This window comes from Taklimakanibacter albus (genome assembly GCF_016595235.1).
GTDB lineage: Bacteria > Pseudomonadota > Alphaproteobacteria > Rhizobiales > Aestuariivirgaceae > Taklimakanibacter > Taklimakanibacter albus.
The window spans coordinates 1,845,513-2,018,810 of record NZ_JAENHL010000008.1 but is presented as its reverse complement, the minus strand read 5'-3'; the positions used below and the strand labels follow the sequence as shown (position 1 = coordinate 2,018,810).

Annotated in this window: 165 protein-coding genes, 1 tRNA gene and 3 pseudogenes (1 of these 169 cut by a window edge); 90 read left to right on the top strand and 79 right to left on the bottom strand. The window is 63.3% G+C overall.

Annotation, left to right across the window (positions count from 1 at the left end; translation table 11 throughout):
- Positions 1-162: 162 nt before the first annotated feature.
- The 6 genes from JHL16_RS32585 to JHL16_RS32560 all read right to left on the bottom strand — a co-directional run bounded on the left by JHL16_RS32585 (position 163) and on the right by JHL16_RS32560 (position 7,233).
- Positions 163-1,782 carry an ABC transporter substrate-binding protein gene (locus JHL16_RS32585; protein ID WP_200189004.1) on the bottom strand — a complete coding sequence of 540 codons (1,620 nt, stop codon included), beginning with the start codon at positions 1,780-1,782 and terminating at the stop codon, positions 163-165.
- A gap of 47 nt (positions 1,783-1,829) precedes the next feature.
- Positions 1,830-2,750 (bottom strand): ABC transporter permease, encoded by a 921-nt coding sequence (locus tag JHL16_RS32580; protein WP_200189003.1) that lies wholly within the window; start codon positions 2,748-2,750, stop codon positions 1,830-1,832.
- Complete coding sequence (locus JHL16_RS32575; RefSeq protein ID WP_200189002.1) at positions 2,750-3,601, bottom strand: ABC transporter permease; 852 nt, start codon at positions 3,599-3,601, stop codon at positions 2,750-2,752. Before JHL16_RS32575 ends, JHL16_RS32580 begins: the two co-directional genes overlap by 1 nt.
- Before the next feature lie 253 nt (positions 3,602-3,854).
- Positions 3,855-5,486 carry a glucose-6-phosphate isomerase gene (gene pgi / locus JHL16_RS32570; protein WP_200189001.1) on the bottom strand — a complete coding sequence of 544 codons (1,632 nt, stop codon included), beginning with the start codon at positions 5,484-5,486 and terminating at the stop codon, positions 3,855-3,857.
- Positions 5,487-5,489: 3 nt separating this feature from the next.
- Positions 5,490-6,440: a carbohydrate kinase family protein gene (locus tag JHL16_RS32565; protein WP_200189000.1), complete on the bottom strand. Its 951-nt coding sequence runs from the start codon at positions 6,438-6,440 to the stop codon at positions 5,490-5,492.
- Positions 6,441-6,537: 97 nt separating this feature from the next.
- The gene (locus JHL16_RS32560) at positions 6,538-7,233 is read right to left on the bottom strand and encodes a winged helix-turn-helix transcriptional regulator (RefSeq protein ID WP_200188999.1); all 696 of its coding nucleotides are present in this window, start codon (positions 7,231-7,233) and stop codon (positions 6,538-6,540) included.
- 185 nt (positions 7,234-7,418) lie between these two features.
- Here JHL16_RS32560 and JHL16_RS32555 point away from each other — a divergent pair, with 185 nt between their 5' ends.
- Complete coding sequence (locus JHL16_RS32555) at positions 7,419-7,745, top strand: DUF1330 domain-containing protein (RefSeq protein WP_200188998.1); 327 nt, start codon at positions 7,419-7,421, stop codon at positions 7,743-7,745.
- Between the two features lie 11 nt (positions 7,746-7,756).
- Positions 7,757-8,728 (top strand): helix-turn-helix transcriptional regulator, encoded by a 972-nt coding sequence (locus JHL16_RS32550; RefSeq protein ID WP_200188997.1) that lies wholly within the window; start codon positions 7,757-7,759, stop codon positions 8,726-8,728.
- A gap of 13 nt (positions 8,729-8,741) precedes the next feature.
- On the opposite strand, the gene JHL16_RS32545 is transcribed toward JHL16_RS32550, so the two are convergent.
- Positions 8,742-9,215, bottom strand: coding sequence for an SRPBCC family protein (locus JHL16_RS32545; protein ID WP_200188996.1), 474 nt, complete (start codon positions 9,213-9,215; stop codon positions 8,742-8,744).
- Between the two features lie 324 nt (positions 9,216-9,539).
- Here JHL16_RS32545 and JHL16_RS32540 point away from each other — a divergent pair, with 324 nt between their 5' ends.
- A complete protein-coding gene (locus JHL16_RS32540) occupies positions 9,540-10,352 on the top strand; it encodes an aldo/keto reductase (RefSeq protein ID WP_200188995.1) in 813 nt (270 codons plus the stop codon).
- A gap of 58 nt (positions 10,353-10,410) precedes the next feature.
- On the opposite strand, the gene JHL16_RS32535 is transcribed toward JHL16_RS32540, so the two are convergent.
- From JHL16_RS32535 to JHL16_RS32525, 3 genes are all read right to left on the bottom strand, one after another.
- Complete coding sequence (locus JHL16_RS32535; RefSeq protein WP_200188994.1) at positions 10,411-12,315, bottom strand: EAL domain-containing protein; 1,905 nt, start codon at positions 12,313-12,315, stop codon at positions 10,411-10,413.
- A complete protein-coding gene (locus JHL16_RS32530) occupies positions 12,309-15,224 on the bottom strand; it encodes a PAS domain S-box protein (protein ID WP_200188993.1) in 2,916 nt (971 codons plus the stop codon). The genes JHL16_RS32535 and JHL16_RS32530 overlap by 7 nt, the downstream gene beginning before the upstream one ends.
- Before the next feature lie 120 nt (positions 15,225-15,344).
- On the bottom strand, positions 15,345-16,391 hold the full coding sequence (locus JHL16_RS32525; RefSeq protein ID WP_200188992.1) for a LacI family DNA-binding transcriptional regulator: 1,047 nt from the start codon (positions 16,389-16,391) through the stop codon (positions 15,345-15,347).
- A gap of 348 nt (positions 16,392-16,739) precedes the next feature.
- Between JHL16_RS32525 and JHL16_RS32520 the strand changes: the two genes are divergently transcribed.
- From JHL16_RS32520 to JHL16_RS32485, 8 genes and pseudogenes are all read left to right on the top strand, one after another.
- Positions 16,740-17,981, top strand: coding sequence for an ABC transporter substrate-binding protein (locus JHL16_RS32520; RefSeq protein ID WP_200188991.1), 1,242 nt, complete (start codon positions 16,740-16,742; stop codon positions 17,979-17,981).
- Between the two features lie 120 nt (positions 17,982-18,101).
- Entirely contained in the window at positions 18,102-19,004 is a 903-nt protein-coding gene (locus JHL16_RS32515; RefSeq protein ID WP_200188990.1) for a carbohydrate ABC transporter permease, read from the top strand.
- On the top strand, positions 19,001-19,882 hold the full coding sequence (locus JHL16_RS32510) for a carbohydrate ABC transporter permease (protein ID WP_200188989.1): 882 nt from the start codon (positions 19,001-19,003) through the stop codon (positions 19,880-19,882). Before JHL16_RS32515 ends, JHL16_RS32510 begins: the two co-directional genes overlap by 4 nt.
- Before the next feature lie 3 nt (positions 19,883-19,885).
- Positions 19,886-21,001 (top strand): ABC transporter ATP-binding protein, encoded by a 1,116-nt coding sequence (locus JHL16_RS32505; protein ID WP_200188988.1) that lies wholly within the window; start codon positions 19,886-19,888, stop codon positions 20,999-21,001.
- A 92-nt stretch (positions 21,002-21,093) separates the two neighbouring features.
- Positions 21,094-21,420, top strand: a pseudogene (locus JHL16_RS32500) (phosphomannose isomerase type II C-terminal cupin domain); the annotation flags it as partial.
- Positions 21,395-22,306 carry an ROK family protein gene (locus tag JHL16_RS32495; RefSeq protein WP_200188986.1) on the top strand — a complete coding sequence of 304 codons (912 nt, stop codon included), beginning with the start codon at positions 21,395-21,397 and terminating at the stop codon, positions 22,304-22,306. The pseudogene JHL16_RS32500 and the gene JHL16_RS32495, both read left to right, overlap by 26 nt.
- Before the next feature lie 33 nt (positions 22,307-22,339).
- Positions 22,340-22,735: a (R)-mandelonitrile lyase gene (locus JHL16_RS32490; RefSeq protein ID WP_200188985.1), complete on the top strand. Its 396-nt coding sequence runs from the start codon at positions 22,340-22,342 to the stop codon at positions 22,733-22,735.
- Positions 22,728-23,123: a glyoxalase superfamily protein gene (locus tag JHL16_RS32485; protein ID WP_200188984.1), complete on the top strand. Its 396-nt coding sequence runs from the start codon at positions 22,728-22,730 to the stop codon at positions 23,121-23,123. Before JHL16_RS32490 ends, JHL16_RS32485 begins: the two co-directional genes overlap by 8 nt.
- Before the next feature lie 15 nt (positions 23,124-23,138).
- Here JHL16_RS32485 and JHL16_RS32480 read toward each other — a convergent pair whose 3' ends face one another.
- The 3 genes from JHL16_RS32480 to betI all read right to left on the bottom strand — a co-directional run bounded on the left by JHL16_RS32480 (position 23,139) and on the right by betI (position 25,697).
- A complete protein-coding gene (locus JHL16_RS32480) occupies positions 23,139-23,981 on the bottom strand; it encodes an SLC5/6 family protein (protein ID WP_200188983.1) in 843 nt (280 codons plus the stop codon).
- Positions 23,982-24,103: 122 nt separating this feature from the next.
- Complete coding sequence (locus tag JHL16_RS32475; RefSeq protein WP_200188982.1) at positions 24,104-25,093, bottom strand: Gfo/Idh/MocA family protein; 990 nt, start codon at positions 25,091-25,093, stop codon at positions 24,104-24,106.
- Between the two features lie 25 nt (positions 25,094-25,118).
- Positions 25,119-25,697, bottom strand: coding sequence for a transcriptional regulator BetI (gene betI, locus JHL16_RS32470; protein WP_281436064.1), 579 nt, complete (start codon positions 25,695-25,697; stop codon positions 25,119-25,121).
- 289 nt (positions 25,698-25,986) lie between these two features.
- Here betI and JHL16_RS32465 point away from each other — a divergent pair, with 289 nt between their 5' ends.
- From JHL16_RS32465 to JHL16_RS32445, 5 genes are all read left to right on the top strand, one after another.
- On the top strand, positions 25,987-26,943 hold the full coding sequence (locus JHL16_RS32465) for a choline ABC transporter substrate-binding protein (RefSeq protein WP_200188980.1): 957 nt from the start codon (positions 25,987-25,989) through the stop codon (positions 26,941-26,943).
- A 104-nt stretch (positions 26,944-27,047) separates the two neighbouring features.
- Complete coding sequence (gene choW / locus JHL16_RS32460; RefSeq protein ID WP_137854698.1) at positions 27,048-27,905, top strand: choline ABC transporter permease subunit; 858 nt, start codon at positions 27,048-27,050, stop codon at positions 27,903-27,905.
- On the top strand, positions 27,902-29,095 hold the full coding sequence (choV, locus tag JHL16_RS32455; protein ID WP_200188979.1) for a choline ABC transporter ATP-binding protein: 1,194 nt from the start codon (positions 27,902-27,904) through the stop codon (positions 29,093-29,095). Before choW ends, choV begins: the two co-directional genes overlap by 4 nt.
- Position 29,096: 1 nt before the next feature.
- Positions 29,097-29,888: an AraC family transcriptional regulator gene (locus JHL16_RS32450; protein WP_200188978.1), complete on the top strand. Its 792-nt coding sequence runs from the start codon at positions 29,097-29,099 to the stop codon at positions 29,886-29,888.
- Positions 29,889-29,941: 53 nt separating this feature from the next.
- A complete protein-coding gene (locus JHL16_RS32445; protein ID WP_200188977.1) occupies positions 29,942-30,823 on the top strand; it encodes a DMT family transporter in 882 nt (293 codons plus the stop codon).
- Here the strand turns inward: JHL16_RS32445 and JHL16_RS32440 are convergent.
- Positions 30,789-31,373, bottom strand: coding sequence for a TetR/AcrR family transcriptional regulator (locus JHL16_RS32440; protein ID WP_348647311.1), 585 nt, complete (start codon positions 31,371-31,373; stop codon positions 30,789-30,791). The two genes, JHL16_RS32445 and JHL16_RS32440, sit on opposite strands and share 35 nt — an antisense overlap.
- A gap of 119 nt (positions 31,374-31,492) precedes the next feature.
- Here JHL16_RS32440 and JHL16_RS32435 point away from each other — a divergent pair, with 119 nt between their 5' ends.
- Positions 31,493-32,491 carry an NADP-dependent oxidoreductase gene (locus JHL16_RS32435; protein ID WP_200188975.1) on the top strand — a complete coding sequence of 333 codons (999 nt, stop codon included), beginning with the start codon at positions 31,493-31,495 and terminating at the stop codon, positions 32,489-32,491.
- Positions 32,492-32,510: 19 nt separating this feature from the next.
- On the top strand, positions 32,511-33,497 hold the full coding sequence (locus JHL16_RS32430) for a saccharopine dehydrogenase NADP-binding domain-containing protein (protein ID WP_200188974.1): 987 nt from the start codon (positions 32,511-32,513) through the stop codon (positions 33,495-33,497).
- Positions 33,498-33,506: 9 nt separating this feature from the next.
- Here the strand turns inward: JHL16_RS32430 and JHL16_RS32425 are convergent, their stop codons facing one another.
- The 4 genes from JHL16_RS32425 to lepA form a co-directional block, all read right to left on the bottom strand.
- Positions 33,507-33,950 (bottom strand): hypothetical protein, encoded by a 444-nt coding sequence (locus JHL16_RS32425; RefSeq protein WP_200188973.1) that lies wholly within the window; start codon positions 33,948-33,950, stop codon positions 33,507-33,509.
- Between the two features lie 64 nt (positions 33,951-34,014).
- Positions 34,015-34,680, bottom strand: a complete 666-nt coding sequence (locus tag JHL16_RS32420) for a lytic transglycosylase domain-containing protein (protein ID WP_200188972.1) — start codon at positions 34,678-34,680, stop codon at positions 34,015-34,017.
- 3 nt (positions 34,681-34,683) lie between these two features.
- A complete protein-coding gene (locus JHL16_RS32415) occupies positions 34,684-35,289 on the bottom strand; it encodes a hypothetical protein (RefSeq protein ID WP_200188971.1) in 606 nt (201 codons plus the stop codon).
- Positions 35,261-37,063, bottom strand: a complete 1,803-nt coding sequence (gene lepA / locus JHL16_RS32410) for a translation elongation factor 4 (RefSeq protein WP_200188970.1) — start codon at positions 37,061-37,063, stop codon at positions 35,261-35,263. The genes JHL16_RS32415 and lepA overlap by 29 nt, the downstream gene beginning before the upstream one ends.
- Before the next feature lie 184 nt (positions 37,064-37,247).
- Here lepA and mbfA point away from each other — a divergent pair, with 184 nt between their 5' ends.
- Genes mbfA through JHL16_RS32395 form a run of 3 tightly spaced genes read left to right on the top strand, consistent with a single transcriptional unit; the run spans position 37,248 to position 39,713 of the window.
- Positions 37,248-38,204 carry an iron exporter MbfA gene (gene mbfA, locus JHL16_RS32405; RefSeq protein ID WP_200188969.1) on the top strand — a complete coding sequence of 319 codons (957 nt, stop codon included), beginning with the start codon at positions 37,248-37,250 and terminating at the stop codon, positions 38,202-38,204.
- A 40-nt stretch (positions 38,205-38,244) separates the two neighbouring features.
- Positions 38,245-39,393: an AAA family ATPase gene (locus tag JHL16_RS32400; RefSeq protein ID WP_200188968.1), complete on the top strand. Its 1,149-nt coding sequence runs from the start codon at positions 38,245-38,247 to the stop codon at positions 39,391-39,393.
- Positions 39,390-39,713, top strand: a complete 324-nt coding sequence (locus tag JHL16_RS32395; protein WP_200188967.1) for a low molecular weight protein tyrosine phosphatase family protein — start codon at positions 39,390-39,392, stop codon at positions 39,711-39,713. Before JHL16_RS32400 ends, JHL16_RS32395 begins: the two co-directional genes overlap by 4 nt.
- Positions 39,714-39,900: 187 nt before the next feature.
- On the opposite strand, the gene pheT is transcribed toward JHL16_RS32395, so the two are convergent.
- The 4 genes from pheT to rpmI all read right to left on the bottom strand — a co-directional run bounded on the left by pheT (position 39,901) and on the right by rpmI (position 44,047).
- Positions 39,901-42,309: a phenylalanine--tRNA ligase subunit beta gene (gene pheT, locus JHL16_RS32390; protein ID WP_200188966.1), complete on the bottom strand. Its 2,409-nt coding sequence runs from the start codon at positions 42,307-42,309 to the stop codon at positions 39,901-39,903.
- Positions 42,309-43,379, bottom strand: a complete 1,071-nt coding sequence (gene pheS, locus JHL16_RS32385; protein ID WP_200188965.1) for a phenylalanine--tRNA ligase subunit alpha — start codon at positions 43,377-43,379, stop codon at positions 42,309-42,311. The genes pheT and pheS overlap by 1 nt, the downstream gene beginning before the upstream one ends.
- Positions 43,380-43,471: 92 nt before the next feature.
- Entirely contained in the window at positions 43,472-43,825 is a 354-nt protein-coding gene (gene rplT, locus JHL16_RS32380) for a 50S ribosomal protein L20 (protein WP_137854680.1), read from the bottom strand.
- A gap of 21 nt (positions 43,826-43,846) precedes the next feature.
- Positions 43,847-44,047, bottom strand: a complete 201-nt coding sequence (gene rpmI, locus JHL16_RS32375) for a 50S ribosomal protein L35 (RefSeq protein WP_137854679.1) — start codon at positions 44,045-44,047, stop codon at positions 43,847-43,849.
- A gap of 195 nt (positions 44,048-44,242) precedes the next feature.
- Here rpmI and JHL16_RS32370 point away from each other — a divergent pair, with 195 nt between their 5' ends.
- Positions 44,243-44,944, top strand: coding sequence for an SDR family NAD(P)-dependent oxidoreductase (locus JHL16_RS32370; RefSeq protein WP_200188964.1), 702 nt, complete (start codon positions 44,243-44,245; stop codon positions 44,942-44,944).
- A 218-nt stretch (positions 44,945-45,162) separates the two neighbouring features.
- Here JHL16_RS32370 and JHL16_RS32365 read toward each other — a convergent pair whose 3' ends face one another.
- Positions 45,163-45,855, bottom strand: coding sequence for a helix-turn-helix transcriptional regulator (locus JHL16_RS32365; protein ID WP_200188963.1), 693 nt, complete (start codon positions 45,853-45,855; stop codon positions 45,163-45,165).
- 198 nt (positions 45,856-46,053) lie between these two features.
- Here JHL16_RS32365 and JHL16_RS32360 point away from each other — a divergent pair, with 198 nt between their 5' ends.
- Entirely contained in the window at positions 46,054-46,689 is a 636-nt protein-coding gene (locus JHL16_RS32360; protein ID WP_200188962.1) for a LysE family translocator, read from the top strand.
- On the opposite strand, the gene JHL16_RS32355 is transcribed toward JHL16_RS32360, so the two are convergent.
- The 5 genes from JHL16_RS32355 to infC all read right to left on the bottom strand — a co-directional run bounded on the left by JHL16_RS32355 (position 46,604) and on the right by infC (position 51,185).
- Entirely contained in the window at positions 46,604-47,710 is a 1,107-nt protein-coding gene (locus JHL16_RS32355) for a DUF2955 domain-containing protein (protein ID WP_200188961.1), read from the bottom strand. The two genes, JHL16_RS32360 and JHL16_RS32355, sit on opposite strands and share 86 nt — an antisense overlap.
- Position 47,711: 1 nt before the next feature.
- Positions 47,712-48,839, bottom strand: a complete 1,128-nt coding sequence (locus tag JHL16_RS32350) for an HlyD family secretion protein (protein ID WP_200188960.1) — start codon at positions 48,837-48,839, stop codon at positions 47,712-47,714.
- A 10-nt stretch (positions 48,840-48,849) separates the two neighbouring features.
- Positions 48,850-49,476 carry a MarC family protein gene (locus JHL16_RS32345; RefSeq protein ID WP_200188959.1) on the bottom strand — a complete coding sequence of 209 codons (627 nt, stop codon included), beginning with the start codon at positions 49,474-49,476 and terminating at the stop codon, positions 48,850-48,852.
- 115 nt (positions 49,477-49,591) lie between these two features.
- The gene (locus tag JHL16_RS32340; protein ID WP_200188958.1) at positions 49,592-50,548 is read right to left on the bottom strand and encodes a DMT family transporter; all 957 of its coding nucleotides are present in this window, start codon (positions 50,546-50,548) and stop codon (positions 49,592-49,594) included.
- 79 nt (positions 50,549-50,627) lie between these two features.
- The gene (infC, locus tag JHL16_RS35160) at positions 50,628-51,185 is read right to left on the bottom strand and encodes a translation initiation factor IF-3 (protein WP_137854793.1); all 558 of its coding nucleotides are present in this window, start codon (positions 51,183-51,185) and stop codon (positions 50,628-50,630) included.
- Positions 51,186-51,299: 114 nt separating this feature from the next.
- On the opposite strand from infC, the gene JHL16_RS32330 reads away from it, so the two are divergent.
- Positions 51,300-52,106 carry an alpha/beta hydrolase gene (locus JHL16_RS32330; RefSeq protein ID WP_246771231.1) on the top strand — a complete coding sequence of 269 codons (807 nt, stop codon included), beginning with the start codon at positions 51,300-51,302 and terminating at the stop codon, positions 52,104-52,106.
- Here the strand turns inward: JHL16_RS32330 and JHL16_RS32325 are convergent.
- Genes JHL16_RS32325 through JHL16_RS32315 form a run of 3 tightly spaced genes read right to left on the bottom strand, consistent with a single transcriptional unit; the run spans position 52,061 to position 54,721 of the window.
- A complete protein-coding gene (locus tag JHL16_RS32325; protein WP_200188955.1) occupies positions 52,061-52,891 on the bottom strand; it encodes an SDR family oxidoreductase in 831 nt (276 codons plus the stop codon). The genes JHL16_RS32330 and JHL16_RS32325 overlap by 46 nt on opposite strands.
- A gap of 1 nt (position 52,892) precedes the next feature.
- On the bottom strand, positions 52,893-54,005 hold the full coding sequence (gene queG, locus JHL16_RS32320) for a tRNA epoxyqueuosine(34) reductase QueG (RefSeq protein WP_200188954.1): 1,113 nt from the start codon (positions 54,003-54,005) through the stop codon (positions 52,893-52,895).
- A gap of 32 nt (positions 54,006-54,037) precedes the next feature.
- On the bottom strand, positions 54,038-54,721 hold the full coding sequence (locus tag JHL16_RS32315) for a glutathione S-transferase family protein (RefSeq protein ID WP_200188953.1): 684 nt from the start codon (positions 54,719-54,721) through the stop codon (positions 54,038-54,040).
- A 241-nt stretch (positions 54,722-54,962) separates the two neighbouring features.
- Here JHL16_RS32315 and JHL16_RS32310 point away from each other — a divergent pair, with 241 nt between their 5' ends.
- Entirely contained in the window at positions 54,963-55,787 is an 825-nt protein-coding gene (locus tag JHL16_RS32310) for an undecaprenyl-diphosphate phosphatase (protein WP_200188952.1), read from the top strand.
- Positions 55,788-55,869: 82 nt separating this feature from the next.
- Here the strand turns inward: JHL16_RS32310 and JHL16_RS32305 are convergent, their stop codons facing one another.
- The gene (locus JHL16_RS32305) at positions 55,870-56,868 is read right to left on the bottom strand and encodes an NAD-dependent epimerase/dehydratase family protein (RefSeq protein ID WP_200188951.1); all 999 of its coding nucleotides are present in this window, start codon (positions 56,866-56,868) and stop codon (positions 55,870-55,872) included.
- A 132-nt stretch (positions 56,869-57,000) separates the two neighbouring features.
- Here JHL16_RS32305 and JHL16_RS32300 point away from each other — a divergent pair.
- The 8 genes and pseudogenes from JHL16_RS32300 (at position 57,001) to ptsN (ending at position 62,837) form a co-directional block, all read left to right on the top strand.
- A tRNA-Leu gene (locus tag JHL16_RS32300) sits at positions 57,001-57,085 on the top strand.
- Between the two features lie 103 nt (positions 57,086-57,188).
- Entirely contained in the window at positions 57,189-57,800 is a 612-nt protein-coding gene (locus JHL16_RS32295; RefSeq protein ID WP_200188950.1) for a ribonuclease D, read from the top strand.
- The gene (lptC, locus tag JHL16_RS32290) at positions 57,784-58,434 is read left to right on the top strand and encodes an LPS export ABC transporter periplasmic protein LptC (RefSeq protein ID WP_200188949.1); all 651 of its coding nucleotides are present in this window, start codon (positions 57,784-57,786) and stop codon (positions 58,432-58,434) included. The genes JHL16_RS32295 and lptC overlap by 17 nt, the downstream gene beginning before the upstream one ends.
- Complete coding sequence (locus tag JHL16_RS32285) at positions 58,431-58,958, top strand: LptA/OstA family protein (RefSeq protein ID WP_200188948.1); 528 nt, start codon at positions 58,431-58,433, stop codon at positions 58,956-58,958. The genes lptC and JHL16_RS32285 overlap by 4 nt, the downstream gene beginning before the upstream one ends.
- Positions 58,959-59,123: 165 nt before the next feature.
- Positions 59,124-59,840 (top strand): annotated as a pseudogene (gene lptB / locus JHL16_RS32280) (LPS export ABC transporter ATP-binding protein); the annotation flags it as partial.
- A gap of 188 nt (positions 59,841-60,028) precedes the next feature.
- Positions 60,029-61,549 carry an RNA polymerase factor sigma-54 gene (gene rpoN, locus JHL16_RS32275; RefSeq protein ID WP_200188946.1) on the top strand — a complete coding sequence of 507 codons (1,521 nt, stop codon included), beginning with the start codon at positions 60,029-60,031 and terminating at the stop codon, positions 61,547-61,549.
- 196 nt (positions 61,550-61,745) lie between these two features.
- Entirely contained in the window at positions 61,746-62,327 is a 582-nt protein-coding gene (hpf, locus tag JHL16_RS32270) for a ribosome hibernation-promoting factor, HPF/YfiA family (protein WP_200188945.1), read from the top strand.
- 42 nt (positions 62,328-62,369) lie between these two features.
- Positions 62,370-62,837, top strand: a complete 468-nt coding sequence (gene ptsN, locus JHL16_RS32265) for a PTS IIA-like nitrogen regulatory protein PtsN (protein ID WP_200188944.1) — start codon at positions 62,370-62,372, stop codon at positions 62,835-62,837.
- A 244-nt stretch (positions 62,838-63,081) separates the two neighbouring features.
- On the opposite strand, the gene JHL16_RS32260 is transcribed toward ptsN, so the two are convergent.
- Positions 63,082-63,348, bottom strand: a complete 267-nt coding sequence (locus JHL16_RS32260; protein WP_200188943.1) for a DUF1150 family protein — start codon at positions 63,346-63,348, stop codon at positions 63,082-63,084.
- 3 nt (positions 63,349-63,351) lie between these two features.
- On the bottom strand, positions 63,352-63,777 hold the full coding sequence (locus JHL16_RS32255; RefSeq protein WP_200188942.1) for an Hsp20 family protein: 426 nt from the start codon (positions 63,775-63,777) through the stop codon (positions 63,352-63,354).
- Between the two features lie 272 nt (positions 63,778-64,049).
- Between JHL16_RS32255 and JHL16_RS32250 the strand changes: the two genes are divergently transcribed.
- From JHL16_RS32250 to JHL16_RS32215, 8 genes are all read left to right on the top strand, one after another.
- Entirely contained in the window at positions 64,050-65,045 is a 996-nt protein-coding gene (locus tag JHL16_RS32250; protein ID WP_200188941.1) for a BMP family lipoprotein, read from the top strand.
- A 31-nt stretch (positions 65,046-65,076) separates the two neighbouring features.
- Complete coding sequence (locus JHL16_RS32245) at positions 65,077-66,585, top strand: ABC transporter ATP-binding protein (protein ID WP_200189674.1); 1,509 nt, start codon at positions 65,077-65,079, stop codon at positions 66,583-66,585.
- On the top strand, positions 66,582-67,694 hold the full coding sequence (locus JHL16_RS32240) for an ABC transporter permease subunit (RefSeq protein WP_200188940.1): 1,113 nt from the start codon (positions 66,582-66,584) through the stop codon (positions 67,692-67,694). Before JHL16_RS32245 ends, JHL16_RS32240 begins: the two co-directional genes overlap by 4 nt.
- A 432-nt stretch (positions 67,695-68,126) precedes the next feature.
- Entirely contained in the window at positions 68,127-69,098 is a 972-nt protein-coding gene (locus JHL16_RS32235) for an ABC transporter permease (RefSeq protein ID WP_200188939.1), read from the top strand.
- Between the two features lies 1 nt (position 69,099).
- Positions 69,100-69,501 carry a cytidine deaminase gene (locus tag JHL16_RS32230; protein WP_200188938.1) on the top strand — a complete coding sequence of 134 codons (402 nt, stop codon included), beginning with the start codon at positions 69,100-69,102 and terminating at the stop codon, positions 69,499-69,501.
- Positions 69,498-70,307: a purine-nucleoside phosphorylase gene (locus tag JHL16_RS32225; protein WP_200188937.1), complete on the top strand. Its 810-nt coding sequence runs from the start codon at positions 69,498-69,500 to the stop codon at positions 70,305-70,307. Before JHL16_RS32230 ends, JHL16_RS32225 begins: the two co-directional genes overlap by 4 nt.
- A complete protein-coding gene (deoA, locus tag JHL16_RS32220; protein WP_200188936.1) occupies positions 70,307-71,617 on the top strand; it encodes a thymidine phosphorylase in 1,311 nt (436 codons plus the stop codon). The genes JHL16_RS32225 and deoA overlap by 1 nt, the downstream gene beginning before the upstream one ends.
- A 6-nt stretch (positions 71,618-71,623) precedes the next feature.
- Positions 71,624-72,805 (top strand): phosphopentomutase, encoded by a 1,182-nt coding sequence (locus tag JHL16_RS32215; protein WP_200188935.1) that lies wholly within the window; start codon positions 71,624-71,626, stop codon positions 72,803-72,805.
- Positions 72,806-72,831: 26 nt separating this feature from the next.
- Here JHL16_RS32215 and JHL16_RS32210 read toward each other — a convergent pair whose 3' ends face one another.
- Positions 72,832-73,044 (bottom strand): hypothetical protein, encoded by a 213-nt coding sequence (locus JHL16_RS32210; protein ID WP_200188934.1) that lies wholly within the window; start codon positions 73,042-73,044, stop codon positions 72,832-72,834.
- Between the two features lie 141 nt (positions 73,045-73,185).
- Between JHL16_RS32210 and JHL16_RS32205 the strand changes: the two genes are divergently transcribed.
- Positions 73,186-74,709 carry a winged helix-turn-helix domain-containing tetratricopeptide repeat protein gene (locus tag JHL16_RS32205; protein ID WP_200188933.1) on the top strand — a complete coding sequence of 508 codons (1,524 nt, stop codon included), beginning with the start codon at positions 73,186-73,188 and terminating at the stop codon, positions 74,707-74,709.
- Here the strand turns inward: JHL16_RS32205 and JHL16_RS32200 are convergent.
- From JHL16_RS32200 to hrpB, 4 genes are all read right to left on the bottom strand, one after another.
- Entirely contained in the window at positions 74,706-75,467 is a 762-nt protein-coding gene (locus tag JHL16_RS32200) for an ABC transporter permease (RefSeq protein ID WP_200188932.1), read from the bottom strand. The genes JHL16_RS32205 and JHL16_RS32200 overlap by 4 nt on opposite strands.
- Positions 75,464-76,390 carry an ABC transporter ATP-binding protein gene (locus tag JHL16_RS32195; protein WP_200188931.1) on the bottom strand — a complete coding sequence of 309 codons (927 nt, stop codon included), beginning with the start codon at positions 76,388-76,390 and terminating at the stop codon, positions 75,464-75,466. The genes JHL16_RS32200 and JHL16_RS32195 overlap by 4 nt, the downstream gene beginning before the upstream one ends.
- 80 nt (positions 76,391-76,470) lie before the next feature.
- Positions 76,471-76,806 carry a hypothetical protein gene (locus JHL16_RS32190; protein WP_200188930.1) on the bottom strand — a complete coding sequence of 112 codons (336 nt, stop codon included), beginning with the start codon at positions 76,804-76,806 and terminating at the stop codon, positions 76,471-76,473.
- A gap of 73 nt (positions 76,807-76,879) precedes the next feature.
- The gene (gene hrpB, locus JHL16_RS32185; protein ID WP_200188929.1) at positions 76,880-79,342 is read right to left on the bottom strand and encodes an ATP-dependent helicase HrpB; all 2,463 of its coding nucleotides are present in this window, start codon (positions 79,340-79,342) and stop codon (positions 76,880-76,882) included.
- Positions 79,343-79,455: 113 nt separating this feature from the next.
- Between hrpB and zwf the strand changes: the two genes are divergently transcribed.
- The 10 genes from zwf to JHL16_RS32135 all read left to right on the top strand — a co-directional run bounded on the left by zwf (position 79,456) and on the right by JHL16_RS32135 (position 90,838).
- Positions 79,456-80,937, top strand: coding sequence for a glucose-6-phosphate dehydrogenase (zwf, locus tag JHL16_RS32180; protein WP_200188928.1), 1,482 nt, complete (start codon positions 79,456-79,458; stop codon positions 80,935-80,937).
- Complete coding sequence (gene pgl, locus JHL16_RS32175; protein ID WP_200188927.1) at positions 80,934-81,590, top strand: 6-phosphogluconolactonase; 657 nt, start codon at positions 80,934-80,936, stop codon at positions 81,588-81,590. The genes zwf and pgl overlap by 4 nt, the downstream gene beginning before the upstream one ends.
- 14 nt (positions 81,591-81,604) lie before the next feature.
- The gene (edd, locus tag JHL16_RS32170) at positions 81,605-83,425 is read left to right on the top strand and encodes a phosphogluconate dehydratase (RefSeq protein WP_200188926.1); all 1,821 of its coding nucleotides are present in this window, start codon (positions 81,605-81,607) and stop codon (positions 83,423-83,425) included.
- Positions 83,425-84,063, top strand: coding sequence for a bifunctional 4-hydroxy-2-oxoglutarate aldolase/2-dehydro-3-deoxy-phosphogluconate aldolase (gene eda / locus JHL16_RS32165; RefSeq protein WP_200188925.1), 639 nt, complete (start codon positions 83,425-83,427; stop codon positions 84,061-84,063). Before edd ends, eda begins: the two co-directional genes overlap by 1 nt.
- Positions 84,064-84,114: 51 nt before the next feature.
- Positions 84,115-85,107 carry a deoxyribose-phosphate aldolase gene (gene deoC / locus JHL16_RS32160; protein ID WP_200188924.1) on the top strand — a complete coding sequence of 331 codons (993 nt, stop codon included), beginning with the start codon at positions 84,115-84,117 and terminating at the stop codon, positions 85,105-85,107.
- A gap of 3 nt (positions 85,108-85,110) precedes the next feature.
- Positions 85,111-87,489 (top strand): aldehyde dehydrogenase family protein, encoded by a 2,379-nt coding sequence (locus JHL16_RS32155; RefSeq protein ID WP_200188923.1) that lies wholly within the window; start codon positions 85,111-85,113, stop codon positions 87,487-87,489.
- 66 nt (positions 87,490-87,555) lie between these two features.
- Positions 87,556-88,011 (top strand): RbsD/FucU family protein, encoded by a 456-nt coding sequence (locus tag JHL16_RS32150; RefSeq protein ID WP_200188922.1) that lies wholly within the window; start codon positions 87,556-87,558, stop codon positions 88,009-88,011.
- 67 nt (positions 88,012-88,078) lie between these two features.
- Positions 88,079-88,684 (top strand): SCO family protein, encoded by a 606-nt coding sequence (locus tag JHL16_RS32145; RefSeq protein WP_200188921.1) that lies wholly within the window; start codon positions 88,079-88,081, stop codon positions 88,682-88,684.
- Positions 88,685-88,859: 175 nt separating this feature from the next.
- Complete coding sequence (locus JHL16_RS32140; RefSeq protein ID WP_200188920.1) at positions 88,860-90,092, top strand: polyhydroxyalkanoate depolymerase; 1,233 nt, start codon at positions 88,860-88,862, stop codon at positions 90,090-90,092.
- Entirely contained in the window at positions 90,089-90,838 is a 750-nt protein-coding gene (locus JHL16_RS32135) for a YgjP-like metallopeptidase domain-containing protein (RefSeq protein ID WP_200188919.1), read from the top strand. The genes JHL16_RS32140 and JHL16_RS32135 overlap by 4 nt, the downstream gene beginning before the upstream one ends.
- Here the strand turns inward: JHL16_RS32135 and JHL16_RS32130 are convergent.
- From JHL16_RS32130 to JHL16_RS32110, 5 genes are all read right to left on the bottom strand, one after another.
- On the bottom strand, positions 90,820-91,953 hold the full coding sequence (locus JHL16_RS32130) for an ABC transporter ATP-binding protein (protein ID WP_200188918.1): 1,134 nt from the start codon (positions 91,951-91,953) through the stop codon (positions 90,820-90,822). The genes JHL16_RS32135 and JHL16_RS32130 overlap by 19 nt on opposite strands.
- Positions 91,954-91,962: 9 nt before the next feature.
- Positions 91,963-92,859, bottom strand: a complete 897-nt coding sequence (locus JHL16_RS32125) for an ABC transporter permease subunit (protein WP_200188917.1) — start codon at positions 92,857-92,859, stop codon at positions 91,963-91,965.
- A gap of 10 nt (positions 92,860-92,869) precedes the next feature.
- The gene (locus JHL16_RS32120; protein WP_200188916.1) at positions 92,870-93,754 is read right to left on the bottom strand and encodes an ABC transporter permease subunit; all 885 of its coding nucleotides are present in this window, start codon (positions 93,752-93,754) and stop codon (positions 92,870-92,872) included.
- 62 nt (positions 93,755-93,816) lie between these two features.
- Positions 93,817-95,154, bottom strand: coding sequence for an extracellular solute-binding protein (locus tag JHL16_RS32115; protein ID WP_200188915.1), 1,338 nt, complete (start codon positions 95,152-95,154; stop codon positions 93,817-93,819).
- Positions 95,155-95,391: 237 nt separating this feature from the next.
- Positions 95,392-95,760: a hypothetical protein gene (locus JHL16_RS32110; protein WP_200188914.1), complete on the bottom strand. Its 369-nt coding sequence runs from the start codon at positions 95,758-95,760 to the stop codon at positions 95,392-95,394.
- A gap of 162 nt (positions 95,761-95,922) precedes the next feature.
- On the opposite strand from JHL16_RS32110, the gene JHL16_RS32105 reads away from it, so the two are divergent.
- On the top strand, positions 95,923-96,840 hold the full coding sequence (locus JHL16_RS32105; protein ID WP_200188913.1) for a sugar phosphate isomerase/epimerase family protein: 918 nt from the start codon (positions 95,923-95,925) through the stop codon (positions 96,838-96,840).
- 65 nt (positions 96,841-96,905) lie between these two features.
- Positions 96,906-97,325: an META domain-containing protein gene (locus JHL16_RS32100; protein ID WP_200188912.1), complete on the top strand. Its 420-nt coding sequence runs from the start codon at positions 96,906-96,908 to the stop codon at positions 97,323-97,325.
- Positions 97,326-97,344: 19 nt separating this feature from the next.
- Here the strand turns inward: JHL16_RS32100 and JHL16_RS32095 are convergent, their stop codons facing one another.
- Genes JHL16_RS32095 through JHL16_RS32085 form a run of 3 tightly spaced genes read right to left on the bottom strand, consistent with a single transcriptional unit; the run spans position 97,345 to position 101,126 of the window.
- Positions 97,345-98,949, bottom strand: coding sequence for an ABC transporter substrate-binding protein (locus JHL16_RS32095; RefSeq protein ID WP_246771228.1), 1,605 nt, complete (start codon positions 98,947-98,949; stop codon positions 97,345-97,347).
- A 33-nt stretch (positions 98,950-98,982) separates the two neighbouring features.
- Positions 98,983-99,987, bottom strand: a complete 1,005-nt coding sequence (locus JHL16_RS32090; protein ID WP_200188911.1) for an ornithine cyclodeaminase family protein — start codon at positions 99,985-99,987, stop codon at positions 98,983-98,985.
- A complete protein-coding gene (locus tag JHL16_RS32085) occupies positions 99,987-101,126 on the bottom strand; it encodes a glycine cleavage T C-terminal barrel domain-containing protein (RefSeq protein WP_200188910.1) in 1,140 nt (379 codons plus the stop codon). The genes JHL16_RS32090 and JHL16_RS32085 overlap by 1 nt, the downstream gene beginning before the upstream one ends.
- A gap of 167 nt (positions 101,127-101,293) precedes the next feature.
- On the opposite strand from JHL16_RS32085, the gene JHL16_RS32080 reads away from it, so the two are divergent.
- Positions 101,294-102,124, top strand: coding sequence for a helix-turn-helix domain-containing protein (locus tag JHL16_RS32080; protein ID WP_200188909.1), 831 nt, complete (start codon positions 101,294-101,296; stop codon positions 102,122-102,124).
- A 183-nt stretch (positions 102,125-102,307) separates the two neighbouring features.
- On the top strand, positions 102,308-102,673 hold the full coding sequence (locus JHL16_RS32075) for a nuclear transport factor 2 family protein (RefSeq protein ID WP_200188908.1): 366 nt from the start codon (positions 102,308-102,310) through the stop codon (positions 102,671-102,673).
- Between the two features lie 31 nt (positions 102,674-102,704).
- Here the strand turns inward: JHL16_RS32075 and JHL16_RS32070 are convergent, their stop codons facing one another.
- The gene (locus JHL16_RS32070) at positions 102,705-104,855 is read right to left on the bottom strand and encodes a transglycosylase domain-containing protein (protein ID WP_200188907.1); all 2,151 of its coding nucleotides are present in this window, start codon (positions 104,853-104,855) and stop codon (positions 102,705-102,707) included.
- A gap of 195 nt (positions 104,856-105,050) precedes the next feature.
- Between JHL16_RS32070 and JHL16_RS32065 the strand changes: the two genes are divergently transcribed.
- A complete protein-coding gene (locus JHL16_RS32065; protein ID WP_200188906.1) occupies positions 105,051-105,632 on the top strand; it encodes a MarR family winged helix-turn-helix transcriptional regulator in 582 nt (193 codons plus the stop codon).
- Here the strand turns inward: JHL16_RS32065 and JHL16_RS32060 are convergent.
- Positions 105,629-107,227 carry a phosphoenolpyruvate carboxykinase gene (locus JHL16_RS32060; protein ID WP_200188905.1) on the bottom strand — a complete coding sequence of 533 codons (1,599 nt, stop codon included), beginning with the start codon at positions 107,225-107,227 and terminating at the stop codon, positions 105,629-105,631. The genes JHL16_RS32065 and JHL16_RS32060 overlap by 4 nt on opposite strands.
- A gap of 106 nt (positions 107,228-107,333) precedes the next feature.
- Positions 107,334-108,083 (bottom strand): HugZ family pyridoxamine 5'-phosphate oxidase, encoded by a 750-nt coding sequence (locus tag JHL16_RS32055; protein ID WP_200188904.1) that lies wholly within the window; start codon positions 108,081-108,083, stop codon positions 107,334-107,336.
- 114 nt (positions 108,084-108,197) lie between these two features.
- Between JHL16_RS32055 and JHL16_RS32050 the strand changes: the two genes are divergently transcribed.
- The 13 genes from JHL16_RS32050 to JHL16_RS31990 all read left to right on the top strand — a co-directional run bounded on the left by JHL16_RS32050 (position 108,198) and on the right by JHL16_RS31990 (position 126,522).
- Positions 108,198-108,896 (top strand): response regulator transcription factor, encoded by a 699-nt coding sequence (locus JHL16_RS32050; RefSeq protein WP_137854627.1) that lies wholly within the window; start codon positions 108,198-108,200, stop codon positions 108,894-108,896.
- 19 nt (positions 108,897-108,915) lie between these two features.
- Positions 108,916-110,721 carry a sensor histidine kinase gene (locus JHL16_RS32045; protein WP_137854626.1) on the top strand — a complete coding sequence of 602 codons (1,806 nt, stop codon included), beginning with the start codon at positions 108,916-108,918 and terminating at the stop codon, positions 110,719-110,721.
- Positions 110,714-111,172 carry an HPr kinase/phosphorylase gene (locus JHL16_RS32040; RefSeq protein ID WP_200188903.1) on the top strand — a complete coding sequence of 153 codons (459 nt, stop codon included), beginning with the start codon at positions 110,714-110,716 and terminating at the stop codon, positions 111,170-111,172. Before JHL16_RS32045 ends, JHL16_RS32040 begins: the two co-directional genes overlap by 8 nt.
- A gap of 111 nt (positions 111,173-111,283) precedes the next feature.
- On the top strand, positions 111,284-111,682 hold the full coding sequence (locus tag JHL16_RS32035) for a PTS sugar transporter subunit IIA (RefSeq protein ID WP_137854624.1): 399 nt from the start codon (positions 111,284-111,286) through the stop codon (positions 111,680-111,682).
- Positions 111,683-111,958, top strand: coding sequence for an HPr family phosphocarrier protein (locus JHL16_RS32030; RefSeq protein ID WP_137854623.1), 276 nt, complete (start codon positions 111,683-111,685; stop codon positions 111,956-111,958).
- Positions 111,959-112,044: 86 nt separating this feature from the next.
- Positions 112,045-113,448: an adenosylhomocysteinase gene (gene ahcY / locus JHL16_RS32025; protein WP_200188902.1), complete on the top strand. Its 1,404-nt coding sequence runs from the start codon at positions 112,045-112,047 to the stop codon at positions 113,446-113,448.
- Between the two features lie 342 nt (positions 113,449-113,790).
- On the top strand, positions 113,791-116,229 hold the full coding sequence (locus JHL16_RS32020) for an ATP-binding protein (RefSeq protein WP_200188901.1): 2,439 nt from the start codon (positions 113,791-113,793) through the stop codon (positions 116,227-116,229).
- Between the two features lie 21 nt (positions 116,230-116,250).
- Positions 116,251-117,768, top strand: coding sequence for a tRNA (adenosine(37)-N6)-threonylcarbamoyltransferase complex ATPase subunit type 1 TsaE (tsaE, locus tag JHL16_RS32015; RefSeq protein ID WP_200188900.1), 1,518 nt, complete (start codon positions 116,251-116,253; stop codon positions 117,766-117,768).
- Complete coding sequence (locus JHL16_RS32010) at positions 117,765-118,478, top strand: nucleotidyltransferase family protein (protein WP_200188899.1); 714 nt, start codon at positions 117,765-117,767, stop codon at positions 118,476-118,478. The genes tsaE and JHL16_RS32010 overlap by 4 nt, the downstream gene beginning before the upstream one ends.
- 21 nt (positions 118,479-118,499) lie before the next feature.
- A complete protein-coding gene (gene addB, locus JHL16_RS32005; RefSeq protein ID WP_200188898.1) occupies positions 118,500-121,499 on the top strand; it encodes a double-strand break repair protein AddB in 3,000 nt (999 codons plus the stop codon).
- A complete protein-coding gene (gene addA / locus JHL16_RS32000; RefSeq protein ID WP_200188897.1) occupies positions 121,496-124,831 on the top strand; it encodes a double-strand break repair helicase AddA in 3,336 nt (1,111 codons plus the stop codon). Before addB ends, addA begins: the two co-directional genes overlap by 4 nt.
- A gap of 82 nt (positions 124,832-124,913) precedes the next feature.
- Positions 124,914-125,237 (top strand): thioredoxin TrxA, encoded by a 324-nt coding sequence (gene trxA, locus JHL16_RS31995; protein ID WP_137854616.1) that lies wholly within the window; start codon positions 124,914-124,916, stop codon positions 125,235-125,237.
- Between the two features lie 418 nt (positions 125,238-125,655).
- On the top strand, positions 125,656-126,522 hold the full coding sequence (locus tag JHL16_RS31990; RefSeq protein WP_200188896.1) for an alpha/beta fold hydrolase: 867 nt from the start codon (positions 125,656-125,658) through the stop codon (positions 126,520-126,522).
- Between the two features lie 46 nt (positions 126,523-126,568).
- Here JHL16_RS31990 and JHL16_RS31985 read toward each other — a convergent pair whose 3' ends face one another.
- The 8 genes from JHL16_RS31985 to pyrF all read right to left on the bottom strand — a co-directional run bounded on the left by JHL16_RS31985 (position 126,569) and on the right by pyrF (position 133,194).
- Positions 126,569-127,099 (bottom strand): GNAT family N-acetyltransferase, encoded by a 531-nt coding sequence (locus JHL16_RS31985; RefSeq protein WP_200188895.1) that lies wholly within the window; start codon positions 127,097-127,099, stop codon positions 126,569-126,571.
- A complete protein-coding gene (locus tag JHL16_RS31980; protein ID WP_200188894.1) occupies positions 127,096-127,374 on the bottom strand; it encodes a type II toxin-antitoxin system TacA family antitoxin in 279 nt (92 codons plus the stop codon). The genes JHL16_RS31985 and JHL16_RS31980 overlap by 4 nt, the downstream gene beginning before the upstream one ends.
- 175 nt (positions 127,375-127,549) lie before the next feature.
- Positions 127,550-128,890, bottom strand: coding sequence for a bifunctional folylpolyglutamate synthase/dihydrofolate synthase (locus JHL16_RS31975; protein ID WP_200188893.1), 1,341 nt, complete (start codon positions 128,888-128,890; stop codon positions 127,550-127,552).
- 4 nt (positions 128,891-128,894) lie between these two features.
- Complete coding sequence (accD, locus tag JHL16_RS31970; protein ID WP_200188892.1) at positions 128,895-129,800, bottom strand: acetyl-CoA carboxylase, carboxyltransferase subunit beta; 906 nt, start codon at positions 129,798-129,800, stop codon at positions 128,895-128,897.
- A gap of 4 nt (positions 129,801-129,804) precedes the next feature.
- Positions 129,805-130,620 (bottom strand): tryptophan synthase subunit alpha, encoded by an 816-nt coding sequence (gene trpA / locus JHL16_RS31965; RefSeq protein WP_200188891.1) that lies wholly within the window; start codon positions 130,618-130,620, stop codon positions 129,805-129,807.
- Complete coding sequence (gene trpB, locus JHL16_RS31960) at positions 130,617-131,834, bottom strand: tryptophan synthase subunit beta (RefSeq protein ID WP_200188890.1); 1,218 nt, start codon at positions 131,832-131,834, stop codon at positions 130,617-130,619. Before trpB ends, trpA begins: the two co-directional genes overlap by 4 nt.
- A gap of 9 nt (positions 131,835-131,843) precedes the next feature.
- The gene (locus JHL16_RS31955; protein ID WP_200188889.1) at positions 131,844-132,494 is read right to left on the bottom strand and encodes a phosphoribosylanthranilate isomerase; all 651 of its coding nucleotides are present in this window, start codon (positions 132,492-132,494) and stop codon (positions 131,844-131,846) included.
- Positions 132,484-133,194 carry an orotidine-5'-phosphate decarboxylase gene (gene pyrF, locus JHL16_RS31950; protein ID WP_200188888.1) on the bottom strand — a complete coding sequence of 237 codons (711 nt, stop codon included), beginning with the start codon at positions 133,192-133,194 and terminating at the stop codon, positions 132,484-132,486. The genes JHL16_RS31955 and pyrF overlap by 11 nt, the downstream gene beginning before the upstream one ends.
- A 180-nt stretch (positions 133,195-133,374) precedes the next feature.
- Here pyrF and JHL16_RS31945 point away from each other — a divergent pair, with 180 nt between their 5' ends.
- Complete coding sequence (locus JHL16_RS31945) at positions 133,375-134,667, top strand: hypothetical protein (protein WP_200188887.1); 1,293 nt, start codon at positions 133,375-133,377, stop codon at positions 134,665-134,667.
- Between the two features lie 38 nt (positions 134,668-134,705).
- Here the strand turns inward: JHL16_RS31945 and lhpI are convergent, their stop codons facing one another.
- The 12 genes from lhpI to JHL16_RS31885 all read right to left on the bottom strand — a co-directional run bounded on the left by lhpI (position 134,706) and on the right by JHL16_RS31885 (position 148,093).
- Positions 134,706-135,626 (bottom strand): bifunctional Delta(1)-pyrroline-2-carboxylate/Delta(1)-piperideine-2-carboxylate reductase, encoded by a 921-nt coding sequence (gene lhpI / locus JHL16_RS31940; RefSeq protein WP_200188886.1) that lies wholly within the window; start codon positions 135,624-135,626, stop codon positions 134,706-134,708.
- Entirely contained in the window at positions 135,623-135,961 is a 339-nt protein-coding gene (locus JHL16_RS31935) for a lipopolysaccharide assembly protein LapA domain-containing protein (protein WP_200188885.1), read from the bottom strand. Before JHL16_RS31935 ends, lhpI begins: the two co-directional genes overlap by 4 nt.
- Entirely contained in the window at positions 135,958-136,245 is a 288-nt protein-coding gene (gene ihfB, locus JHL16_RS31930; RefSeq protein WP_137854600.1) for an integration host factor subunit beta, read from the bottom strand. The genes JHL16_RS31935 and ihfB overlap by 4 nt, the downstream gene beginning before the upstream one ends.
- Before the next feature lie 21 nt (positions 136,246-136,266).
- On the bottom strand, positions 136,267-137,217 hold the full coding sequence (sppA, locus tag JHL16_RS31925; protein ID WP_200188884.1) for a signal peptide peptidase SppA: 951 nt from the start codon (positions 137,215-137,217) through the stop codon (positions 136,267-136,269).
- Positions 137,218-137,349: 132 nt separating this feature from the next.
- Positions 137,350-139,068, bottom strand: a complete 1,719-nt coding sequence (gene rpsA, locus JHL16_RS31920) for a 30S ribosomal protein S1 (protein WP_137854598.1) — start codon at positions 139,066-139,068, stop codon at positions 137,350-137,352.
- Positions 139,069-139,512: 444 nt separating this feature from the next.
- Positions 139,513-141,939, bottom strand: coding sequence for a DNA topoisomerase (ATP-hydrolyzing) subunit B (gene gyrB / locus JHL16_RS31915; RefSeq protein WP_200188883.1), 2,427 nt, complete (start codon positions 141,937-141,939; stop codon positions 139,513-139,515).
- Positions 141,939-143,078 (bottom strand): DNA replication/repair protein RecF, encoded by a 1,140-nt coding sequence (gene recF, locus JHL16_RS31910; RefSeq protein WP_200188882.1) that lies wholly within the window; start codon positions 143,076-143,078, stop codon positions 141,939-141,941. Before recF ends, gyrB begins: the two co-directional genes overlap by 1 nt.
- Before the next feature lie 371 nt (positions 143,079-143,449).
- Positions 143,450-144,562 carry a DNA polymerase III subunit beta gene (gene dnaN / locus JHL16_RS31905; RefSeq protein WP_200188881.1) on the bottom strand — a complete coding sequence of 371 codons (1,113 nt, stop codon included), beginning with the start codon at positions 144,560-144,562 and terminating at the stop codon, positions 143,450-143,452.
- Positions 144,563-144,663: 101 nt separating this feature from the next.
- Positions 144,664-144,954: a hypothetical protein gene (locus JHL16_RS31900; protein ID WP_200188880.1), complete on the bottom strand. Its 291-nt coding sequence runs from the start codon at positions 144,952-144,954 to the stop codon at positions 144,664-144,666.
- A 14-nt stretch (positions 144,955-144,968) separates the two neighbouring features.
- Positions 144,969-146,411: a chromosomal replication initiator protein DnaA gene (gene dnaA / locus JHL16_RS31895; RefSeq protein ID WP_200188879.1), complete on the bottom strand. Its 1,443-nt coding sequence runs from the start codon at positions 146,409-146,411 to the stop codon at positions 144,969-144,971.
- Positions 146,412-147,017: 606 nt separating this feature from the next.
- Positions 147,018-147,281, bottom strand: coding sequence for a 30S ribosomal protein S20 (gene rpsT / locus JHL16_RS31890; protein WP_137854593.1), 264 nt, complete (start codon positions 147,279-147,281; stop codon positions 147,018-147,020).
- 128 nt (positions 147,282-147,409) lie between these two features.
- A complete protein-coding gene (locus JHL16_RS31885) occupies positions 147,410-148,093 on the bottom strand; it encodes a hypothetical protein (RefSeq protein WP_200188878.1) in 684 nt (227 codons plus the stop codon).
- A 114-nt stretch (positions 148,094-148,207) separates the two neighbouring features.
- Between JHL16_RS31885 and JHL16_RS31880 the strand changes: the two genes are divergently transcribed.
- Together JHL16_RS31880 and JHL16_RS31875 are read left to right on the top strand one after the other, a co-directional pair.
- On the top strand, positions 148,208-149,521 hold the full coding sequence (locus tag JHL16_RS31880) for an Hsp70 family protein (protein WP_200188877.1): 1,314 nt from the start codon (positions 148,208-148,210) through the stop codon (positions 149,519-149,521).
- A gap of 77 nt (positions 149,522-149,598) precedes the next feature.
- On the top strand, positions 149,599-150,351 hold the full coding sequence (locus JHL16_RS31875; protein WP_200188876.1) for a sulfite exporter TauE/SafE family protein: 753 nt from the start codon (positions 149,599-149,601) through the stop codon (positions 150,349-150,351).
- Here the strand turns inward: JHL16_RS31875 and JHL16_RS31870 are convergent.
- From JHL16_RS31870 to ampC, 3 genes are all read right to left on the bottom strand, one after another.
- Positions 150,338-151,111, bottom strand: a complete 774-nt coding sequence (locus JHL16_RS31870) for an enoyl-CoA hydratase (RefSeq protein ID WP_200188875.1) — start codon at positions 151,109-151,111, stop codon at positions 150,338-150,340. The two genes, JHL16_RS31875 and JHL16_RS31870, sit on opposite strands and share 14 nt — an antisense overlap.
- A gap of 45 nt (positions 151,112-151,156) precedes the next feature.
- Complete coding sequence (gene mutM, locus JHL16_RS31865) at positions 151,157-152,050, bottom strand: bifunctional DNA-formamidopyrimidine glycosylase/DNA-(apurinic or apyrimidinic site) lyase (RefSeq protein ID WP_200188874.1); 894 nt, start codon at positions 152,048-152,050, stop codon at positions 151,157-151,159.
- Positions 152,051-152,125: 75 nt separating this feature from the next.
- The gene (gene ampC, locus JHL16_RS31860) at positions 152,126-153,313 is read right to left on the bottom strand and encodes a class C beta-lactamase (RefSeq protein ID WP_348647309.1); all 1,188 of its coding nucleotides are present in this window, start codon (positions 153,311-153,313) and stop codon (positions 152,126-152,128) included.
- A gap of 189 nt (positions 153,314-153,502) precedes the next feature.
- Here ampC and JHL16_RS31855 point away from each other — a divergent pair, with 189 nt between their 5' ends.
- Genes JHL16_RS31855 through JHL16_RS31830 form a run of 6 tightly spaced genes read left to right on the top strand, consistent with a single transcriptional unit; the run spans position 153,503 to position 159,298 of the window.
- The gene (locus JHL16_RS31855) at positions 153,503-154,393 is read left to right on the top strand and encodes a LysR family transcriptional regulator (protein ID WP_200188872.1); all 891 of its coding nucleotides are present in this window, start codon (positions 153,503-153,505) and stop codon (positions 154,391-154,393) included.
- A gap of 56 nt (positions 154,394-154,449) precedes the next feature.
- Positions 154,450-155,214 (top strand): bifunctional demethylmenaquinone methyltransferase/2-methoxy-6-polyprenyl-1,4-benzoquinol methylase UbiE, encoded by a 765-nt coding sequence (gene ubiE, locus JHL16_RS31850; RefSeq protein ID WP_200188871.1) that lies wholly within the window; start codon positions 154,450-154,452, stop codon positions 155,212-155,214.
- Positions 155,214-156,776: a 2-polyprenylphenol 6-hydroxylase gene (gene ubiB / locus JHL16_RS31845; RefSeq protein ID WP_200188870.1), complete on the top strand. Its 1,563-nt coding sequence runs from the start codon at positions 155,214-155,216 to the stop codon at positions 156,774-156,776. The genes ubiE and ubiB overlap by 1 nt, the downstream gene beginning before the upstream one ends.
- Positions 156,777-156,813: 37 nt before the next feature.
- Positions 156,814-158,058: a bifunctional phosphopantothenoylcysteine decarboxylase/phosphopantothenate--cysteine ligase CoaBC gene (gene coaBC / locus JHL16_RS31840; RefSeq protein WP_420884579.1), complete on the top strand. Its 1,245-nt coding sequence runs from the start codon at positions 156,814-156,816 to the stop codon at positions 158,056-158,058.
- Positions 158,055-158,495 carry a dUTP diphosphatase gene (dut, locus tag JHL16_RS31835; protein ID WP_200188869.1) on the top strand — a complete coding sequence of 147 codons (441 nt, stop codon included), beginning with the start codon at positions 158,055-158,057 and terminating at the stop codon, positions 158,493-158,495. The genes coaBC and dut overlap by 4 nt, the downstream gene beginning before the upstream one ends.
- Positions 158,495-159,298 (top strand): HesA/MoeB/ThiF family protein, encoded by an 804-nt coding sequence (locus tag JHL16_RS31830; RefSeq protein WP_200188868.1) that lies wholly within the window; start codon positions 158,495-158,497, stop codon positions 159,296-159,298. The genes dut and JHL16_RS31830 overlap by 1 nt, the downstream gene beginning before the upstream one ends.
- Before the next feature lie 165 nt (positions 159,299-159,463).
- Here the strand turns inward: JHL16_RS31830 and JHL16_RS31825 are convergent, their stop codons facing one another.
- Positions 159,464-160,243 carry a DUF3800 domain-containing protein gene (locus tag JHL16_RS31825; RefSeq protein ID WP_200188867.1) on the bottom strand — a complete coding sequence of 260 codons (780 nt, stop codon included), beginning with the start codon at positions 160,241-160,243 and terminating at the stop codon, positions 159,464-159,466.
- An 85-nt stretch (positions 160,244-160,328) separates the two neighbouring features.
- Positions 160,329-160,880 carry a nucleotide exchange factor GrpE gene (gene grpE, locus JHL16_RS31820; protein WP_246771227.1) on the bottom strand — a complete coding sequence of 184 codons (552 nt, stop codon included), beginning with the start codon at positions 160,878-160,880 and terminating at the stop codon, positions 160,329-160,331.
- A 176-nt stretch (positions 160,881-161,056) separates the two neighbouring features.
- On the opposite strand from grpE, the gene JHL16_RS31815 reads away from it, so the two are divergent.
- A complete protein-coding gene (locus JHL16_RS31815; RefSeq protein ID WP_200188865.1) occupies positions 161,057-161,734 on the top strand; it encodes a glutathione S-transferase family protein in 678 nt (225 codons plus the stop codon).
- Here JHL16_RS31815 and JHL16_RS31810 read toward each other — a convergent pair.
- Both JHL16_RS31810 and hrcA read right to left on the bottom strand, forming a co-directional pair.
- Positions 161,731-162,138, bottom strand: a complete 408-nt coding sequence (locus JHL16_RS31810) for a GFA family protein (protein ID WP_348647308.1) — start codon at positions 162,136-162,138, stop codon at positions 161,731-161,733. The genes JHL16_RS31815 and JHL16_RS31810 overlap by 4 nt on opposite strands.
- A complete protein-coding gene (hrcA, locus tag JHL16_RS31805; protein WP_200188864.1) occupies positions 162,135-163,226 on the bottom strand; it encodes a heat-inducible transcriptional repressor HrcA in 1,092 nt (363 codons plus the stop codon). The genes JHL16_RS31810 and hrcA overlap by 4 nt, the downstream gene beginning before the upstream one ends.
- Positions 163,227-163,339: 113 nt before the next feature.
- On the opposite strand from hrcA, the gene JHL16_RS31800 reads away from it, so the two are divergent.
- The 6 genes and pseudogenes from JHL16_RS31800 to hemW all read left to right on the top strand — a co-directional run bounded on the left by JHL16_RS31800 (position 163,340) and on the right by hemW (position 168,675).
- Entirely contained in the window at positions 163,340-164,536 is a 1,197-nt protein-coding gene (locus JHL16_RS31800) for a metallochaperone AztD (RefSeq protein ID WP_246771226.1), read from the top strand.
- Positions 164,537-164,544: 8 nt separating this feature from the next.
- Positions 164,545-165,756: a GTP-binding protein gene (locus JHL16_RS31795; RefSeq protein ID WP_200188862.1), complete on the top strand. Its 1,212-nt coding sequence runs from the start codon at positions 164,545-164,547 to the stop codon at positions 165,754-165,756.
- Positions 165,757-165,822: 66 nt separating this feature from the next.
- Positions 165,823-166,536 carry a ribonuclease PH gene (gene rph / locus JHL16_RS31790; protein ID WP_200188861.1) on the top strand — a complete coding sequence of 238 codons (714 nt, stop codon included), beginning with the start codon at positions 165,823-165,825 and terminating at the stop codon, positions 166,534-166,536.
- Positions 166,533-166,898 (top strand): annotated as a pseudogene (locus tag JHL16_RS35155) (VOC family protein); the annotation flags it as partial. The gene rph and the pseudogene JHL16_RS35155, both read left to right, overlap by 4 nt.
- A gap of 33 nt (positions 166,899-166,931) precedes the next feature.
- Positions 166,932-167,543, top strand: a complete 612-nt coding sequence (gene rdgB / locus JHL16_RS35150) for an RdgB/HAM1 family non-canonical purine NTP pyrophosphatase (RefSeq protein WP_420884593.1) — start codon at positions 166,932-166,934, stop codon at positions 167,541-167,543.
- Positions 167,530-168,675 carry a radical SAM family heme chaperone HemW gene (hemW, locus tag JHL16_RS31780; RefSeq protein WP_200188859.1) on the top strand — a complete coding sequence of 382 codons (1,146 nt, stop codon included), beginning with the start codon at positions 167,530-167,532 and terminating at the stop codon, positions 168,673-168,675. Before rdgB ends, hemW begins: the two co-directional genes overlap by 14 nt.
- Before the next feature lie 178 nt (positions 168,676-168,853).
- On the opposite strand, the gene JHL16_RS31775 is transcribed toward hemW, so the two are convergent.
- A complete protein-coding gene (locus JHL16_RS31775; RefSeq protein WP_200188858.1) occupies positions 168,854-169,933 on the bottom strand; it encodes a penicillin-binding protein activator in 1,080 nt (359 codons plus the stop codon).
- Positions 169,934-170,064: 131 nt separating this feature from the next.
- Here JHL16_RS31775 and rsmI point away from each other — a divergent pair, with 131 nt between their 5' ends.
- From rsmI to JHL16_RS31755, 4 genes are read left to right on the top strand one after another with little or no spacing between them, the layout of a single operon-like run.
- Positions 170,065-170,988, top strand: coding sequence for a 16S rRNA (cytidine(1402)-2'-O)-methyltransferase (rsmI, locus tag JHL16_RS31770; RefSeq protein WP_200188857.1), 924 nt, complete (start codon positions 170,065-170,067; stop codon positions 170,986-170,988).
- Positions 170,948-171,328, top strand: coding sequence for a YraN family protein (locus JHL16_RS31765; protein ID WP_200188856.1), 381 nt, complete (start codon positions 170,948-170,950; stop codon positions 171,326-171,328). The genes rsmI and JHL16_RS31765 overlap by 41 nt, the downstream gene beginning before the upstream one ends.
- Position 171,329: 1 nt before the next feature.
- Positions 171,330-172,274, top strand: coding sequence for a glutathione synthase (gene gshB / locus JHL16_RS31760; RefSeq protein ID WP_200188855.1), 945 nt, complete (start codon positions 171,330-171,332; stop codon positions 172,272-172,274).
- 14 nt (positions 172,275-172,288) lie between these two features.
- Positions 172,289-172,771, top strand: a complete 483-nt coding sequence (locus JHL16_RS31755; RefSeq protein WP_200188854.1) for a nucleoside/nucleotide kinase family protein — start codon at positions 172,289-172,291, stop codon at positions 172,769-172,771.
- 13 nt (positions 172,772-172,784) lie between these two features.
- On the opposite strand, the gene JHL16_RS31750 is transcribed toward JHL16_RS31755, so the two are convergent.
- On the bottom strand, positions 172,785-173,298 hold the 3' portion of the coding sequence (locus JHL16_RS31750; RefSeq protein WP_200188853.1) for a hypothetical protein. Its footprint extends 197 nt past the window's final position; only the last 514 of its 711 coding nucleotides appear in the window; its start codon lies off the right edge, out of view; the stop codon is at positions 172,785-172,787.

The window sequence follows — 173,298 nt, the reverse complement described above, 5'->3', positions numbered from 1 at the left end:
GAACCGGCGGAAGAACTCCGCCGAAATGCGACAGGCTTCTCGGTCTGTTCCCCCTCACCCTCCCGATGCTGCGCATCGGGCCCCTCCCTCTCCCCCGTTGGGGGCGAGGGTAAAGATGGGATCGCGGAAGACAGATAGGCCATCGCGAGATAACTCATCCTGCTACTGGGCGTCTTTCGCGAAGATGTAATCGTAGTTGACCGGGATATGGATCGGGTCGGTGAAGAGCGAAGGGGCGCCGCCGAGCCTGGCCGAATGATAGGTGAAGCGCTTCTCGTTGAAGACCGGCGCCCAGGGTGCGTCCTTGAGCACGTCGTCGAACACGCTCTTCCATTCATTGATGCGGGTTTCGGCCTGATCGGCCTTCACCATCGCATCGGCATTCTCGGCGCGCCCGTCGAGCTCCTTGTTGCAGTATTTCGACCAGTTCCAGCCGCCTTCGACGGCGCCGGCGCAGCCGAGGATGCCGTAATAGAAATTGGCCGGATCCGGGAAGTCGGCGATCCACGCCATGCCGCCCGACCAGATCATCGGCGCTTTGCCGGTGCCGCCGGCGGCGATGACTTCGGCCTGCGCCAGCGAGCGGATCTCGGCCTTGATGCCGATGGCCGCGAGATCCTGCTGGATGGCTTGCGCGATGCGCGGATTGGGATCGACATTCATCGCATAGAGCTCGGTGGTGAAGCCTTCCGGCTGTCCCGCCTCGGCAAGCAGCTTCTTGGCGCCGTCCGGATCGTAAGCGTAACCCTTATTGTCCTTGTTGTAGCCGGGCATCGCCGGCGGCAGCGCCTGGCTGGCCGGTACGCCGCGATTATTGATCAGCCTGACGATACGGTCCTTGTTGATCGCCATGTTGACCGCCTGCCGGATCTTCAAATTGTCGAAGGGCGGCTGGGTCACATTCATGGTCACATAGCCGGTATGGAGCTGGTCACCTTCGGCGATCAGGTCCTTATTGGCGGGATCCGCCATGATCTCGGTGAACTGTGCGGGCGGGATGCCGTCGCCGACGATATCGACCTCGCCGTTCTTCAAGCGCAGAATGGCGACCGTCGGGTCCTGGCCGAATTCGAAGGTGAGCTTGTCGAGATAGGGCACACCCTGGCGGTAATAATCCTTGTTGCGCTCGAGCACGATGCGCTGGCCCGGCACCCATTCGCTGAATTTGAAGGCGCCGGTGCCGACCGGCTTCTTGCCCCAATCGGCGCCGGCCTTCTCGACCTCTTCCTTGGGCACGATATAGGCGAAGTTGATCGCCATCAGATGCAGGAAGGTGGCGTCGGGCCGGGTCAGGGTGAAGGAGATCGTCTTGTCGTCGATGATGCGGATGCCGGAAAGCTCGGTGGCCTTGCCGCCGGCCAGCGCGTCATAACCATCGATGGCGCTGAAATAGCCGCCGCCCGGGCTCTGCGTCGCCGGGTTCACGGCGCGTTCGAGCGAATATTTGACGTCCGCTGGCGTCATGGCCCGGCCATTGTGGAATTTGACGCCGTCGCGGAGCTTGAACGTGTAGGTCAGGCCGTCATCGGAGACGGTGTAGCTTTCGGCGAGATCGGGTTCGAGCTCGGTGGTGCCCGGCTTGTAGTCCATCAGCCCGTCGAAGATCGACTTGATGACCGACCAGTTCTGCCAGTCATAACCGACCTGCGGGTCGAGGGTGGTCAGGTCGTTATTGAAGGTCACCACGGCGGCGCCCCCCTGCTTGGGGCTTTGCGCCAGGGCCGCCGGAGCGGCGGCGAAAAGGGCCAAGGCGGCGGCGGTCGAAATCAGCAAGGCTCGCATGTCTGTATCTCCCGGTTATTTTATATATGAACTAATAAAGGCGTATATCAGCGCAAGCGGATGCGCGGGTCAATCAGGGGGGCGACGAGGTCGGCCAGAAGATTGCCGGCCACGATGAACAAGGCGGCGACGGTCGTTATTCCCATGATGATCGGGATGTCGAGCGACTGGATGGCCTGCCACATCAATTGCCCGATGCCCGGCCAGCCGAAGACATTCTCCACCACCACGACGCCCGACATGAAGATCCCGACATCGAGGCCGATCATGGCGATGATGGGCAATATGGCGTTGCGCAGGCCGTGGACGAGCATCACCCGCTTCTCGCTCATGCCCTTGGCGCGGGCGGTGCGGATGTAGTCCTGGCGCAGGATCTCGATCATCGAGGAGCGCATCATGCGTGAATACCAGCCGCCGCCGGCCAGCCCCAGGGTGACGGCGGGCAGGATCAGGTGGCTGAGCGAGCCATAGCCGCTCAACGGGAACCAGCCGAGCAGATAGGCGAAGAAATAGAGGAGGCTGAGGCCCAGAACGAATTGCGGCGTCGACACGGTGAGGAAGGACAGTGTCATCGCCACCTTGTCGCCGGTCTGGCCGCGCCTGGCCGCGGCATAGAGCCCGGCCGGAATGCCGATCAGGAGCTCGGCGATGATCGCCCCCAGCATGAGCAGCAAGGTGGCCGGAAGCCTCGACGCGATGAGCGGGCCGACTTCACTTTTCCGGGCATAGGAAATGCCGAAATCGCCCTGCGCCAGGCGCTGGGCATAGGCGGCGTATTGCTGGATGAGCGGCTTGTCGAGGCCGAGCTGAATGCGGATCTGCTCGCGCATTTCGGGCGTCGAATTGCGCCCGGCGATCATCGCCACCGGATCGGCGGGGATGAGGAAAGTGAGGCAGAAGGTGACGATCGTCACCCCCACCAGGATGAGGGCCGAGGCCGAGAGCCGCTTGGCGAAATAGAACAGCATCAGCGCCGCCCCCGCTGCGTCGGGTCGAGCGCGTCACGCAAGCCGTCGCCGGCGAGATTGAAGGCGAGCGCCACGATCAGGATGGCGGCCCCCGGAATGAAGACGAGCCACGGCGCGTTGAGAAAATAGGACTGGCTTTCGAAGATCATCATGCCCCAGGCCGGCGTCGGCGGCTGCACGCCACGGCCGAGAAAGGAGAGCATCGCTTCGAGCAGCACCGTGGTGGCGATGCCCAGTGTGGCATAGACGATGATGGTGGGGACGAGATGCGGAATGAGATGGTGGAACAGGATGCGCGGCGTCGAGGCGCCGAGGGCGCGCGCCGCCTCGATATATTCGCGTTCGGCGAGCGATGTCGTCTCGGTATAGATGACGCGGGCGATCTGCACCCAGTTGACGAGCGCGATGACGACGATGACGATGGAGAGGCCTGGCTTCAGGATGGCGGCGAGCGCGATGGCGAGCAGCAGCGGCGGAAACGCCATCATCAGGTCGGTGAAGCGCATGATGGCGGCGCCGATAAAACCCTTGGCATAGCCGGCGATGACGCCGAGCAGCGTGCCGATGAGCACCGCGATGCCATTGGCGACGAGGCCGATCAGCAGCGAGGTGCGCGCACCATAAAGGAGCCGCGAGAGCTGGTCGCGGCCATTGGTGTCGGTGCCGAACCAGAAACGCTCATTGGGCGGCAAGGGCGAGCCTTCGAGGGTGAGCCCGTCGAAAAACTGCTCGGACGGATCATAGGGCGCCAGCACCGGGGCCAGCAGAGCCGCCAGCACGACGATGGTGATGACCACGAGCCCGAACAACGCGACCCGGTCTTTGCTGAATCTCTTCCAGAAGGAGGACATGCCGTCTGAGTGAGGCTGAAGGGCTTGAGACTGTCAATAGTCACCCTCGCCCCGCGAAGCGGGGAGAGGGAAGGGGCCCGCCGCATTGCGGCGGGAAGGGTGAGGGGCACCCGGTCTCTTGGTGCAATGACAAGCAAACTTATTTCGAATACCGCGTCGGCTGGAAAGGGTAACAGGGACGCCCCTCACCCTCCCAACGCTGGCGCGTTGGGTCCCTCCCTCTCCCCTCTTCGAGGGGCGAGGGCAAAAATCCCTACCGCAAGCCCCGCAGATGCGCCACCAGTCCCTGGGTCGACGCGTCGCGCGCCGAGGCGTCTTCCTTGCCTTCGACGATCGGCAGGAGGCCGGTCGCCAGCTCCTTGCCGAGCTCGACGCCCCATTGATCGAAGGCATTGATGTTCCAGATCGCCGCCTCGGTGAAGACGCGGTGCTCATAAAGCGCAACGAGCCGGCCGAGCGTCTGCGGATCGAGCTTCCGGTAGGCGATGGTGAGCGACGGCCGGTCGCCGGTGAAGACGCGATGCGGGGCGAGCCTCGTCGCTTCCGCGTCGCTCTTGCCCTGGGCGAGCACTTGCGACTTGGCTTCGGCGAGCGTGCGCCCGCGCATCAGCGCTTCCGATTGCGCCAGGCAATTGGCCATCAAAAGATCGTGATGGATGGGAAGGCCCGGCTCATGCGACTGCGCGCCGATCAGGAATTCGACCGGGATCACGCTGGTGCCCTGGTGGATGAGCTGGAAGAAGGCATGCTGGCCATTGGTGCCGGGCTCGCCCCACACCACCGGGCCGGTCTGGGTCTCGGCCGGCGTGCCGTCGCGTTCGACGCCCTTGCCGTTCGATTCCATGTCGAGCTGCTGCAGATAGGCCGGAAGCCTGGCGAGGCGCTGGTCGTAAGGGATCACGGCGCGTGTCGCATAGGCGCAGATATTGCGGTGCCACACGCCGATGAGGCCCAGCGTGATGGGCAGGTTCTGCTCGATGGGCGTGATGCGGAAATGCTCGTCCATCTCATGCGCGCCGGAGAGGAAATGAGCGAAATTCTCAGGCCCGATGGCGATCATCAAGGGCAGGCCGATGGCCGACCACACCGAATAACGACCGCCCACCCAGTCCCAGAAGCCGAAAGTTCGCTCCTCGCCGATGCCGAAGGCCTTGACTTTGTCGAGCGCCGTCGAGATCGCGGCGAAATGTTTGGCGACCGCCATCTCGCCCAGATGTTTGACGATCCAGTCGCGCGCCGAATGCGCATTGGTCATCGTCTCGATGGTGGTGAAGGTCTTGGACGCGATGAGGAACAAGGTGCGCGCCGGGTCGAGAGTCTTCAGCGTATCGGCCAAATGCGCGCCGTCGACATTGGAGACGAAATGCAGCCTTGGCCCGTCATGATAGGGCGCCAGCGCCAGCACCGTCATGGCGGGGCCGAGATCCGAGCCGCCGATGCCGATATTGACGACATCGGTGATGCGCTTGCCGCCCGCCGTGGCGATGGCGCCCGAGCGCACCCCGGTGGCGAAATCGCGCATCTGGGTGAGGACGTGGTTCACCTCGGGCATGACGTCCTTGCCGTCGACACGGATCGGCCGGTTCGAACGGTTGCGCAGCGCAATATGCAGCACGGCGCGCTGCTCGCTGGTGTTGATGAGCTCGCCCGCGAACATCTGGTCGCGCTTGCCCGTCACGTCGCTCGCGACCGCGAGCTCGCGCAGGAGCTTCATCGTCTCGTTGGTCACCGCGCATTTCGACCAGTCGAGCAGCAGGTCGTTCAGGCTGAGCGAGAAATGCTTGAAGCGCAAAGGATCGTCGTTGAAGACCTGGCGCATGTCGCGCAACGGCTTCTTGGCACGATGCTGCATCAGGGCATCGAGAGCGCGTTTCGAGACGGTCATGCTTTATCCTTCGCGTAAGTGAGCCAGCTCATGGGCCCAGGGTGGATCGGCGCCGGGTCGCGATACCGTAACCGCGGCGGCCGTAATGGCCAAGTTCAATGCCGCGAGCACGCTTGTCCGGTCAAGTGCCGCTATGGCAGCCTTGCTCAGGAGGTTTCCGCCATGGAGCGAAGCGAGAAGCCCGGCGGTGAACGTATCGCCCGCGCCGATCGTGTCGGCCACCGTCACTTTGGCCCCGGGAATCTCGCATTTGAACTTGGACGTGAAAGCGACGGCTCCATCTTTGCCGCGGGTGACGACGACCAGCTTGGCGCCGCGCTTCAGCCAGTCCTGGGCAAAGGCCTCGATGCCGCTCTCCGGCGCCATCCAGGCGAGATCTTCATCGCTCAGCTTGATGATGTCCGCCATTGCCACGATGCGTTCGACGCGGGCGCGGTGCTGGCCACGGTCCTTGATGAGATTGGCGCGGATATTGGGATCGAAATGGATGACGCGTTTCTGATGCTCGCGCCGGCACAGGGCTTCGAAGGCGGAACCGCATGGCTCGAGAGCCAGGGGAAAGGAGCCGAGATGGAGCGCTGCGACGGCATCGGGCAAGGCCGGCAGGTCTTGTGGCGCCAGCATCCGGCAGGCCGAGCCCTCATCGATGAAGGAATAGCGTGCCTGGCCGCCCTCGAGCTTGACGAAGGCCGCGATCGTGTAGCGCTCGGAGACGGGGCTGAGCGAAATATCGACATGGCTGGCCGACAGCGCCTTGCGCAGCTCATCGCCGAAGAAATCGCTGGACAGGCCGCCGAGGAAAGCCGAGGCGATGCCGAGCCGGCCGAGCGCGACCGCGGTATTGAAGACCGATCCGCCGACCTTGGGCTCGAAGGCCGCGGCGCCTTCCTGCGTGAGGCGCGGTATGAAATCGGTCAGCGCCTCGCCGCAACAGAGTATGGTACCCGCCTTCATGTCATCCCCTCACGTCGTGACGGCCGCACTAGCCGCCCGATTGCCACTCAACACATAAACCGGGGCAAGTTCATTTGTCGATTGGGAAGAGATCGTGCTACGCCGCGACGCGTTTCGGCTCGATCGCGAACGGGCTGAGCCCAAGCCACGACTGCATGCTGTCCGCGATGCCGCGATCGCCGGTCAGGAGGACCTTGTCGCGCTCTTTCTCGACCGTCGTATGACCCATCCAGATCGCCGTCATCGTGTGCAGGTCCGTCGCGACATAGAGATCGACATCGAATCCGGGATCGGACCAGCAGAGATCCACCTCGCCATGCGGTTCGACGACCAGCCACCAGAGCCGCTTCGAAGCCGGAAGCTCCTTGTACAAAAATTGTATCACTGCCCGCCTGGCAGGCAGCGGAGACGGGTTCAGATTGCGCCGCATGTCCCACATCAGCAGGGACGGATCGAGATTCTTGAGAGTCTGGCGCGCCTCGACCCATTTCTGTCCCCAGAACCCCATCGCTTCGACGACGGAGCGCAGGTCCTTGCCCGATTCCGTCATGTGGTACTCGAAGACGCCCCGGTCCGAGCGGTGGGCTTTCCGCTCGATCACGCCGGCGGTCTCAAGTTCTTTGAGTCGTTGCGATAAAAGCGTCGGCGACATCTTGGGAACGCCGCGGCGCAGATCGTTGAAGCGCGTCGTTCCGGCCACCAATTCGCGCAGCAGCACCATGGTCCAGCGCGTGCACAGGAGTTCGGCGGCCATGGCGACGGGACAGAACTGCTTATATCCGGGATGCGTCATGTTTTCGGCCTTTCAGGGCGTTGTGGCGAAACCATAGGCGCTGGGGTCAAAGCGCAGCTAGTAAGGAAACTGTACCGGCCCGTTACTCTTCGTGGACTGGAAGCTGCCGGCCTTCTTCTGTCAGGCTTGGGTCAGGTCACAGGACAAATCCTGTGCCGGACAACCGACTGCAGGAGATGAAGACTATGACGGTTTATGTGATCGCGGACATCAAGGTGAACGACGCGGGCTGGGTGCCGGCCTATGCGGCTTCGGTGCATGATCTCGTGCACAAGCATGGCGGCAAATATCTGTCGCGCAGCGGGAATGTGAAGACGCTGGAAGGCCGGCCGCTCGAGACCAGCCTCATCGCCCTCATGGCGTTTCCGTCGGCGGAAGCCGTCAAGGCCTTCACCTCCGATCCTCAATACGCCCCTTATGTCACCGCCCGTCAGAAGGGCAGCGAAAGCCGCTTTCAGCTGATCGACGACACCGATCTGGCCGGAACGATTCCCTATCTGGCCAAGGGCTGAGGAGCGCAGAGATGGCCCGCAATCGCTTCGGCACCTTCCCGCTTTCGACCAGGGACGTGCCCGAGGCCGACCGCATCAGGTTCCTGCGCGACGAGCTCGGGCACCTGATGCGGCTCGATGTCGAGGCATTGCCCGGCGTACCCTTCCACGCCGATCTGACACTGCGGATACTGCCTGGCCTCGGTGTGATCTCAGGACGCCATGCGCCCTGTCGCGTGGGGAGGTCGCGGGCACTGATTGCCGATGGCAATGACGATCTGGTTCTGCTGGTGAGAACGGGCGCCGGCATCCTGTTGCGCCGGAATGAGGAAATTCCGATCGGCCCCGGCGAAAGCATCCTGCTGTCGAATGCCGACGTCGGAGCCTGCCTGTTCTCGACGGAGGCGAGCGTGCTGGCTCTCAGTGTGCCGCGCGCCCCGCTGAAACTGCTCTTGGGCGATATCGATGCATCCCATCGCAAGCCGGTGCCGCGCAACGATGCCTTGCGGCTGCTCGAAAGCTATCTGTCGGTGATGGGCGGCGATCAGGCTCTGACCAGCCCTGAATTGCACCGTATGGCGGTGGCTCATGTCCATGACCTCATCGCCCTGGCCATAGGTACGAGACGTGACATTGCCGATCAGGCCGGCCAGCGCAGTCTGCCTGTGGCGCGTTTGCGCTCCATCAAGGCGGACATCGCCAATTGCCTTCACCGTGGCTGCGCCATATCGGTTGGAGAGCTTGCGGCCCGTCAACGGGTCACGCCTCGTTATGTCCAGATGCTGTTCGAAGGGGAGGGCACGACATTCACCCAGTTCGTGCTCGCCGAGCGGCTCGCCCGCGCCCATCGCATGCTGACCAATCCCAATGTGCCGGACCGCGGCATTGCCGCGGTTGCCTTCGATGCCGGCTTTGGCGATCTGTCCTACTTCATCCGCAGCTTTCGCCGGGCCTATGGCGCCAGACCGTCCGACATACGGTGTCGGGCGGCCGCGGCGCGATGAGCTTAGTTGGGATCTAGAGCTTCTTCTTCAGCCCGTCGAAACCGGCCTGGTAGATTCCGCTTATGGTCTTCACGACATCGGCTTCCGGGGCGCCCTTGGGATCGAAGCTGGACGACCATTCGACCGTGCTGGCCTTGCCTTTGCCCGATACTTTGATGGTGGCGATATAGTTCTCCATCGGCAGCGGGCTCGACTGGATGCGGTAGGTGTAGGACATGCCGGCATCGTCCCAGCGCTCCAGCGATTCGACCAGGACGCCGCCGTCTCCCGTGGTCAGGGTGCGGACCTTCTTGCCACCCGTTTCGGTCATCTCGCATGTCGCGACGATCGGCAGCCACGACCCGATATCGCAGAACCCGCCGATCGCTGCCCAGACTTTGTCGGGCGCGGCGGCGATCTCGACCTTCTTCGATACCGAGGCCGCTTCTGCGGCCAGTGGGGCAAGACACGCCGCGCTCGCGGCGGCGACCAGTGCTATCAAACGCATTTCCGTCTCCATCTTGTCAGGCGATCCTTCGAGTCTTCGAATTCGCGGGGATGATATCTATTGGATCCGGCGCCGCCGGGCTTGGGCGGGAACGAAGCCGCGAGCTGGCCGCAAACGAAGACGGTGCTGACCCGGGTGCAATTTGCTCTGGCTCAATGGGAATCGGTTGATTAAGGTGCTGATAGGAAAAGTGGCCTTAGATCACGATCACTTTAGGTCGGGTCGACCTAAAGTGATAAACGTGATCGAAATTTTTGGTTTAGCGCGTGATCGGACGGAAAACCGGTGTCCACTTTTCCTGATCACGCGCTAGGGAGACGCGCCATGAAGACGGCCAATGGCATCCCTGTCCTGGGATATGGCACTTACCCCCTGACCGGGGTCGAGTGCCGCGACGGCGTCGCCATGGCGCTCGATCTCGGCATCCGTCATATCGACACCGCCCAGCTCTATGACAACGAGAAGGACGTCGGCCAGGCCATCGCCAAATCCGGCGTAGACCGCGATGAGATCTTCCTCGTCACCAAGGTGGCCCGCGACAATCTCGGCCGCCGCCATTTCATGCATTCGGTCGAGGAAAGCCTCGACAAGCTTGGCGTCAAGCAGGTCGACCTCCTGCTCATCCACTGGCCGCCGTCCGAGGCGGATTTCGACCAGGCGCTCGACTCGCTCTGCGCCGCCCAGGCCTCGGGGCTGGCGCGTGAGATCGGGGTCAGCAACTTCACCATCGCCCTCATGCGGCGGGCGGCCAAGCGGGCCGGCCAGAAGCTCATCAACAACCAGGTCGAATTCCATCCCTTGCTCGACCAGTCTGAGGTCCGGGCCGAAGCCGAGAAGCTCGGCATGGTGCTGTCGGCCTATAGTCCGCTCGGCCGCGGCGCGGTGCTCAAGGACCCGGTGGTCGTCGAGGTGGCGACGCGCCTGAAGCGGCCGCCCTCCGAGATCGCGCTGCGCTGGATCATCCAGCAGGGTGTGGTGGCGGTGCCGATGACGACCAAGCGCGACAATGCCCGGAGCAACCTCAGGGTTCTCGATTTCGAATTGTCGTCGGCCGACATGGCGAAGCTGTCGGCGGCCTCACGGCAGAACCGCCGGCTCGTCTCGCCTTTGGGCTGGGCGCCGAAGTGGGATTCCTGAGTATCGGCCCGAAAAGGTGTGAGGCGGTTTTCGGATAAGCCGATGCGCAGCTAACAAGTCAGAACAGAGTGTCGAAGGGCGTGGGCCTCGAGATGGCGTAACCTTGCGCCCGGTCGACGCCCATGGCGCGCACCAGCTCGAGTGTGGCTTCGTCCTCGACCTGCTCGGCGACGGTGACGGCGCCGAGACGATGGCCGATGGCGTTGATCGATTCGACGATGGTGCGGTCGATCGGGTTCTCGGTCATCTGGCGGATGAAGCTGCCGTCGATCTTGACGCCGTCGACCGGAAATTGCCTCAGATAGATGAACGAGCTCAGGCCGGTGCCGAAATCATCGAGGAGGACGCCGCAGCCGGCGGCGCGCGCGCGCGACAGGAATTGCTTGGCGACCGCCAGGTTGTTGATCACGGCGGTCTCGGTGATCTCGAAATTGATCCGCCCCGCCGGCAGCCCCGAGGCCGCGAGCTCCTCCTGCAGGAACGGCCATAAGAACGGATCGTTGAGCGAATTGGCGGAAAGATTGAGGGCGATCGTCATATCCGGCGTCTGACGCAGGCGCGCGCCATAGGCGCGGAAGGTGGTGCGGATGACCCAGCGGTCGATGCTGCCCATCAGGTCGTAGCGTTCCGATGCCGGGATGAAGCTCGCCGGCTCCATGACGGCGCCCCTCTCGTCCAGCATCCTGAGCAGGATCTCGAAATGCCGTCTTGTGCCGCTCGCCGGTTTCAGGTCGATGACCTCCTGCGCGAAGAGACGGAAGCGGTCACTCTCGATGGCATTGCGGATGCCGGCCGCGACCTGCACCTCGCGATGGTGCCGTTGCGCCGGGCTGCCGGCGCCGCCATAGACCGCGATCTGGTTGCGCCCCGCGAATTTCGCGGTGTAGCAGGCGATATCGGCCTGGCTCATCAATTCGTCCGTCGGTGGGGCGTCCGTCGCGATGAGGGTCAGGCCTATGCTGGCGCCGATCTGATAGGCGCGATCGTTCCAGGTGAAGCGCAGATCGGCGAGGTTCTTCAGGAAGCGCTGGGCCAGCCGCTCGCCGTCGCTGACGCCGCAGTCGTGCAGGAGAAGCGCAAATTCGTCACCGCCCAGGCGCGCGGCGACGTCATCGGCGCGGCAGGCCCGGCGCAACAGATTGGCGACGTCGCGCAGCAGGGCGTCGCCCGCCGCATGGCCGGCGTCGTCATTGACGATCTTAAAGCGGTCGAGATCTATGAAGCACAGGACGTGCTCGCGTTTCCTGGATATGGCCTCGCGCGCCGCCTGAAGATTGCGTTCGAAGGCGGTGCGGTTGGGCAATCCGGTCAGGCCGTCATGGGTGGCGGAATGTTCGAGCGCCTGCTGCAGGCTGCGCGCCTTGGTCACGTCCTGGAACACCAATACGGCGCCGATGATGTCGCCCGAAGTGGCGCGCACCGGCGCCGCCGAATCGCGGACATTGCGCCGTTCGCCGTCGCGCGCGATGAGCACGGCGCCGTCATCGAGGTGATAGGGGCGCATCTGCGCAAGGCATGCCGCGACCGGATCGGTAAACGGCGCGCCGGTGATCTCGTCGACGATCCGGAAGACCTCGCTGAGCGGCCGGCCCGCCGCTTCGGCCGCCGGCCAGCCGGTCATCTCCTCGGCGATCGGATTCATGAAGGTGATACGCGCCTCGGCATCGGTGGTGATCACCGAGTCGCCGATCGAATGCAGCGTGATGCGCAGGCGCTCCTTCTCCTCGAACAGCGCCTCCGCCAGCTCCTTGTGATCGGTGATGTCGAAATTCATGCCCACGGCGCGCACCGCCACGCCGGCTTCGTCGCGGATCACCCGGGCGAAGGAGCGTATATGCCGCAATTCGCCTGAGCGCTGCCGGCGGATCCGGAAATCCATGCTGAAGACGAAGGTCTCGTTGAGCGCGGCCTCATAGGCCTTGAGCACCTTGGGCACGTCGTCGGCATGAATGAAGCTCAGCATTGCTCGAGCGTGCCGTCATAGGCGTCGCGAGGAAGGTCGTAGAGCTCGTACATGCGCGAGCCCCAGCGGAATTCCGGCTTCGTCATGTCGGCGTCGAAGACGCCGCCGCCCGAGGCCTCGATGGCGATCTGCAGCCGCTGGTTCAGCGCCATGACCGCGGCCTCGGCCGTCTTCATGTCGGTGATATCGCGGGCGATGCCGATGATGCCGATGACATTGCCGTGCTCGTCGCGGCGTGGTGCCTTGGTCGACAGGAAGATACGGGAGACATCGTCGACGAGGATGGTTTCCTCGATCGTCTGGGCGGCGCCGCTCGTCATGATCCGGCGGTCATGCGCCATCAGCTTTTCGGCGACATGCGGCGGATGAACATCGGCCGGCCGCAAGCCCAGCATGTCCTCGGTCTTGCGGCCAAGCACCCGCCCGAGCGCCTCATTGGCGACGAGGTAGCGGCTGTCGCGATCCTTGACAAAGATGAGGTCCGGCGTGCCGCGCATCACCGCATCGAGCAGCTCGAGCGTCTCGCGCAGCGCCGTCTCGGCCTTCTTGATCTCGGTGATGTCACGCGCGACGCCGACGAGACCGATGACATGGCCATGGGCATCGCGCAGCGGCGCCTTGTTCGTCAGCCATATACGCGGCACGCCGTCGGTGACGCCGGTCTCTTCGACCGTATGGGGCTGGCCGGTGGCCAATGCGTGGCGATCATTGGCGATGTAGATCGCGGCAGTCTCGGCCGGGTAGATCTCCGTATCGTCCTTGCCGACGACATCGGCGACGGAATGCCCGGTGACCTTCTCGGCCGCCTTGTTGGTGATGAGATAGCGGCCGGCGAGATCTTTGGCGAAAACCAGATCGGGCGTGGCGTTCATGATCGCGTCGAGCAGGGACAGTGCCTCGCGCAATTGCCGGGCGCGCTCGACGTGATCGGTGATGTCCCAGCACGCGCCGGTGGCGCGCAGTGCCTTGCCCATCTCGTCACGGATCAACCGGGTCAGGGAACGGATATGCCGGATGGCGCCGCTGCGCTTGTGCACCACGCGAAAATCATACTGGGCGGACGTTACTGTCGACGCCAGGTTTGCCGCGAATTCCTGCTCGATCCGTGGGCGATCCTCCGGGTGGATGGCGCCCATCCAGGTCTCCACCGTGTGACCGGCATCGCCTGGCTCTCTGCCGAGGAGGGTGAGGGTCCGGGCGTCGAGCATGTGCCTGCCGGCGACGACATCGGTGTCGAACGTGCCGACATCGCCCGCCTCGAGAGCGAGATTCAATCGGTCGGTCGTGGTGGCGAGCCGGGCGGCCGTCTCCAGCAGCCTGGTTGTCTGCTCGACCTCGCTTGTGACATCCCAGCTGACGCCGACGACGTTCTGCACGGCGCCGTCGACCGCGTGGATCTGCCGGGTTATGGAGCGGATATGGCGGACGACGCCCGAGCGCGGGTGCACGACACGGAAATCATAGTGCTGCGAGGCCTCGCCCGAGGCCCGGTCGGCGGTGATCTGCTCGATGAGCCGCGCCCGGTCATCAGGGTGGATGGTCTGCGCCCAGGCCTCGCGCGAGCCGTCATAATCCTCGCGGCTCAGACCATGGAGCGCCAGTATCCGGTCGTCGAACCGGCGTTTGTCGGCGGCGATGTCGACGTCGAAAATACCGATCCCACCGGCTTCGAGAGCGAGCTCCAGCCGTTCGGTGGTGGCGGCGAGTTGTGTCAATGCCTCCTGCAGCCGTTGTGTCCGTTCGGCCTCCTCGGTGACGTCCCGGCACACGCCGATGACGCGCAGTGCTGCGCCGTCGGGCGCCCGGATCAAGCGGGCGATGGCATGGATGTGACGGATCGCCCCCGACGGATGAATGACACGATAGTCATATTGCGTCGTGTTCTGCTGCGATGCGCGGGTGGTAGCGATCTGCTGCAGGACCCGGGCGAGGTCGTCAGGGTGGACGGCGTGTTCCCAGGCTTTCTGCGTGCTGTCAAATGTCGCGCGCTTGAGCCCATGAAGCGCCAGCGTCCGGTCATCGAAATTGCGCAGGCCGGTGCGGACATCCACGTCATAGATGCCGACGCCGCCGGCAGCGAGGGCGATGTCGAGCCGATCGGTCGTGGCGGCGAGCAGCGCCTCGGTCTCTTTCTGCCGCGTGATATCCGCGGTGGTGCCGATGATGCGCAGCGCTGAACCGTCGGGTGCGCGGTGGGTGACCTTGCCGCGTGACAGGATCCAGATCCAGACGCCGTCGGCGCGGTGCAGCCGGTAGGTTTCATGGGTTTCGGAGAGACTGCCGCCTCTCAGGCCATCGATCGCGCGTTGCATATGCGCGCGATCGTCGGGATGCAGGCGGGCCAGCCATTTCTTCCTGAAGACGTCGGCCTTGTCCGATCCGAAGCCGAGCACGCCTTCCCAATAGGGCGAGATCCAGATCCGGTTGTTCGCGATGTCGATGTCCCAGACGCCTTGCTCGGCGCTACGCAGAGCCTGGTTCCAGCGCCATTCGTTCTCGGCCAGCACCTGGTCGCGCTCCTTGCGCGCTTCGATGGGCGTCAGTTGCAAAATTGCGTCGAATTTTCCATGGCCCTTGCCCAGCTTTGAAAGACTGGTCAGCGCATGAAAGAGTGAGCCGTCCCGGCGCACATAGCAGAGCTCGACGCCGTCCTTGCCGCGCGCGGTGGGCCGGAGCTTTCGCTGCTCTTGCGGATGCGTGATGTCGGCGAGCTTGAGTCCGGCGGATTGCCTTGCCGTATAGCCGGTCTGTGTCTGGAAGGAGCGGTTCGCGTAAAGGAGACGACCATCCTTGCCAAGCAGCGCCATGCCGATCGCAGCATGGTCTATGATCCGGCGCAAAGACGTCACATTGCCCGGAAGAATCGGTACTTTGAGCCGTCCCGGCCTCTGCACGGCATCCCTCTTCATCCCACGCGATCCTCCACCCGGGTCGGGACAACCGCAAGGGGCAATCTGCGCGGATGATTAAGGGGGATGCGCAATTAATGATTGTGGCGGACGCGCGCCTGGTTAGCACTGTCCGGTCAGTCAGGATTGCGTGCTGCCTTCGCTGAAGCTCGTCAGGTCGAGGCGCTGCAGGGTGCTCACCGGCTCGCGGCCTTCGATGCGCTTGAGCAGGTATTCAGCGCAGTCATGCCCGGCGCGGATCAGGTCCTCGAAATACTGCAATGTCGGCATCTGCACCAGATCGAGGATGTTGGACGTCTTCTTGTTGGCGATGTCGACATCGCGCCCGATGACGAAGCCCGCATCCTGAAAGCCCAGCATCATGCCGAGCGCCTGCATCTCCGAGCCGCAGATGATGCCGTCGGGCGCTCCGGCCTCGCGCGCCAGCCGGTTGGCATAGGCGCGCAAGGTGAAGGCCGGTGAATAGAGGTCGACGCCTTCGGCCATGCGCGGCTCGAGCCCGGCTTCGAACACGGCGCGGCGATAGCCGGCCTGCTGATGGCCGCTATAGGTGAATTGCTTGGGCGGCAGCACGATGACGATGCGTTTCCGCCCGCGCGCGAGCAGCGCTTGCGCGGCGCGATAGGCGAAGTCGAAATTGTCGGTGTCGATATAGGGATGCGGCGTCGCCAGTTCGGTGCGCCCGAAAGTGATGAAGGGGAAATCGCGCTCGAGCAGCATCTTGACGCGCAGATCCTGCGGCTCGGAATGGGTGAGGATGAGACCGTCCGCCGCCGCCGTGTCGACGATGTAGCGCACCGGATCGATCGGGTCCTGGTCGATATTCTGCGGCAGGACCTGCAGGTGATATTGCGTGCCGCGCAAGGCATCGCTGATGCCCATGATCAGGCGCCTCGCGTAATCGCTCATATCGTCGGCCTGGTTGAGCACGAAGGAGATCACGAAGGTGCGCCCGGTCTTGAGGCGCACGCCGGCGCGATGCGGCCGGTAGCCGATCTGGTCCGCCACCGCGCGCACCCGGGCCTTGGTCTCATGCGAGAGTTCCGGCCCGTCTTTCAGCGCCCGCGATACCGTGGTGACGCCGAGGCCGGTCAGTCCGGCGATCGTGCGCAGCGTCGGCGGCCCTTGCGAAGGGCGGTGCGGCGGCTTGCTGCGGGAGCGGTCCATGGGGCTTGTAACGTTTCAGAAAATGGGCGCGATCATATTGATTCTTCTGACTCCCATGTCAATCATCCAACAATTAAAGGGTGTTTTCATCAACAGGCTTCCGGCCCTGTTGACAAGGAAAATCTGTAACGTTACAGGTCTCGGCACGGTTCCGGGATCAACAAGAACAACCTAGGCCGAGGGAGGAGACTATTCATTTCATTTGCCAGGGCTGTCGCGGCGCGCGAAGCTTCCCGCTTCGAAGACTTCCGATTACGGCGCTGAAGAGCCCGGGCTTCTAGCTTTGCCGATGATTGACCGGTGCCTGTGCGGGCGCCGGAATGCGTATCGCAACTCAGGGAGGAATTCATGTTGCGTAGATTGCTGCTGACCAGCGTATTTGCCTCTGGGCTCGCTTTGAGCGCCCAGGCGGCCGACCAGGTGGAAGTGCTCCACTGGTGGACCTCGGGCGGCGAGGCCGCGGCCCTAGATGTTTTGAAAAAGGATCTCGAATCCAAGGGCGTCACCTGGCAGGACATGCCGGTCGCCGGCGGCGGCGGTGAGCAGGCGATGACCGCCTTGCGCGCCCGCGTCACCGCAGGCAACCCGCCCACCGCCGTGCAGGCGCTCGGCTTCGACATCACCGACTGGGCCAAGCAGGGCGTGGTGGGCGATCTCGGTGCCGTGGCCGACAAGGAAGGCTGGGACAAGGTCATCCCGGCGGCGCTGCAGGGCTTCGCCAAATATGACGGCAAATGGATCGCCGCCCCGGTGAACGTGCACTCCACCAACTGGGTGTGGATCAACAAGAAGGCGCTCGATGCCGCGGGCGGCAAGGCGCCGGAGAGCTGGGACGAGCTCGTCGCCCTTCTCGACAAGTTCAAGGCCGCCGGCATCACCCCGGTCGCCCATGGCGGCCAGCCCTGGCAGGACGCGACGATCTTCGACGGTGTCGTGCTCTCGCTCGGCAACGACTTCTACAAGAAGGCGATGATCGATCTCGATCCGGAAGCCTTGGGCTCGCCCAAGATGAAGGAAGCTTTCGACCGCATGGCGAAGCTGCGCTCCTATGTCGATGCCAACTTCTCCGGCCGCGACTGGAACCTCGCTTCCGCCATGGTCATCGAAGGCAAGGCCGGCCTGCAATTCATGGGCGACTGGGCCAAGGGCGAGTTCCTCAAGGCCGGCCAGAAGCCGGGTGCCGACTTCGTCTGCATCCGCTTCCCCGGCACGCAAGGCTCGGTCACCTTCAACTCCGACATGTTCATGATGTTCAAGGTCGGCGAGGACAAGCAGAAGGCCCAGCTCGAGATGGCTTCGGCCATCGAGAACCCCGCCTTCCAGTCGTCCTTCAACGTGGTCAAGGGCTCCGTCCCGGCCCGCACCGACGTGCCCGACACCGCTTTCGACGATTGCGGCAAGAAAGGCATGAAGGATCTGGCCGAAGCGGCCGGCGCCGGCACGCTGATGGGCTCGATGGCGCATGGCTATGCCGCTCCGGCGGCGGTCAAGAACGCGCTTTATGACGTCGTGACCCGGCACTTCAATGGCGAGCTCGACTCCGATGCCGCCGTGAAGGAACTCGTCACCGCCATCGCGGCTGCGAAGTAATCGATACAGAGAACAGCGAGGCCCCGGTCCACACGCCGGGGCCTTTGCTTTCTCTCTGGCACACGGCCCGAAAAGCGGGCAAAGTTTCAACCGTCATCTCAAGAGTAGGGGGGTGAAGCCATGGCCCAAGCCGCCACGGCGCCATCAGCGAGGAATTACCTGCAGGAGCTCTTGCCGCGCCTCGTGCTGGCGCCGAGCTTCGCCGCGGTTCTGATCTTCGTCTATGGCTTCATCCTGTTCACCGGCTATCTCTCCTTCACCGACTCGAAGATGCTGCCGTCCTTCGGCTGGGTCGGTCTTGAGAATTATTCCAAGCTCTGGGCCTTGCCGCATTGGTGGCGGGCGCTCGGCAATCTCGGCATTTTCGGCTCGCTTTATATCATCATCTGCTCGGTGCTGGGCTTAGGCCTCGCCATATTGCTCGACCAGAAGATCCGCGCCGAGGGCGTGCTGCGCCCGATCTATCTCTATCCGATGGCGCTCTCCTTCATCGTCACCGGCACCGCCTGGAAATGGTTTCTCGACCCCGGCATCGGTCTCGAGCACACGATGCATCAATGGGGCTGGGAAAGTTTCTCCTTCACCTGGATCAAGGACCGTAACTTCGCGATCTACACCGTGGTGATCGCGGCGGTCTGGCAATCGTCGGGTTTCGTCATGGCGATGTTCCTGGCGGGCCTGCGCGGCGTCGACAATGAGATCATCAAGGCGGCGCAGATGGACGGCGCCTCCAATCTCACCATCTACCGCCGCATCATCATTCCGATGATGCGCCCGGTCTTCCTGTCGGCTTTCGTGGTGCTGGCGCATCTCGCCATCAAGGCTTACGATCTGGTGGTCGCGCTCACCGGCGGCGGGCCGGGCCAGGCCACTGAGCTTCCCGCCACCTTCATGTATTCCTACACCTTCACCCGCAACTCCATGGGCATCGGCGCCGCCTCGGCGACCATCATGCTGATCATGATCGCGTCCGTCATCGTGCCTTATCTCTATTCCGAACTCAGCACGGGGCGGAAATCATGAGCGCCGCCGCCCCCGATACCGCGGTCAGGACGGCGTCGCTGACGCGCATCCTGATCTATTGCGCTCTCATCCTCTTCGCCTTCTATTACCTGCTGCCGCTTTACGTGATGCTGGTGAATTCGGTGAAGCCTCTGGACGAGATCCGCCAGGGCGACATGCTGTCCTTGCCGCAGCAATTCACGCTCGATCCGTGGTTCAGCGCCTGGTCGACGGCGCAGATCGGCGTCCAGCCGACCGGCTTGAAACCCTATTTCCTCAATTCGATCCTGATGGTCGTGCCGGCGGTCGCTGCATCGACGCTGCTCGGCGCCCTCAATGGTTATGTGCTGACCAAATGGCGCTTTCCCGGCGACAATCTGGTCTTCACGCTGATGCTGCTCTCCTGCTTCATCCCGTTCCAGATCGTGCTCATCCCGATGGCCAAGGTGCTGGGGCTTCTGGGCATTGCCGGCACCACCTGGGGCCTCTCGCTCGTCCATGCCATCTATGGCATCGGCTTCACCACTCTGTTCTTCCGCAACTACTACGAAGCCTTCCCGACCGAGCTGGTGCGCGCCGCGATGATCGATGGCGCCAGCTTCTTCCAGATCTTCCGCCGTATCCTGCTGCCGAGCTCGGGCCCCATCATCGTCGTCACGGTGATCTGGCAGTTCACCAATATCTGGAACGACTTCCTGTTCGGCGTTTCCTTCGCCGATTCCTATTCGCTGCCGATGACGGTGGCGCTCAACAACCTCGTCAGCTCGTCGACGGGCGTCAAGGAATACAATGTGCATTTTGCCGGCGCCATTCTCGCCGCTTTGCCGACCCTCATCGTCTATGTCGTGTCGGGCCGGTATTTCGTGCGTGGATTGATGGCGGGCGCGGTCAAGGGGTGAAACATGCCGTTTCTTGAAATCAAGAGCCTCGAAAAGCGCTTCGGCAATGTCGATGTGCTGAAGGGCATCGATCTCGCCATCGAAGAAGGCGGCTTTCTCGTCCTTGTCGGTCCCTCGGGCTGCGGCAAGTCGACCTTGCTCAACACCATTGCCGGTCTCGAGACGATCACCGCGGGCGAGATCCACATCAATGGCCGCAAGGTGAACGATCTGCATCCGTCCGAGCGCGACATCGCCATGGTGTTCCAGTCCTATGCGCTCTATCCCAACATGACGGTGGCGCAGAACATCGCCTTCGGCATGGAGATCAAGGGCGTGCCGAAGCCGGAGCGCGACAAGGCGGTGAACGACGTCTCCGAGACCTTGCAGATCAAGCATCTGCTCGACCGCAAGCCGAGCCAGCTGTCGGGCGGCCAGCGCCAGCGCGTCGCCATGGGCCGCGCTCTGGTGCGCCGGCCTCTGGTCTTCCTCTTTGATGAGCCGCTGTCCAATCTCGACGCCAAACTGCGTGTCGACATGCGCACCGAGATCAAGCGCCTGCACCAGTCGATGAAGACCACCATCGTCTATGTGACGCATGACCAGATCGAGGCGATGACGCTCGCCTCGCGCATCGCGGTGCTGAAGGACGGCATCCTGCAGCAATTCGGCACCCCGGCCGAGATCTACAATCATCCGTCCAATATGTTCGTCGCCGATTTCATGGGCTCGCCGGCGATGAATCTCATCCCCGCCAGCGTCGAGGCGAATGGCCACGGGCTTCGCCTCTCGATGCCGCAACGCTCGGGCGATCCTTTGACGCTGGCCTTGCCCGAGGGCGCCGGCCGGATCGCCAAACATGCCGGCGGCAATGTCATTTTCGGTATCAGGCCGGAAGCGCTGACCGATCCCGACGGGGCGGACCGCAATTCCGCCGGTGTCGTTCTGTCGGAATGCCAGATCGAGGTGGTCGAGCCCGCCGGCTCAGACACTTTTGCCGTCACCCATCTGGGCGGCAAGCAGGTGGTGGCGCGGCTCAGGGCCGATGCCCGTGTGGCGGCCGGCAGCCGCATGAAGCTCGCCTTCAATCTCGACAAGGCGGTGTTCTTCGATCCGGGCACCCAGCTGCGCATAGCTTAGAGCAGCGCGTGATCAGGAAAAGTGGGCGCTGGTCTTCCGTCAAGATCACGCGCCACTAAATGAGAGAGGTTAGTTTGATGTATAGTGAAACCCGTCCCTGGGGCTCCTTCCACGTGCTCGACGAGGGCAAGAGCTTCAAGGTGAAGCGCATCGTCGTCACGCCGGGCGGCCGGCTCTCCTTGCAGAGCCACAAGCATCGTGGCGAGCATTGGACCGTCGTCTCCGGCACCGCCACCGTTACCGTCGACGACAAGGTCGTGGCGCTCACCCGCGCGCAGTCGATCGATATTCCCCAAGGTGCGAAACACCGTCTCGAAAATCTCCATGACGGGCTGGTCGAGGTCATCGAGGTGCAGTTCGGCGATTATCTTGGCGAAGACGACATCGTGCGTTATGACGACATCTACAACCGCGCCTGACCGCATCGGCATCGATCTCGGCGGCACCAAGATCGACGCGATCGTGCTCGCCGATGACGGCCGCGTCCGGTTCGAGAAACGCGTATCGACGCCCAGGACCTATGACGCGATCCTCGCGGCGATCGCAGGCATGGTGCGCGAGGCGCAAGAGCATGCGGGCGCAGGTGCCACCATCGGCGTCGGCGCGCCGGGCTCGGTCGCGCCCAGGACCGGCCTGTGGCGCAATGCCAATATCCTCGACTGCAACGGCAAACCGATGCCGGCCGATATCGAACAGCTGCTGGGCCGGCCGGTCCGGCTCGAGAACGACGCCAATTGCTTTGCGCTGTCGGAGGCCCATGACGGGGCCGGGGCGGGCCACGGCGTCGTCGCCTGCTTCACCATCGGCACGGCGCTGGGTGGCGGCCTCGTCATCGACGGCCAGGTGCGCCACGGTCCCAACAACGAGGCGGCCGAATTCGGTCATACGCCGATGCCCTGGCCCAATGACAGCGAATGGCCGCTCATTCCCTGCTTCTGCGGCAAAGCGGGCTGCGTCGAGCAATATGTGTCGGGCACGGGCCTCACGCGTGACTATGCCAAGGTCACGGGCGTGGCGCTGAAGGGACCTGACATCGTCGCCAAGGCGCGTGCCGGCGACGACATGGCGAAGGCCGCGATCGACCGCCTTGCCGACCGGCTGGCGCGCCTCACCGCCGCCATCGTCAATGTCGTCGATCCCGACATCTTCGTGATCGGCGGCGGGCTGTCGGGCCTGCCCGAGCTCGTCGAGGAACTGGGACTGCGTGCCGGCCGTTATGCGTTCTCCGGCGCCGCCAGCGTCAAGGTGGCGCGCGCCCGGCATGGCGAGAAAAGCGGTGTGCGCGGCGCCGCGCGGCTGTGGTAAGCAAGGCCCCGCAACGTCGAAAGGATCGCGATCATGGACATCAAGCGCATCGGCATGCAGGCCTCGGCCAAGGGACCGGCTGACTGGTTCATCGGCACCGTCCGCATCGATCCGCTGTTTCAGGCGGCGGCTCCTGCCCGCGTCGCCGGCGCCAGCGTCACCTTCGAGCCGGGAGCGCGCACCAACTGGCACACCCATCCGCTCGGCCAGACCCTGATCGTCACGGCGGGGCTTGGCCGGGCGCAGCGCGAGGGCGGCCCCATCGAGGAGATCCGCCCCGGCGATATCGTGTGGTTTCCGCCCGGCGAACGCCACTGGCATGGCGCCTCGCCCAACACCTTCATGACCCATATTGCCATCCAGGAAGCGCAGGACGGCAAGACCGTCGACTGGCTGGAGAAGGTCAGCGACGAGCAATATCATGGGTGATCGTCGCGACGACGAGCCGATCGTCTTCGAAGCGGCGGTGCCGATCGTGCGCATCTTCGACGTGCCCAAGGCGCATGAATTCTATCTTGGCTTCTTGGGTTTTGCCGTCGACTGGGAGCATCGTTACGGCGACAACTCCCCGCTTTATACCCAGATCTCGCGTTCAGGGCTCAGGCTGCATCTCTCCGAACATGCGGGCGACGCGACGCCTGGCGGCAATATGTGCGTCTACATGAAAGGCATCCGCGCCTTCCAGCGCGAGCTCATCGGAAAAGACTACCGCTATATGAGGCCCGGCCTCGAGGATCAGGACGGAAGGCTCGAGGTCGAGGTCATCGACCCGTTCGGCAACCGCATCCGCTTCATGGAATTGATGAAGGACGTGTAGTCTGAAGCTGCGGGATCAATTCGAGGTGGTGAACCCGCATTGCTTCTGCTCCATGGCAATCTGCTCGGTAATGCGGATGGCATTCTCCGAATAGGCTTGCGTCACCGAGCCGTGATTTACGGTCTTGCCGCGCAGCGGACTCACGGCTTCGCAGAGGTGGAAGACATGCGGGGTCGAAGACTTCTTGGCCCCGGCTTCAGGCGCGATCCAATACACGACATCCTGACCATTCGGGTTCTGGGTGGTTTTCGTGGCGTCGGTCACGGCCTGCGAATCCCGGGCGATGTCCTGCGCCTGCGCCGCGACTTCCGGTGAGCAGGCCGTGGTCGGCTGGCCGGCCCTGATCTGGGTCGCACACTGATTCATATCTTCGGTGTATTGCTCGACCGACGGCGGCTGGAAATTCACCCCGATGAGTGCCGCGACCACGGCGAGGACGGCGCCGATGCCGCCGGCGATCTTCTTGTTCTTGGGATCCATGTCCTTGTCCATGAAGATCAGGATCACCAGCGGCAGGAAGGCGATCAGCGTGATGATCGCCCCGAGCTGGTTCTGGACAAAGAACCGGAAAGCATCGGCCTTGCTGGCCGGATTTTTCCTGTTGGCAGCTTTCCACAACAAGCTGCCGGCAATGGCGAAGATCGCGATCCCGACCAGAATGCCGATCAGCAGCCCGAGATTGCCTTCATCGAACTTGTGCTGCCTGAGCAGGACAATGCCGGCGATTTCGCCGCCGATGGCGACAGCCCACGACAGCAGGGCGAAAATCCGAAGCCGTGTGGCGGCGCCCTTCTGATCCTGCGTCGCCTGCCAGGCTTTGGTGACGTCCACGTCTCCTGCCGGTTTCTTGTCGGCCATGCTCTGATCTCCCTGTCAACATTCCCGCCGACAAACGTCGAGAGGAAGCCTATCCCGCGTCACTGCGCCAAGCTTTGCACAATCTCCCAGGCGCGTAAACTCTCATCAATCCGGGCCGGCTTTCACACTTTCTCCCATTTCCGGCTCTTTTCCGAACGGAAGAACGCATCGATGATCTTCATGCTCTGGATCGCGTCCTTGACGCCGTAATCGGCCTTTTCCTTCTTGCGGATGACGCGGTTGAAGGCTTCGCCCTGCAATTGATACTGATCGCTCACCGGCAGTTCGTGCGTCTTGCCTTCATTCATCACCATGCCCTGCACGAAGAAGCGGTTCGGCTTGTCGGGCGGCGCGTTGAACGGGATCTCGATCTCGATGCGGCCCTTGGTGCCGAGGATCTGCACGCGCTGGAACGGCGCCGTCTGCGTCGCGATGGCGAAGGAGAGCTGCCGGCCTTTGCCGAAATCGGCAAGCCCGCTCATGATGCGGTCGATCTTGAATTTGGGGTCGCGGTCGAAGACGCCGGTCACGCGCTTGGGCTCGGCATCGAAAATGAAACGCGCCACGGTGATCGGATAGCAGCCGATGTCGAGCAGCCCGCCGCCGCCGATCTTGGCGTCGTTGCGGACATTCTTCGGGTCGTCGAGAAAATAGGAGAACAGCACCTGGATGAGGCGCGGCTCGCCGATCTCGCCCTTGGCGATGCGCTTGCGCACCTCCAGCCATTGCGCGGCATGGCGCACCATGAAGGCTTCGGCGATATAGATGCCTTTTGGCGCCTTTTTGAGCTTCTCCGCTTCCTTGGCGGTGATGGCGACCGGCTTCTCGCACAGCACATGTTTGCCGGCCTTGGCGGCGGCGAGCGTCAGGGGAACATGCAGGTGGTTGGGCAGCGGATTATAGACCGCCTCGATCTCGGGATCGGCGAGCATTTCCTCATAGGAGCCATAGGCCTTGGCGATGCCGAGCTCCTTCGCCCATTTCTGCGCCGTCTTCTTGTCGCGCGACGAGATCGCCGTGATCTCGATCTCCTTGCTCTTCAGCATGCCGGGGATGACTTTCTTGACCCCGATATTGGCCGTCGAGATGATGCCCCACTTGACTGGTTTCATGTCCGCGTTCCTTTTTGAGAGACTTTTATGCTGCGATCATAGCGTCGGCATAGGCGCGTGTCATGGCGCGCGGCACTTCGGCATCGTCCGGCCGCCCGGTCAGCGCATAACGCAGCCACAGCCCGTCGATGAGGGCGCCGATGCCGAGCGCCACGTCCTCGGCGCGCGGCCGCCCGATCAGCGGCACGAGATTATAGACGAGATTGCTGTGCAGCCGCCGGTGATAGATGCGCAGGATGCGCTGCAGCTTCTCCGACTCGCGCGCATTGCCGTAAAGCGCCAGCCAGGCGCTGAACACTTCCTCGGCGAATTGCGCATCGCCGAAGGAGGCGTGAATGATCGCATAGATGCGCTCGATCGGCGTGTGGGCGTTGCCTATGCGCTCCACCGCCTCGCGCCTGAGCACGTCGAGCATCGCCCGCATGGTGGCGGCGAGCAGGTCGGTCTTGTCGGCGAAATAGTGATGCACGATGCCGGTCGAGACGCCGGCCTTGCGGGCGATACGTGCCACCGTGGCGCTGGCGAAGCCATGCTCATGGATCGACGAGATCGCCGCATCGATCAGCTGCTGGCGCCGGATCGGTTTCATTCCCCTCTTGGGCATTGGTGCCTCTTTATGCCTGGACCGCCTAGTGTGCTGAACGCAAAGTTCCTGATATCGGGCGGCTTGCACCGACAGGAACTTCGCGTTCAAAAGCACACTAGAATCATTAAGTTTTCTAGTGTCCTTCCGAATCCGAAGTTCGCTCGGAATGTGCCGCTGGCAGTGGCGAACTTCGGATTCGGGACACTAGCCTATCGTTTTCCTTGGACGTCCGTCCAATAAAAAGCTTGACGATCCCCCCGCAAATGAGAGTAGTCTTTCCGGCAAAGATAGCCATAGGGAGGATAAGATGACCACGAAGTTCCGGGCTTTGCTGGGCGTATTGGCGTTGAGCGCCAGCTTGGGCCTGATGGCCGAAGCGGCCGCGGCGGGTGATGCCGAAGCTTGCAAGAAGGTGCGCTTCTCGGATGTCGGCTGGACCGACATCACCGCCACCACCGCGACCGCGAATGTTCTCCTCGAGGCGCTGGGCTATGAGCCCGAAGTGCAGCTCCTGTCGGTGCCGGTCACCTACAGCTCGCTCAAGAGCAAGGACATCGATGTATTCCTCGGCAACTGGATGCCGACCATGGAAAACGACATCAAGCCTTATCGCGAGGATGGCTCGGTCGAAACGCTGGGCGTCAATCTCGAGGGCGCCAAATATACCCTCGCCGTTCCCAAATATACGTATGACGCCGGCCTCAAGGATTTCGCCGACATCGCCAAGTTCAAGGACAAGCTCGACAACAAGATCTACGGCATCGAGCCCGGCAATGACGGCAACCGGCTCATCCTCGATATGATTTCGGGCGACAAATTCGGACTCAAGGGCTTCGAGCTGGTCGAAAGCTCGGAGCAGGGCATGCTCGCCCAGGTCGCCAAGTCGGGACCGAAGAAAACCGATATGGTCTTCCTTGGCTGGGAGCCGCATCCGATGAACGCCAATTTCGAAATGGCCTATCTGTCGGGCGGTGACGACGTCTTCGGCCCGAATTTCGGCGGCGCCACGGTCGCCACCAATGTGCGCAAGGGTTATGTCGCAGACTGCCCGAATGTCGGCAAATTCATCTCCAATCTCAAATTCACGCTCAAGATGGAAAATGAGATCATGGGCGGCATCCTCAATGACAGCAAGGAAGCCAAGGTTGCGGCGACCGAGTGGCTCAAGGCCAATCCCGACGCGGTGACGCCGTGGCTCCAGGGTGTCACGACCTTCGATGGCGGCGACGCCGCGGCTGCGGTCAAGGCCAAGCTCGGCGGCTGAGGCTGGACCATAGACAAACCAAGGCGGCTCGTGACGGCGGGCCGCCTTTTTGTTAGGGTCTGTGTCAACAAGCAGAAGAAACGATTTAGAAGGGGAGGGCTGAGGTGGATCCGGTCACGCAATTCATCACCGCCTGGAAGATTCCGATCGGCGCCTGGGGCAAGGCGTTTTTCGGCTTCCTCACGACCAATTTCGAATGGTTCTTCGACGGCATCGCCCGCGGTTTCACCGTGGTGCTGGAAGGCCTGATCGGCCTCGTATTGATGCTGCCGCCGATCGTCGTCGTTCTCCTGATCGCCCTTCTCGCCTGGTATTTGCAGCGCTCGGTCAAGCTTGCGATCGCCGTGGTGATCGGCCTGCTGCTCATCATCAATCTCGGCTTCTGGAAGGAAACCATCGAGACCCTGGCGCTAGTCATCGCCGCCGCCGGTGTGTCGATGGCGATCGGCGTGCCGCTCGGCATCGCCACCGCCCACAGGCCCTGGCTGTTCCGGGTCTTGCGGCCCGTACTCGACCTCATGCAGACCATGCCGACCTTCGTCTATCTGATTCCGGTGCTGGTGCTGTTCGGCTTGGGCCTGGCGCCCGGCCTCATCGCCACCGTGATCTTCGCCATTCCGGCGCCTGTGCGCCTCACCCATCTCGGCATCACCTCGGTGCCGAAGCAGCTCATCGAGGCGGGCGAGGCCTTCGGCGCCACCAAGCGGCAGCTTTTGTGGAAGGTCGAATTGCCGGCGGCGCTGCCGACCATCATGGCCGGCCTTACCCAATGCATCATGCTGTCGCTCTCCATGGTGGTGATCGCCGCTCTCGTCGGCGCCAATGGTCTCGGCAAGCCGGTGGTGCGCGCTCTGAACTCGGTCAATATCCCGCTCGGTCTCGAAGCCGGTATCGCCATCGTGGTGCTCGCCATCATTCTCGACCGCGTCTGCCGCGTCGGCGAAAGGAAAAAAGCCGCATGACCACCGCCGTCGAATTCAAGAATGTCGACATCGTCTTCGGCGAACGCGAGGCGGAAGGGCTGAAGCTTCTCGATCAGGGCGCCTCGCGCTCGGAGATTCTCGAAAAGACTGGCGCGGTGCTGGGCTGCGCCGGCGCCAATCTCGCCGTCAAGGAAGGCGAGATCAGCGTGTTGATGGGCTTGTCGGGCTCGGGCAAATCCACTCTGCTGCGCGCCGTCAATGGCCTCAACAAGGTGTCGCGCGGCGAGGTCGTCGTGAATGACGACGGCAAGCCCGTCGATGTCGTCACCTGCAGTCCCGAGACATTGCGGCGCCTGCGCCAGCACCGTGTCGCCATGGTGTTCCAGCAATTCGGCCTTCTGCCCTGGCGCACCGTCGCCGAGAATGTCGGCTTCGGCCTCGAGCTCGCCGGCATGGCGGATGGCGAGCGCGCCCAGCGCGTCGACAAGCAGCTGAAGCTGGTCGGCCTCGATCAATGGTCGAAAAAATATGGCCATGAATTGTCGGGCGGCATGCAGCAGCGCGTCGGCCTGGCGCGCGCGTTCGCCACCGAGGCGCCGATCCTGCTGATGGACGAGCCCTTCTCGGCGCTCGATCCTCTGATCCGCACCAAATTGCAGGACGAGCTTCTGTCGCTGCAGAAGACGCTCAAGAAGACCATCATCTTCGTCAGCCACGATCTCGAAGAGGCGCTGAAGCTCGGCAACCGCATTTCCATCCTCGAAGGTGGCCGCATCGTGCAGACGGGCCGGCCCGAGGACATCGTGCTCCGGCCCGCCAATGACTATGTGCGCGAATTCATCGCCAATGTGAATCCGCTGAGCGTGCTCACCGCTTACAATGTGATGCGCGATGCGCGCGATCTCGAGGAGGCGGGTGAGGGCTGGATCTGGCTCGACCGCCGCCGCACCACCCGCTTCAAGATCGGCGCCGACCGCAAGGTCGTGGCGGCCGAGCGTGAGAAACAGCCGGCCACCTGGGTCGCCTGCTCGGAAGCCGAGAAACCGGTCGATCCGTCGACGCGTCCGGTCTTCTGGGCGACACCCGGCACGCCTCTGCGCACCGTGATGCTTGCCATGCACCGCGCCGAGACAGCGCCGGTGGCGCTGTTCGACGAGACTGAGCGTTTCGTCGGCGCCATCGGCGTGCGCGACGTGCTGCAGGCGGTGCTGCGCCGCCAGCCGGACTGATATGGCGCGCCGCGACTTCAACATGCGCCCATCGGGCTTCGAGGGCGTCGACGCCGTCGAGGCGACGACGCGTCACGTCTTTCCGCGCCACACCCATGACCAGTTCGGCATCGGCGTCATCCACCAGGGCGCCCAGAAGTCGGCCAGCGGCCGCGGGCCGGTGGAAGCGGGGCCGGGCGATGCCATCACCGTCAATCCGGGCGAGGTCCATGACGGCATTCCCATCGGCGATCTCGGCCGCTCCTGGCGCATGCTCTATTTCGATCCGGAGGTGATCGCCGGGGCGGTCGCGGATATGAGCGAAGGCGGAACGAAGATCTTCGAGTTCCATGATCCGGTGATCCCCGATGCGCGCATCGTCCATCGCTTCCGCGCGCTTTATGCCGCCATGACGGAAGGGGAGGCGGGAAAACTTCAGCGCGAGGAGATGATCTTCATTCTGCTCGCCGCCTTGCGTCCGCGACGGACCGGCGAGGCGGTCCCGGAAGGCATCGCCAAGGCGCGTGAGCTGATCGAGGCCGATCCGGCCTTGCCCGTCACGCTGGACGATCTCGCCCGTGAATGCGGCCTCGGCAAATTCCAATTGCTGCGCGGCTTCTGCAAGGCGACCGGCCTTACGCCGCATGCTTTTCTGATGCAGCGCCGTGTCGCTCTGGCACGCCGGCTGATCACCGGGCGCTTGCCGCTCGCCGAGGCGGCAATAGCCGCGGGCTTCGCCGATCAGAGTCACATGACGCGCCTTTTTGTCCGGACCTATGGCGTATCGCCCGGCCTTTACGCTGGCATGCACTGACCTCCTGCAATTTCGTTCAAGACCGCGAAGGCCGGATCGGGTTTTTTGCGGCGATGTCTCAGAAGCTTCAAGGTTACATCCTTCTCACCGCCGCCATGGCGACGGTCGGCAGCACCGTGATCGCCAGCAAGATCGCCGGCTCAGGTCTGCCGCCTTTCACCGCCACCGCCTTACGCCTGGCGCTGGCGCTTCCCTTCTTTCTCATTTTGATGCGTCTGACCGCCAGCCGCTGGCCGCGGCCGGACCGCCGTGATCGTATTCTGCTGCTTCTGCAGGCGACGGCGGGCAGCGTGCTCTACACGTCCCTGTTGATCCTAGGGCTAAACTACACCTCCGCCGCCAATGCCGGCGTGATCATCGGCACCTTGCCGGTCGTCTCGGCGGCGATCGCCATCTTCATCTTAGGGGAACGGCCGCGCCCAGCCGTGCTCTTCGCCATTGCGCTCGCGGCAGGCGGCGTTTTCGTGATCGCCTTTGAGCCGGGTGCGCCCGGATCCTCTTCGCTCCTAGGCAATGCATTGATCTTCGCCGCCATCCTCTGCGAAGGCCTGTTCATCCTCCTCAACAAGAGGCTGCGCGTGCCGATCGAGCCTTTGGCGCAGTCGACGCTGATGACCGGCATCGGCCTCATGGTGGCGCTGGTCCCGGCTCTCCTTGAAACGCCTTGGACGGCGCCCATGATCACATCATCGCTCTGGGCGATCGTCTATTACGCCATCGTGCCGACGGTCGGCGGCTATTTGCTCTGGTATGCGGGCCTGGCGCGTGTCGCCGGCAGCGAGGCGGCCCTGTTCACCGCCATGGCGCCCGTCACCGCCGTCCTGCTGGCCTTCGTCATACTGGGTGAAACGGTGAGCCTCCATCAGCTCATTGGCATCGGTGCCGTGCTGCTCGCCGTGTTCAGCCTGGCTTTCTCTCAGGCGAAAGCCAGCTGATGATGAGCGTCGCCAGATCGTTGGCGGCTTGCTCCTTGCTGATGGCGCCGCGCACCATCTCGACCGACAGTGCATCGGCCGCACCCAAGATGCCGAAGGCGCGCCGCCGCACCGTGTCCTCAGGCAGCGACGTCAGCGGCGCCATTACCGCGCAATAGGACTCGGCATAGTGCTCGATGAGCTCGCGCTGATAGGCGCCCATTTGCGCATCACCCTTCTGCGCCGCGGCGATGGCGTGGAATTCCGCTCCGACCGCGATGACGCAGTCCATATAGGCGGTGGCGACCACCCGCGCGACATCGGCGAGCCGTTTCGGCGTGTGTTGCAGCGCCTCATCGAGGGCGATGCTCTGGCGCTCGTTGATCTCCTTGTAGAGCGCCGTCATCAGGCCGGAGCGCGTTTCGAAATGGCGATAGGCGATGGGCTTGCTCACCCCGGCGCGCTCGGCCAGCGCGCCCAGTGTCAACGCGTCAGTGCCTTGCTCGCGCACGATCGCATGTGCGGTCTCGAGCAGCTGCGCCCGCCGGTCGGCATTCGATAATTTTTGCACCAAGCTCTCTGCCCTCCTTGACAGGTCCGCCTGCCCTCACATATTACAACTAGTAACTTACTATCTGTAACATGAAAATCAACCCGGAAAACAGAGGGTTTCCGGGCAGGAGGACCCTTATGCCCAAAATTGCCCGCGAAATTCATCTGGTGAAACGTCCCACAGGTCTGCCGGGGCCTGACAGCTTCCGGCTGGCCGAACGCCAGCTTGCCGAACCGGTGTCCGGCCAGCTCCTGGTCCGCAACCAATGGATCTCGGTCGATCCCTATATGCGCGGCCGCATGACCGAGAAGAAAAGCTTCATCCCGCCTTTCGCGCTGAACGAGGTGATGGAAGGGGCGGCAGTCGGCATCGTCGAGGAAAGCCGCGATCCCGCCTTCAAGCCGGGCGACACGGTCAGCCACTTTGCCGGCTGGCGCGACCTGGCGCTCATCGACGCGGCGGGCGCCGCGGTGGTCGATCCAGCCTTCCCCTTGCAGGCCTATCTGGGCCCGCTCGGCTTTCCTGGGCTCGCTGCCTATGCCGGCTTCCTGCGCTTGGGCGAGCCGAGGCCCGGCGAGACTGTCTTCGTGTCGGCCGCGGCGGGTGCGGTCGGCTCGCTCGTCGCCCAGATCGCCAGGATCAAGGGCAATCACGTGATCGCCTCCGCTGGTTCGCCGGACAAGATCGATTGGCTGCTCAAGGAAGCGGGTGTCGATCAAGTGATCAACTACAAGACCGAGAAGGACATCACCGCTGCCTTGGCTAAGGCAGCGCCCAGAGGCATCGACATCTATTTCGACAATGTCGGCGGTGATCATCTCGAAGCGGCGATCGCCAATGCCAATGACTTCGCGCGCTTCACCCTGTGCGGCATGATCGCCCAATATAATGGCGAGCCGATAGGCCCCCGCAACATCTATGCCGTCATCGAAAAGAGCCTGAAGCTCCAGGGCTTCATCGCCTCCAACCATCTCGATCTCTGGCCCGACTTCCAGCGCGACATGAAGCAATGGATCACCGACGGCCGCATCAAATGGAAGGAGACGGTCGTCGAAGGTCTCGAAAATTCCCCCCAGGCTTTCCTCGACATCTTCGCCGGCGCCAATGCCGGCAAGATGCTGGTCAAGCTCGGTTGAGATTAAGGAGCATCACATCATGACCAAATCCCTCCTCATCATCGGCGGCTCAGGCTTCGTCGGCGCCCAGACCGCACGCGCCTTGCGCAAGCTCTATCCGGATACGCCGATCACCATCGGCGGCCGCGATCTGCAGAAGGCAGAAGCCGTTGCCGCGACGCTCGGGAACGCCGATGCCGTGGCCATCGATCTCGACCGGCGCGATCTGGGCCTCGATCCGAGCCGCCGCTTCTCGGCCATCGCCATGTTCGTCAAGGATCACACACTCAACTCGATGCGTTACGCGCAAGCGACGGGTGCCGCCTATGTCGGCGTCTCGACCGGCGCCTATGAGATAGGGCCGGAAACGGCGCTTTACATGCATCGCCCCAATGCCTCGGCCATTCTCTTCAACAGCACCTGGCTTGCCGGCGCCGCTCTGCTGCCGGCGCTCCATTTCGCCAGGGACTTCGACCGCATCGACGGCGTCACGATTTCCGCCGTGCTCGATCCGCGCGATATGGGCGGGCCTGCCGCTTCCGCCGATTTCGACCGCTTGCTGATGGCGGCACCGCAGAGCACTTATCTCAAGGACGGCAAATGGACCTGGACCACGGAAGAGGACAAGAAACGCGTGGTGCGCATGAGCGACGGCGTTGAATTGCGGGCCACGCCCTATACCCCCTTCGATCTTCTGAGCCTGTCGGCGTCGACGATGGCGAAAAACCTGCGCTTCGATCTGGCAGTTGGCCAGCCGGATGAATCGTCACCGGATGTCGTCGCCGAGATCATCATCGAGATCGACGGTGAGAAGAACGGCAAGCCACACAAGGCCCGTCATGTTCTGTCGCATCCGCAGGGCCAGGCGCCGGTCACGGCAGCGGGCATCGCGGTAGCGCTCGAACGTCTCGCCGGGCTTGACGGCAAGGATCCGCCGGCGCCGGGTCTCTATTTTCCCGACCAGTTGATCGCGCCTGAGCATCTCATCGCGCGATTGAAGGAATTCGGCATGCGTATCGAGGTGTAGCGCACGGCATCAGGAAAGGTATTCGCCGACACGCAGCAGCGGGGCGGAGCAGTCCGTCTCCTCGCGGAACAGCCTGGTGGCGAGGTCAAGAAACTCGTCCTGCGTCATCAGGTCTGCATTCCCCAGATTCGAACGTGAGCCGGCGCAGTCAAAAATACCCAGCATGCGGCTGCCAGTGAGGCTCTCTTCCAGGCTGATGAACCTGACCACCCGCTGCTTTTCGGTGTCGAGTACGGCGAGCGAGAAGGGATAGCTGATCATGCCGGGCCGGCCGGTCCTCGACTGGACCACGGTTGGCGGGTCCTTGAGCAGCAGGAGAAGATACGAGCCGCAGGTGAAGACCGCCGCCGGCTGGGCAACACGTAAATCGGGCATGCTGCCGACCGCCTCGAACGGCTGGCCATCGCTGCCCAGCCTGTATTGCGGAATTTTGAAGAGAGTCTTGGCGCCCATGAGTTTCGATCCTAATCCGAAACAAGGATCGAAACCAGCCTGCTGCAATTCGAACACGATAGATTTATTTCAGCAGGCCCTTGAGCGCGGCGCGCGAGATGCATTTGCCGAAATTGCGTCCGGGCTGGATCACGCGGGTGAAGCAGCCGCTGCTGCCGCCGAGCCTGACCCGGACGCGGCCTTTGACCCGCACCGAGCCGGAACTGCCAGCGTTGAAGCCGAAAGTCGCCTTCGGCACATCGCCGGTCACCGGATAGCCGATCGCCACGAGGTGCTGGCGCACTCTTTTGCAATAGTCGACCGACTTGACCGAGAACCGCGTCTCGCCATGGCCGGCGCGGTATTTCATCACCGTGGTGCAGATGTCCTTGTTGGAGAGGCGCCATGCCCCTGCCAGATATTCCGTGCCATAGGCGATGTTGTTTTCAGGCTTGGCCAGCGCCTCGCGGCTGCCCTTGAAACCCAGCATGTCGGCGGTTGAAGGCAGGATCTGCATGAGGCCCACTTCGCCGACATCGCCGACCGCTCCCGGATCATAGCCGCTTTCGACTCGCATCACAGCATCAACAATCGCGAAGGGGATCTGGTTGCGCTGCGCTTCCGCCTTGCCGATGCGCTGATAGAGCACCTTGCCGCTGGAGGTCTCCTCGAGCGGCGGGCGCGCCGAGGCCATCCCTGCGCTCACGAGGAAGGCCAGGCCGGACATGATTACGAGGATTGCGCGCGCCATTGCCTACTGTCTCGCCGGTTCCATCGCATCTGAATGGTTCGAATTTAGGGCCGGATCCAGGGACCATTGTCGCCCTTCCAGCAGGTTCAGGCATTCGATGGCCATCTCTCGAACCTCTCGCCAAAACGGTTCCCGCTTGAGCGCGAGACCCGTCCACGATTCGGCGCTCTCTTCTCCTCGTATCTCATCAAATTTGTCGTCGAGCCTGGTCAAGGCCTCGATCTGCTCCGGCGTCAGGCCAAGCGCGTGCCGCCAACCGAGCGTTCCCCGCTCGGGGTCGCCGCACGCGCCTCTGAACGAATCATCATATTCCAGTACAAGCTCTTCCGCGCTGATCCAGTCATCTTCCTGTTTCATCTTCATGAAACGGAAGATATGCTGAAGATACGCAATCTGCTCACTGGCGGGCCGGGCGAGGTTAGCCAGGCTGCGGAAAAGTTCACGCTGAAAGTAACTGACGCTTTGCGCGTCACGTTCCGCCTGTGCAAGGCGCGCCCGCACATGTTGCTTCATCCGCTGGCGCTTCTTCCAGTTCAGCGGCGACAGAGCGCGATCGAGCGTTCGATAGGCCCGGCTGTCCTTAATTCTCGTCCATCTTGAGCGCCGCAATGAAGGCCTCCTGCGGGATCTCGACCTTGCCGAACTGGCGCATCTTCTTCTTGCCTTCCTTCTGCTTGTCGAGAAGCTTGCGCTTGCGCGAGATGTCGCCGCCGTAACATTTGGCGGTCACGTCCTTGCGCAGCGCGGAAAGCGTTTCACGCGCGACGATCTTGCCGCCGATCGCCGCCTGGATCGGAATCTGGAACATGTGGCGCGGGATGAGCTCTTTCAGCTTCTCGCACATCACGCGCCCGCGCTGCTCGGCGCGGCCCCTATGCACGATCATGGCGAGCGCGTCGACCGGCTCGGCATTGACCAGGATGCCCATGCGGACGAGGTCGCCCTCTTCATAACCGACCATCTTGTAGTCGAAGCTGGCATAGCCGCGGCTCACCGATTTGAGCCGGTCGTAGAAATCGAACACCACCTCGTTGAGCGGCAGGTCATAGACCAGCATGGCGCGCGTGCCGGCATAGGTCAGCTGCTTCTGCCGTCCGCGCCGGTCCTCGCAGAGCTTCAGGATCGAGCCCAGATATTCGTCCGGCACCAGGATGGTCGCTTCGATCCACGGCTCCTCGATCGAGGTGATGTAATTGGCCTCCGGCAGGTCGACCGGATTGTGCAGTTCGATCTGGTCGCCGTTGTTGAGATTGACCTTGTAGATGACCGACGGCGCCGTGGTGATCACATCGACATTGAATTCGCGCTCGATGCGCTCGCGGATGATTTCGAGGTGAAGGAGGCCCAAGAAGCCGCAGCGGAAGCCGAAACCGAGTGCCGCCGAGGTCTCCATATCATAGGAGAAGCTCGCATCATTGAGGCGGAGCCGGCCCATTGCCTCGCGCAGATCCTCGAACTTCGCCGCATCGACCGGGAAGAAGCCGGCGAAGACGACCGGCTGCGCCGGCTTGAAGCCCGGCAAGGCGGCGGCCGCCGGATTCTTCTCATCCGTCACCGTGTCGCCGACGCGTGTGTCGGCCACTTCCTTGATGGCGGCCGTGAAGAAACCGATTTCGCCCGGACCGAGCTTGTCGATCATTTCGCGCTTGGGTCTGGAGATTCCGACACGCTCGACCTGATAGGCGCCGCCGGTCGCCATCATCTTGATCTTCTGACCTTTGCGAATCTCGCCATCGATCACGCGCAGCAGCACGACGACGCCCAGATAGGGGTCGTACCAGCTGTCGATGAGCAGCGCCTTCAAGGGGGCATTGCGGTCGCCCTTGGGCGCCGGCAGCCGGTTGACGATGGCTTCCAGCACATCCGGCACGCCGAGCCCGGTCTTGGCCGAGATCTCGACCGCGTCCGAGGCATCAATGCCGATCACGTCCTCGATCTGCTGGCGGATGCGCGCGGGCTCGGCGGCGGGCAGGTCGACCTTGTTGAGGACGGGGATGATCTCGTGATTGTTGTTGATCGCCTGATAGACATTGGCCAGCGTCTGGGCTTCCACGCCCTGGCTCGCATCGACGACGAGGAGCGAGCCCTCGCAGGCGGCCAGCGAACGCGACACCTCATAGGCGAAGTCGACATGGCCGGGCGTGTCGATCAGGTTCAGCACATATTTTTCCCCCGATTTCGCCGTGTAATCGAGGCGCACCGTATTGGCCTTGATGGTGATGCCACGCTCGCGCTCGAGATCCATGGAATCGAGGATCTGGTCGACCATTTCGCGGTCGGTGACGGCGCCGCACAGCTGGATCAACCGGTCGGCGAGGGTGGACTTGCCGTGGTCGATATGGGCGATGATGGAGAAATTGCGAATATGGCTGAGATCGGTCATTTGAAGGGCTTGATGGCAGGCGCACCCCGCCCCGTCAAGCGCCGCGCATAACGCGCGCAGGCCGCCGCCGGCATTCCGAAAAGATCATGCGCAAACAAAAAGATAGAGCGTGACGGGCGGGACCTGCCGAAGCCTTGGTACTTTCCCTCTGGATTGTAGTTTAGAGCTATTCTAAACAAGAAACATGAAAGCCTTTGCCGACCTCACCGAACAAGAGATCCTGGCGCTCGCGATTTCGAGCGAAGAGGACGATTCCCGTACCTATCTGGCCTTCGCCCACGCGCTGATGGAGAAATTCCCGGCCTCGGCGAAGGTTTTCGTCGAAATGGCCGAGGAAGAGCAGGCGCACAAGGCCACCCTGACCGACGCCTATCTGAAGAAATTCGGCGATTTCATCCCACTCATCCGGCGCGGCGACGTCCGTGGCTTCGTGCGCCACCCCCCGGTGTGGCTGTCAAAGCAGATGACGCTCGAAACCATGCGCCAGCGGGCCGAGGTGCTGGAGCTCGAAAACATGCGCTTCTACACCAAGGCGGCGGAACAGGCGCAGGATCCGGCCATCCAGAAACTCCTGACCGAGCTCGCTCTGGCCGAGAAGGAGCATACCTCGCTCGCCGACCGGCTCGGCCTCAAGCATCTGACCCCTGATGCCAGGCTCGATGAGGCCGATGCGAAGCAGAAATTGTTCCTCCTCCAGGTGATCCAGCCGGGCCTGGTCGGCCTGATGGACGGGTCCGTCTCGACCCTGGCCCCGCTTTTCGCCGCGGCCTTCGCGACCCACAATACCTGGGAGACCTTCCTCGTCGGCCTTGCCGCCTCTCTGGGCGCCGGCATCTCGATGGGCCTTGCCGAGGCGCTGTCCGACGACGGCAAGCTCTCCGGCCGCGGCCGGCCTTTGATCCGCGGCCTTGCTTCCGGGTTCATGACGACGCTGGGCGGCCTCGGCCATGCCTTGCCCTATCTCATCCCGGATTTCTGGACCGCCACCGTCGTCGCCATGATCGTGGTGTTCTTCGAGCTGTGGGCGATTTCCTGGATCCGCTGGAAATACATGGACACGCCGTTCCTGCGTGCCGCCTTCCAGGTGGCGGTCGGCGGCGCCCTGGTCTTCCTCACCGGTATCTTCATCGGCAGCTCGTGATTGGCAGGTCGCCGGCACCTGTTTATAATCTGCCACGAGCATGATCACGCGGCTTGCCATATCCGGGTACCGCTCGCTGCGTGACGTCACGCTGGCGCTCGGCCGGCTGAACATCGTCACCGGTGCCAATGGCAGCGGCAAATCGAGCCTCTATCGCGCCTTGCGTTTGTTGTCGGATGTCGCGCAAGGCCGCGTGATCGCCTCGCTCGCCGCCGAGGGTGGCCTGTCCTCGACGCTTTGGGCGGGGCCTGAAAAATTCAGCCGCGAGATGAAGACCGGCCGGCATCCGGTCCAGGGCACGCGCCGCGGAGGTCCGATCAGCCTCCAGCTCGGCTTCTCTTCGGAGGATTACGGCTACGCCATTGATCTCGGCTTGCCGCCGCCATCGACCTCACGTTTTGCGCTCGATCCCGTCATCAAGGTCGAGGCGGTGTGGACCGGCGAGCTTCTCGGCCGCGCCAATGTCATCGCCGAGCGCCACGGCGCCCACTCCCGCTTGCGCGAAAGCAAATCCGGTACCTGGCGCGACTGCGCCGAACATCTGTCGCATTTCGACAGCGTGATGACCCATCGCGCCGATCCGCTCGACGGCTGGGAGCTGCTTCTGCTGCGCGAGCGCATGCGGCAATGGCGCTTCTACGACAATCTGCGCACCGACCGTGAGGCGCCAGCGCGCCGGCCGCAGGTCGGCACCTTGACGCCTATCCTCGCCGGAGACGGCAGCGACATCGGCGCGGCATTGCAGACGATTATCGAGATCGGCGACCGGGATGCGCTCGCCGACGCCGTCGCCGACGCCTTCGACGGCGCCAGCCTCGATGTGAATGACCGTTTCGAGGTGGAGATGAGTCAGCACGGGCTCTTGCGCCCGCTGAACGTCGCCGAGCTCTCCGAAGGCACGCTCAGATATATTCTGCTGATCGCCGCACTTCTGTCGCCCCGCCCGCCCGAGCTGATGATCCTCAACGAGCCGGAGGCGAGCCTGCATCCCGATCTCATCGCGCCGCTGGCGCGTCTGGTGACCAAGGCGGCCGAGCGCTGCCAGATCATTCTCGTGTCGCATTCGTCGCAGCTCGTGGCGGCGCTCGACCGGCATCCGGACGGCTGGCTGGTCCAGCTCGAGAAACAGCTCGGCGAAACGATCGTCATGGACCGCACCGCGCCGCCATGGAAATGGCCGTCGCGATGAAAAACGTTCTCTTCGTCTGCAGCCAGAATCGCTTGCGCAGTCCGACCGCCGAGCAGGTCTTCTCGCGCCGCCCCGATATCGAGGTCGCCTCGGCAGGCACCAATCACGACGCCGACACTCCGCTCACCGCGGAACTCGTCGAATGGGCCGATATCATTTTCGTGATGGAGAAGACGCACCGTAACAAGCTGCAGCAGCGTTTCCGCGCATCGCTGAAGAAAGCGCGCGTCATCTGCCTCGATATTCCGGACGAGTTCGAATTCATGGACCCGATGCTCGTCCGCCTGCTCGAGACGAGGGTGTCGCGCTATTTGCCGTGAATGCGGTGGCTCTCGGGCATTTTCCCCCTCTCCCGTCCGCAGGATGGGAGAGGGTGGCCGAAGGCCGGGTGAGGGCTCTTAAGACGTTCCGTAGCTCTTGCAGAAGAGCCCTCATCCGCCCTTCGGGCACCTTCTCCCATTGCTTCGCAACGGGAGAAGGGAAATTTCTGGGAGCAGGCTAGCTTGCTCAGCTCCGCAGCACGCCGCCGGTCGCCTTGTGGACCTGCGCCACGATCTTCTGCGACAGGGCCTCGATCTCTTCCTCGGTCAGCGTCTTCTCGCGCGGCTGGATCGTCACCTCGATGGCAAGCGACGCCTTGCCGGCTTCGAGCGTGCCGCCGGCGAAGCGGTCGAACACCACGACATCGGAGACGAGCTGCTTGTCGGCGCCCTTGGCCGCCTTGACGATCTTGTCGGCCTCGATCGCCTCATCGACGACGAAGGCGAAGTCGCGCTTGAGCGCCATGAGATCGGAAGCCTTCAGCGCGGCGCGGGTGCTGGTTCTCGTCTTGGTGCCCGGTATGGCGCTGAGATTGACCTCGAAGGCGACCAGCGGGCCCTTCACGTCCATTTCCGCCAGGATGCGTGGATGGATCTCGCCGAAGGTCGCAAGTTTGTTCTGCGGGCCCATCTGGATCGTGCCGGAACGGCCGGGATGATACCAGGAGGGCGCCTCCGCCACGACCTGCATGGTCTGGACCTGTGCGCCTGCCGCTTCGAGCACCGCCAGCGCGTCGGCCTTGGCGGTGAACACGTCGACGGCGCGCTGGCCGCCTTGCCAGTTGCGCGGCACGACATCGCCGCGCCGCGTGCCGGCAGCGCGCAGGGTTTCATCCTCGGGCTTATCACCCGCATAGGCCTGGCCCACCTCGAACAGCGCCACGTCCTGGAAGCCGCGCGCCATGTTGCGTCCCGTCGCCGCGATGAGATTGGCGAGCAGCGACGGCCGCATGTCGGAAAGCTCCGACGAGATCGGATTGGCGAGCACGAGGTCGCGGTTGCGCTGGCCGTTGTTGAAGAGACGCGCATGCGCCTCGGGCAGGAACGACCAGGTGACGGCTTCATTGAGGCCGCGCGAGGCGAGCGTGCGCCGCGCCTGGATCATGCGTCGCTGCAGCGGGCTCAGCACCGGCTTGGCGATCGGCGACAGCCTGGGCATCTCGGCGAAGGGCACATTGTCGAGCCCGTAGATGCGGCAGACTTCCTCGACGAGATCGGCCTCGCCATGGACATCCGGCCGCCAGGACGGCACGGCGCAGAGAAGGCCGTCCGGCTTCTCCGTCACCTCGAAGCCGAGCGCGGTCAGGATTTCCTTCTGCTGGGCTTCCGAGACCTCGACGCCGCCGAGATTGGCGACGCGCCGGCGCCGCAGGAGATAGCTGCGCTGTGTGTCCGGCACATGGCCGGCGACGACGAGCTCGGAGGGTTCACCGCCACACAGCTCGAGGATCATCTCGGTGCCGAGCTCGGCGCCCGTCTGCGTGAAGGCCGGATCGACGCCGCGCTCGAAACGGTAGCGCGCATCGGACTGGACGCCGAGCTTGCGCCCGGTGGCCGCGGTGCGCAGCGCGTCGAAGTAAGCGGATTCGAGGAAGACATTGACGGTCTTGTCCGATACGCCCGATTCCTCGCCGCCCATGATGCCGCCCAGGGCTTCCGGGCGGCGTTCATCGGCGATGACCGTCATATTGGCGTCGAGCCAATAGGTCTTGCCGTCGAGCGCGCGCAGATATTCGCCACGCTTGGCGAGCCGGGCATGGATCGAGCCCTTGATCTTGTCGGCATCGAACACATGCAGCGGCCGGCCATAGGTGAAGGTGATGTAGTTGGTGACGTCGACCAGGGCCGAGATCGGCCGGAGCCCGATCGCCTTCAGCCGGTTCTGCAGCCATTTCGGCGACGGGCCGTTCTTGACGTCCTTGATATAGCGCCCGACGAAAAGCGGGCAGGGGCTGACATCGCCGCCATCGAAGATCAAAGACACGCCGATCGGCGATTTGAACTTGCCGGCGATGGCCGGAATCTTGATCGGCTTCAGCGTGCCGAGGCCCTTGGCGGCGAGATCGCGCGCGATGCCGTGGATGCCGAGCGCATCCGGGCGGTTCGGCGTGACCTTGATATAGATCATCGGATCGGAGAGGCCCAAGGCATCCGCCGCCGATGAGCCGATCGGCGCCGTCTTGTCGAGCTCTATGATGCCGTCATGCTCGTCGGAGAGCAAAAGCTCGCGCTCCGAGACCAGCATGCCGTTCGATTCGACGCCGCGGATGACGCCCTTTTCGAGCGTGATCTTGGTGCCGGGAATATAGGCGCCGGGCGGCGCGAAGATCGCCTTCATGCCGGTCTTGGCATTGGGCGCGCCGCACACGACCTGGACCATGCCGGAGCGGGTCAGGACGTCGCAGACGCGCAGGCGGTCGGCATTGGGATGCTGGCGCGCTTCCTTCACATAAGCGACGGTGAAAGGGGCGAGCCCCTTCGACTTGTCCTCGACCGCTTCGACCTCGAGGCCGACGCCGATCAGGCCGTCGACGATCTGGTCGAGGGTGGCCTCGGTGTCGAGATGATCCTTGAGCCAGGAGAGGGTGAATTTCATCAGGAGAGCCCTCCGGCGAGAGTGGGAACAGCGAGCGAGCGGAAGCCGTAATGGCGCAGCCAGCGCAGATCGGCCTCGAAGAAGGCGCGCAGATCGGGGATTCCGTATTTGAGCATGGCGATGCGGTCGAGCCCCATGCCGAAGGCCCAGCCCTGATAACGCTCAGGATCGAGGCCGCCGGCCTTGATCACGCTCGGATGCACCATGCCGCTGCCGAGAATCTCGAGCCAGGAAGAGCCTTCGCCGATCTTCACCTGGCCGCCTTCCCATGAGCAGTTGATGTCGATTTCCATCGACGGCTCGGTGAACGGGAAATGCGAGGCGCGGAAGCGCATCTTGACGTCGTCGATCTCGAAGAACGCCTTACAGAATTCGGCGAGCGCCCATTTGAGATGGCCCAGATGCGTCTCTTCGTCGATGACGAGACCTTCGATCTGGTGGAACATCGGCGTATGGGTCTGGTCCGAATCCGAGCGGAAAGTGCGCCCCGGCGCGATGATGCGGATCGGCGGCTTGCTTTCCAGCATCGAGCGGATCTGCACCGGCGAAGTGTGGGTGCGCAGCAACATGCGCGACCCGTCGGCCTTGGGCTGCAGATAGAAGGTGTCGTGCTCCTGGCGCGCCGGATGCTCGGGCGGAATGTTGAGCGCGGTGAAATTGTAGAAATCGTTTTCGATATGCGGACCTTCGGCGACGGAGAAGCCCAGATCGCCCCAGATCTGCACCACTTCTTCCCACACCTGGCTCACCGGATGGATCGAGCCTTGCGCTTCGGGCCGCGCCGGCAGCGTGACGTCGACCTTTTCGGTGACGAGCCGGGCTTCCAGCGTCTTGGCCTGGAGCGCTGACTTGCGCGCCGAGAGCGCCTCGGTGATCTTGTCCTTGAGCGCGTTGAGCTCGGCGCCCGCCGTCTTGCGCTCTTCCGGCGCCATGCCGCCCAGCGTCTTCATGCGCTCGGAAATGGCGCCCTTCTTGCCCAGCGCCGAAACGCGCAAGGATTCGAGCTCGGTTTCATCCGCGGCGCTGGTGATGCCGTCGATCAGCGATTGTTCGAGGTTTTGCAGACTCATCTTTTGGGTCTTTCAACGAAAAAGGCCGGGCCGATGACGCTTCGTGAAGCGCCAGCGAAAGCCCGGCCCGAACCGATGGATGCTGACGAGGCTCAGAGAGCCGCTTTCGCCTTGTCGACGAGAGCAGCGAAAGCCTGAGGCTCGTGCACGGCGAGATCAGCCAGAACCTTGCGGTCGATCTCGATACCGGCCTTGCCGAGCCCGTTGATAAATCGGCCGTAGGTGAGGCCGAGTTCGCGGCTCGCCGCATTGATGCGCTGGATCCACAGAGCGCGGAAATTGCGCTTCTTGGTGCGCCGGTCGCGATATTGATACTGTTGCGCCTTCTCCACCGCCTGCACGGCGACGCGGAAGATGTTCTTGCGGCGGCTGAAATAGCCGGCGGCGCTCTTGATGACTTTCTTGTGGGCGGCTCTGGCCGTTACACCACGCTTGACGCGGGACATGTCTTAACTCCTTGCAGCAGCTTAGCGGGCATAAGGCATATGAATCTTGACCAAGCGCTCATCGCCCTCGGCCAGAATCATGGAGCCCCGCTGGTTACGGATCTGCTTGTTGCTGCGCTTGATCATGCCGTGGCGCTTGCCGGCCTGGCCGGCCTTGATGCGGCCGTTCGCCGTGACCTTGAATCGCTTCTTGGCCGACGACTTCGTCTTCATTTTGGGCATTTCGCTATCCTTTCGGTGCACAATAAAAGACCGCCCTGGCATGCCCTTTACAGGCCAGGCGGTTTGAACGGGCCGGGTTATGACGGAAGCCCAAGGAAAATGCAAGCGGGCTGCTGATATGACCTAACGGCATGACTTGCCGGAGGGAGCCCGCCGGCCCCACATTCGGGAACCACCATAGGCAAGGGAGGCCCCATGTCCAAGCTCCGCTTCACCACCGCCCTCATCATCGGCTCAGGCGCGGGTCTGAGCGCTTCCCTGGCCCGGCTCCTGGCCGAGCAGGGGCTGAAAGTGGGGCTCGCCGCCCGCAATCCCCAGAAGCTGGCCAGCCTTGCCGCCCAGACCCGGGCGAAAACCTTCGCCTGCGACGCCGCCGATCCGGCCCAGGTCGAAGCCCTGTTCGCCGAGGTCGACAAGGCCTTGGGCCCCCCGGATGTGGTCATCTACAACGCTTCCGGCCGGCTGCGCGGCCCCCTGGTCGACCTCGACCCGGAGGACGTGGCCGAGGCCATCGCCGTCACCGCCTATGGTGGTTTCCTGGTCGGCCAGCAGGCGGCCCGGCGCATGGTGAAGCAGGGCTCCGGCGCCATCCTGTTCACCGGCGCCACCGCCAGCATCAAGGGCTATCCGCTCTCCGCCCCCTTCGCGATGGGTAAATTCGCCCTTCGCGGCCTCGCCCAAAGCATGGCGCGGGAACTGGGACCGCAGGGCATCCATGTCGCCCATTTCGTCATCGACGGCGCCATCCGCAATCCCGGCCGCAGCGAGCCCGCCGACAAGCCCGACAGCATGCTCGATCCCGACGCCATCGCGCGCTCCTATCTCGACATCCTGATGCAGCCCCGCAGCGCCTGGAGCTGGGAGCTCGAGGTCCGCCCCTGGGTGGAGAAGTTCTAAAAGATCACACCTCTGAGAAGTGAGGCGGCTCTTCCCCTCGCCCCGCGAGAGCGGGGAGAGGGAGGGGCCCATTGCGCAGCAATGGGAAGGTGAGGGGCACCCGGTCCCTTGGTGCAACGAAAAGCGGGTCTACCGCAAAAGTTGCATTAGTCAGAAATGGGTAACAGGGATGCCCCTCACCCTCCTAACCCCTCTTCGAGGGGCGAGGTGTAGCTGCATCACTCCGCCGGCTTCGTCTTCCAGCCGGCCATCCACAGATCCCTGAGCTTGTCGCCCTCATTGCGGAAATACGCCCCCGTCGCCTTGCAGTCCTGCGTACGGTCGAGGCGGAAATTGCGGATCGCCTTGCGCAATTCACACCAGGCGACGATCATCGCGGCATCGAGATAATAGATGAGCGCCAAGGGCCGGATGACGCGCGTCGTGAGCTTGCCCTGCTCGTCGCGATAAGCGAGCTCGAGCTTCTCCTCCTCGCGGATCGCCCGCCGCAGCAGTGTGAAATCGACATTGGCGGGCTGGGGCGCGATCGGTCCCCAGGCATGCAGCGCGCCCGCCGACACCAGCTGGCGCAAGGGGGCGGGCACCGCCGCGGCGATCTTCTGCTTCACTTTCTTCGCCGCCGCCGTGAGCTCCTTGTCGCCGGTGCGCTCGATCAAGGCCAGTCCCAGCACGACCGCCTCGGTCTCCTCGATGGTGAACATCAAGGGCGGCAGGTCGAAGCCCGGGCGGATGATGTAGCCGATGCCGCGCTCGCCATCGATCGGCACCCGCATCGCCTGGAGGGCGCCGATATCGCGATAGATCGAGCGCACCGTGACCTCGAGCCGTTCGGCGATGACCGCCGCCGTCACCGGCCGTTTCGCCACCCGGAGGATCTGGATGATCTCAAAGAGCCTCGATGCTTTCCGCATGGTCCACAAGATCGCGATGAGTTTGGGTTGATTCAACCCAAACTCATGAACGCGATCGATCCTTATCTGTTAGCGCGGGATTCCTGCGAAAAACCGGTGTCCACTTTTTCGCATCCCGCGCTGCCGCAACTGACACTGCCCTGGCCATTGGCCGGTCTTATAGCCCGCCGAGACTGATTGAGAAACGGTGGACTCTATATGACCTATCCCGAAGCTTTGTGGATCTTCTTCATCCTGCTCGCCGGCATCATCATCGTGCCGGGCATGGACATGATCTATGTGATGGCCAATGCATTGACCGGCGGCCGCAAGGCCGGTCTCACCGCCACTTTCGGCATCATGGCCGGCGGCGCCTTCCACACTGCTTTCGGGGTTTTCGCGGTCGTCGGCATGAGCCAGCTGGTGCCGCAGATCTATGCCCCGATGCTGATCGCCGGCGCGCTTTATATGATCTGGATCGGTGTGACGCTGGCCCGCAGCAGCATCGTGATGGGGAAGGTCGACGGGAGCAGCGCGCGCTCGCTCCTGACAATTTTCGCCCAGGCCGTCGTCACCTGCATCCTCAATCCCAAGGCCTGGCTGTTCGTGCTTGCCGTCTATCCGCAATTCATCAGGCCGGCTTTCGGCCCCTTGTGGTCGCAGGCGCTGGTGATCGGCATCATGGTGGCGGCGGTGCAGTTCGCCGTTTATGGCGGTCTGGGCCTCATGGCGGCCGCCGGGCGCAATGCGATGGCCGGCAGCCCGGCCTTCACCATCTGGTCGGGCCGCGTTGCCGGGCTGCTTCTGATCGCGGCGGCGCTCTTAACTTTATGGCGGGGCTGGCAGGGCCTTTGAGCCGGCGCAGATGCGCGACGAGGCTCAAGGCGCCGATCGTATAGGCGCTCGCCAGGAGAATTTTGATGATGCGGGTCGCGAACAGCTCTTCCGAGCCGCCGGGGAGCGGTGCGACGCCGAGGCCGAGGATCAGCAGGAAGGTCGCAAAGGCGATGGCATAGACGGGCGCCTTCGGTCCGCCGATCGCGATCCGCTCGCCGAACCACAGGCCCAGCGCCAGGACGATGAGGACGAAGAAGACGAGGCTGCCGCCCAGGACGACGAATTGATAGGCGAGTACGCCCACGGCGCCGCCGACGACATTGCCGAGGATGATCGCCGCCGCGATGCGGCCGCTCTGCTCCGGCTCCACCGCGCGCAGCAGGTTGAGCGCGATCATCAGGACGATGATGTTGTCGATGTCGCCGCGCATGATGAAGGCGACGAGGACGGGAAGCAGGATAAGCGTGTCGGACAAGGCGATGCGTGCTGCCAGCACCGGCTCGTGAGCCGGCTGAGCGGGCGGCGGCGTGGCGCTCGCGTCACCGATGGCGGGCGCCGGGATGAGCCAGTAGATGATCCAGACGGTGACGATCGCGGCGATGCTGCCTTGGATGAGCGCCGTCATGAACAGCCAGGCGAGATCGAACGAGATCGTATGGATCACCGGAATGCAGCAGAAGGCGATCTGGATCAGCAGCATGAGGGCGCTGGGCGCGCCGCGCCGCTGGCCGTAGAAGCTCAGGCAGATCACCAGGCTGATCAGAAGCAGAAGAACCACCGGCGTGAGCGAGGTGAGTGTCGAGATGCCGAGCGCCACCGACGTCGCGATCAGGATGACGAGGGGGACGGCGGCGCCTTGCAGGAATCCGGGTGCTTTTCGAGAGGCCGCCAGAAACTGAACGGCGAGCATCGGGGCGAGGAAGCTGAATTCCCAATCGGCCAGTTCGGCGATGGTGAAGGCGAGCGTCGCGGCAAGTGCGATCCTGAGTGCGTGCCGCCGGGCGGCGATCTCGATCCCGCGTGGCTGCGACGCGTCCATGTCAGCCGAGATAGCTGAAGTAGGACACCAGCGTGATCCACAGTCTTCCGATGGCGTCGGTCAGCGCTGATCCGCCGGTATAGACGACGATATTGGCCTGCGAGCCGAGCCGGATTCCCTTGGGCTGGCCGTCCGGCTCGAACTGCACGCGCACCGGGAAACGTTGGGCGTCACGTATCCATCCGGTGGAGTTCCTGACCACGGGTAGGCCGGTGGCGGGGTCGATGTCGCGGCTGTCGACGCCCCAGCCGATGCTCTCGATCTTGCCGGCATAGACGCGTCCCGGGCGTATATCGAGGACGATGTCGGCGCTATCGCCGGTCGCGATATTCTCGATGCTGTTCTCGCGGAACTGCGCATCGATCCAGATCACCTCGGCATCGATGAAGGTGAGGACCGCCTGGCCGGTCGAGACATATTGACCGGTCGCGAGCTGCAGATTGGTGACGACGCCATCCGATGGCGCCCGCACGATCGTGTCGGTGAGATCGCGTCTGGCCTTGCGCAGGCTGGCCTGTGCCTGGCGAATCTGCGGATTGTCGGCGCCCTGCGGACCCAGATTCTGCCGGGCCTGCTCCACATCGGCCTTGGCGCGATCGGCATCGGCGATTGCCGCGTCGAGGGTAGCGGTGGCCTGGTCGCTTTTCGCTTTGGCGTAAATGCCCTTCTTGACCAGTTCGAAGATACGCGCCGTCTGCTCGCGGATATTGATCAGCTTTGCCTCGGCCTCGGCAAGGCGGGCTTCGGCGGAAGCGAGTGCCGCCGTCGAGGCTCCCACCGATTGGCCGGCGGCGGCCAATTGCGCTTCCGCCGTCTCCACGGCGATCTCGTAGCGCTCGCGGTCGATCTCGAAGAGGATCTCGCCGGTCTTGGCGATCTGGTTGTCGATGACATTGACGGCGCTGATGCGGCCCGACACGTCGGCGGCGAGACGCACGACATAGGCCTGGACGGTCGCCTGCGCCGTATAGGGCGTGAGACGGTCGGCGAAGAGGCTGTAGGTGAAAAAAACGGCGCAGAGAAGCAACACGATGCCGGTCAGGCGCCGGATCGGGTTCTTGGGCGCCGGTGGGCTGGCGGCGGTGGACTCCTCGTTGTCCGTGCTTTCGAGCCTGGGCTTGCGGGCCATCGCGGCGCCTCTAGCTGTGCGGCAACGGCTTGGCGATCAGTCCGAGATCGGTGCCGGCCGATATCATCAGCTGAACCGCGAGGCCCGCGAGCAGGATCCCGACGACCTTGCCGACGATCATGAGGGCTCCCGGACCGACGAATTTGATGATCTTGTCGGCGAGCAGCAGGACGATGAGGTTGATCGCCAGGACGATCAGGGCCAGCACCAGCAGGATGGCGATATCGCCCATGGTTTGGGCGCCCGCTGCGACCGTCACGATGGCGACGATGCCTTGCGGTGTCGCCATGAGCGGCATGGCGAGAGGATAAACGGCGATATCGGCGGAGGGAGGGACATTGTCCACCTGGCCCTTTTTCTCCTCGCCCAGGACCATGTGCAGGGCGAAGAGCAGGAGGATCAACCCGCCGGCGATCTTGAGCGCCGGCAGCGAGATATGGAAGACTTTCAGGATGAACTCGCCGGCCAGAACGAAGAGGACGATCACGATCGTGGCCGTGATGACGGTCTTGATGGCGACATGCCGACGGAATGCCGCGTCGGCCTTGGCGGTGAGCGTCGCATAGACGATGGCCGCCTTCAGCGGACCGATGGTGATCAGGAGAATGACAAAGATGTCGGCTATCCCGAAGGGCATTCCCGCCTCCCTTTTATATGCGCGTCAAGGTATTTGACGTAAGGAAAGCGGAATAGTTGGACCATAGCCCTACAGGCGAGCTACCGGGTGCCTTATTCCAGGATGGCGAGGACCGTCACGTCTCGTTGCCGCGCAACGGCGTACGCCGTGGCCTTTCGCGGAAGGCGATGATGACGCCGGCAACGACGACGAGGCCGACGCCGGCCAGCGTCGAATAGCCGGGCAGCTGGGCGAAGAACAGATAGCCCCACAGGATCGCCCAGGGCAGCGCCGTATATTCGAAGATGGCGGCGAGATTGGCCTCTGCCATCCGGTAGCCCTGGCCCAGGCAATAGATGCCGATCGACGCCGCGGCGCCGCAGCCGAGCATCAGCAGGAAATCATGCGGTGTCGGCCACGTCCAGGCGCGCAGCAGGAAGGCGAGGCTCGGATGGCTCCATTCGGCGAAGGCGCCATTGCCGATGACGATACCGGCGAGGCCCGACAGGATGAGGAAGGCGATATTCACATAGAAGGACATGGTCGCCCCCGTTTCGGTGGCGCCGATATGCCGGCCATGTATCTGCGCCAATGCGTAGAAGAGAGCCGAGAGCACCGGCAACAGTACCGCCCATTCGAGCTGGCCGAGCCGGTCCTTCATGACGATGACGACGCCGAGAAACCCTAGGAGCACCGCGAGCCAGCGGATCTTGCCGACCTTCTCGCCCAAAAGCGGTCCGGCGAAGGCGGTGATGAAGAGGGGGGCCGCGAAGGAGATCGCCACCGCCATGGCGAGCGGCAGCGCCGCGATGCCCAGATAATAGGTGGTGTAGGCGAGGAACAGCATGACGCCGCGCACGCTGTGGGCGCCGAGCCGGTTTGTCCTCAGCTGTTTCGGTCCGCCGTCCAGCATGACGATGAGGAGGGTGATGGGCAGCGCCAGCAAGGTGCGGACGAAGACGATCTCATGGGCGGGATAGGTTCCCGATATGCCCTTGATGATGAGATCCTGGAAGGTGAAGGCGAGCACCCCGGCGCACATGAAGGCGACGCCCGTGAGCTGGCGGCGGCGGGCTTCCTTGTCGTCGGTCATGCGGGGAAGGCGCTCCAAAAGAAAGACCGCCCCATCGCGACGATGGAGCGGTCCATGTCATCCCTAATTAGCAGAGCCCTTACTTGGGCGCCAGCACCATGACGATCTGGCGGCCTTCGAAGCGCGGTTCCGATTCGACCTTGGCGATCTCGACGGTGTCGCCCTTTACCCGGTCGAGCAATTGCCGGCCGAGTTCCTGATGCGCCATCTCGCGGCCGCGGAAGCGCAGCGTGACCTTGACCTTGTCGCCTTCCTCGAAGAAGCGTTTCACCGCTTTCATCTTCACGTCGTAATCGTGGTCATCGATCATCGGGCGCATCTTGATCTCCTTGATCTCGATGACCTTCTGCTTCTTGCGGGCCTCGTTGGCCTTTTTCTGTTCCTGGTATTTGAACTTGCCGTAATCGAGGATCTTGGCGACCGGCGGCTTCGCATCGGGCGACACCTCGACCAGATCGAGACCGGCCTCTTCGGCCATCATCATCGCCTGGCGGGTCGGAACGACGCCGTGATTCTCGCCCTGGGCGTCGATCAGGCGGACTTCACGCGCATCGATACGGTTGTTGATCTTGTGGCCCTCTTCTTTGTTCGGCTGGGGCTGCGCCGAGCGGCTGTTGACTGGCCTGCGGGGTGGTATGCTCAAGTGGTCGTCGTCTCCTGAATGGCGCTGGGATATGGCTAAGACCCCGGGGCGCGTTGCGAAGCCTGTATAGACCGTGAAGATGGGTCGCAAGTCAAGGAGAGAAGGCTGATGCCGCAATTCGAAATGATGGAAGCCCGGCCGGGGCTTCGCATCGCCTTCGACCTCCGGGAGGCGCCGCGAGGGGACGAAAAAAGGCCGGGATTCCTGTGGCTTGGTGGATTCAAATCCGACATGATAGGCAGCAAGGCCGAACGGCTCCGGGAACTTTCGGGGCGTGACGACCGGCTGTTCATCCGTTTCGACTATTCCGGCCATGGCGCCTCAGAAGGGCGCTTCGAGGACGGCACCTTGTCCCTCTGGCTCGCCGAGGCCCGCCACGTCCTGCGCCTCGCGGGTGGCCGGCCGATGATCCTGATCGGCTCCAGCATGGGTGGCTTCCTGGCGCTGCTCCTTGCCCGCGAAGGTTCAGGCAACATCGCCGGGCTCGTCCTGGTGGCGCCCGCCGCCGACATGACCTTCAATATGGAGGCCGAGATCGCCAAACGCCCCGACGCGCAGGAAGCGCTGGCGCGTGACGGCGTGTGGCGGAGGCCCAGCCGCTATGGCGATCCCTATCCGATCACCGCCAAGCTGCTGGAGGATGGCCGCCATCATCGTCTCCTGGAGAGGGGCCTCGATCTCGTCTGTCCGTTACGCATCCTGCATGGCGATCAGGATCCCGATGTGCCCTGGCAGCATGGCCTGAAGACCTTTCAGGCGATCCGCGCGGCTGATGCGCATTTCACCTTGATCAAGGACGGCGATCATCGCCTGTCGCGCGAGCAGGACATCATCACCATTCACCGCGCGGCGGAGGAGCTCGCCCTTCTTCACGAGGGCAAAGTCGAAAGCAGCGCCGCCAGTCCCTCGCGATAGGTCGGATAAAGGAGCTTGTAGCCGAGCTCCTCTTTCATGCGTTGGTTGGAAACGCGTTTCGATTCGGCATAGAAGCTCTTGGCCATCGGCGACAGGTCGGCATCGGCGAAGGCGATCTCGGGCGGTGCTTCGCGTTTCAGAAGTGCCGCGGCATAGGCGACGACGTCCTGCGGCGGACAGGGCTCGTCGTCGCAGACATTATAAGCCTGCCCAGGATGCGGCCTTGCGATCGAGGCCCAGAGCACGCCGGCGATATCCTCGACATGGATACGGCTGAAGATCTGGCCCGGCTTCACGATGCGCTTCGCGGTGCCATCGAGGATCGACACCAGCTGGTTGCGGCCCGGCCCATAGATGCCGGCGAGCCGGAAGATATGGAGCGGCATGCCGAGACTCTGCCAGTGTGTTTCGGCGGCGAGCCGACGATGGCCGCGCTCGGTGGAGGGTTCGAGCGGCGATGTCTCGTCGACCCAGTCGCCATGGCGGTCGCCATAGACACCGGTGGTCGAGAGATAGCCGGCCCAGTGGAACTGCGCCGCCCGTTTCTGGAGATCTTCGGCATGGCGGTTCAGCACCGGATCGCCCTGGGTGCCGGGCGGAACCGAGATCAGGAGATGGGTGACGCCGTCAAGCGCGCTCATGGGCAGCGGCGCGCTGCCGTCGAAAGCGAGCGTGCCGTCGCCGCCGGCGCGGCTGGTGCCGGTGACCGTCCAGCCTTGCGCGCTGAGGCGGCGCGCCAGGGCCTGGCCGGTGAATCCTAAACCGAAGCAGAAGAGATGGGGCATGTCAGGCCTTCTGCCATTCGGCCGCGACCGCGTCATCCGTTTCCTGCTGCGCATGTTTGTCACGCAACGTGGCGAAGTCTTCCGCATCGAGAAGTCGTGACAAAGCCCACACCGCCATGGCGCGCACCAGAGCGGATTCATCGCCGAGCAGCCTTTCGGCTTCCGGCGCGAGGCCCGCGTCACCTGAATTGCCGATGGCGATCAGGACATTGCGGATGAAGCGGTCGCGGCCGCTGCGCTTGACCGGCGAGGCGGTGAACAGCTGGCGGAAGGCCTGGTCGTCGAGGCGGGCGAGATCGGCGAGCTTGGGGGCAATGAGATCGTCCCGCGCCTTGAGCTTCGCTTCATGGGCGGCGCCGGCGAATTTGTTCCACGGGCAGGCCGCCAGGCAGTCGTCGCAGCCATAGATGCGGTTGCCGATCGCTTCCCGGAATTCGTCCGCGATATGGCCCTTATATTCGATGGTGAGATAGGAGATGCAGCGGCGCGCATCGAGCTGATAGGGCGCCGGGAAGGCCTTTGTCGGGCAGATGTCGAGACAGGCGCGGCAGGTGCCGCAATGGTCGCTTTCGCGAGGATCGCGGGCGAGCTCGGCGGCGCTCAGGATGGCGCCGAGAAAGAACCACGAGCCGAGGCTGCGCGACACGAGATTGGTGTGTTTGCCCTGCCAGCCGAGGCCCGCCGCTTCCGCCAGCGGCTTCTCCATGAGCGGTGCCGTATCGACGAAGACCTTCACCTCTTCCTGCGTCTCGCGCGCTAGCCATTGCGCCAGCTGCTTGAGCTTGCCCTTGATGACGTCGTGATAGTCGCGTCCCAGCGCATAGACCGAGATGACGCCGGTGTCCTTGCGCGCGAGCCTCTCGAGCGGATCGATCTCCGGCGCATAGCTCATGGCGAGGAGGATAGCCGAACGGGCGCCTGGCCACAGGACGCGGGGATCGGCGCGCCGCGCCGCCGTTTCCTTGAGCCATGCCATGTCGCCTTCACGGCCGAAGGACAGGAATTCCTGGAGCCTGCCGCCCGCCTGCGCCGCGGCGCCGGGATCGGCGATGCGCAGATCCGCGAAGCCTTCCTCGCGGGCCTTAAGGCGCAATCTGTCCTCGAGCGGTATCATGCCGCCCAATCTACATCACTTCGGGACAAGAATCAGAAATCGAGATCCGTATAGGACTTGGACGCCGGCATGCCGCGCACGCTGTCGGTGAGCAGCGGGCGGTAGGAGGGGCGCGATTTGAGGCGCTGGAACCACGCCTTGGCGGATGGAAAGTCAGCCCACGGAACATCGCCGATATAGTCGATCGCCGAGAGATGCGCCGCGCCGGCGAGATCGGCGAGCGAGAGATGGTCGCCCGCCAGCCAGTTGCGGCCGTCGGCGAGCTTGCCGATATAATCGAGATGCGCCTTGAGGAGGTCGAGCCCTTTGCGCACCCGCGTCATCTCGGGCGAGCCGCCGCCCTGTTCGCGCTGCATGAACCGGCGCACCACTTTCTCGGTGAGCACCGGCTCGGCGACCTCGGCATAGAATTTGGTGTCGAACCAGCCGGTGAGGCGGCGCACTTCGGCACGCGCTCTGGCATTGCCGGGAATGAGCGAGGCGCCGCCATTGCGGGTCTCTTCGAGATATTCGCCCAAGGCCTCGACGCCGCTCACCGCCGAGCCGTCATCTTCCACCAGCACCGGCAAGGCGCCCGCCGGATTGAGCCGGGACAGATCCTGCGACGGCGCCCAGGGCTGCTCGTCGACCGCTTCGGCGGGAGTGCCATATTCGTTGAGGGCGAGCCGCATGCGGCGGGAATAGGGATCAAGCGTGAAATGATAGAGACGGGGCATCAGCGTCCTTGTAGCTTACGAAACTCGCGCCAGGGCATCGGACCGAAAAATGCGAAGCGGTTTTCGGATAATCCGATGCACAGATCAAAGGGATAGATCAGCTTGTGATCCTGGCGGAATTCCATCTTAAATCGTCGTCATGCAGCGGCGAAATACCGCGCCGCCATTGCCGGGCCGTCATGTCGCATATAGAACCCCGGGGGGCGGGCGGCAAGCGATTCCCCCAAGGACTGGTCTCGATATGCCCATTGAACAAATCCTGATTCTTGCCCTGATCCAGGGCATCACCGAGTTTCTGCCGATCTCCTCGTCCGGGCATCTTTTGCTCGTGCCGTTGATCACCGGCTGGCCCGACCAGGGGCTGATGACCGACGTCATGGTCCATATGGGATCGTTCCTGGCGGTCGTCGCTTATTTCTGGCGCGACATCCTCAAGCTCATCGGCGGCGCCTTCGATCTTCTGCGCGGCCGCATGACGGTGTGGGGCAAGCTCGCTTTGTTCATCATCGCCGCCACCATCCCGGCGGTGATCGTAGGTCCCATCCTCGACAAGATCGGCTTCATGGACGCGGCGCGCAGCATGCCGCAGCTCGTCGCCTGGAACGCCATCATCTTCGGCATCCTGCTCTATCTGTGCGACCGCTACGGCCTGTGGGTGAAGCGCATGGAGAACATGACGCTCGGCCAGGCGATGATCATCGGCACGGCTCAGGCGATCGCCATCATTCCGGGCACCAGCCGCTCCGGCATCACCATGACCGCCGGCCGCGCGCTGGGTTTCGAGCGTCCCGAAGCGGCGCGCTTCTCCTTCCTGCTCGGCATCCCCGCGATCGCCGGCGCCGGTGTGCTCAAGCTCGGCACCGCCATCAGCGAAGGCCACGCGATCTCGGGCGATCAGTTTCTCACCGCCTTCTTCACCTTCATCGTGGCGCTCGCCACCATCGCGATCCTGATGAAGCTGGTGAAGGTCACGAGCTTCCTGCCTTTCGCCATCTACCGCGTGGCGCTCGGCGTCATTCTCCTGGCGCTCGTCTATTCCGGCTACAGCTTCGGCACGGTGCATTAACTTTAACGGGCAAATTTCCGAAACAAAAATGGCCGCCTCGAAAGAGCGGCCATTTTCCATTCTGGAAGAGGGGCGGGCTTTCTCAGCTCAGATCGACGATCTCTTTCGGCTTCTCGCCGGTGCCGGAGAATTCGCCCGCCTTGCGGTAGCGGTAGAGATAGCTCGGCACGATGGCCTCGATGCCGCGCGGCGTGATGCCGAGGCCCTGCAGGGTGCGCCCGTCGCGAATGGCGTCTTGGCTCACCACATTGTCGTGCTTGAGCAGCTCCACCTGGTCGCTGGTGAGGAGTGGCTTGGGCAGGAGGCCCATGATCATGCCCTGGATACGCGCCACCGGCCACGGCACCGGCACCAGGAGCCGCTTGCGGCCGATCGTCTGGAGGGTGAAGTCAAGGAGCTGGCGGAAGCTTTCGACCTCGGGACCGCCGAATTCGTAGGTTTTTCCCGAAGCAATATTGGCGTCGATCAGCTGGGCGACCGCCTTGGCGATGTCGCCGACGAAGACCGGCTGGAATTTCGTGGTGCCGCCGCCGATCAGCGGCAAAGCCGGCGAGAACCGGGCCATGGCGGCGAATCGGTTGAAGAACTGGTCCTCCGGGCCGAAGACGATCGACGGCCGGATCACGATGGCGCCCGGGAAATTGGCGCGGGCGCGGGCTTCCCCTTCCGCCTTGGACTTGGCGTAGTCGCTCGCCGAATTGGCGTCGGCGCCGATCGCCGAGATCTGGATGAAGGTCTTCGCCTTCGCCGCCTTGGCCGCCCTGGCGGACGCCTCGGCGCCAAAAACATGAATAGCATCAAAGCTTTGCGCCCCGGCGCTGTAGAGCACGCCGGTCAGGTTGACGACCGCCTGGGCGCCTTCGCACACCGCCGCGAGCGAGTCCGGATAGCGCACATTGGCCTGCACCGGCATGATCTGGCCCGGCACGCCAAGCGGCTGGACATGGCCGGCGAGATCGGGTCTGCGGCAGGCGACCCGGATGCGATAACCCCGTTTGGCAAGGGCCCGGACGACATGCCGGCCGAGGAAGCCGGAGCCGCCGATAAGGGTGATCAGTGTTTCGGAAGGAGCAAGCGTCACGCCGTCAAATCCATCATGTTGACAGGATTTGGGCCTTTTACCGGCCGGACGCCGCCTTTGCAAAGCCCAAATCGCCCGGCACAAGGCAGTCAGTTGACACTGATGCAATCGGTATTTATGAAGCGCCGCAATGCCCAGATGGCGGAATTGGTAGACGCACTAGTTTCAGGTACTAGCGCTGAGAGGCGTGGAGGTTCGAGTCCTCTTCTGGGCACCAATTTTCACTCCCCGAGCTTCGGCCCGGCGAGCCCTCGATCTGACCGAAGCATATGGAACAGGGCAGCTGCACCCCTCTAGCGGGTGCCGCGATCGATTGACGGATGGCGACAAAAATCTACAAGGGCGATTTACCGGCGGGGCTCGATCTCGGCTCGGAAGTCGCGATCGACACCGAGACGCTGGGCCTCAACCCGCTGCGCGACAAGCTGTGCGTCGTGCAGTTGTCTTCGGGCGACGGCAATGCCCATCTCGTCCAGCTCGACCGCACGACCTATGACGCGCCCCGCCTCAAGGCGCTGCTCGATAACCGTTCCGTGCTGAAGATCTTCCACTTCGCGCGTTTCGATGTCGCGACACTCAAACATCATCTGGGCGTGGTCACCGGACCCGTCTACTGCACCAAGATCGCCTCCAAGCTGTCGCGCACCTATACCGACCGCCACGGTCTCAAGGACCTCGTCAAGGAGCTGCTCGGCATCGAGCTCAACAAGCAGCAGCAGAGCTCCGACTGGGGCGCCCATGTGCTGAGCGATTCGCAGAAGCAATATGCCGCCCAGGACGTGCTCTATCTGCATGAGCTGAAATCCAGGCTCGACCAGATGCTGGAGCGCGAGGGCCGCAAGGGCCTGGCGCGCGCCTGCTTCGATTTCGTGCCGGTGAGGGCCGACCTCGATCTTCTCGGCTGGACCGAAGACGATGTCTTCGCGCATTGACGCCATTCCGCAAGGATCGCGCCGTCGCCGCCCGCTGCGCGCCGCCCGCCGCGCGCGGCTGGCGCCCTATGTCTCGGGCGCCTTCGGTCTCATCGCGGTCGGAGTCCTGCTCGCGTTTCTCTATCAGACCGGCGCCTTCACGACCAAGCCAAAGCCCGTCGAGGAAGCGGTCGTGCCGGCCGACCATGTGACCGTTTCGACCTCGACCATCACCGGCCTAGACAGCCAGCAGCGGCCTTATTCGATCTCGGCCAAGACCGCCATCCAGGACAAGGACGAGCCGAAGTTCATCAAGCTCAACGACGTCTCGGGCGCCACCAACCGCAAGAACGGCGAGGCCATCACCTTCCAGTCCCAGAAGGGCCTCTATAATTCGGACGTCAAGACGCTCGATCTCGACACCGAGGTGGTCATTCAGTCCAAGGACCGTTTCACGGCCCGGATGGACAAGGCCCATGTGGTGGTGGGCGAGAAGCGCCTGACCAGCGACGTGCCGGTACAGGTCCAGCTGTCGAATGGCACGATCAACGCCAATGGCGTGCAAATAACCAATGACGGCAACAATATTCTGTTCTTGAATGGGGTGAAGGCCCATTTCGGAAGCTCGAAATCTCAAGGAGACAGCACCCCATGATCTGCCGCGCCAGCCTTGCCGCCATTGCCGTGCTTGCCGGGCTCGCTTTGGGCGGACTCCCGGCGTCGGCCCAGACCGTCGACACCTCCACCGCGGCCACGGAATCGAAGACGCCGCGCAATGTCGATATCGAAGCCGATACGATGGAGATCCTCGACGAGCAGAAGAAGGCGATCTTCAAGGGCAACGTGAAAGCCAAGCGCGGCGATGTCACCCTCAATGCCGAGCTTTTGACCGTGACCTATGAGGAGCAGCCTGACCCCAAGAACAAGGACGAGAAGAAGACCGAGGTCACGCTTCTCGATGCCGAGGGCAGCGTGGTGATCGTCACCGCGAAGCAGACGGTCACCGGCAAGACCGCCCATATGGACGTGAAGGCCAACAAGCTTTGGGTGAAGGGCGGCGCCAAGGTGGTGCAGGGCAAGACGGTGATGAATGGCGAGCAGCTGTTCGTCGATCTCAAGACCAACAAGAGCGAGATGACCGGCGGGCGCGTTAAAGGCAGCTTCGTTCCGGGCCAGTGACAATTTCACCCAATATTAATCTAAATGGGCGGTAATCAGGTGACGCAGAAGGGTGAGGCAATGACGGCCGCACGGCCCCGCAAGCCGGAGAAGGTGATGGGGCCAGGCCAGCGGACAGCGGAACGGGCGCCAAGGCCCCGTGCCGATGATTCGCACACCGACGACGGTCTGGTCGCCGTGGGGCTCCGCAAGAGCTTCGGACAGCGGCCGGTGGTCAGAGGGGTCAACCTCTCCGTGAAGCGTGGCGAGGCCGTGGGGCTGCTTGGACCCAATGGCGCCGGCAAGACGACGGTGTTCTACATGATCACCGGTCTCATCGCGTCGGACCAGGGTACGATCAGCCTCGACGGGACGGATATCACCACTTTGCCCATGTATCAGCGGGCCAGGCTCGGTATCGGATATCTGCCCCAGGAAAGCTCGATCTTTCGCGGTCTCACGGTTGAGGACAACATTCGTGCCGTGCTGGAGCTCGCAGAGCCCGACCGTCAGCGGCGCGAAAGTGAGTTGCGTGAGTTGCTCGATGAGTTTTCCGTCTCCCATTTACGACATTCGCCAGCTGTGGCGCTATCTGGCGGCGAGCGTCGCCGGGTGGAAATCGCCCGCGCCCTCGCCACGCACCCGCAATTCATGCTCCTCGACGAGCCCTTCGCCGGAATTGATCCGATTGCGATCGGTGATATACGCCAGCTGGTGCGACAGCTTACCGCTCGGGGAATCGGGGTGCTTATTACGGATCACAACGTCCGTGAAACCCTCGAGCTCATCGACCGCGCGCTCATCATCCATGAGGGCGAGGTCCTGACCGAGGGAACCCCGCAGGAGATCGTCCACAATCCTGACGTGCGGCGCTTCTATCTCGGCGAAGGCTTCAGTCTATAATTCCGTTATTGGCCGCATCGCCCCGAAAAGTTGCAGACTTTTCGGACAAGGCGAGGCGCAAAGAAAGGCCGCACCAACCCGTGATCGCGGGCTTTAGTGCATTTTAAAACCGGCTGTGCTACGCGCTGGGCCTAGTTGCGGGCGTTTCCGGTATTCCGGGATCGCGGTTAGGCAGGAAGGAGCGCTGGATGGCGCTGACTCCACGGTTGGAACTCAGGCAGGGCCAGTCCCTGGTCATGACGCCCCAGCTGCAGCAGGCGATCAAGCTTCTGCAGATGTCCAACCTTGAGCTCCAGACCTATGTCGAAAGCGAGCTCGAAAAGAACCCGTTGCTGGAGCGCGACGAGAAGCGCGAGGCGCCAGCCGCCGAGATGCCGGCCGCTTCCGAGGCGTCGGAGGAGCGCGACGTCGCGAGCGCTTTCAAGGACGGGGCGAGCGCCAGCGAAAAACTCGCTACGCTCGGTACCGATCTCGACAATGTCTATCAGGGCGAAAGTCGCGCCGATGCGGCGAACCGCAGCGCGATGGCGCAAGGCGATTCGGGCTGGGCCTCGCTCAAATCGTCGCGCGCCGTGTCGCTCGATCAGGACGATCTCGAATTCGGCGCGACGCTGACGCGCGAGACGACGCTCGCCGAGCATCTGACCGAGCAGTTGATGCTGGCCATCGCCGGTCCGGCCGACCGGCTCATCGGCCAGAATCTCATCGGCATGGTGAACGAGGCGGGCTATCTCACCGCCGATACCGCCCAGGTGGCCGAGATGCTCGGCACCGATGTGGCGCATGTCGAGCGTGTGCTCGCAGTGCTGCAGGGCTTCGATCCCGCCGGCGTCTTCGCCCGCGATCTCAAGGAATGCCTCAAGCTGCAGCTCAAAGAGCTGGACCGGCTCGACCCGGCGATGATGGTTCTCGTCGATCATCTCGATCTCGTCGCCAAGCGCGACTTCGCCGCGCTGAAGTCACTCTGCAGGCTCGATGCCGACGACATCCGCGACATGATCGCCGAGCTGCGCCGCCTCAATCCCAAGCCCGGCCATATCTTCGGCGCCGAGCCGGTGCAGCCGGTTGTGCCGGACGTGTCGGTGCGGCCGGCGCCCGACGGCAGCTGGCTGGTCGAGCTCAACAGCGATACGCTGCCGCGCGTTCTGGTCAACAACCGCTACATGGCTCAGGTCTCGCGCGGGCCGATGCGCGCGGAGGACAAGACCTATCTCTCCGAGTGCCACGCCAACGCCACCTGGCTGGTCAGGAGCCTCGACCAGCGCGCCAAGACCATCCTCAAGGTGGCGCGCGAGATCGTGCGCCAGCAGGACGCCTTTCTCGCTTATGGCGTCCAGCATCTGCGTCCGCTCAATCTCAAGACGGTGGCGGAAGCGATCGAGATGCACGAATCGACGGTGAGCCGGGTGACGTCGAACAAATATGTGGTCACCCCGCGCGGCATCTTCGAGCTGAAGTACTTTTTCACCACGGCGATCAATTCGGCCGAGGGCGGCGAGGCGCATTCGGCCGAATCCGTCCGCCACCGCCTGCGCGAGATGATCGAGCGCGAAACCTCAGCCAACATCCTGTCCGACGACACACTCGTCGACATGCTCAAGGCGGACGGTATCGACATCGCCCGCCGGACCGTTGCTAAATATCGGGAATCGCTTGGAATTCCTTCTTCCGTGCAACGCCGGCGGGAGAAGAACGCCTTCGGCTCGTGAGGGCCGCAGGTGGGCTCGGATTAAGGTTGACTTAACCTCTGCCCACGACTAGTTTCCGCGCCGTTTTAGAGGGGGCTGGTCCTCTCTTGTGACATAGCGGAAGCCGAAAGCCGGAATTAGGAACTTTCGGCAGTTGACGTCGGACGCCGCACCGCCCACATTGGATGGGCCAAGTCGATAAACACTGTCAGGTAAAATGCAGGTCAAGATCACTGGCAAAAATCTGGACATCGGCGCAGCATTGCGGGCGCATATCGAGAATCGGATTTTCGATATCGCCGAGAAGTTCTTCAATGGAACCGTCTCCGCCCATGTCACGCTCGAGAAGCAGCGCTCGCAGTTCACCGCCGACTGCACGTTGCATCTGGCGACGGGGCTCGTGCTTCAGGCTCACGGTCAGGGCGCCGAGGCCACGCAATCCTATGACAAGGCGGCGGGCCATCTCGAAAAGCAGCTGAGGCGCTACAAGCGCCGGCTCAAGGATCACAATGACAGCCGCGCCGAGCCGGTGCGCCGGCGCGCTGCCGCGGACTACATCATTGCGAGCGCGGGGGAACACGATGTCGAGGAACCGAAAGACCTCAACCCTGTCATCATTGCGGAAAGCTCCGCCGATGTGCCGGAGCTTTCGGTGGGCGAGGCGGTGATGCAGCTCGACATTTCCACCGGCCAGTTCCTGTTGTTCCGCAATGCGCGCGATGGCGGTCTCAACGTCGTCTATCGTCGTTCCGACGGTAATATCGGTTGGATCGATCCCCATCTCGGCGCGGCTTCCTGAAGCCAGTCGCCTCGCCACGAGCGCAACAAGGAATACCAAGACATGAACTTAGCCGAGATCATCGATTCGCATTCGGTCCTGCCGAGTCTCAGGGTGCAGAACAAGAAGCAGCTTCTGCAGGAGGTCGCGCACGCGGCGGGCAAGCTCACCGCCATCGATCATCGCGTCATCTTCGAGACGTTGTTGCAGCGCGAGAAGCTCGGCTCCACCGGCTTGGGTCACGGCATCGCCATTCCGCATGGCAAGATCCCGACGCTGACCCGCGTCTATGGCCTGTTCGCGCGCCTCGCGGCGCCGGTCGAATTCGACGCCGTCGACAATGAGCCGGTCGATCTGGTTTTCCTGCTGTTGGCGCCCGAGCATGCCGGCGCTGATCATCTGAAGGCGCTGGCGCGCATCTCCAGGCTTCTGCGCGATCACGACATCGTGGCGAAACTGCGCGGCACCGACACCGCCGAAGGCCTCTACGCCATCCTCACCGAACCCGCCGCCACGCCGCACGCGGCTTGAGCGAAGTCGTCCTCCGAAGAGGGGGCGGATTCACACTTTGCATCTCCCTCCGCCGCGCGAAGCGCGGGGACGGTGTCCGCCCATAGGGCGGACGGGTGGGGTCTCTCCGCCGACAAATGCTCATCAATTGACCTGACGGCTTGCGCGCCACCCTACCCGCCTTCGGCGGCGGAGGGAGAAGTACAAACGAAAACGCCCTTCCGATTTCTCGAAAGGGCGTTTCGACGTTAGTCCGTAAAACCCGTCAGTGCACGGTGACCGGCGTCAGCTCATGCTCGGCCGCGGCGGCGAAGGCCGCTTCGACGCTGTCCGAGATCGACATGGGCGTGCCGTCGGCGCCATAGAGGCAGTACAGCCTGATATCGCCCGGCACGTTGATCTTTTTCGGCCCCAGAAGCTTGGCGGCATGGCCAGGCTCGATTTCGCGAATATAGCCAAGCGCGCCATTGCCGAGTACCGCCAGCTCTTCCGTGGCGATTTCGAGTTTCTTTTCGGTTTCGGGTCCGGTCATGGCTCAGACTCCTTTGATGTCGATCTTACGCACGATCTTTTGAGGCTCGGGCCGCTCGAGATCGATGGCGAGCAGGCCATTCTCCAATTGAGCCCCCTTTACCTCGACACCGTCCGCCAGGACGAAAGCACGCTGGAACTGGCGGGCGGCAATGCCGCGGTGGAGATAGGCCCTGGAACCGTCGTCTATTTGACGGCCCCTGATAATGAGTTGGTTTTCCTCGACGGTGATTTCAAGCTCGTCGCGCGAGAATCCGGCGACCGCCAGGGTGATACGGAATTTCTCCGGCGCGTTGTCGCCGCGCGCCACGCGTTCGATATTGTAGGGCGGATAGCCGTCATTGGCGGATTTCGCCGCCCGGTCGACGATGCGTTCGAAATCGTCGAAGCCAAGGAGATAGGGGCTGGAGAACAGCGATAGGCGAGTCATGACGGGCCCTTCGGAAAGCAGCTCAAGTTATCCGGCCCTCGATAGGCACCGGATGGTTGACCCTAATATGTTGCCGGAACCCTATGGTTTCAAGCCTGTGGGCTCCGCACAAAGGCCAGCTTGCAAATGACACGCGGCTGGCGTCAACTGGCCATTCCGGGGTCGGGTGACCCGGGACGTAGGTCTGAAACGGCGTCGGGCGGGACGAGTTCCGCTTTTCCCGGTTCCGCGCTAGGCTTACCGCAACGATAAAGATCAACAGGGAGGTTTTCATGATCAGGAAGCTGTTTGCGGCCGTTGCCATGACGGCATTGATGACGGGCGCAAGCTGGGCTGCCGATGACAAGCCGGCGGTCGCTTACGACCTCGGCGGACGCAACGACAAGTCCTTCAATGAAGGCGCCTTCATGGGCGCCGAGAAATTCAAGGCCGACACGGGCATCGCTTTCAAGGATTTCGAGATCCAGAATGACGGCCAGCGTGAGCAGGCTTTGCGCAAATTCGCCGAAGCCGGTTTCTCGCCGATCGTGGCCGTCGGCTACAGCTATGAGCAGGCCCTGAAGAAAGTGGCCGCCGAGTTTCCCAACACGCATTTCGCCATCATCGACATGGTGGTCGAGGCGCCCAATGTCGCCTCCATCGTCTTCAAGGAGCAGGAAGGCAGCTATCTCGTCGGCGTACTGGCGGCACTTGCCTCCAAGACCGACAAGGTCGGCTTCGTCGGCGGCATGGACATTCCGCTGATCCGGCGTTTCGCCTGCGGCTATGTCGGCGGCGTCAAGGCCACCAAGAGCGGGGCCGAAGTCTTCCAGAACATGACCGGCACCACCGGCGAAGCGTGGTCGGATCCCGCCAAGGGCGGTGAGCTCGCCAAGTCGCAGTTCGATCGTGGCGCCGATGTCGTCTATCACGCCGCCGGCGGCACCGGCATCGGCGTGCTGCAGGCGGCGGCGGATGCCGGCAAGCTCGGCATCGGTGTCGATTCGAATCAGAACGGGCTGCATCCCGGCAAGGTATTGACCTCGATGCTGAAGCGCGTCGATGTCGCGACCTACAATGTCTTCAAGGCCGGCCAGGACGGCGCCTTCAAACCGGGCGTCACGGTGCTGGGCCTCGCCGAAGGCGGCGTCGGCTGGGCGCTCGACGACAACAACAAGGCGTTGATCACGCCGGAGATGAAGGCGGCCGTCGACAAGGCGGAAGCCGACATCAAGGCCGGCACCGTCAAGGTCCACGACTATATGTCGGACTCCGCCTGCCCCTATTGATCAGGCATCGCTCATGACATCCGACAAGGCGATGGCGGCTCACCCCGCCATCGCGCTTGCCCATATCGACAAGCGTTTCGGGCCGGTCCACGCCAACAAGGACATCTCGCTCGAGGTCGAGAAGGGCACCATCCATGGCATTGTCGGCGAGAACGGCGCCGGCAAATCGACCTTGATGTCGATCCTGTTCGGCTTCTATCAGGCCGATTCGGGTGACATCCAGGTCGACGGCAAGCCGACGCGTATTGCCAGTCCCACCGACGCCATCAAGGCCGGCATCGGCATGGTGCATCAGCATTTCATGCTGGTCGGCAAATTCACCGTGCTCGAGAATATCATGCTGGGCGCCGAAGGCGGTTTCCTGCTCAACAGCGGCCGCGCCAAGGTCCGCCGCGAATTGGAGCGGCTCGAGAAGGACTATGGCCTGACCGTCGATCCCGACGCGCTCATCGATGACCTGGCCGTCGGCCTGCAGCAGCGCGTCGAAATCCTGAAGGCGCTTTATCGCGGCGCCGAGGTGCTCATTCTCGACGAGCCGACCGGCGTGCTCACGCCGAGCGAGGCCGAGCATCTCTTCCGCATCCTCAGGCAGCTGAAGGATCAGGGCAAGACGATCGTCCTCATCACCCACAAGCTCAAGGAGATCATGGCGATCACCGATCGGGTGTCGGTCATGCGCCGCGGCGAGATGGTCGCGACGCTGCCGACCCGCGAGACGTCGCCCGAGCAGCTCGCCGAGCTCATGGTCGGACGCCGGGTGCTGCTGCGCGTCGTCAAGGCCGAGCGCCAGCCTGAGCGCATCGTGCTCGAGGTGAAAAATCTCGTGGTCAAGGACTCAGCCGGCACGGTCAAGGTCAATGGCGTCTCCTTCGCCGTGCGCGCCGGCGAGATCGTCGGCATTGCCGGCGTCGCCGGCAACGGGCAGAGCGAGCTTCTCGAGGCGATCACCGGCATCAGGCCGCCTTTCTCCGGCGAGATCCTGCTCAACGGCACGCCACTGCCCTGCGATGCGGCGCTGGCGCGGGCGCAGAAGCTCGCCCATGTGCCGGAGGACCGCCATCGCCTCGGCATCGTGACGTCCTTCGATGCCTGCGAGAATGTCATCCTCGGCTATCATGGCGACGAGATCTATCAGAGGGGCATTTTCCAGGACCGCCGCGCCATCGTCGCCGACACCGAAAAGAAGATGCAGGATTTCGACGTGCGTCCGCAGGACCCGCATCTGCGTCTCGGCCTGTTCTCCGGCGGCAACCAGCAGAAGATCGTGCTGGCGCGCGAGATCGAGCAGGATCCCGATCTTCTCATCGTCGGCCAGCCGACGCGCGGCGTCGATGTCGGCGCCATCGAATTCATCCATCGTCGGCTCATCGCCATGCGCGACCGCGGCAAGGCGGTGCTGCTCGTTTCCGTCGAGCTCGACGAGATCCGTGGCCTGGCCGACCGGGTGCTGGTCATGTGCGGCGGCAATATCACCGGCGAATGCGCGCCCGAGACCTCGGAGAAGCAGATCGGCCTGATGATGGCGGGAGCGGCGGCGTGAGCGGGCCGTCGCGCGAATTGCCGCGCTGGGTCGATATCGGCCTCATCCCGTTCGTCAATCTCAGCGCCGCTTTCCTCGTCACCGGCCTGGTCTTTCTGGCCATCGGCGAATCGCCGGTCGACAGCGTCATCATCATGCTGAACGGCGCCTTCGGCTATGGCACCGGGCTCGGCTACACGCTGTTCTACACGACGAATTTCATCTTCACCGGTCTTGCCTTCGCCGTCGCCTTCCATGCCGGCCTGTTCAATATCGGGGCGGAGGGCCAGGCCTATCTCGGCGGCTTGGGCGTGGCGCTGGTCTGCCTGTCGCTCGGCTTCCTGCCGATGGTGATCATCATTCCGCTCGCCATCATCGCCGCGGCGCTGTTCGGCGCCGCCTGGGCTTTCATCCCGGCCTATCTGCAGGCCAAGCGCGGCAGCCATGTGGTGATCACCACCATCATGTTCAATTTCATCGCCTCGGCGTTGATGATCTATCTGCTCGTCAACGTGCTGTCGCCCAAAGGTTCGATGAATCCCGAGACGCGCACCTTCGATCCCAATGCGCATCTGCCGCTCATCCATGACGTCCTGGCCGGCCTCGGCATGGCGGTCGCCCGCTCGCCGCTCAATCTCTCTTTCATCTGGGCGCTCGTCTGCGCCGTCGCCGTGTGGCTGCTGCTCTGGCACACGACGCTCGGCTATCAATTGCGCGTGCTCGGCGCCAATCCGTCCGCCGCCGCCTATGCCGGCATGAAACCGCAACGTCTCATCGTCATCGCCATGATGATCTCGGGCGGCCTCGCCGGCTTCCTGGCGCTCAACGAGATCATGGGCGCATCCAACCGGCTGCTGCTCCAGTTCACCGCCGGTTATGGATTCGTCGGCATCGCGGTCGCGCTGATGGGGCGCTCGCATCCTTTCGGCATCGTGCTGTCGGCGCTTCTTTTCGGCGCGCTCTATCAGGGCGGCGCCGATCTCTCCTTCGAGAAGCCGACCATCACGCGTGACATGATCGTGGTCGTCCAGGGCCTCATCATCCTGTTCGCCGGCGCGCTCGAGCACATGTTCAGGCCGCAGATCGCGCGGTTCTTTGCCAGCTCATGGTTCAAGGCGAAGGAGGCATGATGCGCGCAATATCCTTCATTCGTCATCCCGGCGAAAGCCGGGATCCCCTAAAATGCCTCAGAACAATGAGCGCTGCCCGCCTCGCGTCTATTCAATGGATCCCGGCTTTCGCCGCTATCACATTCACACATCTTGCGCGGCGCCTGAGATTTGCCTCGCCCCGCGTAGCGGGGAGAGGGAGGGGCCCATTGCGAAGCAATGGGAGGGTGAGGGGCGCCCGATCTCTTAGTGCAAAAATGATCACCGGATCTATCGAGAAGGCTGCGTTGGTCAGAAAGAAGGGTAACAGGGATGCCCCTCACCCTCCCAACGCTGACGCGTTGGGCCCCACCCTCTCCTCGCTGAAGCGGGGAGAGGGAAAGGCGCGTCCTCTCGTGAGATGTGTGCACACGATAGCGGCTTTCGCCGGGATGACGAAGATTGGTTGGCGCCATGGAATGGCTTGATCTCTTCGCCCAGATTTTCGGCTCCGCCATCCGCGTCTCGGTGCCGCTGCTGTTCGCCTGTCTCGCCGGGCTCTATTCCGAGCGCGCCGGCGTCTTCGACATTGGCCTCGAAGGCAAGATGCTGGTCGGGGCCTTCGCCGCCGGCACCGTCGCGGCCCTCACCGGCTCGGCCTGGGCCGGACTGATCGCCGCCATCCTGGCCTCCGTCTTCTTCGCGCTCATTCATGGTTTCGCCTCGATCACCCATCGCGGCAATCAGATCGTCTCCGGCGTGGCGATCAATTTCATCGCCGCCGGCCTGACCGCGCAATTGGGCGAGACCTGGTTCGATATCGGCGGCCAGACGCCGCAACTCCCCAATGACGCGCGTTTCATGGGGCACGCCTGGCCCTTCGCCGCCGAGCTGCGCGGCGTACCGGTCATCGGACAGATCTATTCGCAAATCCTCTCCGGCCAGAACATCCTCGTCTACATGGCCTTTCTCGCCGTGCCGATCACCTGGTGGCTGCTCTACCGCACCCGCTTCGGCTTGCGCCTGCGCGCGGTGGGCGAGAACCCGGCCGCCGTCGACACCGCCGGCATTTCCGTGCCGGCCATGCGCTATGCGGCGGTGACCTGCTGCGGGGTTCTGTGCGGTTTCGGCGGGGCCTATCTCGCCATCGCCCAAGGCGCCAGCTTCATTGAGAACATGACGGCGGGCAAAGGCTTCATCGCCCTGGCGGCGCTGATCTTCGCCAAATGGCGGCCCATACCGGCCATGTGGGCCTGCCTGCTGTTCGGCGTGCTCGAAGCGGTCGCCAACCGCCTGCAAGGCGTGCCGATCACCGGCATCGGCGAAGTTCCGGTGCAGCTGATGCAGGCCGTGCCCTATATTCTGACCGTCTTCCTGCTGGCGGGTTTCATCGGTCACGCGGTGGCGCCCAAGGCCGGCGGCGTGCCCTATGTGAAGGAAAAATAAGATGCCTGACGCAGCGCTCATTGCCGCGGCGGTCGCGGCGCGGGCCAAGGCCTATGCGCCTTATTCGCGTTTCCTGGTCGGCGCCGCGGTGAAGGACGAGACCGGCGTGGTCCATCCCGGCTGCAATGTCGAGAATGCCGCCTATCCGCAGGGCACCTGCGCCGAGGCCGGCGCGATTGCCGCCATGGTGCTGGCGGGCGGCCGCAAGATCGTCGAAGCCGCCGTCGTCGGCGCTGGTGACGGGCTGGTGACGCCCTGTGGCGGCTGCCGCCAGAAGCTGCGTGAATTCGGCGCTGATGATCTCGCCATTCATGTCTGCGACGAGACCGGCCGCATCAAGCGGAGCTTCACGCTCGGCGAGCTGTTGCCCGCCTCCTTCGGTCCGGAGAACCTGTCCTCATGATCAGGTCCGTCGATGTTCTGCGCCAGCGGCTCGGCACGTTGCGTCCCGACACCGCCATCATATTGGGCTCGAGCCTGGGGCCGGTCGCCGAAGCGGTCACTTCGCCCATACGCATTCCCTATCGCGATCTGCCGGGTTTTCCGGTGCCGAGCATCTCCGGCCACACCGGCGAGGTTTTCGCCGGCCATCTGAGCGGGCGGCCGATCCTTGTCCTGCGCGGGCGCGGCCATCCTTATGAGCGCGGCGACGCCGCCATCATGCGCCCCGTCATCGAGGCGCTACAGGTCCTGGGCGTCACAACGCTCATCCTCACCAATGCGGCAGGCTCGCTGAACCCTGAGATGCGGCCGGGCAGTCTCATGCTGATCACCGATCACATCAATTTCTCCGGCATGAATCCGCTGGTCGGCGAGGAAGGTGACAAGGGCTTCGTGCCGATGACCGCCGCCTATGACGCGGAGCTTGCCGGCACGATGCGCCGCGCCGCCGAGGCCGAGAAGATCGCGCTGCATGAAGGTGTCTATGTGTGGTTCTCGGGCCCCAGCTTCGAGACGCCGGCCGAGATCCGCATGGCGCAGAGCTGGGGCGCCCAGGCGGTCGGCATGTCGACGGTGCCCGAGACCATCCTGGCGCGCCGCTTCGGCCTGCGGGTGGCGGGCATATCGGTCATCACCAATCTCGGCGCCGGCATCGAGGGCGCGAGCCCCAGCCATGAGGAGACGAAGAGCGAAGGCGTCAAGGCCGTCGGCGACATGACGCGGTTGTTATCGCGCTTTGCGGCGCTCCAATCGGTGATGAGCCGCTGATGCTCGCCCAGGAGTTCATCCGCCGCAAGCGCGACGGCAAGGATCTGGCGCCGGCCGATATCGCCGACTTCATCCAGGGCCTCACCACCGGCAGCGTGTCGGAAGGCCAGGCGGCTGCTTTCGCCATGGCGGTTTTCCTGCGCGGCATGTCGCGGGCTGAGGCGGTGGCGCTCACCGAGGCGATGCGCGATTCGGGCACCGTGCTCGACTGGCGGGATCTTGGCCGGCCGGTCGTCGACAAACATTCGACCGGCGGCGTCGGCGACAATGTCTCGCTCATGCTGGCGCCGATGCTCGCCGCATTGGGCTGCGCCGTGCCGATGATCTCCGGCCGCGGCCTCGGCCATACCGGCGGCACGCTCGACAAGCTCGACGCCATACCGGGTTATGTCTCGCAGCCCGATCTCGCTCTCTTCCGCAAGGTGGTGCGTGAGGCGGGTTGCGCCGTCATCGGCCAGACCGCTGACCTGGCGCCCGCCGACAAGCGCCTTTACGCCATTCGCGATGTGACCGGTACGGTCGAATCGGTGCCGCTCATCACCGCGTCCATCCTGTCGAAGAAGCTCGCCGCCGGCCTTGAGCAACTGGTGCTCGATGTGAAGACCGGCACCGGCGCCTTCATGGCGACGGCGGAGGAAGCGCGCGAGCTCACCGAAAGCCTCGTCTCCGTCGCCAATGGCGCCGGCCTCAAGACATCGGCGCTCATCACCGACATGAACGAGCCTTTGGCGAGTGCAGCCGGCAATGCCGTCGAGATCGCCAATGCGCTCGATTATCTGACCGGCGTCCGCCGCGATCCGCGCCTGCATGAGGTCACCGTCGCGCTGGGCGCCGAGCTGCTGCATCTCGCCGGCCTGGCGCGCAGTGACATGGAGGGCAGGGCCATGCTGGAGGGAACCCTTTCATCGGGCAAGGCGGCCGAGCATTTTCAGATCATGGCGGCCGGTCTGGGCGGGCCTAAGGATCTCATCGAAAATTACCGCGCGCAGCTGCCGAAGGCGCCGATCATCCGTCCGGTTTCGGCGGCGGGAGAGGGCGTCGTTGCCCATATCGATACCCGTTCGCTGGGCCTCGCGGTCATCGAACTGGGCGGCGGCCGCCGCGTCGCCAGCGACAAGATCGATCATGCCGTCGGCCTGACGGAACTTGCGGGGCGGGGCGTTTCCGTCGGCCGCGATCGCCCGCTGGCGCTGATCCATGCGCGCGACGAGGCGTCCTTTGCCCGCGCCGCGGAGATGGTGCGGGGTTCCTATCGCTTAGGCGAGGCGCCTCCTGTATCATCGCCGGTGCTCACGCGCATCGGAGCTTGAGATTTCATGAGCCGCACTTTCCTCTTCATCCTCGACTCCGTCGGCATTGGCGGCGCCCCCGATGCCGACCGGTTCGGCGATCGCGGCGCCAACACGCTGGGTCACATCGCGGCGCATGTGCCGCTCTCCTTGCCGCATCTCGCATCCTTGGGGCTGGGCCACGCCGCTTTGGCGGCGAGCGGCCATTTGCCGAAAGGTTTCACCGCCGAAACGGCACTCAAAGGCCAATGGGGATTCGGCGTCGAGAAATCGAACGGCAAGGACACGCCTTCCGGCCATTGGGAGATTGCCGGCGTGCCGGTCAGTTTCGACTGGGGCTATTTCCCGAAGACCGTTCCCTGCTTCCCCAAAAGCTTCACCGACGCGCTCATTGCGCAGGCCGAGCTGCCGGGGCTCCTCGGCAACAAGCACGCTTCCGGCACCGACATCATCGCCGAGTTCGGTGAAGACCACATGGAGAGCTCGCGGCCGATCATCTACACCTCGGCCGATTCGGTGATCCAGATCGCAGCGCATGAGGAGACTTTCGGCCTCGACCGTCTTTATGAGGTCTGCCAGGTGGCGCGCGAGCTGTCTTACGATCTCAATGTCGGCCGTGTCATCGCGAGACCTTTTGTCGGCGCTGATGCGGGCGATTTTACTCGCACCGGCAACCGCAAGGATTATTCGATTTCACCGCCGGCGCCGACTTTGCTCGACCGTCTGACCGAGGTCGGCCGCGAGGTGATCTCGATCGGCAAGATCGGCGACATCTATGCCCATTCCGGAACCGGACGCGAGATCAAGGCGGTCGGCAATGAGGCGCTGTTCGAGGCGTCGCTCGCCGCCCTGCCGGGACTGGCCGAAGGTGGCCTGCTCATCACCAATTTCGTCGATTTCGACATGCTCTACGGCCACCGCCGCGACCCCAGGGGTTATGGCGCGGCGCTGGAAGCCTTCGACGCGTTATTGCCTGAGGCACTCGCACTCCTGAAGTCGGGCGATCTCCTGGTCATCACCGCCGATCACGGCTGCGACCCGACCTGGCGCGGCAGCGATCACACGCGTGAATGTGTGCCGATCCTCACCTTCTCTCCCGGTGCCGCGCCCGCGAGCTTCGGCCGGCGCGACGGCTTCGCCGATATCGGCCAGACCATAGCCGCCCATCTCGGCATTGCCCCTCTTGGGGCAGGCAAATCGTGGCTCTGAACAATCCGGCGGACGTCTCGAGCAGCTCACCAATCTGGATTGCGGCCTTCGATATCCTTGTCCGGAATGACCGGCGGCCGGCGGTTGGTATAGGGAGCCACATAAGCCAGATGGAGGGCGTTACTCCAAAGCCTGGCGATTGCGTAAAGTGATGCTCCCATATCGATTTTCGGCAAGCTCAAGCGTGGCAGGCTGGAGCGGCGGATGGAGATTGGGGCAGTGGGAATGATGTCGGTCATGGCATCCTCTTGTAGCCAGTAGAATGACGCCGCCTCCCACTCAGGTCCTTGGCTTGGGCCTGAAGAGTCCTGAAAGGCCCTGAAGTTCGCTATGAGGGCCGACTTGGGTTATCCTCGGCTCAAGGAACGGGTTCGCGGCAAATGGACTTGCAGTTTGGGAGCTATCGCCTGAAGCGCGCTGAACGGCTGCTGTTGGGGCCTGAGGGGCCGGTGGAGCTTTCGGCGCGATCCTTCGACATCCTGGCCATGCTGCTGGGGAGGCCGGACGAGGTGATCGGCAAGTCCGAGCTCTTCGATGCGGTCTGGCCTGGCGTGGTGGTGGAGGAGAACACGCTGCAGGTGCATATATCGGCGCTGCGTAAGACGCTTGACCCCGGCATGATCATGACGGTGCATGGCCGCGGCTACAAATATGCCGGCCCGAGGCCAGCCTTGGCGCAGGCATCAAATGGCGCGGGCGAACCGGCGAGCCAGACGGCAGCTGAGAAATCGCACAAACCATCCATAGCTGTCCTGCCGTTCGACAATATGAGCGGCGACCCGGAGCAGGGCTATTTCAGCGATGGGATCACCGAAGACATCATCGCCGAACTCGGCAGGTTCAAGGAATTTCTGGTCATTGCGCGGAACTCGTCCTTCCAGTTCCGCGGCAAGGCGAATGATGTGGCCGAGGTGGCGAAGAGGCTCGGCGTTCAATATGTCGTCGAAGGCAGCGTGCGCAAGATCGGCAACCGTGTCCGGGTCACCGTGCAACTGATCGACGCCGCCTCAACGGCCCATGTCTGGGGCGAGCACTATGATCGCGAGCTCACCGATATTTTCGCCATCCAGGACGAAATCACCCAGATGATCGCCGCCCGTTTGGCCCGCCAGGCCAGAACCGCGATTGCGTCCTACACCAGGGCCCGGCCGACCGACAACATGTCGGCCTATGACTTTTACCTGCGGGCACTGCAACTGGCGGCCACCTATGACACGGTGCGCGAAGCGGAGCCCTTTCTGCGCCAGGCGGTAAGGCTCGATCCGCGGTTTGCGGCCGCCCACGCCATGCTCGGCTTTGTCGAGTCCATCAAGTTCTACTGGACCAACTCCGATCATGATTATCTGCATGCCGGATTGGAGATGGCAAAGACCGCGTTGCAGCTTGACCCCGACGAAGCCTATGGGCATCTGGCCGCCGGCTTTGCCCTCTTGTACTTGCATCGATTCAAGCAGGCGGAAATCAGTCTTGACCGCGCGGTTGCCCTGAACCCGAACGACCCGTTCATTCTGAGCATCCGCGCTCTCCTGCTCAATTACACGAGCCGGCCGGAGGAGGGGCTTCGTGAAATACACGAAGCCCAGCGCCGTGACCCGTTCGCCTTGGGCTGGTACGAAGACTTTCGCGGCCTCATATTGACGACGGCCGGGCGATATCGCGAGGCAACGGCCTGCTATGCGAAAATGGAAACGATGACATCGTGGTCGCTCGCTTATCTCACCATCTGCCATTTCGAATTGGGCGAAATCAAACAGGCGCAGGACACCCTGGCAAAGCTCAAGGCGATCTGGCCTGAACTGGGCATCGACGAGATCGCGGATAATGAAGTCGGCTACTTTGAGGACCCGGCAGTCTGCAACCGTTATGGCGCGATCTTAAAGAGCGTCAATGCTCGCATGACCTAGTTCTTCAGCCGGTAGCCGGTCTTGAAGATCCAGGCGACGATGCCGAGGCAGGCGACGAGAAACAGGAGGGTGATGGCGAGGCTGATCTCGATCGCGACATCGGACTTGCCGAAGAAGCTCCAGCGGAAGCCGCTCACCAGATAGACCACCGGATTGGCGAGTGAGATCGTCCGCCACAAAGGCGGCAGCATGTCGATCGAATAGAAGCTGCCGCCCAGAAAGGCGAGCGGCGTCACGATGAGCATCGGGATGACCTGCAGCTGCTCGAAGCTTTTGGCCCAGATGCCGATGATGAAGCCGAACAGGCTGAAGGTCACGGCGGTGAGCGCCAGGAAACCCAGCATCCATAGCGGATGCTCGATATGGAGCGGCACGAACAAGGCCGCGGTGCCGAGCGTGATGAGCCCCAGCATGATCGACTTGGTCGCCGCAGCACCCACATAGCCGATGACGATCTCGAGCGACGAGATCGGCGCCGACAGGATTTCATAGATGGTGCCGATGAATTTCGGGAAATAGATGCCGAAGGAGGCATTCATGATGCTCTGCGTGAGGAGCGACAGCATGATGAGACCCGGCACGATATAGGCGCCATAGGTGACGCCGTCGATCTCGGCGATGCGCGAGCCGATGGCGCCGCCGAAGACGACGAAATAGAGCGAGGTCGACACGACCGGCGACACGACGCTCTGCAGGATCGTGCGGAAGGTGCGGGCCATCTCGAATTTATAGATGGCGCGGATGGCGTGAATATTCATGACCGCTCTCTCACCAGATCGACGAAGATGTCTTCGAGTGAGCTCTGCTTGGTGTTGAGATCCCTGAACCGGATGCCGGTCTGCGCCAGATCCTGCAGCAAGGTGGTGATGCCGGTGCGCTCGCCCTGCGTATCGTAGCTGTAGGTCAGCTCATGGCCGTTGCCCGAGAGCTCGAGCTTGTGATGGGCGAGGCTGTCGGGAATGGCGCTGATCGGCTGAGCGAGCTCGAGGGTGATCTCCTTCTTGCCGAGCTTGCGCATCAGCGCCTGCTTTTCCTCGACCAGGATGATCTCGCCCTTGTTGATGACGCCGACCCGGTCGGCCATCTCCTCGGCCTCTTCGATATAATGGGTGGTGAGGATGATGGTGACGCCGTTGGCGCGCAGCGAGCGCACCATTTCCCACATGTCGCGGCGGAGCTCGACATCGACGCCGGCCGAAGGTTCGTCGAGGAACAGGATCGTCGGCTCATGGCTCAGCGCCTTGGCGATCATCACGCGGCGCTTCATGCCGCCCGACAGCGTCATGATCTTGCTGTCTTTCTTCTCCCACAGCGACAGGTCCTTCAGGATCTTCTCGATATGGGCCGGATTTTGCCCGCGCCCGAACAGGCCGCGGCTCAAGGTGACCGTCGCCCACACCGTCTCGAACGCATCCGTCGTCAGCTCCTGCGGCACCAGGCCGATCTTGAAGCGCGCCTTGCGGTAGTCGTCGATGATATCGTGCCCGTCGGCCGAGATATGACCGGTCGAGGCGCGCACGATGCCGCAGATGATGTTGATGAGCGTGGTCTTGCCGGCGCCATTGGGCCCGAGCAGCGCGAAGATCTCGCCCTTATGGATGTCGAGCGAGATGTTCTTCAGCGCCGTGAAGCCCGAGGCATAGGTCTTCGAGACGTCGGAAATGGAGACGATCGCGGTCATGGCTGGAAATCGGATATGTCGGTGCCCTGGAAATGCCGGGCCCTTTTATACGGTTCGGCATCGTTTGGCGAATGTTCCTTTCAACCCTCCGTCGGCGCCCTGTGGCTGGCGACGATGGTAAGGATCTGCACCTTGTGAGGAAGCTCGATCAGGAATTCCTCATCGCGCGGCAGGTGATGGATGCGGCGTGGGTCTGATCCTGCAAAGCGCGACATGGCCTCGACATTTTCCCAATAGGAAATGGTGACGAATTCGCTCTCTTCGGGCCGGTCCTCGCGCAGCATCTCGACGCCGAGCGCCTTCTCCTCGAGCGGCCTGATGCCGATTTCGTAGAGATAACCGGCATATTCATCGGCGCGGGCGCTGAGCGTGCGGCCGCGCCAGATCCGGGCGATGGTGGCATTCTTGGGTGGCATGACGGACTCCTATCGCAGGCAAATGCAATGGTCTGTCAGCATCAACCCACCGGAGACGGATGAGGTTCCTTAGTTACCTGATGCGGTTGGGCTTCACCGCGGGTGTGTTCATCGGGTCTTCCGGCCAGGGATGTTTCGGATACCGCCCGCGCATCTCTGAGCGGACCTGAGGATAGGCATTGGCCCAGAAGCTCTTGAGATCCTGCGTCACCGCCAATGGCCGCCGCGCCGGTGACAGCAGCTCGATGCGTAAGAGCGCCCGGCCGTCGGCGATGCGCGGCGTGTCGGCGAGGCCGAACATTTCCTGGAGCCTCGCTCGAAGAACCGGATCGCCGTCGCCGTCGTAATCGATGGTGATCTCGGCGCCGGACGGAATGGCGACATGGCGCGGCGCCAATTTGTCGAGCCGTCGCTTCAGCTCATGCGGCATGAGATTCGAGATGATGGCGAACATATCGAGCCGGTCGAGATGGGCACGCCGCGTCATGCCGGCGAGATAGGGCGTGAGCCAATCGCTCAAATTCGCGAGCAGGGCGGCATCGGAAAGATCGGGCCAGCCCACATCGGGCAGCACGCGGCTGAGAAAACGCAAGCGGTTCCGCAGGCTGTGCGTCGCATCGCTCCAGGGCAGGGAGCTGAGGCCCATTTCGGCGATGCCCTTGGTCATCGCCTCGGCGATCTGCTCCGGATCGGGCGTTGCGAGCGGCTTGTCGTCGAGTATGAGGGCGCCGAGTTTGCGCTGCCGGTTGGCGACGACGATCTGGGCGCGGCTGTCCCAGCGCACGATGTCGGCCTGTTCGATATGGGACGCGAAGGTGCTTTCGAGATCTTCGCGGGCCAGCGCCGCGGCGAGGAAGATCTTCTGGTCGCCGCTCGTGCCATCGGTCGTCGCCACCGCGAGGAAGGGCTCGCGCGCCAGCGGGTCATGCTCGGGCAGGATAGCGCCGCCGCCGCCCGACAGGCGGAAGCGGCCGCGGGCGCCGCGCGCCTGTGCGATGCGGTCGGGCCAGGCGAGCGCCACGAGCACGCCCGGCGCGACATCGCCTTCCTCGTCGCGAATATCGGCGATGCCGCGGATCTGCCGCGCCGCCGAGTTGATGCGTTCGCGCAAGGCTTTGCTGGCGTTGCCGCGCCGGAGCGCCGCCAGTCTTTCGCCGAGATCGGCGCCGGCCTCGCGGCCCAGGAGATCGCGCTCGGAGAGGAGAGCGGCAAGATCGGCCGCCATGGTGCCGGCTTTGAGCTCTCGGGCGCGTGCGATCATATGGGCGAGACGCGGATGGAGCGGCAGCCGCGCCATCATCTTGCCCATCGCTGTCACCGTACCTGTGCCGTCGAGCGCATCGAGCTCGCCGAGGAGATCGCGTGCCTGCGCGAATGCGGCGGCTGGTGGCGGATCGAGGAAACGCAACGAGCCCGCGTCCCTTACACCCCAATTGGCGAGCTCGAGTGCCAGAGGCGCCAGATCGGCGATGAGAATCTCAGGCTCGTCATGCGCCTTGAGGGCGCGCATTTCCTGCTCGGGCCACAGGCGGATACACAGACCTGGGCTTTGCCGGCCGGCGCGGCCGCGCCGTTGATCGGCGGAAGCCTGCGAGACGCGAATGGTCTCGAGCGCCGTCATGCCGGTGGCGGGATCGAAACGTGGCGCCCGTTTGAGGCCGGAATCGATCACCATGTCGATGCCGTCGATGGTGAGGCTCGTTTCGGCAATGGTGGTGGCGAGCACGATCTTTCGGGTGCCGTCGGTAGCGGGTTTGAGTACCTGGTCCTGATCGGCGAGCGCCATCGCGCCATAAAGCGGCATCACCTTGGCATTGGCGGGCAGCGGCGTTTCCTTCAGTGCGTCCTCGGTGCGCCGGATCTCCGCTTCGCCCGGCAGGAAGGCCAATATGCCGCCTTTGGCCTCGCCAAGGTGGCTGCGGATGGCGCGCGCCATGTCGCGGGGAAGCGTGGCGCGCTCGGGCCGGTCGCCATAGCGGGTCTCGACCGGAAAAGTGCGGCCGGGCGCCGAAATGACCGGCGCGTCGCCCAGATGTTTTGACAGCCGCACCTCGTCGAGCGTCGCCGACATGACCAGGATCTTGAGATCCTCGCGCAAGGCGGCTTGCGCATCGAGCGCCAAGGCAAGGCCCAGATCGCCGTCGAGGCTGCGTTCATGGAACTCGTCGAAGATCAGGAGGCCGACATCCGAGAGCGTCGGATCGGTCTGCAGCCGCCGGGTCAGTATCCCTTCGGTTACCACCTCGATGCGGGTCTGAGCCGACACTTTGCGGTCGAGGCGGACGGCGTAGCCGACGGTCGCGCCGACAGGCTCATTGAGGCTTTGCGCCATGCGGGCGGCGGCGGCGCGCGCCGCCAGCCGGCGCGGCTCCAGCATCACGATCTTGCGGCCCTGGAGCCATGTCTCTGCCATAAGGGCAAGCGGCACGCGCGTCGTTTTGCCGGCCCCGGGCTCGGCCGCCAGGATGACATTGGCATGACCGGCCAATGCTTTGGCGAGGCTCGGCAATATTGCGGTGATCGGCAGGTCGGTCATGATGTGCGGTCAAACAGGCTTAACCTCGCCCCGTCAAGCCCGCCTTTCCAGTTGTCTCAAGGGCTTGCAGAGACTAATACAAACGGCCCTCTATTTTTTGCATTGCACAAAAAATGACCACACGCATCATTCCCGTCGATATTTTCGATCTCGCGGTCTTTGGCGCCACCGGCGATCTCGCCCAGCGCAAGCTCCTTCCGGCCCTTTTTCATCGCGACCTGGCAGGCCAGATTCCGCCCGGCGCCCGCATCATCGGCGTGTCGCGTCGCGCCATGACCGATGCCGAATTCATCGCTTTCGCCAAGGCGGCGCTCGAGGCCCATATCCCGGCCGAGGAGCGCAAGGGCGGCGAGGTCGAGGCTTTCCTCAAGCGCCTCTCTTATGTGACGCTCGACGCTACTCAGGATCAGGGCTGGGACGCGCTCGCCAAGGCTTTGAAGCCGGGCGAGGACCGTATCCGCGTCTTCTATCTCGCCACCTCGCCCGATCTTTTCGGGCCTATCTGCGACAGGCTCGGCAAGAACAAGCTGGTCACGCCGAAGAGCCGCGTGGTGATCGAAAAGCCGCTCGGCAAGGACCTCGAATCGGCGCGCGCCGTCAACGACTCCATCGGCAAGGTGTTCCCCGAGAGCAGCGTCTATCGCATCGATCACTATCTCGGCAAAGAGACGGTCCAGAATCTTCTCGCGCTGCGCTTCGCCAATGCGTTGTTCGAGCCGATCTGGAACAGTGCCCATGTCGATCACGTGCAGATCACCGTCGCCGAGACACTGGGTGTCGAAGGCCGCGCCGGTTATTACGATACCGCCGGCGCGCTGCGCGACATGGTGCAGAACCATATGCTGCAGCTGCTCTGCCTCGTCGCCATCGAGCCGCCGACTTCGATCGCCGCCGATGCCCTGCGCGACGAGAAGCTGAAAGTCCTGAAATCGCTGAAGCCGGTGGTGGCGCATAATGGCGCCAACAACACGGTGCGCGGCCAGTATCGCGCCGGCGCTTCCGCCGGCGGCGCCGTGCCGGGTTATCTGGACGAACTCGGCTCGCCGTCGAGCAAGACCGAAACCTTCGTCGCGCTCAAAGCCGAGATCGGCAATTGGCGCTGGAACGGCGTGCCCTTCTATCTGCGCACCGGCAAACGTCTGCCCGACCGGTTGTCGGAGATCGTCGTCACCTTCCGGCCCATTCCTTATTCAGTGTTCGACGATTCGGCCGGGCCCATTGAGGCCAATCGCCTTGTCATCCGCCTGCAGCCCGATGAGGGCGTCAAGCTGTGGCTGATGATCAAGGATCCGGGCCCGGGCGGCATGCGCTTGCAGCATGTGCCGCTCGATATGAGCTTCGCCGAAGCCTTCAGCGTGCGCAATCCGGACGCTTATGAGCGCCTCATCCTCGATGTCGTGCGCGGCAACCAGACCCTGTTCATGCGCCGCGACGAGGTGGAAGCGGCCTGGACCTGGATCGATCCCATTCTTGACGCGTGGGCGGAATCGACCGATCTGCCCAAGCCTTATACGGCCGGAACCTGGGGGCCTGCGGCGGCGGTGGCGCTGATCGAGCGCGACGGCCGGACCTGGCATGAGGATGGAACGAGTTGATAGCTGAGCGGAAGCTTTTTGAATCGAAGAAAAAACTGGCCATGGGCCTCGCCGCGGATGTGGCGGCGTATCTCTCGAATGCCATAACCGATCGCGGCAAGGCGCTGCTCGCCGTTTCGGGCGGCACGACGCCGACCTTGTTCTTCAATTTCCTGGCGCGTGCCAAGATCGACTGGGCGCATGTCACCGTTACTTTGGTGGATGAGCGCTGCGTGCCGGAGACCGACGAGCGCTCCAATGCGAAGCTGGTGCGCGAGAATCTGCTCGAGGCCAATGCCGCGGCGGCGAAATTCGTGCCGCTGTTCGGCAAGGGCAATGCCGACAAGCTCGGGCCCTTCGACGTGGTGATCCTCGGCATGGGCAATGACGGCCATACCGCATCCTTCTTCCCGGGCGGCGACCATCTGGCCGAAGCCTTGGAACTCGAAGGCAGCAAGCGCATTTTGACCATGTCGGCGCCGGGCGTGCCGGAAAAGCGCCTGACCTTCACTTTGCCGGTGCTGCTCGACAGTGGCTTCCTGGCGCTCCATATCGAAGGCGCCGAGAAGCAGAAGACGCTCGCCACCGCGGAAGGACCGGGTCCCGTCAAGGACATGCCGATCCGCGCCGTGCTCCGGGCCCGCGAGCCTGTCGTTCTTTATTGGTGCCCCTGATCAGGAGGCCTGTCATGTCCGTCACTGAAAAAATTTCCGCCGTCACCGAGAAGATCATCGCGCGCAGTGCAGCCTCGCGCCGGCGTTATCTCGACCGCATCGAAAAAGCGGCGAGCAACACGCCGCGCCGCGCCAAGCTCGGCTGTGCCAATGTCGCTCATGGCTTCGCTGCCTGCGGCCCCACCGACAAGGCACTGCTGCGCGAGGGGGCTTGCGCCAATCTGGCGATCGTCACCGCCTACAACGACATGCTCTCGGCGCATCAGCCTTTCGAGCGTTTCCCGGACATCATCCGTGAAGCGGCGCGCCAAGCGGGCGCCACCGCGCAGGTCGCGGGCGGTGTGCCAGCCATGTGCGACGGCGTCACCCAGGGCGAAGCCGGCATGGAATTGTCGATGTTCTCGCGCGATGTCATCGCGCTCTCGACCTCGGTGGCGCTCTCGCATCAGATGTTCGATGCCGCCGTCTATCTGGGTGTGTGCGACAAGATCGTGCCGGGTCTCGTCATCGGCGCTTTGAGCTTCGGCCATCTGCCGGCGATCTTCATTCCGGCGGGGCCGATGACGTCGGGCCTTCCCAATGACGAAAAATCGCGCATCCGCCAGCTCCATGCCGAAGGCAAGGTCGGCCGCGACGCGCTCCTCGAAGCGGAATGCCAGTCCTATCATGGTCCCGGCACCTGCACTTTCTACGGCACCGCCAATTCCAACCAGATGCTCATGGAGATCATGGGCCTGCATCTGCCGGGCACGACCTTCGTCAACCCCAACACATCCCTGCGCGACGAGATCACCCGCGCAGCGACGAAACGGGCGCTTGCCATCACGGCCTGCGGCAATGACTACACGCCGATCGGCCGCATCGTCGATGAGCGCACCGTGGTCAATGGCGTCGTCGGGCTTCTCGCCACCGGCGGGTCGACCAATCACACGATCCATCTGATCGCCATGGCCGCCGCCGCCGGCATTCATCTCACCTGGGACGACATGGCCGAGCTGTCGGCCGCCGTGCCGCTGCTCACCCGCATCTATCCCAATGGCAAGGCGGATGTGAATCACTTCCATGCCGCGGGCGGCATGGGCCTTCTCATTCGCGAATTGCTGAGTGCCGGCCTGCTGCATCAGGATGTGAAGACGGTCTGGGGTTCGGGGCTCGACGGTTATCTGGTCGAGCCGCGCCTCGCCGACAGCGGCCTCACCTGGACCGACGCGGCGGCCAACAGCGGCGACCGGGCGATCCTGCGCGGCTGTGACGAGCCTTTCGACCGGACCGGCGGCATCACGCTTCTCGATGGCGATATCGGCCGCGCCGTCATCAAGAGCTCGGCCGTGCCGAAGGACCGCCATGTCATCGAGGCGCCGGCGCGCGTCTTCCATTCGCAGGAAGAGCTGCAGAAGGCTTTCAAGGCGGGCGAGCTCAATGGTGATCTGGTGGCGGTGATCCGCTTCCAGGGCCCCAAGGCCAATGGCATGCCGGAATTGCACAAGCTGATGCCGCCGCTCGGCGTCCTGCAGGACCGCGGCTTCCGGGTCGCGCTGGTGACCGACGGGCGCATGTCGGGCGCATCCGGCAAGGTGCCGGCCGCCATCCATGTGACGCCCGAGGCCGCCGATGGTGGTGCCATCGCCAAGATCTGCAATGGCGACATGATCCGCCTCGATGCGGTCGAGGGCCGTCTTGAAGTGCTGGTCGACGCGGCCGAATGGGCATCGCGCGGCAATGCCACGGCCGATCTGTCAGGCAATGATTTCGGCGTCGGCCGCGAGCTGTTTTTGCCCTTCCGGGCCCAGGTCAACCGCGCCGATGAAGGCGCCACCATTTTCAGAGTGCAGTGATGAGCGAACGCCAGGCGGGTCTCGAAGCGATACTGAAGCAGGCGCCGGTCGTGCCGGTGCTGGTGATCGATGATGTGGCGTTGGCTGTGCCGCTCGCCAGGGCATTGGTCGAAGGCGGCCTGCCGGTGCTCGAGATCACCTTGCGCACCAAGGCGGCGCCCGACTGCATCCGCGCCATCCGGGCGGAAGTGAAGAACGCCATTGTGGGCTCAGGAACCGTGCTCGATGCGCAAGGCCTCGAGATCAGCGAGGAACTGGGCTGCGCCTTCGCCGTATCGCCCGGCGCCACGCCGGCTCTGCTCGATGCCGCCAAAGGGAGCAAGACGCCTTTGCTGCCGGCTTCGCGCTCGCCCAGCGAGACGATGTTTCTGCTGGAAAAGGGCTATGCCTTGCAGAAATTCTTCCCCGCCGAGCAGTCGGGGGGTGCCGCCTATCTGGGCGCCCTGGCCTCGCCCTTGCCGCAGGTGCGCTTCTGCCCGACCGGCGGCATTACGGCTGAGATCGCGCCATCCTATCTGAAGCTCGCCAATGTCATCACGGTGGGCGGCTCCTGGATGGCCCCCAAAGCCTTGCTGGCGGCGAAGGACTGGGCTGCCATTACGAAACTTTCGGCCGCCGCCGCCAGCCTGAAAGCCTAGTTGCACCTCTGGGCAGGGCAAACTACGATCTCTCTTCGTTAGGGAGTGATTATGTCTGTAACGGTCCTGCCATTGGCGAAATCCGGCCATAATGCCTTGCCCCGCAATGAGGGCATGAAGCTCGCGCTCGATGTGATCGACGATATCAGGCTGAATTTTCCGGCCGCCGAAAGGCGCATCGCCGCTCTGCCGGGCCGCCGCTCGGTGAAGAAGGACGCCCAGGCCGCCTGGCTGCTCAAGGCCATCACCTGCATCGATCTCACCACTCTGTCCGGTGACGACACGGTAGCGCGGGTCGAGCGGCTCTGCGCCAAGGCGAAGAACCCGGTGCGCGCCGATCTGCTCGAAGCTCTGGGCATGGCCGACCGCCGCATCACCACCGGAGCGATCTGCGTCTATCACCGTTTCGTCGCCACCGCGGTCGAAGCCTTGCAGGGCACCGACATTCCCGTCGCCGCGGTCTCGACCGGCTTTCCGGCCGGCCTCGTGCCGCATGATGTCAAATTGCGCGAGATCGAGGCTTCGGTCGCCGATGGTGCCCGTGAGATCGACATCGTGATCACCCGCGAATATGCGCTGACCCAGAACTGGCAGGCGCTTTATGACGAGATGCGCGACTTCCGCGCCGCTTGCGGCGACGCCCATGTCAAGGCGATCCTGGCGACCGGCGATCTCAAGACATTGCGCAATGTCGCCAAGGCGGCGATGGTCTGCATGATGGCGGGCGCCGATTTCATCAAGACCTCGACCGGCAAGGAAACGACGAACGCGACCTTGCTCGTCACGCTGGCGATGCTGCGCATGATCCGCGTTTATCAGTCGCTCACCGGCTTCAAGGTCGGCTTCAAGCCGGCGGGCGGCATCTCGGCCGCCAAGGACATCCTCAACTATCAGGTCCTCATGAAGGAAGAGCTCGGCCGCGAATGGCTCGAGCCCGATCTCTTCCGCATCGGCGCGTCTTCGCTGCTCGCCGATATCGAGCGCCAGCTCGAGCATCACGTCACCGGCCGCTATTCGGCCTTCAACCGCCATCCGGTCGGGTAGGAAATGAGCGTCGCACATTATTTCGAGACGATGGATTACGGCCCGGCGCCGGAGAGCGATGCCGAGGCGCGCGCCTGGCTCAGCAAGCACGACAGGGGCTTCCGCCATTTCATCGGCGGTCAATGGGTCAATGGCAAAAGCCATTTCGATACGCTGGAGCCTGCTACGGCCAAGGTGCTGGCCAAGCTGTCGCAAGGATCGAACAGTGATATCGATGCCGCGGTGAAGGCGGCGCGCAAGGCACAAGCGGGCTGGGCCAAGCTCGGCGGCCATGGCCGCGCGCGCTATCTTTATGCGCTGGCCCGTCTCATCCAGCGCCACGCCCGTCTCTTCGCCGTCATCGAAAGCCTCGACAACGGCAAGACCATCCGCGAGACGCGCGATCTCGACGTGCCTTTGGCGGCGCGCCATTTCTATTATCACGCCGGCTGGGCGCAGCTGCAGGAGACAGAGTTCGCCGACTATCAGCCGGTGGGCGTCGTGGGCCAGGTCATTCCCTGGAACTTTCCGTTCCTGATGTTCGCCTGGAAAGTGGCGCCGGCTCTGGCGCTCGGCAATACGGTAGTGCTGAAGCCTGCCGAATTCACCTCGCTGTCGGCGCTGTTCTTCGCCGAGCTCGCCGAGCAGGCGGGCCTGCCGCCGGGCGTGCTCAATATCGTGACCGGCGACGGCGATACAGGTGCCGCTCTCGTCAAGCACAAGGATGTCGACAAGATCGCTTTTACCGGCTCGACCGAGGTCGGCCGTCTCATCCGCAAGGAGACCGCCGGCACCGGAAAGTCCCTCACATTGGAACTGGGCGGCAAGTCGCCTTACATCGTCTTCGACGACGCCGATATCGACGGCGCCATCGAAGGCCTGGTCGACGCCATCTGGTTCAACCAGGGCCAGGTCTGCTGTGCCGGCTCGCGTCTGCTGGTGCAGGAAGGCATAGCGGAAGATTTCATCGCCCGTCTCAAGGCGCGCATGGCCAAGTTGCGTGTCGGCTCTCCGCTCGACAAGGCGGTGGATATGGGTGCCATCGTCGACAAGGTGCAGCTCGAGCGCATCAGCGCCTTGGTGAAGCAGGGCATTGCCGAAGGTGCCCAATGCTACCAGTCGCCGGGCGCCGCCACCGACAAGGGTTTCTTCTACCCGCCGACCTTATTGACCAATGTCCATCCGGCCTCGACCGTCGCGCGCGAAGAGATTTTCGGACCGGTCCTGGTGACGATGACCTTCCGCACGCCGGACGAAGCGGTAATGCTCGCCAACAATACACGCTATGGTCTCGCGGCGAGTGTGTGGAGCGAAACCATCGGCCTCGCCCTCGACATCGCGCCCAAATTGCAGGCAGGCGTCGTATGGGTGAATTCCACCAATCTCTTCGACGCCAGCGCCGGCTTCGGCGGCTACCGCGAATCGGGTTTCGGCCGTGAAGGCGGACGCGAAGGCGCCTATGAATATCTGAAGCTCAAAGCCTGGGCGAAGCGAAAGGCCCGCCCGGCCTCGAAGCCTCTTCCGGCGGCGAAGGCGAAAGCCGATGCCGGCCTGCCGATGATCGACCGCACCGCCAAGCTCTTCATTGGTGGCAAGCAGGCGCGTCCAGATGGGAATTATTCGCGTCCCGTGCTCTCGCCCAAGGGCGAGATCCTGGGTGAAGTGGGCGAGGGCAACCGCAAGGACATCCGCAATGCCGTGGCGGCGGCGCGGGGCGCCGAGGCCTGGTCCAAGGCGACCGCCCATAACCGCGCGCAGATCCTCTATTACATCGCCGAAAATCTGAGTGGGCGGCGCGCCGAATTTGCCGGCCGCGTCGCGGCGATGACCGGTTCGCGCATGGCTGCGGCGCAGGCTGAAGTCGATGCCGCCATCAAGCGGCTCTTCACCTATGGCGCCTGGGCCGACAAATTCGAGGGTGACATTCACACACCGCCTTTGCGCGGTCTCGCTCTGGCGCTGAAGGAGCCGATCGGTGTCGCCGGTATCGTCTGCCCGGATGAGGCGCCGCTTCTCGGTTTCATCAGCCTGGTGGCGCCGCTCATCGCCATGGGCAATCGCGTCGTCGCGGTGCCGAGCGAGCGTCATCCGCTCGCCGCCACCGATTTCTACACCGTGCTCGAAACCTCGGACGTGCCGGCGGGTGTCGTCAACATCGTCACCGGCGACCGCCTGAGCCTCACCAAGACCTTGGCCGAGCATGACGATGTCGATGCGCTCTGGGTCTTCGGTTCCGACAAGGCCTCGGCCGAAGCCGAGCGCCTGTCATCGTCCAATCTCAAACGCACTCTGGTCGATCATGGCCTGGCGACCGACTGGTTCGATCCCGCGCAAGCGGAGGGACCGGTCTTCCTGCGCCAGGCGACGCAAGTGAAGAATGTCTGGATACCTTACGGGGAATAGCGCGTGATCCGGAAAAGTGGATTCCGGTTTTCCGAAAAGATCACGCGCAAATGACAGGGAATTCCTATGTTGAAAGCGATCGATCCGGCTCTCAATGCCGATGTGCTGTATGCGTTGCGCGCCATGGGCCATGGCGATGACGTCATCATCTGCGACACAAATTTCCCGGCCGACTCGGTGGCGCGCCAGACGGTGCTCGGTAAGCTGCTCCGCATCGACAATGTGACGGCGGCGCGTGCCACCCGCGCGGTCCTTTCCGTCATGCCGCTCGACAGCTTCGTCGAACATCCGGCCTTGCGCATGGAGATCGTCGGCAAGCCGAATGAAATTCCGCCCGTCCAGGCCGAGGTACAGGCTGAGGTCGACAAAGCCGAAGGCCGGTCCTGGCCGATGGGCTCGATCGAGCGCTTCGCTTTCTATGACCTCGCCCGCAAGGCCTATTGCGTCATCGTCACCGGTGAGCGCCGCTTTTATGGCTGCTTCGCCTTCAAGAAGGGCGTCATCCCGCCCGATGCCGCGTGACATTACGTTCCTGTGAAGGGCGTGGTTTCTTCTGGCAGAATGCCCTGAGTCCTCCTAACTGATCGCCATGCCCTCACGCCAGAAGCTCATCTTCGCCCTCGTCGTCCTGTTCATCGCTTTGGTGACCGGGGCGGGTGCTCTGTGGCTTACCCGTTCGGGCGGACCGATCGGCTCGGGCGAGGCCCTGGTCGGCGGGCCCTTCACCTTGACCAACCAGGACGGCAAGCGGGTTACCGACCAGGATTTCCGCGGCAAATATATGCTGATCTTCTTCGGCTTCACCTTCTGCCCGGATGTCTGTCCGAGCGAATTGCAGGTGATGTCGGCGGCCCTCGATCAACTGGGACCGCAGGGCGACAAGATCCAGCCGGTCTTCATCACCATCGACCCCGAGCGCGATACGCCGGAGGCGATGAAGGTCTATATCTCGAATTTCCACCCCCGCATGGTGGGCCTGACGGGCTCTGCCGACGATATCGCGAAGGTCGCCAAGGCCTATCGGGTCTATTACGCCAAGGCCAAGCAGGCCGAGGGCGCCGCCCCTGGCGACTATCTGATGGACCACTCGACCATCCTCTATCTGATGGGGCCGGACGGGAAGTTCGTGAAGCATTTCACTTATGGGACCGATGTGAAAACGCTGGCCGATGGCTTACGCGCCGTCGTCCAATAAGCGGTCTTGTTAGGAAAGTTTCATTAATTTCAGCGTGTTATCCTGAATCTTGCCTCTCCGTCGGCTACTCGTTTTTTGCATGGCTCTAGGATGTTGGTCGGGTTGCCCGGCGCAGAAGGCCTTGTTAACGTGCTGACATGTTGCGCCGCACCCTTACCCACAAGGAAGTTGGGAATTGCTCTATTATCTCTATGAGATGAATCACGCCGCCATTGCCCCCTGGCGGGCAGCGGCGGATGCGGCGAACTTCTTCTGGAAGAACCCCGTCAATCCCTTCGCCCAGACCTATATGGGCCGCTCCATGTCGGCCTCGCTCGACCTTTTCGAGCGGGCCACGCGGCGTTACGGCAAGCCGGGCTTCGGTCTCGACTTCACGGTCGTCGCCGGCGACGAGGTTCCCATCGTCGAGGAGCGCGTCTTCGACAAGACCTTCTGCTCGCTCCTGCATTTCTCCAAAGCCTGGGCCGACGAAAAATCCAAGGTCAAGCAGCCGAAGCTCCTCATCGTGGCGCCGATGTCGGGCCACTATGCGACGCTGCTGCGCGGCACGGTCGAAGCGATGCTGCCGCATGCCGATGTTTACATCACCGACTGGGTCGATGCCCGCCAGGTGCCGCTGGCGAGTGGTGACTTCGATCTCGATGACTACATCGATTATGTCGTCGAGATGCTCACTTTCCTCGGCCCTGACACTCATGTGATGGCGGTGTGCCAGCCTTCCGTGCCGGTGCTCGCGGCCATCGCCTCGATGGCGAAGCGCAAGGACCCCAACCAGCCGAAATCCATGATCCTGATGGGCGGCCCGATCGACACAAGGCGCAACCCGACCGTCGTCAACCGGCTGGCGGTGGCGCGCGGCGTCGACTGGTTCCGCAAGAACGCCGTGGTGAAGGTGCCGTTCCCGCATCCCGGCGCCATGCGCGACGTCTATCCGGGCTTCCTGCAGCTCACCGGATTCATGACCATGAATCTCGACCGCCATATGAGCGCTCATCGCGAATTGTTCTGGCACCTGATCGAGGGCGACGGCGACGCGGCCGAGAAACACACCGATTTCTACGACGAATATCTCTCGGTGATGGACCTCACCGCTGAATTCTATCTGCAGACGGTCGAGAAGGTCTTCGTCAATCACGAGCTGCCGCGCGGTATCTTCCGCCATCGCGGCGAGAAGATCGAGCCGGGCTTGATCAAAAAAACGGCGCTGATGACGATCGAGGGTGAGCGCGACGACATATCGGGCGTCGGCCAGACCGAAGCGGCGCATGATCTCTGCGCGTCGCTGCCGGCTGAAAAGAAGCTGCATCTCCTGCAGAAGGGCGTCGGCCATTACGGCGTGTTCAACGGCTCGCGCTTCCGCGCCGATGCCGTGCCGCGTATCGTCGACTTCATGCACAAGCAGGCGTGAGCCGGTTCCTCGAAGCATTGGGATTGGTCAAGCGACCGAAGACGATCGAGCCGGCGCAACTCGCCATCGAAGACAAATCCATCTCCGTCACGTTCAGGCGCCATGCCAAGGCGCGCCGTCTGGTTCTGCGCCTGTCGCGTGACCGCTCCGGCGTTATCGTCACCTTGCCGCCGCGTGTCGGGCGTAAGGAAGGGCTCGATTTCGCCAAACGTTCATCGCAATGGATCGCCGATCGCCTCGCCACGGAGCCCGCCAAACGGCCGGTCGAGGCAGGTGCCACCATTCTGTTGCGCGGCGAGCAATTTCGCATCGTGGCGACAGGAAGCCGGCGCGGCGCGGTGACGATGCAGAGCGGCACGATCCAGATATCCGGCGATGCGGCGCATCTCGAACGGCGCCTCGTCGACTGGCTGAAAGTGGAGGCGCGTCACGATCTCGTCAAAGCGAGCGAGGCCTATGCAAGGGCCATGGACGCCAAATTCCACCGGGTCGTCGTGCGCGATCAGAAGAGCCGCTGGGGCTCATGCTCGTCCGACGGCACGCTGTCCTATTCGTGGCGCCTGGTGCTGGCGCCGCCTTTCGTGCTCGATTATGTGGCCGCGCATGAAGTGGCGCATCTCAAGCATATGAATCATGGACGGCAATTCTGGCGGCTGGTGCTCACTCATTGCCCCAATGCCGCGCGCGCCAAGACCTGGCTCAAGCAGCATGGCGCCGAGCTGCACAGCTACGCGACGGGCAAGTAGGTCGGCGCCGGCGCGGGCGTGAAGGACCTTGCCGGTGTCTCGACACGGCCCTGCTCAGCGAAGCGCTGACCGCTTGCCGCAAACAAATGCAGCTCGTGGGGAGCGATGGCGAAGGGCAGGGGATCGCCGGGTCGCAAGCCGGTATTTCCGACCGATTGCACCGTCACGGACTTTCCGGCGACGGTGCCATGCAGCAGCTGTGCTGAGCCCAGCTCTTCCGCGAAATCGTAGCGGGCGGAAAAACCTCCGGGCGCAAGTCGTGCCACCTCGGCGCGGAAGCCGACCGTGATCTCGCCGGGCGCGATGTCGCGCCACCGGCTCTTGTCATAGGCCAGCACCTGTCCATCCGCCAGCCGCACGATCCCGGTGCCGGGATCGGCCACCGCCGGCAGCAGGTTCATGCCGGGATTGCCGATGAAGCGCGCGACATAGGTGGTGGCGGGCCGGTGATAGACCTCGGCCGGTTTGCCCACTTGCTCGATATTGCCCTTGTTCATGATGACGATGCGGTCGGCGAGCGTCATCGCCTCGACCTGATCATGGGTGACGAACAGGGTGGTGGTGCCGAGGCGTTGATGCAGCTTGCGGATCTCGACCCGCATGGCGACGCGCAATTGCGCATCGAGATTGGAAAGCGGTTCGTCATAGAGGAAGATCTTGGGCTCGCGGATCATGGCGCGCCCCATGGCGACGCGCTGGCGCTGGCCGCCCGAGAGCTGGCTCGGCTTGCGGTCGAGGAAATCCGAAAGGCCGAGCGTGCCCGCCACTTCTTCCACCTTCACCGTGCGCTCGGCGCGCGACATGCCGGCGACCTTCAGCGAATAACCGATATTCTGTCTGACCGTCATATGCGGATAAAGCGCATAGTTCTGGAAGACCATGGCGCAGCCGCGTTCGCGCGGCTCGAGCTTGTTGACGACCGTCGGGCCAATTGCGATCTCACCTGCGGTGATGCCTTCGAGGCCCGCCACCATGCGCAGCAGGGTCGATTTTCCGCAGCCCGAGGGGCCGAGGAGAACGATGAACTCGCCATGCTCGATGGTGAGCGAAACGCCATGGACGACCTCATTGCGGCCGTAGCTCTTGCGCAGATTGGTGAGCGTGACCTTGGGCATGGGCGCCCCCTATTTTTCCGTGACCATCAGGCCGCGCACGAACCAGCGCTGCAGCAGGATGGTCACCAGCACCGGCGGTGCGAGAACGATCAGATTGGCGGCCATGGCGATGTTCCACACCGGCGGCTCGCCGAACAGCGGACCCGGGATGAGCTTCTGGAGCTGCATGGTCGCGGTCGCGAAATTCTGGTGATCGGTGACGACGAGCAACGGCCAGAGATACTGGTTCCACGACCACACGAACATGATCGTCGCCAAGGCCGCCATGTTGGTCCGTGATAGCGGCAGCAGGACTTCCAGAAAGAACCTGACGGCGCCGGCACCGTCCATCTTGGCCGCCTCGGCGAGCTCATCCGGCACGGTGAGGAAGAACTGCCGGTAAAGGAAGGTGCCGGTGGCGGTGGCGACGAGCGGCAGGATCAGGCCGGAATAGGAGTTGAGGAGATTCCACTCGGGAAGATTTATGCCGATGCCAAACAGGTCGATCATCGACTGGAAGGGCCGCAAGGCATCGGCGGCCACCGCATAGGTCGGCACGATGCGCACTTCGAGCGGCAGCATCAGTGTGATGAAGATCAGCCAGAACATCACCATGCGCAGGCGGTATTTGAAATAGACGATTGAGAAAGCCGAGAGCGCGGCGAGGACAATCTTGCCGAGCGTGACGCCGCCGGCCACGATGAGCGAGTTGAGCATCACGCGGCCGAAATTGCCGCGTTCCCAGGCGACCGCCATATTCTCGAAGAAGCTGTCGCCCGGCCAGAGCGGCATCGGCACCTGATTGACGGTGTGGAAGTCATGGCTCGCCGCCACGAAGACGATCCAGAACGGGATCAGCAACGCCACGAAGGAGGCGAGCAGGAGCAGATGGGTGAAGAGGTCGAGAAGCGGCGTGCGTTCGATCACCGGCCGGCCCTCATGAATAGTGAATGCGCCGCTCGACGAAGCGGAACTGGATGAAGGTCAAGGCGATGATCAGGAGCATGAGCACGATCGACTGCGCCGCGGCGAGCGAGTAGTCCTTGCCCTCGAAACCGTCGAAATAGATCTTGTAGACCATCAGATCGGTGGCCCGTGCCGGCCCGCCGGAGGTCGTCACATCGACGATGCCGAAGCTGTCGACGAAGCTGTCGGTGATGTTGATGATGACCAGAAAGAACAAGGTCGGGGCGATCAGCGGCAGCTGGATGTCCCACATGCGCCGGAGTACCGAGGCGCCATCCATGGCGCCGGCTTCCGTGACGCTGCGTGGGATCGACTGCAGGGCGGCGAGGAAGAAGATGAAGTTGTAGCCGACCATCTTCCAGCTCTGCGCGAAGACGATCAGCAGGAAGGCGTCCCAGCCGTCGAGGGCCGGATTCCATAAGTTTGGCCAGACCCGGTTGATGGCGGAAACGAAACCCGCATCGGGTGAGAAGATGAAGCGGAAGGCGAGTCCGACGCTGGGCGCGGCGAGCGCATAGGGTAGGAAGAAGGTGAATTTATAGAGCTGATGCCCCGGCAGGCGCCGGTCGACGAACAGAGCGAGCATCGCGGCGATGACGAGCGAGAGCACCGTCGCAAGGCCGGCGAAGGCGATCGAGATGCGCACCGAGTTCCAATATTTGGGATCGCTGAAGACGGTCTCGAAATTGAGCCAGCCGACCCATTCATTCGACCCGCCGAAGGGTGGCTCGAGCGTCACCGCCCAATAGAGGGCTTCGCCCGTCGGCCAGTAGAAGAACACGAAGACCAGCAGCATCTGCGGCGCGATGAAGGCCGCGGCGAGCCAGAGATTGGAGAATGTCGCGCGCTTTTCCATGTGGGGCTCGATTGTCGGGGCCGGCCGGCAATGTCATCCGGCCGGCCCGACGATCATGTTGATCAGGGCAGCGCCGCGCCCTTATAGGTCTGCTCGTAGCGGCGCAGGATCTGGTCGCCACGTTCGACGGCGGCATCGAGCCCGGCCTGTACGTCCTTCTGGCCGGTGAACACCGCCTCCAGTTCCGAACGCAGCTCGGAGCGGATCGAGGTGAAGTTGCCGAGGCGGATGCCGCGCGAATTGGGGCCGACGGCCGAGGCGGTCAGCGAGGCGATGGCGACCTCGCGGCCGGCCATTTTCGGATCCTGGTAGAAGCCTTCCGACTTCAGGAGCTCGAAGCCCTTGACCGTCACCGGAATATAGCCGGTGTTCTTGACGATGTATTTCTCGCCGGTCTCGGGCGAGGTGACATATTTGAGGAACGCGGCCGCCGCTTCGTACTCTTCCTTGGACTTGCCTTGCATGACCCAGAGCGAGGCGCCGCCGACCAGCGAGTTGGTGCGCTTGGCGGCGTCGAGCACCGGGATCATCGCGACGTCCCACTTCAGATCGGGAACTTGCGTGTTCTTCACCGTGCCGTGGTTGGCGATCGAGGTGATGGTCGAGGCGCAGCTGCCGTCAGCGAAGGCCTGAACGAGGTTCTTGCCGACCTGCGTCGTCTGGATGCGCGCATAGCCGGCATCGAGCCAGGCCTTGTAGTTCTTCATGTGGTCGACATAGGCCGTCTTGTTGAAGACGAGCTCGGCGCTGAGGCCGCCATAGCCGTTGTCCTGCGTGGCGATGGGAATGTTGTTGGTGGCGGAGAATTGCTCGAGATTCATCCAGGTATCGCCATCGAGCGCGAACCCGCATTCGACGCCCGCCGCTTTCAACGCCTTGAGATCGTCCGCGAACTCGGCCCAGGTCTTCGGCGCCTCGTTTTTTCCGATCTTCGCCCAGGCGTCCTTGTTCCAGTAGAAGACTGCGGTCGATGAGTTATAGGGGAAGGACCACATTTCGCCGCCGGCCGTCGCATAATAATTGGCGATGCCGGGGAAGTAGCTCTTCCAGTCGACATTCAGGCCGTAATCCTTGTCGAACTGGTTGGCTTTGTAGATGGCGCCCGAGAGCATGAAATTGAGCGTGCCGGCGTCATAGATCTGAACGATGGTCGGCTGCTGCTTGGCGCGATAGGCGGCGATGGTGTTCTGCTCGGCCTTGTCATAGCCGCCCTGGCCGGTGCACACGGCCTCATATTTGGTCTGCGATTCGTTGAAGAGCTTGCAGTGATTGGCCACCACTTCGCCGAGGTCGCCGGTCAATCCATACCAGAATTCGAATTTGGTACGCTCCTGCGCGGCGGCGCCGGCGAGCGTCGTCATGGTCATGGCGGCGACAAGTATCGATCGTTTCATCGTCATCTCCCCATAGAGCCCTGCCCACTTTGATCGAAACGAAAAGTTTCGATCAAAGTGGGTAAAAGGGCTCGAAAAACACCTAATCTGGAGCGCTTCCTTGTCGCCAAAGTCGAGCAACTTTGGCGGGAAGCGCTCTGGTCGCAAGGGCTCAGGGGCCCGTTGGACCTGCCTAGTTTGAGGACATGACAGTTTCGTCGTTTGGCCGTGACAGTCGAATGACGATGCACAGCCTAGTGACGCTCAGACGCCGGCTTCCTGAATCTCGAAGATGTTGCCGCCGCTGGTGAGGAAGCGGCGGCTATTGTCGCGCGTCAGCCGATAGCACTTCTCCTGCGCGCGCAGCATCCGCCACTTGGTGCACAAGGTGCCGTCGCGAAGCTCCCAGGTGCCTTCATCGTGACTCTTGGCGCCGGGGCCGGCAATCGTTATGTCGGCAACGCCGCTGGCGCCGAGCGTCAGAGTGCCGTTCTGCCAGCCATCCGCCTGCCACCACAGGATCTGCCGCCCGACGAGCTCGGCTTCGATCTCACGGCCGGTCAATTCGCCGGCGCCGGCGGTTCCCGGTGTTGCGACGAACAGCAAAGCGGCGGCGCCAAGCCTCACGAGCACGCGAATCATCCTTTTGTGACAATCACGCTAAGATTCAATGGCATTGGCGTGAAAATGTCGAGGGCGGCGTCGCGCAACCGTCAAGGGACGATCAAATCGCTGTCATGCACCACCACGACATTCGCGGCATTCATTTCCTTCCGCATCGAGGAGTCATCGAGAATGCAGCCCCGCACCGGCATATCCGCCCATAAGCGCCTGGACGATCTCTCGGATTTCGGCGCCGAGCTCGACATGATCGAGGAGCTGGGCGTCGATGCGATCGAGCTGCCGATCTACGACATGGACATCGTCGTCGGCGGCAAGATCCGTCAGGCTCAGCTCGCGATGCTGAAGACTGCCTGCGCCGGCCGGGGTGTCGATTATTCGGTGCATGGGCCGCTCGCCATCAACTTCATGGACGAAGCCTGGCGCCTGCCACGCCATTTCGAGGTGCTGAAGGCCTCGCTCGAAATATCGGCGGAAGTCGGCGCCGAGAATTATGTGATCCATGCGGGCCTGATGCCGCAGCAGCAGGCCGAAGGTGTGGCGGCGGGATATGAGCGCCAGCGCGACTGGCTGGCCAAAGGTGGCGACCTCGCCCGTGATCTGGGCCTGACCTTGTGCGTCGAGACATTATTCGGCGGCTATGAGGGCAGGCAGCTGGCATCGACGCCGTCGCGGCTCGCCGCCGAGCTGGCGATGATCGGCCATCCGAATGTCATGGCCACGCTCGATTTCAGCCATGCCCATCTCAATCTGGATTTCCTCGGCCGCCGCGACGACTTCGTCGACGAGGTCGCCGCTCTGGCGCCCTTCGCCAGGCATCTCCATGTGCATGACAGCTTCGGCCGCCAGGACGACATCTGGATGTTCACCGAAGGAGAGCGTGTCGCCTATGGCCATGGCGATCTGCATCTGCCGGTCGGATGGGGCGATATCCCCTGGGAGATGCTGATGGCGGAATGCGCTTTCCCGGCCGATGTTCTGTTCAATATCGAGCTCAAGCCGCGTTACTGGTATGCAGCGCGGGAGACGGTCGCCGCGACCAAGCGGCTCGCCGGCATGGCCCGTATCGGCGCTGAGGCCGAGGCGGCGTAACAAATTGCTTGCGTTCCTCGCCCGGCGATGAGGTAGTGTTCTGCCGGGACATGAGGAGAAACAACGTGAAACTCGCACGGCGGAGGTTCATGGGCCTCGCCATGGCGGCGGTGGCCTTGCCCGACATGTCGCTCGCCGGCGCCTTTCCCAAAGCACTCATCGGCCGCTGGCATGCGGAATCGATTCGCCGTCGCGGGGTGATCTCGAATGTTCGGACGGTGATCGATATCGCCGCCGATGGAAGGGTAACCGGCAGCGGTGGTTGCAACCGGATCAGCGGCGGCATGACGATCGACGAGGCCCGCGTCAGTTTCAGTCCCATGATCTCGACCAAGATGGCCTGCGCGCCCGAGATCCTGAATCAGGAGCACGACTTCCTGTCGGCGCTTGGCGAGGCGCGCCTGTGGCGGATCGACGAGCAACGCGACAAGCTCATCCTGGTGGATGCGCATGGCGTCACCGTCTTGCGGCTGATCCGGATGTGAGGCGCGCGATAGATTCGCGCTAGCCGAACCACCAGCGGTCGAAGAACATGCGGCCGTCGCATTCGTAATTGTCGGCCAGCCTGCCGTGCCTGACCTTGGTGCTGGTGGCGAAGACGTCATTGGCGAAAAGCGGAATGACGACACCGCCCTCGTCGCGGACCAGGAGCTGCAGTTCGCGGTACATGCCGGCGCGCTTGCCGGCATCGAGCTCGGAGCGCGCCGCGACCAGGATCTTGTTGAATTTCTCGTTGTTCCAGGCGCTATCGTTCCAGCTTGCGCCGGCTGAATAGGCCTGTGTCAGGATATCGTCCGGCGTCGGCGTGCCGAACCAATAAGCGGCGCACCATGAGCGCTTCTGCCAGATATTCGTCCAGTAGCCGTCATTGGGCTCCTGAACGACAGTGATCGAGATGCCCGCCTTCTTGGCCTGTTCCGCGTAGAGTACGGCGGTATCGACGGCTCCGGTGAACGCCGCATTGGCCGCGCTCAGATTGACGGCGAGTGCGGAGAGGCCGGCCTGTTTGAGATGATATTTGGCCTTGTCCGGATCGTAAACCCGCTGCTCGATGTCGGTGGCGAAGAAGGGATAGGCCGGGGTGAGCGGATGGTCGTTGCCGACCGTGCCGTGTCCGAAGAGGATGGTCTTGAGCAGCGCCTCGCGATCGATCGCGTATTTGAGCGCCAGGCGCACATTGTTGTCGTTGAAGGGCGCGACATTGGTGAGCATCGGAAATGTGTAATGGAGCTTGCCGCGCACTTCCTCGACCTTGATGCCGGCGGCCTGCTTCAGCCGGTTGACGGTCTTGAGATCGAGACGGTCGATGCCGTCCACCTCATTGGTCAGAAGCGCGTTCTGGCGCGCCGCCGTGTCCTGTATCGACAGCAGCTCGCCGCTGCCGAAATGACCGCGGCCCGCCTGCCAGAAATTCCGGTTCTTCTCCAGCTCGGTCCGTTCGCCGGGCCTGAACGATTTCAGCCGATAGGCACCGGTGCCGATGCCGGATTGCCAATCGATCGTCCCGTCATCCTTTCCCGGATACATGCCGAAGCTGAAGGTTGACAGTTTGAACGGAATGTCGGCGTCGCCGGATCTGAGCCTGATCACGACGACATGGTCGCCGTCGGCTTCGACCGAGGTCATGGGATCGACGATCGGTTTGACCGAGGAGGTCGACTTCTCGCCGCGATGGTGATTGATCGAAGCGACGACATCCTTCGCGGTGAAGCTCTTGCCGTTATGGAACTCGACGCCCTTGCGCAGCTTGAAGGTCCATTTGGTGGCGCCTTCCGAGGCTTCCCAGCTCTCGGCGAGCTTGGGCTCGAGCGCGCCGTCGGTGCCGACTTCGGTCAGCATGTTGGTGATCGCATAGGCAACGACCGTCACATAGCCGTTGTTCACATGCGCCGGGTCGAGCGTGTCGGCGGCCTCGCCATGCGCCATGGCGAAGCGCAGATGGCCGCCCGGCTTCGGCGTCTCCTCGGCCCGCGCCGGCATCGGGAAGGTCGAGCCTGCCGCGGCCGACAGGCCGAGCAGGCTGAGCCCGCCCATGAAGCTGCGCCGGTCCATCCGTCCCGGCTTCATTTCATCCGCCCGCAGGAGCGGAAGTCCGATATCGTTCTTCATTCTTGTTTCCTCCTTGAGCCTTTGTTTCTTTAATTACCAGAGCGGCACGGTGCGCCCGATGCCGCGCGCCACGGCGCGGTCATAGAGATGACGGCCGAGCACGATGTCGCTGACGGCGAAGCCCCGGTGCCAGAAGACGATTCGCTCGTTATCCGTTTGCCGCGCCGGACGCTTGCCGGCCACGATCTCTCCGATCTCGGCATGCACATGCTCGCGCCGCAAGCGGCCTTCCTTGATGAGCGTGTGAAACGTTCCGCCCTCGCAGCACTGGCGCCAGTCGTCGACGATCATCTTGTCGGCCGTGAGCGGAAGCGCCGGGTCCACCGCCATGATCCAGCCATAGGTGATCAGCAGCGCGCCCGGCTTGATCATGCATTCTCCGATCAGGATCTCCGGCTTCTCCAGCCGCGTCGCCTCGACGACGATATCGGCATCGGCGACCGCCTCCTCGATGCTCGCGGCGCTCACCGCCTTGACCCCAAGCTCCGCCTCGATGAGACGCGCAAGCTCGTCGCGCGTCTCGCGCCGCTTGCTGGCGATGCGGACTTCGTCGAGATCATATGTCTCGGCGATCGCCCGGATGTTCGCCGCCGCGGTGCCACGCGCGCCGATATGGGCAAGGATCCTGGCGCCGGGCCGCGCCAGCCGGCGCGCGCCGATGCCGGTGACCGCTCCGGTGCGCAGCCAGGTCAAGTCCGTCGCGTCCATGATGCAGATCGGAATCCCGGTTTGCGGATCATAGAGGGTCAGGACCGCGATCTCGGACGGCAGATCATGACGGTAGTTGTCGACATAGTCGCCAATGACCTTCACACCGGCGGTATCGATCGGCCCGGCATAGCCCATCAGAATGTTGAAATGCCCATTATACCGGTCATCGAGATGGATGTGGCCCTTGGGCGGCAGGACGACGTCGCCCAGGCCATGGGCCTTCAACCCGGTTTCGACGATGTCCATCACCTCCGGCATGGCCGGTGTCAGCGCCGCCACGTCGCGGCGGTTGAGGAACAGGAGGTCGAGCGTCTGTGATTTGGACATCAGCGCCTCGGCTCCTGCTTCTTGGCATCGAAGAAGGGACGTTTGGCGACGCACGCATCTTGCCGTCCCGTCTTGCCCTCGACGGAGAGCCGTATGCCGAGCGTCGCTGCTGCGGCATCGATGCGGGCATAGCCGATCATGCGCTTGAGCCGGGGCGAATAGACCACGACCGTCGTCCTTCCGACGGTCACGCCGTCCCGGTTCACGGCGCGTCCGCCGAAGCTCGCCGCCTCGCCGTCGGTGGCGCTTTCGTCGAATTCGAGGCCGACGAGCTTCCACGCCACACCTTCGGCGGCGATCCGGCGCAACGCCGTCTTGCCGATGAAGTCCACTGGCTTGTCGAGATCGACGAGGTGTTCGAGGCCGACATGGAAGGGCGTCGCCTCGGCGGGAAAGTCCGACCGCATCGCGATGATCCCGGCTTCCACGCGGCGTATGGTGTTGGGGCCAGTGACGCGCAGATTGGAGGGCTTGCCCGCTTGTTTCACCCTTTCCCACAAATCGCCGGCGCGCGCTGTGTCGCGCAGATAGATTTCATAGCCGAGATCGCCGCTCCAGCCGGTCCTGGTCACAACCAAGGACATGCCGTCGAGTTCGGCCTCCATCAGGTGGTAGTATTTGAGGTCCGCAACCTTGTCGCCGAGCAGGCGGATCATGACGTCGCGCGATTTGTTGCCTTGGATCTGGATGGGCGCCGCCTCGGGCTCGGTGATGGCGACATCCATCCCGGCAAAGCAGGCCACGCCTTTGGCCCAGAGGAGCAAATCGCTGTCAGCGGCAGACAGCCAGTATTTGTTCTCTTCCAGCCGGTTGAGCACCGGGTCGTTGAGGATATGGCCGTCCGCGTCGGTAATCACCACATAGCGGCACTGTCCGACGGCGCAGCGCTCCAGGCTACGCGGTACCAGGAGGTCGACGAAACGCCGCGCATCAGGGCCTGAAATTTCGACCTGGCGTTCAGCGGCGACGTCCCAGAGTGTCGCGTCATTGACCAGCGCCCAGTATTCCTCGGTCTGGTCGCCGTAACGATACGGCATGAACATGTGGTTGAGGACGATATAGGACGCCGCGCCGTCGCGCTTGGCGCAGTCGAAGAAGGGAGATCTCTCCAGGGATTGGTCGAGTACACTAAGAAGCACGATAGATCTGCCTTTCACACAGCAGATCGCATCGTGGACAACAAAAAGAACTTTACTCGAGCGCGAAAAAGCTAGGCGAGGCGCACCTGACGGTCAACTAAATTGTTTCGTCGCCGGCGGATTGCGCCGTAATCTCGCTCTCTGATGGTACCTTGACGGTCGGATCCATGTCTCGCAGCAGTGCAATCTTCGCCGAAAATCTCCGATATCTCTGCGCTCATTTCAATTCTGTCGCCGAGGTCTGCCGCAACCTGGGCATGAACCGGCAGCAGTTCAACAAGTATCTGAGCGGCCAGTCCGAGCCGTCGCTGCACAATCTCAAGCGCATCACCGACTTCTTCGGCGTCGATGAATATGAGATCACTCTTCCTCCCAAGGAGTTCGTTCGCCTGGTCCGGCCCAAACGCGCGCCGGTGCGCGAGACCTTGCTCCTCGAGCAGCTTCTCACCCAGATCGACATGGCGGATGCCGAATCGCAAGGCGCGCTCGCCGCCTATGAGGGAACCTATGCGGCTTATTTCTGCTCGCCGGTCTGGTCCAATCACATCGTGCGGTCCTTGACCACGATACGTTTCGAGGCGCCGAACTGCCTGACCAGGAGCGTGCAGCGCCTGTATCTTCCCGGCGGCAGCCGTTCCATGAGAGTCACGCAGAAGTTCAACGGCGTCGTCAGGAACATCGTCGACCGGCTCTATCTCGTCGAATATGAAGCTAATTCCAAGGACTTGGCGTCGTTCACCATCCTCTATCCGTCGCATCGCCGGCAGCTGCAGTTCCTCACCGGCATCATGGTCACCGTCGCCAGCGGCGGCGCCCGCCAACCCTTCTCGACGCGCGTCGCTTATCAGTATCTCGGCAAGGATGTCGATCTGCGCAAGGAGATCGCGCGCTGCCACCTCTATCCGGTCGACAGCCCCGATATACCCGAGGAGGTTCGCAGCCGGATCACCGATCGAGCCGACTCGGCGCGCAATTTTCTGCTGGCGCAGTCATTCTGATCTTTCGATCTCTGAAGCGACCTGACGCGCATGCACTGCGATCCGCTGCGGTGCTTTCGAGCTCGCGAAATGGTGGCGCCCGGTCCCACCCGCTAGGTTGACGGTGATGGATCGGTCGTGGACAGCGCTTTACTCGAGCAAGATCGTGCTGATCGCTAGATTCCGTCATCGGGAGTGCCAGACGTGACGACGCCACTTGATTGCGCCCGCTTGTTTCTTGTGGCGTGGGAGGCCTCAGCGCCGGAGGCGATCGGCGCGCTTTTCGCCGATGATGGTGTCTTCACCAATCCGCTGCAGCCTCAGCCGCTGGTCGGCCCACGGCAGATTTCCGATGCTGTTTCCGTGGGCCTGGGAAAAATCGAGGACGTTACGATCCGGGTCACGAGCGCCGTCGAGCATGCGCAGACGGCCTGCGTCGAGGGCGAGTTCCTGTCGCGCAAGCGTACCGGCGGCGGGCGCTTCGATTTCCCGTTCATGCTCATACTCGAGCTGCGCGACGGCAAGATCCGACGCCTGAGCGAATATTTCGACACCACACCGCTGCGGTAGAAGCCTCGTCCCGCAGGCACGCCCGGCTCGTCTACTTGCTGTTGCCGCGCTCTCTGAGCCGCTCCGCCGCATTGCCGCTGTCGCGCTGGCGCTGCCTCGGCACATATTCCTCGTCGCCTTCGTCATCCGAGCTGCCGAACAGGCTTTCGAAGAAGCCGCGCCGTCTTTCGCGTTTGCGCGGCAGATACTCTTCGTCGGCGCCGGCATCGTAATTTTCGGAATAGGAGGCCACCGCGCCGCCGGTCCCGTCATTATAGGGATTGTCGTCGCCGGGCAGCGGCAGATTGGAAAGGCCATTATGAGCGTCGGCCATCACGTCCTTCCAGATGGCGGCGGGGATCGAGCCGCCGGTCATCTTCTTGGTCGGCGAGTTGTCGTCATTGCCGGCCCACACGCCGGCGATGTAATGCGCCGTGTAGCCGATGAACCACGCGTCGCGATAATCCTGGCTGGTGCCGGTCTTGCCGGCGATCTCATAGTCGCCGAACTGCGCGCTGCGTCCGGTACCTTCCGTGACCACGGCGCGCATCATGCGGTTCATGGCGCCGAGATCGTAATTGGAGACGACCTGACCGAGCCCGTCGCCCGAGCGCTGATAGAGAAGTGTGCCGTCGCGCGTCATGATGCGCGAGACGATATAGGGCTGCACCGGCGCGCCGCCATTGGCGAAGGGCGTGAAGGCGGCGACCATTTCGAGCAGCGTCACTTCCGAGGTGCCGAGCGCGATCGAGGCGTTGTTGGCGAGATCGGAGGTGATGCCGAGACGATGCGCAGTGGCGATGACGGCGGTCGGCGACACGTTGAAGGCGAGCTTAGCCGCAATCGTGTTGAGCGACAGCGCCAGCGCCCGGGTCAAGGTAACCGGTCCCATATATTCGCGCTTGTAGTTTTCGGGCTCCCAGTCGCCGATACGCACCGGCTCGTCGACCTCGACCGAATCCGGGCCGTAACCCTGCTCGACCGCCGCCAGATAGACGAAGGGCTTGAAGGCCGAGCCTGGTTGGCGCTTCGCCTTGGTCACCCGGTTGAACTGGCTTTTGACATAGGACTTGCCGCCGACCATCGAGATGATGGCGCCGGTCGGGTCGAGCATCACGAAGGACGCCTGCGAGACGTTGAATTTCGGCCCGTCCTGATTGAGCCGCTTGCGCAGCGAGCGCTCGGCGACCGTCTGGATCTCGGGATTGATCGTCGTCTCAACAACGATCGACTGGTCGTAATTGCGCACCAGCTGCGGCAGGATCTCACCGACATAATCGACGATATACTGCGTCGAAGGCACATAGTCGGAGGCCTTCACCGTCGCCGGCGCGGTCAGCGCCACTTGCGCATCGCCCGGCTCGATGAAGCCTGAATCGACCATGTCGTTCAGCACTTCATGGGCGCGTTTGGTGGCGGCCTCGGGATTGGCGATCGGGTTGTAGTTGGAGGGCGCCTTCAGCACGGCGGCGAGAATAGCGGCCTCGGCCAGCGTCACGTCGCGCGCCGATTTGCCGAAATATTTCTGCGCCGCTTTTTCGATGCCGGTGGCGCCGGCGCCGAAATAGACGCGGTTCATATAGAGTTGCAGGATCTCGTCCTTGGTGAACTGCGTCTCGAGCCAGATGGCGAGCACCGCTTCCTGCGCCTTGCGGCCCATGGTCCTGTCGGGCTTCAGAAACAGATTCTTGGCGAGCTGCTGGGTGAGCGTCGAGCCGCCCTGGACGACGCGTCCGGCGCGCAGGTTCTCCACCATGGCACGGATGAGGCCGAGCGGATCGACGCCGAAATGCGAGCGGAAGCGGCGGTCTTCGATGGCGATGATCGCCTGCGGGACATAGGCCGGCAGGTCGGCGATACGCACATCGTCACCGAAGAAGGCGCCGCGCTCGGCGAGCACCGTGCCGTCGGCCGCCAGCACCATGATGCCGGGCTCGCGCGCCGGGATCTGGAACAGGCCCTTCTGGTCGAGGGTCAGCCACAGATAGCCGAAGCCGGCAGCGCCGGCGAAAATGCCCCAGAAGACGAGGGTGAGGAACAGGCTGAAGATGCGAAATCCGGAACGGCGCCGACGCTTAGGGATACGGCCCTGCGGAACCTGGCGGTTGCCGCCACCACCGCTCGGGCGGCCGCCGAAAAGCGACGGTTCCCGGCGCTCCTGCCGTTGGCCGCGCTTATTCCCACCCCTGCCGTTTGAATTCATCGCCGATCGTTGCCCTAAAAGATCAGAGCCGGCAGCATCGCCGAGCCGGCTTAAGCCCGTCTAAATGCCGCGCCTGGTTACGAATGACGTTTAATCATGTCGTCATGATGGCCTGATTTTGCTGAGATTCAGCGCGTCGTTGCGGGGGTTGCCCGCGCATGTCACAGTCATCGTGGACGGAACAGAGGCCGACTTATGGTAAAGATCGAGGCGGAAGGTCGTGAGATCGTCTATTCACTCGAGCGCCTGTCACGGCTCATGCGGGCGGGCGAGTTCGCCGATGGCTTGAACCCGGCCCAGTGGGAGGCCCTGCGCTTTCTGGCGCGCGCCAACCGTTTCTCCAATTCACCGGGCGCGCTGACCCGTTATCTCGGCGCCACCAAGGGCACGATCTCGCAGACCGTGAAGGCGCTCGAGCGCAAGCAGCTCATCGCCAAGACCGAACGGCCGGGCGAGAAGCGCTCTATCGTCCTGGAGCTCACCGAAGCCGGTAAGGCGATGATGGCGAAGGACCCATGGGGTGTGCTCGCCGCGGCGTGTGAAGAGCTCGGCGGCAAGACGCGCCGCCGCATGGACAAGGGCCTTGGCGATCTGCTGGCAGGCGAGATCACGCGCCGCGAGGCGCCGTCCTTCGGTGTGTGCCGGTCATGTCGCTTCTGGCGCGAAGGGGGCCGCGGCGACGATGCCGCCAGCCCGCATCTGTGCATGCTTTATGATCTGCCGATCAGCGCCGCCGAAACGGCGCAGATCTGCATCGCTCATGAACCTAGAATTTAGGCGCTCAACGCGGCCGGCGCGCAGGCGCGCACATCGTCGCCGACATATTCTTCGAATCTGGCGAAGTTCTTGATGAACATCTGCACGAGCTTGTGCGCCTGCGCATCATAGGCGGCCTTGTCGGCCCAGGTGTCGCGCGGATTGAGCAATTTGGCATCGACGCCCTTGACGGCGAGCGGCACCTCGAAACCGAAATGCGGGTCCTTACGCATCGGTTGCTTGTCGAGCGCGCCCGACAGCGCGGCATCGAGAAGCGCGCGGGTATCGGCGATCGGCATGCGCCGGCCCTGGCCGTAAGATCCACCGGTCCAGCCGGTATTGACCAGCCAGCATTGCACCTGATGGCGCGCGATGAGATCGCGCAGCAGCGCGCCATAGACGCTCGGATGACGCGGCAGGAAGGGCGCGCCGAAGCAGGCCGAGAAGGTCGCCTGCGGCTCGACGACGCCGCGTTCGGTGCCGGCGACCTTCGCGGTGTAGCCGGAGAGGAAATGATACATCGCCTGCGACGGCGTGAGCTTGGCGATCGGCGGCATGACGCCGAAGGCATCGGCGGTGAGCATCACGATCGTCTGCGGAATGGGCGCCTGTCCGCTGGCGCTGGCATTGGGAATGTAGTCGAGCGGATAGGCCGAGCGGGTATTTTCGGTGAGCGAGCCGTCATCGAGATCGAGCTTGCGGGTCTGATCGTCCATTACGACATTCTCGAGCACCGTGCCCCAGCGCCGCGTCGTTGCGTAAATATCGGGCTCGGCCTTCTCAGACAGGCGGATCACCTTGGCGTAGCAGCCGCCTTCGAAATTGAAGATGCCGTCATTCGACCAGCCGTGCTCGTCGTCGCCGACAAGGGTGCGGGCGGGATCGGCCGAGAGCGTCGTCTTGCCGGTGCCGGACAGGCCGAAGAACACGGCACTGCGGTCTTTCGCATCGACATTGGCCGAGCAGTGCATCGGCATCACGCCCTTGTCGGGCAGCAGATAATTGAGCGCGGTGAAGACGGACTTCTTCATTTCGCCGGCATATTCGGTGCCGCCGATGAGGACGAGGCCTTGCGTCAGATCGCAGGCGATGACCGTCTCGCTGCGCACGCCATAGCGTTTCGGATCGGCCTTGAAGCTCGGCAGGTCGATGATCGTCAGTTGCGGGACGAAGCCGGCGAGATCCTCACGCGCGGGACGGATCAACAGATTGCGGATGAACAAAGCGTGCCAGGCATATTCGCACACCACGCGCACCGAAATCCGGTGCGCCGGATCGGCGCCGCCATAAAGATCCTGCACATAAAGATGCTTGTCCTGGGCATGTGCCAGGAAATCCTGCTTGAGCAGCGCGAAATGCTCGGGCGAGATGGCCTTGTTGTTGTCCCACCAGACCGTCTTTTCGGTTGTCTTGTCGCGCACGACGAACTTGTCATTGGGCGAACGGCCGGTATGCGCGCCGGTCGAAACGACAAGCGGGCCGCCCTCGGCAACACGTCCTTCGCCCCGGCGCAGCGCTTCTTCATAAAGCTGGGCGGCGCCCAGATTGAAAGCGGCGGAGCGCGGCTCCTTCACGACCAGAGCGATATTCGCGTTGAAACGGCCCGTATGATGCACGCAATCCTCCCACAGTTTTTTGCCGGAACGGCGAAAGTAGGGGGAAGGATAGCAAGAAACAAGCCAGAAAGATGGTATTAAGTCACTGTTTTTGCGGTATCGAACCTCATTTATCTGATGGTTTCACATCAGATTCTCTGGCCCTGCGCGCCAGGGCGACAAAGGCCTGGCGCAGGCCATCCGGGCCCGACACAGGTTCGTCGAAGGCCAGCCTCAGGGCCTTGTCGCCGAGGCTCAGATGGGCGCCGTCGGGGTCGATGGCGGTGATTCGCCAGTTTCCAGGGGCCGCGGCGAGGAGCCGGGTGGCGTAGAGCTCGACCGCGTCGGCATGATCCTCATTCATATGGGCGATGGCCGAGGGCGCCCCCGCCATGACTGCCGCCGCTGCGCTTTCTGGCAGGAATACCTCATCAGGCTCCATCGTCTCGATCCGCCCGAAACCCGCCACAGCATGGATTTTTTGCGGGAAAAGCCGCCAGAAGGAGAAATCCGGGAATTCCAGGTAGAATCGGGCCGCCGGATGGTGCTGGGCATAACGTTCGGCGATCTCGGCCGCGGGAACCGGCTGGAACTCGCCCATGAGGGTAACTCTGGGGCCGGTCAGGGCGTCGCCCTCGGCCGGAATTTCGCTCACCATGAGGCTGCCGGAAGGGTTGGCCAGGATATTTCGGGTGTGCCAGGCCAGCTTCGAGATGAAGATGACGGGATGGCCCACCGCGTCCGTCGCGACATTGGCGAGCGAAATATAAGGTCCCGTAGGGTCGAGATTGTTGGTGCCCAGGGCGCCGGTCCGGCCGCGCCTCAAAAGCTGGCGGGCCTCGGTTCCAGTGAAGCTCCGCCGTGCAGGAGTTGTCATTAAGAGATGATTTCCCTAAGAGAGAGGGCTTGGGGCTGGGAACGGTGCGCCATATTTTACGCCAGTTCCGTGGCTAGAGCCGCAGTATTGTTAACTTCAGACGAATAGGGCCATATGCCGACGATCGCTCTTGTCGATGACGACCGCAACATTCTGACCTCCGTCGGGATCACTCTGGAGGCTGAAGGTTACCAGGTCCAGAAATATTCGGACGGTGCCGCTGCTTTGCAGGGTCTCCAGGACACGCCGCCCGACATGGCCATCTTCGACATCAAGATGCCGCGCATGGACGGCATGGAGCTCTTGCGCCGCATCCGTCAGAAATCCGATCTGCCGATCATCTTCCTCACCTCGAAGGACGACGAGATCGATGAGCTCTTCGGTCTCAAGATGGGCGCCGACGACTTCATCAAGAAGCCGTTCTCGCAGCGCCTTCTGGTCGAGCGCGTCAAGGCGGTGCTCCGCCGCGCCACACCGCGCGACGGCACGGTGACGCCGCAGGAAGCCGCCAAGACGATCGATCGCGGCAAGCTCTCGATGGATCCGGACCGTCACTCCTGCACGTGGGATGCGAAGCCGGTGACCTTGACGGTGACCGAATTCCTCATCCTGCAGTCGCTCGCCCAGCGCCCCGGCATCGTCAAGAGCCGCGATGCGCTGATGGATGCGGCCTATGACGACCAGGTCTATGTCGATGACCGCACCATCGACAGCCACATCAAGCGGCTGCGCAAGAAGTTCAAACTCGTCGACGACGATTTCGATGGCATCGAGACGCTCTATGGCGTCGGCTATCGTTTCAAGGAGGCGTGACCGATAGGCTGGGCACGGCATGGTGACGGGCGTCGAAACACCCGACCGGATCGAGGTCGAGGACACTACCGCTACTGAGACGGTCGTCGAGCGTGATCGGGGTCTGGCCTGGTGGATTCACCGTCTGGCGCCGGCGAGCCTCACCAGCCGCATCGTCCTTCTCAATATCGCCGGCCTGATCGTCCTCGTTCTCGGCATCCTCTATTTCAATCAGTTCCGCCAGGGCCTGATCGATGCCCGTGTGCAGAGCCTGATGCCGCAGGCGAACATCATCGCCGCCGCGGTCGCGGGCTCCGCGACCGTCGATACCGGCTCGATCGTCATCGATCCCGACGCGCTGATGGATTCCGGCGACGACAGCGCCGCCGACGCCGAGCAGCTGCGCGATCTCGATTTCCCGATCAACCCCGAAAATGCCGGGCCGATCCTGCGCCGGCTTCTCGCCTCCACCTCGATCCGCGCCCGCATCATCGATCCCGACGGCAATCTGGTGGTCGACAGCCGCTATCTCTATGGCCGCGGTGAGATCACCCAGCGCGAATTGCCGCCCTTCGACGCCAAGCCCGACTCGATCTGGATGCGCTGGTGGAAGCGCCTCAATGATTGGCTGTTCACCAACGACTATCCGCATCAGAAGGATTATGGCGTCGACAACGGCAAGGAATTTCCGGAGATCCTCGCCGCCTTGAACGGCGCCTCGGTCTCGATCGTGCGCGTCAACGATCAGAACGAGATCATCGTATCGGTCGCCGTGCCCATCCAGCGCTACCGCGGCGTCTTGGGCGCGCTCGTGCTCTCGACATCGGGCGGCGAGATCGACAATGTGCTCCTGGCCGAGCGCAAGATCGTGCTGTTCACCTTCGGCTTCGTGGCGCTGGTCACCATTCTTCTTTCGGTGTTTCTCGCCGGCACCATTGCCGAGCCGATCCGCCGTCTGGCGGCGGCGGCCGAGCGGGTACGGCGCGGCGTCAACAAGCGCGTCGAGATCCCCGACTTCACCCAGAGGCGCGACGAGATCGGTCATTTGTCGGGCGCGCTGCGCGACATGACGACGGCGCTCTACAACCGCATCGAGGCGATCGAGGCTTTCGCCGCCGACGTCTCGCATGAGCTCAAGAATCCTTTGACCTCGTTGCGCAGCGCCGTCGAGACACTGCCTTTCGCCAAGACCGAAGATCAGCGCAACCGCCTGGTCGAGGTGGTGAAGGACGACGTGCGCCGGCTCGACCGCCTCATCACCGATATCGCCGGCGCGTCGCGGCTCGACGCCGAGCTGGCGCGCTCGGAAGTCCAGCCGATCAATGTTGCCGAAGTGCTCGATACGCTTGTGTCCTTCGCCAATGAAACGCGCAAGGACAATCAGGCGGCGATCGCGCTCGAAGTTCAGCCGGCGCCAGCCGCCATTGCGCGCGAGAGGGCCTTCGTCATCTTGGGCCACGACACGCGTCTGGGTCAGGTGGTGCGCAATCTCATCGACAATGCGCGCTCCTTCGCACCGGAGACCTCGACCATCCGGGTGCGCGTCAGGCGCCTGCAATATTACATCGAGTTCCGCGTCGAAGACGAAGGCCCGGGCATTCCGCCTGAAAATCTCGAACGTATCTTCGAGCGTTTCTATACCGATCGCCCGGAAGGCTCCTTCGGCAAGAATTCGGGCCTCGGGCTTTCGATCTCGCGCCAGATCGTCGAAGCACATAAGGGCCGCATCTGGGCCGAGAACCGCTATGGCAAGGCGCCGTCGGGCGGCGAGCGCCCGATCCTCGGCGCCCGTTTCATCGTGCGCATTCCGGCCATTCCGCAGGACTGGGTCGCCAACGATGCCTGAGGCCGTCACTCTCCATGCGAGCTGCGTGGCGCTGGGCGATGCCGGCATATTGATCGAGGGACCACCGGGATCCGGCAAGTCGGATCTGGTGCTTCGCCTCATCGATGAGCCGGGCTATGGCTTCGGCCATCTCGTTTTGCGCGGCAAGCTCGTTTGCGACGATCAGACCGTCATCGAACGGCGCGGCGACGCGCTCGTCGCTTCATGTCCGAAACCGATCGCCGGGCTGTTCGAGATCAGAGGGCAGGGCGTCGTGAAAGTGGATCATCTGCCGGAAGTGAAACTCGTTCTCGCGGTGAAGCTCGCCAAGGCGGCTGAAATCGAGCGGATGCCGGAAGCGGCCTTCCGGCATGTCGCCGGCATTGCATTGCGCCAGATCGGCATCGATCCGGGCCAAGCCTCGGCCCCGGCGCGCATCCGCGCCGCTTTGACCGCGGTGTCTCACGCATGAACTGCGGCAAATTCAGCAGGATAATGCCCGATGTTGCATATGGCAGCACTTCCCGGCACATTCGCGGCCCCTGTAGTAAGGTAGGTATGTTCCGGTGGAGCATTTGAATTCATGATCGGACTTGTTCTGGTCACCCATGGGCGGCTGGCGGAGGAATTCCGGTCTGCGTTGGAGCATGTGGTCGGTCCCCAGGATCATCTGGCCACGGTCTCGATCGGCCCCGATGACGAGCTGGAGAAACGGCGCGCCGACATCATGGCGGCGATCCAGTCGGCCGATGCCGGCCAGGGCGTCATCGTCCTCACCGACATGTTCGGCGGCACGCCCTGCAATCTCGCCATCTCGCTGCTCGAGAACGGGCGCGTCGAGGTGCTGGCCGGCGTCAACCTGCCGATGCTGGTCAAGCTCGCCCGCATTCGCGGCGATTCCAGCCTCGAAACCGCTGTCGTCAAGGCCCAGGAGGCCGGGCGCAAGTATATAAACATCGCGAGTCAGATCTTGAGCGGATAGATGGCCGAACCTCATACCCGTCATTTCATGATCATCAACAGCCGCGGGCTCCACGCCCGGGCTTCGGCCAAATTCGTGAAATGCGCGGAGCAGTTCGACGCCGATATCCAGGTCAGCCGCGACAGCCAGACGGTCCCCGGCACCTCCATCATGGGGCTGATGATGCTGGCCGCGACCCCCGGTTCCTCCATCCAGGTTACCGCCGCCGGCCCCCAGGCGATTGCCGCCCTGGAGGCGCTGGGCACCCTGATCGCCGAGAAATTCGGCGAAGAATGATATAAAGATTTCTTTATATCCTTATGGACAGGCCCTGGGACCCCTGCTATAGGGGCGCCATTCCATTAACGATGCAGGGATTGAACATGGCGAGCTCCAAGGATTTTCACGTTGCCGATATCGGCCTGGCCGACTGGGGCCGCAAAGAGATCGGGATGGCCGAGGTCGAGATGCCGGGCCTCATGGCGACCCGCGAGGAGCTGGGGCCCAAGCAGCCGCTGAAGGGGGCTCGCATTTCGGGCTCGCTCCACATGACCATCCAGACCGCCGTTCTCATCGAGACGCTGGTGGCGCTGGGCGCGGAAGTGCGCTGGGCCTCCTGCAACATCTACTCGACCCAGGACCATGCCGCCGCCGCCATCGCCGCGAAGGGCATTCCGGTCTTCGCCTTCAAGGGGGAGAGCCTCAAGGAATACTGGGAATATACCGGCCGCATCTTCGACTGGCCGGGCGAGCCCGCCAATATGATCCTCGACGATGGTGGCGACGCCACGCTGTTCATCCTCCTCGGCTCGAAGGCGGAGAAGGATCCCTCCCTCATCGCCAATCCGAAGAACGAAGAGGAAGAGTGTCTCTTCGCCGAGATCAAGAAGCGTCTGGCTTCGAGCCCGGGCTGGTTCTCCAAGATCAGGGCCTCGATCAAGGGCGTTTCGGAAGAGACGACCACCGGCGTGCATCGTCTCTACGAGCTGCAGAAGAAGGGCGAGCTTCCCTTCCCGGCGATCAATGTCAATGACAGCGTCACCAAGTCGAAGTTCGACAACAAATATGGCTGCCGTGAATCGCTCGTCGACGCGATCCGCCGCGGCACCGACGTGATGATGGCCGGCAAGGTCGCCGTCGTCTGCGGTTATGGCGATGTCGGCAAGGGCTCGGCCCTGTCGCTGAAGGGCTCGGGCGCCCGCGTCGTCGTCACCGAGGTCGATCCGATCTGCGCGCTGCAGGCCGCGATGGACGGCTTCGCCGTTCAGACCATCGAGGACGCGCTGCCGACCGCCGACATCTTCGTCACCGCGACCGGCAACAAGGACGTCATCACCGTCGATCACATGCGCGAAATGAAGGACATGGCGATCGTCTGCAATATCGGCCATTTTGACAATGAGATTCAGGTTTCCGATCTCAAGAACTACCAGTGGACGAACATCAAGCCGCAGGTCGACATGGTCCATTTCCCGAAGGGGAACCGGATCATCCTTCTGTCGCAGGGCCGCCTGGTCAATCTCGGCAACGCTACCGGCCATCCGAGCTTCGTGATGTCGGCCTCGTTCACCAACCAGACGCTGGCGCAGGTCGAGCTTTTCGCCAATGCCGGCAATGGCAAATACAAGAACGAGGTCTATGTGCTGCCCAAGGCGCTCGACGAGAAGGTTGCCCGTCTCCATCTCGCCAAGCTCGGCGTCAAGCTGACCGAGCTCAAGGACGAGCAGGCCGCCTATATCGGCGTCACCAAGCAGGGTCCCTACAAGCCCGACTACTACCGCTACTAAAAATCGCGCAATACGGCGCCGGGATTCCGGCGCCGGAATTTTGCTTGTATATCTGCCTCTCAGCGGGCGGCCGGTGATTCGGCCGGCCCGCTGAAGTGTTAGCGCGTGATCAGGAAAAGTGGCCACCGGTTTTCCGTCCGATCACGCGCTAAATGTAAGTATACGATCACGTTTATCACTTCAGGTCGTGTCGACCTGAAGTGATCGTGATCTTGTGCATGCGTCGCGGGCTGGGGTTGGCGGACGGGCCCAGCCTTATTCAGGGGAAATTCGGAAAACGTGATGCGGATAGATGCTGCCTCCACATCCAGGCTTGCCCATAAAGGGGCGACGGGGTTTGTGGTGACCGCGTTTTTCGCAGCGCCAGCGCGCGCCGAAGGTTTTTCGGCGGGCACGATTCTCAACAATTTCGCCGATGATCCGTTGATCTTCACCGCTCTGTTTGCCGCCGTGGCGGTGTTCTTCTGGGCATTTTTCGTCATCCGCAAGCTGACCCGCGAGGAGCAGGCGGCCGAGCGGCGCGCCCGCGAGCTCGAAAGCGCGCTCAATGAGAGCGAGGCGATTCTGACCGCCGAGCCGACCATCCTCATCATCTGGCATGGCCGCGACGGCGCCCCCGACAAGATCACCGGCGATATGAAAGGCGTGGTCAAGCTTCCCGCCGACAAGACCGCGCTCCTCGATTTTCGCTCCTGGCTCGATCCGGAATCGGCCGCGGCACTCCTCGACGCCATCGCGCTCATGCGCGACCAGGGGGTGCCCTTCAATATCGGCATCCGCTCGGCTCAAGGCGAGCTCCTCGAAGCCGACGGCCGCACCGCCGGCGGCTCCACCACTTTGCGCCTGCGCCCGCTCGCCGGTGAGCGCCTGCAGGTCACCGAATATGCCTATGATGCGCGCCGCCTCGGCAAGCAGGTGGAGCGCCTGAGCGCCGTGCTCGATGCCGCGCCCTTTCCGATCTGGCTCAAGGATACGGCCGGCGAGACGATCTGGGTGAACGAATCCTACATCAAGGCGGTGGAAGCCCCCGATGTCGACGCCGTCATCGCCAATCGCATCGGCATCGTCGACGACGCGAAGATCGAGGCGCCCGCCGAGGGCCAGCGTCCGACGAGCCTCAAGGGCCGCACCCATGCGGTGATCGGCGGCACCAAATGCGCGCTCGACGTGCATGAAATCCAGCTTGCCGACGGGTCCGCCCGCTTCGCCATCGATGTCACCGCCATCGAATTGGCGCGCAAGGAGCTGAAGCGCCATATCCAGGGCCACGCCAACACGCTCGACAAGCTCGACACCGCCATCGCCATATTCGGCCCCGATCAGCGGCTGCGCTTCCACAACTCGGCCTATGCCGAATTGTGGTCGCTCGATTCCGACTGGCTGGCGCTCGGACCCACCGACGGCGAGATCCTCGACCGCCTGCGCGAATTGCGCCGTCTGCCCGAGCAGGCCAATTACCGCGACTGGAAGGCCAAGCAGCTGCAGGCCTACACCACGCTCGAGACGCGCGAGAACTGGTGGTATCTCCCGGACGGCCGCTCGCTGCGCGTCATCTGCGAGCAGCATCCTTTCGGCGGCACCACCTATCTCTATGAGAATGTCACCAAGGAGATCCAGCTCGAAAGCCGCTATAACGAGCTGATCGGGGTGCAGCGCGAGACGCTCGACAACCTGCATGAGGGCGTCGCGCTTTTCGGCACCGACGGCCGCCTGAAGCTGCACAATCCGGCCTTCGCCCGCTTCTGGTCGCTCGACCCGGCTTTCCTCGACCGCCAGCCGCATATCGATCCGGTCATCGATCAGTGCCGCAAGCTCCTCACCAACGACGCCGTCTGGGACGAGCTCAAATACAGCATGACCAGCCTCGACACCGGCCGCAAGCCGCAGAAGGGCAGGCTCAACCGGCCCGACGGGCTGGCGCTCGAATATGCCTTCGTGCCTTTGCCCGACGGCAATACGCTGCTCACTTATGTCGACGTGACGGATTCATCGCGCATCGAAAACGCTCTGCGCGAGCGCGCCGAGGCGCTCGAAGCCGCCGACCGGCTGAAGACCGGCTTCATGTCGAATGTCTCCTACGAGCTGCGCACGCCGCTCACCAATATTCTGGGCTTCGCCGAAAGCCTGTCGCTCGGCATCGCCGGCGAGCTCAAGCCCAAGCAGCAGGAATATCTGCGCGACATTCAGGACTCCTCGCAGGACCTGCTGGTCATCATCGACGCCATTCTCGATCTGACCACGATCGATGCCGGCGCCATGGAGCTGAAGCTCGCCGATATCGACGTGATCGCCATCATGCAGGAATCGGGCGAGGGGCTTGGGCCTTGGATGACCAAGCGCGACCTGACCTTGAATATCGAGGTCGCCGACGATGCCCAGCATTTCACCGGCGATCCCAAGCGCGTGGCGCAGATCCTGCACAACCTGCTCGCCAACGCCATCGGCTTCTCCGCCGAGCGCGGCACCATCCGCATGGGGGCCGCCCATGACGGCGACGACATCCTGCTCTGGGTGGCCGATACCGGCCGCGGCATCGATCCCGAATTCCAGAAGCGGGTCTTCGACCGCTTCCAGTCGAAACCCATGCCGGGCGGCCACCGCGGCCCCGGCCTCGGCCTTGCCATCGTCAAGAGTTTCGTCGAACTGCATGGCGGAAGAGTCTCCTTGCGTTCGCAGGTCAATAAAGGCACGACGGTCATCTGCCGCTTCCCGTTGCGTGGCCCGCACGCCCAGGATCGCGGTTCCCTCCAGGAGCACCGGCGTGGCTCCGTCGCCGCCTAGATATCCTATTGTTCGGACAGCATGATTTCCTTCCAGAGACCCTTAATAGACACCGAAGCGACGCAAGCCCTGGGCACCGAGCTGGCGCTGATGGCCAAGGCCGGCAGCGTCATCTGCCTCCATGGCGACCTGGGCGCCGGCAAGACGACGCTCGCCCGGAGCTTCATCCAGGCGCTGGCGGGGGACGAAATCGAAGTTCCCTCACCGACCTTCACGCTGGTCCAGACCTATGACGCGACCCGCATCCCGGTCGCCCATGTCGATCTCTACCGCCTGTCGTCTGCAGGCGAATTGGACGAACTTGGCCTCGATGAATTGCTGACCACTCACCAGCTCATCGTCGAATGGCCGGAGCGCCTCGCCGGCCGCCTGTCGGCCGACCGGCTCGATATCCGCCTCACATCCAAGGGCAAGGGGCGCGAGGCGGCGCTCGAAGGCCATGGCGCCTGGGCGCTGGCGTTGAAGCGCCTTGCCGCCATTGCCGATTTCCTCAAGGACACCGACTGGGCCAAGGCGACGCGCCTGTTCCTCGAAGGCGACGCCTCGTTCCGGCGGTATGAGCGCCTGGTGAAGGGCGACGAGACGGCCGTGCTCATGGACATGGCGGAGCGGCCCGACGGTCCGATCGTCAAGCACGGCAAGCCCTACAGCGCCATTGCGCATCTGGCCGAGAACATCAATGCGGTGCTGGCGGTGAACAATTGCCTCACCGAGCGCGGCTATAGCGCGCCGCGCATCCTGGCGGCGCGCGCCAAGGAAGGCCTCGCCGTCATCGAGGATATGGGCTCAGACGTCTATGGCCGCATGATGCTGCGCGGCGAGGACATGACGGTGCCGCTCGATGAGGCGATGCGGCTCCTCGTCGACATGGCGCGGCTCGACTGGCCGGCCAAGGCGCCGATCCCCGACAATGGCTGGCATCATGTCTCCGACTACGACCGCGAAGCGATGACCATCGAGGTCGAGCTGGTGGTCGATTGGTTCTGGCCCTTCGCCAAAGCCTCGACGCCGTCCGACAAGGACCGCCGTGAATTCCTCGACATCTGGAACGAGCTGTTCCCGCTCAGCGACACGACGCGGCCGGTGTGGATCATGCGCGACTATCATTCGCCCAATCTGATGTGGCTGCCGGAGCGCGAAGGAATAAAGCGCGTCGGCCTCATCGACACGCAGGATTGCGTGATGGGCCATCCCGCTTTCGACCTCGCCTCGCTGCTCCAGGATGCCCGCGTCGATATCGATTTCGCCATCGCCGATGAATTGCTCGACCGCTATTGCGCCTTGCGCAAGGACGATCCGGGTTTCGACGAGGCGGCCTTCCGCTCGGCCTATGCGTTTTTCGGCGCGCAGCGCTCCTCGAAGATCCTCGGCATCTTCGCCCGTCTCGCCAAACGCGACGGCAAGCGCGGCTATCTGCGCCATATTCCGCGCGTGTCGCGCTATCTCGAGCGCAATCTCAATCATCCGCGCCTGGCGCGCTTGCGCGACTGGTATGACCGCCATCTGCCGCAATCCTTGCGGGATTCGCTGCCGCAATGACCAGCCTCGGAAAACGCGCGATGATCATGGCGGCGGGCTTCGGCCAGCGCATGCGGCCTTTGACCAATGGCAAACCGAAGCCGCTGGTCGAAGTCGCGGGGACACCGCTCATCGATTACGGCCTGGATCGCCTGCGCGAGGCCGGCTGCGATCTCGCCGTCGTCAATGTCCATTATCTGCCCGACCAGATCGAGGCCTGGGCCAAGAGCAAAACCTCGCCGCACATCGTCATTTCCGATGAGCGCGGCGAGCTGCTCGATACCGGCGGCGGCATCGTCAAGGCGCTGCCGCAATTGGGCACCGATCCCTTCTTCGTGGTGAACAGCGATTCGATCTGGATCGACCGGAATACGCCGGCGCTCCAGCGCCTGCAGGCGGGCTGGGACGATGCGGCCATGGATTGCCTGCTCCTTCTGTGCCCGCCCGAGCGCACGGTCGGTTATGATGGCCATGGCGATTTTCGCCTGGATGCGGAGGGCCGGATCACCGGCAGGGCGGCTAAGGGCGAGACGGGTCTCGCTTATATCGGCGCCTATCTTGTGCATCCGCGTCTCTTCGCCAATATAGGTGTCTCCAAATTCTCCATGAATCTCCTGTGGGACAAGGCTATTGCGCAAGGACGCCTTTTCGGGATCGAGCATCACGGCCAGTGGCTGCATGTCGGCACGCCTGAAGCTATTCCCTTGGCCGAACGGGCTCTTGGCGCCTGAGTCCGAAGCGCCGGTGCCGGCGTGACTCTCCGTCTCTTCAACATACCGCCCGACGTTGCGTTTCTGCCTGCTTTGACGCGCGCCATCCTCGCCGGGAATTTTCCCGCCGACCTGCCGCCGCCGACGCTCGCCGATCTGCCGCGCTGGACCATCCTTTTGCCGACGCGCCGCGCCGTCAGAAGTCTCCAGCAGAGCTTCCTCACCGTGGCGGGACGTGATGCGATGCTCCTGCCGCGCATCCGCCCGATCGGCGATGTCGAGGAGGATCTCCTGGCGCCGGGCGATGCCGCGCCGGATGATGATCTTCTCGCCCCCGCCATCACCGCGCTGGAGCGTGAAGCACTGCTCATCCGCCTCATCGACGAATGGGTCGTGGCCTATCCCGATGAGCGGCTGTCGCGTGAGATCGCGGGTTCGCCCTCGCAAGCCATCGCGCTCGCCGAAAGCCTGAGCGAGCTCGTCGACACATTCGAGACGGAGGAGGCCGACCTCCAGAAGCTCTCCGATCTTTTTGCCGCCGATCTCGCCGAGCATCGCACGTCTATCCTGGGTTTCCTCGCCATCATCCGCGAGCGGCTGCCCGAGGAATTGACCCGCTTGCGTCTCCTGGGGCCGATGGAACGGCGCAGTCATCTCCTGCGGCTCGAAGCGAAACGCCTCGCCGACTTGCAGCCCGAAAGCCCGATCATCGCGGCGGGCTCGACCGGTTCCATTCCGGCGGCCGCCGAGCTTCTGAAGGTCATTGCAGGACTCCCCAATGGTGCAGTTGTCCTGCCGGGTCTCGACCAGACGATGAGCGAGGAATCCTGGCAGCATGTCGGACCGCAGCATCCGCAATTCGGCCTGAAGCGCCTGCTCGAGTCCTGGCATCAGGCGCGGGAGGATGTTCTCCCTCTGCCGGGTATCGAAACGGTGCGCCGCAACCCGTCGCGCCCCTGGCTCGCTTCCGAGATCATGCGCCCCACCGCGGCGGCCGGCGGCTGGCGTGATGCGCTGTTCGCCGGACGCGCCGAGATCGCTCGCGGCATGGATGGCGTCAGCCTGGTCGAGCTCGCCGATCATCATCAGGAAGCCCAGGCCATCGCCATCATCCTGCGCGAGGCGCTGGAGACGCCGGGCAAGACCGCCGCTTTGGTGACGCCTGATCGCGATCTGGCGCGCCGCGTCGTCAGCGCGCTGAAGCGCTGGGGCGTCGAGATCGACGATTCGGCGGGTGTCGCGCTCATCAGACGGCCCTTGGGCTCGCTGCTCTCGGCGCTCATCGACTACCGGCTCTCGGGCTTCGCCATCCACGAATTCGCCAAGCTCCTGCATCATCCGCTCGCTACGTTCGGGCAGACGCCGGAGCTGGCGCGCAAGGCCGCCGGCATCATCGACCTGGCGCTGATGCGCTCGGGCCGCGATCAGCTTCCGCCCGAGACGATGGTTGAGGCCCTGGTCAAGGCGCGGCGCGAGGCCGAGAAGGACTCCCACGCGCTGATGGCGCTGAGGCGCCTCGGCGAGGCGGACTGGGCGCTGGCGCGCGACCATGCTTTGGCGGTGAGCGCCGCACTGGCGACCCTTGCGGAAAACGAGGAGGCGACGCTGGCCGGGCATGCCGGCCGTTTCATCGCCGCTCTCGAACGCATCGCCGACAAGGACTCCGATGCGCCGGCGGCCGATGCGATCGATCTCATCGTCCAGTCCTTCACGGCGGCAGAGCGTTTCCTGCCTGCATGCGGCATGGAGCGCGCCGCTTTGTTCCTGGCCGGCTGGCTGCGTCGCCTGCCGGTGCGGCTGCCGCTGCATCATCCGCGCCTTGCCATATTGGGTCTCCTCGAAGCGCGCCTGATCGATCCCGATGTCGTCGTCATGGGCGGCCTCACCGAGGCGAGCTGGCCGGCGCAGCCTGATCCGGGTCCCTGGATCAACCGGCCGATGCGCGAAAGCCTGGGCCTCACGCCGCCCGAGCGCAGCATCGGCCTTACCGCGCATGATTTCGCGCAAGGCTTCGGCGCGCCGCAGGTCGTCCTCACCTGGTCGAAGCGCGTCAAGGACCAGCCGGCCGTCGCCTCACGCTGGATCCTGCGCTTGAAGATGATCCTCGAGGCGACGACGACCGCCTTCGACGATGGCGCCCACTGGCGCCGGTGGGCGCGCAGCTTCGACAGCGCCGAGGGCGACCGCCGGGTCGTCATGCCGCGACCGAGGCCGCCGGTCGATGCGAGGCCGCGCAATCTGAGCATCACCCAGGTCGAGAAGCTGATGCGCGATCCCTATCGCATCTATGCCGAAAAGATTCTGGGCCTGCAGCCGCTGCCGCCGATCGGCGCCGCCGCCGATCTGGGGCTCAGGGGCAATCTCATCCATGAGACGCTCAACCGCTTCTCGGTAGCCTATCCGACCATCCTGCCGCTTCTGGCCGAGGACGAGCTCATCCAGATCGGCTCAGATGTCTTCGCGCCGCATATGGCGGATGCCGATGTTGCGGGCTTCTGGTGGCCGCGTTTCCTGCGCATCGTGCCATGGTTCATCGCCGAGGAGCGCCAACTGCGCCGGGGCCTCCTGCGCATTCATGCCGAGGTGGGGGCGGCGCATCAGTTCGACGGCTTCACGCTCACCGGTCGCGCCGACCGCATCGACATTCTGACTTCCGGCAAGGCCCGGCTCATCGATTACAAGACGGGCCGCATCCCGACCGGGGCGCAGGTCAAGGCGGGCCTGGCGCCGCAATTGACGCTCGAAGCCGCGCTCGTCGCCCATGGCGCCTTCCGGGGCGTCGAGCCGGTCGAGACCGATGCGCTTCTCTATATCAAGCTCTCGGGCGGCGCGCCGCCGGGGCTTCTGGTGCCGATCAATGATCTCGAGGTGATGGAGAAGGCGGAGGAGCATCTCGAGAAATTCAAGACGCTGATGCGTGCCTATGACGATGTCACCCATGGCTATCTGCCGCGCGCCGCGATGGAGAAGGAGCAGGACACATCGCCCTTCGACCATCTGTCGCGCTGGCGCGAATGGTCGATCGCCGAGGACGCCTCATGAAGCTGCCGCAAGCGAGCTACGATCAGCGCCGCGCTTCCAATCCCCAACGTTCCGTCTGGGTGGCGGCCAATGCCGGCTCCGGCAAGACGCATGTCCTCGTCGACCGTGTCATCCGCCTCATGCTGTCGGGCACGCCGCCGGACAAGATCCTGTGCATCACCTTCACCAAAGCGGCCGCCGCCGAAATGGCGAGCCGCCTCCATGGCCGCCTGAGCAAATGGGTCGTGCTCGAGGATGACGACCTCGTTGCCCATATCCACGCCATGGGCCATCACGATGTGACGGCCGACACGTTGCAGCGGGCCCGCGAGCTTTTCACCTTGGCGCTCGAAACGCCGGGCGGCCTCAAGATCCAGACCATTCACGCTTTCTGCGAAAGACTGCTGCAGCTCTTCCCCGTCGAGGCGGGTGTCGTGCCGGGCTTCGAGGTGATGGATGAGAGGAGCGCCGCCGAGCTTCTCGACCAGGCGCGCCGGCGCATCATCGCCGAGGCCGAGATGGCGGACGATCCGGCGCTCAAGCGCATCGTGGCGCGCGCCCAGGCGGAAGCCTTCGAGGATTTGCTGCGCACCATCCTCTTGAAGCGCTCCGATCTTTCGCTCGATCTCGATTATCTGCGCCACGAGCTGGGCTTGCGGCCGGAGGATACGGCGGAAAGCCTCGATCAGCGGCTGATGGATATCGACGTGCCGCTTTACGATCAGATGATCGCCACGCTGGCGCAATCGGCAGGCGCTACCGACCAGAAGTCGGCGGTGATGCTCGGCCGCATCAAATCGGGTGAGCGCGACGTCTTCAAGGATCTGTTCCTCAAGAAGGACCTCAAGCCGAAGGCGCTGTCCTCGATCGCCAGCAAGAAATTGCAGACGGCCGAGCCCTGGCTCGCCGAGGCGATCGAGCGCGAGATGGATCGCGTGGTGAAGCTGCTCGGCAAGTCGGCGACGCTCGATATGATGCTTGCCACCGAGGCGCTGGTGGGGCTCGCCGCCCGCATCATCAACGACTATGAGCGGCTGAAGCGGCTTTATGGCCGTTATGATTTCGAGGATCTCATCCTGCGCACCAAGCGGCTGCTGGTCGAGCAGGTCTCCGCCGCCTGGGTGCTGTTCAAGCTCGATGGCGGCATCGACCACATACTGGTCGATGAGGCGCAGGATACGAGCCCGGCGCAGTGGCAGATCGTCAAGGCGCTGGCGGGCGAGTTCTTCGCCGGCGCCGGCGCCCGCATCGACATGGTCCGCACGCTGTTCGTCGTCGGCGATCGCAAGCAGTCGATCTTCAGCTTCCAGGGCGCCGACCCGGCCGCCTTCGAGGAGACGCGCACTTACTTCGAAGCGCGGCTGAGTGAAGCCGATGGCCTGGACACGGTGTCGCTCAGCATTTCCTACCGCTCGACCGAGACGGTGCTGGACGCCGTCGATGCGGTCTTTTCGGGCGATGTGGCGCGCCGCGGCCTCATCACCGACAGCGACGGCGACATCCTGCATGAGGCGGTTCGCAAAGGTCATGCCGGCCTCATCGAATTGTGGCCGGTCACGCTCAAGGACGAGAAGCCGGACTATGATCCGTGGCTGGTGCCGGTCGACCGCATCGACCGCAATCATCCCGCCCGCAAGCTGGCGCAGCGCATCGCCGAGACCATCGCGCAATGGCTGCGCGAGAAACGTTTGATCACGGCGCTGGGCCGGCCGGTTACACCGGGTGACATTCTCATCCTGGTGCGGAGCCGCAATGATTTCTTCTCCAGCATGCTGCGCGAGCTCAATCGCTGCCGCGTGCCGGTGGCGGGCGCCGATCGCGTGACGCTCAATGATCATATCGCCGTCCAGGACCTTCTGGTGCTCGGCCAGTTCATCGTGCTGCCCGAGGACGATCATGCGCTGGCCTGCCTGCTCAAGAGCCCGCTGATCTCGCATCCCTCGGGCCGCGCCTTCAATGACGACGATCTCTTCGCTTTGGCGCATGGCCGCGGCCGCAAGAGCCTGTGGCGTCGCCTGGAGGAAAGCAAAGCTCTTTCACCCATTGCCGACCGGCTGCGGCGCTGGATCGACTGGGGTTCCAAGGAGACGCCTTTCGGCTTCTATGCCCGCGTGCTCGGCGAGGACATGCCGAGCGTGCGCCAGAACATCCTGTCGCGGCTCGGGCCGGAAGCGATCGACCTCATCGATGCCTTCCTCAATCTGGCGCTCGATTATGAGCAGCGCGAGACGCCGAGCCTGCAGGGCTTCCTGCACTGGTTCACCTCGGCCGATACCGAAATCCGCCGCGACATGGATCAGAGCGGCGATGTGGTGCGCATCATGACGGTGCATGGCGCCAAGGGTCTCGAGGCGCCGATCGTCTTCCTGCCCGACACCTGCACACCGCCCGATGACCGGAACGAGGTGCAGCCGCTGCTGCTGCCGGCGCCCGAAGGCAGGCTCATCCCGTTCTGGCGCTTCAGCGGCGGCGTCGAGGCGCCGGAAGTGTCGCGCAAGCGTGATCTCCTGCGCGATCAGCGCATGGATGAATATCGTCGCCAGCTTTATGTGGGCCTGACGCGGGCGCGCGATGAGCTTTATGTGTGCGGCTATACGAGCGACGACGTGCCCAAGTCCGGCAGCTGGTACGCGCTGATCGAGGCGAGCCTCGCAGGCGAACGTTCCAGCGAGGGTGTCCTGCGCATCGAGGGCGCCCAGACGGCGGAGCTGATCCCCGCGACCCGGGCGGAACCCGCCCCGCCAGCCGTAACCGAGACCCCTGCCTGGCTCAGGCAGAAGCCGCCGCGCGAGAGCGCCGGAAACGACTGGATCAACCCATCCCGCCTGGTCCGCAAGGGGCCGGTGGTGGCGAGCGCCGCCATGGAGCAGGGGCGGGCCCTGCACCGCCTGTTCCAGCTCCTGCCCGACCTCCGCCCTGAGCGCCGCCGGGCGGCCGCGGCCGAGCTTCTGGAGCGCCGCGGGATCACCGGTGAAGCCGCCAGGAGCCTCGCCGAGAAGGTGGTCGCCATCATCGAGGACCCGGCCTTTGCCGCCTGGTTCGACGGAACAGGCCTCGCTGAAATCCCTCTGATGGCCGAGCTTGGCCCCCAGGGACTGCTGGCCGGCCAGGTCGACCGGCTTGTCGTAAGGGAAGACGAGGTCCTGATCCTGGATTACAAGAGCGACCGCTCGCCACCCGACGACCCTGCCGGGATTCCGGAGGCCTATATCGCCCAGCTGGCGGCCTATCGGGCGGCCCTGACCCGCATGTTTCCGGGGCGCGCCGTGACGGCGGCGCTCCTGTGGACCGAGACCCCGCGGCTGATGACCATCCCGCCAGAGCTGCTCGACCGGGTCATGCCAGCCATGTAACCCCTATCACCCGGCCTTGACCCTAAGGTCCCCGGTCCCTACCTTTCCTGTAACCGATTCCTATTTTCCCCATGAGGTCCCCATGTCTACCCACAAGGTCTCCGACTCTTCCTTCGACGCCGACGTCCTCAAAGCGGATGGTCCGGTGGTTGTCGATTTCTGGGCCGAATGGTGCGGGCCGTGCAAGATGATCGCTCCGGCGCTCGAGGAGATCGCCAAGGAGCTCGGGCCCAAGGTTAAGGTCGTCAAGATCAATATCGATGAGAACCCCAAGGTCCCGTCGCAATATGGCGTGCGCGGCATCCCGACCCTCATGCTCTTCAAGGGTGGCAAGGTCGCCTCGACCAAGGTCGGTGCGGCGCCCAAGGGCCAGCTTCAGTCCTGGATCGAGCAGTCGATCGCCTGATCCGCGCGGAAAGTTCGAGAATTCACAGCACGGCCCGGTTTTCCGGGCCGTGTTTTTTTGCAGCGGAAGTCCGCTGTAAACTGCAGGGGAATTTGCAGCGGATTAACAGCGGATCTGCAGGGAACTACAGGGAATTCCGCAAAAGCCGTAACAACAGGGAATTCCAGATCCGGCCAGCCTGACAATTTCCATCGCGTCAGCGTGCCCATGATTGCAAGACAAAAAACTTTTCACCTCTTTGTCGAAATGGGGAATCATCATTCGTCGGGATGGTGAAGCGGGCTACAGCAAATCCCGCCAAAGTTGAAGACTTTGGCGATAAGGATTTGCTGCAGGTATTGATTTGGCGCGCATCCCGGCGAAGTGATTCCACTTCGCCGGGATGCGCGCTAGCCGCGCCAAACCAAGGAGAGAGAGAATGTTGCGAACCACGTTGATCGCCTGGGTCCTGCTGTTGCTGGCAGGCCCGGCGCTCGCCCAGACGGACGCCAAGGGCGACCGGGTCGAGGTCAATGGCATGCAGATGTATTATGAGGTGTCGGGCGCGGGCGAGCCGCTGGTCGTGCTGCACGGCGCCTATATGAATATCCCGAGCATGGGCAAGATTGTCTCGAAGCTTGCCGAGACGCATAAGGTCTATGCGCTCGAATTCCAGGGCCATGGCCGCACCACCGATATCGACCGGCCGATCACCTATCCCAATCTCGCCGACGATGTCGCCGTCTTCATGGACAAGGTCGGGCTCAAGAAAGCCGATGTGTTCGGCTATTCGATGGGCGCCGCCGCCGGCCTGCAGCTCGCCATCCGTCATCCCGACAAGGTGAACAAGCTCGTCGCCGCCTCCGCCGCTTACGACGCCCAGGGCTGGCAGCCGGAATTCACTGCCTTCATCCCGCAGATGACGGTCGAGATGTTCGTCAACATGCCTTTCGCGCAGGACTACAAGAAGCTCGCCGCCAATCCCGACGGCTTTCCGGCGCTGGTCAAGAAGCTGATCGCCCTCGAGCATGAGCCGATGGCCTGGGGCAACGAGGTCAAGGCGCTGAAGACTCCGGTATTGATCATCGCCGGCGATGCCGATGTGGCGACGCTCGAACATGCGGTCGCGATGTTTCGTCTCTTGGGCGGCGGCGGCATGGGCGACATGGGCAAGCCCTTGCCGGCGTCGCGCCTCGCCATCCTGCCGGCGACGTCGCACACCGCCGTCATCGGCCAGGCCGACCTGCTCTTCGCGCTCATCGAGCCCTTCCTGAAGGGCGAGACGCCGAAGGGCATGTTCCAGTAAAATGCCGGGCGATGAGATTGGATTGGGACCGCTCCAATCTCATTGCTTAATATTCGCTGCGGCCCTGCAGTTCGGCCGCGACGCGCGCGAGTGGAAAGATCAGTGTCAACGCCTCGTCTGTCGAGCGTTGCGCACCGAGCGTCATATACCAGGCTGCCGCTCGTTCGCTTTTGGCGTCGATGATCAGAATCAGCCCGCCAACTTCGCTGGCGGCACGAATGCAGCGCCGTGCCGCCGCGCCGAAAAGCTGTGCACCAAGCCCTCGCCCTTGCTGGCTACGATCGACAGCAAGCCGCGCCAATCGAAAGCCGGGCACTTCGTGCCGCGCCAAGCCGCGCTGGATCGTTTTTGGCGCACGCTCGTAGGCAATCGTCGCCGGCGCCAGACTATAGAAACCGAGACCTTTGCTGGTGTCCGCGGTCGGGTCGATCGCGACGAACGTACGAGCACTGCCCTGTTCATGACTTTGTCGCGCATAGCGCTTCAAAAAGTCGTTCAAGACTGGTTCACCGCAGTCGAAGGCTGCGCGATCATGAGCTTTGGCGATTGCAACTTCTCGCCAAGCCGGAGGCATCATTCTTCGAACTTGGGCAGAGCCGCGACAGCCGCCCTCATTTTGTCGGTCAGCGGTGGCGGATTATCCAAGAGGTCCAGAATCCGTCGGAACTCACGCTCTGAAACGACCAGTTTTTCGGCATCGGCAATCACCGCATCGGCCTCGCGCAAGGCCGACTGCATGACGAAGTTGGTCAGATCCATATGGCGCAACGAGGCCGCCCGCAGCAGCCGCGCCTTCGCGTCGGGGCGGACCCGCAAATTCATGCGCTCATTGTCGATCGCGATTCGCGGCATCAGTTCTATCCTTTGTACGTATAGAATACGCACGTGAGCAGGAGGGAAAATTCAATGGGCCGTTCCGATCCGGCACGCGATCGGCCATATGCGGCATTTTTCCAAGAATAATTTAATATAATCAATTAATTAGAGAGCAAGTAGATCGGCCAAGCCCGCCTGCCACGGCCAAGTATCAGCGCCTTCCGGCGCCCGTCACTTGCGACATGGCCTCGCCGGAATGGGTGGCGAGCACGCGGCCGGCGAGATAGAGCGAGCCGACGATCAATATGCGCGGCGCCGGCGTGATCTGGGCCGCCTGCTTCAAGGCGTCTTCCAGATTGTCGGCGGTCTCGGCGCTGAGGCCCTGGAGACGCGCCGTCTCGGCGAGATCGCGCGCGGCGATCGCATTCTCCTCGTCCGGAATGGTGAGCGTCACGACGCGATGCGCGATATCGGCGAAGGGCGCGATGAAATCATCGGCCGCCTTGGTGTTGAGCATGCCCCAGATGAGGACGAGCGGCCGCGACACGCGCTCATTGAGCTCGCTGAAGGCGCGGGCAAGCGCCCGGCCGGCGGACGGGTTATGCCCGCCATCGAGCCAGAGCTCCGCCTCCTTGGGGATGAAGGACCACAATGCACCGGGCCCGAGCCTTTGCATGCGCGCCGGCCAGGACGCCGTCTTGAGACCGTGCGCGATGTGGCTCTCTGCGATACGCGCGTCACTGAGGCTGCGCAGCGCGGCGATGGCGGTGCCGGCATTGTCGATCTGATGGCGGCCCGGCAATTGCGGCAGCGGCAAATCGAGCAGCCCGCTTTCGTCCTGATAGACGAGCCGTCCATGCTGCTCGTAAGCCTGCCAGTCCTGATTGGCGATGAGGAGAGGGGCACCCACTGTCTCGGCACACCGCTCGATCTCGGCGCGCGCCTCATCGGGCTGAGGGGCGATCACCGCCGCCACATCGTGCTTCAGGATGCCGGCCTTCTCGCGCGCGATTTCGGTCAGCGTGGTGCCGAGATATTGCTGATGATCGTAGTCGACCGGCGTGATGATGCTCAAAGCCGGCCTGGCGATCACATTGGTGGCGTCGAGCCGGCCGCCCAGGCCCACTTCGAGCACGAGATAGTCGGCCGGATGACGCGTGAAGGCGAGGAAAGCCGCCGCCGTGGTGATCTCGAAGAAGGTTATCGGCTCGCCGCCATTGATCTCTTCGCATTCCTCGAGCAGGCGGTTGAGCTCCTCCTCGGCGATGAAGGCGCCGCCATTTGGATGCCCAAGCCTGATGCGCTCGTGGAATTTGACCAGATGCGGTGAGGTATAGCAGTGGACGGAAAGCCCCGCCGCTTCCATCGCCGAGCGCAGATAGGTGACGGTCGAGCCTTTGCCGTTGGTGCCGGCGACATGCAGCACCGGCGGGAGCTTCCGTTCCGGATTGCCGAGGCGCTCGAGGATCCGCCACATGCGGTCGAGGCTCAGATCGATGATCTTCGGATGCAGCGACAGAAGTCGCGTCAGGATGGCGTCGCTGACGGCCATGGCATCAATTTTCGACCGGCACCAGCGCCGTTTCGCTGCTGCTGTTCTTGAGGATCGGCGGCGCCTTGGCGAGGAGGCGCACCACGCGGCTTACCGTCTCGCGCAGCTGGTGGCGATGCACCACCATGTCCACCATGCCGTGATCTTGCAGATACTCGGCGCGCTGGAAACCCTCGGGGAGCTTCTCGCGGATCGTCTGCTCGATGACGCGCGGACCCGCGAAGCCGATGAGCGCGCCGGGCTCGGCGATATGCACATCGCCCAGCATCGCATAGGAGGCGGTGACGCCGCCGGTGGTCGGATTGGTCAGCACCACCACATAGGGCAGCTTGGCTTCGCGCAGCTCACGCACCGCGATGGTGGTGCGCGGCAATTGCATGAGCGAGAGGATGCCTTCCTGCATGCGCGCACCGCCTGAGGAGGCGAACAGCACATAGGGCACCTTGCGGTCGACCGCGGCGCGCATCGAGGTGATGAGGCCTTCGCCGGCGGTCATGCCGAGCGAGCCGCCCATGAAGGAGAAATCCTGCACGGTGATGACGAGGGAAAGCCCGTCCAGCGTGCCGACGCCGGCGAGGATCGCATCCTCGGCGCCGGTCTTCTGCTTGGCTTCCTTCAGGCGGTCGGTATAACGCCGCTCGTCGCGGAATTTGAGCGGATCGACAGCCGCTTGCGGCAGCGCGATCGTCTCATAGGCGCCATCGTCGAACATCGCTTTCAGGCGCACATCGGGCGCCATGCGCATATGGTAGCCCGAGCTCGGAATGACGAACTGGTTGTTTTCGAGGTCGCGGTAGAACACCATCTGCCCGGTCTCCGGGCATTTGACCCACATATTTTCCGGCGTCTCGCGCTTGGCGCCGAGAAGGCCGCGGATTTTCGGGCGGACGAAGTTCTTGATCCAGTTCATGGGGCTAGCTCCGCACGCCTTGGGCGATCTCGCTCACCAGCCGGTGCACGGCCTTGGCCGTTTCGGGAGTGGCCTTGCCGGCCTTGAGGCTGGTCTTGACGGCATTGACGAGGGCGGAGCCCACCACCACGCCGTCAGCGCTTTTGGCGATGCTGCGCGCCTGCTCGGCCGTCTTGACGCCGAAGCCGACGGCGATCGGCAGTTTGGTGTGGCCTTTGAGCCGGGTGACATTCTGCTCGACGCTTTTGAGGTCGGGCGCCTTGGTGCCGGTGATGCCGAGCACCGAGACATAATAGACGAAGCCTGAGGTGTTCCTGAGCACCGTCGGCGCCCGCTTGTCGTCGGTGGTGGGGGTGGCGAGGCGGATGAAATTGAGCCCCGCCTTGATCGCCGGCAGGCACAGTTCGTCGTCTTCCTCGGGCGGCAGATCGACGATGATGAGGCCGTCGACGCCCGCCGCTTTCGCATCCTTCAGAAAGCGCTCGACGCCGTGGATATAGATCGGATTGTAATAGCCCATGAGCACGACCGGCGTCCGATCATCGCTCTTGCGGAAATCGCGCACCAGATCGAGCGTCTTGATCAATGTCTGGCCGGCATGAAGCGCGCGCAGGCCCGCTTCCTGGATGGCCGGGCCGTCGGCCATCGGATCGGTGAAGGGCATGCCGAATTCGATGATGTCGGCGCCGGCCTTGGGCAGCCCTTTGATAATCTCGAGCGAGGTGGCGTAATCGGGATCGCCCGCCGTCACGAAAGTGACGAGGGCGGCGCGGCCTTCCTTCTTGAGGTCGGCGAAACGTTGATCGATTCGTGTCGTCACAATTTCACCCCGAGATGGTCGGCGACGGTGAAGATGTCCTTGTCGCCGCGCCCCGACATGCAGATCACCATCAGATGGTCCTTCGGCTTCGTCGGTGCAAGCTTCATCGCATGGGCGAGCGCATGCGAGGGCTCGAGCGCCGGGATGATGCCTTCGAGCTGGCAGCAGAGCTGGAACGCTTCGAGGGCTTCCTTGTCGGTCGCCGAGACATAGGAAACGCGCTTCGTGTCGTTGAGCCAGGCATGCTCGGGCCCGATGCCCGGATAATCGAGGCCGGCCGAGATCGAATGCGCCTCGGTGATCTGCCCGTCATCGTCCATCAGGATATAGGTGCGGTTGCCATGCAGGATGCCCGGCCTGCCGCCGGTGATCGAGGCCGCATGTTTGCCGGTGTCGACGCCGCTGCCCGCCGCCTCGACGCCAATGATCTCGACGCTCGCGTCGTCGAGGAAGGGATGGAACAGGCCCATGGCGTTTGAGCCGCCGCCGATCGCGGCGATGAGCGAATCCGGCAGGCGGCCTTCATGCCGGTGCATCTGCTTCTTCGTCTCGTTGCCGATGATGCATTGGAAATCGCGCACCATTTCGGGATAGGGATGCGGGCCCGCCACCGTGCCGATGCAGTAGAAGGTGTCCTCGACATTGGCGACCCAGTCGCGCAGCGCCTCGTTGAGCGCGTCCTTCAGCGTGCGCGAGCCCGACAAAGCCGGCACCACTTCGGCGCCGAGCAGCTTCATGCGGAACACATTGGGCTTCTGCCGTTCGATATCGACCTCGCCCATATAGACGATGCATTTGAGGCCGAAGCGGGCGCAGGCGGTCGCGGTGGCGACGCCATGCTGGCCGGCGCCGGTCTCGGCGATGATGCGCGTCTTGCCCATGCGCCGCGCCAGCAGGATCTGGCCCATCACATTGTTGATCTTGTGCGCGCCGGTGTGGTTGAGATCCTCGCGCTTGAAATAGATCTTGGCGCCGCCCAGATGCTCGGTCAGCCTTTCGGCGAAATAAAGCGGGCTCGGCCGGCCGACATAATGTTCGAGAAAACCATCGAGCTCGGCCTGGAAGGTGGGATCGGCCTTGGCCTCGTCATAGGCCTTCTGGAGATCCAGGATGAGCGGCATGAGGGTCTCGGCGACGAAGCGGCCGCCATAGATGCCGAACAGTCCTTTTTCATCGGGACCGGTGCGATAGGAATTGGGCGCGATCTGGTTCATGGGTGTTTTCTAGCGAGCCCCCTTGGCCGCCGCAATGAATTCCCTGATCAAGGTTATGTCTTTGATTCCAGGAGATTTTTCAACGCCGGAGGAAACGTCGACAATGCGCGCGCCGGTCACTTTGACGGCTTGCGCCACATTTGCCGGATTGAGCCCGCCCGAGAGGATGAAGGAGGGGAGCGACTTGCCCGACCCGACCAGCGTCCAGTCGAAGGCGATGCCATTGCCGCCCGGCAGGGCGTTTTTGAGCGTCTCTGGCGCCTTGGCGTCATAGAGAATGAGGGCGGCGGTCGTCTCATAGGCCTTGGCCTGCGCCACGTCCGCGTCGGATTTGATCTTGATCGCCTTGATCACCGGCCGGCCGCTGCGCCGGTTGATTTCGGCGATACGCTCCGGCGTCTCGCCGCCATGCGCCTGGAAGAGATCGGGCGCCACCTCGCGGGTGATCTCGTCGATGAGCGCGTCTTCGGCATCGACGATCAGCGCCACGATCTTCGCCTTGCCGCGCGCGATCCGGGCCAGGTCCTTCGCGGTGGCGGTCGAGACGTTGCGCGGGCTCTTCGGAAAGAAGACGAAACCGACAAGGTCGGCGCCGGCGGCGAGCGCCGCCGTCACCGTCTCGGGTGTCGAGAGGCCGCAGATCTTGACGTCAGTGGGCATGGCTCGCTTCGATCGAACGGGCGATGTCATGGGCCGCCACCGCGGGATCGGCGGCGCCGGTGATGGGCCGGCCGATCACCAGGATATCGGCGCCTTCATCGAGGGCCGAGCGTGGTGTGGCGATGCGTTTCTGGTCCTGCACCGCGGCGTCGGCCGGACGGATGCCCGGCACCACGGTGACGAAGTCGCGGGCCGTCGCCTGCTTGACGGCGCGGACATCGGGGGCCGAGCAGACGACACCGTCGAGGCCGCATTGACGCGCCAGCCTGGCGAGCGCCGCGGCATGGTCGCGGCCGGAAAGGTCCTTGGCGAAACCCGCTGCATGGATATCGGCATCGGCGAGGCTGGTCAGGATGGTGACGCCGATCAGTATGGCGCGGCCATCGACCGCTTCGGCCGCGGCCCGCATCATGTCGGCGCCGCCCGTCGTATGGATGTTGATGATCGCCGGCGCCGGATCGAGGCGCATCAGCGAGCGCAAGCCGTACGCGACCGTATTGGGAATGTCGTGCAGTTTGAGATCGAGGAAGATCGGCAGACCTTCCTTCGCGACCGTTTCATAGCCTTTCGGGCCCGCGGCATAGAAGAACTCCATGCCGAGCTTGGCATAGCCGGCATAAGGCTTGACGAGACGGGCGAGCTCCTGGGCGCGCGCCACATCCGGCGTGTCGAGGGCGACGCAGATGGGGTTCTTGATCATGGCGAAGGGCCCCTTACTCCGAAACGGGGTGAGGTGCAAATCTGCCCTCGCCACGCGTCACAGGACAGGGGGATCATTCCTGTCCTGAATATCCGATGAACCCTAACCTCAGGAAATCTACAAGGTCGGTCCGGCATGCTCTCACCCTGTCTGGGGCATTGCATGAGAAGGAATGACCATATGTCGAGACATCGTCTTCTGACAGTTGCATTGCCTTTGGCCGGCCTGGTTCTTTCGACGTCGCAGGCCTTTGGCGGCCAATGGCCGGTATTCGACCACATCAGGCTGACGCCCACCGGCATCCCGGCGCGGATCACCGTCACGTCGGAAAACGGCAAGACCTGGACCAAGCTCGAGAAGCAGGATTTTCTGCTGTCCGGCAAGGTCGACATCAAGATGGACAAGGGCAAGGTCACCTGGTTCTGGGTGAAGCACGGCAACAAGGAAATTGCCGCCAACGGCACCGGCCGGGCGAATTCGCACAAAAGCGAGGTCAATCTGCCGACCTCCACCGCCAATATGGGCATCGCGGCGATCGCGGCGGTTTCGGCCTGCAATGCGAAGATCAAAACCGGCGCCGAGATCTACAAGGACCAGCTTGTCGGCATCACCACCGATTTGGAGCTCTTCGCGGCGGCCGAAACCAACTCGGAAAAACTGACCCGCAGCGCCTTTGCGGCTTTCCCGGTGACCGTCAAATGCGTCGGCGTGCCGCTCGACGCGCAGGACCCCAAGGGACCGGTCGCCGATACCGATGATGTGAAACAGCCCGAAGAGAAGTTCAAAGTGCGCGCCGCCGCGCTCGGCATTCACAAGCCGCAATCCCAGGCCTGCCCGACGAAAGCGCAGATCAATGCGCGCTTCGAAACCAATTTCGCCGGCAAGGTGACCTTCATCTATCGCCAGGCGGGTGGCGGCAAATCGGCGCCCATCACCGTGATGTCGGCCAAGAAGCCGAACGGCAAATTCTATGCCGTGCACAACCAGGTCGTCGACATCAAGAAGGCGGTCGACACCAAATACATGGTCGAGGTCGTCGGCAAGGGCGTCATCTCCGACTGGCAGGCGCTGAAAGTGCCGTGCAAGATCGGCCTTGGCGGCGACGGCGATCTGGCCAATCCGAGTCCTCAGCCTTTCAAGGTGCTGAGCGCGCAGCTTGGCATCAAGGGACCGAAGACGAAGGTCTGCCCGAACAAGGCGGTGCTGACCGCCTGGTTCAAGACCAACAAGCCCGGCAAGGTCGGCTTCCGGCTGATGCGCAAGGACGGACCGGCAGGTCCGATGATCTTCGCGACCGCGGTCAAGGCGCCGTCCGGCTACATGGCGACCTATACGCGCACGATCGCGATCACCAACCCGATCAACACTTCTTACTCCGCCATTGTCCCGGGATCAGGTGGTCTCACCAGCAACTTCGTGCCGCTCAAGGCCAGCTGCTCGCTGAGCCAGCCTGGCGCCATTCTGGGTGAATGACAAAATGCGGCAAGAGCCTCGCCCGCTCGGGGCGGGGCTCAACTCCGCGAATAGATGAGCGTGGCAGCAGCCAGGTCTTCGAGCGCCGTGCCGCAGGATTTGAAGAGCGTGATCTCCTCGCGGTTGCGCCGGCCGGCGGTCTCACCCCGGCACAGGCCGAAGAGATCGCCCTGGACGTTTTCCATCCGGAATTTGCCTTCCGCCTCAGCCTGCAGGAGGTCGCCGGCTTCGGTCTCGGCCCCCTCGCGGGTGTCGACATAGACGCGGGCTTTGGCGACGGTGTCGCCGTCGGTCTCGCGCATGGTCGGCTTGAAGGCGCCGGCGAGGTCGATATGGGTGCCGGGCTTGAGCCAGGCGCCACGCAGAATGGGCGTGGTCGAGGTGGTGGCGCAGGAGATGATGTCGGCTCTGCCCATGGCTGATTCGAGATCGGAGGCGATCTCGATTCGGAAGCCGTCGCCGGCGAGCTCACGCGCAAGCGGCTCGGCCTTGGCGGGGTTGCGGTTATAGAGCAGCACCGTCTTGAGCGGGCGCACCGAGGCATGGGCGCGAATGAAATGCGGGGCGAGCGCGCCGGTGCCGACCATGAGCAGCGTCTCCGCGTCCTGGCGGGCGAGATAGTCGGCGGCGAGCGCGCCGGCGGCCGCGGTGCGCCGCCGCGTCAGCTCGGTGCCGTCCATCATGGCGACGGGCGCGCCGGTGCGGTTGTCGATGAGCAGGTAGCTGCCGATGACGGTGGGCAGACCCAAAGACGGGTTGTCGGTCTTGATGACCACCGATTTGAGGCCGGTGAAGGCCTTCGACCAGGCCGGCATCAGGAGGAGTGTCGCCACCGGCGAGGTGTCGTGGTGATGGCGGGGCGGGGTGGCGATGTCGTCACGAAAACCCTGGCGTAGGGCTTCGACGACGTCGCGATAGGGGGCGGCTTCGGCCAGTTGGTCGGCGGAGATGATTTTCATGATGGGGGAGGCGGAGCGTTGAGCAGGTCCTGGTGTTCGCGCTTGAAGCGCTGGGCTTCGTCCTGGGCGCCTTGCAGGTCGGCGCGCGCCTGGCGGGCGGCGCGCCGCCACTTGCCTTGCGCGAACCAGCAGGCGATCCACCCGGCGATGAGGCCGAAGAAGATGCCGGCGAAGAACAGCGCCCAGAGCGGGATGAACATGGTGGCGAAGGGCGCGGCCTTGGAGAACGGATCGAAGGAGACCTCGATCCATTGCCGGTTGGCCACGCAGAAGGCGATGACGATCACGACGATCGGCACCCCGATCGCCCAATTGATGATCCGGCGCGCGGTCACGTTTCGGTTCGGTTGAGCTGCTCGCGCAGTTCCTTGCCGGTCTTGAAGAAGGGCACGTGCTTGGGCTCGACCGTCACCGGGTCGCCGGTGCGCGGATTGCGGCCTTGCCGGCCTTGCCGCGATTTGACGGAAAAGGCGCCAAAACCGCGCAATTCGACGCGATCACCGCTTTTCATGGCGTTGATGATCTGGTCGAAAATCGTATTGATGATGCGTTCCACATCCCGGTGATAGAGATGTGGGTTCTTCTCAGCGATCTTCTGGATCAGTTCCGATTTGATCATTGTGGTCCCCGCTCCCTCGTCTTACTGGAATGAAGGGTGCCAAACGGAAACGAGACCGTCAAGTTTCTGTAATTGCGCCTGTTTCGCGAGGTCCGGCAGGCCCATCGCCTTGAGCGCCCCGGAGGTGATCCTGAGGCCCAGGCCGAACAGGCCCTTTTCCTCGGAAGGAAGGGCCCAATCCTTGACCTCGATACCGTCGGAAAGCTTCTTTTCCTTCTTTATCCAGGCGACCGCCTTCTCCTCGCCGCCCAACTCGTCGATGAGTTTTTCGGCCACCGCCTGGCGCCCGGTATAGACGCGCCCGTCGGACAGGATCTTGACCTTGTCGAGCGGCAGCTTACGGCGCTCGGCGACGAGGCCGGTGAACCAGGCGAAGCTGTCCTGCACCATGAGGGTCGAGACCTCGCGGGCCTTTTCGGAGAGCGGCTTGAAGGGCGAGGGCTCGGCCTTGAGGTCGCCGGACTTGATTTCTTGCATTTGGACGCCGACCGTCTCGAGGAGCTTCGAGAACTCGGCCCATTGGAAGATCACGCCGATCGAGCCGGTGATGGTGTTGCCGCGGGCGACAATGTGGTCGGCGGCGATGGCGGTGATATAGCCGCCCGAGGCCGCGACCGTGTCCATGACGGCGGCGACCGGCTTATCCTTGGCGATCTTGCGGATCGCCTCATAGATGGCTTCCGAGCCGGCCGTCGTGCCGCCGGGGCTGTCGATGCGGATGATCAGGCCCTTCACATTGTCGGCCTTGGCGATGTCCTCGAGGAGATCGAGGGTCGGCTGGTCGCCGGTGATGAGGCCGGTGACCCAGACGCGCGCGATATGGTCGCTGCGCTTTTCGAGATTGAAGCCGCCCGTGGCGGCGGCGAGCGCCAGGACGGCACCGATGAAGAGGAGGACGGACGCCACGCGCCAGAAAGTGAGACGGCGCTTCAGCCGCCGCCGGTCGATGATGAGTTCAGCTTCGCTGGCCATGACGTGAAGTCCTTATGATCATCGGGATAATCCGACTCTAGGACAGGCCCGAAGAGGAAATTAAGGCACCGGTTGCGAGAACCGGTGCCATCAAACAAAGAGGCCGGGCGTTGCCGCCCGGCCATTATATCGTCAGTCCTTGGTCTCAGCGTCCTTCTTGGCCTTGTTGAGCGCGGCGCCGAGAATGTCGCCGAGCGAAGCGCCCGAGTCGGACGAGCCATACTGCGCCACCGCCGCCTTCTCGTCGGCGATTTCGAGCGCCTTGATGGAGACGTTGATGCGGCGGTTCTTGGTGTCGATCAAGGTGACCTTGGCGTCGACCTTCTCGCCGACCGCGAAGCGCTCGGGGCGCTGCTCGGAACGGTCGCGGGCGAGATCGGCGCGCTTGATGTAGGCGGTCATCTCGGAGCCGGTGACCTTCACATGGAGGCCCATCTCCTCGACGGCGGTGACTTCACAGGTAACCGTGTCGCCCTTCTTGACGCCGCCCAGCGTTTCGAGCGGATCGCCGGAAACCTGCTTGATGCCGAGCGAGATGCGCTCCTTCTCGATGTCGACATCGAGAACCTGGGCGCGCACGTGATCGCCCTTCTTGTAGTCCTTGATCGCCTCTTCGCCGGAACGCTTCCAGTCGAGGTCGGAGAGATGGACCATGCCGTCGACATCGCCGTCGAGACCGACGAAGAGGCCGAATTCGGTGATGTTCTTGATCTCGCCTTCGACGGTCGAGCCGGTCGGATGCTTCTCGGAGAAGCTGTCCCACGGATTCTGCTGGACCTGCTTGAGGCCGAGCGAAATACGCCGCTTGGCCGGATCGACTTCGAGCACCTGCACCTGGATCTCTTCCGAGGTGGAGAGGATCTTGCCCGGATGCACGTTCTTCTTGGTCCAGCTCATCTCGGAGACATGGACGAGGCCTTCGATGCCGTCTTCCAGCTCAACGAACGCACCGTAATCGGTGATGTTGGTGACGCGGCCCTTGACCTTGGCGCCGATCGGGTATTTGGCGGCGACGCCATCCCACGGATCCTTGTCGAGCTGCTTCATGCCGAGCGAGATGCGCTGCGTCTCGGGATTGATGCGGATGATCTGCACCTTCACCGTCTGGCCGACCGACAGCACGTCGGAGGGATGGTTGACGCGCTTCCAGGCGATGTCGGTGACGTGGAGCAGGCCGTCAATGCCGCCCAGATCGACGAACGCGCCGTAATCGGTGATGTTCTTGACCACGCCGTCGACCACCTGGCCTTCGGTGAGGTTCTGGACCAGCTCGGAGCGCTGCTCGGCGCGGGTCTCTTCCATGATGGCGCGGCGCGACACGACGATATTGCCGCGGCGGCGGTCCATCTTGAGGATCTGGAAGGGCTGCGTGACATTCATCAGCGCGCCGACATCGCGGATCGGACGGATGTCGACCTGGCTGCCGGGCAGGAACGCCACGGCGCCGCCGAGATCGACGGTGAAGCCACCCTTGACGCGTCCGAAGATCACACCATCGACGCGTTCATTGTTGGCCGAGGACTGCTCGAGGCGGGTCCAGGCTTCTTCGCGCCGCGCCTTGTCGCGCGACAGGACGGCTTCGCCCAGCGCATTTTCGATGCGCTCGAGATAGACTTCGACTTCGTCGCCGACCTTGATGACGACGTCCTTGCCGGGCTGCGAGAATTCCTTGAGGGCGATGCGGCCTTCGGTCTTGAGGCCCACATCGATGATCGCGAAGTCGTTTTCGACGGCGACGACGTGGCCCTTGACGACCGAGCCTTCGGCGGAGGCGCCGGTGCCGAAGCTTTCGGCGAGCAGGGCTTCGAAGTCGTCACGGGTCGGATTGAGGCTTTCGGCAGATTTTGCCATGTGTTTCGGTTTCCTGAGTAATCGAGGCTGGCCCACGGCTATATCCGCAGGACCTCCCGCTAGGCGCCGTCACCAAAATAGGTGCCAGGCGGGCAAACCACGTCATTTCCGGCACACAGGGCCAACCAGGCTTTGGGCGCGAGTATGGTCCGGAAACAGTTGAGGGCGCCTGGGTGACCGAAGCGCCCCGTGAGCGCGCCCTCAAAAGGGCGGCCTGGAACGGGGGGTCATATAGCGAAACGAGGGCCCCGGGGCAAGTCTTGAAGACCACTTGAACCCCATTCGTGCCTGCTTCCCCTCCCCCTTGTGGGGAGGGGTCAGGGGTGGGGGTCGGGTGGTATCAATAAGACTGGCCGAAAGACGCAGGGGCAAATTTGCGATACCACCCGACCCCCACCCCGGCCCTATCGGGCCGACCCTCCCCACAAGGGGGAGGATAAAACGTCACACGTCCAGATTGGCCACCGACAGCGCGTTTTCGCGGATGAAGTCGCGCCGCGGCTCGACCACATCGCCCATCAGCTTGGTGAAGAGGTCATCCGCCTCGTCGAGCTCGCTCACCTTCACGCGCAAGAGCGAGCGGACATTGGAATCGAGCGTGGTTTCCCAGAGCTGCTCGGGATTCATCTCGCCGAGGCCTTTGTAGCGCTGCATGGTGATGCCCTTGCGCCCGGCGGCGAAGACCGCTTCGAGCAGATCGATGGGGCCGTGGATGACCTTGTCGGAGTCCTTGCGCCTGAGCTTCGCGGGCTTGGCATAGATCTCCTGGAGATGCGCCGCCTTCTTATCGAGGCGGATGGCATCGGCCGAGCCGATGAGCTTGGCATCGATGCTCCAGCTTTCCTTGACGCCCCTGACCTCGCGGGCGAAGACGAGGCTGCCGTCTTGGGCGTGAACGCCGGCCCAGCCGCGCTCGGTCTCTTCCGCGATCGCATCGAGCCTTTTGGCGATATAGCTCGCCGCGGCCAGCGCGTTCTCGTTGTTGGAGAGCACTTCCGGATTGAGCACGCCGGCGATCGCCGCCTGCTCGATGACGGTGCGCGAATAGCGTGAATGGAGGCCGTCAAGGGCGGCCCTGACCGAGAGCGCCTCATCGACGATCTGGCGCAGGTCGGCGCCGGCGCGCTCGGCGCCTGAGGCCAGCGCCAGGCTCGAGCCTTCGAGACCGGTCTCGATCAGATAGTTCTCGAGCGCCTTGCCGTCTTTGAGATACTGCTCGGACGAGCCGCGCTTCACCTTATAAAGCGGCGGCTGGGCGATATAGAGATGGCCGCGCTCGATGATCTCCTGCATCTGCCGGTAGAAGAAGGTGAGCAGCAGCGTGCGGATATGGGCGCCGTCGACATCGGCGTCCGTCATGATGATGATCTTGTGATAGCGCAGCTTGTCGGGGTTGAACTCCTCGCGCCCGATGCCGGTGCCCAGCGCCGTGATGAGGGTGCCGATCTCGGCCGAGGACAACATCTTCTCGAAGCGCACCCGCTCGACATTGAGGATCTTGCCGCGCAACGGCAGCACCGCCTGGTTCTCGCGGTTCCTCGCCTGCTTGGCGGAGCCGCCGGCCGAGTCGCCCTCGACGATGAACAGTTCCGATTTTGCGGGATCGCGTTCCTGGCAGTCGGCGAGCTTGCCGGGCAGCGACGAGATGTCGAGGGCGCCTTTGCGCCGTGTCAGCTCGCGCGCCTTGCGCGCAGCTTCACGCGCCGCGGCGGCTTCCACCACCTTGCCGACGATCTGCTTGGCGTCCTGCGGATGCTCCTCGAACCAGGCGGCGAGCTCTTCGCCGATCAGGCTTTCGACCACCGGGCGCACTTCCGAGGAAACGAGCTTGTCCTTCGTCTGGGACGAGAATTTGGGATCGGGCACCTTGACCGAGAGCACGCAGGTGAGGCCTTCGCGCGCATCATCGCCGGTGAGCGCCACCTTCTCCTTCTTGGCGATGCCGCTTGAAGTGGCATAGCCGTTGATGACGCGGGTGAGGGCGCCGCGGAAGCCGGCGAGATGGGTGCCGCCGTCGCGCTGCGGGATGTTGTTGGTGAAGCACAGCACGTTCTCGTGGTAGCTGTCGTTCCACCACAGAGCGCATTCGACGGTGATGCCGTCCTTTTCGCCCTTCACCATGATGGGCTCGGTGACCAGCGCCTGCTTGGTGCGGTCGAGATAACGCACGAAGGCCTGGATGCCGCCCTCGTAATAGAGCTCGACTTCCTTGGGCTCGACGCCGCGTTTGTCGGCGAGCAGGATGCGCACGCCGGAATTGAGGAAGGCCAGCTCGCGCAGGCGATGCTCGATCGTGGAGTAATCGAATTCGGTCTTGGTGAAGATTTCGGGCGACGGCAGGAAGGTCACTTCCGTGCCGCGCTTGTCATGGCTGTCGCGCACCACCGCGAGCGGCGCATCGGCCTCGCCATTGGTGAAGCTCATCGCATGCTCTTTGCCGCCGCGCCAGACGCGCAGTTTGAGCCAGATCGACAGCGCGTTGACGACCGATACGCCGACGCCGTGGAGACCGCCGGACACCTTGTAGGAATTCTGGTCGAATTTGCCGCCGGCATGCAGCTGGGTCATGATGACCTCGGCCGCCGACACGCCTTCGGATGGATGGATGTCGGTGGGAATGCCGCGGCCATTGTCGAAAACGGTGCAGGAGCCATCGGCATTGAGCGTGACGATGGCGCGGTCGCAATAGCCGGCCAGCGATTCATCGACGGCGTTGTCGACCACCTCATAGATCATGTGATGGAGGCCCGATCCGTCATCGGTGTCGCCGATATACATGCCCGGGCGTTTGCGCACCGCATCGAGGCCCTTCAGGACCTTGATCGCGTCGGCGCCGTATTCCTCGGCCTGTTTCTTGATCGGATCAGCCATTATTGCCTCGTTACTTTTCCACCCTCCACATGGAGGAATTCACCTGTCTTGCCAAGCCCGTCGAACAGCGCCCGATCAGTCCCCGTCATGAGGCTCTGGGCCCCAAGTTGACGAAGCGTCTCGAACAGGCCGGCACGTCTGACCCCATCCAGATGCGCCGCGACTTCGTCAAGAAGAAGGACGGGAGCGGCCCCGCTTTCCTCCTTCACCGACGAGGCTTGCGCCAGGATCAGTCCGATGAGCAGCGCTTTCTGCTCACCCGTCGAGCACAGAGCCGCGGCCATCGCCTTGGGCTCGTGCGTTACCAAGAAATCACTCCTATGCGGACCGTTGAGCGTGCGTCCTGCCGCTCTGTCCAGCCCCCGCGATTCGAGAAGGAGTCTACGATATTCGTCTTCCGCCTGCACGGCCGGCATGATGGCGATGCGATCTTCGAGTTCACCCTGGAGGCCTAGGATGCTGGCAGGAAAAGCACTCCCCTTAAGTAGGAATTTTATGTGATTTTGCAAGGCGGCAATGGCGTGGAGACGGGCCGCGGCAATGGCCGCGGCAGCCTCCGCCATCTGCGCTTCGAGGCCTGAAAGCCATAAGGGATCGGGGCGTGGTTCCTCGAGCAGCAGATTGCGCTCACGCATCAGCTTCTCGAAGACGAGGACGCGCGAGGCATGTTCGGGATCATTGGCGGTGACGAGCCGGTCGAGGAAGCGGCGCCGGTCGGATGCGGGACCGGCAAAAAGCCGGTCCATGGCGGGGGTGAGCCAGATCACCCGCATATGATGGGCGAGGATGCCGGGACTCTTCTGCGGCACGCCGTCGAGCACCACTTGCCGCGTCTGGCTCGCTGTATCGCCTTCCGGCATCCATTGCGTGCCGAGCCTGACCTCGCCTTGGGCCGAGGCAACATGGGCGGCGACGGCCCAGCCGCGCGGCGCGCCCTGCCGCGCCAGATCCTCGAACAGGGCGCCGCGCAGGCCCCGCCCGGTCGAGAGCAGCGACACCGCCTCGATGAGATTGGTCTTGCCGGCACCGTTGGGACCGGTGAGCGCCACGAGCCCCGTCCCCGGATCGAGCCGCAGTGTCTCGTAATTGCGGAAGTCGGTCAGGGTGAGGCGGGTGACGGTGTAGGAAGAAGCGGACATTCAACGCCTCTCATGTCTTCGCCCCGAGCGAGCGGGGGGAGCGAGGGTGAGGGGCCTCTCATGAAGCAAGGTTTGCATTCCAGATCGATGGGTAAGACTGACACTTTGGGATAGCAACTCCCCGCCGGATTCGCATCCGGTCTTCGAGGCCGCGCACCCGACGCCCTCGCCCCGCGATAGCGGGGAGAGGGAGGGACCCATTGCGCAGCAATGGGAGGGTGAGGGGCACCCGGTCTCTTGGTGCAATGGTCGTTTGAATCTGGTGATCGCCGCAGCAGAATGAGAAGAGACAACAGGGATGCCCCTCACCCTCCCAACGCTGGCGCGTTGGGCCCCTCCCTCTCCCCGCTGCGCGGGAGAGAGGGGAGAAATCACACCCGCATTGGCATCAGGACGTAGAGCGCCTGGTCGTCGGAGGGATCGAGCACGATGGTGGGCGAGCCCGCATCGGCCAGCTGGAACCTGGCGGTATCGCTCTTGATCTGCGAGGCGATGTCGAGGAGGTAGCGCGAATTGAAGCCGATATCGATGGGCTCCGCGTCATAGGTCGCGGCGATCTCTTCTTCCGCCGAGCCCGAATCCGGATTGTTGACGGTGAGCACCACGCGGCCATCGCCGACATTCAGCTTCACCGCGCGGCCCTTCTCGAAGGAGATGGTCGAGACCCGGTCGACGGCGCTCGAGAACAGCTTGGTGTCGACATCGAGCGTCTTATCGTTGTTGCGCGGGATCACCCGTTCGTAATCGGGGAAGGTGCCGTCGATGAGCTTGGAGGTCAGCGTCAGGCCGTTGCAGGAGAAGCGGATCTTGGAGGCGGAAAGCGCCACCTCGACTTCGCCGTCATCGCCTTCGATGAGCTTGACGAGCTCGAGCACAGTTTTCCTCGGCACGATGATGCCGGGCATGCCCTTGGCGCCCTCGGGCAAGGGCACCTGGGCCCGGGCGAGGCGGTGGCCGTCGGTGGCGACGGCGCGCAGTGTCTTGTTGGCCGCGACCTCGTGCAGATAGATGCCGTTCAGATAATAGCGGGTCTCTTCGGTCGAGATGGCGAAACGGGTCTTCTCGACGAGGCCCTTGAGATCGGAAGCCTTCAGGGTGAAGCGGTTGGCGAGCTCACCCGCATTGAGATCCGGGAAATCTTCGGGCGGCAGCGCCTGAAGGGCGAAGCGCGAGCGCCCCGCCTTGATGGCGACGCGGCCGGTATCGGGCCCCTGGTCGAGCTCGAGCTGGGCCCCGTCGGGGAGCTTGCGCACGATGTCGTAGAGCATATGGGCGGCGACCGTGACGGCGCCGTCCTGGGCGACTTCGGCCGCCACCGTCTCGATGATCTCGATATCGAGGTCGGTGGCGGTGAGCTTCACCGCCTCGCCCTTGGCCTGGACAAGCACATTGGACAGGATCGGTATCGTATTACGCCGCTCCACCACACTCTGCACATGGTTGAGAGCCTTGAGAAAGGCCGATCTTTCGATAGTCACCCGCATAGTATCGCAATCCTGTTAGCTCATTGGGCCGGATACATTGGCGCCTTTGATCGCGCTACGCAAGGCTTGCAAGCAAGGCTTAGCCGAGATCTGGCGGCAGGTCAGGCCTTACGAACCTCTCTCCGCCAGTTTCTCGCATGGGCGATCAGGGAGATCGTCCAACTCAGTACGAAAATGCCGGACAAAGTCAGCGTGGTTAGCCAGTCAATGTTGTCCACGCCTTGCCATACCGATATCCGGTAGAACCAGATCGCACTCGTAAGCAGTCCGAGTAGCGAAATCAGGGTCTTCAGCTGTTCAGTCGTGGCAACGCCTATAGCGCCGAATAAAATTGAAGCCGGGACCAGGTACACCTGGGACACTGACATGAGATCCGACAGTGCACCGGCCACGGTTCTCTCCGCTGCTATTGCTGCTCGATGAGGCGGACGAGCAAGGCGACTTCGCGGGCGAGCCGGTCGTCGCTCTTCATCAGCTCCTCGATCTTACGCACGGCGTGCAGGACTGTACTATGGTCCCTCCCCCCGAAGCGGCGGCCGATTTCGGGCAGCGAGCGCGGCGTGAGCTTCTTGGCCAGATACATGCCGATCTGGCGCGGCACCACCACCGAGCGGGCGCGGCGCGGCGACAGGAGGTCGGCGCGCGCCACATTGTAATGGCGCCCGATCACTTTGAGGATGTCGTCGATGCGCACCCGGCACTGGTCGGGATTGGCCGACATGTCGCGCAAGACCATCGCGGCCAAGTCGACCGAAAGCGGCGCATGCGAGAACTGCTGATGCGCGATGACGCGGTTGAGCGCTCCTTCGAGCTCACGGCCGCCGCCCTGCACCTTGTTGGCGATGAATTCGACGACATCGGGATCGACCCGGATCTGCGGGTCGCGCTTCGCCACTTCGGCAAGGCGGCGCGCCAGGATCTCACGCCTGAGGTCGAGCTCGGGCAGCTCGATGTCGACGACGAGCCCGCCCATCAGGCGCGAGCGCATGCGCTGGTCGATGGCGTCGAGCTGGGCCGGCGGCGCGTCGGCGGCGATGACGATCTGGCGCTTGGCGTCCACCAGCGAATTGAAAGTGTGGTAGAATTCCTGCGTCATCGACTTGCCCTGCAGGAACTGGAAGTCGTCGATGAGCAAGACGTCGATCGACTGGAAGAAGTCCTTGAAGCCGATCGTGTCGCGCGACCTGAGCGCGCCGATGAAATGATACATGAAGCGTTCGGCGGTGATGAACAGCACCTTGCGCTCAGGATGCCGCTCGCGCACCCGCCAGGCGATCGCATTGAGCAGATGCGTCTTGCCGAGCCCCGCCGCCGAATGGATGAACAGCGGATTGAAGCTGACCGGCAGGCCCGGTTGCGATTCCGAGATGCGCTGCGCCGCCGCGTGGGCGAGCCGGTTGGAGCCGCCGGTGATGAAGCTGTGAAAGGTCTGATGGGGATCGAGCGGCGAGCCGCGCTCACCCGTCGGCTGGTGCAGCAAGGCTTGCGCCGGCTGCGGCTGCGCCATGCGTGTTTGCGGCTCCGGCTGCATCTCATCGCGAATGATGCGCCGTTCGGCGACATCCTGCGGGCGCTGCGGCACGCCGCGCGTGCGCACTTTCACATGAACATTATCGAGATGGCCGAGCTCGGCCTCGCTCGCTTTCAAAAGTTTCTGAGCGTAATGCGTCTCGATCCAGTTTCTGAGGAAACGGGTGGGGACTGAAACCGCAAGGCGCCCATCGACGCATTCCTCCGGCTCCATCCGCGCAAACCAGCTTGTGTAAAGATCGTCACCCAATTCCGCCTTGAGCCTTTGGGCTATCCTGCCCCAGCTCTGCTTGAGTTCGATCACCGCCGCATCTGTCATCACACCTAAACCCCTATTTTCTTGTACTCACAGCGATTGGCCGCGCTTTCGGCACGCAACTACCCTCTTGCGGATCGACTGATCCGCAAGCCAAACTCCTTTCCGGTTCGATAAAGAACCTAAGGCGACCCTGATTTAGAAAACTTGGTCACTAAGTGCCCCTATGGTGACCTTCACTGACTTACCCATCACTTCGTGCCGCAACCCCTCAGGCAGCGCCCAATGACCATACTCACAAGCCCTCCGCCGTGACAACAGAACTTGGACGCTTCTCCGTGTACGGAATTTTCTTTGGACGGTGCCCGATCTGCCCTTCACGTCATGGGCCTGATCGACAAGTCGTTGACTCGCATGCCTGAATCAATCGACCGCGCGGTACAGGTGCAGAAAAATCACTACCGCCACAAAAATTGGATTCCCATATTCGGCGGCCCATGGATTCATCGGCCTTCGTCCAACTCTTTCGCTTCACTCTTCTAAGTAATTGAAAAGTAATGCCAATTTTTGCGCCAAACCGTCAGTAGCCTGAACAAGAAAAACGGCGCGTCCGGGGTTTTCCGTCGCGCCGTCTGTGGATGGCCGGAAAATCGGCCAAATATCAGTCTGTTACTTGATCGCCTTCACGCGCTTGGCGAGGCGGGACACCTTGCGGGACGCGGCGTTCTTATGCAGCACGCCCTTCTGGGCGCCGCGCATGAGTTCCGGCTCGGCCGCCTTGAGGGCGGCTTCTGCGACGGACTTGTTGCCGGACGCGATTGCCTCTTCGACTTTACGTACCGAGGTGCGCACGCGGCTGGTGCGGTTCTTGTTGATGACGGCACGGCGAGCCGAAACGCGTGTCGCCTTTTTCGCCGAACTTGTGTTCGCCATGAATTGACTTCCTGAAGTTGAAACCGGTCGATTCGGTTCAATGCAATAATGCCGCTGCGCCGGAAGCGCGCGCGGCTGCCTATCCCCTTATCGGATGGGGGGGCTTATAATCGCCCGGGGTCAGCCCGTCAATTGCCGTGTCTTGCGGCTTTTAGGACCGCCGCCAGGGCGGAATGGAGGCCGGGATCGGCTTCCCGGGCCATCAGGCCCTCGAGACGGGCGATAAGGGCGTCCTGGTCCAGCTGCGCCAGCCTGGGCCGGATCACCGGATAGGAGACCGCCAGCGCCTGTGCCAGCATTATGAGCTTATCACTAGGGAAAGTATGGGCTTCGGCCAGCGTATCGAGCGTGCCGTGGAGCGTCGTGGCGATGGCGCTGCCGCAGCAGGCTTGCGCCTCGTCGATGAGCGCCAGCCGGTCGATCAAGGCAAGCCGGAAGATCTGGATGTCGACGAGCTCGTTCTGGACGTCGTCGCCGAGCGCCACCGCATAGCCATAGCGGCTGCGGAATTCACCGGTCGCCGACAGGATCAGCAGAATCTGCTGGTGCTTCCGGGAGGCGCTTTCCGCTCCCGCCATCAGCTGGTCGATATTGCCGCGGTCGATCAGGCGGTCGAAGAAGGCTTCCGTCTTCGGATTGCCGCGCCGCGGCAAGGTGATCTTGCCGTTCTGGACCGCGAAAATCGCGGTAACATAATCATCCGGCGCCCAAGGGCCCTCGACGGGAAGCATTTGCGTATTGGCGACAGCGGGAGCGGCGAGGCCGGCGGAGGCCAGCACGATGGCGGCGATCCAGATGCGGAAGCGGGGCATGTCTCAACCTCTGCTCCGGCGTAATTTAGCGCATTTTCGCCGCCCATGCATCTAAAGCGTTGCGCTCGCCGATTGTCATAGCTATGGAAGCCGCCCCAATCTCCAGAGACAATCATGACCAGCGCCCCCGACGACATATCGATCGGCATCGATTTCGGCACGACCAATACGGTCATCGCGCTTGCGGGACCCGAAGGTGCCGCCGAAGCCTTGCACTTCACCCAGAATGGCGTCGTCCATCGCACGTACAATTCGGCTTTGTGCTTCTGGGAGGACCATCAGGGTGCCGGCACCCAATTGCGCATGGAAGGCGGGCCCTGGGCGGTCGAGCAGTTCCTCGTCGGGTCGGCGGCGCATCGCTTCATCCAGTCCTTCAAGACCTTCGCGGCGAGCCCTTCCTTCGCGCAGACCCGCATCTTCCGGCAGAATTTCCGCTTCGAGGATCTGCTCAGCGCTTTTCTGCGCAGCCTCCTGCGCCATGCCGACCGTCCGCTGTCGTTCGATGCCGGCAAGATCGTCATCGGCCGTCCGGTGCGCTTCGCCGGCGCCAGCCCCGACGAGGCCCTGGCGATGAAGCGCTACCGCACCTCCTTCGGCCGGCTCGGCGTCGAGCACGGACATTATGTCTATGAGCCGGTGGGGGCGGCCTTCTTCTATGCCCGCCAGATCAAGGAGGACGCGACCATCCTGGTCGCCGATTTCGGCGGCGGCACCAGCGACTTCTCGGTGATGCGCTTCGAGCGCCATGATGGCCGCATCCAGGCGACGCCGCTCGGCCATAGCGGCATCGGCATCGCCGGCGACGCTTTCGACTACCGCATCATCGATCGCGTCGTCTCGCCCCGCCTCGGCAAGGGCTCGGACTATGTCTCCTTCGGCAAAAGGCTCGCCATCCCCAATGGCTATTACGCCAATTTCGCGCGCTGGAACCAGCTGGCGATGATGAAGTCGAATGGCGATCTGAAGGAGCTCATCGAGCTCGAACGCTCCGCCGTCGACCCGGCAGCGCTCCAGAAGCTCATCGACATCGTGGAAAACGATCTGGGCTTTGCTCTGTATCGTTCGGTCTCCGCCGCCAAGGTAGCGCTGTCATCGGCCGACCAGGCGGATTTCCGCTTCCGGCAGGACGGGATCGACATCGAGGAGACGATCGCGCGCGCCGATTTCGAGGACTGGATCGCCGATGACGTCGCGCGCATCGCCGAGACGGTGGACGAGGCCCTGGCCAAGGCCGGGCTCGGCGCACATGAGATCGACAAGGTCTTCTTGACCGGCGGCTCGTCTTTCATTCCGGCGATCTGGAGGGTCTTCGGCGAACGCTTCGGCGAAGACCGGCTGATGACCGGCGATCAATTCGAGTCTATTGCCTATGGCCTGGCGCTGATCGGGCGCGCCGAGCGGCCCGAGGATTGGGCGATGCGGAACTAAAGCATCGACCCGAAAAGTACGACGCGGTTTTCGGACAAGCCGATGCGCAAAGAGGAGACTCGGCAAGGGGAGGCCTGATGCTCGACGGCGATGTGAGCCTGCTGCACTACGCCCTGGTGGCGCTGGCCGCTTTCATCGCCGCCATCATCGGCGGGGTCACCGGCTACGGCACTGGCCTGCTGCTGCCGCCGGTATTGGTGCCGATCATCGGGCCGCAGGCGGTGGTGCCGGTGATCGCAGTCGCCGCCTTGATGACCAATTCGAGCCGGCTCGTCGCCTTCCGCACCTCTTTCGACGCACCGCGGGCACTTCTCATCACACTCTGCGCGGTGCCCTTCTGTTTCATCGGCGCTTATCTCTACACGCTTCTGTCGGGCGGCCACGTCGCCATGCTGATCGGTTTCGTGCTGATCCTTCTAGTGCCGGTGCGCCGCATCCTCACCCGCTTGCGCGGGCATCTGCCGAATAAGGGTGTCGCCGCGGCGGGGGCCGCTTATGGCTTGCTCGTCGGCGGCACCACCGGCTCGGGCGTCGTGCTGCTGTCGATCCTGCTGGCGGCGGGTCTCCAGGGGCCGGCGGTGATCGCCACCGACGCCGGCATCTCGATCGTCATCGGCGCCGTCAAGACACTGGTCTTCCAGTCGGCCGGCATGCTGTCGCTGTCCTCCTGGATCATGGCCGCGGTGATCGGTGTTGCGGCGCTGCCCGGCGCCTTCATCGCCAAACGCCTGACACATCGTCTCTCGCTCAAGGCGCATACCGCGATCCTCGACGCCGTGGTGATTGTCGGCGGCGCGATCCTGATCGTGCAGGGCTTTAGCGGTTCTTGAAAGCCGGTTTGCGCTTCTCGACGAAGGCGGTCATGCCTTCCTTCTGATCCTCGCTGGCGAACATCGCGTGGAACAGGCGGCGCTCGAAGCGGATGCCTTCGGCGAGTGTCGTCTCGAACGCGCGGTTGACCGATTCCTTGGCCATCATGGCGATGGGCTGCGAGAAGGAGGCGATCTTCTTCGCCGCGGCGAGCGCTTCCTCGACCAGCTTGTCGGCCGGCACGACGCGTGAGACGAGGCCGCAACGTTCTGCTTCCGCAGCGTCCATCATGCGCGCGGTCAGCACCATGTCCATCGCCTTCGACTTGCCGATATAACGGGTGAGGCGCTGGGTGCCGCCGGCACCCGGCATGACTCCCAGTTGGATTTCGGGTTGCCCGAATTTCGCCGTGTCGGCGGCGATGATGAAGTCGCACATCAAAGCGAGCTCGCAGCCGCCGCCGAGCGCGAAGCCCGCCACCGCGGCGATGACCGGCTTGCGCTGGTCCGCGACCTTGTCCCAGGCGGAGAGGAAGTCGCCGAGATAGGCTTCCATATAGGATTTGGACGCCATCTCCTTGATGTCGGCGCCGGCGGCGAAAGCCTTCTCGCTGCCGGTGATGACGATGGCGCCGATCTTCTCATCCTTGTCGAATTGCGCGAGCGCCTGGCCGAGCTCGGCGACGAGCGTCGCATTCAGCGCATTGAGCGCCTGCGGCCGGTTGAGCCGGATGAGGCCCACCGCATCATGGGTTTCGACAAGGATGGTTTCATAGGTCATGGCAAGTCTCTCGGAAGAATACGAATTTCGTATGGGAGAGATAGGCTATTTCTGGCACTTGGGACAATAGAAGGTGGAACGGCCCGATTGCACGATCCGTTTGACGGTGCCGCCGCAGCCGCGTTTGCGGCATTTCTCGCCTTCCCGGTCATAGACGGCGAAGACCTGCTGGAACGAGCCCTTGTCGCCTTGCGGATGGACGAAATCGCGTAAAGTGGAACCGCCGGCGGCGATCGCCTCGGTCAGCACGGCGCGGATATGGCGCGCGAGATCCTCGAGGCGCGGATCATAGCCGCTCTTCTTGACCAGGCTTCCGGCCTTGCGCTTGGGTGACAGGCCGGCGCGGTGCAGCGCCTCGCAGACATAGATATTGCCGAGGCCGGCGATGAGCGTCTGATCGAGCAGCCCCGCCTTGAGCGGCGCTTTTTTGCCGCGAAATCCTTCCGCGAGATAGACAGCGCCGAATTCATTGCCGAGCGGCTCGATGCCGATCTGGGCGAGAAGCTTATGGGTGCCGAGACCTTCCTCGGCGACGAGATCCATGAGGCCGAAACGGCGCGGATCGGTATAGACGATGCGCAGGCCGTCGGCGCGGGTAAAGACGACATGGTCATGCGGGCCCTTGCCGCTGTCGGGCGTCGCCGCCTCGTCATAGAACTCGCCGAGCCCCGTCATGCGGCCGCGGACGTCGATGATGGTGAAGCGGCCCGACATGCCGAGATGCAGGATCAGCACCTCGCCGCCATCGAGAAAAGCCAGGATGTATTTCGCCCGCCGCTGCAGGCGCAGCACCAGCCGTCCCTCAATGCGTTTGGCGAAGCCGGGCGGGAAGGGGAAACGCAAATTGCTGCGGGCGAGCGTCACTTGCGTGATGCGCTGCCCGGTCAGCACCGTTTCGAGGCCGCGCATCACGGTTTCGACTTCTGGAAGTTCCGGCATGGCGGGGTCAGATCCGTTCGAACGAAAACGATCCTTTCCTAATAGCCGTTCGCGACGGTGAGTGTCAGTAGGGGATCAGGCCAGGGCCGTCAGGATCCGATGCGCCGCCTCTACCCGCACCGGATTGGGATAGTTCCGGTTCGCCAGCATCACGATGCCTGTGGCCTTGGCGGGAATGAAGACGGCATAGGCGCCGAAGCCATTGGTGGAGCCGGTCTTGTTGAAGAGCCTGTCGGGTCCAGGCGCCAAGGGCGGGTCGAGCTTTTCCGCCGGATTGGCCTTGAAGGCCATGTCGCGGGAATTGCCGTCGAGAAGGCGCGCGCGGCTGATCGGCCAAGGATAGCTTTCCCAGCCGAGCCCTTGCGTCATCGGGCCGACCCGGTAGTAGCCCTTATGTGTCGCGGTGACGGCGCGCCGGAAAGTTTCATCGAGCCCGGCACTGTCGATATTGGCTTCGAGGAAAGCGAGCATGTCCGCGGAGGTCGTCTTCACACCATAGGCTTGCGCGTCGAGGACGCCCGGCGTCACCCTGACCGGCTTGCCGCTTTTCGAAGTGCCATAGGCATAGCGGCCCATCTGGTCCTCAGGGACACGGATATAGCTGCGCTTCAGGCCAAGCGCTGGAAAGATCCTGCCTTCCATCACTTTATCGAAGGGCTCGTTCAGGCTTCTGGCGGCGAGATAGCCGAAAAGTCCGATGCTCGGATTGGAATAGCGCCGATAGGAACCGGCGGGAAAAGCCGGCTGCCAGTTCTTGAAATAGGCGATCATCTTGTCCTGGTCGGTGACCTCGTCGGGAAACTGCAAGGGCAGGCCGCCCGCGGTGTAGGTGCCGAGATCGAGCACGCGGATGCGCTCGAAACTCGAGCCTGAAAGGGCCGGGAAATATTTGCTCGCGGGATCCGAGAGCGAGAAGGCGCCTTTGGCGAGCGCATAACCGCCAAGTGTTGCAGTGAAGGTTTTGCTGATCGAGCCGATCTCGAACAACGTGTCCTCGGAGACTTTCGCGCCGCTTTCTTTCGAGGCGATGCCGAAATTGAAGAAGTGACGCGCACCCTTGAGCGTGAGGCCAACCGCCATGCCCGGCACATCGTGTTTCTTCATGACCGGCCGGATCGCCTGAGCGACGATGCGCTCGAGATCGCCGCTCGCTTGGGCGGCATGGCCTGGCCGCGCAAAGGCGGCGAGAGTCGGGATGGCAAGCAATCCGGCAAGCGCCTGCCGGCGTGACAAATACATCGTCATTCTGTCTTCCATGTCCATTGAGGTCTGAGGGAAGCGCCGCGCGCCGCCGCAGGATCATGCGTGCTTCGGGCCGGACTATGACGAGGCCGCTTGCCCTAGACAAATGATCAATTCTGGACTCAGACATGAGAAAAATATGGGCTAAAGCGCTTCCCGCCAAAGTTGCCCGACTTTGGCGATAAGGAAGCGCTCAACAAAAGAGAATCCATGGATATTTCGCAACTGCCGCTCAATGCGCTGCGCGCCTTCGAAGCCTCGGCGCGCCATACGAGCTTCACCCGCGCCGGGCTCGAATTGCGCGTCACCCAGACGGCGATCAGCCATCAGGTCAAGGCGCTGGAGGATGCCCTTAACGTCATTTTGTTCAAGCGCCTGCCGCGCGGGCTCACCCTCACTGATGAGGGCCATGCGCTGCTTCCGGTTCTGACCGACGCGTTCCAGCGCATGAGCGCCACGCTGAGCCAGTTCGAGGAGGGGAATTTCCATGAAATCCTCACCGTCGGCATGGTCGGCACTTTCGCCATCGGCTGGCTGCTGCCGCGCCTCGCCTCGTTCAAGGCGGCGCATCCCCATATCGACCTGCGCCTCAAGACCAACAACAATCGCTCCGACATTCTCATCGACGGTCTCGATTTCTTCATCCGCTTCGGCGACGGCGCCTGGCACGGGACGGAGGCCATCCATCTCATGGACGCGCCTTTGTCGCCGGTCTGCGCCCCGGACTTGCGGGAAAGGTTGCGCCGGCCGGCGGATCTGGCCGGGGTCGAGCTGCTGCGCTCCTACCGCATCGATGAATGGCCCATGTGGTTCAAGGCGGCGGGGGTCACAGCCCCCAATCTGCGCGGCTGGATGTTCGATTCGTCCCTGACCCTGGTCGAGGCGGCGGCGCGGGGCGTCGGGGTGGCGCTGGTGCCCGTCGCCATGTTCGGCCAGGAACTCCAGGCGGGGCGGATCGTCCAGCCTTTCCCGATCACGATCGCGACGGGTGGCTACTGGCTGACGAGGCTCAAGACCAGGGCCGAAACCGCCGCCATGTCGGCCTTCCGCCACTGGCTTCTGGCCGAAATCGAGGGCGCGCGCCAAGCCATGGCGCGGTAAGCGAAATTGTCGCCCGCCATGGCATTTGGGGCCGGCCTGTTCTATGGTCCGCCGCCATGACAGAGCCCCAGAAAGAAACCGCGCCTTTCGGCTTTCGCGAGGTCGCGGAAGGTGAAAAACAAGGCCTCGTGAACGAGGTCTTCTCGAAGGTCGCCTTCCGTTACGACCAGATGAACGACCTCATGTCGGCGGGTTTCCATCGCCTGTGGAAGGACGATTTCGTGACGCTGCTGTCGCCGCCCAGAAGCGGCCAGGGCTTCGAGGTGATCGATGTGGCGGGCGGCACCGGCGACATCGCCTTCCGGATCGCTCGCGCCGGCGGCGCCGGCACCCGCATCACCATTGCCGACATCTCGCCCGAAATGGTGGCGGAAGGGGCGAAGCGCGCCGAGGCCGAGGGGCTCCAGAGCCAGTGCCGCTTCAGCGTCGGCAATGCCGAGGCGCTGGCTTTTCCCGACAAGAGCTTCGATGCCTATACGATCGCCTTCGGCATCCGCAATGTCACCCATATCGACCGCGCGCTGAAGGAGGCCTATCGGGTGCTGAAGCCCGGCGGCAAATTCCAGTGCCTGGAATTCTCGCATGTCGACGTGCCGGGCCTCGCGTCGATCTATGACGCCTATTCCTTCACCGCCATTCCGGCCATCGGCAAGGTGGTGACGGGCGACGGCCAGCCCTATCGTTATCTCGTCGAAAGCATCCGCACCTTCCCCGATCAGGAGAAGTTCGAGACGATGATCCGTGAGGCGGGCTTCAGCCGCGCCGGCCATCGCTCGCTGTCGGGCGGCATCGTCGCCATCCATTGGGGTTGGCGCATCTGATGGCATTTTTCGGCCACGTCTTCCGTCTCGCCCGTGCCGGCTGGGTGCTCGCCCGCCATGACGCGTTTCCGCCGCCCGAGGATGCGGCGGCACTGCCGTTGCCGGCGCGTATCGGCTTGCGCCTGGCGAAGCTCGTCGCGGGCAAATCGCATGGCAATGGCAAACTGAGCGCGGCGCTTGCCGAATTGGGGCCGAGCTATGTGAAGCTCGGCCAGTTTCTGGCGACCAGGCCCGACATGGTGGGACCGGCGCGTGCCGCCGAATTGCGGTCCTTGCAGGATCGCTTGCCGCCTTTCGATATGGCGACGGCGCGCCAGGTGGTCCAAGCCAATCTCGGCCGCGACACCGATGAGCTCTTCGCCGAATTCGGCCCGCCTGTTGCCGCCGCCTCGATCGCACAGGTGCATCGTGCGCGGACGCGCGAAGGCCGCGATGTCGCGGTGAAGATTTTGCGACCCGGAATCGAGCAGCGTTTCGCCCGCGATCTTTCCGACTTCTTTTTCGCCGCGCGGATGATCGAACGGATGAGCGCCGTGGCGCGCCGCCTGCGCCCGGTCGATGCGACGGAGACCCTGGCGCAATCGGTCAAGCTCGAGATGGATCTGCGCATGGAAGCCGCGGCCATGAAGGAGATGGCCGGCAATGTCGCCGATGATCCGGGCTTCCGTGTGCCGCAGGTCGAATGGGCCTTCACCGCCAGGCAGGTGCTGACCACCGACTGGATCGACGGCACGCCGCTGTCGGATCTGGCGGCGCTCAAGGCCACGGGCCTCGATCTCGACCGTCTCGCCGACACGGTGATCCAGAGTTTTCTCCGCCATGCCATTCGCGATGGCTTCTTCCATGCCGACATGCATCAGGGCAATCTCTTCGCCGATCCGAGCGGCAATCTGATCGCCGTCGATTTCGGCATCATGGGCAGGCTCACACCGAAGGAGCGCCTGTTCCTCGCCGAGATCCTCTATGGCTTCATCCGCCGCGATTATGCGCGCGTGGCGCAAGTGCATTTCGATGCGGGTTACGTGCCGCAGCATCAGGACCCGGCGGTCTTCGCGCAGGCCCTGCGCGCCATCGGCGAGCCGATCATGGACCGCCCGGCGCATGAAATCTCGATGGCGCGGTTGCTGACCCAGCTCTTCGAGGTGACCGGCCAGTTCGACATGGCGACACAGCCGCAATTGCTGCTGCTGCAGAAAACCATGGTGGTGGTCGAGGGCGTTGCGCGTATGCTGAACCCCCATTTCAACATGTGGGTCGCGGCGGAACCGGTGGTGCGCGAATGGATCGAGAAGAAGCTCGGACCCTTGGGCCAGATCGAAGGGGCGGCGGAAGGTGCCGCCTCGCTCGGCCGTCTCTTTACCGCCTTGCCAGAAATGCTGGGCCGGGCCCAGGCCGCCACAACGATGCTGGCCGACATGGCGAATGCCGGCGGCATCAGGCTCGACAAGGCGACGACCGAAGCGCTCGCCGCCGCCCAGGCCCGCCATTCGCGCGCGGGCCGCTATGCGCTCGTCGCAGGGGCGGCAGCCTTGATCGCCATCGCTGTGAACCTGATCTTTTGAACTGCACCTCCGGCCTCTTAGATAATGGCATGATCACATGATGACCAATCTCTCCGGCAGAAGCGTTCTCCTCATCATCGGCGGTGGCATCGCCGCCTATAAGAGCCTCGAGCTCATCAGGCTCCTGAAGCAGCGCCAGGCCAAGGTCACGGCGATCATGACCAAGGCGGCGGAGCAGTTCGTGACAGGGCTTTCGGTGGCGAGCCTCACCGGCGAAAAGGTCTATACCGATCTCTTCAGCCTCACCGACGAGGTCGAGATGGGGCATATCGAATTGTCGCGCTCGGCCGATCTTCTGGTGGTGGCGCCGGCGAGCGCCGATCTCATGGCCAAGATGGCGCAAGGCCTCGCCAATGATCTCGCCTCGACGACTCTGCTGGCGACCGACAAGAAGATCCTCATCGCGCCGGCGATGAATGTGCGCATGTGGCAGCACCCGGCGACGGCGCGCAATCTGGCGACACTCAAGGCCGATGATGTGCGTGTGGTCGGCCCCAATGACGGCGAGATGGCCTGCGGCGAATATGGACCTGGCCGCATGGCCGAGCCGGTCGAGATTCTGGCCGCCATCCAGGGGCATTTCGCCGGCGGCGTGCTGCCGCTGGCGAGCGGGGCCTCGAACCGTCCTTTGACGGGCCGCAAGGTTCTGATCACCGCCGGTCCCACCCATGAACCGATCGATCCGGTGCGTTATATCGCCAACCGTTCTTCCGGCAAGCAGGGTTATGCGCTGGCGCAAGCCGCTGTGGCGCTCGGTGCCGAGACGATCCTCGTATCAGGGCCGGTGAATCTGCCCATCCCGCCCGGCGCCCAGATGATGCCGATCGAGACGGCGGCCGAGATGCTGAAGCTCGTCGAGGCGGAGCTGCCCGTCGATATCGCGATCTTCGCCGCCGCCGTCGCCGACTGGCGCGTCGCCACGGCGGCCGATCAGAAGATCAAGAAGGGCACGAACGGCCTGCCCGAGCTCAAGCTCGCCGAAAATCCCGATATCCTGAAGACGGTGGCGACCGCCAAATCGAAGCGACCGAAGCTGGTCGTCGGTTTCGCCGCCGAGACGCAGAATGTCATCGACAATGCCAAGGCCAAGCTCGCCAAGAAGGGCTGCGACCTCATCGTCGCCAATGACGTGAGCGCCGACAGCGGCGTCATGGGCGGCAATCGCAACAGGGTGCATCTGGTCTCCGCCGATGGCGTCGAAAGCTGGCCCGAGCTCGACAAGAGCGAGGTGGCCCGCCGCCTGATGGAAGATTTCGCCCGCCGTATCGGAGCTTTGACATGACCGACGTGAAAATCCTGAGACTCCCGAATGGCGAAGGCCTGCCCTTGCCCGCTTATGAAAGCGAGCATGCCGCCGGCATGGACCTGCGCGCCGCCGAGGATGCTATTCTGCCGCCGGCCGGGCGCGCTTTGGTGGCGACCGGTTTCGCCATCGCGTTGCCGCATGGTTTCGAGGCGCAAGTCCGGCCACGCTCCGGCCTTGCCGCCAAACATGGCGTCACCGTGCTCAATGCGCCGGGCACCATCGATGCCGATTATCGGGGCGAGGTGAAAGTCATCCTGATCAATCACGGCGCGGACGCCTTCGCCATCAAACGCGGCGACCGCATCGCCCAGATGATCGTGTCGCCGGTCACGCGGGTGACGCTCGCCGAGGCGGCGAGCCTTTCGGACACGGCACGCGGCTCGGGTGGTTTTGGATCGACGGGACGTGGATAATGAAACTCTCGCCTGAAGAGCTCGAACGCTACGCCCGGCACATTGTGCTGCAGGAAGTGGGCGGGCCCGGCCAGGCGAAGCTGAAAGGCGCCAAGGTGCTCGTCGTCGGCGCGGGCGGCCTGGGCGCCCCGGTGCTGCTTTATCTCGCCGCCGCCGGCATCGGCACGCTGGGTGTCGTCGATGACGATGACGTGTCGCTCTCCAATCTGCAGCGTCAGATCATCCATGCGTCGTCGCGCATCGGCAGGCCCAAGACCGACAGCGCCGCGCAGACGCTCAACGATCTCAATCCGCATGTGAATGTGATCGGCCACAAGACGCGCCTCACCGCCGCGAACGCGCTCGACATCATCGGGCGATATGACATCGTCGCCGACGGCTCCGACAATTTCCCGACCCGCTTCCTGGTGAGCGATGCCTGCTATCTGGCGAAGAAGACGCTGGTCGCCGCCGCGGTCGGTCAGTTCGATGGCCAGCTCTCGACCTTCAAGCCGCATCTGAAGGACGCTCAAGGTGTGCCTTATCCGACCTATCGCTGCCTGCATCCGGAAGCGCCGCCGCCGGGTCTGGTGCCCGCTTGCGAGGAGGCAGGTATCGTCGGCGCGCTCACCGGCATCATCGGCTCGATCCAGGCGATGGAAGTGATGAAGGAGATTGTTGGGATGGGCGACAGCCTGGCCGGCCGGCTCTTTATGTATGACGCTTTGTCGGTGCGCTCTTATGTGACGACGCTGCCGTGGAACCCCGACAATCCGCTCAATGGGCGGAATGCGACGATCAAGGATCTGTCGTCGCACGCCTGAGCAAGTAGCGCAACTTATTGAAAAGATAGATGATTTCGCCGGCGAAGATGCGTTCGTGTGTAGAGCGAGTTGTTCTAAGCCGACATATCGCCTATATTACCGGTAAATGGATTGGGGTTCGTCCCGGTCGGCGCTGTGGCCTCAGGAAACTGGGGCCCTTCGCTTTTAAGGAAACACCTTCAGGCCGTATAGCGGCCCGGCCCACGGATTGCTCTTAGGTCCATTCCAGATTTTGGGTGCGATCCGATCGAAGGCTCGATTCTTTTGCTGCGGTCTAAGTATGCTCAGGCCTATTGGTCGCGCCAACAAATCAGCGAGTTGAAGTCCTGTCGAGTTGGCCTGCTTTGAGGCAAAATTTATCTCGAAGCAGGGCATTGCGCCATTTGGACTCTGCAACGGGTGCCGCCCCTGGACAATTCTCCGGAAGTGCAGCTCAAGCTCCATATCTTCCTTTCCAAAACCTCCTTTTTCCCTCGGGCTTCGGGCCTCGCAAATCAAATGTACGCGTTTCGCGTGCTCTCCATGCTCTTTCAGAAATTCGTGAGCTTTCTCAAGACAGAACAACAGCGCCAGATTGTAGGGATGTTCGGGGAATTTGTAGCGCCGCTTCAATTCCTCTTTCCGGATGACGGCGGTGAAGAGCGTCATGGGAGCCTGATCAAGCAGACTATCAAGGTCTGTCATGAATTCGTCGCGCTTGTCATCGAACTGGAGGAAGCCGAACGGCTTCCTTTTCCGCACGATGTCGTTCTCGTGAAACACGACCAAGTCGTGCCCAAACCATTTGAATTTCAGGCGCTGCATGGACGGGACGATCTTGTCCACATAGTCGCTCTTTCTGAAGGCGCAGAGGGTGAGGACAAATATCGGGTATGTTTGGTCTATCGATGTGAGGCTATGGTCGCCACTCTCGTCTAGATAGATAATGAAATCACTGTCTTCCATGTCAGATATCCTGACATAGCGGAAGTGCAACGACCAGCGCCTTCCGGTCGAGGAAGCTCAGTTCATTCTCAAATGATGCTCAGACTTACCCTGCCGCTCTGGCGACGCCGACCATGGCCGGGCGCAGCACGCGGTCGCCGATCTTGAAGCCGGCCTGCATCACTTGCACGACGGTGCCGGGGGCGGCGTCATTGGTCGGCACTTCGAACACCGCCTGATGATAATGCGGATCGAACTTCTCGCCCATCGGAAAGACGCGGGTAATGCCATGGCGCTCGAACACCTTGAGCAGCTCGCGATTGGTCATCTCGACGCCGGCGACGAGATTCTTGACCGGCTCGGTCGCCTCTTTGAGATGATCGGCTTCGGCGGTGGCAAGCGCGCGGTCCATATTGTCGCTGACGCTCAAGATGTCGCGGGCGAAATTGCTGGCTGCATAAAGCGTGGCTTCCGCCTTCTCGCGCTCCATGCGTTTGCGCAGATTGTCCATCTCGGCGAAGGTGCGCAGCAGCTGGTCCTTGAGCTTGCCGGCTTCTTCTTTGAGACCCGTGATTTCGGCCTCGCGCGGATCGGCCTCCATATCGAGGGTCACGGGCTCGGCTTCCGGAATGTCCGTTGCCGGGATCTCTTCAGCCATGGTGTCTTTGCTCGTTTTAGCAGTCATAACGATCCTGGATTATCGATCGATGGATTGGGTTTCGGGCTCGGATATCAGGGTTCGGGCCGGAAAAATCAAGTCTTTCGGGTCAACTGACACAAGCCGACCCTAAGCCGCCCTAGGGTAGGGCAGATGTCCAGTTTGGGGAGAAACCTATGTCAGAGCCTATCCGTCTCTATTCCGGCCCGTTGAGCATGTTCGGCGCCAAGACCGAGATCGCCGCTTTGGAAAAGGGCCTCGCCGTCGATCTGGTCATGGTGCCTTTCGACATGGCGAAGCTCTATCAGCCGAAACATCCCGAGGTGCAGCGCATCAATCCCAAGGCCCAGGTTCCGGTGCTCGTCCAGGGGGACGTGGAAATCTTCGATTCGACCCAGATTTTCGAGTATTTCGAGGATCTGAAGCCGGAGCCGGCTTTGTGGCCGAAAGTGCCCGGTTCCCGCGCCAAAGCCCGCCTCCTCGAGCTCAGATCGGACGAAGTCTTCTTCCCGCCGATCGTCCGGCTGATGGGCCTGCAGGACCGGCTGGACGACCCAGCGGCGGTGGCGGCGCAAGGAGCATCGGCGCGGTATTATGAGGAGATGGAGCGGCAATTGGGGATAAGCGAGTTCCTCGCCGGGGCCTTTTCCTATGCCGACATCGCCTTCTACATGGCGCAGCTTTTCGCCGCCCGGATGAGCGCGCCCATGACCGACGCCACACCGAAGCTCATCGCCTGGCGCGCCCGCATGTCGAGCCGCCCGGCGGTGCGCCAGGTCGCCGGCGCCATGGCGAGGTTCCTTTTGAGCCAGGGCCGGCCGCTGCCGGATTTCATGAAAGAGCTGGTGACTTAACCCAGGCGCTCGATATCGGGGAGGTCTGCGAGATCGACCCAGTCATGCCGGCGCGACTCGTAGACCGAGACACGTGGCGCCGGGAAGGTGGGATCGGCAAAGGCGCCGACCGCGACCGCATAGGCCTCCGGCACGCCGCTCAGTTCCCAATAGACGGTCGAGCCGCAATGCGGACAGAAATGGAAACTCACCGTGCCGCCGCTGTCGCCCTCGCGGGTGAAACGCGTGCTGTCGCCGGCGATGTGCCGCACATTTCCTTTCAGAAAACGCGCCTGCATGCCGAAGACGCTGCCGGTGCGCTTCTGGCAGGCGAGGCAATGGCAGATCGAAATGCGGATGGGCTCGCCGCGGCAGGCGATGCGCAACTTCCCGCAGGCGCAGGAGGCCTCGCGCTCCAGCGTCACGTGATCAGGCGTCCGATGATACGCGCGGTGTAATCGACCATCGGGATGATGCGGGCATAATTCATCCGCGTCGGCCCGATGATGCCGAGCGCGCCGACGATCTTCTCCTCGCTGTTGCGATAGGGCGCGACGATGAGCGAGGAACCCGACATCGAGAAGAGCTTGTTTTCGGCGCCGATGAAGATGCGCACGCCTTCGCCGATCTCGGCCGAGCCCAGAAGCTGGATCAGCCCCTTCTTGTTCTCGAGATCGTCGAACAGGCGGCGGATGCGCTCGAGATCGTCGAAGGCGGTGAGATTCTCGATGAGATTGCCCTGGCCCTTGACGATCAGCGTGCGGTCGTCCTCCTCGGCATTGCCCGACCAGGTGGCGACGCCGTCGGCGACGACCTTGGCGGTGAGTTCATCGAGCTCGGTCTTGAGCGTCGCGATCTCGTCATGCATGTGGCGCTGCAATTCACCGATCGTCTTGCCCTGCATGCGGGCCGAGAGATAGTTCGACGCCTTGATGAGCGAGGAGGGCGGCAGGCCGGGCGGCAGATCGATGGCGCGGTTCTCCACCGTGCCGTCCTCGGCGACCAGGATCACGAGGCCGCGGCCGGGCGACAGGCTGACGAATTCGATGTGCTTGAGCCGGGCATTGAGCTTCGGCGCCATCACCAGGCCGGCGCAATGCGACAGGCCCGAGAGGAGCGTCGTCGCCTCGCCCAGCACCTCCTCGATGCGGCGCGAGCGGTTGGCGCCGGTCATCTGCGCATCGATGCGGGCGCGCTCCTCGGGCGAGATCGAGCCCACTTCGAGCAGCGCATCGACGAAGAAGCGCAGGCCCGCATTGGTCGGCATGCGCCCGGCGCTGGTATGGGGCGAATAGATGAGGCCGGTCTCCTCGAGATCCATCATCACATTGCGCACCGAGGCCGGCGACAGGCTCGACGGCAGGATGCGCGAGATGGTGCGCGAGCCGACGGGCTCGCCGGTGTCGAGATAGGTCTCGACCAGGCGCCGGAAAATGTCGCGTGAGCGCTGGTCGAGCTGGGCCAGGCCCTGCAGGCGTTCATCGACCAGAGGTCTCTGCGAATGGATGCTCATGGGGATGACTGTAAAAACGAGACCCCCCGGGGTCAATGAAAGCAAAGGGCTTGCGTCCTCTTCTTTTACTGTTATGTTATAACATAACATTTATTGAAATGAGGGGAATGAATATGAAATCCTTGCGTCTCTTGGTTTTGGCCGGCGCCGGCCTTGCCATTTTCGCCGCCGGGGTCGCTTCGGCGGCCGAACAGGAGCATTGGCGGGTTTTCGTCGCCGACCACAGCGCTCCCACGGTACGTGCCGTTGACGTAAAGACCGGTTCTGTGCTGGCGACCGTGGGCGTGCAGGCGCCGGCCGCCCTCGAGGCCAGCAGAAGCGGCCGTACTGTCTTTGCCGTGCAATCCGACGCCGACCGCGTTTCGGCGATCGCCAGCGGCGTTGCGCTCGACGATCATGGCGATCACGGCGATCTCAAGCTGACGACGCCCTATCTGCTCAATGCCGTGTCGAAAGGTGCCAGGCCGGTCCATCTCGTCGAGCATGACGGCAAGATCGCGATCTTCCATGACGGCGATGGCAGCGTCGCCATCCTCGCCGAAGCGCAATTCGCCAAAGGCAAGCTCGCGCCGCACCGGCTGGTGACGGCGGCGCCGCATCACGGCGTGGCGGTGCCACTGGGCGACAAGGCGCTCGTCTCCATCCCCAATCCCAAGGATGCGGATGAATTGCCCATCGGCATGCGGCTCATCGATGAGCAGGGCAAGCCGGTCGCCGATTATGCCTGCCCCGATCTTCATGGCGAGGCATCCTCGGGGCCTCTGCTGGCGATCGCCTGCGCCACCGGCCTGCTCGTCGTCGATTCGCAGAAGGTGGAGCCGCGCATCACTTTCCTTCCCTATTCGTCGTCACTGCCCGAGGGCAAGGCGACGACGCTCCGTGGTGCCAAGTCGCTGCGCTATTTCATCGGCAATTACGGGCCGGAGGCGATTGTGCTTGTCGATCTCTCGGCGCCAGAGCCGTTCCGGCTGGTGAAGCTCCCCGCCCGCCGCGTCGATTTCACCATCGATCCCGAACATTCCGACCGCATCTATGTTTTCACCGAAGACGGCTTTTTGCATCGCATCGACGCGATCAAAGGCGAGATCGTCAAAAGCGCCAAGCTCACGCAGGCCTACAGCATGGATGGCCATTGGCGCGATCCGCGTCCGCGTCTCGCGGTGGCGGGCGAGGAGATCGTGGTGAGCGATCCCTTGGCCAGCACTTTGCGCGTCGTAAATCCCGAAACCCTGGCCGAGAGCCGTAGCATCGACATCGACGGCATGCCCTATGGGCTGGTGGCGCTCGGCGGTTCGGGCGAGATCCATTGAGGCGCGGCATGAAAGACACACGTATTCCCGTCACCGTGCTGTCGGGCTTTTTGGGCGCCGGCAAGACGACGCTGCTCAATCACATCCTCAATAACCGCCAGGGCCTCAAAGTGGCGGTGATCGTGAACGATATGAGCGAAGTGAATATCGATGCGGAATTGGTGCGCGCCGGCAACAGCCTGGCGCGCACCGAGGAGACATTGGTCGAGATGACCAATGGCTGCATCTGCTGCACCTTGCGCGACGATCTTCTGCAGGAAGTGCGCCGCCTCGCCGCCGGCGGGCAGTTCGATTATCTGCTGATCGAGGGCACCGGCATTGCCGAGCCGCTGCCGGTCGCCGCGACTTTTGCCTTTCGCGACGAGAACGGCCTGTCGCTGTCGGATGTCGCGCGCCTCGACACGATGGTGACCGTCGTCGACGCGGTGAACTTGCTCAGCGACTATGGCAGTTCCGATCGCCTTGGCGAGCGCGGTGAAACGGCGGGCGAGGGCGATGGACGCCTGCTGGTCGATCTCATCGTCGATCAGATCGAATTCGCCGATGTCGTGGTGATCAACAAGATCGCCGATGTCTCACCCGAAGACCGCGCACGGGTGCGCAAGATCGTGCGCGCGCTCAATGGCGATGCGCATGTGATCGAGACCAGCCATGGCCGCGTCGCGCCGGCCGAAATTCTCGCCACCGGGCGCTTCGATCATGCCAAGGCCGAGGAGCATCCTCTGTGGTTCAAGGAACTGTACGGCTTCGCGAGCCATAGTCCCGAGACCGAGGAATATGGCATATCGAGTTTCGTCTACCGGGCGCGGCGGCCGTTTCATCCGGGGCGCTTCAATGCGTTTCTCGAACGGACATGGAAGGGCCTGATCCGCGCCAAGGGCTTCTTCTGGCTGGCGACACGGCCCGATTGGGTCGGCGATATGAGCCTTGCCGGCGCGATCTGCCGTACCGAGGGTTTGGGTCTCTGGTGGGCGGCGGTGCCCGTCGAGCGCTGGCCCGACCATCCCGACTGGCAGCGCGAACTGGGCGCGAAATGGGCGGCGGGTTGGGGCGACCGCCGCCAGGAGCTGGTTTTTATCGGCGCCGATCTCGATGAAAAGGCGATGCGGGAGGCGCTCGATGAGTGCCTGGTCGGGCCGGAGCAGCCCTTGAATTTCGAGGCTGACGACTATCGGAAGCTCGCTGATCCCTTCCCCGAATGGCGGCGCGAAATGGCCTGAATCCATCTCTGTTCATCGGGCAGCGGAGCCGCTAGATACCCCCATTCAATCGAGTGAGGAGTTTCTATGCGGCCGTCCGGGCGAAAGCCCCATGAATTGCGCAAGGTGAGTTTCGAGCGTGGCTTTTCCAAACATGCGGAAGGCTCCTGCCTCGTCCGCTTCGGCGACACCCATGTGATGTGCCTCGCCACCGTCGAGGAAAAAGTTCCGCCATGGCTGAAAGGCGCCGGCAAAGGCTGGGTTACCGCCGAGTATGGCATGTTGCCGCGCGCCACCGGCGATCGCATGCGGCGCGAGGCGGCGCAGGGCAAGCAGTCGGGCCGCACCCAGGAGATCCAGCGCCTGATCGGGCGCTCGCTCCGGGCCGTGGTCGATCTCGTGGGGCTCGGCGAAAAGCAGATCACGCTCGATTGCGATGTCATCCAGGCCGATGGCGGCACCCGCACCGCCGCCATCACCGGCAGCTGGATCGCGCTCTATGACGCGCTCAAATGGATGGAAGCCCGTGAGATGTTCGCCAAGAATCCCTTGCGCGATCATGTCGCCGCCATTTCCTGTGGTATCCACAATGGCGAGGTCGTGGCCGATCTCGATTATGACGAAGATTCGAGCGCCGAGACGGATGCGAATTTCGTGATGACCGGCAAAGGCGGCATTGTCGAAATCCAGGGCACGGCGGAAGGTGAGCCTTTCTCGCAGGAGCGTTTCCTCGAATTGCTGAGCCTCGCGCAAAAGGGCATCGGCGAATTGGTGGAGCTGCAGAAGAAGGCCATCGCATGAGAGCCAAGGCGATCCTCGAGACCATCCTGTATGGCGAGGACATCGCCGCGATGCGCCGCTTCTATGAAGACGTGATCGGGCTCTCCGTGCGCCGTGAGCTCGAGGATCAGTTCGTCTTCTTCCATTGCGGCGAAAGCATGCTGCTGATCTTCAATCCGGCGACGTCGGCGGTGAAGCCGAAATCCTTCACCTCCGCGCCGCCGCATGGCGCCACGGGTGCCGGCCATGTCTGCTTCTCCGCCACGGCGGAGGAGCTCCAAGGCTGGCGCAAGCATCTGAGCAAACATGGCATCGCGCTCGAAGCCGATTTCGAATGGCCGGGTGGTGGGCATTCGATCTATTGCCGCGATCCCGCCGGCAATTCGGTCGAATTCGCCGAGCCGCGCATCTGGGGCTTGCCGCGACGATCTTTGCGCAATCAGAAGCTCGTCGTCGCCTCGCATAATCCGGGCAAGATCAAGGAGATCAATGAGCTTCTCGGGCCCTATGGCGTCGAGGCGATCTCCGCCGGAAGCTTAGGGCTCCCCGAACCGGAAGAGACGGGCACGACCTTCGAAGCGAATGCCCTGCTCAAATCGGAAGCGGCCGCGCAAGGTGCGGCGCTGATCGCGCTCGCCGATGATTCGGGCCTCTGCGTCGAGGCGCTCGACGGCGATCCCGGCATCTACTCGGCGCGCTGGGCCGGTCCGTCCAAGGACTTCGCGCTCGCCATGCGTAATGTCGAAGAGAAATTGCAGGCGCTCGGCGCGACCGCGCCCGAAATGCGGCGTGCTTATTTCGTGAGCGTGCTGTCGGTCGCCTGGCCAGACGGCCATGTCGAGAATTTCGAGGGCCGTGTCCATGGCACGCTGGTCTGGCCGCCGCGCGGCAAGCGCGGCTTCGGTTATGACCCGATGTTCCTGCCCGATGGCCGCACCGAAACCTTTGGTGAAATGGATCCCGACGCCAAGCACGAGATCTCGCATCGCGCCGTGGCCTTCCGGAAGCTCGTCGATGCACTCTTCTGAACCAGGCTTCGGCATCTATGTGCATTGGCCTTTCTGCAAGGCCAAATGCCCTTATTGCGATTTCAATTCGCATGTGCGCCATGAGCCGGTCGACACGCTGTCCTTCGCCGATGCTTTGGCGCGCGAGCTCGCCTGGTTCGCCGCGCGGACGGGAAGCCGCGAGGTCGAAAGCATCTTTTTCGGCGGCGGCACGCCGTCGTTGATGCCACCTGAGGCCGTGGGCCACGTGCTCGACGCGATCGCGCGCCTGTGGCCAGTTTCATCCGATGCCGAGATCACGCTCGAGGCCAATCCGACCAGCGTCGAGGCGGAAAATTTCGCAGGCTATCGCGCCGCGGGCGTCAACCGCGTCTCGGTCGGCGTGCAGGCGCTCGATGAGACCCATCTCAAGGCCTTGGGCCGCCAGCATTCGGTGGAGGAAGCGCTGGCCGCCTTCCGCCTTGCCGCGAATATTTTTCCGCGCGTTTCCTTCGATCTCATTTATGCCAGACCCGGCCAGACGCTTGCCGCCTGGCGCGACGAACTCACCCGTGCGCTTTCCGAGCAGCAGGGTCATATGTCGCTCTATCAGCTCACCATCGAGGAGGGGACGCGTTACGCCGATCTCCATCGCGCCGGCAAATTGATCGTGCCGGATGAGGAGCTTGCCGCTGATCTCTATGATCTGACGCAGGAGCTCACCGCCGAAGCCGGCCTCAATGCTTACGAAGTCTCGAACCATGCGCGGCCCGGCCATGAATCGCGGCACAACCTCATCTACTGGCGGTATGGGGATTATGCCGGCGCGGGGCCGGGCGCTCATAGCCGCATCACCGAAGCGGGCAAACGCCTGGCGCTGGCGACCGAGCGCCATCCCGAGACCTGGCGCGGCCTTGTCCAGGCGAAGGAGAATGGCGTGATCGAGGAGACGGTGGTCGCGACGCCGGATCAGGCGGCCGAGTATCTCTTGATGGGCCTGCGTATCGCCGACGGCATCGACATCGCCCGCTACCGCGCCTTGAGCGGCCGCGAGCCGTCACATCTGCCGGAGCTTACCGAAATGGGCCTGGTCAGCCGGCATGGCGACCGTCTCGTCGCGACCCAGGCCGGCCGCCGCGTGCTCAATGCGGTGATCTCGCAGCTGGCTATCTAAGCCGCATCGGCCCGAAAAGTTGCAGACTTTTCGGAAAAGCCGATGCGCTACCATTAGAGCCCTTCCCGTTTTGATCGAATCGTTCCGATTCGATCAAAACGGGTAAAAGGGCTCGTAAACATATAATTCTGGAGCGCTTCCTTATCGCCAAAGTCGAGCAACTTTGGCGGGAAGCGCTCTAGAATCCCGCGCCGAAGCGGCTCGGCGCCTGCGCCACCACTTGCGGGCCGGACGGCGTCATTTCGAGGATCGACAGGCCGCGTTCGATGAGGCCGTTGGAGCGGAAGCGGAACAGGCCGTTCTGGCCCTGATAGCCGCCCGCATCGGTGATGGCGCCTGAGGAGAAGTCGCCCTTGCGGGCAAGGCCCGCGGCGAGGCTCACCGCATCGTAAGCGAGGCTCGCGATGCGCGGCGGCTTCGCGCCATAGACGCTCGAATATTTGCTGTCGAAACGTTGCACCATGTCGGGCGACACACCGGCATACCAGCCGCCTTGCGCGATCGGCGTCGCGCGGGTGACCGTGTCGTCCCACAGGCCGGTGCCGAGGATCTTCGCCTTTTCCGGGGTGACACCGTTCTGCTCAAGCGCGGCGCTCAAGGAGCGCAGCGCCTCGCCGCCTTCTGGAATGAGGATCGAATCGATGCCGCGGCTCGGATCATTGAGGTCCTGGGCGATGCGCTGCGCCGCCGCCGCGCTCGACTGGCCGCGGGCGAAGGGCTGTGATGCGGCGATCTTGACACCGCTCGGCCCCGCCGACCGGTTGAGGGCGGCCTGGACGTTGTTGCCATATTGGGTCTGCGGATAGAGCAGCGCCAGATTGCGTTTGCCCTGGGACGCCGCGTAGCGCACCACATTCGCCACTTCCTCCTCGGGGAGGAAGCTCATGAGATAGGTGCCCTGGCCGGCGACGCCGCTTTGCGAGGAGAAGGCGATGACATTGGCGCGGCCTTGGGCGACGGTCTTCACCGCCTGCACTTCGGGGGCGAGAAGGGGCCCCAGAATGAGCTCGGCGCCTTCATTGAGGGCAGCCTGGGCCGCGGCCTGCGCCGTGCCGGCATTGCCGCCCGAATCCTTGGTGATGAGGGTGATGCCGGAGCCGCCGGTATCGGTCAGAGCGAGCTCGGCCGCCTGCTTCATGGCCTGGGCGATGCGTTTGGTCTCGCCGGGACCGGACAGCGGCAGAAGCAGCGCCACTTTGCGCCCGCTGGCGGCCTGTTTGGTCAGCTGCTGGCCTTTGACGCCCGCGTCACTGAACATATCGCCCATTTTGGAGGAGGTGCAGGCGGAGAGGACCAGGGCAACGAGGCCGATAAGGAAAATGCGCCACTGCCAAAGAGTTGCGCGAGGCGCTATTGTCCCTGCCACCATAGATCCACTCAGTCCGTTCAATGTCCCCAACTCCACCTGTTCACACGAAATCCCCGTCCGGCCGTCGCTATACCATAAAGGGGGTCGTTTTCGAGGCGGAAAGCCTGGCGCCCGGCCTTTACGTCACCGCCACGCCGATAGGTCATCTTGCCGATATATCGTTAAGGGCGGTTAACGCCCTGGCGGCGGCCGACGAGATTCTATGCGAGGACACGCGGGTCACCGGAAAGTTGCTCCATCGCTACGGTATTACAGCCAAGCTGCTTCCCTATCATGATCACAATGCGGCGAAACTGCGGCCCCGCATTCTGGAGGACTTGAAGGCGGGGAAGAGCCTGGTTCTGGTGAGCGATGCGGGGACACCCCTGGTGTCGGATCCGGGCTACAAGCTCGGCCGCGCGGTCATCGAGGCGGGGCTGCCGCTGCATGTCATTCCGGGGGCTTCGGCGCCTCTGGCGGCCCTCACTCTGTCGGGACTCCCATCCGACCGCTTCATGTTCTGCGGTTTCCTCCCCGAGAAGCAGGGCGAGCGCCGGCGTGTGCTGGAGAGCCTCAAGAAAGTACCGGCCACTCTCATCTTCTTCGAAAGCGCGCGCCGCATCACCGCCGCTCTGGCCGATATCGCCGAAGTCCTGGGCCCGCGTGACGTGGCCGTCACCCGCGAGCTCACCAAGCTTTTCGAGGAGGCGATCCGGGGCGACGCCGCGATGGTCCAGGCCGAGCTCGCCGGGCGCCAGACGATCAAGGGCGAGATCACGCTCGTGGTGTCGCCGCCGGGCGACGAGGCGCCGCCGGCGCAGGACGAGATCGATGAGGCCTTGCGCGAGGCCGCCCGCTCGATGCCAGCCAGCAAGGCCGCTGCCGAGGTCGCGCATCGTTTCGGCCTGCCCAAGAAGGAGCTCTATGCCCGCCTCCTCGCCCTCAAAGACCCGACGGCGCAATGAGCGCCGCGGCCGCTGGGCCGAGGCGGTCGCCGAAGCGAGCCTGCGCCTCAAGGGCTATCGGCTCCTGGCGCGCCGTTTCAAAGCGGGGCCGGGCGAGGTCGATCTCATCATGCGCAAAGGCGAGGTGACCGCCTTCATCGAGGTGAAGATCAGGGCCGACGCCGACCGCGCCGTCGAGGCGGTGACCAACTACCAGTCGCGCCGCATCGCCGCCGCTTCGCGTGTCTGGATGGCGCGCGACCCCAAGGCGGCGCTCGGAATTTGCCGCTTTGACATCGTCGCGGTCTCCCCCTACCAGTGGCCGCGACACATCCCCAACGCCTTCATCGTGGAAGACTGATATGAAGCTTCGTGTTGCCGTGCAGATGGATCCGATCGAGAGCATCAACATAACGGGCGACTCGACCTTCGCCATCATGCTCGAGGCGCAATCACGCGGCCACGATCTCTTCTATTATCAGCCCAAGGGCCTGGCGCTGAAGGGCAACACGCTCTTCGCCACCGGCCATCCGGTGACGGTGCGCGACGAGAAGGGCAATCATTTCACGCTGGGCAAGGAAGAGCGCGTCGATCTGGGCCGCTTCGACGTGGTGCATATGCGCCAGGACCCGCCCTTCGACATGAACTACATCACCATCACCCACATGCTGGAGCAGATCCACCCCAAGACGCTGGTGGTGAACGACCCACGCGAAGTGCGTAACGCGCCGGAGAAGCTTTATGTGATGCAGTATGGCGACCTGATGCCGCCGACCCTCATCACCCGCGATCCGAAGGAGCTCCAGGCCTTCCGCGTCGAGCATGGCGAGATCATCCTCAAGCCCCTTTACGGCAATGGCGGCGCCGGTATTTTCCGCCTCGGCGGCGAGGATCAGAATTTCGGCGCGCTGGTCGAGCTCTTCACCCAGAGCTTCCGTGAGCCTTTCATTGCGCAACGTTATCTGCCCGAGGTGCGCAAGGGCGACAAACGCATCATCCTGGTCGACGGCGAATTCGCCGGCGCCATCAACCGCGTGCCGGCGGCGAACGAAAACCGCTCCAACATGCATGTCGGCGGCAGGCCTGAGCCGACGGAGCTGACGAAACGCGAGCGCGAGATCTGCGAAAGGCTGGGGCCGGACCTCAAGGCCAAGGGCCTCATCTTCGTCGGCATCGACGTGATCGGCGACTGGCTGACCGAGATCAATGTCACCTCGCCGACCGGCATCCGCGAAGTGAAGCGTTTCGGCGGCGCCGATATCGCCGCGCTGATCTGGGACGCGATCGAGCGCAAGCGGAAGCCCTGAACCCGATCCGGACAATGATCGTCATCTGCCTCAACGGCCCGATCAATGCGGGCAAGAGCACGATCGGCCGCGTTCTGGCCGGAATGTTGCCCGACGCCGAATTCATCGAAGGCGATGATCACGGCATTCCGGAAGGCGTGCCGTTCGAGGAAATGATCGAGCGGGCGACGGCGTGGCTGGCCGGGCTCATCGCAGAGAAGCAGCGCTCCTTCCTGGTCATCGCTTATCCGCTGCGGCCTGAGGACTTCGTCCTTCTGCGGGAGGCGTGCGCCAAACGCGACGCCCGGCTTTTCGTCGTGACGCTGGCGCCGCCGATGGAGCTGGTTCTCAAGGATCGCGGCGACCGCAAGCTGGACGCCGAAGAGCGCGCCCGCATCCGCGAGATGTATGAGGAAGGTTATGCCGCGCGGGATTTCAGCGACGTGATCGTCACGGATGTCGAGAGCCCGGATGTCATGGCGCTGCGGATCGCTGGATTGATAGGTCTGCGGTCGTAGTTGTTGTGTTTGATCATTTAGTTGGGCCGACCGCCGCGTTGATCTGTTGTTCATTTGTAAGCTGCCGTCGCTTTCCAGCGAAAGTATTCACGGCCTGGGCCACCAGGAATCCAATGCCGATGCCCGCGAATGTCGCTATTGTTCTGGGGAGTATTGTGCTCTCAATGCCGCTTTGGAGTGCCGATGGGAGCGTCGGTAGAATCTTGAGTACCACAAAAAACACATACTGAATGGCGAGCATGGATAGCAGGCCGACCGCAAAAAATAGTCCGTAAACGGATTTTGAGATAATGTCAGTCGGGTCTTGGAATAGGGTCAGTGTTGAAAGCCCGATCCACCATATGATGATCAAGCATCCGTAACCAACGCTGCTATATATTGTGGAGAATGCTGAATCTCCAAAATATGCGTAAGGGTTGAAGGGCCATGGGTGGGAGCCGAGAGCGGTGATGGCTGCAACAGAGTTTTCACCAGCGGTAAGTTGTAAAAGGTCTGCGACGCGCAGGAATAGAATGAGTGCAGCAAAG

Coding starts and splice junctions, on each gene's coding strand:
- JHL16_RS32010 (WP_200188899.1), top strand. CDS start 117,765: ATGACCAGCCTCGGAAAACGCGCGATGATCATGGCGGCGGGCTTCGGC.
- betI (WP_281436064.1), bottom strand. CDS start 25,697: ATGCCCAAGAGGGGAATGAAACCGATCCGGCGCCAGCAGCTGATCGAT.
- JHL16_RS32350 (WP_200188960.1), bottom strand. CDS start 48,839: ATGGCCCGCAAGCCCAGGCTCGAAAGCACGGACAACGAGGAGTCCACC.
- JHL16_RS32245 (WP_200189674.1), top strand. CDS start 65,077: ATGGCGGCTCACCCCGCCATCGCGCTTGCCCATATCGACAAGCGTTTC.
- JHL16_RS32055 (WP_200188904.1), bottom strand. CDS start 108,083: ATGACAACTCCTGCACGGCGGAGCTTCACTGGAACCGAGGCCCGCCAG.
- JHL16_RS32115 (WP_200188915.1), bottom strand. CDS start 95,154: ATGACGATGAAACGATCGATACTTGTCGCCGCCATGACCATGACGACG.
- pgi (WP_200189001.1), bottom strand. CDS start 5,486: ATGACCGTCTCGAAACGCGCTCTCGATGCCCTGATGCAGCATCGTGCC.
- rsmI (WP_200188857.1), top strand. CDS start 170,065: ATGTCCCCAACTCCACCTGTTCACACGAAATCCCCGTCCGGCCGTCGC.
- JHL16_RS32210 (WP_200188934.1), bottom strand. CDS start 73,044: ATGACCGACATCATTCCCACTGCCCCAATCTCCATCCGCCGCTCCAGC.
- JHL16_RS32090 (WP_200188911.1), bottom strand. CDS start 99,987: ATGTCCAAATCACAGACGCTCGACCTCCTGTTCCTCAACCGCCGCGAC.
- trpB (WP_200188890.1), bottom strand. CDS start 131,834: ATGAACCAGATCGCGCCCAATTCCTATCGCACCGGTCCCGATGAAAAA.
- JHL16_RS31815 (WP_200188865.1), top strand. CDS start 161,057: ATGTCAGAGCCTATCCGTCTCTATTCCGGCCCGTTGAGCATGTTCGGC.
- JHL16_RS32400 (WP_200188968.1), top strand. CDS start 38,245: ATGATCACGCGGCTTGCCATATCCGGGTACCGCTCGCTGCGTGACGTC.
- recF (WP_200188882.1), bottom strand. CDS start 143,078: ATGTCCGCTTCTTCCTACACCGTCACCCGCCTCACCCTGACCGACTTC.
- JHL16_RS32360 (WP_200188962.1), top strand. CDS start 46,054: ATGACCTATCCCGAAGCTTTGTGGATCTTCTTCATCCTGCTCGCCGGC.
- zwf (WP_200188928.1), top strand. CDS start 79,456: ATGACCACACGCATCATTCCCGTCGATATTTTCGATCTCGCGGTCTTT.
- JHL16_RS32425 (WP_200188973.1), bottom strand. CDS start 33,950: ATGGGCGCCAAGACTCTCTTCAAAATTCCGCAATACAGGCTGGGCAGC.
- deoC (WP_200188924.1), top strand. CDS start 84,115: ATGTCTGTAACGGTCCTGCCATTGGCGAAATCCGGCCATAATGCCTTG.
- JHL16_RS32475 (WP_200188982.1), bottom strand. CDS start 25,093: ATGAAACCAGTCAAGTGGGGCATCATCTCGACGGCCAATATCGGGGTC.
- dnaA (WP_200188879.1), bottom strand. CDS start 146,411: ATGACAGATGCGGCGGTGATCGAACTCAAGCAGAGCTGGGGCAGGATA.
- JHL16_RS32465 (WP_200188980.1), top strand. CDS start 25,987: ATGACCACGAAGTTCCGGGCTTTGCTGGGCGTATTGGCGTTGAGCGCC.
- hemW (WP_200188859.1), top strand. CDS start 167,530: ATGCACTCTTCTGAACCAGGCTTCGGCATCTATGTGCATTGGCCTTTC.
- JHL16_RS32505 (WP_200188988.1), top strand. CDS start 19,886: ATGCCGTTTCTTGAAATCAAGAGCCTCGAAAAGCGCTTCGGCAATGTC.
- JHL16_RS31980 (WP_200188894.1), bottom strand. CDS start 127,374: ATGCCGCGAATCGCGATCGACAATGAGCGCATGAATTTGCGGGTCCGC.
- JHL16_RS32035 (WP_137854624.1), top strand. CDS start 111,284: ATGATCGGACTTGTTCTGGTCACCCATGGGCGGCTGGCGGAGGAATTC.
- JHL16_RS32550 (WP_200188997.1), top strand. CDS start 7,757: ATGGCCCGCAATCGCTTCGGCACCTTCCCGCTTTCGACCAGGGACGTG.
- JHL16_RS32215 (WP_200188935.1), top strand. CDS start 71,624: ATGAGCCGCACTTTCCTCTTCATCCTCGACTCCGTCGGCATTGGCGGC.
- hrpB (WP_200188929.1), bottom strand. CDS start 79,342: ATGACCGACCTGCCGATCACCGCAATATTGCCGAGCCTCGCCAAAGCA.
- edd (WP_200188926.1), top strand. CDS start 81,605: ATGTCCGTCACTGAAAAAATTTCCGCCGTCACCGAGAAGATCATCGCG.
- queG (WP_200188954.1), bottom strand. CDS start 54,005: ATGATACCGCTCGAGGACAGATTGCGCCTTAAGGCCCGCGAGGAAGGC.
- JHL16_RS32155 (WP_200188923.1), top strand. CDS start 85,111: ATGAGCGTCGCACATTATTTCGAGACGATGGATTACGGCCCGGCGCCG.
- JHL16_RS32345 (WP_200188959.1), bottom strand. CDS start 49,476: ATGCCCTTCGGGATAGCCGACATCTTTGTCATTCTCCTGATCACCATC.
- rplT (WP_137854680.1), bottom strand. CDS start 43,825: ATGTCCCGCGTCAAGCGTGGTGTAACGGCCAGAGCCGCCCACAAGAAA.
- JHL16_RS32545 (WP_200188996.1), bottom strand. CDS start 9,215: ATGCGTTTGATAGCACTGGTCGCCGCCGCGAGCGCGGCGTGTCTTGCC.
- addA (WP_200188897.1), top strand. CDS start 121,496: ATGAAGCTGCCGCAAGCGAGCTACGATCAGCGCCGCGCTTCCAATCCC.
- ihfB (WP_137854600.1), bottom strand. CDS start 136,245: ATGATCAAATCGGAACTGATCCAGAAGATCGCTGAGAAGAACCCACAT.
- JHL16_RS32285 (WP_200188948.1), top strand. CDS start 58,431: ATGATCTGCCGCGCCAGCCTTGCCGCCATTGCCGTGCTTGCCGGGCTC.
- hpf (WP_200188945.1), top strand. CDS start 61,746: ATGCAGGTCAAGATCACTGGCAAAAATCTGGACATCGGCGCAGCATTG.
- JHL16_RS32565 (WP_200189000.1), bottom strand. CDS start 6,440: ATGAAGGCGGGTACCATACTCTGTTGCGGCGAGGCGCTGACCGATTTC.
- JHL16_RS32070 (WP_200188907.1), bottom strand. CDS start 104,855: ATGAATTCAAACGGCAGGGGTGGGAATAAGCGCGGCCAACGGCAGGAG.
- JHL16_RS31755 (WP_200188854.1), top strand. CDS start 172,289: ATGATCGTCATCTGCCTCAACGGCCCGATCAATGCGGGCAAGAGCACG.
- JHL16_RS32355 (WP_200188961.1), bottom strand. CDS start 47,710: ATGGACGCGTCGCAGCCACGCGGGATCGAGATCGCCGCCCGGCGGCAC.
- rpoN (WP_200188946.1), top strand. CDS start 60,029: ATGGCGCTGACTCCACGGTTGGAACTCAGGCAGGGCCAGTCCCTGGTC.
- JHL16_RS32120 (WP_200188916.1), bottom strand. CDS start 93,754: ATGGAAAAGCGCGCGACATTCTCCAATCTCTGGCTCGCCGCGGCCTTC.
- JHL16_RS32530 (WP_200188993.1), bottom strand. CDS start 15,224: ATGAAGAGGGATGCCGTGCAGAGGCCGGGACGGCTCAAAGTACCGATT.
- JHL16_RS32310 (WP_200188952.1), top strand. CDS start 54,963: ATGCCCATTGAACAAATCCTGATTCTTGCCCTGATCCAGGGCATCACC.
- lepA (WP_200188970.1), bottom strand. CDS start 37,063: ATGACCGATCTCAGCCATATTCGCAATTTCTCCATCATCGCCCATATC.
- JHL16_RS32105 (WP_200188913.1), top strand. CDS start 95,923: ATGCAGCCCCGCACCGGCATATCCGCCCATAAGCGCCTGGACGATCTC.
- JHL16_RS32430 (WP_200188974.1), top strand. CDS start 32,511: ATGACCAAATCCCTCCTCATCATCGGCGGCTCAGGCTTCGTCGGCGCC.
- JHL16_RS32580 (WP_200189003.1), bottom strand. CDS start 2,750: ATGCTGTTCTATTTCGCCAAGCGGCTCTCGGCCTCGGCCCTCATCCTG.
- JHL16_RS31945 (WP_200188887.1), top strand. CDS start 133,375: ATGTCGAGACATCGTCTTCTGACAGTTGCATTGCCTTTGGCCGGCCTG.
- JHL16_RS32540 (WP_200188995.1), top strand. CDS start 9,540: ATGAAGACGGCCAATGGCATCCCTGTCCTGGGATATGGCACTTACCCC.
- JHL16_RS32435 (WP_200188975.1), top strand. CDS start 31,493: ATGCCCAAAATTGCCCGCGAAATTCATCTGGTGAAACGTCCCACAGGT.
- JHL16_RS32575 (WP_200189002.1), bottom strand. CDS start 3,601: ATGTCCTCCTTCTGGAAGAGATTCAGCAAAGACCGGGTCGCGTTGTTC.
- JHL16_RS32200 (WP_200188932.1), bottom strand. CDS start 75,467: ATGAATATTCACGCCATCCGCGCCATCTATAAATTCGAGATGGCCCGC.
- JHL16_RS32365 (WP_200188963.1), bottom strand. CDS start 45,855: ATGCGGAAAGCATCGAGGCTCTTTGAGATCATCCAGATCCTCCGGGTG.
- gyrB (WP_200188883.1), bottom strand. CDS start 141,939: ATGGCTGATCCGATCAAGAAACAGGCCGAGGAATACGGCGCCGACGCG.
- JHL16_RS31955 (WP_200188889.1), bottom strand. CDS start 132,494: ATGCCCACTGACGTCAAGATCTGCGGCCTCTCGACACCCGAGACGGTG.
- JHL16_RS31825 (WP_200188867.1), bottom strand. CDS start 160,243: ATGGAAGACAGTGATTTCATTATCTATCTAGACGAGAGTGGCGACCAT.
- JHL16_RS32585 (WP_200189004.1), bottom strand. CDS start 1,782: ATGCGAGCCTTGCTGATTTCGACCGCCGCCGCCTTGGCCCTTTTCGCC.
- JHL16_RS32370 (WP_200188964.1), top strand. CDS start 44,243: ATGTCCAAGCTCCGCTTCACCACCGCCCTCATCATCGGCTCAGGCGCG.
- JHL16_RS32225 (WP_200188937.1), top strand. CDS start 69,498: ATGATCAGGTCCGTCGATGTTCTGCGCCAGCGGCTCGGCACGTTGCGT.
- JHL16_RS32555 (WP_200188998.1), top strand. CDS start 7,419: ATGACGGTTTATGTGATCGCGGACATCAAGGTGAACGACGCGGGCTGG.
- JHL16_RS32315 (WP_200188953.1), bottom strand. CDS start 54,721: ATGCCCCGTCTCTATCATTTCACGCTTGATCCCTATTCCCGCCGCATG.
- JHL16_RS32340 (WP_200188958.1), bottom strand. CDS start 50,548: ATGACCGACGACAAGGAAGCCCGCCGCCGCCAGCTCACGGGCGTCGCC.
- JHL16_RS32485 (WP_200188984.1), top strand. CDS start 22,728: ATGGGTGATCGTCGCGACGACGAGCCGATCGTCTTCGAAGCGGCGGTG.
- JHL16_RS32050 (WP_137854627.1), top strand. CDS start 108,198: ATGCCGACGATCGCTCTTGTCGATGACGACCGCAACATTCTGACCTCC.
- ptsN (WP_200188944.1), top strand. CDS start 62,370: ATGAACTTAGCCGAGATCATCGATTCGCATTCGGTCCTGCCGAGTCTC.
- ubiB (WP_200188870.1), top strand. CDS start 155,214: ATGGCATTTTTCGGCCACGTCTTCCGTCTCGCCCGTGCCGGCTGGGTG.
- JHL16_RS32145 (WP_200188921.1), top strand. CDS start 88,079: ATGCCCTCACGCCAGAAGCTCATCTTCGCCCTCGTCGTCCTGTTCATC.
- JHL16_RS32130 (WP_200188918.1), bottom strand. CDS start 91,953: ATGCCCAAGGTCACGCTCACCAATCTGCGCAAGAGCTACGGCCGCAAT.
- gshB (WP_200188855.1), top strand. CDS start 171,330: ATGAAGCTTCGTGTTGCCGTGCAGATGGATCCGATCGAGAGCATCAAC.
- lhpI (WP_200188886.1), bottom strand. CDS start 135,626: ATGAAAATCATCTCCGCCGACCAACTGGCCGAAGCCGCCCCCTATCGC.
- JHL16_RS32080 (WP_200188909.1), top strand. CDS start 101,294: ATGTCTCGCAGCAGTGCAATCTTCGCCGAAAATCTCCGATATCTCTGC.
- JHL16_RS31990 (WP_200188896.1), top strand. CDS start 125,656: ATGTTGCGAACCACGTTGATCGCCTGGGTCCTGCTGTTGCTGGCAGGC.
- pheT (WP_200188966.1), bottom strand. CDS start 42,309: ATGAAATTCACCCTCTCCTGGCTCAAGGATCATCTCGACACCGAGGCC.
- sppA (WP_200188884.1), bottom strand. CDS start 137,217: ATGGCCAGCGAAGCTGAACTCATCATCGACCGGCGGCGGCTGAAGCGC.
- JHL16_RS31875 (WP_200188876.1), top strand. CDS start 149,599: ATGCTCGACGGCGATGTGAGCCTGCTGCACTACGCCCTGGTGGCGCTG.
- rpsA (WP_137854598.1), bottom strand. CDS start 139,068: ATGGCAAAATCTGCCGAAAGCCTCAATCCGACCCGTGACGACTTCGAA.
- JHL16_RS31855 (WP_200188872.1), top strand. CDS start 153,503: ATGGATATTTCGCAACTGCCGCTCAATGCGCTGCGCGCCTTCGAAGCC.
- JHL16_RS32255 (WP_200188942.1), bottom strand. CDS start 63,777: ATGACTCGCCTATCGCTGTTCTCCAGCCCCTATCTCCTTGGCTTCGAC.
- JHL16_RS31880 (WP_200188877.1), top strand. CDS start 148,208: ATGACCAGCGCCCCCGACGACATATCGATCGGCATCGATTTCGGCACG.
- deoA (WP_200188936.1), top strand. CDS start 70,307: ATGCTCGCCCAGGAGTTCATCCGCCGCAAGCGCGACGGCAAGGATCTG.
- JHL16_RS32040 (WP_200188903.1), top strand. CDS start 110,714: ATGCCTGAGGCCGTCACTCTCCATGCGAGCTGCGTGGCGCTGGGCGAT.
- ubiE (WP_200188871.1), top strand. CDS start 154,450: ATGACAGAGCCCCAGAAAGAAACCGCGCCTTTCGGCTTTCGCGAGGTC.
- JHL16_RS32560 (WP_200188999.1), bottom strand. CDS start 7,233: ATGACGCATCCCGGATATAAGCAGTTCTGTCCCGTCGCCATGGCCGCC.
- rpsT (WP_137854593.1), bottom strand. CDS start 147,281: ATGGCGAACACAAGTTCGGCGAAAAAGGCGACACGCGTTTCGGCTCGC.
- ahcY (WP_200188902.1), top strand. CDS start 112,045: ATGGCGAGCTCCAAGGATTTTCACGTTGCCGATATCGGCCTGGCCGAC.
- JHL16_RS32235 (WP_200188939.1), top strand. CDS start 68,127: ATGGAATGGCTTGATCTCTTCGCCCAGATTTTCGGCTCCGCCATCCGC.
- pheS (WP_200188965.1), bottom strand. CDS start 43,379: ATGAGTCTGCAAAACCTCGAACAATCGCTGATCGACGGCATCACCAGC.
- JHL16_RS32495 (WP_200188986.1), top strand. CDS start 21,395: ATGACGACATCTACAACCGCGCCTGACCGCATCGGCATCGATCTCGGC.
- JHL16_RS32490 (WP_200188985.1), top strand. CDS start 22,340: ATGGACATCAAGCGCATCGGCATGCAGGCCTCGGCCAAGGGACCGGCT.
- JHL16_RS32045 (WP_137854626.1), top strand. CDS start 108,916: ATGGTGACGGGCGTCGAAACACCCGACCGGATCGAGGTCGAGGACACT.
- JHL16_RS32190 (WP_200188930.1), bottom strand. CDS start 76,806: ATGCCACCCAAGAATGCCACCATCGCCCGGATCTGGCGCGGCCGCACG.
- JHL16_RS32480 (WP_200188983.1), bottom strand. CDS start 23,981: ATGGCCGACAAGAAACCGGCAGGAGACGTGGACGTCACCAAAGCCTGG.
- dut (WP_200188869.1), top strand. CDS start 158,055: ATGACCGACGTGAAAATCCTGAGACTCCCGAATGGCGAAGGCCTGCCC.
- JHL16_RS32535 (WP_200188994.1), bottom strand. CDS start 12,315: ATGCTGAGCTTCATTCATGCCGACGACGTGCCCAAGGTGCTCAAGGCC.
- JHL16_RS31775 (WP_200188858.1), bottom strand. CDS start 169,933: ATGTTCAGTGACGCGGGCGTCAAAGGCCAGCAGCTGACCAAACAGGCC.
- lptC (WP_200188949.1), top strand. CDS start 57,784: ATGTCTTCGCGCATTGACGCCATTCCGCAAGGATCGCGCCGTCGCCGC.
- dnaN (WP_200188881.1), bottom strand. CDS start 144,562: ATGCGGGTGACTATCGAAAGATCGGCCTTTCTCAAGGCTCTCAACCAT.
- rph (WP_200188861.1), top strand. CDS start 165,823: ATGCGGCCGTCCGGGCGAAAGCCCCATGAATTGCGCAAGGTGAGTTTC.
- JHL16_RS32250 (WP_200188941.1), top strand. CDS start 64,050: ATGATCAGGAAGCTGTTTGCGGCCGTTGCCATGACGGCATTGATGACG.
- JHL16_RS31795 (WP_200188862.1), top strand. CDS start 164,545: ATGAAAGACACACGTATTCCCGTCACCGTGCTGTCGGGCTTTTTGGGC.
- JHL16_RS31975 (WP_200188893.1), bottom strand. CDS start 128,890: ATGGCCGTCAGCGACGCCATCCTGACGCGACTTCTGTCGCTGCATCCG.
- eda (WP_200188925.1), top strand. CDS start 83,425: ATGAGCGAACGCCAGGCGGGTCTCGAAGCGATACTGAAGCAGGCGCCG.
- rpmI (WP_137854679.1), bottom strand. CDS start 44,047: ATGCCCAAAATGAAGACGAAGTCGTCGGCCAAGAAGCGATTCAAGGTC.
- JHL16_RS32325 (WP_200188955.1), bottom strand. CDS start 52,891: ATGCCCCATCTCTTCTGCTTCGGTTTAGGATTCACCGGCCAGGCCCTG.
- JHL16_RS32525 (WP_200188992.1), bottom strand. CDS start 16,391: ATGGACCGCTCCCGCAGCAAGCCGCCGCACCGCCCTTCGCAAGGGCCG.
- JHL16_RS32445 (WP_200188977.1), top strand. CDS start 29,942: ATGTCTCAGAAGCTTCAAGGTTACATCCTTCTCACCGCCGCCATGGCG.
- grpE (WP_246771227.1), bottom strand. CDS start 160,880: ATGGCTGAAGAGATCCCGGCAACGGACATTCCGGAAGCCGAGCCCGTG.
- ampC (WP_348647309.1), bottom strand. CDS start 153,313: ATGGACATGGAAGACAGAATGACGATGTATTTGTCACGCCGGCAGGCG.
- JHL16_RS32510 (WP_200188989.1), top strand. CDS start 19,001: ATGAGCGCCGCCGCCCCCGATACCGCGGTCAGGACGGCGTCGCTGACG.
- JHL16_RS32295 (WP_200188950.1), top strand. CDS start 57,189: ATGGCGACAAAAATCTACAAGGGCGATTTACCGGCGGGGCTCGATCTC.
- JHL16_RS32520 (WP_200188991.1), top strand. CDS start 16,740: ATGTTGCGTAGATTGCTGCTGACCAGCGTATTTGCCTCTGGGCTCGCT.
- JHL16_RS32230 (WP_200188938.1), top strand. CDS start 69,100: ATGCCTGACGCAGCGCTCATTGCCGCGGCGGTCGCGGCGCGGGCCAAG.
- mutM (WP_200188874.1), bottom strand. CDS start 152,050: ATGCCGGAACTTCCAGAAGTCGAAACCGTGATGCGCGGCCTCGAAACG.
- hrcA (WP_200188864.1), bottom strand. CDS start 163,226: ATGAGCATCCATTCGCAGAGACCTCTGGTCGATGAACGCCTGCAGGGC.
- pyrF (WP_200188888.1), bottom strand. CDS start 133,194: ATGATCAAGAACCCCATCTGCGTCGCCCTCGACACGCCGGATGTGGCG.
- mbfA (WP_200188969.1), top strand. CDS start 37,248: ATGAAAGCCTTTGCCGACCTCACCGAACAAGAGATCCTGGCGCTCGCG.
- JHL16_RS31885 (WP_200188878.1), bottom strand. CDS start 148,093: ATGCCCCGCTTCCGCATCTGGATCGCCGCCATCGTGCTGGCCTCCGCC.
- JHL16_RS32205 (WP_200188933.1), top strand. CDS start 73,186: ATGGACTTGCAGTTTGGGAGCTATCGCCTGAAGCGCGCTGAACGGCTG.
- JHL16_RS32195 (WP_200188931.1), bottom strand. CDS start 76,390: ATGACCGCGATCGTCTCCATTTCCGACGTCTCGAAGACCTATGCCTCG.
- JHL16_RS32420 (WP_200188972.1), bottom strand. CDS start 34,680: ATGGCGCGCGCAATCCTCGTAATCATGTCCGGCCTGGCCTTCCTCGTG.
- JHL16_RS31870 (WP_200188875.1), bottom strand. CDS start 151,111: ATGACCTATGAAACCATCCTTGTCGAAACCCATGATGCGGTGGGCCTC.
- tsaE (WP_200188900.1), top strand. CDS start 116,251: ATGATTTCCTTCCAGAGACCCTTAATAGACACCGAAGCGACGCAAGCC.
- choV (WP_200188979.1), top strand. CDS start 27,902: ATGACCACCGCCGTCGAATTCAAGAATGTCGACATCGTCTTCGGCGAA.
- JHL16_RS31800 (WP_246771226.1), top strand. CDS start 163,340: ATGAAATCCTTGCGTCTCTTGGTTTTGGCCGGCGCCGGCCTTGCCATT.
- accD (WP_200188892.1), bottom strand. CDS start 129,800: ATGAACTGGATCAAGAACTTCGTCCGCCCGAAAATCCGCGGCCTTCTC.
- JHL16_RS32515 (WP_200188990.1), top strand. CDS start 18,102: ATGGCCCAAGCCGCCACGGCGCCATCAGCGAGGAATTACCTGCAGGAG.
- JHL16_RS31765 (WP_200188856.1), top strand. CDS start 170,948: ATGCCCGCCTCCTCGCCCTCAAAGACCCGACGGCGCAATGAGCGCCGC.
- JHL16_RS32330 (WP_246771231.1), top strand. CDS start 51,300: ATGCCGCAATTCGAAATGATGGAAGCCCGGCCGGGGCTTCGCATCGCC.
- JHL16_RS32030 (WP_137854623.1), top strand. CDS start 111,683: ATGGCCGAACCTCATACCCGTCATTTCATGATCATCAACAGCCGCGGG.
- JHL16_RS32065 (WP_200188906.1), top strand. CDS start 105,051: ATGGTAAAGATCGAGGCGGAAGGTCGTGAGATCGTCTATTCACTCGAG.
- JHL16_RS31830 (WP_200188868.1), top strand. CDS start 158,495: ATGAAACTCTCGCCTGAAGAGCTCGAACGCTACGCCCGGCACATTGTG.
- JHL16_RS32095 (WP_246771228.1), bottom strand. CDS start 98,949: ATGAAGAACGATATCGGACTTCCGCTCCTGCGGGCGGATGAAATGAAG.
- JHL16_RS32150 (WP_200188922.1), top strand. CDS start 87,556: ATGTTGAAAGCGATCGATCCGGCTCTCAATGCCGATGTGCTGTATGCG.
- JHL16_RS32260 (WP_200188943.1), bottom strand. CDS start 63,348: ATGACCGGACCCGAAACCGAAAAGAAACTCGAAATCGCCACGGAAGAG.
- JHL16_RS32450 (WP_200188978.1), top strand. CDS start 29,097: ATGGCGCGCCGCGACTTCAACATGCGCCCATCGGGCTTCGAGGGCGTC.
- JHL16_RS32395 (WP_200188967.1), top strand. CDS start 39,390: ATGAAAAACGTTCTCTTCGTCTGCAGCCAGAATCGCTTGCGCAGTCCG.
- trxA (WP_137854616.1), top strand. CDS start 124,914: ATGTCTACCCACAAGGTCTCCGACTCTTCCTTCGACGCCGACGTCCTC.
- JHL16_RS31985 (WP_200188895.1), bottom strand. CDS start 127,099: ATGATGCCTCCGGCTTGGCGAGAAGTTGCAATCGCCAAAGCTCATGAT.
- coaBC (WP_420884579.1), top strand. CDS start 156,814: ATGATGACCAATCTCTCCGGCAGAAGCGTTCTCCTCATCATCGGCGGT.